Raw genomic sequence first — 223,637 nt, forward strand, 5'->3', positions numbered from 1 at the left:
GGCGCGGATCTGCGGCAGCAGCGGGTCATGGCTGAGCGACAGGGTCACCTTCTCGCCCACCAGGCGGTTCAGCAGATGGGTCAGGTCCGACAGGGTGTCGCGCAGGTCCAACGGTTCCGGGCGCAGGGTCTGCTTGCGCGAAAAGGCCAGCAGCTGGCCGACCAGCGACGCGGCGCGGTTGGCATTCTGGTTGATCTGGATGAGGTCAGCGTAATCGGGATCGCCCGGGTCGTGGCGCAGCAACAGCAGGTCGCAATGGCCAGTGATCGCGGTCAGCAAGTTGTTGAAATCATGGGCCACGCCCCCGGCCAGTTGGCCGATGGCCTGCATCTTCTGGCTTTGCACGAACTGCGCCTCCAGCGTCTTCAGCTCGGTCGCGTCCGACAGCACGGCGATCAGCGCGGTCCGCCCCTCCAGCGGCACCGGTTTCACCGCCACCTGCACGAAGACCTCGATCTCGGAATGGGACAGGCGCAGGAATTCCGAATGGGGTTTCGCCGGCGCCTCGACCGTCTGGGCCGCCGCCTCGGCCAGCCATTCAGGGATCGAGCGGCCCAGCCCCTCCATCAGGTCGCCCAGCACCAGGTCGGGGCGCGGGCCGATCGACAAGAGCTGACAGGCGGCGGCATTGGCCAGCTCGATCTCGCCGCTGACCGAAAGGCGCAGGATAGGCACCGGCAGGCTGTCGACCATCGACCAGATCAGCGCAGCCCCTGCCGCCTCGCCGCGCATCCCCTTGGCCTCCGCCCCCTCGGCCCCCGGGCCCTGCAAGGGCGACAGCACGGCGCGGGCCGCCGCCTCCGGCCCCTCGGCGGCACTGGCGGGCAATAGCAGCACCTCGCGCCGCCCGCCGACCCGGGGGGCCGAACGCAAGAGCCAGCGCTGCGGGCCACCGGCGGTGCGGATGGTCACCGGGCCCTCGCCCTCGGGCAGCCCCTCGGGGCCCGCGATCAGCAGGTCTTCGAGGTGGCGCACCCGCCCCCCCGCCAGGGCCCGGGCCGCGTCGTTCATGTAAAGCACCGCATTGCCGCGCCCCAGCGACAGCATCGGCAGGGCGCGCCCGGCGGCGGCGATGGTCTCGGCCCCGCCAAGGGCCGCCGCGCCCAGATCCTCGATCCGCCAGAGGAAGCGGCGCCCCAGCCCCGGCTTGTCGACTGCCAGGGCCTGCACGCTGAGACGCAGAAGGCCGCCGGGCACTACCAGATCCTCGCAGGCCCCGCCCGACGGGATCAGCCCCGCGCGCAGACGGCGCACCACCGCGGCGGGCTGGTCAAGGCGCAGCGCCAGCGCCGCCTCCAGCGTGGGCAGATCGGCGCCGCCGCGCCAGGCCTGGGCGGCGGCGTTGAGATACAGCACCTCGTTCTCGGCCCCGGCGATCAGCACCGGCGCCGGGTCGCGCGCCAGCACGGGTTCCAGGGGCAGGTTCGACAGAAGGTCAGAGGGCGCAGCCCCCGCCCCTTCGACCCCCGCCCCCTCGGCGCGCAGAAAGGCCTGCATCCCGCGCGCCGCCCCCAGCCCCGCCAAAAGCAGCGCCAGGGTCGCCCCGCTGAGGATCAGCGCCAGGCGCAGCACCGGGTCGGGCACCAGGGCGGCGGCGCAGACAAACAGCGCGCAAAGCCCGACCAGCAGCGGCACCCGTCGCCCCAGGGCGCGCCGTATCAGATCCAGCCGTCCGGTTGCCGCGCCGGTTTCGGTCACAGCCCTCTCCTCGTTCCGCTCGCAAGCCGCGGCAGAGTGGACCGTCGAGGCTTAAACGATGGTTAACGGGAGAAAGGCTAGCCCGGCGCGGCGGCAGAGAATACACGCCAGACGCGAACCATTACAGGACATTAGTCGCGCAATAGTTGCGATACGTAGAACCCGTCGCCGCCGTCCAGGGGCGTCAGGCGGCGCTCGCTGTCCTGCCGCCAGCCCGGGGTGCGATCGAGGAAGGCCGCAACCTGGGCGCCGTTTTCGGCATCGAGCAGCGAACAGGTGGCATAGGCCAGCCGCCCGCCCGGGGCGACCAGCGGGGCGGCCTCGTCCAGGATCTGCGCCTGGATGCCCAGGATCTCGTCCAGCCGCGCGCGGGTCAGGCGCCACTTGCCCTCGGGCGCCCGGCGCCAGGCGCCGCTGCCGGAACAGGGTACATCGCAGAAGACCAGATCATAGGGTGCGTGATCGGCCAGCCGGTCGGTGTCGACCAGCGTCACCCGCAGCCCCGCGCGGCGGGCCCGGGCGGGCAGATCCTTCATCCGTTGCGGCGCGGCGTCATGGGCGTAGAGCTTCAGCTCGGCCCGGGCGCCCAGGGCCAGGGACTTGCCGCCGCCGCCCGCGCAATAGTCCAGCACCCGCATCCCGTCGGCCAGGGGCACCGCCTCGCAGATGGCCTGGCTGCCCGCGTCCTGCATCTCGAACCGGCCGTCCTCGAAGGCCGCGGTGCGTTGCAGCTTGCGCGCGCCTTCCGTCACCTCCAGCGCGGCGGGGGCCAGGTCGACGGGATGGGCCAGGATGCCCTCGTCGGCCAACTCGGCCTGAAGGGCGCCACGGGTGGTGACGGCGCGATTGACCCGGATCTGCACCGGGGCGCGCGATCGCAGCACCTCGGCCACCGCGACCGCCTCCGCGCCCAGCGAAGCGGTGAAGTCGTCCCAGATCCAGCCGGGAATGTCGTGGCGCTGCGCCGGATCCTCGGGAAGCGCGCCCGCGGCCTGCTCCTCTTCCGTCAGCGGCGCGGGCGCGTGGCCCTCGCCGGTGAAGACCTCGGCCGGATCGCGCCCCTCGGCCCGCAGAAGGCCGATCATCACCCCGCGCCCGGTATCCGCACCGCCAAGCGCCGCGAAACTGGTCAGGCAGCGTAGCGCGTCAAAGACATGGTCGCGCACCGCCGCGCGGTCCTTGGACCCGGCGAAACGCGCATTCCGCGCCCAGGTGGTCAGGGCCTTCTCGGCCGCCTCGCCGCGCAGGACCAGGTCCAGGATCTCGGCGGCGGCCGCAATGCGGGCGGCGGGCTGCATCAGGCGGCCCCGCCCATGTCAAAGATCTTGCCGGGGTTCAGGATGCCCTTGGGATCCAACGCCGCCTTGACGGCCCGCATGGCGATCAGCGCCGGGCCCACCTCTTCGGCCAGCGCGCCCATCTTGCCCTGGCCGATGCCATGCTCGCCGGTGCAGGTGCCCCCCGCCGCCTGGGCGCGCAGCGTGATGGCGTGCAGGAAGTCCTCGACCTTGGCGGCCTCTTCGGCATCCTCGGGGTCAGTCATCAACACGACGTGGAAGTTGCCGTCGCCCACATGGCCCAGAATGGTGCCGATCAGGCCCTTCTCGTCCAGATCCGCCCGGGCGGCGGCGATATTGTCGGCCAGGGCCGAGATCGGCACACAGGCGTCACTGACCAGGCCCTTGCAGCCCGGGCGCAGCGCCAGCGCCGCCCAATAGCTGTCGTGCCGCGCCTGCCACAGCTTGTTGCGGGTGTCGGGATCGGTGGACCAGTCAATATGGGTGGCGCCCGCATCGCGGGCCAGCTCGGCAAAGGTCTCGGCGGTGTCCTGGGCCACCACCTCGGAGCCGGTGCATTCGAAGAAGAGCGTCACCGTCTCTTCCAGGTCCAGCTTGCTGTACTGGTTGCAGGCGCGGATCTGCATGGCGTCCAGCAGCTCGACCCGACCGATATCCAGACCCATCTGCACCAGCAGGATCACCGCAGAGACGGCGCTGTCGAGATCGGGGAAGGCGGCGATGCCGCCCAGCACGGTCTCGGGGATACCGCGCAGGCGCAGGGTGACCTCGGTGATCACGCCCAGCGTCGCCTCGGAGCCGATCATCAGCCGGGTCAGGTCATAGCCGGCCGAGGACTTGGCCGCGCGCGAGCCGGTGCGGATGACGGTGCCATCGGCCAGAACCACCTCCAGCGCCAGCACGTTGTCGGCCATGGTGCCATAACGCACCGCATTGGTGCCCGAGGCCCGGGTGGCGCACATGCCCCCGACCGAAGCATCGGCGCCGGGGTCGATGGGGAAGGTCAGGCCGGTGGCCCGCAGCTCCTCGTTCAGGCGCTTGCGGGTGATGCCGGGCTGGACCACGGCCAGCAGATCCTCGGGGTGGGTTTCCAGCACGGCGGCCATGCGGCTCATGTCGATCGAGACACCGCCCAGGGGCGCGTTCAACTGCCCCTCAAGGGAGGAACCCGCGCCGAAGGGGATCACCGGCACGCCATGGGTCCAGCAGGTCTTCAGGATCTGCGACACCTCGGCGGTGCTTTCGGGCCAGACCACCATGTCGGGGGCCTGGGTGCCGCGCCCGGTGGCGGTATTGGCGTGCTGTTCGCGGATCGCCGCGCCCGTTTGCAGCCGCTCGCCGAAATGCGCCGACAGTTCGCTCCGCACGGCCTCGATCGCCGTCGCCTGCGGTTTCACCCTCTGGTTCATCATCGTCTCCTGCGCTGCAACATGCCCCGGCCGGTCCGGGCCCGCAGGCCACCAGCACCCGGCGGACAGAGGCCTTTCCCCTACCGCTCCCGCCCGGGGGAGGCAAGCGCGACCGGCTGTCGCCCGGGGGCGTGGCCCCGGTGCGACGGCGGGGGACCAGGGTTTGGGGGCCGTGGAGGGCGAGCGGGCCGGGAAACGCGCCACACGACGGATCTTTTCCGTTCAAAAACAATGCGTTGAAAAGCATTTCTTAGAAACACTCTGAAGAAATGGGCAAAAGATCCCTCCGACACCCCCCTTTCCACACCCATGACAAGTTGTTGCGCTTGTCCGCCGCAAGTCTTTTCCCAGGACGGAAAAAACATATCCACCTTGTCTCCACATCGCCCCCGCGCGGGGGCCGCGCGCGCGCCGTGGCGCGAGGGGCTGGAACGGGCGCGGTGGCGGCTCTTCATCCGCTGTATAAACTCGGCCGGCCAACCCATTGCAAAAGAGCACTTTCCCGCGCCCCTTCAAACACAGCCTCAGGGCGCGCAAGCTGTCCGTGAGGCGACCTGCCGCTGCCGCGAAGCCCTGGCAGGCGCAGGCTTTTCCCTGGTTTTACCCCCGGCGCCCCCGTCTCATCCCCAGACTTATCCACAGGCTTCTCCCACCCCGGGGAGTTTCCCGCTGATAGCGATAACACTTTCTCTCGCGCCGGGCGCGGGAATGGCGTAATGCTACGGGCCAAAACCCCCAGATCTGCCATCCCGCCCAGATCTGCCATCCCGGAGGAGGAGCGCCGATGATCATCTGTTGTGGCGAAGCCCTGATCGACATGATCCCTGCCCGCAGCGACGCGGGCGAAGAGGCCTATGTGCCCCATGTGGGCGGCGCGGTGTTCAACACCGCCGTGGCCCTGGGACGGCTGGGGGCCGATGTGGGGATGATCTCGGGCATCTCGACCGACCCGTTTGGCGCCCGCCTGGTGGCCGCAATGCAGGCCTCGGGCGTCGACACCACCCGCCTGATCCGCGCCGACCGGCCCAGCACCATGGCCTATGTGACGCTTAAAGAAGGTAGTGCAAGATACTATTTTCACGATGAAAATTCGGCAGGCCGCATGATCGCCCCCGAGGATCTGCCGGCGCTGCCCGACAGCTGCGAGGCGCTCTATTTCGGCGGAATCTCCCTGGCGGTGACGCCCGGCGCCGACACCTATGCGGCGCTTTGCGCGCGCGAGGCGTCAGCACGGGTGGTGATGATCGACCCCAATATCCGCCCCGGCTTCATCCGCGACGAACCTGCCTTCCGCGAACGGCTGGCAAAGATGATGCAACAAGCTGATATCGTTAAGATTTCCGATGAAGACCTGGACTGGCTGCGCCCCGGCCCGGAGGGCGCCAGCGAGAAGGCGGCGGCGCTGCGTGCCGAGACCGGCGCGCTGGTGATCCTGACCCGGGGCGCCGAGGGGGCCGAAGCCCATTCCGCCGCCGGGGTCGTGCTGTCGCCTGCCCGCAAGGTCCAGGTGGTGGACACCGTGGGCGCGGGCGACACCTTCAACGCGGGCCTGCTGGCGGCCCTGGCGCAGGCGGGCTGTCTGACGAAAGAGGGGCTGGCAGGGATCGAGGCGGCAACGCTTGGCGCGGCGCTGGACTTCGGCGCCCAGGTGGCCGCGGTCACCGTCTCGCGGGCCGGGGCCAACCCGCCCTGGCGGGCCGAGCTGGAGGGGTAAGCCGCAGAAATCCCTTGTGGATTTCCGCCAGAGCCGGGATTTCGACAAGCCACAACACTTTCTATACGTGTTGGGCCTTGTCTTTTTCGGACCTTTTGCGCCGACCTTCCAGGGCCTTTGCCGCGCCGTCACCGTGGGCTGTGATCAGTCTTTGAGAAGCGCCGCCGCCGTCTCTTCGTCGGTGATCAGCCCCTGCAACAACCCGCCGCGCAGCGCGGCGCGCAGCGGAGCTACCTTTTCCGGGCCCGCCGCCAGGCCGATGGCCCCGGTCTGGCCAAGGGGCAGACGCATACTCAGCATCCGGTTGTTGATCGGGTGGTCCAGATAGCGTCCCTCGGCGTCGAAGACATGGCCGCATAGCTCGCCCACGCCGCCCGCCGCGCGCAGCCCCTCCAGCTCTTCCGGGCTGAGGCTGCCGATCAGAGGCGGCGGGGTGACCACGACGCCGACCCCTACGATGGCCGCGTTGGCCGCCTTGGCCAGGGTGCGGGCCTGGCGCACATGGGGCATGGCCTGATACTGGGTCACCTCGGCCTCTTCCCGCACCAGCAAGGGCACCGGCAGAAGATGCGGCGCCGCGCCGGTGCGTTCCGAAACCCGCATCAAGGCCTCGTGAAAGCCCGCCGAACCGTCCGGGGCGACATTGCCGATCAGCGACACAAGCCGGTGGCGGGCGCCGTCCATCGACATCACCTCATCCGCCATGGCGCGCATCGACCGGCCGCACCCCAGGCCGATGACCTGGGGCGTCTCTTCGGCCAGCATCCGTTCCAGCAGCTGTGCGGCAATGGGGGCGATGGCGCGGATCGGATCCCCCGCCCCGCCCAGCCCCGGGGCCACGCGCGCGATCCCGATCCCGTAGCGCTCGCAAAGGGCCAGCTGCATTTCCTCACAGGCGGCGATCGGATGCTCGATCCGCACACGGATCAGCCCCTCTTGGACCGCCCGGGCCACAAGCCGCTGAACCCGCTGACGCGAGATCCCCATCTCCTGGGCGATCCGGTCCTGCCGCATTCCCCCCCTGTAATATAGCCAGGCCGCCCGCGCCGCGTCGTCGTCGCGCGCGCGCTCCCCCTCGTCGCCATGTCCCGCCGCCATGCTACCCTTCGGTCAGAAAGAAAACCCGCAGGCAAAATGCTGTAACGCGGACAAAACTGCAAAGACAATGCCAAGGCGTATTGACGCAGCTTCCGTAAGGGCGCCCAAAATTTGATCAGTTGTTCAAAGCTATTCGAGGGAAACCCCGGAAATCGCCGAGCAATAATTCGACCTTCAGGACAATTGCCCGACCAACCGGACGGAACGGCGCCGAGACAGGCCCTGGCGAGGGCGGATCGGCCCCTGTGGACGAATCCCCCCGCCCCTCCGTCCCCCGGCGCCCGGGGACGTAAAAAGGGCCGGAAGCGCGCTGCGCCCCGGCCCTCTTGCGGATCTCTCTGGCCCCGGATCTTGCCGGGGACATGCGGCCTTAGCCGATGCGGTAGTTCGGGCTTTCGCGGGTGATCTGCACGTCGTGCACGTGGCTTTCCGACAGGCCCGCGCCGGTGATCTTCACGAAATTGCAGTTGCTGCGCATCTCGGCCACGGTGGCGCAGCCGGTATAGCCCATGGCGGCACGCAGACCGCCGACCAGCTGGTGGATCACCGCGCCCGCAGGGCCCTTGTAGGGCACCTGCCCCTCGATCCCTTCCGGCACCAGCTTGTCGCTGGCCGCATCCTTCTGGAAGTAGCGGTCGGCCGAACCGCGCGCCATGGCGCCCAGCGAGCCCATGCCGCGGTAGGATTTGAACGAGCGGCCCTGGTACAGGATCACCTCGCCCGGGCTTTCGTCGGTGCCCGCGATCATCGAGCCCACCATGGCGCAGCTGGCGCCCGCCGCAATGGCCTTGGCGAAATCGCCCGAGAACTTGATGCCGCCGTCGGCGATCACCGGCACGTCGCCCGCCGCCCGGGCGCAATCCATGATCGCGGTCAGCTGCGGCACACCCACGCCCGCCACCATGCGGGTGGTGCAGATCGAGCCCGGGCCAATGCCGACCTTGATCGCATCGGCGCCCGCGTCGATCAGCGCGCGGGTCGCCTCGGCGGTGGCCACGTTGCCGGCGATCACCTGCACGTCGTTGGACAGCCGCTTGACCCGTTTCACCGCGTCGATCACCCCGGCGCTGTGGCCATGGGCGGTGTCGACCACAAGGATGTCCACCTGGGCATCCACCAGCGCCTCGGAGCGTTCGTAGCCCGAGTCGCCCACCGAGGTGGCTGCCGCCACCCGCAGCCGCCCCAGGTCATCCTTGCAGGCCGTGGGGTTCAGCACGGCCTTCTCGGTGTCCTTCAGGGTCAGCAGCCCGGTCAGACGACCGCTCTTGTCGGTCACCAGCAGCTTTTCGATGCGCCGTTCGCGCATCATGTCGATCGCCTGCTGGCGGTCGGCGGGTTCGTGCAGGATCGCCAGGTTCTTGTGGGTCATCATGACCTTGACCGGCGTCTCGTCCTTCTGGGCAAAGCGCATGTCGCGGTTGGTGACGATACCGACCACCTTGTGGTTCTCGTCCACCACCGGGAAGCCGGTGAACCCGTAGCGTTCGGTCAGCGCCTTGGCATCGGCCAGGGTCTGATCGGGGCGCAGGGTGACGGGGTTGTAGACGATGCCGCTTTCAAAGCGTTTCACCCGCCGCACTTCCTGGGCCTGCTTTTCCAGGTCCAGGTTCTTGTGGATCACCCCGATCCCTCCGGCCTGGGCCATGGTGATGGCCATGCGGGCCTCGGTCACGGTATCCATGGCCGAGCTGAGCAGGGGGATGTTCATCGAGATCCGCTTGGTCACCCGCGTGCGGGTATCCGCCGTGCTGGGCAGCACCGACGAGGCCGCCGGAACAAGAAGAACATCATCGAAGGTGAGAGCCTCGCGAATCTCCATCGGGTCACTCCATGGACAAGATCACTTGGCGCCCCCCTATTGCATGTCTTCGTACAGGGGGAAAGGCGAAAACGCCCGCCTGCCCCGCCACGCATGGCCGCCATGCGGGTGACTGCCCCCCGGGCCGCGCGCCCAGGTCAGGCCAGCAGGCTGTGCAGGTGGCGGTTGGTCAGCAGCACCCCGATGGCCAGCAGCAGGGCCGCGACGACGAAGCAGAACAACACCAGCTGCCGCTGTCGCCGCGCCAGGGCCACCACGTCCTGCCGCAGCAGCTCGGCCAGGCGGCGCCAGGCGCGGCGGCGCGAGGTCATCTCGTAGAGATGCATCAGCGAATAGGTCACCGCGAAGACCAGCACCACGGCAAAGGCGTCGCCCAGCAGGGTGCCGGGGCGGAACACCAGGGCGATGCAGATCACCGACAGGGCGAGGATCGTCGAGACGATGGTCTCGGAATAGTATGGCGAGGCGGCGCGCAGCAGGATCAGCCGCTCCAGCAGCGGCTCGGCGCGATCGGCGCTCGGCTCGCCCCGCTCCAGCCCTTCGATCAGCCGCAGCCGCGCGGCGGCGTCGCAGCCCTCGCAGGCTTCGGCCAGCAGATGCGCCTCCTGGGCGAAGACCTCTGTCTTGCGCGACACGATGAAGGCGGTGAAGATCGAGAAGAAGGCCACCAGCACGGTGATCACGTCGAAATAGCCCGGCTCGGGCAGCGCGGGCAGATACAGCACCGCGCCTCCCGACAGCAGCAGCGCGCAAAGCGAGATGATGAAGGAGGGGCGGCGCAGCTCGGCGGTGTTGAGAAAGCTGTTGGCCAGGAAGATGATCGCAAAGCCCACCAGGGTGGTTTCCTCGATCCGCCCGCCATAGATCACCGCGACCCAGAACAGCCCCAGGGGCGGCGCCAGGAACCACAGCAGGATCGACGAGGTGCTGCGGGTGAAGTTCACCCCGTAGACCGCCAGCAACGAGGCCAGGCCGAAGCCGGTGACGCCGAAGCCAAGCCCCAGGGCCCAGACCTGCGGATCCGCGAACTCGGGTCCGTTGGCCACGGCCATCAGGCCGCAGATCACCACCCCCGCCACGCGCAGCGCCCCCACCATGGCGGCAGCATCGCCCATGCCGCGCACCGGCGCCACGCGGTTCGCCAGCTCGGCCTGAAGGATCGTCGCGGCCGAGGCCACCGCCGCCAGGATGGCAAAGCCCACGCCCACGGCCCCGGGCAGCGACAGGTCAACCTCCCACTGTCCCCCCTGGGCGCGCCGGGCCTCGACCAGTTCGGGAAAGATCGTCACCAGCAGGCCGAAGACGCTTAGCACCATGACCGCCAGATTGCCGATGCCCGGCCGTTCCCAGTCCTTGCGGATGAAACGCCCGGCAAAGACATAGGCCAGCACCGGCCACAGCTCGAGGATGACGATCGACACGGCCCCCGACACGATCACCGCCGACCGGGCGAAGAAATACTGCAAGAAGACCGAGGCCGCGGCCATCAGGAAGAAAAAGCGCGGCTCCTGGCGCAGGGCGCGGCGGGTCACCGTCCAGATGGCCGAGGCCCCGGCGAAGGGCCAGACCACCAAGAGGCCCACCACCTGCGACAGGAAGGCGACGGTCCAGATGTCCCGGCTGGGGCCGATCAGCATCGTCAGCAGGGGAAACAGGCTCCACAGCAGGACGTTCAGGAAGATCGCATTGTTGGCAGATAGTTTCATGCGGCCCCCGTCGCCCCAGTCCCCGGTGCCTTCCCTCCTAGGCTGCGGCGCCTGACGGGTCAAACATATCAAGGCCTTGCGCCCCGAGCGCCCGGCTCTCTGCCCGCAATGACGGCAGCACCCACCCCCGGCCGAAGGGCCGGCCCGCGCGCCGTCCATGTCGCCACCTGCCGCCGCATGTCGCCCCCGGGCTTTCCCGCCCGGCCCCGGCTGGCCTATCAAGAAGGTCTAGCCAGGGAAGAGGCCCGCCCCCATGTCCGATAAAGACCTGTCCGATGCAGATCTGTCCGCGACCGACCCGCTTGTCATCTTCACCCCCTCCGGGCAGCGGGGGCGGTTCCCGGCGGGCACGCCGGTCCTGACCGCCGCGCGCCAGTTGGGGGTCGATCTCGACTCGGTCTGCGGCGGGCGCGGGATCTGTTCGAAATGCCAGGTCACCCCGGCCTATGGCGACTTTCCCAAGCATGGGGTGCAGGTGACCGACGCCGCCCTGTCGCCCGTCAACAGCGTGGAAGAACACTACGACGCCACCCGGGGCCTGCCGCCCGGCCGCAGGCTCAGCTGTCAGGCCACCATCCAGGGCGACGTGGTGATCGACGTGCCCGCCGAAAGCCAGGTGCACCGCCAGGTGATCCGCAAACGGGCCGAGACCCGGGCGATGCGCATGAACCCCGCCACCCGGCTGCACTATGTCGAGGTGGCCGAGCCCGACATGCACGACCCCTCGGGCGATTTCGAGCGGCTGGCGGCCGCCTTGCAGGCGCAATGGGGCGTCACCGGGCTGACCGCCGACCCCTCGATGCTGGCCGAATTGCAGGCCGTGCTGCGCAAGGGCGGCTGGAAGGTGACGGCGGCGGTCTACCGCGACCATACCGGCGCCGCGCCGCGGCTGCTGCACCTCTGGCCCGGGCTGCACGAAGACGGGCTTTACGGCCTGGCCATCGACCTGGGCTCGACCACCATTGCCGCCCATCTGACCGACCTGGAAACCGGCGAGGTGCGCGCCGCCTCGGGGCTGATGAACCCGCAGATCCGCTTTGGCGAAGACCTGATGAGCCGGGTGTCCTACGCGATGATGAACCCCGGCGGCGCCCAGGAGATGACGGCGGCGGTGCGCGGCGCCCTGGCCGATCTGGCGGCAACCCTGGCCACCGAGACCGCCATTGACCCGGCGCTGATCGTCGAGGCGGTGCTGGTGTGCAATCCGGTGATGCACCACCTGGCCCTGGGCCTCGACCCGGTCGAGCTGGGCCAGGCGCCCTTCGCCCTGACCGTCTCCTCGGCGCTGCCGCTGCCCGCCGCCGATCTGGGGCTGACCTCGATCAACCCCCGCGCCCGCCTTTACATGCTGCCCTGTATCGCGGGCCATGTGGGCGCCGATGCCGCCGCCGTGGCCCTGTCCGAGGCGCCCGAAACCTCGGACGATCTGGCGCTGATCATCGACGTGGGCACCAATGCCGAGATCCTGCTGGGCAACCGTACCCGCGTGCTGGCCTGTTCCTCGCCCACCGGGCCCGCCTTCGAGGGCGCCCAGATCAGCAGCGGCCAGCGCGCCGCCCCCGGCGCCATCGAGGCGGTCGAGATCGACCCGGTGACGAAAGAGCCCCGCTTCCGCGTCATCGGCATGAAGCGCTGGTCCGACGATCCGGGCTTTGCCGCCCGGGTGGCGGCCACCGGCGTCACCGGTATCTGCGGCTCGGGCATCATCGAGGCGCTGGCCGAGATGCGCATGGCCGGCATCCTGGATGCCTCGGGCCTGATCGGCTCGGCCGAACAGACCGGCAGCGCCCGCTGCGTTCCCGACGGGCGCACCCATGCCTATGTCCTCTACGATGGCCGCGCCGAGGGCGGGCCGCTGATCACCGTGACCCAGGGCGACGTGCGCGCCATCCAGCTGGCGAAATCGGCCCTTTACGCAGGCGCACGGCTGTTGATGGACGAGATGGGCGTCGACCGGGTGGACCGGGTGGTGCTGGCCGGGGCCTTCGGGGCCCATATCTCGGCCAAACACGCCATGGTGCTGGGGATGATCCCCGATGTGCCCCTGGCCAAGGTCACCTCGGCGGGCAATGCGGCGGGCACCGGCGCGCGGATCGCGCTCTGCGATCTTCAGGCCCGCGCGGCGGTCGAGGCCAATGTGGCGCGGATCACCAAGATCGAAACCGCGATCGCCCCGGCCTTCCAGGCGCATTTCGTCGCCGCAAACGCCCTGCCCCATGCCAGCGATCCCTTCCCGGAGCTGGCCAAGGTGGTCACCCTGCCCGATGTCAGCTTCAACACCGGCGGCAGCGGCGGAGACTCCGGCGGCCGCCGCAGACGGCGCCGCGGCTAAGCCCGCGCCCTGCCCATCGGATCCACAAGCCGCCCCCCCAGACACAGCTCGCCGGGCACACCCTCTGCCCCCGACGCGCCCCGCCCCCCTCTTCTCATTGCCAAAAATATCCCGGGGGCTGAGCGGCGTCTCGGAAATCGTCCGGGGGACGATTTCAGCCGCGAAGGAGCCCGCCAGAGCTCAAGGGGGGCAGAGCCCCCGCCCCCCTCGCCGCCCCGCGCTGCCGCCAACCGCCTGGCGCGTATCACTTCCCGCTTGACGGCATCGGCGCCTTGAAATACCTCAACCCTCGCGCGGCGGGTATGATGTAATGGTAGCCTGTCAGCTTCCCAAGCTGAACGCGCGGGTTCGATTCCCGCTACCCGCTCCACTTTCCAGCCGCGCATCCCTTTCCCGCGCCCGGTGCCGGGCGGCCCTCTCTTTGGACCGTTCCGAAGCTCTGGCCCGGCGCGTTGCGGCGCCCAGACCACCGGCCCGCTGACCTTGCAAGATCTTCCCAGGACAATCGCCCGCGTCGTCGCGCTCTGCCTCATCGGCCTGACCGGCGGCTACCTGGCCCACCTGGCGCATCTGCCGCTGCCTTACATGCTGGGCTCGCTCTTTCTGGTCGCCATCCTGACCGCCGCCCTGCCCCGCGCCCTGCCCCGCGACTATCGTTTCCCCGAAGGCTTCCGCTCGCTTTTCATCGCCACCATCGGGGCGACCATCGGCGCGCAGATCAGCTGGGACGTGGTGGGCAACGTGCCGCGCCTCTGGGCCTCGATCCTGGCGCTGACCCTTTTCGTGCCACTGACCCAGGCGGTCAACTTCGTGATCTTCCGCCGCCTGGGCGGCTATGACCGCGCTACGGCCTTCTACGCCGGGGCGCCGGGCGGGCTGATCGATTCAATCATCGCAGGCGAACAGGCCGGGGCCGATGTCCGCATCCTGGCGGTGCAGCAGTTCCTGCGCATCATCGTGGTGGTGGCGGGCCTGCCCGTGGCCCTTTCGCTGTGGTACGGCCACCCCGTCGGCTCCTCGGCGGGCATGAGTTTCAACGGCCATTCCGTCGGGCTGGAGCACCTGCCAGAGGTGCTGGGCGCGGCCCTGGTCGGGCTGGTGGTCTTCCGCCGCCTGCACCTGCCCGCCTCGCAGCTGATCGGCCCGATGATCTGCGCCGCCGTGCTGACCCTGTCGGGCCTGGCGGTGATCGAGGCGCCGCAATGGGTGGTCTCGGGCTGCCAGGTGGTGATCGGCACTTCGCTGGGGACCCGTTTCATCGGGGTGGAATGGACGCGCCTGCTGCGCGCAACCTGGCTGTCGGCCCTGTCGGTGACGACCATGCTGGCGATCGGCCTGGCCATGTCCTTTGCCGTGGCACCGCTGACGGGTCTGCACCTGGACGTCCTGTTCATCTCCTTCGCCCCGGGCGGCGTGACGGAAATGGCGCTGGTCGCGCTGTCGCTGAACGCCAGCCCGGCGGTGGTCACCCTGCACCACCTTTACCGCATCATCCTGACCGTGGTGCAGCTAAGCTGGGTGACCAAGCGCGGCTGGTTCACCGCAGCCCGCGATCCAAAGGCATGAATACCGTCCTGCGCCGTGCCACGGCCGCAGATGCCGCCGCGCTGCTGCCGCTCTACCTGGACTTCTTCCACGAAGATGCCATCCCCACGCCCGCAAGGGCCGTCGCCGCGAACCTCGCCGTCATGCTGGATGACCCCCGCGCCGCCCACTGGCTGATCGAGGAAGACGGCCGGGTCATCGCCCTGGCCGCCGGGGCGCTGACATTCGGGGTGGAATACGGGCTGTCGGCGGAACTGGAAGACCTCTACGTCACGCCAGCCGCTCGCGGCCGCGGCCTGGCCCGCCTGCTGGCCCATGCGGTCATCGACTGGGCCAGGGACCAGGGCGCCACCGAAATGGTCCTGGTCATCACGCCGCAGGCGGAGGCCGAACAGGGCCTTACCGCCTTCTACGAAAAGCTGGGCTTTGGCCCCTCGCCGCGGATCACGCTGAGCCGAACGACAGGCTGACGGCACGCCACGGGGGCGATCAGCCCGCCGCCTTTTCCTCCAGCTCCATCCATTCCTCCTCGGCGGCGGCCAGCATCTTCTGCCGTTCGGCCAGCGCCTCGGTGCCCTTCTGGAACTTCACCGGCTCCTTCTGGTACATGTCCGGCTGCGCCAGGAAGGCCTCCAGCTTGGCGATTTCGGCCTCGATCCGCTCGATTACCGACGGCAGCTCCTCCAGCCGGTGCTTTTCGGTGAAGGACAGGCCGGACTTCTTGGCTGCCGGTGCAGGCTTGGCCGCGCCCGGTTTGGCCACCTCGGGCTTGGCGGCCTTCTTCGCCGCCGCGCCGCCCTGCTCGGCCAGCCGCTCGGCCCGCTGCGCCTGATAATCGGACCAGCCGCCGGCATAGACCGTGGCCCGCCCGTTGCCCTCCATGGCAATGGTGGTGCCCGCCACGCGGTCCAGGAAATCCCGGTCGTGGCTGACCAGCAGCACGGTGCCGTCGTAATCGTCCAGCAGTTCCTGCAACAGGTCCAGGGTTTCGACGTCCAGGTCGTTGGTGGGTTCGTCCAACACCAGCAGGTTGCTTTCCCGCGCCATCAGCTTGGCCAGCAGCAGACGCGCCTTTTCGCCCCCCGACAGCGACTTGACCTGCGCCCGCGCCTGGGCGTCGTCGAACAGAAATTCCTTCAGATAGCCCACCACATGCTTGGGCGTGCCGCGCACCATCACCTGGTCGGCGGCCCCCGAGACCCGCATTTCCTTGTCGCCGGTCAGGCTTTCCCAAAGCGTCATCTCGGGGTCCAGCTGGGCGCGGGACTGGTCGAAGATCGCGGGCACCAGGTTGGTGCCCAGCTTCACCGTGCCCTCGTCAGGCGCCACCTCTCCCATCAGCATCTTGATCAGGGTGGTCTTGCCCACCCCGTTGGGGCCGACAAAGGCCACCCGGTCGCCGCGATTGACCAGCAGGTCGAAGCCCCGGACGATTTCCTTGCCGCCAAAGCTTTTGGCCAGCCCCTTGGCCTCGATCACCTTCTTGCCGCTGGCAGGCCCCGCCTCCAGCTCCATCGCTGCGGCGCCCTTGCGGCGGATCTGAGACGAGCGTTCCTCGCGCAGCGCCGCCAGGTTGCGCACCCGGCCCTGGTTGCGCTTGCGCCGCGCGCTGATGCCTTCCACGGCCCAACGGGCCTCGGCCTTGATCTTGCGGTCCAGCTTGTGGCGGGCGATGTCCTCGTCTTCCCAGACCTTGTCGCGCCAGGCTTCGAAATGCTCGAACCCCTTTTCCTGGCGGCGCACCTGGCCGCGATCCACCCACAGCGTCGCCCGGGTCAGGGCACGCAGGAAGGCACGGTCGTGGCTGATCAGCACATAGGCCGCCCGGGTCTGGCTCAGTTCGGCCTCCAGCCAGGCGATGGCCTCGATATCCAGGTGGTTGGTGGGCTCGTCCAGAAGCATCAGCTCGGGCGCCTCTGCCATCAGCTTGGCCAGCGCGGCGCGGCGCCGCTCGCCCCCCGAGGCGGTCTCGACGGGACGCGCGGGGTCGAATTTCAGCCCCTCGCCCGCGATCTCGACCTTGTATTGCTCCGAGACATCCAGCCGCGACATGGCGAAATCGCCCAGGTTGGCGAAGCCCGACATGTCCGGCTCCTGCTCCATGTAGCCGACGGTGGTGCCGGGGCTCAGGACGACCTCGCCCCGGTCCGCCTCGACCAGGCCCGCCATGACCTTCATCAGGGTGGATTTGCCCGAGCCGTTGCGGCCCACCAGGGCCACCCGGTCGCCGGTCTGCAAAGACAGCGAGAGATCGTCGAAAACCGGATCCCCGCCGAAAGTCAGCGAGATCGAGGTGAGTTGGAGAAGGGGTGCCTGTGCCATGGCGCGCAGCTAATCAGGCGGCGGGGCGGCGTCAAGCGGGATGGGGGTGTCCCCCGCCCGCCCGCGCCGGATCACACACCGCCCAGGGCCTCTTTCAGCCAATCGATGAAGGCCCGCGCCTGCGGGCGCAATGGGCCGCCCGGCGTCACCGCGTAGTAGGTCAGCGCGAAGGGCGACGGCAGCGGCGCCCGGCAGAGCGCCCCCGAGGCGAGATCCTCCTGCACCAGGATCTCAGGCGTGAAGGCAAGGCCCAGGCCCTGGCGGGCCAGGGTCAAATGAAGATGCGGCACACCGATATCCACATTCCTCAGCTGGCGATAATCCAGACCAAAGGCAGCGAGGGTCTCTTCCTCGAAGGCAACCCCCGGCGACCAGATCCAGGGCAGCGCGGCCACATCCGGTGCCTCGGGCGCGCCGGGTGCCAGCATCGACGGGGCGCCGACCGCGATCACCGCGCTTTCGATCAGCGGCTCGGCGTCAAGGCCGGGCCAGGTGGCGCTGCCGATCGCCGCGCGGATCCCAAGGTCGAATCCCTGGGCGGCGATGTCCACCGTTTCCTGCGAGGGCAGAACCGAGACCTGGATGTCGGGATGCAGGCGCCAGAAGTCGTGCAGCCTGGGCAGGACGGCGGCCTGGGCGATGAACACCGTCGAGGCGATCTGTACCGGCGCCCGGCTGCGCGCCTCGCGGATCTCCTCGACCCCCTCGGCAATCGCGCCGAAACCTTCGGTCAATCGCTGCGCCAGGCGTCGCCCCGCCTCGGTCAGTTCCACGCTGCGGCCCGCGCGGCGCGCCAGGGCGGTGCCCAGGTCGGCCTCGAGCGCCCGCACCCGGTGCGCAATGGCGGCATGGGTCACGTTCAGTTCGCGCGCGGCGGCGGCGAAACTGCCGCGCCGTGCCGTCAATTCGAAGGCCCGCAGCGAGGCCAGCGAGGGCAAGGTTCTCCAGTCCAGATCCAAATGATACCTCAAGTATGATTCATGAGTTTCTTGTTTCTTAGCAGATTTCTGAAAACATGGATATCTATCTGCTCCAGTAGACGCTGGAGTGTATCGAAATGATGTACAATATATCCCCCGAACTGATGATCGCCTCTGTCGAGTTTGGCCCCGACGGCCGCTCCCTCGACAGGAACCGAGCGGCCCTGAGAGAGCTTCGCCAGCTGCGTCGCGAGGCCCGGCGCCGTGCCCGTGCCGAGGGGACGCGCCGTGACCTGCGCGCCTGGCTGGCCCGCCTGCCCTTCCGCCGCAACCGCCGCCCCGCGAAGGTCTGCTGATCCCGAAAGGCGCCGTCCGAAGCGCCCTCGCGCGGCGCCGGGCGCAGGCCAGGCATCTTGCGAGACGCTTCGCGGGCGTGGCATGTCTGGCACAGAGACCTGCCCTTTCCGCCATTGCGAGCCCCCGATGATCGACCATCCCCTCCTCTTCGCCGCCGATGCGCTGGCCACGCTGGTCTTTGCCACCACCGGGGCGCTGGTGGCCTCGCGCAAGGAGATGGATATCTTCGGCTTCATGTGGCTGGCCGCCGCCACCGGCGTAGGCGGCGGGACTCTGCGGGATCTGCTTCTTGGGGTGCCGGTCTTCTGGGTCGCCAACCCGCTGCCGCTGGCGCTGTGCCTTGGCGTCGCGGTGTTGCTGCATTTCACCGCCAGCCTGGTGCAGTCACGGATGGCGCTGATCCTGTGGATGGACTGTTTCGGCCTGGGCTTTGCGGTGATCGCGGGCACGCTGAAGGCGATGGACCATGGCGTGGCCGGGCTGGTGGCGGTGGTCATGGGGGTCTTTTCGGGCTCGGTCGGCGGCATCATCCGCGACACCCTGGGCCAGGAACCCTCGGTCATCCTGAAGCGCGAGATCTATGTCACCGCCGCCGCCCTGGGCGCCACCGCCACGGTGCTGCTGGTCAGCGGCGGGCAAGAGCGGCTGGTGGCCGCCGTGGCGGGCTTTGCCCTGGTCTGCGCGCTGCGCGGCGCGGCGCTGATGCGCAACCTGACCCTACCGGCCTTCCGCCCCCGCAAGGGGCGCGATTATTCCTAAGCTGCATATGGGCGGACGGGCAGCGGCGGGATGACCCCCGCCCTACGACGGGCGCCCCACCCTTCCCCCTATTTTTGGCCAAAAATATCCTCGCCGAAGGCCTTGCCCGGCACGGGCGAGCGACCACGCCCGCCGACGGCACCGCGACCCGATCAGGCAGACCTTACCCCGCCGTGGCGCGCAGCAGGCGCTTGCGCGCGGGGGGAATGGCCTTGATCTCCAGCCCCGTGAAGACATGCAGCGTGTTCATCTTCGGATCGACCACCGCATGGTCCGACACCCAGCCCCCCATCAGAAGATAGGTCCGCAGCAAGGGCGGCATCCCCAGCATGGCGCGCTTGGCATCGGGTTTGCGCGCCAGCTTCTGGGCAAAGCGGAAGACCTTGGGCGCCTTCACCCGCGGCAAAAAGCGTTTCGGCGCCAGGTGACGTTCCTTCAGCATGGCGAAGGCATCCAGATAGGCCTCGGCATCGGTGCCCTTGAAGGAGGAACAGCCGAACAGCATCTCGACCCCGTTGCGATCGACGTAATCGGTCATGGCGCCCCAGGCGATGCGCAGGATGTCAGGGTCGCGCACCTCGGGGTGGATGCAGAAGCGGCCCATCTCGACCATCGGCCCTTCGAAGCTTTCCAGCCCCGACAGCTCGTAATACTGCGCCGAATAGCTGCGACCGATCTCGCGCCCCGCCGACAGGGGCAGCATACGGAAACAGCAGACCAGGGCGCCGCTGCGCAGGTCCTCGACCAGGATATGGGCGCAGATCGAATCGAAATCGTCGGCATCGGGCAGATCGGCGTCGCCCAAGAAGGTCAGCGCCCGAAGCCGCTGCGCGGCGCGGATGTCTTCGGGGGTTTCGGCCAGGCGGGCGGCATAGCGCCCCTTCTTCAGCGACAGCATGTCAGGCACTCCGGCGGCGGGGCGGATCGGTTTCCGCCCGCCTAGCATGGCAGATGTGACCGCATCGTGACAGGCGCAAGGCTTGGCGACAAAAGGGCCGGTGCGTCTTTCGCGCACCGGCCCCCGGAAAATCCCAAATGTCTGGCTGCCGACCGGCGCGCAGGCCCCGGCGCCCGCCCCTTACTCGCCGCCCAGCACCGAGGCGGCGTTGAACCGGCCCAGGTTGCCCAGAAGCTGGCGGATGAAGGTCTTGTCGGCGGTGGACGAGCTGGTGACGCGGCTTTGCAGGCGCACCACTTCGCCGTCTTCCAGCCCGAAGGTCTCGATATTGCGCACCACGCCGCGCTGGTCAAAGCTGACGGCCATCACCGTGCGCTCGATCACCTCGGGACGCTTCCAGGCGAATTGCTTCACCCGCGAGCGGATGTAGTAGAAATCGCCCTGGTCCAGGACGCCCGAAGTCGTCGGCGCGCCGATCACCTCGAGGACGGTGTCGCGGGTATCGACGCCCACGGTAACCTGCGACAGGATCTCTTCGTCCGGCACATAGCCGTGGTTGCGGTACTGCGCCGTGCAGCCTGCAATCCCCAGCATCGCCACTATCATGACGATTGCGCTCGTTTTCTTGCCGATCCCCGCCATCTTGCCCCTCTTGTTTTCCAGTGCACAGGCTTCTACCTCGCCTACATAACGAGTTACACTGACGCAAGAAAGCACGAAAGGCTCCCATGACCGAAAGCTCTGCCTCCGCCCTGCGCGTCTCCACCCTGCCGAAAACCGCGCCGACCCCCTTTGCGCTGACCCCCGACGCCGCCGAAACCGCCGCCCTGGCCGAGCTGCTGTCGCTGAAGGCGCTGCGCAAGCTGTCCTTCCGCGGCGAGGTCCGCCCGGCGGGCAAGCGCGACTGGCTGCTGACCGGGCATCTGGGCGCCACGGTAGTGCAACCCTGTTCGGTCACCCTTGCCCCGGTGACGACGCGGATCGAAGAGGACGTCACCCGCCGCTTCACCCCGCATCTGCCGGACGAGGCGGTCGAGGCCGAAGAGGTCGAGATGCCCGAGGATGAAAGCCTGGAGAAGCTGGGCAGCCATATCGACCCCGCCGCCGTCATGGCCGAGGCCCTGGCCCTGGCCCTGCCCCTTTATCCGCGTGCCGAAGGGGCCGAACTGGGGCAGCAGGATTTCACCGAACCGGGCAAGGCGGCGATGACCGACGAGGACGCCCGCCCGCTGGCCGGTCTGGCCGATCTGCTGGCCGCGCGGCGCCCCGCCGACGACGAGGACGGCGGCAAGAAGGGCTGAGCCGGGCCGCGCCCTGCCAGGCATCTGGCAGGCACTGGGCAGGCCGCGCCCCGCCCCGACCTGCCGGGGGGCAAAGAATCGCTTGCGAAGAGACTTTTTCGCAGTATTTTCGCGCCTCCATCCGAATTTTGGGTTGAATGCGACGGGCCTGTCCGACTAAGAGCCTCGCATCCACGAGAAACCGGGCCGGGTTTGACGCTTTGGCCCCCGAATACGATAGGTTGTGACATGGCTGTCCAACAGAACAAAGTCTCCAAGTCGCGCCGCAACAATCGTCGTGCGCACGACGCTCTGACGGCTGCGAACCCGAACGAATGTTCGAACTGCGGCGAGCTGAAGCGGCCGCACCACGTGTGCCCGTCCTGCGGTCACTACGCGGATCGCGAAGTGGTTGCACTGGCCGACGAGATCGACCTGGACGAAGACGCGGCATAAGTCCGTGAAGGCCTGGGGGCATCTGTCCTAAATGTCTGCGTCTCATCCGTCAGATCAGGACAGCGGTACGTCCCGCCCCGCGGGTCCGGCCTCGCGCCGCATCGTTCTATCCGTCGACGCCATGGGCGGCGACCGCGGGCCGGCAACTGTTGTTGCCGGCATTTCGCGTTCGGCGCGCAAGAATCCCGACATCGACTTCATCCTGCACGGCCCGAAGGACGAGCTGGACCGGCTGGTGGCGCGCAGGCGCAACCTGGCGGGCCGGGTCGAGGTGCGCGATGCCCAGGATGTCGTGACCATGCACGACAAGCCCAGCCAGGTGGTGCGCCACGGCAAGGCCACCTCGATGTGGTCGGCCCTGGATGCGGTACGGGCAGGCGATGCCGAGGTCTGCGTCTCTTGCGGCAATACCGGCGCGCTGATGGCGCTGTCGATGATGCGGCTGCGCAAGCTGCCGGGGGTGAACCGCCCCGCCATCGCCGTGCTTTGGCCGTCGCGCAACCCCCAGGGGTTCAACGTGATGCTGGACGTGGGCGCGGACATCCGCGCCGACGAGAAAGACCTGCTGCAATACGCCCTCATGGGGGCCTCCTACGCGCGCAACGGGATGAACCTGGCCCGGCCGCGCATCGGCCTGCTGAACGTGGGCACCGAAGAGCACAAGGGCCGCCCCGAGCTGAAGGTCGCGCACGAGCTGATCGGCCAGGCCGCCGAGAACGCCAATTTCGATTTCGTCGGATTCGTCGAGGGCGGGGATATTCCCGGCGATGTCTGCGACGTCATCGTCACCGATGGCTTCACCGGCAACGTGGCGCTGAAGACCGGCGAAGGCACCGCCTCGCTGATCGGCGATTTCCTGAAGGAAGCCTTCAAGTATTCGCCCCTGTCGCGCTTTGCCGCCGTGCTGGCCCTGACCTCGCTGCGGCGCCTGCAAAAACGCATCGACCCGCGCCGGGTCAACGGCGGTGTCTTCCTTGGTCTGAACGGTCCGGTGGTGAAAAGCCACGGTTCTGCCGACGCCATGGGGGTTTCCGCCGCCGTCAAACTGGCCTATCAGCTGGCAGCCAGCGGTTTTCAGGAGAAGATCGCGGCACGGGTTGCATCCGCCGTTTCGCTGGCTCAGGATGCCGCGGAACGAGGGACGGAGACCGAATGACACTTCGCGCAGTAGCAACCGGCGTCGGCCACTATCTTCCCGAACGCATCGTGCAAAACGCCGAGTTCGAAAAGACCCTCGACACCACCGACGAATGGATTCGCACCCGCTCGGGGATCGAGCGGCGCCATTTCGCCGCCGAGGGCGAGACCACCTCGCAGATGGCCGTCAAGGCCGCCGAGCGCGCCTTGCTGGCGGCCGAGCTGAAGCCTGACGACATCGACTGCGTCATCGTCGCCACCTCGACCCCCGACCTGACCTTCCCCTCTGTCGCCACCATGGTGCAGGAAGGCCTGGGGATGACCCGGGGCTTCGGCTATGACGTGCAGGCGGTCTGCGCGGGCTTCATCTTTGCCCTGGCCAATGCCAACGGGATGATCCTGTCGGGCCAGGCCAACCGGGTGCTGGTGATCGGCGCCGAGACCTTCTCGCGCATCATGGACTGGACCGACCGCGCCACCTGCGTGCTGTTCGGCGACGGCGCGGGCGCGCTGGTGCTGGAGGCGCGCACCGGCTCTGGCTCGTCCCAGGATCGCGGCATCCTGTCGGTGGACCTGAATTCCGACGGGCGCTACCGCGACATGCTCTATGTCGATGGCGGCGTCTCGACCTCGGGCGTGGCGGGCAAGCTGCGGATGCAGGGCAACCCGCTGTTCCGCCAGGCCGTGGGCAAGCTGGCCGAGACCGCCGAGACCGCCCTGGAAAAGGCCCAGCTGACCGCAGAGGATGTCGACTGGATCGTGCCGCACCAGGCCAATATCCGCATCATCCAGGGCACCGCCAAGAAGATGGGTGTGCCGATGGAGCAGGTGATCGTCACCGTTCAGGATCACGGCAATACCTCTGCCGCCTCGATCCCGCTGGCCCTCTCGGTCGGCGTGGCCGAGGGCAAGATCACCCCCGGCCAGGTCCTGGTGGCCGAGGCGATCGGCGGCGGTCTGGCCTGGGGCTCTGTCGTGATCCGCTGGTAAGCGACCCGGCTGACCCCGCCCAAAGCCCCGGATTACCTTTTCGTAGCAATGCATTGATATTGACTCGGAAAAAGCGCGGCGCCTATGCTCTCTCCAACCAGAAAGGGACCGGCGATGAGTGAAAAGACCCTGACCAGAATGGACCTGAGCGAAGCCGTCTTCCGTGAGGTCGGCCTGTCGCGCAACGATTCCGCCCAGCTGGTGGAGTCGGTCCTGAACCACATGTCCGACGCGCTGGTGAACGGCGAACAGGTCAAGATCTCGTCCTTCGGCACCTTCTCGGTCCGGGAAAAGGCCGCCCGCGTGGGCCGCAACCCGAAGACCGGCCAGGAAGTGCCGATCAACCCGCGCCGCGTGCTGACCTTCCGCCCCTCGCATCTGATGAAAGATCGCGTCGCCGCCGGCAACAAGGGCAGCTGAAGGCGTCAATCATGCCCAAATCCGCAGACGCGTTTCGCACCATTTCCGAGGTGGCCGACTGGCTTGGCACGCCGGCCCATGTGCTGCGCTTCTGGGAAAGCAAGTTCAGCCAGGTCCGCCCGGTGAAACGCGCCGGGGGCCGCCGCTACTATCGCCCCGCCGACATGGAATTGCTGGGCGGAATCAAGCGCTTGCTTCACGAAGAGGGGATGACGATCAAGGGCGTGCAGAAGCTGCTGCGCGACCGGGGCACGGCCCATGTGGCCGCCATGTCGCCGCCGCTGGATGACCTGGCGGTGCCGCTGGAAGCCGAGATCGTGCAACTGAAACCGCGCGGCAGCGCCCCCGAGGCGCCCCCCGCGCCCGAGGCGGGCCCCGGCCCGATGACGCCGCCCGACGGAACCGAGGCAGGCCCCGCCGCCGCCCCGACCGCTGAGGCCCCCGAGGACAGCGCCGCCCCGGCGCCCGGCCACGCCACGGCCCCCGCCGCCCTGACCGAAGCCCCCGAGACGCCGGAAGAGACCCCGGCGGTGGCGCAGGGCGCCACGGAAGAGGACGACGAGGACGAGACCGGCAACCTCTTCTCGGATCTCGACGACGCCCCCGAAGAAAGCGCCGCAGACCTCGCCCCGGTCCTGCCCGATCTGCCCGAAGATCCGGAAGACGATTCTTTCGCCCCCGCCCCGGGCGTGCTGGCCGCGCTAGCGGCCCGCCGCAGCCCCCTGCCCGCCGCCCAGGCCGCCCGTGCGCTGGATCTGGCCCGGCAGCTGGCCGCGCTCGGCTAAGCCACCCCGAACCCGCGATCCCCCGCAAGTTCGCCCCGGATCCGCCCTGGATCCGGCGCAGATCTGCGCCCCCGAAGGTGACCGGAATTTTTGCGACCAAGGGGGCGAAAAAGCCCTTGCCCTCCCCCGCAGATCGGATAGAAAGCGCGAACCGTCGGGCTATAGCGCAGCCTGGTAGCGCGTCCGTCTGGGGGACGGAAGGTCGCAGGTTCGAGTCCTGCTAGCCCGACCAAATATCCCCGATACCAATCGTCGGTCACCAAAGACCCCGCCGGAGAAAACCCTTTCTCCGGCGGGTCTTGGCGCTTTTCATCGCCGCGCTCTGGGCCTAATCTGCCTCTCCAAGAGGAGACATGGCCCATGACCGGCATCCTGCCCAGCCAGCACCTGAAACGCATGATCGCCTCGGGCGAGATCACGGGCACGCCCGCGATCATTCCCGAACAGATCCAGCCCGCCAGCCTGGACCTGCGCCTGGGCACGGTGGCCTGGCGGGTGCGCGCCTCTTTCCTGGCGGGCCAGGGCCGCAGCGTGGCCGAGCGGCTGGCCGAGTTCGAGATGCACAAGGTCGATCTGACCGAGGGCGCGGTGCTGGAAAAGGGCTGCGTCTACGTTGTGCCGCTGATGGAATCGCTGGCCCTGCCCGCAGGCACGGCGGCGATGGCCAATGCCAAAAGCTCGACCGGGCGGCTGGACCTGCTGACCCGGCTGATCACCGACGAGGGAACTGAGTTCGACCGAATCCCCGCAGGCTATACCGGCCCGCTTTATGCCGAGATCTGCCCGCGCAGTTTCTCGGTTCTGGTGCGGCCCGGAATGCGGCTGAACCAGATCCGCTTCCGCGCCGGTCAGGCGGCCCTGTCGGACGAGGCGCTGCGCGCGCTGCACGCCCGGACGCCGCTGGTCAGCGGGGCGGCGGTGATCGAACAGGGCCTTGGCTTCTCGGTCGATCTGTCCCCCGGGCCGGACCGTCTGGTGGGCTACCGCGCCAAGCCGCACACCGGGGTCATCGACCTGGACCGGATCGGCCAGTACGATCCGCGCGAGTTCTGGGAACAGGTGCGCACCGACGAGCGCCAGATCATCCTCGACCCGGGCGCCTTCTACATCCTGGTCAGCCGCGAGGCGGTGACCATCCCCCCCGATTACGCCGCCGAGATGGCCCCCTATCTGGCCATGGTGGGCGAGTTCCGGGTGCATTACGCGGGCTTCTTCGACCCCGGATTCGGCTATGCCGAGGCGGGCGGCGCGGGCTCTCGCGGGGTGCTGGAGGTGCGCTGTCACGAGGCGCCCTTCGTGCTGGAAGACGGCCAGGTGGTGGGGCGGCTGGTCTTCGAGAAGATGGCCGAGCGCCCGGAGACCCTTTACGGGCAGGAGATCGCCTCGAACTACCAGGGTCAGGGGCTGAAACTGTCCAAACATTTCCGCAGCACCTGAGGCGGCGCCCCTGCCGCCTCGCCCTGCCCTCTCCCAAATTCTCAAGACGACCCCATGGCCTTCATCACCAAACCCCTCGCCCTGATGACCGGCGCCATCGCCGTTGTGGGCGCCAATTCCATGGTGCTGGCCCCGATCAGCGCCGCCGTGGCGCAGGATCTGGGCACGGAACCGGCCGAGGTGCTTCAGGCGGCGGCGGCCTATGGCGGCATGACCGCCCTGTCGGCCCTGCTGCTGGCGCCGCGCGCCGACCGGATCGGGCCGGGGCCCGCGCTGATGCAGGCGCTGGTGCTGCTGCTGATCTCGCTTCTGGTCTCGACCCTGGCGCCGGGCAAATGGCTGCTGATCGCGGCACAGTCCATCGGCGGGCTGGGCGCGGGCATCGCCATTCCGGCGATCTACGGCCTGGCCCCGGAACTGGGCCCCGAGGGCGAGGAGAAACGCTCGATGGGGCTGATGCTGTCGGGCTGGACCCTGGCCCTGGTGGCGGGGGTCGCAGGCGCGGGCTTTGTCGCCGAATGGGTCGGCTGGCGGGCGGTCTACGGGCTGCTGCTGGTCTTCATGACCGCGCTTTACCTGGCCCTGTCGCGGGCCGATCTGCGGGTGCGGCGCCTGGGCAGCGCCAGCTCGCCCCTGACCGCGCTGCGGGTGCCGGGGATCGGGCGCGGGCTGGCCTCGGCGGGTCTGCTGATGCTGGGCTTTTACGGCACCTTCGCCTTTATCGGGGTGCATGTGGCCGATGACCTGGGGCGCGGCACCGATGCGGCGGGCCTGTTGATCCTCAGCTACGGCACGGGTTTCGGTATCTCGACCTTCCTCGACCGCTACCTCGACCGGCTGCCGCAGGTCACGGCGGGGGCGATCAGCTTTGCCGGGCTCCTGCTGGTCTATCTGGGGTTCTCGACGGTGGCGCCGCACTACGGTCTGCTGCTGGCGCTGGCCCTGCTCTGGGGCATCACCCAGCATCTGGGGCTGAACTTCGTCGTCAGCCGCCTGGCCGGGCTGGAGGCCAGCCAGCGCGGCGCGATCCTGGGGCTGAATTCCTCGATCACCTATCTGGCGGTGCTGGGCGGGGCGCTATCCTTCCGCCTGCCCTATGAGGCGGGCGGGATCGCCTGGTGCAACCTGATCTCAGCGGCCTGCCTGACGCTGGCGCTGGTGGAGTGCCTGGCGCCGCGCCGGGTGGCGATCTAGGCCCGCTGCACCGGCCCGGCGAGACCCCGGGTCAGAACCGGCCCAGGCGGCGGATCACCCGCTGCGCCTGACGCGCCTGCCGGGCCATCTTCTTGCTTTGCTTGGCGCGCTGCTTGCCTTCGGGGCTGTCGCCCGCCAGCCGGTCGATCCCGGCATTCATTCCCTTGTTCGCCGCGCGCCGCAGCACCCGGTTGAACAGCATTCGGATCAGTCTGTCTGCGTTCATGTCCTGTCCCTTTCTGGGCTGCCCCTGGGGGCCTCAGGCCTAATCTAACGCCGAAAAGCGGAGATTTCATGGCCCCCTCACGCCGAGGTGAGGGTCCGGCCCCGCGGCCGCGCTGGTGCCGGTCAGTAGGCCTCGGGGTCGTCGGGCTCGATCACAGCGTCCTCGTCGAACATATCGGCCTGATCCTCGTCGGGGGCGCGCTCGTCCTCGTCGCGGCCCGGCGGCGGGCGGCTATCCAGCAGACCTGCGGCGCGCAGATCCTTCAGCCCCGGCAAATCGCGCGGGGTCTCCAGGCCGAAATGGTCCAGGAAATGCGGGGTGACGACGAAGGTGACGGGGCGGCCCGGGGTCATCCGCCTGCGGCCAAAGCGGATCCATTCCAGCTCCAGCAGCAGGTCGATGGTCCCGCGCGAGACGCTGACGCCGCGGATCTCTTCGATCTCGGCGCGGGTGACGGGCTGGTGATAGGCGATGATGGCCAGGGTCTCGATCGCCGCCCGGCTGAGTTTCCGGTTCTCGACGGTTTCCTTTTGCAGCAGAAAGCCCAGATCGGGCGCGGTGCGGATCGCCCAGGCCTCGGCCACGCGGACCACGCGCACGCCGCGCCCCTCATAGCGCTTGCGCAGCTGTTCGACCGCCGCCGCCCCGTCGCAGCCATGGGGCAGGCGGGCGTTCAGATCGGCCACGGTGACCGGCTCGGCCGAGGCAAAGAGGATCGCCTCGACCATGCGTTCCTGCTCGCCCATGGGCGGCGCCTCGAAGAGGCTGTCGCGCGTCGGGCCCGCCTCGGCCCCTTGCGGCGCCTCCTCGGGGGCGCCGGTGTCGGTCGCGTCGTCGCGGATCTCGGGGTCGGGCTCAGCCATCTCTACGGTCCTCCCGGCGGCGCAGTTGAATGGGGGCGAAGGTCTCGGACTGGCGGATCAGCACCTTGCCCTCTTTCGCCAGTTCCAGCGAGGCGGCAAAGGTGGCCGCGGTGACCGAGCGGCGGCGCATCGGGTCGCTGGTCCAGCCGGGGGGCATATAGGCCGACAGCTCGGTCCAGCTGCCCGCGAAGCCCACCATGGCGCGCATGTGTTCCAGCGCCTGTTCCATCGTGAAGACATTGTCGCGGTCCATGACGAAGGGGCGGAACTCGTCCTTGGTGCGGATCCGGGCGTAGGCCTGCATCAGCTCCAGCAGGGTGGCGGAATAGGTCACCTTGCGCACCCGTTCCACGGTCTCGGGCACGCCGCGCACGAAGAAATCGCGCCCCTTCTGGTCGCGCGCCATCAGCCGGGCGGCCACGTCGCGCATGGCCTGCAACCGCTCCAGCTGGAAGGCCAGGTGGGCGGCCAGTTCCTCGCCCGAAGGCCCCTCTTCCGAGGGGTCGGGCGGCAGCAGCAGCCGCGATTTCAGGAAGGCCAGCCAGGCGGCCATGACCAGGTAATCGGCAGCCAGTTCGATCCGCAGGCTCTTGGCCTTCTCGACGAAGGCCAGGTATTGCTCGGCCAGGGTCAGGATCGAGATCTTCATCAGATCGACCTTCTGGGTCCGCCCCAGGGTCAGCAGCAGATCCAGCGGCCCTTCGAAGCCCTCGACATCGACGATCAGCGCCTCGGCGGCCAGCCGTTCGGCCACCGTGATGCGCCCCTGCCCGTCGGGGCCCGAGGCATCCGCCTCCAGCCGCCGCAGCGGGGTGTCGTCTTCGAAATCGTCGGCGGCCATCGCTTACCCGTCTATCAAGGCGGTCAGCTTGGCTTTCAGAGCGTCAATGTCAAGCGCGGGCGCCGGTCCCTGAAGGGCGGTGACCCGGTCGGCCCGGGCCTGCGCCGAAGGGGTCATCAGCCCGGCCGCCTCGGCCACCCGGCGGCGCGTGTCCAGATCGGCATTGCACAAAAGCGCCACGTCGCAGCCTGCCGCCAGCGAGGCCAGGGCCAGATCCGCCGGATCGCCCGCCAGGGCCTTCATGGTCAGGTCGTCGGTCATCAGCAGATTGTCGAAGCCGATACGGTTGCGCACCGCCTGCATCACCACCGGCGACAGGGTCGCGGGGCGGTCGGGATCCAGCGCGTCATAGACCAGATGGGCGGTCATCCCCATGGGCAGGTCGTTCAGCACCTTGAAGGGGGCGAAATCCACCGCGTCCAGCTCCTCCAGAGAGGCGGTCACACGCGGCAGTTCCAGGTGGCTGTCGGCGCGGGCGCGGCCATGGCCGGGGATATGCTTCACCACCGGCAGGACACCGCCCTGCATCAGCCCCTGGGCCACGGCGCGCCCCAGGCGGGCCACCTGCGCGGCATCGGTGCCATAGCAGCGGTTCAGCAGGAAGGGATGGGTGCCCGCGCCCGCCACATCGACCAGCGGCGCGCAGTTGACGTCGATGCCGACTGCGCGCATCTCTGCCGCCGTGATGGCATAGCGCAGGCGCATGGCCTCTTCCGCATGGGTGCCCGCGCGGGCGGCGAAGTCCAGCGGCGGCTCCCACTCGGTCGCCAGCGGCGGGCGCAGGCGCTGCACCCGGCCCCCCTCCTGGTCCAGCAGGATCGGCGCGTTACGGCCCACGGCCGAACGCAGCTCGTCGCACAGGGCGCGGGTCTGATCCGCATCCTCGATATTGCGGGCAAAGAGGATGAAGCCAAAGGGGTTGGCGGCGGCAAAGAAGGTCTTCTCTTCCGCCGACAGTCGCGGACCGGTCGGGTCCAGGATGGTGGCGCCGAAGGTCATGTCACTTGGCCGAAACGGGGATGCAGTCGGCGCCCTCGGCCACCAGCGCGGCGCAGAAACGGCGGCTGTCCGAAAGGTCGTCGAAGCCCAGGACGCGCAGGCGATAGAAGATCCGGCCGCCGCTTTCGGCGCGCTGGATCACCCGTTGCTTGCCGTCCAGGTAGATGCCGAAGCGGGCGACGAACTTGTCCCATTCCTGCTCGGCGATGTCCTGCGAGGCGAAGGCGCCCAGCTGGGCCAGGCGCGCGCCCTCGGGCACGTCGCCCGGGGCCACGTCCAGCACCGTGTTGGGCACGGAAACCGGGCCTGCAACCTGGCGCGCGGCAACGCTGGCCAGCAGCTCGTCGGGCCGGGCCTTGGGGCGCACGGCCACGGCCAGGCCCCCCTCCGGGCGCGGGGTGGCGGCGCGCGGCTCGGGCGCGGCGGCGGCCTCGGCGCTTTCGGGCACGGTGACGGTCTTGGGCTGCATCGCGGTCAGCGGCGCGGCACCGGCAGACAGGCGCGCGGCCAGGTCCTCGACCCGTTGCGGGTCGGACAGATCCAGCGGCGCGGGCGAGGTCACGGGGGCGGCGGCCCGGGCCTGGGCTGCGGCGCGGGCCTCAAGTTCGGATTCGGTGATCGCCTCGTCCCCCAGCCCCATGGGTGCGGGGGCCAGCGTGACGGTGCCTGCGGCGGGCTGGGCGCCCTGGGTGGCGGCGACATGGTTCACCGACAGGCCCTGGAACTCGGCCTCTTGTCCGCCTGCGGCCTCGGGGACGCGGCGGCTTTCGCCGGACATGGCGCGCACCACGGGCACGCCCGAGACATCGCGCATGACCATCTTGTAGCCCCAGATGCCGACCCCGGCGATCAGCGCCAGCGACAGCACCCCGCCGACCCAGGTGACCAGGCCGCCGAACCCCGTCGAGGGCGCGGATGTGTCGGAATAATCGTCATAGGACGCATAGCGCCCGTCTGCCGGAAAGTCTGCCATATGCCTCTGCCCGCCGGGGCTTTGCCGCCCGGTCTCGCGTCTAGATCTGGAACGTGCCTGTCTGGACCCGGCGGGGCTGCGTTAGCGCAGCTCTTTCACCGGTTCCACGCCCAGGATACCAAGACCTGCGGAAATGACAACGGCCACGGCCCGCGCAAGGGCCAGTTTGGACTGCGAAATCGCCGGGGCATCCTCTTGCACGAAACGCAATTGGGTTTCCTCGTTGCCGCGGTTGTAAAGCGCGTGCAGATCCGAGGCCAGTTCGTAGAGGTAGAAGGCGATGCGGTGCGGCTCGTGGGTGCGGGCGGCGATCTCGACCAGGCGCGGCCATTCGGCCAGCTTGCGCGCCACGGCCAGTTCGGCCTCGTGGGTCATGCCCGACAGATCGGCGGCGCCCAGGGTGGCGTCGTCGCAGGCAATCCCCGCCTCTTCCGCGCGGCGCAGGGCCGAGCAGACCCGGGCATGGGCATATTGCACGTAGAAGACCGGGTTGTCCTTCGACTGCTCCAGCACCTTGTCGAAATCGAAATCCAGCGGCGCGTCGTTCTTGCGGGTCAGCATGACGAAGCGGGTCACGTCGGAGCCCACCTGTTCGACCACGTCGCGCAGGGTGATGAAGGTGCCGGCGCGTTTCGACATCTTGAACGGCTCGCCGTTCTTGTAAAGCTTCACCAGCTGGCACAGCTTGATGTCCACCGGCACACGGCCCCCGGACAGGGCCGAGACGGCGGCCTTCATCCGTTTCACATAGCCGCCATGGTCGGCGCCGAAGACGTCGATCAGCGCGTCGAAGCCGCGTTCGACCTTGTCGTAGTGATAGGCGATGTCGGGGGCGAAATAGGTCCAGGCGCCATCGGATTTCATGATCGGCCGATCCACGTCATCGCCATGTTCGGTCGACTTGAACAGGGTCTGCTCACGCGGCTCCCAATCCTCGGGCTGCTTGCCCTTCGGCGGCTCCAGCACGCCGCGATAGATCAGCCCCTGATCCCGCAGCCGGTCGATGGCCTTTTCGATCAGGCCCGTGCCGTAAAGGGATTTTTCCGAGAAGAAGACATCCATCTCGACGTTCAGCAGCTTCAGGTCCTCGCGGATCAGCTCCATCATCGCGTCGGTGGCGAATTCGCGCACCTCGGCCAGCCAGACCTCTTCGGGCTGATCGACATAGGCCTCGCCCACCTTCTCTTTCAGCGCGATCCCGGCGTCGATCAGGTATTCGCCCGGATAGGTGCCATTCTCGAAGGTCACCTCGCGGCCAAACTGTTCCAGGTAACGCAGGTAGACCGAGCGGGCCAGCACGTCGACCTGGGCGCCGCCGTCGTTGATGTAGTATTCGCGGGTCACCTCATGGCCGGAATAATCCAGCAGCGCCGCCAGGGCATCACCGAAGACCGCGCCCCGGGTATGGCCCACATGCAGCGGACCCGTCGGGTTGGCCGAGACGTATTCCACGTTGACCTTCTGCCCCGCCCCCATGGTCGACCGGCCATAGGCCGCGCCCTGGGCCAGCACGCCCGCCACGATCCCGGCCCAGCTGTCGCCCGCCAGACGCAGGTTCAGAAAGCCCGGGCCAGCCACTTCGGCCGAGGTGATGCGCGCATCCGCCGTCAGCTTCGCCGCCAAGGCCTCGGCGATGTCGCGCGGCTTCATCTTCGCGGGCTTGGCCAGCACCATAGCGGCATTGGTGGCCATGTCCCCATGCGCCGGATCGCGCGGCGGCTCGACCGCGACGTTGTCGAAGGACAGGCCCTCCGGCAGTTGCCCTTCCGCCTGAAGGGCGGCGAGGCTGTCGAGAACGAGGGCGCGAATATCGGTAAAGAGGTTCATGGCTATTCCCTGAGGTGTCCCGCCGGGGTTTAGCAGCCCGACGCGCAAGGTCAATGCCGACAGGGTCGAAGAGGCCCCGGGCGGCCCTGTCGTGCCCGGCGCGGGCGCCCCGGCCCGGCGCCCTTGCCCCCGGTCGATGTCGGGTATACGTGCAAGTCGTTCGAAAATTATCCTTAACTTGCCACATTCTTCTCACAAATCGGGCAGAGAACCGATGCGGCCAGAATGGCCCCAGCCTTTGCAGAAAGCAGATAGTCATGTCGGATCTGAATTACGCGTCTGAAAGCGCCACGGGCGTTGCCGAGCTTCTCTTCGGCAGCGACAGCGGGATCACCATCAATTCGGCGCAGCTGATCGGCACCTCGGGGCAAACCCGGACCTATTCCAATGGCGACGACATCGACAATGACGTGACCCCGGGCGATACCGGCGTGATCTTCTCGACCGGGCGGGCCGAGGACTTCAACGAGGGCTACGGCGACTACGACAACGATCACCTCAGCACCGACATGAACACCAGCTATTACGGTGGCCAGGGCGGCGACAGCGACATCGAGGCCACGGTGCCCGGGCACGCGGCCTCCTATGACGCGGCGGGGATCGAGATCAACTTCACCGCCACCGAAAGCGGCACCTATACCGTGCCCCTGACCTTCCTGACCGAGGAATACCCGGTCTACTATGGCTCTGCCTATTCGGATTCCGCCGCCGTCTACCTGGGCGACGAGAACGGCAACGACATGGAACTGCTGCCGATCAGCGGCCAGGACGGGGGCTATTTCAACCTCAACTCGATGGAAAACGGTCCCTGGCTGAACAATGGCGATACCGGCAACTGGCTGCGCTACAACACCGATTTCAACGCGATCAAGACCGGCACCCTGACGCTGGAGGTCGAGGCGGGCAAGACCTACACGCTGAAGATCGTCGTGGCCGATTTCAACGATGCCAAATACGATTCCGCGCTGATGATCGGTGAAGGGGCCTTCACCTCGGTGGCGCCGCCCTGTTTCACCGCCGGAACGCTGATCGCCACGCCCGAGGGGCCCTGCCCGATCGAGGATCTGGTGCCCGGCGATCTGGTGCTGACCCGCGATCACGGGGCGCAACCGCTGCGCTGGCATGCCGCCACCCATGTGGAGGCCGCGCGTCTGGCGCGCCATCCTGCCCTCTGCCCGGTCGCGATCCGCGCCGGCGCCCTGGGCCCCGGGGTGCCCGCCCGCGATCTGGTGGTCAGCCAGCAGCACCGCATCCTGGTCTGCTCGCGTATCGCCCAGCGGATGTTCGGCGCAGACGAGATCCTTGTGGCCGCCAAGCATCTGGTGGGCCTGCCCGGTGTGACACTGGGCACGGCCGATCAGGCGATCAGCTATCACCACCTGGTCTTCGACAGCCACGAGGTGATCGAGGCCGAAGGCGCCGCCTCGGAAAGCCTGTACCTTGGTCGACAGGCCCTGCGTGCCATGACCCCCGAGGCACGGGCCGAACTGGCCGCGCTCTTCCCCGATCTGCTGCAACGTCTGGCGGCGGGCGACGCCCTGCCCGCGGCACGACCCCTGGTGAACGGCAAGCGCGGGCGACGGATGCAGCTGCGCCACCGCAAGAACCACCAGCCCTTGCAGGCCCAGGGCGTCGCCTGACGCCCTGGGCCTGCGGCGGCCCCTGCCTCCCTGCGCCCCCTGTCCCCTGTGGCCCCCGTGCCGCAGCCCGGCACGACCCCTGCCCGTCCGCGGGGCCGGACCTTGAAACGCGGCGCGCCACCGCCTAGGTCAGGCGCAGACCCGTAACGCATACGCCAGGGAATTGTAGATGCTGGAGATTGTCGGAACCCGCTAACGGTCCCCCCGGGACCAGCGGCCGCGTGATCCCGCCGGAGACGATCCGGCAGGGGCAGTCGCGCGCGCCTGACGTGGTTTCACATACGGCATCTTTTCATGAATATCTCGAAAATCGAACAGCGCGTGTTGCACGCGCTGGCACAGGGTGGGCGCATCCTGTACGAACGCGCACCCAATGGCCGGGTCACCGAGGTGACCTGCGTCACCCGCGACGGGCTGATCCTCAGCGATCTGACACTGGAGGTCTTCCGGCGCCTCAGGCAACGGCGGCTGATCGAAAGCCGCGCCTCCAGCCCCTACCGGATCTCGGACAAGGGGCGGCGCAATGTGCGGGCCCAGCCCGACAATCGCTAAGGCAACGGGTGGCGGGCGGGGCGCCTTGCCCCGCCCCCGCCTAGTCCTCGGCCAGCCGGTCGGCGTAGCGGATATGGCCCGGCCCCGAAGCGCGCAGGCCGGGTTCCGGCTCGATCCCGGTGATGCGGGCATGTTCGACGATGGCGAACCGGTCCGTCATGCCCGAGATATAGTCGCAGACGATGCGCGCCAGCTTCATCTCGTCGCCCTCGATCTCTTCGACATCCTTGCGCCACTGCTTGGGCAGATAGTCGGGATGGGCCATGAAGATGGGGAACAGCTCCATGATGATCCGGGTGACCTTCTTGCGCATCTCCACCACCTCGGGGGCGCGATACATGCGGTGGAAGAGGAACTCGCGGATCACCTTCAGGTCGGTCCAGATGGCGGGCGAGAACTGCACCATGGGGCGCCCCGCGGCGCGGATCGCCTCGACGCTGTCGGGGTTCAGGGCCTGAAGATTGGCGCGGCTGACGTCGATCACGTCGCCGACCAGCACCCCGAAGAAGCGGCGCAGGGCCTCGTGGCGGCGACGGTAGTAGTTCAGCCCCGGATAGAGGCGGTCGACCTCGGCAAAGCAGCCCTTCAGGATCGGCAGCTCGGCCAGTTCGTCGGTCGAGAAGAGCTCGGCCCGCAGCCCGTCGTGCAGATCGTGGTTGTTGTAGGCAATGTCGTCGGACAGGGCCGCCACCTGGGCCTCGGCGCTGGCGTGGGTGTGCAGTTCCAGATCATGGCGGGCGTTGTATTCGGCCAGGGCTGCGGGGATCCCCCCCTCGACCGGGCCATTGTGCTTGGCGATGCCTTCCAGGGTTTCCCAGGTCAGGTTCAGCCCGTCCCATTCCGCATAGGTGCGTTCCAGGTTGGTGACGATGCGGATCGCCTGGGCGTTGTGATCGAAGCCGCCATAGGGGGCCATCAGATCATGCATCGCATCTTCGCCGGTGTGGCCGAAGGGGGTATGGCCCAGGTCATGGGCCAGGGCCACGGCCTCGGTCAGTTCCTGGTTCAGGTTCAGGGCACCCGCGATGGTCCGCGCCACCTGCCCCACCTCGATGGAATGGGTCAGCCGGGTGCGGAAGTAGTCGCCCTCATGTTCGATGAAGACCTGAGTCTTGTGCTTCAGCCGCCGGAAGGCCGAGGCATGGATGATCCGGTCGCGGTCGCGTTGGAAGCAGGAGCGGAAGGCGCTTTCCTCTTCCGGGTACAGGCGGCCCCGCGACAGGGCTGGGTCGGAGGCATAAGGCGCGCGCATGATCGTGTCCCTTCGGCTTCTTGTCGCCACTTGCCCCCTTCCTTATATTGGCCTGCGACGACATGCAAAATGTCCCGCCGGGGGGCCGCCCCGGCCGGTGCTGAATTCTGATCCCGTGGAGATGTGTCATGAACCTGCCCCCGAAAGTGACCGAGCGCGCCTTCGACCGACTGGCCGAAATCGGCGCGGACGACCAGGCCCTGCGCGTCGCTGTCGAGGGCGGCGGCTGCTCTGGCTTTCAATACGAGATCAAGCTGGACGCCGTGGCCGAGGACGACCTGGTGCTGGAGGGCAAGGGCCAACGCGTGGTCGTCGACCCGACCTCGCTGCCCTTCCTGGCAGGCGCCGTGATCGACTTTTCCGAAGAGCTGATCGGGGCGCGGTTCACCATCGACAACCCCAATGCCACCGCCAGCTGCGGCTGCGGCACCTCCTTCTCGATCTGACCGGACCGAGGGGGCCCTGCCCCCGCCGCCGGAAGGCGGCAAGTGAAAGGGAAAGGGGGCGCTGCCCCCCGCCGCCCTGCGGGCGACTCCCCCGGGATATTTCTGGCAAACGAGAAGATACAGGCGAAAAGAAACGGGCGGCGCCGCGAGGGCCCGCCCGTTTGTCGTTCCCGCCCGGGGGCGATCTCTTCAGCGCTTATTCGGCGGGGGCGGCGGGCGCCTTGTCGCCCCCATCCACGGCGGCCAGGGTCTTGTAGCCGCCCGCGCGCACGACCTTGCCGCGCGCCAGCTGGTCGTAGATCAGGTAGAGCCCCGAGCCGATGACGATCGCCGAGCCCAGCACGATATTGGCCCCGGTCTTTTCGCCGAAGACAACGCTGCCCAGGATCACCATCCAGACGAATTGCAGGTTCATCAGCGGGGTCACCACATAGGCCGCCAGCTTGCGCAGCGCGACCACCAGCACCCAGCGGGCGAAGAAGAGGAAAGCGGCATAGGCGCCGACCCAGCCCAGATCCGCCGCCGACATGGGCTTGTAGACGAAGGGCAGCGCCAGGGCCATGACCACCGCCAGGGTGGCATTGGGCCAGAAGACCTGCGCCAGGGCGTTGTTCTCGAACTGACCGATGCGCCGCGCCATGACCATCGAGAGCGTCCCCGAGAAGGTGGCCCCGAAGGCGATCACATGGCCGGAGGACATGCCGTGGATCCCGTCGGGGAAGAGGCAGACCACGCCGACGAATCCGGCGGCCAGGGCAAACCAGACCGCGGTCGAGACCTTTTCGCGCAGGATCGGGCCGGACATCAGCCCGGCGAAGATCGGCATCAACCCGATGAAGATGAAGACCTCGGCGAACTCCAGCAGCTTGAAGGCATAGAAATAGCAGACCGAGGCCAGCACCGTGGCGATCGAGCGCACCGCCATCTCGACGGGGCGCGAGGTGCTGGTGGCCAGCACCATACCCTCGCGGCCGCCCTTCAGCCCCTCGGCGCCAAGGCAGAAGGCCGCGACCAGCACGCCCGAGATCACGTAGAGCTGCGGCGCGGCATAGCCGCCCGCCAGGAACTTGGTGATCGCATCGGCCGAAGAGATCAGCGCGGTATAAAGCATGACAAGGGCGACCCCGCCAAGGGTCGCCTTCTTTGCCAAGGTCAGTTTCGGGGTCGTCCGGTCTGTCACGCAAGGGCCCTCTGTGTCGGGGCCAGTTGCTCGGCGCGGGCGAACCCCGCGAAGAACGTCTCGAAATCGGTGCAGGCGCGGGTGGCGCGAGTCAGATGGGCGATGGCCGCGTCATCGGCCAGGGCCTCGCAGATCACCCCTTCCATCCGGGTCCAGTCGGAGGAGCGGGCGCCGTCCATCTCCAGCAGGCATTGCGACATGCGGCGCAGCGGGGCCACGGCGCGGGGGGCGGCATGGAAGGCCACGCGGCCCTCGGGGACGGTCTGGCAGAAGGCCTCTTGGCGGCCCGATGTGGCCAGGGCCCAGTTGCTCACGAGGAACTCGTGATAGCCATCATGCGCCATTGCGCCCTCCCATGGATCGACGGTGAACCCGTTCGTTTCGCGGCTCAGCCAGTCTTCCCAGATGTCCGGGGGCGTCATCCCCGCATAGCGCATGGCCACGCAGATTTCCGCCAGAAGGTCCGCATTAAGGTCAAGGTAGGCGAGCGTTCCGGCAAAGTTAAGGCTTTCTTCTGCTGAACGCGTCAATTGTGTGATTTTTCGTCCATACTCGCTGAGGTAGAAGACGATGTGGGTCAGTTCGTAGGCGGCCTTCTTGTTCGGCACCATGAAGGTGGCCGGACGAGAGATGAAGCGCGTCAGCCGCGCGCTCAGCGCCTGCGACTCGGCGGCGCTGCCCGTGGGGTCGATCCCGCGTCGCAGCATCAGCCGCCGCGCCTCGGCCCGTTGCAGATCCGACAGTTCCGCCTCGGCCAGGCCTTCGGTGGCAGCCCAGTGCACCATGCGTTCGGCCTTGCCCCCGGGCATCCCGAGCGCCTCTAGGTCCAGGGCGATCGACAGGTAGAAACGGTAGTATTGCGGGAAGAACCCCAGACGCTTTTCCAGCGTGGCGTAGATCTCTTCATAGGGTGCCAGGGCGCCTGCGGGCAGATCGCCCGAGGCCAGGGTCTGGCCGGTGCTTTCGAGGATATTGAGAACCTCGGCATTCTCCTTCAGCCAGAAAACGTCGTCCTGGGAACGGCGCTCGCAGGCGAAGCGGTCGAGCAGGGCCGCGCGGCGCGCGGCCCGGCCCTGGCTCCGGGCGGGGAAGGTCAGTTGAACGACATTCGACATGGTCGGGTCCTTTCCGTCTGATCGTCGGCACCTTCAGGCGGCGCCATCTGGTCGGGCGACAATCAGACGGAAGGCGTCCTTTCTGCCGCTCCCCTGCCCGATCCGGGCAAGTTTGCTCGGTCGGAGCGATTAGCTGCCGGAGGTGAAGGCCTGCACCATGTCACCGTCGGTCACGTCCGAGGTCAGCGGAGCGGAACCGGAGGTGAAGGCTTCGACGGCCTCGCCTGCGGTGGCCTTGGGGGCGGAGCCGGAGGTGAACATTTCCACCGCGTCGCCTGCGGCGGCCTCGGAGGTCACGGGGGCGGAACCAGAGGTGAAGGCCTCGACCGCGTCACCGGCGGTGGCGTCGGTGGCAACAGGCGCGGAACCCGAGGTGAACATTTCCACGGCGTCGCCGGTGGTGGCGTCCGAGGTCAGGGGCGCGGAGCCGGAGGTGAAGGCTTCGACCGCGTCGCCTGCGGTGGCGTCGGAGGCCATGGGCGCGGAGCCCGAGGTGAAGGCTTCGACCGCGTCGCCTGCGGTGGCGTCGGAGGCCATGGGCGCGGAGCCCGAGGTGAAGAGCGCAACGGCGTCACCGGCGGCGGCATCCGAGGTCAGGGGCGCGGAACCGGAGGTGAACATTTCCACGGCGTCGCCCGCGGCGGCGTCGGAGGTCAGCGGCGCGGAACCCGAGGTGAAGAGCGCAACCGCGTCACCGGCGGCGGCATCCGAGGCCATCGGCGCAGAGCCCGAGGTGAACATCTCGGTGGCGTCACCGGCCAGGGTGGTGGAGGCCCGCAGCGGGGCGGAACCGGAGGTGAACATCGCGGTCGCGTCGCCGCCCATCATGTCGCCCATCACCGGAGCCGAGCCCGAGGTGAACATCTCGACAGCGTCGCCGTCCAGCAGGGATTCAGTGTCGAAAGAGCGCGGGGCAGCGGCGAGAGCCGATTTACGGATAGCGGACATCTTGGTCTCCAAGTCGTTGAAAAGAAAGGACGTGTAGCCAAACGCTGGCACGCGAAAGGAGACCTGAAAACAGGTTTTTCAATTTTACCGTGTCAAGCGGAAGTTATTCACAATAACTTCTTTCGCCAAGGTATTGTTTCCATGTGAACAACAAACTACTGCCAAAATTTTGACAAGCAAATTCGCTTGCCCGCCAGAATCGGAACATCCGTCGAACACAGAGCAAGGATTCGCGTCCGCCCCCTGACGAAGGGTCGAATCGCGCCGCCCACACCACACACACGAGACCCGTCTGGACAGCCGGGGCGCAAAGACCCAAAAAGCGATCAGACGGGATGCCGGTCCTGCACCGCCAGGGCGAGATCAGACCAATGCACAAAGCTCAGAGTTGCGCTTTCGCGTCAGCAAGGAAAGAGAAAAGGGTTGCCCGACATGAAACTGGCCACATTCAACATCAACGGCATCAAGGCGCGGGCACAGGCGCTGATGGACTGGCTGGACGAGGCGCAGCCCGATGTCGCCGTCCTGCAAGAGATCAAATCGGTCGATGAGGCCTTCCCGCGCGAGCTGTTCGAGGAGCGCGGCTATCAGGTGGAAACCCATGGCCAGAAAAGCTTTAACGGCGTGGCGATCCTGTCGAAACTGCCGCTGGAGGACGTGACGCGCGGCCTGCCGGGCGACGAGGGCGACGAACAGGCGCGCTGGATCGAGGCCACGGTGGTGGGCGAAAAGGACGCGCTGCGGATCTGCGGCCTCTACCTGCCCAATGGCAATCCGGTCGAGCTGACTTCCGCCGGTGAGCCGGTCGAGGGCGGCAAATACGCCTACAAGCTGGCCTGGATGGAGCGGTTGCGCCTGCGGGCCGAGGCGCTGATGGCGGCCGAGGAACCGGCGGTGATGCTGGGCGATTACAACATCATCCCGCAGGAAGAGGATGCGGCCCATCCCGACAAGTGGCGCGAGGATGCCCTGTTCCGTCCCGAAAGCCGCGCCGCCTTCCGCCGGATCCAGAACCTGGGCTTTACCGAGATCTTCCGCACCCGCCATGCGGCGCCGGGGCATTATACCTTCTGGGATTACCAGGCCGGGGCCTGGCAGAAGAACGACGGGATCCGTATCGACCACATGCTGATGACCCCGCAATGCGCGGATCTGGTCACCGATTGCGGCATCGACGCCGGCATTCGCGGGCGGCAGAAACCCTCGGACCACGTGCCCCTATGGGCAGAGATCGCCCTCTGACACCGGGCAGTCCAGATCGGGGGCCAGGCGCTGGCCGCCGGTCACGTCATGGGCGTAAAGCCAGTCGAACTGGTGCAGCATCGCCCCGGGCGCCAGCGCCCCGCTGAGGCGCAGCGCCGTATGGGCCGCCAGGCGCAGCGGCGGAAAGCGCAGGTGGTATTTCCAGGCATTGCGATTGGCCGCGCGGATGGCCCGTTCGGCGCGCGGACGCCGCGCCGCCTGATAGGCCGCAAGCGACGGTTCGATCTGCGCGCGCGCCGCCTCGGGCGTGGCGGCGCCGGACAGCCCCTCGGCCAGCGAAGCCGCCAGCACCCAGGCATCTTCCAGCGCCAGGTTGGCGCCCTGGGCCATGAAGGGCAGCGTGGGATGGGCCGCATCACCCAAAAGCGCGGTCTGGCCCGCGAACCAGCGCGGCGCCACCTCGTGCCGGTGCAGCCCCCAAAGGTTCACCCGGGTCACCCGTGCCAGCAGCGATTGCACCTCGGGGCAGAAGCCCGCGAAGGCGCGGCGCAGGTTTTCGGGGTCGTCCTCGTGGCTCCAGCTGTCGGGGGCCCATTCGGCGCGCTCTTCCACCGCCACGATATTGCGCAGCTGGCCGCCGCGCAGGGGATAGCTGACCAGATGGCGGCCCGGGCCCATGTAGACCCGCGCTTCGGGCCGGGTGGGATCCTCGGGGGTGGCGGGCACCACGGCGCGCCAGCAGACCTGGCCGGTGAAACGCGGGCTGGCCTCGCCCAGGATGGCGGCGCGCAGCCGCGAATGCAGCCCGTCGGCCCCCACCACCAGCGCCGGGCGCACCCGGGCACGGTTGGCGATGTGGATCTCGGGCGCGGCGCCGGTGGTGATCTCGTCCACCCGCTGCAACAGCCGCACCCGGGCGCCCGCTTCGCGCGCCCCATGGGCCAGGGCGGCGATCAGATCGGCGCGGTGACACAGGTAATAGCCGCTGCTCTCGGCCAGGGGGGCCAGGTCCATGCGCAGGGCCGTGCGCCCGCGCAGGTCCAGCAGCCGCACGGCGCTGTTGGCCATGCCGAAGGTCTCGGGACGCAGGCCCAGGGCGCGCAGCACGGCAGCGCCATTGGGGCTGATCTGAAGGCCCGCGCCGACCTCGCGGATGCATTCGGCCTGTTCCAGCACCGTCACCTCGGCGCCGCGCAGCGCCAGGGCGCGCGCCGCGGCCAGCCCGCCGATTCCGGCCCCGATGATGGTGATTTTCTGGCCCGTCAGCGGCAAGGGCGCTCTCCTGCTGGTGCGACCCGGCACGCTCGGCAACGACAGCGTTGCGTTGCCCCCGCCCGGGTAGCGGCGAATGCGCCGCTGTCCCGGCGCGCCCGCGTCAATCCTGTCTCCCGGCCCTGGGGCCTCTGCGCGCGGAATCGCCTCTGCGCCCCTTGCCGGGCGAGGCGATATGGCCCCGTCCCAGAGGGGGATGCAAGCGACAACGCCGGGGAAAATCCCCGGCGTTGTCTGTCATTTCGTGTCAGATGGGGCGTCTGGCGACGCCACCGCGCATCGGGCGCCGCCCCGCGGCATCGCGGGCCAGCCCCCTCTTGCCGCGCGTTTCCCGGGCGCGGCAGGCGCGGCTCAATCGTCGCGGTGCACCTTCTCGCGGCGCTCGTGACGTTCCTGGGCCTCCAGGCTCATCGTGGCGATCGGCCGGGCGTCGAGACGCTTCAGGCTGATCGGCTCACCGGTCACTTCGCAGTAACCGTATTCACCTTCGTCGATCCGGCGCAGGGCACTGTCGATCTTGGCCACCAGCTTGCGCTGGCGATCCCGGGTGCGCAGTTCCAATGCGCGGTCGGTCTCTTCGCTGGCGCGGTCGGCAATATCGGGGATATTGCGCGTGCTGTCTTTCATGCCCTCAATGGTATCACGGCTGTCAGAAAGGATTTCCTCCTTCCAGGCCAGCAACTTGCGACGAAAATACTCTGTCTGCCGGTCGTTCATGAACGGCTCGTCCTCGGCGGGACGATAATCGTCTTCTAGGAAAGTTTCTGCTTTCATCAGCGGCTCCCGAACTCGTCCTTTGCCCGCGATCGAGACAGCCGTCCCGGGCGGCAGGATCCCCTGCGCAGGGCCTTAACGCCTCCGGTCCCCCTTGTCACGACATATTCCCGCCCAACAGACGCCATTCGGCATCGTTCGGACCAGGAAACCAAGGCAGATGCAGGGCCCGGCCCCGGTGCAATCGAAAGGCGAAATAGTCCCGTTTTCAGGGTATTATCCCCAAATAGGGGGGTATTTTCACCCTTGCTGCGCGGCGCGCACCCGGGGGGATGCGGCGAAATCCCCCGCCTGGGCGAAGGGCGACCTTCGCCCAAGGACTGAGAATTTGCTCAAATTCCATGCTTAACGCTGTCTTGCGCGCCTCTGGCCAGCTCTGCCCCCTGCCCGTCATCTGCGCCCCCTGCCCTCCGTCTCCGGCCCAGACGCCCGATATCGCCCCCCGCCCCCGGGGCAGTCTTGCCAAGCGCGCCCGCGCCTTTTACCCCATCAGGGCAGACAGGCAGGAGGAGGGCCGCATGAACGCGCGTTTCGAAGGCACGGCGGATTACGTCGCAACCGAGGATCTGACCGTGGCGGTCAATGCCGCGATCACCTTGCAGCGGCCCCTGCTGGTCAAGGGCGAGCCGGGCACCGGCAAGACCGAACTGGCCCGCCAGGTGGCGCAAAGCCTGGGCGCGCCGATGATTGAATGGAACATCAAATCCACGACCAAGGCGCAGCAGGGTCTTTACGAATACGACGCCGTCAGCCGCCTGCGCGACAGCCAGCTGGGCGAGGAACGCGTCCATGACGTCAAGAACTACATCCGCCAGGGCAAGCTGTGGCAGGCCTTCACCGCGCCCGAACGCGTGGTGCTGCTGATCGACGAGGTCGACAAGGCGGATATCGAGTTCCCCAACGACCTGTTGCAGGAACTCGACAAGATGGAGTTCCACGTCTACGAGACCGGCGAGACGATCCGCGCCGAGAACCGGCCCATCGTCATCATCACCTCGAACAATGAGAAGGAACTGCCCGACGCCTTCCTGCGCCGCTGCTTCTTCCACTACATCCGTTTCCCCGACATGGAGACGATGAAGAAGATCGTCGAGGTGCATCACCCGGGTATCAAGGGCGACCTGTTGACCGCCGCGCTGACCCAGTTCTTTGAGCTGCGCGAGATGCAGGGATTGAAGAAAAAGCCCTCCACCTCCGAGGTGCTGGACTGGCTGAAGCTGCTTCTGGCCGAGGATCTGACCGCCGAGGATCTGAAGCGCGACGGCGCCAATGCCCTGCCCAAGCTGCACGGCGCCCTGTTGAAGAACGAACAGGATGTGCATCTGTTCGAACGTCTGGCCTTCATGGCGCGCGGCCAGCGCCGCTAAGGCCCCGCCTGCCGCAACCCTGACGCGAACCGTGCATCGGCGCACACCTCTCTGGAGTGTGCGGCCGCCCTGTGCATGGGCACGCAGACCGGGGATTTCTCCATATTTTGCGCAAATTTTGGCTCGCCCGGGCTCTGCGCGCTTGGAGAAAAGATGATTCCTGCCCTAGGCTCTCCCTCCGAGCAGCCGAAGGACTACCTACCCATGATCGAGATCCGACCCGTCGTCGCCGCCGACAAGGACAGCTGGGCCGCGCTTTGGCAGGGCTATCTGGCGTTCTACAAGACAGAGCTGCCCGCCGAGATCTACGATCTGACCTTTGCCCGGCTGCTGGATCCGGCGCGCCCGCAATACGGGCTGCTGGCCCTGGTCGACGGCCAGCCCCTGGGCCTGGTCCATTACCTTTTCCATGCGCACAACTGGATGGCTGCCGACATCTGCTATCTGCAAGACCTCTATGCCGCGCCGGAGGCGCGCGGCACCGGCCTGGGCCGGGCGCTGATCGAGGCAGTGCGCGACCGCGCGAACGAGGCCGGGGCCTCGGGGCTTTACTGGATGACGCAAGAGGATAACCTGACCGCGCAACGCCTCTACGACCGGCTGGCCGAGAAGACCGATTTCATCAAGTACCGGATGGAGCTGACATGAAAATTGCCACCCGCCATCTGAGCCTGCGCCTGATCCGGCGCAGCGCCGCTGCCGCCCTGGTTCTGCCGCTGATGGTCGCCACCTCGGGCTGCATGGCGCCGACGCCGCCCTCGACGCCCACCGTGGCCACGCCACAGGCGCCCAAGGGCAGCGCACCCTCGGGCCGCGCTCCGGCCGCGACCCGGGCCGATACCCGCGGCGTCACCGCCCTGCCCCCGATGAAGGTCTTTTACGGCGAAGGCCCCATGGCCCGGCCCCGCATCGCCAATTCCGATCTGGCGCGCGATTTCCTCGACCTCAGCTTCCGCCTGGAATCGGGCCGCGAAATGCCGGTCTTCACCCGCTTTGAGGGGCCCATTCGCGTTGGCCTGACCGGCAATGTGCCCCCCGGCATGGCGCGCGAGCTGGACAACGTGATCGGCCGGTTGCGTCGTGAGGCGGGGATCGACATCGCCCGCCTGCCCGCCGGTCAGACCGGCAATATCACCATCAACGCCGTGCCCGGCGACCGCATCCGCCGCGAACTGCCCGCCGCCGCCTGTTTCGTGGTGCCCGGCATCTCGCGCCTGTCGGAATACCGCAATGCCCGCCGCAGCGACCGCACCGACTGGACCCGCCTGAAAGAGCGCGAGCAGATCGCCATCTTCGTCCCCTCGGACGCGGCGCCGCAGGAAATGCGCGACTGCCTGCACGAAGAGCTGGCGCAATCCTTGGGCCCGCTGAACGACCTTTACCGGCTGGCCGACAGCACCTTCAACGACGACAATATCCAGTCGGTGCTGACCGGCTATGACATGATGATCCTGCGCATCACCTATGCGCCCGAGCTGCATTCGGGGATGACGCGCAAGGCCGTGGCGGCCCGGCTGCCCGGCGTGTTGGCGCGGCTGAACCCCAATGGCGGCTTCGTGCCGCCGCGCGCCATGGCCCAGACGCCCACCGAGTGGATCCGCGCCGTGGCCCAGGCCCTGGGCCCCGAGGGTTCGCCCGCCACGCGGCTGCGCGGCGCCGAACGTGCCGTGGCCATCGCCCAGTCCCAGGGCTGGAACGATCACCGCACCGCCTTTGCCTATTACGTGCTGGGCCGGCTGCTGCAAATCCGCGACCCGGAACGGGCCGAGGCAGCGCTGGCGCGCGCCAATGCGCTGTTTGCCCAGCATCCCGAAACCCGCATCCACGCCGCCCATACCGCCGTGCAGCTGGCCGCCCATGCCATCGCGCGCGGCGACAGCGCCCGCGCCCTCAGCCTGCTGTCAGGCCAGGACGACGTGGCGATCCGCTATCAGAACGCCGTGCTGCTGGCCAATATCAAGATGCTGCGCGCCGAAGCCCAGGACATGGCCGGCCAGCACAGCGCGGCCCGCGCCACCCGGCTGGACTCTCTGGGCTGGGCGCGCTACGGCTTCGGCCCGGATGCGGCGGTCGAGGCCCGGCTGCGCGACGTGGCCGCCCTGGCCCCGCGCGGCGGCTGATCGCCCAGCCGGTCATCCAGGCGGAGGGTCGGATCGTCGGCCAGGAGGGGACAGATGTTCGTCATCGCAGGTATCATCATCGGCGCCATCTTCGGCGCCTTGCGCGCCAAGCGCCGCGGCGGCAACGGCAAGGACATGTTCCAATACGGCGCCACCCATGCCATCCTCTTTGCGCTGATCGGGCTGTTCGTCACGCTTTTCGTGCATCGCGCCATGATCTAGGCGCGCGCGCCCCGGGCCGCGCGGCCCGACCCCTGACGCGGGATTCCATCCGGGAGGAGACCAGATGTTCATTCCCTTCTTCGAGGCCCTGCGAAAGCACGCGGTGCCGGTTTCGCTGCGCGAATACCTGACCTTTCTCGAGGCGCTGAAGGCCGGTCTGGTGACCTATGACCCCGAGGGGTTCTATTACCTGGCCCGCGCCGCCATGGTGAAGGACGAGCGCAATATCGACCGCTTCGACCAGGCCTTCGCCGCCGCCTTCTCGGGGCTGGAAGAGATCAGCTTTGACCAGGTGATGGAGGCGGTCGAGATCCCCGAAGAGTGGCTGCGCTCGATGGCCGAAAAGCACCTGAGCGAGGAAGAGAAGGCGCAGATCGAGGCCCTGGGCGGCTTCGAGAAGCTGATGGAGACGCTGAAGAAGCGGCTTGAGGAGCAAAAAGAGCGCCACCAGGGCGGCAACAAGTGGATCGGCACGGGCGGCACCTCGCCCTTCGGCGCCGATGGCTACAACCCCGAGGGGGTGCGCATCGGCCAGAAGGAAAGCCGCCACCGCCGCGCGGTGAAGGTCTGGGACAAGCGCGAGTTCCGCGATTTCGACGACCAGCAGGAATTGGGCACCCGCAACATCAAGGTCGCCCTGAAACGGCTGCGCAAATGGGCCCGCGACGGCGCGCACGAGGAACTGGACCTCGACGGCACGATCCGCGCCACCGCCGAGCATGGCTATCTCGACGTAAAGACCCGCCCCGAGCGCCGCAATGCCGTCAAGGTGCTGCTGTTCCTCGACGTGGGCGGCTCGATGGACGACCACATCAAGGTGGTGGAAGAGCTGTTTTCGGCCGCCCGCGCCGAGTTCAAGCATCTGGAACACTACTACTTCCACAACTGCCTTTACGAAGGGGTCTGGCGCAACAACGCGCGGCGCTGGACCGAACAGACCCCTACCCAGGAGGTGCTGCGCACCTATGGGTCGGACTACAAATGCATCTTCGTCGGCGACGCCTCGATGTCGCCCTACGAGATCGCCTATCCCGGCGGCGCGAATGAACATTGGAACCCCGAGGCGGGGCAGGTCTGGCTGCAACGCGCCCGCGAGGCCTGGCCGGATCACCTGTGGATCAACCCGGTCCCCGAGGCCTATTGGGGCTATACCCATTCCATCGGCCTGATCCGCGAAATCTTCGAAGACCGCATGGTGCCGATGACCCTGGAAGGGCTGGACCGGGGGATGCGAGAGCTGGTGCGCTGACCCGGAACCCCGGGCGCCGCCGCGACGTTGGGTCCCCAAGACCCAATGCCAAAGGAGGTTCCCATGATCCGCAAGACCGCATCCGCCCGCTGGACCGGCACCATCAAAGAGGGCCAGGGCCATATCTCGACCCAGTCCGGGGCGCTGTCGGATCAGCCCTACGGTTTCAACACCCGCTTCGAGGACGCCCCCGGCACCAACCCCGAGGAACTGATCGGCGCCGCCCATGCGGGCTGTTTCACCATGGCGCTGTCCAAGGTGCTGGAAGAGGCCGGGATGATCGCCGAAGAGCTGTCGACCAAGGCCACCGTGAAGATGGAGAAGGACGAGGCCGGGTTCACCATCACCGCGGTCGACCTGCATCTGACCGCGAAGATCCCCGGCGCCGATGAAGAGGCCTTCTTTGCCGCCGCCAAGACCGCCAAGGAAACCTGCCCCGTGTCGCGCCTGCTGGCGGCGGCCGAGATCACCCTGGATGCCGAGCTGGTCTGACAGGCCCGCCGCGTCCGGCAAAGCACGACCCAGGGGGCGCGGCGCGGGACGCGCCCCTTTTGCCTGCCCCGGTCGGTAGCGCGTTTGCTGCGCCCCGGCGGCGCACACGGCCCCGTGATCGCGCCCCGGGCCGAGGCCCTCTCGACCTTCCGCGCCGGATCGGCTTAGCTGCGGGCGGAGGATCGCCCATGTCTTTACTTGTCCAGCTTTGGCGGCGTCACCCGCTGGCCTGCCTCGGCTTCCTCGCCGGGCTGGTCCTGACCCTTGTCTTCCTGATCCGCCTGGCGCTGTTCACCTTCTACTGGGCCGATCCCGATCACCGCCGCCTGGTGCCGCAGGGCTGGATGACCCCGGGCTATGTCGCCCATTCCTGGCAGCTGCCGGTCGAGGAAGTGGCGGCCCAGCTGGGGCTGACGACCCGCCCGGACGGCAAGCCCCCCACCCTGGCCGAGATCGCCCGCGACCGGGGCGAGGACGAAGCCCTGTTGCTGGCCCGGCTGTCCGCCTGGCTGGACGCACAGGCCCCCGCCCCCTCTCATGATGCCCCCGCCTCCGACGCCCCCGCGCGGGCCGCTGATCCATGACCGACTGGCTGATCGCCGCCCTGGTCGACTGGGGCCTGCCGCTATTGGGGATCGGGACCTTCCTGTCCTGCCTTGCCCTGCCGATCCCCTCGTCGCTGATGATGCTTTCGGCGGGCGGTTTCGCCGCCTCGGGCGATCTGGAACTGACCGGGGTGATCCTGGCCGCCTATCTGGGCGCCGTGGCGGGGGATCAGGCGGGCTATCAACTGGCGCGGGCCGCCTATGGGCGAATCTCGACCCGGCTGACGGGGCGGCGCAAGACCGCGCTGGCCCTGGCCCGGGCGCAGCATTTCTTGGATCAGCGCGGGGTGGTGGCGGTCTTCCTGTCGCGCTGGCTGGTCTCGCCCCTAGGGCCTTACGTGAACTTCGCCGCCGGGGCCGCCCGGATGCGGCGCGGCGCTTTCACCCTGGGCAGCGTCACCGGCGAGGGGGTCTGGGTCGCGGCCTATGTGGGGCTGGGCTACAGTTTCGCGGCGTCCATCGCCACCCTGGCCGAACTGGCCTCGGACCTGACCGGGATCCTGGCAGGGCTGGTACTGATGGGCGCCATGGCGCTCTGGATGCGCCGCAGCCTGCGTCGCGCCCGGGCCCGCGCCGCCGACCCAGAGGGCGCCCCCCATGACGGTGGCGCGCTGCCGCGCAGCGGGCCGGAATGATGCGCGCGCCCAACTCTTGCCCCGACCCTTGCTCCCGGCCCGGCCCGCATCCATATCGGTGACATGCTGAAACTCACCCCGATCCTGTTGGCCCTGCTCTATGGCCTCATCACCTGGCGCTTCTCCGCCTGGCGACTGAAGGCGCAGCTGGATCAGCGCTCGGCCGAACTGGCCGAACCGGGGCTGAAACGGCAGATGGAGGCGCTGGCCCGGGCGCTGGATCTGCCGCGCATCAAGGTGCATCTCTACGACATCCCGGCGATCAACGGGCTGGCGGCGCCCGATGGGCGGATCTTCCTGACCCGCGGCTTCCTTGAGGCCTACCGTGCGGGGCGCGTGACGGCCGAGGAACTGGCCTCGGTCATCGCCCATGAGCTGGGCCATGTGGCCCTGGGCCATTCCCGGCGGCGGATGATCGACTTCTCGGGGCAGAATGCCCTGCGCATCGGCCTGGCCCAGGTGCTGGGGCGCTTCGTCCCGGGCCTGGGGCCGCTGATCGCCAATACCGCCATGTCCCTGCTGGCCGCGCGGCTGTCGCGGCAGGACGAATACGAGGCCGACGCCTATGCGGCGGCCCTGCTGACCAAGGCGGGCATCGGCACCGGCCCCCAGGTGGCCCTGCTGGAAAAGCTGGAACATCTGACCGGCTCGATGGGCGCGGGCCGCCCCGCCTGGCTGATGAGCCACCCCAAGACCCCCGAACGCGTCGCGGCCATCCGGGCCCTCGACGCGCGCTGGACCGGCGCCTGACCCTCCTCCCCGAGGCGCCCAGAAAGGACCCCTGATGAAATACTCCCTCCTCGATCTCGCCCCCATCCCCGAAGGCAGCGATGCCGCCCAGGCGATCGCCAATTCCGTGACGCTTGCCCGGCGCGCCGAAGAGCTGGGCTATCACCGCCACTGGCTGGCCGAGCACCACAACATGCCCGGCATCGCATCCTCGGCAACGGCGGTGATGATCGGCCATATCGCCGGGGCCACGAAACGGATCCGCGTCGGCGCGGGCGGGATCATGCTGCCAAACCATTCGCCCCTGACCGTGGCCGAACAATTCGGCACCCTGGCGACGATCTATCCGAACCGCATCGACCTGGGCCTGGGCCGGGCGCCGGGGACGGATATGGCCACCGCGCGGGCGCTGCGCCGCCATATGTCGGGCGAGGATCACTTCCCCCGCGACGTGGGCGAGCTGCTGGCCTACCTGGGCGATCCGGTCGAGGGCCAGACCCTGCACGCCATCCCCGGCGAAGGCACCCATGTGCCGATCTGGATCCTGGGCTCGTCCCTCTATGGCGCGCAGCTGGCCGCCCAGGCCGGGCTGCCCTATGCCTTCGCCTCGCATTTCGCCCCCGATGCGCTGGACCAGGCGGTCGAGATCTACCGCGCCCATTTCCAGCCGTCGCAATGGCTCGACCGGCCCTATTTCATGCTGGCCATGAACATCTTCGCGGCCGAGACCGAAGCCGAGGCGATCCGGCTGAAAACCTCGATGCAGCAGACCTTCGCCAAGCTGCGCACCGGCAACCCCGGCAAGCTGTCACGCCCGGTAGACCGGATCGAGGATCACATCGCCCCCGCCCTTCTGGCCCAGGTCGAACGGGCCTTCCGCGTCACCGCCCTGGGCACGCCCGAGATGGTGCGCCGCCAGTTGGCCGATTTCATCGAGACCTACCAGCCCGACGAGATCATCGCCGCCGCCCAGATCCACGACCCGGCGGCCCGGATCCGCAGCTATGAGATCGCGGCAGAGCAGCTGAAGGCCCTCGGCGCCGAGCCCAGCTGAGAGGGCGGAGGGGGGCCTTGCCCCCCGCCTTCGGCTCCCCCCAGAGTACTTTCGGCCCAGTGAAAGAGCGAGCCGCGCCCGGCCCCGGGCGGGCGGTCCGCCGCGGCAGCGTCCCGCCTGCTCTTTCACTGGGCCCCAAATACTCCCCGCCGGAGGCATCCTCCGCAGGAGGATACCCCCCTAGAGCAGTCGTTCCAGCGCTTTCCCCGTGCGCGGCAGGCGCGCCTTGCGCATCAGGGCGCGCATCGTCCAGTCCTCGCCCGACAGACGTCGGGCGGTGGCCAGCACCTCGGCGCCGAGGCCGCGCATCGCCTCGGGCGCGCTGTCGCAGAACCCTTGCAGCAGCGCGTCGGGGTCGGCGCGGCTGAGGCCCTCTTCGGCCAGGATGTGGCGGGGGAAATCCTTGGCATTGGCGGTGACAATGGCATCGGCAGAGCTGGAGACCGCCAGGGCCAGCACATGCAGGTCGCCCGGATCTGGCAGCCAGAGCCGATCCTCGATCCCGGGCCGGGTCTTCTGGCAGGCGCCGGGAAAGGCCGCCTGGGCCAGGGCGATCTCGCCGCGCGCCTGGGCCTCGACCTCGGCGCCGAACTTTCGGCCCGTCAGGGCCCATTCCTCCAGCAGCCGGTCGGACCAGATGGGCTGATACAGGCCGGCGCGCGCCGCCCCCAGAAGCATTTCGCGCATCACCGTGGGATACAGCACGCAGGCGTCCAGGACCGCCTTCATAGCCGGAAGAATAGCGCCTTGAGGTAGCCGCTTTCGGCCAGCTGCGGGTGCATCGGGTGGTCCGGCCCGGCATAGCCGGTGTGGATCAGCGCCGCGTCGCGCCCCGCGCGGCCGATGCCGCGAATCGAGGCGGTGCGGAATTTCGACAGATCGGCGGCATGAGAGCAGGAGCAGAGCCCCAGGAAGCCGCCCTCGGCCACCAGCGGCGCGGCCAGGCGGGCGACCCGCTCATAGGCGCGCAGCCCCGCTTCCAGCGCCGGTTTTGACGGTGCGAAGGCCGGCGGGTCGCAGATCACCACGTCGAACTGGGCGCCCTCGGCGGCCAGGGCTTCGAGCTGGGCGAAGGCATCGCCCTTACGGGTGGTGAAACGATCCCCCGCGCCCATGGCGGCGGCGCCCTGGGTGGCCAGCTCCAGCGCCGGGGCCGAGCCATCAACCGCCACGGCGCTGGCAGCGCCCCCTGCCAGGCAGGCCAGGCCAAAGCCGCCCACATGGCTGAAGACATCCAGCACCCGCGCCCCCTGCGACAGCCGCGCCGCAAAGGCGTGGTTCGGGCGCTGGTCGTAGAACAGACCCGTTTTCTGGCCCCCGGTCACATCGGCCATATAGGTGGCGCCGTTCATCTGCACCGGCACCGGGGCCTGCGGCGCCGCGCCCGCCAGAACGGCCGAGACATCGTCCAGCCCTTCCAGCCCGCGCGCGCGGCCAGAGGCGCTTTTCAGCACGTTGGTCACCCCGGTGACCGCCACCAGCGCCTCGGTCAGCGCGTCGAGCCGGGCATCGGCCCAGGCGGCATTGGGCTGCACCACCGCCGTGTCGCCGAAACGGTCAATGATCACGCCGGGCAGCCCGTCGGCCTCGGCATGGATCAGCCGGTAGAAGGGCGCATCGAAAAGCCGTTCGCGCAGCGCCAGGGCCCGGGTCAGACGGGCGGCGAACCAGGGGCGATCGGGGCCGCCCTCGGGCATCTCGGCCTGGGCGCTGTCCAGCACCCGGCCAAAGATCCGGCTCTCGGGGTTCACCGCCACCAGCGCCAGGGGCGCACGCTCGGCATCCTCCAGCAGGGCCACGGCACCGGGCGCCAGGGCCTTGGTGCGCCGGTCGGTGACCAGCTCGTTGGAATAGACCCAGGGAAAGCCGTGCCGGATCTTGCGGGCATCGGTTTTCGGCTTCAGGCGGATCGTCGGAAAAAGAGAGGAGGATGGCTGCATGGCCACCCTCCTATAGTCTTCCCCGTGTCTGGGGAAGTCGGGAACGACAGAATGTCGCCTCGGACACGCGACCCCGGCCTCTGCGGCCTGGTCGCGCGAATTCTGCTGCGGGAAGAGGGGCCAGGTTGCTGGCCGCCAGTCGGGGCGGGGCGCAGGCCCGGGCCCCCTGCCCCGGCCTCGGCCCGATGCCGAAATTTCTCTACCCTGTGGCGGCTTTATGCGCCGGTGCTTTTCGCAATACCGGTTTTGCATGGGAAACAGGGCAGGAATGGGGCAAGCTGGGGGCAGAGAGAGGGAGTTGTGTACAGGCACGTAGCGCCCGGGCCGCCGATGACAGGCGGAATCCCCTTCGCCCCCGGCAAGCGGGCTGGAATTCCCGGATGTTAGCGCTAAACTGCCCGCGACAGAGTTCCTTCCGACTCATGCGCCCCGCCTGTCCTCCGGTGGGGCCCCGGACGACGCCAAAGCGGAGACCCCAGCCATGTCCCTCAACCAGACCATCGCCGATGTGACCGACCGGATCATCGAACGTTCCCGCGACCGGCGCGAGACCTATCTCGACCGGATCGGACGGGCGGCAGAGGCGGGGCCGGTGCGCGCCCACCTGACCTGCGGCAACCAGGCCCACGCCTATGCGGGGGTGCCGCTGGACCAGGCGGCGCTGGCCGGGGGGCGGGCCGCCAATATCGGGATCATCAGCGCCTATAACGACATGCTGTCGGCGCATCAGCCCTTCGAGAAATTCCCCGAACTGATCCGCGCCTCGGCCCGGGCCAAGGGCGCCACGGCCCAGGTGGCGGGCGGCGTGCCCGCCATGTGCGACGGGGTGACCCAGGGCCAGCCGGGGATGGAGCTGTCGCTGTTTTCCCGTGACGTGATCGCCATGGCCGCGGGGATCGGGTTGTCGCACAACTGTTTCGACGCCGCCCTTTACCTCGGCGTCTGCGACAAGATCGTGCCGGGGCTGGTGATGGCCGCGGCCACCTTCGGCCATATCCCGGCGATCTTCCTGCCTGCCGGGCCGATGCCCTCGGGCCTGCCCAATGACGAGAAGGCCAAGGTCCGTCAGCAATTCGCCACCGGCGAAGTGGGCCGGGACAAGCTGATGGAGGCGGAAATGGCCTCTTACCATTCGCCCGGCACCTGCACCTTCTACGGCACCGCGAACTCCAACCAGATGCTGATGGAGTTCATGGGGCTGCACCTGCCCGGCGCCTCCTTCGTGAACCCGAACACGCCGCTGCGCGACGCGCTGACCGTGGCGGGCACCGAACGCGCGCTGGAGATCACGGCCCTTGGCAATGACTATCGCCCCGCCGCCGAGGTGCTGGACGAAAAGGCCTTCGTCAACGGCATCGTCGGGCTGATGGCCACCGGCGGGTCCACCAATCTGGTGCTGCACATGCCCGCCATGGCGCGCGCCGCGGGGATCGAACTGGCGCCCGAGGATTTCGACGCGATCTCGGCGGTCACGCCCCTGCTGGCCAAGGTCTACCCGAACGGGCTGGCGGACGTGAACCACTTCCACGCGGCGGGCGGCCTGGGCTATCTGATCGACCAGTTGCTGACCGAAGGCCTGCTGCATGACGACACCAAGACGGTGGCGGGCGACGGTCTGGCGCTTTACACCCGCGAGCCGCAGATCGGCGCCGATGGCCGCCTGACCTATTCCGAGGGCGCGCGGAAGTCCGAGAACGACAAGATCGTCCGCCCCGCCTCGGACCCTTTCCAGAAATCCGGCGGGCTGAAGTCCCTCTCCGGTCCCCTGGGCACGGCGATCATGAAGGTCTCTGCCGTGGCCCCCGAACGCCATGTGATCACCGCGCCGGTGCGCATCTTCCACGACCAGAACGACGTCAAGGCCGCGTTCAAGCGGGACGAGTTCACCTCTGACACCATCGTGGTGGTCCGCTTCCAGGGGCCGCGCGCCAACGGGATGCCCGAGCTGCATTCCCTGACCCCGACCCTGGCGGTGTTGCAGGACCGGGGCCTGAAGGTGGCGCTCTTGACCGATGGCCGGATGTCGGGCGCGAGCGGCAAGGTGCCCGCCGCCATCCACCTGAGCCCCGAGGCCGCCGACGGTGGCTGGATCGCGCGGCTTCAGGACGGCGACGTGGTGACGCTGGACGCGGTGCAGGGCACCATCACCGTCGAGGCGGATCTGGAAAGCCGCACCCCCGTCACCCCTGATCTGTCGGCCAATAGCTTCGGCATCGGTCGCGAACTGTTCGAAACCTTCCGCCAAAACGCCTCGCCTGCCCGCGACGGCGCCTCCAACGTGGTCTGAGGAGATGCCCATGACCCCCGAAACCGCCTCTGCCGAGGCCCGCAAGATCTGTGAACTGGCCCCCGTGGTCCCGGTGCTGGTGGTCCATGACCTGGCCCATGCCCGCCCCCTGGCCGAGGCCCTGGTGGCCGGGGGCCTGCCCGCGCTGGAGGTGACCCTGCGCACCCCCGTGGCCCTCGACGTGATCGCCGAGATGGCCAAGGTCGAAGGCGGCGTGGTGGGCGCAGGCTCGATCCTGACGCCCGAGCATGTGACCCAGGTGATCGCGGCAGGCGCCAAGTTCGGCGTCTCGCCCGGCTCGACCGCCAAGGTGCTGAGCGCCGCCGAAGAGGCCGACCTGCCGATGCTGCCGGGTGCGGCCACCGCCTCGGAGGTCATGGCGCTTCTGGAACGCGGCTACTCGGTGCAGAAATTCTTCCCGGCCGAGATCGCGGGCGGGGCTGCGGCCATCAAGGCCATCGGCGCACCGATCCCGGGCGTGTCCTTCTGCCCCACGGGCGGCGTCTCGCCCAGCAATGCCCAGGACTACCTGTCGCTGAAGAACATCCTCTGCGTCGGCGGCTCCTGGGTGGCGCCCGCGAAACTGGTCGAGGCGGGCGACTGGAAGGCCATCGAAGAGCTGGCCCGCGAGGCCGCCGCCCTGCCGCGCTAAACGCGCGTCGCTCTGAGCGAAAGACGGGCGCCACGGGGCGCCCGTTTTGCCTTGTCCCCGCCGCCTGTCCCGGTGGCCCGGTCAGGATGCCTCCGGCGGGAGTATTTTGGGCCATCGAATGGAAAGGGCGCGGCGCCTCGGAGCGCCCGTCTTGCGATGCGCCCCCCGCCTGTCCCCGGTCGCCCGGTCAGGAGGCCTCTGGCAGAAGCCTGTTTTGCGAGTCCCTGCAAAGGGCGCGGCGCCCCTGCTTTCTCATTGCCGAAAATATCCCGGGGGTGAAGGACGCCCGGCACGGGCGGCCAAGGGGGGCTGGCCCCCCTGGCCCCGCCGCCCCCGGCGCGCGCCCGGTCAGGGTTTCGCCCGGCGCCCCCGCCAGCCGCCGCGCCGCCCGGTGCTGGCGATCCGTGCCAGCCCCTCTTGCAGCAGGGGCGTCATCGGATGGTCGGGCGCCCCCGCCCCGTGACGCGCCAGAAGGGCGCGCAGCGCCGCCCCCTGGTCCTGGCCCTCGGGCAGGCTCAGCGCCCAGTCCATCAGGATAGACCGGCATTCCGCATCGCCCACATGGGCCATCCGGTAGGCCTCGCGGATCAGGGCCTTGGGGTCGATCTCATCGCCTTTCATCTGCGCCCTCCTCCGGCGGTTCCTCGGGCGCGGCCTCGCGGGCCAGCACTTGGGTGATCACCTCGCCCGCCGCCTGGGTGGCTGCGGTAAAGCGCTCTTCCAGCGCGGCCATGTCGGCGGCGCAGGTATCGCGCAGCAGCAGGGCGCGGCCGCCCTCGCCCAGGGTCTCGGGGTCGATGCGATGGTCACTCAGAAGCTTGCCAACCTGGCCGATGCTCCACAGCAGACGATAGGTCTGGGCCAGTTGCACCCGTTCTTCGGGCCGCATCCAGCCGCTGTCCACCGCCAGGCGCAGCCCGTCGGCGATCCAGCCCTCGGGGTCGCCCGCGATCAGCCCGCCCGCCTGAGCCATCAGTTCGATCTCCTGGTTGCGGCCCCAGCCCACCTTCACCTCCCAGGGGGCACCTGCCCCCTTGGCCGCCAGAATGCGCCGTCGCATCTCGGCCACCTCGCGCAGAACCGTCCCCTTGTCGCGCCCCGGCGACAGGATGCCCGACCGGAAGGCCATGACATCCCCCGCCAGCGCCTCGGGGCCCGCGATCACCCGCGCCCGGGTCAGGGCCAGATGTTCCCAGGTCCAGGCGCTATCGCGCTGATAGCTTTCATAGGCGGCCAGCGAGGTGGCCACCGGCCCCTGGTTGCCCGACGGACGCAGCCGCATGTCGACCTCGTAAAGCCGCCCCTGGGACATCGGCGCCGACAGCGCGGTGACCAGCGCCTGGGTCAGCCGGGCGTAATAGACCCGGGCGGGCAGCGGGCGGCGCCCCTCGGACGTCTCTTGCCCCGCCGCGTCGTAGATCACGATCAGGTCGAGATCCGAGCGCGCGTTGAGCCGCCCCGCCCCGAGCGAGCCCATGCCCATGACCACCGCGCCGCGTCCGGGCGGGGGGCCATGGCGACGGGCGAACTCGGCCTGGACCACCGGCCAGAGGGCGCGCAGCACCGCCTCGGCCAGGCCCGCATATTCCGCCCCCGCCTCTTCCGGCGCGATCAGCCCGCGCAGGTGATGCACCCCGATGCGGAAATGCCATTCCTTGGCCCAGCGACGGGCGCTGTCCAGCCGCGCCTCGTAATCGCTTTCATGCTCCAGCACCTGGGCCAGCTCGGCCGACAGGGCCTCGACCCCGGGCCAGGGGGCGAAGAAACCGCCGCCGATCACCGCATCGAAGACCTGCGCATTGCGGCTGAGGTACAGCGCCAGATCCGGCACCGTGCCCGCGATGTCGCAGATCAGGTCGATCAACTGCGGATTGGCCTCGAAAAGCGAGAACAGCTGCACCCCGGCGGGCAGCCCCTTCAGGAAGCCATCGAAGGCCTGAAGCGCCTCTTCGGGCTTGGCCGCCCGACGCAACCCGGCCAGCAGCTGCGGGCGCAGGCGCGAGAAGATCTCGCGCGCCCGGGTCGAGGCCAGGGCCGGGTAGTGCAGCCAGCGTTCCAGCACCGCCTCGTCGAAGCCGCCCTCGTCGGTCTCGGGCCCGTCCGAAGGCGGCGCCTCGGCGCTGGTCTCGGGGGCAAAGAAGGCCTCGGTGATCGCATGGACCGCCTCCAGCCGCTGGGTCAGATCGGCGCGCAGCTCGGGTTCGTCGCGGTCCATCAGGGCAGCCAACCGCGCCAGCCCCTCGCCATTGCCGGGCAGCTTGTGGGTTTGCGCGTCGTTGATCATCTGCACCCGGTGCTCGACCTCGCGATGCGCCACGTAGTGATCGCCCAGGGCGCTGGCCAGCCCGGTGGGCAGCCAGCCTGTGACCGCCAGCCGGTCCAGCGCGGGCACCGTGGCACGGATCCGCAGCGAGGGGTCGCGCCCGCCCGCGATCAGCTGGTGGAACTGGGCGAAGAACTCGATCTCGCGGATGCCGCCCCGGCCCAGCTTCATGTCGTGCCCCGGCAGCACCAGCGGCCCGTGGTAGCCCTTGCTGTCGCGGATCGCCAGGCGCACCGCATGGGCATCCTGAATGGCCGCGTAATCCAGATGCCGCCGCCAGACGAAGGGGCGCAGGGTGGTGATGAACCGCGCGCCGCGTTCCAGATCCCCGGCGGCGGGGCGGGCCTTGATATAGGCCGCGCGTTCCCAGGTGCGCCCGACGCTTTCGTAATAATGCTCCGCCGCCTCCATGCCGACACAGACCGGGGTCACCGCCGGATCGGGGCGCAGCCGCAGGTCGGTGCGAAAGACATAGCCCTCGCCGGTGATCTCGTTCAGCAGCGACGACATCTTGCGCACCGCCCGGATCAGCGCCGGGCGCGCCTCGCGGTGGTCGTCAAAGCGCGCCTCGTCGTAAAGGGCGATCAGGTCGATGTCGGAGGAATAGTTCAGCTCGCCCGCACCCATCTTGCCCATGGCCAGCAGGCTGAGGCCACAGCCGCTGTCCAGATCCTCGGGCCCCATCCCCGGCAGCTTGCCGCGCTTCAGCTCGGCCGCCAGGCCCGCGCGCAGGGCCACGCCGACGCAAAGATCGGCGAAATCGGTCAGGGCGCCGGTCACCTCCATCAGGCGCCAGGCGCCCGCCAGATCGGCCAGGGCCACGATCAGCGCCATGCGCCGCTTGCCCCGGCGCAGCTCGGACCCCAGGGCCGGATCCAGCGGGTCCAGCCCCTGCAACCGTGCCCCTTCCGCCGACAGGGCGGCGCGCGGCGCGGCCAGGGCGCCGGGGAGCCAGTCGGCCTCTTTCGCCATCAGACCCGCCAGATAGGGCGAGCAACCGGCGGTGCCCGCCAGCAGATCGGCCATCTCGGGCCCCAGGTCGGGGAACAGGGCGCGCGCCTCGGCCCCCTTTTCGGGGTCGAAGGGACGGGGGCAGCGGGTGATCGTCAGTTTGTCTTCCATGGCCGGACCGTGCGGCGGGGCGCGCCTCTGGTCAATCCCCGACAGAGCCGCCATGCTGCGCCGAAAAGGAGACCGCCGATGAGCAAGAGCATGAAACGCGTCGCCCGCGCCCTGGAAGAGGCCGGCATCGAAACCCAGATCCAGGAGCTGGGCGAGACCCGCACCGCCGAACAGGCGGCCCAGGCCGCAGGCTGCGCGCTGGACCAGATCGCGAAGTCGATCATCTTTCGCGGCGAGGACAGCGGCGAGGCGATCCTGTTTCTGACTGCGGGCGGGAACAAGGTGGATGCGGCCAAGGCCAGCGCCGTGGCGGGCGAGGCGCTCGGCAAGGCCGATGCCGCCCTGATCCGCGCCCAGACCGGCTTTGCCATCGGCGGGGTCAGCCCGGTCGGGCATCTGAACCCGATCCGCGCCTTTATCGATCCGCGCCTGCTGGAGTTCGACCAGATCTGGGCCGCCGCGGGCACCCCGCGCCATGTCTTTGCCCTGGACGCGCATATCCTGCCCCAGCTGACCGGCGCACAACCCGCTGATTTCACTGAGTAACTCAAGATAATGTAAAATAGTTTCACATAAACCCTTGCAAGGCCCCTCGCAGATGCCAATCTATGCAATGTGAAAGGCATTCACATCCATCCACGAGGAGACACCAATGACCACCGCCACCTACACGCCCCGTCACGACGCGCCGCAACGGCGCAACTGGCTGGGCCGGACCGAGGATTGGCTCGACAGCAAGGGGAAAGGGGCCTGGATCGCCGCGATGGTCCTGGGGTTCATCTTCTTCTGGCCGGTCGGCCTTGCCATCCTGTTCTACATGATCTGGGGAAAACAGATGTTCGCAAAATCCTGCCGCCACAGCCGCACCCGTGACATCCAGGGCCATATGCAGGCGATGCGCCGCTCTGGCTATGCCGCCATGCGCCCCTCGGGCAACAGCGCCTTCGACGCCTACAAGGAAGAGACGCTGCGCCGCCTGGAAGACGAACAGGAACAGTTCGAAGCCTTCCTGGAGCGCCTGCGCGCCGCCAAGGACAAGGCCGAGTTCGACCAGTTCATGGATGAACGCGCCGACCGCGCCCGCGCCGAGCGTGACACCGCCGTGGCCCGTTCGGGCGACGACGACCAGGCGCCGAAACCCTACGCCGAGGTCTGATCCCCGGCCCCGGTGCGGCCCCCTTGCCGGGGGCCGGCCGCCCTTTTCCCCGGCAGGCCCCGGCCGCGCCGGATCCCCCATTGCCGCTTTTGCCCTTTTCCCCTGGCCCCGCGCCGCCCCGGCGCCAAGGCTGAGCAGGACCCCTTTCTTCCAACGGAGCCCCCGATGACCCCCGCCCATCCCCTGCCCGATCCCGACCATGTTCCGGCCCTTTACCAGGGTGTCGCGGTCAAGCGCGGCCTGGCCTGGCTGGTGGACATGGCGCTGATCCTGTTCCTGTCGGCGCTGACGATCCCCTTCACCGCCTTCCTGTCGCTGTTCTTCTTCCCGGCGATGGTGCTTCTGGTGGGGTTCTTCTACCGGCTGTTCACCGTCGCCTCGGGCTCGGCCACCTGGGGGATGCGGCTGTTCGGCATCTCCCTCCGCACCCTCGACGGCGCGCCGCTGTCGGGTCAGGAGGCGCTGTTGCATGTGCTGGGCTACACGGTGTCGCTGGCGATCTCGCCCTTGCAGCTGGTCTCGGCGATCCTGATGTGCGTCACCCCCTACGGCCAGGGCCTGACCGACATGGTGCTGAACACCACCGCGGTGAACGACCCGCGCCGCTGAAGGCCCCGCCTGCCGCCCCGCGCTGCGCCGATTGGGCGCAAGATCCCGCCGAACGGGGGGCTTGGCGCAGGCAAACTTCGTTGCTATCGTCTCGTCAACTGCGGCGCCCGGGTCCCATGCCCCGCGGCGCCGTCCCTGCCTGACCTGCCCCGTCGCCTGTCCGCGCGCGCCCGCGCCGGACGATCGCCAGGGGCCCCACCACCGAGACCCCGTTCCCCGACCGATCTTGCTACATGCGCCACTCGCTTCCGCTCGCCCCCCAGTTCTACGTGACGGCCCCGCAGCCCTGCCCCTATCTTGAGGGCCGGATGGAGCGGAAGCTGTTCACCTCGCTGCAGGGCGACACGGCAGAGCAGTTGAACAACACCCTGTCGAAACAGGGCTTCCGGCGGTCGCAGAACGTGCTTTACCGGCCCTCTTGCGCCGATTGCGCCGCCTGTCTGTCGGCGCGGATCGACGTCGCGGCCTTCACGCCCTCGAAAAGCCAGCGCCGGGTGATGAAGCGCAACGCCAGCCTCGACCGCCGCGCCACCTCGCCCTGGGCCACGGAAGAGCAATACGCCCTGTTCCGCCAGTACCTGGACAGCCGCCACGCCGATGGCGGCATGGCCGACATGGATGTCTTCGAATTCGCGGCGATGATCGAGGAAACCCCGATCCGCTCGCGCGTGGTGGAATATGTCGACGAGACGGGGCTGCGCGCCGCCGCCCTGACCGATGTCCTCGATGACGGGGTGTCGATGGTCTATTCCTTCTACGACCCGACGCTGGAACGCCGCTCGTTGGGAACCTACCTGATCCTCGATCATATCGAGATCGCCCGCCAGGCGGGGCTGCCTTATGTCTACCTGGGCTACTGGGTGCCCGGCTCGCCCAAGATGGGCTACAAGTGCAAGTTCTCGGGGTTGGAGCTGTACCACGGCGGACAGTGGCAGAAGATGCGCCAGCCGTCGGATTACGACAGCACGACCCATCCGCTGAAATCCGATCCGATTGCCGAGCAGGTGGCCAATATCACCCTGCCCGACACCCGCGGCCCGCTGCGCTGATCCGGGCGGCCGCGCCGCAACGCGACTGGACCGCCCCCACGATCCCCACTTCTCAGCTTCGCAGCGCCCGGTTTTCCCCTCCCGACCCGCGGTTCCTGGTCTGTCGGCCCCTTGGGGCCGATGCCTCCGGCGGGAGTATTTTCGGCTGTCAGGTAGCCAAAGACCGCGCGGCTTCATCCGACAGCCAGAAATACTCCGGGGGAGGCGCGGCCCCGCCGCGACGGGGGCAGCGCCCCCTGCCCGCCGCAGCTACGGACCGCCCCGGACGGCAAACGGGCCGCGAAGGACTCCCCTCGCGGCCCGCTCTAGTGTTTCCGGTCGGGCTTACTTGCCCAGCAGGTCCGGCACCACGGTCACGATCTGCGGCACGAACCACAGCAGGGCCAGCCCCAGCACCTGGATCAGCACGAAGGGCACGATCCCGCGGTAGATATGGCCGGTGGTGACGCTCGCCGGGGCCACGCCGCGCAGGTAGAACAGCGCGAAACCGAAGGGCGGTGTCAGGAAGGAGGTTTGCAGGTTCACCGCGATCATGATCGTCACCCATTTGGGATCGAAGGTGCCGCCGTAGATCACGGGGCCGACGATCGGGATGACGATGTAGATGATCTCGAGGAAGTCCAGCACGAAGCCCAGCACGAAGAGCACCAGCATCACGATCAGGAATACCTGGAACTCGCTGTCAAAGCTCTTCAGGAACTGCTGGATATAGTGCTCGCCCCCGAAGGAGATCACCACCAGGTTCAGCAGCTGCGAGCCCACCAGGATAGTGAAGACCATCGAGGTCACCTTCGCCGTTTCCCGCACGATCTTTACCAGCACCGAAGTGCGCAGCAGGACCCAGCCCGAGTAGATCAGGCCGAAGCAGGCGAACATGAAGCAGACGGCGGCGGCGAGATAGGCCAGGTAGCCCTCGATGGCCACCTCGGCCTGGGTGATCCGCAGGTCGAAGTTGGCCCCCAGCAGGATCAGGGCGATCAGCGCGAAGGTGGACCAGGTGATGATCCAGGGATCGCGCCCCTCTTCCTTCAGCTTGCGGAAGGCGGCCAGCAGGATGGCACCGCCCGCACCAAGTGCGGCGGCGGGCGTCGGGTTGGTGATGCCGCCCAGGATCGAGCCCAGCACCGCGACGATCAGCACCAGCGGCGGGAAGACCACGCGGATCAGCTCGTTGGTGGCCAGGCGCGCGGCGGCGTGTTTGCAGGCCCAAAGCGCGACCACCAGCGGGACCGCGATGATCAGCAGGGTGGCCCCCGCGGACATGGCCGGGTGGATGAAGAGCACATCCAGAGCCGCCACGACCAGCAGCGCCAGGCCACCGATCAGCAGCGGGCGCGCATCGTCAGCGGGACGCACACCGCGCGCGGCGGTCAGCACCAGCCCCAGCAGGACAAGGATCGTCGCAATGCCGGTGCCGATCGGCGCGGCCCCTGCGGCCTTGACCGCGATGGCCGCCTGGATTTCCTCGGCGCTCAGCTCGTGGCCCTCTTCCAGCCCGCCCGCGGCCATGATGGCCTCTTGCTGGCTGATGGCGAGGTCCCACTTGGCCTGGCCGTGCAGCTCGATCATCGCCGCCTGGCAGGTTTCCGAGACATTGGTGCGCAGGATCGCGCCCTCACCACCCTGGGCGAAGTTCGACACGGTCAGGTCCTGGCTGCCGACAACGCCCACCTGGGACAGCACCACGGTGCCGACGATCAGGATCGCCGGAACGACGAAGAACCAGGTCAGCGCCTCTTGCCGGGTGATGATGGCGTGCTGGGTATGCTCGCCCGAATGCACGGCGGGGGCGTGTTGCGGCCGCACCAGCGCGTAAAGGAAGGCATAGCCCGCATAGAGGCCCGCCAGCAGGATCCCCGGCAGCATCGCCGCCTGGAAAAGCGTGCCGACCGACACCACCGCCGGGCGGCCCAGATAGGTCAGCGCATCGGTACAGCCGAAGCTTTGCGCCCGGGCTTCCTGCGCAGCCGAGTAGAGATCGCCCGAGAGCGTGCCCAGAAGGACCAGCACGATGGAGGGCGGGATGATCTGCCCCAGGGTGCCCGAGGCGGCGATGACGCCGGTCGAGAGTTCCGGCGAATAGCCGTTGCGCAGCATGGTGGGCAGCGACAGAAGGCCCATGGTCACCACGGTGGCACCGACGATGCCGGTCGAGGCCGCCAGGAAGGCGCCCACGACCACCACCGACACGGCCAGACCGCCCGGCAGCGGCCCGAAGACGCGCGCCATGGTGGTCAGCAGGTCATTGGCGATCTTCGAGCGTTCCAGGGTGATCCCCATCATCACGAACATCAGCACCGCCAGCAGCGTCTCGATCGACTGGCCCGCGAAGACCCGCTCGTTCATCCGGTTCACGATGAAGCTGATGTTGCGGTCCATGGCGACTTCCCAACCGCGCTCGAACACCGGCACGCCCACGGTCGGCAGTTCCGGGTATCGGAAATGCGAGATCATGTCGGGGTGCACACCCGTGGCCGTCAGCGCCCGGTAGGCATCGCTGCCGGTGTCGATGGCCTGGTGGATCAGGATACCGCTGGCATCCAGATAGGCGATGATGGCGAAGGCGAAAAGGCCCGCACCGGGGATCGCGAAGGCCACCGGGAAGCCCGAGAGGATGCCCGCGAAAAGGCTCAGGAATACGATCAGAAGGCCGATCTCGACCCCATCAAGTCCGAATAGCATTGGTCAGGGCTCCCTCAGTGCGTGCCTTCGTAGGCTTCTTCGCCCGCACCCAGCGTGTCGTGGTCCAGGTATTTGCCCGCGCTCTCCTCGCCTTCGACCAGCTCCAGGTAAGAGCGATAGAAGAAGGCCACCGCCTGGATGAAGACCAGGGCGACGAAGCACAGGATGAGGATCTTGAAGAGGAAGTAGGCGTTGAAGCCGTCGGGGCTGAACCCGATGGTCTCGACGTTCCATTTCACGATCCGGGATTTGCGCAGCATCATGTCCAGCTGGTCACTGGCCGAAACCTTGGGCGTGATCAGATGACGCCACAGGAAGAACCAGGAATACATCCAGGTCAGCACCGCGACGGGGATCATGAAGAACAGCGCGCCGAACATGTCCACGGCCCGCTTGGCCCGGTGGCCGATGGCGGCATAGACCAGGTCGACCCGCACATGGCTGCCCTGCACGAAGGCATAGGCCACGCAAAGCGCGACCACGGCGGCATTCCACAGCTTCAGACCCTCGGCGAACCAGCCCACGGACTGGGTAAAGCCGATGCCCAGGGGCGCGATGGTGATCTCGCCCAGGCGGAAGATGGATTGCAGGAAGACGATCAGGATCTGCTGACCCACCATGATCAGGCCCGCCCAGGCGGCGGTGCGCCCCACGGCATTGGAGAAGGCCTCGAGCACGCGCACGCAGCCCCACATGAAGGGCCGCCAGATCAACCCCGCCAGGGTCACCAGCAGGAAGATGTCGAAGACGGCGAAGAACAGCTCGACCGAGCCGCCGTAATAGATGAAGCGGATCAGCGCTTCCTTGTCAGACCAGTCAAGCCACAGCCCCGGTTGGCTAACCGCAAGGGCAATGTGGTAAAAGCCAAGACCGATCTGCGTCACGAACCAGATGAGCCCGTCGAGCATCCTGTCCCCCACCTCGATATTCTTTGTCAGGAAGGGCTGCGCACCGGCAAGGGTGCGCAGCCCGGATCATGTTGCCAATGGTGCGGATCAGCCGCCCAGGACGCGGTCGCGCTGTGCGGTGTAGGCACCGTCCGAGACGCTCATCCAGCTGGAGGCAGAGGCCATGGAGGCTTCGGCCGAATTGCGGATCTCGGCGAAGATCTCGTCATCCATGAAGCCGTCCAGCACCTCTTTCGAGGCCGAGCCGTAGGCGTCCCAGACGTCGTCGGGGAAGGTCTGAACCTGGATGCCGGTCGAGCGCAGACGGTCCAGCGCCGGGCCGTTGTTGGCGATGAACAGCGCGTAGTTGTGCTGATGCGCCTCGGCGGCGGCCACTTCGATGATCTTCTGCTGTTCCGGGGTCAGGCCGTTGAAGACGTCCAGGTTGGTGGCCACGGAGAGGGCCGCGCCCGGCTCGTGGAAACCGGCGGGGTAGTAGTTCTTGCAAACCTCTTGCAGGCCCAGCTTCTCGTCCGACCAGGGGCCGATCCACTCGGTGCCGTCCAGCGCGCCGGTGGACAGCGCTTGGTAGATCTCGCCGCCCGGCAGAACCTGCACAGAGGCGCCCAGCTTCGACAGGGCCTGACCGCCCAGGCCCGGCATACGGAACTTCAGGCCCTTGAAATCGTCGGCCGAGTTGATCGGGTTACGGAACCAGCCGCCACCCTGGGCCGCGGTCTGACCGGCCAGGAAGGATTTCAGGCCGAAGATCTCGCCCAGCTGGTGGTGCAGTTCCATGCCGCCGTTGGCATAGTACCAGGTCATCATTTCCGGGGCGGTCATGCCGAAGGGCACGGTGGTGAAATAGGCCCAGGCGGGGTGCTGACCGACGAAATAGTAGTCGGCCCCGTGGTACATGTCGGCCTGACCGGCGGTCACGGCGTCGAACACTTCCAGCGCGCCCACCAGTTCGCCGGCTGCCTTGGCTTCCACGACCATGGTGCCGCCGGACATCTCGTTGACGTTGTTGACGAAACGCTCAACCGAGTCCCAGACGCCCGCCAGACCGCGCGGCCAGGTGGTGACCATGGTCAGCTTGACCTGACCCTGGGCCACGGCGGGTGCGGCCAGCGATGCGGCAGCAGCGGCACCGCCACCGATGGCGGAAGTTTTCAGAAAAGAACGACGATCCATTTGGGCTCCTCCCCATGATGTCTTAATGCCCCGTCCCCCGGGGCAAATCATTTGCAGTATCGGCGACCCTAGCCGCAGGGCCTACGACACGAAATACCAAAGATTACGTATATCGCCCGCAATATTGGCGAAAAATGCGCGGCGAACAGGGTTTCCTTGCGGCGCGGCACGGTTTTTCTTGCCGGTCAGAGCGGATATCTGTCCAGTAGACCACCCTATCGTCGGTCCCCCGGGAATCACGCCCCCCATTGGACCGGCCCAACCGGACACGCCCAACTGGACCCCTCATGCCCCGCCCCGCCCCCTGGCCCTTCCGCCGCCTGTCAGAGCGTTTCGCGCCCAGCTACGGCCAGAAGCTGTTCCTGCTGGCGACCCTGCCGCTGATCCTGGCGGTGGCGGCGATCTCGCTTCTGGTGGCCTCGCAGTCGCGCGCCCTGGCGGAACGCGAGATCGCGGCGCTGGAACGGCAGATGATCGAGGCCAAGAAGGCAGAGCTGCGCAATTACGTCACCCAGGCGCGCAACGGGTTCAACCGCATCTACGGCATGGCCGGGCCCGACGACATCGCCGCGCAGCAGGTGGTGAAGGAAATCCTGGCGGCGATGATCTATGGCGACGAGGGCTTCTTCTTCGTCTACGACTACGACGGCACCAACCTGGTTTCCCCGCGCCAGACCGAGATGATCGGCCGCAACTGGTGGGACCTGACCGATGGCAACGGCCAGCAGGTCGTGCGCGACTTCATCGCCACCGCGCGCGAGGGCACCGGCTATGTCACCCATCTGTGGCCCAAGCCCTCGACCGGGGAAGAGGCGCTGATGGTCTCCTACGTCACCGCGCTGCATTCGTGGAAATGGGCCATGGGCACCGGGGTCTTCATCGACGACGTGCTGTCCACCACCGCCGCCGCCCGCGCCGATGTTGAGGACCGGGTGCAACGCACCTTCGTGCAGATCGGCGGCATCACGGCGGCGGCGCTGGTGCTGGTCTTCGCCTCGGGGCTGTTGATCAACATCCGCGAACGGCGCCTGGCCGATGCCAAGTTGGGGGCGCTGACCCAGCGGGTCTTCGACGCCCAGGAAGAGGAACGCGGCCGCGTCGCGCGCGAGCTGCATGACGGCATCTCGCAGCTGCTGGTCGGGGTCCGCTACGCGCTGGACAGCGCGCGACGGCGGCTCGATGCCGGCGACGCGCGCGCCGGCGACACGCTGGACCGCGGCATGGACAGCCTGTCGGAGGCGATCCACGAGGTGCGCCGCATCTCGCGCGACCTGCGCCCCGGGGTGCTGGATGACCTCGGGCTTGGCCCCGCCCTCAAGGCCCTGGTCGAGGATTTCGGCACCCGCACCGGCATCGAGACCGAGTTCACCACCGTGGTCTTCCGCAACCGGCTGCACAATGACGCCAAGATCGCCCTCTACCGCATCGCCCAGGAGGCACTGACCAATGTCGAGCGCCATTCCGGCGCCACCCGGCTGGAAATGGACCTGCGCGGCCACCGCTCGGGCGCCACGCTGAAGATCCGCGACAATGGCTGCGGCCTTCCGCCCCATGCGGACCAGGCGCGCGGCATGGGGCTGCGCAACATGCAGGAACGGGTCGACCAGATGGGCGGCACCCTGCGCCTGATCAGCCACCGCTCGGGGCCCGAGGCCGGAACCCTGATCGAGGTGACCGTGCCGCCCTCGAAGGTCATCGACCCCGCCTCGCCCGATCTCGACGCCCAGGACAAGCAACCGCGCGCCCCGCAGGCGCCGCGCCCCGCAAAGGATATCGCATGACCGACAGGCCCACGCCGCCGCAGATGATCCGTGTCGCCATCGTCGACGACCACCCGATGGTGGCCGAGGGGATCGAGGCCATCCTCGACAGCTTTCCCGACATCGCCGTGGTCGGCACCTACCGCAACGGCCGCCAGATCATCGAGGCGGTGGCCGAGGTGCGCCCCGACGTGATCCTGCTGGATCTCAACATGCCCGAAATGGGCGGGCTGACCGCCTGCGAGATCCTGCTGGAAGAACATCCCCAGCTGAAGATCCTGATCCTGTCGATGCACGACAGCCCCGAATATATCTCGACCGCGCTGGATCACGGGGCGCTTGGCTATATCCTGAAGGACGTGCCCACCGACGAGATCAAGCGCGCCATCGACATGGTCATGCAGGGCGAGCGCTATCTCTGCACCGGCGCCCAGGGCTCGCTCGCCCCGCCGCGCGGCGCGGGCCATCTGACCAACCGCGAACAGACCATCCTGCTGCAACTGGCCCAGGGCAAATCCAACAAGGAAGTGGCCCTGGCCCTGGACATCTCGGTGCGCACGGTCGAGACGCACCGCAAGAACATCAAGAAGAAGCTGGGCATCAGCTCGACCGCCGGGCTGACCCGCTACGCGATGGAACACGGCGTGCTGCACGGCAACGGCCAGACCTTCTGACCCGCCCCCCTCTGCTCCCCCGCGCCTACCGCTGGCCCCCGAGGCGCCCCGCCCCCTCATTCTCATTGCCAAAAATATCCCGGGGGGAGTCGCGGCCCCGCCGCGACGAGGGGCAGCGCCCCCCGCCCCCGTCGCCGAAACCGACCCCCGCAAAGATCCACGCCGATCCGCGCAACTTTCGAAAACAAAACCCGCCCTCCGCGACATTTTTGTCATGGATTAGCCATTGACCTTGCCCCGACGACCTCCTATTCCTCCTTTCAGGATCAAAGGAGCCCTCGGGACATGACCGCACTAGTAATTATTGTAGGAGCTTGGCGCATGGGCCGGTGAGAACCGGAGACCCTATCAGGATCCCATGCGCCCCCGGATTGTCCCCCGGGGGTTTTTTATTGTCCTTTTGTGACCCCGGGCCCGGCCCGTGGAGCGAGGAGAGGCCGCCCAGAGCGGCGACAGACGGAGAGAGCGCAGATGGCACGTCAGATGAGCGGTGCGAAAATGGTTGTCCAGGCCCTGAAGGATCAGGGCGTGGACACGGTGTTCGGCTATCCCGGCGGGGCCGTCCTGCCAATCTATGACGAGATCTTCCAGCAGAACGACATTCGCCATATCCTGGTGCGCCATGAACAGGCCGCGGTCCATGCCGCCGAAGGCTACGCGCGCTCGACCGGCAAGCCGGGCGTGGCGCTGGTAACCTCGGGGCCGGGGGCGACCAATGCGGTCACCGGGCTGACCGATGCGCTGATGGATTCGATCCCGATCATCGTCCTGTCGGGCCAGGTTCCGACCTTCATGATCGGCACCGACGGCTTCCAGGAGGCCGACACCGTTGGCATCACCCGCCCCTGCACCAAGCATAACTGGCTGGTCCAGGACACCGAGGACCTGCCGCGCCTGCTGCACGCCGCCTTCCATGTCGCCACCTCGGGCCGTCCGGGCCCGGTGCTGGTCGACATCCCCAAGGATGTGCAATTCGCCACCGGCACCTATACGCCCAAGCCCAAGACCTCGGAATTCCGCTATCAGCCGACGCTGAAGGGCGACATGGAAGAGATCACCGAGCTGGTCGCCGCCCTGGAAACCGCCAAGAAGCCGGTCTTCTACACCGGCGGCGGCGTCATCAACTCTGGTCCGGCCGCCAGCCAACTGCTGCGCGAACTGGTCGAAGCCACCGGCGCGCCGATCACCTCGACCCTGATGGGCCTCGGCGCCTATCCGGCCTCGGGCGACAAGTGGCTGGGGATGCTGGGGATGCACGGCCTCTACGAGGCCAATATGGCGATGCATGACTGCGACCTGATGATCTGCGTCGGCGCCCGGTTCGACGACCGGATCACCGGCCGCACCGATGCCTTCTCGCCCCATTCCCGCAAGGCCCATATCGACATCGACCCCTCCTCGATCAACAAGATCATCCATGTCGATTTCCCCATCGTCGGCGACGTCGCCCATGTGCTGGAAGACCTGCTGCGCGTCTGGAAGGCCCGGGGCCGCAAGATGGACCGCGAGGCCCTGGCCAAGTGGTGGACCAAGATCGAAGGCTGGAAGACAAAGAACTGCCTTTCCTACAAGGGCTCGGACAGCATCATCAAACCGCAATACGCGCTGGAACGGCTGGAAGCCCTGACCAAGGGGATGGATCGCTACATCACCACCGAGGTGGGCCAGCACCAGATGTGGGCCGCGCAGTTCCTGCATTTCGACGAGCCGCACCGCTGGATGACCTCCGGCGGCCTGGGCACCATGGGCTACGGCTTCCCGGCGTCTGTCGGCGTGCAGCAGGCCCATCCCGAGGCGCTGGTGATCAACGTCGCGGGCGAAGCGTCCTGGCTGATGAACATGCAGGAGATGGGCACCGCGATGCAGTACCGCCTGCCGGTGAAACAGTTCATCCTGAACAACGAACGCCTGGGCATGGTGCGCCAGTGGCAACAGCTGCTGCATGGCGAACGCTATTCCTCCAGCTGGTCCGAGGCCCTGCCCGATTTCGTCAAGCTCGCCGAGGCCTTCGGCGCCAAGGGCATCCAGTGTTCCGACCCGGCGGATCTGGACGATGCGATCATGGAGATGATCCGCTACGACGGCCCGGTGATCTTCGACTGCCTGGTCGAGAAGCACGAGAACTGCTTCCCGATGATCCCCTCGGGCAAGGCGCATAACGAAATGCTGCTTGGCGACGCCTCGACCGAAGGCGCCATCCAGGCCGGCGGCGCCGTGCTGGTGTGATGAACCGAAGGTAAGGCGGGCCCGCCCCGCCCTGCCGTCTCAACGGATCTCCTTCGGAGGAAGAAACATGAACGCTCTGAAACTGAAAAAAGGCTCGACGAGCCATTCGGCCTACAACCTACGTCCCACCTTCTCGGATACGATCGAGCAGCACACGCTGGCGGTGGTCGTCGACAACGAGGCCGGGGTGCTGGCGCGGGTGATCGGCCTGTTCTCGGGTCGCGGCTACAATATCGAAAGCCTGACCGTGGCCGAGGTGGATCACACCGGCAAGCGGTCCCGCATCACCATTGTCACCCGGGGTACGCCGCAGGTGATCGAACAGATCAAGGCCCAGCTGGGGCGCATCGTGCCGGTGCACAAGGTCAACGATCTGACCGTCGAGGGCCCTTCGGTGGAGCGCGAACTGGCGCTCTTCAAGGTCGAGGGCGACGGCGAGAAACGGGTCGAGGCGCTGCGTCTGGCCGACATCTTCCGCGCCAAGGTGGTGGATTCCACCCTGTCGAGCTTTGTCTTCGAACTGACCGGCGCGCCGGAAAAGATCGACGCCTTCGCCGAGTTGATGCGGCCCCTGGGCCTGTCGGACCTGGCGCGCACCGGCGTGGCCGCCCTGTCGCGCGGCGAAAGCTAGGCCGGTCGGGCCCCCGGGCCCGCCTGCCCCTTTGACAAGAGCAGCAGAAACACAAACGCCGCGCCCGAAAGCGCGGCGTTTTCGCATGGCGGCCCCGAGGGCGGACCCGCCGATGGGTCATGTCCTGGCAAAGGGCGCGGCCAGCCCGTCACGGGCGGCCCGCTCAGCCCTGTCGCAGCCGCGATTGCGGCGAAATCCTCTCAGACGATCCGCGAGCCCTGACGCTTTTTCGCGTCACGTTGCGCCTTGCCCGGGAAGGGCACGACGATCGGTCGGCCCCCGTCGCTCGGCGGCGTCGGGTGTGCCTTTCGGGACGCAGTGGGCCGAAAATCGCCCGCCTCCCGCAACCGATAGGCGAGCGTCGGATAATGATCCTCCGCCACCACGCGGGGGTTCTCGACCAGACGCATATCGCCGCATTCATTCAGCTCGAACTGGAGCAGGTCGCCCGCGTCCAGGTTCAGACGTTCACCCGAGCTTCCCTTTGATTCCGAACGAAAAAACGCCAGGTCACCGTGGTCTTCACACCAGATAACCGCCGTGTCGTCGTCGGCTGCGCTCCACAGCACTATCCCAAACATTGGCTTCCCCGTGCATTGCATACGCATTTACCCTTCAGTCAGGATGAGTGAAAACCCGCGCCTTGGACATACGCCTTTCCGTGTCGAGCTGTCTGTTTTTGTGTCGCATCCGCCCGCGAATGACGTTATAGAGAAACAGGCCTGACGTCTCTTGGCGTCAATCCGACAAGAAGAACCAAGAAAAATGGACGAACAATGAGAAGATGCCATCAACGCGCGTCCGGGAAGGTAGAAAGTGGTTAGCACCGGCCTCAAATCTGATCAGACAGACCTGAAACCGGTCGAGATCCGCGGCATCTTCGGCGCGAATCTGCGGCAACTCAGCAGCCAGTACCCGTCTATCGCGGGCCTGTGTCGCGAATTGGGCATCAACCGCACCCAATTTAACCGTTACCTCTCGGGTGAGAGCTTTCCGCGCCCCGACGTGCTGCATCGGATCTGCCAGTTCTTCGGCACCGATGCCCGGATCCTGCTGGAGCCCGTCAACCAGGTGAAGCCGGGCAATCATGACCTGCTGAACCACCCGGTGATCTCTGACTATCTGGGCCGCGGCGCCACCCTGGTGGACGAGCAGATGTTCCCCTCGGGCTTCTACCGCTTCACCCGCGTCAGCTTCATTGACAGCGAAAAGGCGGTCATGGGGCTGGTGCATGTCTCTCGCCAGGACGGGTTCACCTTCCTGCGCGGCTTCGAGGCCCGCGAGGCGATGCGCCAGCAGGGCCTGCCCGACGATCCCGCCAACCGCGAGTTCCGCGGCCTGATCATGGCTCAGGAACAGGGCGTCGCCTCGCTGGTGTCGCGGCGCGGATCCGTGACCTGTTCGTTCAATTTCCTCGCCCGTGTTGCCGCCTTCGATAACAATTTCTGGGAAGGCTACACCACGCGCACCATCCGCGAAGCGGTCTCTGGCCCGCGCGCGGCCCGTGTCGTCTACGAGCATCTGGGGCGCAACACGCCCCAGGTCTTCGCCTGCGCCCGTCAGGCCGGGCTGATCGACGCAGAGGATATCCCGGCTTTTCATCGCCGGCTCCTGCGGCTCAACGAACCTTTCCGCTGAGCCCACCCAAAGACCCTACTCCACTCACGCGACATAGAAAGGGGCGCCTCCCGGGGCGCCCCTTTCCCTTGGCCGATGCCGGGGCCTTGCCCGCTTAGCCCAGCCGTTCGGCCATGAAGCGGGTCAGCCGGTGCAGGCCTTCCTCGATATCCTCGACCGAGCGCGCATAGGAAAAGCGCAGGGTCTGGCCGCCGCGCGCCTTGTCGAAATCCAACCCCGGGGTCACCGCCACGCCCGCCCCTTCCAGGATCTCGCGCGCGAAGCTCAGGCTGTCGTCGGTCAGGGCGCTGACATCGGCATAGATGTAGAAGCCGCCATCGGGCGGCGCGATGCGGTCGAAGCCTGCCTTGGGCAGCCCCTCCAGCAGCAGGGCACGGTTGCGGGCATAGACGGCGCGGTTCGCCTCCAGCTCGTCCACCGCATCCAGGGCGCCCAGGGCCACCACCTGGCTGGCCGTGGGGGCACAGATGAACATATGCTGGGTCAGCCGCTCGACCCGGCGCACGTGATCCTCTGGCACCACCATCCAGCCGACACGCCATCCGGTCATCGAGAAGTATTTCGAGAACGAGTTGATGACATAGGCGTCATCAGTGATTTCCAGCGCACTATGGGCGCGGTCCTCGTAATGCAGCCCGTGATAGATCTCGTCCGAAATCAGGGCGATCCCCTCGTCGCGGGTGGCCGCCACCAGATCGGTCAGGGCCGGCTTCGACAGCATGGTGCCCGAGGGGTTGCCAGGGCTGGCGATCATCAGCCCGTCCAGGCCCAGGCCGCGGATGTCGTCCGGGGCGGGCTGATAGCGATGCTCGGGCGCGGTCTCGATCACCACCGGGTCCAGGTTCATTGCCTTCAGGATCTGCAAGTAGGACGGATAGCCCGGCGCGCCGATCCCCACCTTGTCGCCCGCATCGAACAGCGCGGTAAAGCTCAGCAGGAAGCCCGCCGAAGAGCCCGAGGTGACCACCACCCGGTCGGGGTTCAGATCGACCCCGTACCAGCGCTGGTACAGCGCCGCGATGCCCCGGCGCAGCTCGGGCAGGCCCAGGCTCAGGGAATAGCCCAGGGGCGCCTCTTCCAGCGCCTGCGCCAGTTTTTCGCGCGCGGCCTGGGGGGCGGGTGTGCCCGGCTGGCCCACTTCCATATGGATGATCCGGCGGCCCTCGGCCTCCAGCTCGGCGGCGCGGGACATCACGTCCATCACAATGAAGGGATCGACTTCCCCGCGGGTTGAAACGCGCATGGGCATCTCCGATGGTGGCTTTCGATTGGGGCCGTTTCAACAGGCCACCGGCGGCAGGTCAAGGCGATTGCCCGCCCTGCGGGGATCCCCGCCAAGGGCTTTCTGACGCAGGGGGGCCTGTCTTGGCAAGGCGCCCAGGATATGGTGAATGCCTTCAAGGGGGCGCCTGCGTCCCCACCCCCCGTGCCGCCGCTTGCCGGTGGTCTTCCTTTGGGCCGCGCCGCAGGATCGGCGCAGGTCTTCCGCGTCCCGCCGCCCACGCCTGGGTGGCCCGAACCGGGCGACAGGCCCGAAGAGAGATCTTATGACCAACCGCCTTTCCCTGCGCGCCCTTCTGACCGGCACCGCCACCGCCCTGACCCTGGCCGCCCCCCTGCCCGCCCTGGCGCAGGAAAGCCTGCCCGGCGTCACCCCCCTGACCGACCCCGAGCGCGAGCAGTTCCGCGCCGAGGTCCGCGCCTATCTGATGGAACATCCCGAGGTCCTGCTGGAGGCCATCCAGGTGCTGGAGGACCGCCAGCAGCAACAGGCGGCCATGGCCGAGGTCTCGATGATCCAGCAGAACGCCGCCGAGATCTTCGCCGATGGCCATTCCTGGGTCGGCGGCAACCCCGAGGGCGACATCACCCTGGTCGAGTTCATGGACTACCGCTGCGGCTATTGCCGCAAGGCCTTTGAAGAGGTCGAAGAGCTGGTGGCCACCGATGGCAATATCCGCTTCGTGCTGAAGGAATTCCCGATCCTGGGCGAAGACAGCGTCGCTGCCTCGCGCCTGGCCATCGCCACCCAGATCACCGCCGGTGACGAGGCCTACAAGGCCGTCCATGACGCGCTGATGTCCTATTCCGGCGGCTTCGACGAGGTGTCGATGTCGCGGCTTCTGGGCTCGATGCAGATCGACCCGGCGCCGGTGCTGGCGGCGCTGCAAAGCGCCGAGGTGAACGCGGTGATCAATGCCAACCGCGATCTGGCGCAGACCCTGCAAATCAGCGGCACGCCGACCTTCGTTCTGGGCGACACCATGCTGCGCGGCTATGTGCCCCTGGCCGGGATGCAGTCGATCGTGGCGGAGATGCGCCAGGAATGAGCGCCCTGCGGCGCGGCGCCCGCGCGCTCCTGGCCCTGACCTTGGGCGCTTCGGCGCTTTGGCTCGGCCCGGCATCGCCCGGGCGGGCCGCAGACAGCGCGGGCGGCGGCCTGTGGTCCAAGGTGCAGGGGGATCCCGCCCTTCTGGCCCAGGAGATGCGCGCCCTGCTGCTGGCAGAGCCGGAACTGATCCCGCAGATCCGCGAAGAGGCGCGGCGGCGCATGGCCGCCGATGCCGCCTCGGACCTGGCGGCCGAGATCGCGGGCGACCGCGCCACCATCGCCGATCTGGCCCCCGCCCTGTTCGCCGCCAGCCCGCGCGGCTTTGGCGCCGACCGCGCCATGGCACAGATCACCCTCTTCACCGCCGCCCGCTGCGCCGATTGCGCCCAGGCCGAAGCCGAGCTGCGCGCGCTGGCGGCCGAGATGCCGGGCCTTCGCGTCGAGATCCGCAGCCTGTCGGACAGTGACGCCGATCTGGCCTGGCGCGCGCTGGAAACCGCCCAGGGGCCCCAGGCCGCCGCCGCCTTCCGCGCCGCCCTGCTGGAGCCCCCCCAGGCCGAGCCTGAAGCGCTGCTACGCGCCCAGGGCATCGACCCCGCCACCCTGCCCGTGACGGAGACCCTGCGCGCCGAACTGGCGGCTCAGGCCGCGCTCTTTGCCCGGCTGGACCTGGACACCGCCCCCTCCTACGTCATGGCGGACCGGCTGATCCGGGGCGCCATGCCGGGCGTCGTGCTGCGGCGTTATCTCAGCGAATAAAAGCCGATCACGGCGGCGTGAGCACACCCGGCCACCCGAGTATGGTAGGGTTTGCGCCATGAAGGACGACACCTTTCAACACCGCCCCCGCCGCCTGTCGGACCGGCTGATGGAGGCCCTGGTGATCCTGCCCGTGGTGCTTTGGCACGTTGGGCGGGCGCTGTTCGGCATTGCCATTGGCCTGCTGCTGGTGCTGCTGGCGCTGAAATGGGTCTGACCCGGCACGAGCGCTTGGTCGCGCCCTGCCCGAGACGGCCCGAAGCGGCCCCCGGCCCGGCTTACTCTGCCGCCTGCGCCTCGACCTGACCGTCCTCGATCGCCTGGGCGCGTTTCTCGACCTCTTCGACGATATGGTCGACCATCTGGTCGTTGGACATCTTGTGGCTGGCCTTGCCCGCCAGATAGACCATGCCGCTGCCCGCACCGCCGCCGGTGAAACCGACGTCGGTCATCAGCGCCTCACCCGGGCCGTTCACCACGCAACCGATGATCGACAGCGACATCGGCGTCTTGATATGTTCCAGCCGTTTTTCCAGCGCCTCGACCGTCTTGATCACGTCGAAGCCCTGCCGCGCGCAGGAGGGGCAAGAGATGATGTTGACGCCGCGATGGCGCAGGCCAAGCGACTTCAGGATCTCATAGCCCACCTTCACCTCTTCCACCGGATCGGCCGACAGAGAGACGCGCAGCGTGTCGCCAATGCCCATCCACAGCAGGTTGCCCAGGCCGATGGCGCTTTTGATCGTGCCCGATGTCAGCCCGCCCGCCTCGGTGATGCCCAGGTGAATGGGCGCGTCGGTCTGTTCGGCCAGCATCTGATAGGCCATGGCCGACATGAAGACGTCAGAGGCCTTCACGCTGATCTTGAACTCGTGGAAGTCATGGTCTTGCAGGATCTTGATATGATCCATGCCGCTCTCGACCATCGCATCCGGACAGGGCTCGCCATATTTCTCCAGCAGGTGCTTTTCCAGGCTGCCCGCGTTGACGCCGATACGGATCGAGCAGTTGTGATCGCGCGCCGCGCGGATCACCTCGGCCACGCGCTTTTCGTCGCCGATGTTGCCCGGATTGATGCGCAGGCAGGCGGCGCCCGCCTCGGCGGCCTCGATGCCGCGTTTGTAGTGGAAATGGATGTCCGCGACGATGGGCACCGGGCTTTCACGGCAAATCTCTTTCAGCGCGCGGGCGCTGTCCTGATCGGGCACCGAGACGCGCACGATATCGGCGCCTGCCTCGGCGGCGCGGGTGACCTGGTCAATCGTGCCCTTGATATCGGTGGTGACCGTGTTGGTCATGGTCTGCACGGTGATCGGCGCGCCGCCCCCCACGGGCACGTTGCCCACCATGATCTGGCGGCTTTGGCGCCGGTCGATATTACGCCAGGGACGGATGGGATTATGCGACATGGGACGGGCCCTCTGGTTGCGCTTTGGCGTTGGATACGACAGGCGGCAGGGCGGTGCAATGCGCGCGCGCGGCCCCTGGGTCACAGATAGGCGCGCGGGGCGTGGATCCAACCCTTGTACGCCCCCCCGGGAACGCGAAACGCCCGGGCGGCAGGCCCGGGCGTCGCGAAAATCTACATTGGGGCGGAGATCAGTCCTCGGCCAGCACCTGGCCCAGATCGGCCTCGGCCACGGCGATCATCCGTTCCGCCTCGGGGTCGCGCGACAGGTCGGCCACCGCGTAGCTGGATTTCAGATCGTCAACCGACAGGGCCACGTTGCGGATCGTGCCCGTGCCCTCACCTGCGGGGCCGTAATACTCGCCCTCGACCTGGAAGTAGATCGAGCCCGACATCCCCGCGCGCAGCACCGGCGGCTCTTCGGTATTGGGCAGCTTGTATGTTTCACCCGCATCCAGGATCTTCTCGAACAGGATCGTGCCGTCGCCGCTTTGCACCCGCACCCAGGCCGGACGCACCGCCACCAGGCTGACACCGGCGCGGGCCTTGGCCACCACCTGTGGCGCACCGGGGGCGGCCCCGCCGCCATCCACCACGCCCTCGTCGCTTTCCAGACCCAGGGCCAGCGCCACGGCGCGGTCCTCGTCGCTCATCTGGCTGCCGGGCACGGCCTGGGCCAGCCCGGTCTCGCCCGAGATCAGCGCGCCTGCGCCCGCCTGGGCGAAGGTGCCGATCTGCGAGGGGTTCAGGGTCGAGATGGGCGCATCCCGCGCCACCACCACCGGCACGTCCAACGCCTTGGGCCGATAGAGCCGGTCCATGCCGTCGCGCGGCGGGTTGAACACGCCCGAGGCCTCGGCGGTCTGCACCGGATCCTCGATCTGCCGCGTGGCGCCTGCCAGCGGGTCGATATCGGCCAGCACGTCGGGGGTATTCTCGACCGGGGCGAAGCGCACGCGCTGCACCTCGTTCAGCACCGCATAGCCGCCATAGGCCAGCCCGCCGATCACCGCCAGCAGCACCAGCATCGAGCCGATCGCCGCCGGTTCGATGCGCGACAGGAAGCTTTCGCCCTGGGGCACGAAGGGGGTGTTGGGATCGGTGAACGGATCGCTGCCCGCCGGGCGCTTGGCCTTGCGCGGTTCGAGCCGGGCATCGGGCTTCACCCGCGAGGAGGCATCGGCCGACATGCCATGCGCCGTGGCAAAGCCGCTTTCGGCGCAGAATTTCGCATAGGTCGCATCCGGCTCCATCCCCAGGTAGCGCGCGTAAGAGCGCACGTAGCCGGCGATGAACCCGGGCGTATCAAAGGCGTCGGGGTCGGCATTCTCGATCGCGGCAATGTAATTCGCCTTGATCCGAAGCTCGCGCTGAACGTCCAGAAGGGATTTGCCCATCGTGGCGCGTTCGCCGCGCATGACGTCACCGAGCCGCAGCTCGAAATCGTCGAATCCCTTTGGATTGCTGGGTGCTATTGCCTTGTCAGGCTGCCTGCGCCGTATCATCCCGCTGCCCCGTTTGCCTTGCGACGACCCGTAAATCCCCCGATTCGGATCGCCTTCTTTGTTTAGAAGACGGTAACATGATTCAAGCTATTTGGTGCGCGAATAGAGCAGCACCCGCCAGATTTAGGCGCGCTTCCGCGCAACCTGCGGCGATAATAGGTGCTGGGGCAATTTGGCCTCTGCCCGGCTCTGGCCCCGAGCGGTGCGGGGAAAATCCCCTCGATACGGGACAGGATGGGCTTATCTCTCTGGTAACCATTCGATCAAGAGATCGTAAAACTCTTTCCAAAAGGTGAAGCCCTTTCGCCACGCTTTGTCCGCCGCCCGGCCCGACCCGGCACGATGCGGGGGGCAGAAACACGAAACGCCCGGGCCAGGCCCGGGCGTTTGCAGATCCTTGCGCGGCGGCGGCTGGCCTCAGCCCGCCAGCTCCTGCCGGTTCAGCGCGCAATGGGACCACAGGCTGTCCATGGCGCGGATCAGCTTCTCGGTCTCCAGCGGCCCATGCACCGGGCTGGGGGTGAAGCGCAGCCGCTCGGTCCCGCGCGGCACGGTGGGGAAATTGATCGGCTGCACGTAGATCCCGTGATCCTCCAGCAGCATGTCCGACAGCATCTTGGTATGCACCGGATTGCCGACGATGACCGGCACGATATGGCTGCCATGGTCGATCAGCGGCAGGCCCAGGGCCTTGAACCGGGTCTTCAGGATGGCGGCGCCTTCCTGGTGCTTGTCGCGCAGCGCCTGGTCGCCCTTCAGATGCTTGATCGAGGCGGCACAGCCGGCGGCCACGGCGGGCGGCAGCGAAGAGGAGAAGATGAAGCCCGGCGCATAGCTGCGGATCGCGTCCACCATCTTGGCCGAGGCGGCGATATAGCCGCCCAGCACACCAAAGGCCTTGGCCATGGTGCCGTTGACGATGTCGATGCGGTGCACATTGTTGTCGCGCTCGGTCACGCCGCCGCCGCGCGGGCCGTACATGCCGACCGCGTGGACCTCGTCGATATAGGTCAGGGCGTTGAATTCATCGGCCAGGTCGCAGATCTCGTCGATACGGCCGAAATCGCCGTCCATCGAATAGACCGATTCAAACGCGATCAGCTTCGGCGCCGCCGGATCGTCGGCCTCCAGCAGCTCGCGCAGGTGCTCGACGTCATTGTGGCGGAAGATGCGCTTGGCCCCGCCGTTGCGGCGCACGCCCTCGATCATCGAGGCGTGGTTCAGCGCGTCGGAATAGATGATCAGACCCGGGAACAGCTTCGGCAGGGTCGACAGCGTCGCGTCATTCGCCACATAGGCCGAGGTGAAGACCAGCGCCGCTTCCTTCTGGTGCAGGTCGGCAATCTCTGCCTCCAGCGCCTTGTGATAGAGCGTCGTGCCCGAGATGTTGCGCGTACCGCCCGAGCCCGCGCCCGCCTTGTCCAGCGCGTCGTGCATCGCCTCCAGCACCACCGGGTGCTGGCCCATGCCGAGGTAGTCGTTGCCGCACCACACGGTCACCGGGCGCTCGGTCCCGTCGGGACGGCGCCAGGTCGCATGAGGGAAATGCCCCTTGTGACGGACGATGTCGATGAAGGTACGATACCGGCCTTCATCATGCAGCTTGCCGAGTGCCTGGTCGAGTTGGGCTTCGTAAGTCACGGGCTTGGTCTTTCCTTGCTTCGTCTTCACCTTGGCGGGCCGCAGCCGGTCTGTCACGGGGTTTACGGGGCCCCACGCCGGCGCCTTGATGCTCTCGGTCCGTCTCCTGTCGGGTCCGCGTCGCGGGCCGCCTCGGGTCTGTCTTCGGGGGTGTGCCCCCCTCAGGCCGGTCGGGTGTAACATCCCCGCCCGAATTTTGGAATGAAAATAAGATCATTCCCCCGCGCATGAACCGTTACAAAATGCCGCCCCCCCGAACTTTGACATGGGTCAATCCCGGGGCCCTTTCGCCCGGGCACCCAAGACGGCAGGCGGGCCCCCGGCGCCGCGCGCCGCCCCCCCTGCCCCGGAACCGGGCCGGCTCCGCGAAACAGGGGCCAAAGTCAGGTATCCCATACTTGGCAGCGCCCACCCGGCCCAGCACAATACCTGCACATATTGTGCCAATTCCTTGCGATCCTTTCAGCACCTTTTCCTTTCGCGCCCCGCCTGCCCCCCGGCTGGCGGGGCGTTTTCCCTGCGCCGCTGGACACTGGCCCGCCGGGTGCTACGCTTCGCGCAGCGAATGAAAGGAAGACCCATGTCCGCCACCTCTCCTCTGGATCCCGTGCTTGCCCGTATCGACACCGACCTCGGCGGGGCCGTCGAACGGCTGATGGAACTGCTGCGCATCCCCTCGATCTCGACCGACCCCGCCTACAAGGCCGATTGCGAGACCGCCGCCGACTGGCTGGTGGCCGATCTGACCTCGATCGGCGCCAAGGTGTCGAAGCGCCCCACCCCGGGCCATCCCATGGTCGTGGGCCATGTGGGCCCCGAGGGCGCGGACGTGCCGCACCTGCTGTTCTACGGCCACTACGACGTGCAGCCGGTGGACCCGCTGGACCTGTGGGACAAGCCCCCCTTCGAGCCCGAGGTGCAGGAAACCGCCAAGGGCCGCGTGATCCGTGGCCGGGGGTCGTCGGATGACAAGGGCCAGTTGATGACCTTCGTCGAGGCCTGCCGCGCCTGGACCGCCGAACATGGGGCCCTGCCCTGCCGCATCACCTTCTTCTTCGAGGGCGAAGAGGAAAGCGGCTCGCCCTCGCTGATCCCCTACATGGAAGAGAACGCGGACGAACTGAAGGCGGATGTGGCGCTGATCTGCGACACGGCGATGTTCGACCCCAAGACGCCCGCCATCGTCACCATGCTGCGCGGGATGCTGGGGGAAGAACTGGTGGTGACGGGCCCCGACAAGGATCTGCACTCGGGCTTCTACGGCGGCGCCGCGATGAACCCCATCCGGGCCCTGTCCAAGGTGGTGGCCGCGCTGCATGACGACCAGGGCCGGGTCACCATTCCCGGCTTCTATGACGGCGTGCCCGAGATGCCCGCCGAGCTGCTAGAGCAATGGCAGGGCCTGGGCTTCGACGCCGATCAGTTCCTGGGCGACGTGGGCCTGTCGAAACCCGCCGGCGAGCAGGACCGCACCCCGCTGGAAATGGTCTGGGCGCGCCCGACCTGTGAGGTGAACGGCATCTGGGGCGGCTATACCGCCGAAGGGTTCAAGACCGTGCTGCCGTCCAAGGCGCATATGAAGATCTCCTTCCGCCTGGTCGGCGATCAGGATCCGCTGGCGATCCGCGAAAGCTTCCGCGCCTATGTGCAGGACCTGCTGCCCGAGGATTGCACGGTCGAGTTCAAGGGCCATGGCGCCTCGAAGGCCGGGCAGATGGATATCTCGGACCCGATGTTCGAGAAGGCGCGCCAGGCGCTGACCGACGAATGGCCCAACCCGGCGGCCTATATCGGCTGCGGCGGCTCGATCCCGATCGCCGGGCACTTCGGCCGCCTGCTGGGGATGAACGCCATGCTGATCGGTTTCGGCCTTGAGGATGACGCGCTGCACTCCCCCAATGAGAAATACGATCTTAACTCCTTTCATAAAGGAATCAGAAGCTGGGCCCGGGTGCTGGACGCGCTGAGCCGCTGACCCTTCGCCTGCGCCGCGCGTCTTTCCTCCGGCCCGTTTCCCTGGCCGGAGGAGAGATGCCATGGTCCTGAATATCGAAGAAGAGATCGACGCCCGCCTGCACGCCATCGAGGCGGAACCCTATGCCTCGGCGGCGGTGACCGACATCCGGCGCGAGATCCTGCTGGTGCAGGACATGATCCACACCACCGGCGCCGAGGCCGCGCCCGCGCTGCGCGGCCTCAGCCAGATCGAGGTGACCGGCATCGCCTCGCCCAATTCCAGCGTGATCCGCGGCATCCTGCGCTTTCGCCGCCCGGACGAGCTGAAGCCCCCCTATTACAAGGAAGAGGACCGCACGATCCGCCTCTGGCTCGACCAGGCGCATCTGGATCACGTCCTCTACCAGCTGCAACACCGCAAACGCTGGCTGTGGATCGGCATCTGGCCGGACGGCTTCACCTACGCCGACCTGCACTCGCGACCCTGAGGGGCGCGAGAGTGGCAGGGAAAAGGGGGGCGGGCTCTGCGCCTCTCATCGACCGTTGGCGACAGATGGACTGAAAAGGGGGCTCTGCCCCCCCCTTGAGCCTGCGGCTCAATTCCCCCGGGATATTTCTGGCAAACGAGAAGGTAGAGGGTGGCGCCTGGCCGGGCTGCGGGGTGCTGCTTACGGCCAAAGGAGGACGAGGGAAGAGCAAGGCGAGGTCCCCTGGGGGACGCGCGCGTCGGGGCCACTTTGACCGAAGCATCTGACGATGAAGGGGGAAAGTGGCGCGGTTGACGGGGCTCGAACCCGCGACCCCCGGCGTGACAGGCCGGTACTCTAACCAACTGAGCTACAACCGCGCGTAGGGGCTGGAATAGTGCGGGGGACCGGAGAGGTCAATGGGAAAATGCACCTCGACGACAGGGAAATTTCACCGGGGTAAGCCATTGGCCCGAAACGCAAAAAGCGCCCCCTAGGGGACGCTTTTCTGGACGGTGATGGCGCGGTTGACGGGGCTCGAACCCGCGACCCCCGGCGTGACAGGCCGGTACTCTAACCAACTGAGCTACAACCGCTCTCTCACCGTGGAGGGCGTTCTAAGCGGAGGGGCCGAAACCGTCAAGCGGGAAAAGATGGTTTTTCGGGAAAAAGACGCAAGCCACTGAAATAAAATGAAAACCACAGGGCTTTTCGCACTGGAAGCCCTGCCCGCCCTGCTCCGCCGCCCCGTCGCGCGAGAGGCCTGGCAAAGACAAAAAGGCCGCCCCGGAGGGCGGCCTTTGCATTACTCTGCTGGCGGGGGCGCGATCAGCTGCCCAGGGACCACCAGCCGCGCTTCTTGGGCTTCGCCGGAGCGGCCTCTTCGGCCTCGGCCTCGGAGGCCGTGGTGGCCAGCTCGGGCTCGGGTGCGGGCTCAGCAGCCGGTTCCGGCGTGGTCTCGGTGACCGGCTCGGCCGTTTCCACCTCAGGCTCTGCTGCGGCCACAGGCTCGGCCTCGGGCTCAGCCGCTGCCTCAACCTTTGCCACCGGCTCGGGCGTCGCCTCGGGCTCAACGGCGGCCTCAGGCTCGGCAGGGGCGTCTGCGACGACCCCGGCTTCGGGCTCTGCCTCGGCGACGGGCTCCGGCGTCTCGACGGCGGCCGCCTCGGTCACCGCAGGGGCGGCCTCGGCTTCAACCTGTGCGACGGGCGCAGCCTCTTCCGGCTTGGCCTCTTCGGCGGCGGTCGCCTCGGCGCTGTCGTCCGTGGCGGCCACGTCGTCCTCGCCGCTCATGGAATCATCGCCGGAACCGTTGTCGCCCTTGCTCTTGCGCCGACGACGCCGCCGACGGCGCTTCTTCTTGGGCTGATCGCCATCCTCGCCGGTCTCGGACCCGCTGTCGTCCCGCGACGAGCGCTCCTCGCTCGCGCTCTCTTCGGCGACCTCGGGGGTTTCCTCCTCGATCTCCTCCTCGGCGGCGTCCTCGTCGATGCTTTCCATCAACGAGCTGTTGGCAGAGACCACATGGGCCACTTCGGCCACCTTGCGGGTCGCGGTCTTGAACTTCTCGATCTCGCAATCGGGCGAGACCATCGAGGGCACGCCCTCGATCCGCACGGCCATGCCGTAGCGGGCCTCGATCAGGGCCACATGCTCTCGCTTCTGGTTCATCAGGTAGTTGGCGATGCCCACGGGCACCTTCACCAGAACCTCGCGCGACTTGCGGCGGGTCCCCTCTTCCTCGATCTGACGCAGCACGGACAGGGCCATGCTGTCGTCCGAACGGATCAACCCGGTGCCGTGGCAATGGGAACAGGGCTGCGTGGTGGCCTCGATCATGCCGGGGCGCAGACGCTGGCGCGACATCTCCAGCAGGCCGAAGCCCGAGATGCGGCCGACCTGGATGCGCGCGCGGTCGGTCTTCAGCTTGTCCTTCAGCTTCTTCTCGACGGCGGCGTTGTTCTTGCGCTCGTCCATGTCGATGAAGTCGATGACGATCAGGCCCGCCAGGTCGCGCAGACGCAGCTGGCGCGCCACCTCTTCGGCGGCCTCCAGGTTGGTCTTGGTCGCGGTTTCCTCGATCGAGCCTTCCTTGGTGGCCCGGCCAGAGTTGACGTCGATCGCCACCAGCGCCTCGGTGACGCCGATCACGATGTAGCCACCCGATTTCAGCTGCACCACCGGGTTGAACATGGCGCCGAGATAGCTTTCCACCTGGTAGCGCGCGAAAAGCGGCAGCGGGTCGGTGTAATGCTTCACGTTCTTGGCGTGGGACGGCATGATCATCTTCATGAAGTCCTTGGCGTTGCGGTAGCCGCGTTCGCCTTCCACCAGAACCTCGTCGATCTCGCGCGAATACAGATCGCGGATCGAGCGTTTGATCAGGTCGCCCTCTTCATAGATCTTGGCCGGTGCAATGGATTGCAGCGTCAGCTCGCGGATCTGTTCCCAGAGGCGTTGCAGATATTCGTAGTCGCGCTTGATCTCGGTCTTGGTGCGCTTGGCACCCGCCGTGCGCACGATCAGACCCGCACCCGAGGGCACGTCGATCTCGGCGGCGATTTCCTTCAGCTTCTTGCGGTCGACAGCATTGGTGATCTTGCGCGAGATGCCGCCGCCCCGGGCGGTGTTGGGCATCAGCACGCAGTAGCGACCGGCCAGGGACAGGTAGGTGGTCAGGGCCGCGCCCTTGTTGCCGCGCTCTTCCTTGACGACCTGCACCAGCAGGATCTGGCGGACCTTGATCACTTCCTGGATCTTGTAGCGCTTGGGGCGCGGTTTGCGCGGCGGGCGGATGTCCTCGTGGTCGTCGTCATCGGCGACCGACTCGATCTCGCTGTCCTTCTCGGAAGAGCTGCGCGAGCGCGAGCGGCTACGCGAAGAGCGGCGGCCGCCGGTCTCTTCCCCGTCGCTATCGTCGCTGTCGCTGTCGTCCGCGTCGCTGCTGTCGCTGTCGTCCGAGGCCTCGACCGTGTCGTCGCCCGAGCCGTCCTCGGGCTCTTCCACCGGCGTTTCGCGCACGGTTTCCATCGGCGAGCTGCCCTCTTCGGGCAGGTCGGCGCCGTCGAGGTCGATGGTTTCCATCCCCTCGATCTGGTCGCTGGTCTTGCCTTCGGCGGCCTCGGCCACCTCCTGGGTCACCGTCGCATCGGCACTGTCGGCCTTGGCGGCGCGCGACCGGGTGCGCGAGCGGCTTTTCTTCGGCTTTTCGTCCTCTTCCTCGCGGGCGCGCATCGCCTCGGCATAGGCGCGCTCTTCCTCCATCAGGGCCTCACGGTCCGCGACGGGGATCTGGTAGTAATCCGGATGGATTTCCGAGAAGGCAAGGAAGCCGTGGCGGTTGCCGCCGTAATCGACGAAGGCCGCCTGCAGCGACGGTTCGACCCGGGTTACCTTTGCGAGGTAGATGTTGCCAGCAAGCTGGCGCTTGTTTTCGGATTCGAAGTCGAATTCCTCGACCTTGTTTCCGTCCACCACCACGACGCGGGTTTCCTCCGCGTGGGTGGCGTCGATGAGCATTTTCTTGGCCATGTGTTCCAATTGCACGCCGAAACGCCCCCGACGCCCGGGGGACACCCGGGGGGAGCGAAGGCATTGAGGGCGTGACTGTCAGGGGCGACTTGGGCGCCGGCGTCGACGCGGCAAGGGCCGCCTGCATGGGCGTGCCTCCGGCCTGTCTCGATCCTGTCGCGCGTCATCGCGTTTCTTCTCCGACGGCAGACCGGCCCGGTTAAGCGCCCCCGGCTGCATGAGCCGTCCGAAGCTTCCTGGTGCTGGGCTGCCGCCCATTTCGAACCGACGCGACCCCAGGGGCCTGTCGGCAAGTACGAAACCCCTATGGGGTTCAATCGATCTGGCGTCCGAACGGAGGTTGTTCCCGTCACATCCGGGGCCAGCGAAACTCTGTCAGGCCTCTGCGAAACCTCGGGGGCAACGCATATGGCCGTCTCATGAACATAAGGTGCATCATGGGCTGCTGACAATGCAGAAAATACCACAACCGCAGCGGGAACGGGCAAATGCCCGCGCTCTGACCACTTCGGCGCATCCCTTTGACATGCCGCGGCCGGGGCAGTTGCCTGCCCCGGCCGTGCCGGTTTTCGCGCCCTGCCCCGGGCTCATCGCCCGGGGCGGGTCCCGGCTCAGTTCAGGTAATCGGCCCGTTGCAGGCCATACTTCGCCATCTTCTCGTTCAGGGTCCGGCGCGGCAGGCACAACTCTTCCATCACCGAGGCGATGGACCCCTTGTGGCGGCGCATGGTGTTGTCGATCAGCATCCGCTCGAACGCCTCGACATATTCCTTCAGCGGCTTGCCTTCGGTGGTCATCACCGGCTGCATCTCCTCGTTCTCGCTCATCAGCAGCGAGGCGATGGTGCCCGAGCCCCGGCGCGATTGCAGCACGGCGCGTTCGGCCACGTTGATCAGCTGGCGCACATTGCCCGGCCAGGGAGCCTGCAACAGCTGCGCGGCCTCCTGGGCGGTGACCTGCGGCGCCTCGCAGCCGTATTCATCGGCAAACTGCTCACTGAGGCGGGTAAACAGCGCCAGGATGTCCTCGCCCCGCTGACGCAGCGGCGGCACGGTGATCCGCAGCGCGGCCAGGCGGTAGAAAAGATCGGGGCGCAAGACGTCCTCGCAGGTGCGGTCCTGCTCTTGCAGGTTCGAGATGGCCACGATGCGGGTCTCGGCGGGCGTGCCCTGCTCGTTGATCGCCGACAGCAGCCGCGCCTGAAGGCTTTCCGACAGCGCCTCGATATCCTCCAGCACCAGGGTGCCGCCGCGCGCCTCTTCGATGGCGGGCAGCTGCGTATCCTCGGGCTGCATCGGGCCGAAAAGACGTTTCGACAGCTGCTCTTCCTCCAGCGCGGCACAGCTGAGCAGCACGAATTTCTTCCCTGCCCGGGCGCCCACGGCGTGCAGCGCATGGGCCACCAGGGTCTTGCCGGTGCCGGTCTCGCCGTCGATCAGCACATGGCCGTCCGCCTGACCCAGGTCCAGGATGTCCTCGCGCAGGCGTTCCATCACCGGCGAGGTGCCGATCAGCTTCTTCATGATCTGGCCGCCGTCCGACAGCTCGCGCCGCAGCTGGCGGTTGTCCATGGTCAGGCGGCGCGCATTGGCCGCCTTCTTGGCCAGGGCCGTCATCTTGTCGGGGTTGAAGGGCTTTTCCAGGAAGTCGAAGGCGCCCAGGCGCATCGCCTCGACCGCCATGGGGACGTCGCCATGGCCGGTGATCATGATCACCGGCAACGAACTGTCAGAGCCCATCAGTTTCTTCAGGAAGGTCATCCCGTCCATCCCGGGCATCTTGATGTCCGAGATCACGATACCGGGGTAGTCGGGCCCGAGGGTCTTCAGCGCCTCTTCGGCACTAGGGAAGGTCTCGGTGTCATAGCCCGACAGGGCCAGCCACTGGCTGATCGACTGACGCATGTCCTGCTCGTCGTCAACGATCGCAATCTTCATGGCCTTTTGCATGTCACGTTTCTCCGCTCTTCTCTTTACTCTGCCGCTTCGATCTCATCGGCGAGGATCGGCAATTGCACCTCGAACACCGCGCCTCCGGCTTCGGCGTTACGGGCTGTCAGACGTCCACCTAGGTCAGCAATGATCCCTGACGAGATCGCCAGGCCCAGACCCGTGCCGTCACCGGGCTGCTTGGTGGTGTAGAAAGGTTCGAACAGGGCATCCAGATCCTGGATCCCCTCGCCATTGTCGCGCACCGTCAGGGTGGCGGTCTCGCCCGCCGACAGCAGGATGTCGATGCGCGCATCCTCGCTGTTGGCGGTGGCGTCCAGGGCGTTCTTCAGCAGGTTGATCATCACCTGTTCCAGCCGCACCCGGTCGGCCATGACCATGACCGGGCGTTCCGGCAGGGCGCGGGTGATCCGCACCTTCCGCTGGCGCAGCTGCGGCTCCATCATCGACAGGGACGAGGCCAGCGCATCGCCAACGTTTACAGGGGTAAAGCCGTCTCCGCCGGTGCGGGCATAGCTTTTCAGCTGGCGGGTGATGGCCCCCATGCGGCCGATCAGATCGTCGATCCGGCTGAAGCTGGCCAGGGCCTCGTCGGGGCGGGCCCGTTTCAGCAGCAGCTGCGCGCCCGCCAGATAGGTCTTCATCGCCGCCAGCGGCTGGTTCAGCTCATGGGCCACCGCCGCCGACATCTCGCCCAGGGCGGCCAGTTTCTGGCTTTGCGCGATGGTCTGCTCGGCCACTTCCAGGTTCTTTTCCATCCGCTCGCGTTCAGCGATTTCCCGCTGGAGTCGCTCGTTCAGCGCGCGCAGATCCGCCGACTCGCGCTGGAACAGGGCCAGGCGCAGCATGGTCTTGCGCGACAGGGCGTAGAAGGCCAGGGCCAGCAGGATGGCAAAGCCCATGATCTCCAGCGCCAGCACGCCGTTCACCTGCTCGCGCACCGATTGGTACGAGGTATAGCTGACCACCTGCCAGCCGCGGAACGGAATGCGCGATCCGACACGCATTACCGCCTCACCTTCCAGATAGCCGTCCACATCGGTGGTCCAGTCGGTGGTGGCATAAAGCGCCCGTTCGATGGCCGAAGAGGGCGTCTCGCGCGCCACCGCCTGATCCTCGGTCAACCCCCGCCACAGCGGCTCGGTCGACAGGATGATCCGCCCCTCGCTGTCCTTGACCAGCAGCGCATCCGAGATCCCCGCCCAGGAGCGTTCGAATTTCGCCAGATCCGCCTCGACCATGATCACGCCGATCAGACCGCCCTGAAACTCGATCCGGCGCGAATAGACGAAGCTGAAGCCGCCGGTCTCGCGCGGAATGACACTGAACACCGTCCCGTTCGAGCGCTGCGCCTCGACGAAATAACGGCTCTGGCGGTGGTTCTCGCCCAGCCGGGTGCGGTCGGTGGCGGCCACGATGCGCCCGTCCTCGTCCAGCAGGACCAGGCCCTGGGCGCTGATCTCGTCGAGGAAGGACATCAGGCGCAGGGTCGAGGTGCTGAAATCGTCGCTGTTCAGCGCCCCGATCAGCTCCTGGTCGCGGGCCAGCAGCTGCGGCACGATCGAGTTCAGCTGCAATTCACTGACGATATTGGCCCCGAACAACGCCAGGCGCAGCTCGGCCCGGCTGCGGGTCGGCTCGGTATAGCGCTGCATCAGCATGGCGTTGGTCACGGCCATGATGACGATCACCAAGACCAGGAACAGCGCCAGCGCGATACGCGCCCGCCAGGAAATGGTGCGGCCGGGATGCCCGGCCGGAGGGCTGTCGTTCTCCATTGGGCGAAATTACACCGCTCCGGGCCTTGCGCTCAAGCAGACAAGGGTCGCGCACAGGCGGCAAAGCGCCGATATGCCCCCGGCCGAGGCCGGCCCCGGGCCTCCGGCCGAAGGTGAGGACCGCCCCGGAAAGGCGCCGGTGGCGCGTTTCAGCCCCGAACGGGTGGTGCCCCGCGGCTGTCGGATCGCATGGGCGCCGCGCCCGTTGGCGGACGTTCCCCAAAAGGCCCTCAGGTCGGGGCTTCCATGCGCCCCGCCCTTTACCCATTTCCAGGCGAAAAATGTCCCGGAGGAGTCGCCGTCAGGCGACGGGGGCAGAGCCCCCTGCCCGGCCCCAGATCAGGCCCGACGTCAGGCCTCGACCAGCGCGTCCAGGATCCCCTGGAAGACGCCCGCCCCATCGGTGCCGCCATGGCCCGCATCGGCGGCCCGTTCGGGGTGGGGCATCATGCCCAGCACCCGGCGGTTGGCCGACAGCACACCGGCGATGTCGCCCGCCGAGCCATTGGGGTTATCATCATAGGTGAAGGCCACCCGATCCTCGCCGCGCAACTCGGCCAGCAGCTCTGCATCGGCCTGGTAGTTGCCGTCGTGGTGGGCGATCGGGATCTGCACCGTGGTCCCGGCGTTATAGGCGCGGGTAAAGATGCTGTCCGAGGTCTGCACGGTCAGCGGCACGGTCTTGCAGATGTATTTCAGATTGGCATTGCGCAGCAGGGCGCCGGGCAGGATGCGGGTCTCGGTCAGTACCTGGAAGCCGTTGCAGATGCCGATGGCATAGCCGCCCCGTTCCACATGGGCCTTCAGCGAGGCACAGATGGGCGAGTTGGCGGCGATAGCCCCGCAGCGCAGGTAGTCGCCATAGCTGAAGCCGCCGGGCACACCGACGATATCGACGCCCTCGGGCAGGGCCTGGTCCTTGTGCCAGACCATGGTGACCTCGGCCCCGGCCTTCTCGAAGGCCACTTGCAGGTCACGGTCGCAGTTGGACCCGGGGAAGACGAGGACGGCGGCTTTCATGGCAGGCTCCGTGGCGCGGAAAGGGATATGATCCGGCTCTTACGCGCAAGGGGCAGACGGATCAAGCCTAGGCGCGCCCCGGATCCGGGGGCCTCGCCCCTGCGCCGCCGCCCGTGCTAGGCTCGCAGGCAGCCAAGACGGAGACCCCCGATGCCCCTGCCCACCCCCGAGGCGCCGCTGACCGGCGCCTGCCGCTGCGGCGCCCTGACGATGCAGATCACCGCGCCGCCCTTCATGACCGCCGCCTGCCATTGCCAGGGCTGCCAGCGCATGGCATCCAGCGCCTTTTCCCTGACCATGATGGTCAGCGCAGACACCTTCCGCGTGACCGGGGGCACACCCGTGCCCGCCGGGGCCGGATCGGCCGATCTGACCCACTACGCCTGCCCCGCCTGCCACAGCTGGGTCTATACCCAGGTCACCGGCGTCGATTTCGTCAACCTGCGCTCTGCCCTTTTCGACGATCCCGCCTGGACACAGCCCTTCATCGAGACCCAGCGGGCCGAGGCCCTGCCCTGGGTCCCCAGCCTGGCGCCGCACGGGTTCGAGCGTTTCCCAGAGATGGAACGGTTCCCCGAGCTGATCGCCGCCTTCGCCGCCGAACGCCTCGGGGCGCAGGGCTAGCCCCCGGCGACACAACGAAGAACCCCGCCGCAGTTCCTGCGACGGGGTCTCTCTTCGCGGATGGGTCAGAACGGCGCTTAGGCGCCCATCTCGATCGAGTAGCTTTCGATCACCGTATTGGCGAGCAGCTTTTCGCACATCTCGGTCACGGTCTCTTCGCTGGTGCCATCGGCCAGATCCAGCTCGATCACCTTGCCCTGGCGGACGCCTTCGACGCCCTCGAAGCCCAGACCGCCAAGGGCGTGGCGCACGGCCTCGCCCTGGGGATCCAGAACACCGTTTTTCAGCATGACATGAACGCGGGCTTTCATCTTGGCCGGCTCCTTCAGTTGATCAGCGTGGGCTTGGTCGCCCCGTTCGAACGCGGCATGACGCCCAGGCGCTGCGCCACTTCGGTGTAGGCGTCGGTCAGGCTGCCCAGGTCGCGGCGGAACACGTCCTTGTCCAGGTGCTTGCCGGTCTCGATGTCCCACAGGCGGCAGCTGTCGGGGCTGATCTCGTCGGCCACGATCAGGCGCTGGAAGTCGCCCTCGTAGACGCGGCCGATCTCGATCTTGAAATCGACCAGCTTGATGCCAACGGCCAGCATCACGCCGGACAGGAAATCGTTCACCCGCAGGGCCAGATGCACGATGTCATCCATGTCCTGCTGGCTGGCCCAGCCGAAGGCGGCGATATGCTCTTCGCTGACCAGCGGGTCGCCCAGCTCGTCGTTCTTCAGGCAGTATTCCACGATCGGGCGCGGCAGCTGCGTGCCTTCCTCGATACCAAGGCGCTTCGACATCGACCCGGCGGCGGTGTTGCGCACGATGATCTCCAGCGGGATGATCTCGCAGCTGCGGCACAGCTGTTCGCGCATGTTCAGGCGGCGGATGAAGTGGGTCGGCACGCCGATCTGCGCCAGGCCGGTCATGAAGAACTCGCTCAGGCGGTTGTTCAGCACGCCCTTGCCCTCGATCACGTCCTTTTTCTGGGCGTTGAAGGCGGTCGCATCATCCTTGAAATACTGCACGATGGTGCCGGGTTCCGGGCCTTCATACAGGATCTTGGCCTTGCCTTCGTAGATTTTCTTGCGTCTTGCCATGGGCGTGCGGCCTCTCTCGCGGGCTCTGATCGGGGACGGGACTCGCCCGTATTTGCGCCCTCTTAGTGCAAGCGCGGCATCGGAGCAAGCGCGGCGCCGGGCCGAGCCGGGCCGCGACACCGCCCCGACAGGCCCTTCGCGGCCCAAATTGTCGCGCCTCCCCTCGTTGCGGCTTCCCGCAGGGCGCCCAAGCGACTAACCTGATCCCGGACATCTCAGGCCAAGGGGAGGAGCATCTCATGAGCCACCTGAACGAACGCGAAGCCGCCTTCGAATCGAAATTCGCCCATGACAGCGAAATGCTGTTCCGCGCCGAGGCGCGCTGCAACTGGGCGCTTGGCCATTGGGCCGCGGGCCTGCTGGGCAAAAGCGGCGACGAGGAACAGGCCTATGCCGCCTCGCTGGTGAAGGCCGACCTGACCGAGCCGGGCCATGAAGACGTGATCGCCAAGCTTGTGGCCGATCTGGACGGGCTGGTGGATGAGGCCACGATCCGCGCCAAACACGCCGAGGCCCTGGCCGCCGCCAAGGCCGCCCTGGCCGACGATTGACGCGGGTCAGCGAAGGCAAAACCTGAACTTCAGCCCGCAAAATGTTGATTTTAAATGAAACGCCGCCCCGTTCGGGCGGCGTTTTCGCATGTCTCTCCGCCGCGCCGCGCCAAACCCGCGCAATTGGCGACAGCGGATGGCCTGCCGTTAAGCCGAGCGAAAGGAACCGCGCCTACCTCTGTCTGCGGGTTCGGAAACGGGGACGAGGATGGCCGAGGTGATGCGCGTGGCGCGCAAGCAACAGATGCGATGGCTGCGCTATGTGGCCCCACTGACCGTCGGCGGGGTCTGCCTCTGGCTGCTCTGGGGCCATGTCCAGGCGCTGGACCCCGAGGCGCTGTGGCGCAGCTTTGCCGCCGTGGGTCCCGGGCAATGGGCCCTGGCCCTGACGGCCACCACCCTGTCCTTCTGGTCGCTCGGGCGCTACGACGCGGTGATTCACCGCCACCTGCGCACCGGCGTCACGGCGCGCGAGGCGCAGCTGTCGGGCATGTCCTCCATCGCGCTGGCGCAGTTTCTGGGGTTGGGGGTGGTGACCGGGGCGCTGGCCCGCTGGCGGCTGCTGCCCCGGCTGGGACCGCTGCGGGTGGCACAGGTCACCGCCGCCGTCTCGGCCTCTTTCCTGGTGGCCTGGGCCGTGGTCACCGCCCTGGCCTGCCTGGCTCTGGCGCCGCGCCTTTTGCCGGAATGGCTGGCCCTGCTGGGGCTGGTGATCTTCCTGACCCTGCCCGCCGCCGCCCTCTTCGCGCCCGAACTGCGCTTTGCCCGGCTGCGCCTGCGCCTGCCCTCGCTGACCGCCATCGGGGCGATCACCGTCTTTGCCGCCGTCGATACCTGCGCGGCGGCCCTGGCCCTCTACGTGCTGCTGCCCGACCCGCCGGGCTTTGCCACCTTCCTGCCGGTCTTCCTGCTGGCCCTGGGCGCGGGCCTCTTTGCGGGCACCCCGGGCGGGGTCGGCCCGTTCGAGCTGTCGCTGCTGGCCCTGCTGCCCGCCCTGCCGGAAAGCGACCTTTTCGCCGCCGTGCTGGCCTTCCGCCTGATCTACTATGCGCTGCCCGCCGCGCTGGCGGCAGCCCATGTGTTCCGCCCCCGCGCCGCCCACCCCGAAGCGCCGCGCCCCCGCGTCTCGCGCGCCATCCCCGAGCTGCTGCTAGATCATGCGCCGCGCGCCGAATGCGGCGTGGCACGGCAGAACGGCGCCCGGCTTCTGGGCTGCGCGGCCAGTGGCGCGCTGTGCATCGACACCCCGCAGACCCTGACCCTGCTGTTTGACCCGTTGTCGGGTCGACTGGGCCCGCTTCTGCCCCGGCTCAGCCGCGCCGCCCATGGCGCCAACCGTATCCCCGTGGTCTACAAATGCTCGGCCCGGCAGGCGCTGGAGGCCCGGCGCGCGGGCTGGAAACTGCTGCATGTGGCCGATGACGCGGTGATCGACCCCGGCACGCTAAGCCTCGACGGCGCTCGCTTCCGGCAATTGCGCCGCAAGCTTCGCCATGCGGAAAAGTACGGTGTGACAATTAGTTGCGAGACGAACCTCACCCATCACATGGCCGAGATGGCGCGGCTGGACGCCGAGTGGAAGGCGCTGCACGGGGTGGCGCGGGGCCTGTCGACCGGGCGCTTTGCCCCCTCCTACGTGGCCCGGCAGGCGGTCTTCTGCGCCTGGCGTGACGGGGCGCTGATCGCCTTCATCACCCTGCATCGCAATCACCACCAGCTGTGCCTGGATCTGATGCGCCACGGCGACGACCTGCCCGATGGCACGATGCACGCCCTGGTCACCGCCGCCGCGCAAGAGGCCGCGCGCCTGGGCCTGCCGCTGTCCCTGGCCGCCATGCCTGCCCGTCCCACAGGCGAAGGGCGGCTGATCACCCGAGCGCGCACCCTGGTCGCCGAACGCTCGGGCGGCACGGGCCTCGCCCGCTTCAAGGACAGTTTCGCGCCCCGCCACCAGCGCCTTTACATGGCCGCACCCTCGCGCCTGGCCCTGGCCCTGGCCGCCGCCGATCTGGCCCTGGCCATGCGCCGCCCCGCCCGCACCCGCGCCGCCCCCCTTTCCACAGACCGCGCCCTTGCGTAAAAGGGGCGCAACCCGCGCGGCCCGCCCTGCCGCCCCCGCTCTGACCAGGAGAACCCGATGAGCGCTGCCCCCAAAGCCGACGCCCCGAAAACCGACGCCCTCTCGCGCCTGCTGGAAACCCGCGACTGGCTGATGGCCGATGGCGCCACCGGCACGAACCTGTTCAACATGGGTCTGACCTCGGGCGACGCGCCCGAGATGTGGAACGTCGACCACCCCGACCGCATCCGCACCCTCTACCGCTCTGCGGTCGAGGCCGGGTCGGATCTGTTCCTGACCAATACCTTCGGCGGCAATGCCTCGCGACTGAAGCTGCATGACGCCCAGTCCCGGGTGCGCGAGCTGAACCGCATCGGCGCCGAACTGGGCCGCGAGGTCGCGGATGCGGCGGGCCGGACGGTGATCGTGGCGGGCTCGGTCGGGCCGACGGGCGACATCATGGCCCCCATGGGCCCGCTGACCCATGAACACGCGGTCGAGATGTTCCACGAACAGGCCGAGGGGCTGAAAGAGGGCGGTGTCGACGTCCTCTGGCTGGAAACCATCTCGGCCCCCGAGGAATACCGCGCCGCCGCCGAGGCCTTTGCCCTGGCCGAGATGCCCTGGTGCGGCACCATGAGCTTTGACACCGCCGGGCGCACGATGATGGGCGTCACCTCCGAGGACATGGTCAAGATGGTCGACAAGCTGGCCAATCCGCCGATCGCCTTCGGCGCCAATTGCGGCGTCGGCGCCTCGGACCTGCTGCGCACCGTGCTGGGCTTCTCCGCCATGGGCATCGAGCGGCCGATCATCGCCAAGGGCAATGCGGGGATCCCGAAATACGAAGACGGGCATATCCACTACGACGGCACCCCCGATCTGATGGCCGACTACGCGGTGCTGGCCCGCGATTGCGGCGCCACGATCATTGGCGGCTGCTGCGGCACCATGCCCGAACATCTGGAAAAGATGCACGCGGCGCTCTCGACCCGCCCGCGCGGCCCGCGCCCGACGCTGGACCAGATCGCGGAAAAGCTCGGCGCCTTCTCCTCGGTCTCCGACGGCACCGGCGAGGATGCCGCCCCCGCCCGCCGCCCGCGCCGCCGCCGCGGCTGAGCCCGCGGGCCCGGGATCCAGACCGCCGCCCGCCCCTCCCGCGCTCCATTCGGGGCCGGGGCGCGCGGCCCCTCTCCTTCTGTGCCGAACCTGTCCCGGAGGCCGCGCGGCATCCGGCTCCCGCCCGCAACGGCAAGAGCGGGTAGCGCCCCGCTGCCCTCCGAACTCTCAGCGCGGGTCTGGCGTCCGCCCTTCGGCCCCCGCCCCTCTCTTCTCATTGCCAGAAATATCCCGGGGGGAATTGAGCCCGCCAGGGCTCAAGGGGGGCAGAGCCCCCTCTCCCCTCTACGTGTCGCCCTCCAGCGACGGGGCAAAGCCCCGCTTCTTCCTATCTGTCGTCCTCCGGCGACGGGGCAAAGCCCCGCTTCTTCCTATCTGTCGTCCTCCGGCGACGGGGCAAAGCCACCCGTCCATCTGTCGCCCTCCGGCGACGGCAGAGGCAGCCCCCCCGCCCTCAATCAAACAGCGACAACTGCTCGCCGGGCTTCACCGGCACCCGGAAGAGATCGCAGCGCAGCTCGGGCTGCGGAGCGTCCAGCCGGTAGCGTTTCACCGCCGCGCGGAAGCGTTGCGCGATCATCGCCGCATAGGGTCCCTCGCCGCGCATCCGCTTGTGCCACTGGGCGGAATAATCCGCCCCGCCGTGCATCTCGCGCAGGCGGTTCATCACCCGGGCCGCGCGGTCGGGGTAATGTTCCGCCAGCCAGTCCTGGAACAACGGCGAGACTTCGCGCGGCAGGCGCAGCATGATCCAGCTGGCCGCCGTGGCCCCGGCGCCCGCGCAGGCCTCGAGGATCTTCTCGACCTCGGCATCGGTCAGGGCGGGCACCACCGGTGAGACCATGGCCCGCACCGGCACCCCCGCCCGGGCCAGCGCCCGGATCACCTGCAAGCGTTTCTCGGGCGGCGGCACCCGCGGCTCCATCCGGCGCGACAGCTCGCGGTCCAGGGTGGTGACCGAGATGCCGACCTTCACCAGCCCCAGACGGGCCATCTTCCGCAGGATGTCCAGATCGCGCAGGATACCGGTGCCCTTGGTGACGATGGCCACCGGGTGGCGATGCGCCCAAAGCACCTCGAGGCAGTCACGCATCAGGCGGTGCGTGCGGTCGATCGGCTGATAGGGATCGGTATTGGTGCCGATGGCGATCGGCGCCACCTTGTAGCTGCGCCGCCCCAGCTCGGCCGCCAGCACCTCGGCCGCATTGGGCCGCGCCACCAGCCGGGTTTCGAAATCCAGCCCCGGCGACAGGCCCAGATAGGCATGGCTGGGCCGGGCGAAACAGTAGATGCAGCCGTGCTCGCAGCCCCGGTAGGGGTTGATCGAGCGGTCGAAGGGCAGATCGGGCGAGCGGTTGTAGGTGATCAGGCTGCGGGCGCGCTCCTCGCGCACCTCGGTACGGATCTGCGAAGGCTCTTCGATCACCTCCCAGCCGTCCTCTTCGGGCACCGCCTGAAGCGCCTCGTAGCGGCCCGGCGCATTGCTGCTGGCGCCGCGCCCGCGCCGGGCGCGCGGGGCGATGCCGTGCGGGTCGGGGTTGTGGGTGTCCGGGATGGTGTCGGTGCTTTGGGCCATGGGGGAACTGCGCGCCGCGAAAGATTGGAACATACAGGGAACATATGTCCGACGCCGGCAAAGCTCCATGATTCCTTTCAGGAAATCTTTGCCCTTGCGGGCCATAGGTCGTCGGAACCCTCCGATTTGTCGCATTCCGCGCAGTCAGGGCGTCGCTTTGCGACAAAAATCCGGGGTCAGGGACACACCCGCGCGCAGCAGATCGGAGAACGAGATGGCCGAGGAAGACGAAGAGATCATCCTGTCCGAACTGGACGATGAAGAACTGGTCCAACAGATGATGGACGACCTCTATGACGGTCTCAAGGAAGAGATCGAAGAGGGCGTGAACATCCTGCTGGAACGCGGCTGGACCCCCTATCGCATCCTGACCGAGGCCCTGGTGGGCGGCATGACCATCGTCGGCGCCGACTTCCGTGACGGGATCCTGTTCGTCCCCGAGGTGCTGCTGGCGGCCAATGCGATGAAGGGCGGCATGGCCATCCTGAAGCCGCTTCTGGCCGAGACCGGCGCGCGCACCATCGGCAAGATGGTCATCGGCACGGTGAAGGGGGATATCCACGACATCGGCAAGAACCTGGTCTCCATGATGATGGAAGGCGCAGGGTTCGAGATCGTCGATCTGGGCATCAACAACCCGGTCGAGGACTATATCGAGGCGATCCAGCGCGAAGAGGCCGACATCCTTGGCATGTCCGCTCTGCTGACCACCACCATGCCCTATATGAAGGTCGTCATCGACACGATGAAGGAACAGGGCATCCGCGACGATTACATCGTCCTGGTGGGCGGCGCCCCCCTGAACGAGGAATTCGGCCGCGCCATCGGCGCCGATGCCTATTGCCGTGACGCCGCCGTGGCGGTGGAAACCGCCAAGACCTTCATCGCGCGCAAGCACAACCAGGCCACCGCCTGATCGCATGGGCGGCGCGGGCCCCGGCCTGCGCCCCCTCCACGCGGTGGAGTGCCTCCACCCTACGCGGGGCGGCTGCCCGATGCCCGATCTTCCCGACGACCAGACCCTGACCGAGGACGGTGCCAGCCTGACGGAAACGCGCCTGACCGGGGGCCAGGCCTCGACCCTGCTGATCGCCTGCGGGGCGCTGGCCCATGAGGTGCTGGCGCTGAAACGGCTGAACGGGCTCGATCATCTGGATCTGATCTGCCTGCCCGCCATCCTGCACAATACCCCCGAAAAGATCACCGATGCGGTGCGCGCCGCGGTCGAGCGTCACCGCGCCGCCTATGCCCACATCCATGTCCTTTACGCCGATTGCGGCACCGGGGGTCTGCTGGCTGCCGAATGCGCTCGGCTGGGGGTCGAGATGCTGCCCGGCGCCCATTGCTACGCCTTCTTCGACGGGGTCGAACGCTTCGAGGCGCGGGACGAGCTGACGGCCTTCTACCTGACCGATTTCCTGGCCCGGCAGTTCGATGCCTTCGTCTGGGAACCCCTGGGCCTGGACCGGCACCCGGACCTGCTGCCGATGTACTTCGGCCATTACACGACGCTGGTCTACCTGGCGCAGACCGACGATCCCGCCCTGACCGAGAAGGCGCGCGCCGCCGCCGAAAGGCTGGGCCTTGAATTCACCCGGCGATTCACGGGATATGGCGATCTTGCCACCGCCCTGACCCGGAAGCCCTCGTGACCTCTGACGCCCCCGACCTGCTGAAATCCGATTGTTCCAAATGCGCCGCGCTGTGTTGCCTGGCGCTGGCCTTCGACAAGGGCCGCGACTTCGCCTTCGACAAGAACCCGGGCGAGCCCTGCCGCAATCTGGCGGGCCATCAGTGCGCGATCCACGACAGCCTGACCGAAAAGGGCTTTCCCGGCTGCGTCGCCTATGACTGCCTGGGCGCGGGCAACCGCGTGGTGCAAGAGGTCTTCGCCGGGCAGAGCTGGCAAACAGAGCCGCGCCTGACCCGCCCGATGATGGAGGCCTTCTCGGGGATGCGCGAGGTGCACAAGCGGATCGACCTGTTGCGCGCCGCCGAGGCCCTGCCCCTGGACGGGCGCGACGACCAGACCCGGCGCGACTACCTGGCGCGGCTGGAACAGCACCGCTGGAGCGGGCCCGAGCTGAACGATTTCGAGGTCGGGCTGGCGCTGGAGATCGACCTGTTCTTCCACGGGCTGCGGAAATACATGCCGCCGAGGTAGCGCCTCAGCCGTCGCGGGCCGGATCGGCTGGATTGCTGGAGAAGAGCGCCAGCTTGTTGCCCTGCGGATCGCGCAGATATCCCACGTAGAAGCGCGGCCCATAGGCGGCGCGGAAGCCCGGCGCGCCCTCGTCCTGCCCGCCCGCCGCCAGCCCGGCGGCGTGCAGGCGGCGCACCTGCGCCTGATCGCGGGCCTCGAAGGCCACCATGGCGCCGTTTCCGGCCGAGGCGGGGCACCCGTCGAAGGTTGGTTTGACGTAGAAATCCGGCAGGGCCTGCGGCCCCTCCCCCGGGGGCAACGCAAAGCTCAACCCCTCGGGGCCCTCGCTGAGGCCATAGCCCAGGGCGGGCAGCACCGCGCAATAGAAGGCCCGGGCGGCGTCCAGATCATCGGCCCCGACGGTCACATAGGCAATCATGGCGCGGCTCCTGTGCCGGGGCGCCGGGGCCCCCGGGGCGGTGGCGAGGTCAGGCGGAGGCCTGCTCGCGGATACGTTCGATCATAGCCCGAAGCCCGTTCGAACGCTGCGCCGAGAGGTGATCCTGAAGGCTGAGGCGGCCCAGTTCGCCCATCACGTCCACCCGGGCCAGATCGGCCACCGGCACCCCGTCATAAAGCGCCTTCAGTACCGCGATCAGCCCGCGCACGATCATCGCGTCGCTTTCACCGTCGAAATGAAAGATGCCGCCCTCGGGGCGCATGTGCAGCCAGACCTGGCTAGCGCAGCCCTCCACCTTGGTGGCGGGCACCTTCAGCGCGTCATCCAGCGGCGCCATCGCCTTTCCCAGCTCGATCACATGGCGATAGCGGTCCTCCCAATCCTCGAGAAATTCGAAATCCTCGACGATTTCCTCGAATGCGGCCTGGGCCATCGGGCTCTCCTTATGCGTGATCGTTCCGTTGCCTGCCCCCGGGGTTACGCCGCGGGCAGGCGAAGGTCCAGCCCCGGCATTGGGGGCGCTTCCTTCAGCTACGGCAAAGCCTTGGCTTTTCAAGCCCCCGCCACTGCGCTAGAGGAAAGGGGAGTACAAGGGAAAGCCAGGGGGGCCCCGATCCATGCGCAAGTTTCTTCCCGTCGTCCTGATCGCGGCACTTGGCCTGTCGGGCTGCGGCTATGTGCGCGACAGCCGCCTGAACCCGTTCAACTGGTTCGGTCACAGCAGCTCTCGCGCCGCGACGCAGCAGGAGATCGCGAATACCAACCCGCTGATCCCCAAGCGCAGCGCCTTCGCCAGCCCGAGGGAGCAGGACCTGCGCGAACCCGTCGCCGGTCTGGAAGCGCTGGAGGTCGAGCGGATCCCGGGCGGCGCGATCATCCGCGTCACCGGCGTGACCGCGGCCACCGGCGCCTATGACGTGGAACTGCGCCCCGAGGACGAGCGTGGGCCGATCGACGGCGTGGCGCGCTATGTGATGGTCGCCTACGCCTCGCCTCAGGGCACCGCCGGGCCGATCCAGACCCGCCGCGTCACCGCCGCCGCGCGGCTGACGAATACCGAACTGGCCGATGTGCGCAGCATCGAGATCATCAGCGCCTCGAACGTGCTGACCTCGCGCCGCTGACGGCCCGCCCCCACTGAACGCGAAAGGGCGCGGCCATCCGGCTGCGCCCTTTTCCGTTGGGGTTTGCGGCCCTCGCGCCTGGCGCGCGGGCGGGCCCGGTCAGCCCAGATCGACGGCGACCACCTTCTGGCCCTTTGTGGCCAGACCGATCTTGCCCTCGCACAGCCGCAGCGCATCGGCGCCGAAGACATCGCGGCGCCAGCCATGCAGCGAGGGCACGTCACGCACGCCCGCCGCCAGCTCGTCCAGCTCGGAGGTGGCCGCGATCAGCTTTGGCGCTACGCCGGCCGTGTCCGACTTCGCCTTCAGCAGCACGCGCAGCAGGTCGGCCAGCGCCGGGTTCACCTGCAACTTTTCCTTGCTGTTGTCGGGCTTGGGCAGATCCGCGTCCGGGCATTCCAACCCGATCTTGATCGCCGCCAGGATGCCCTCGGCGATCTCGCCCTTGCGGGCCTCGCGCAGCAGCAGCCGGGCGCGCGACAGATCCTGCGGCGTCTGCGGCTTGGTCGAGGCCAGCTCGACCAGGGCGTCGTCCTTGTAGACCCGGTTGCGCGGGATGTTCCGAGATTGCGCATAACCCTCGCGGAAGCGGGCCAGTTCGCGCAGCACCCCAAGGAAGCGGCTGGAATTGGTGCGGGTCCGCACCCGTTTCCAGGCCTCTTCGGGGCGCACGATATAGGTTTCGGGATTGGTCAGAATGCCCATTTCCTCGGCCACCCAGGCGGCGCGGCCGTCCTTCTCCAGCTGCTTTGCCAGGTATTCGTAGATCACCCGCAGATGGGTCACGTCGGCCACGGCGTATTTCTTCTGCGCCTCGGTCAGCGGGCGGCGCGACCAGTCGGTAAAGCGCGAGGATTTGTCCAGGCTTTCCTTGGCGATCTTGCGCACCAGGGTTTCATAGCTCACCTGTTCGCCAAACCCGCAGACCATGGCCGCGACCTGGGTGTCGAAGAGCGGCTCGGGGATCAGCCCGGCATCGACATAGAAGATCTCCAGATCCTGGCGCGCGGCGTGGAAGACCTTGACCACGCTGGTGTCGCGAAAGAGCTCGTACAGCGGCTCCAGCGACAGGCCTTCGGCCAGGGGATCGACCAGCACGGCATCGACCGCGTCATCCTTGCCGGGCACGGCAAGCTGCACGAGGCAAAGCTGGGAATAATAGGTACGTTCGCGCAGGAACTCGGTATCGACTGTCACATAGGGTTTGGACCGCGCCATGGTGCAATAGGCTGCAAGGTCCTCAGTACGGGTAATCGTCTGCATCGAAAGCTTTCTGTTGATCCGTTCGCGTCCTGCCGTCACCGACCTGTCATAGTGACCTTGGCCTGCGATGGGAAGAGGGCGCGCGGCGGGCGTGACGGCCCCCCAGTGACCGGCCTCGGGCACACACCATCAAAATACGTTACAGTGACCCGATCAATCATTCATTTTCGTTAACTATCGCCCTTCGGTAGAACCAGGGAAAGACCTGATCTCCCTCCTTCCCCCGAAAGGACCAACCATGACCCAAGTGATCCACCTGCCCCGCCCCTACAGCCCCCCGGCGGCCCATGTCTCGCCCGCTCGGCTGCCGCTGAAAGTCGGTGTTGCCATCGCCTTCGTCGCCGTGATCGTCCTTCTGTCGGCCGTGGTGCCGCAGCAAGAGGTCGCGCCCGACATGGCCTGGCGCGGCAACTCGGCATCGCTGGAGATGATCCGCTAAGCGGTTTCGGCGAACTTGCGCAGCATGGCCGGGTAAAGCTGGTGTTCCTGCACCAGCACCCGGGCGGCCAGCGTCTCGGGCGTGTCGTCCGCCTCGATGGCGACCCGCGCCCGGCCCAGGATGGGGCCGTCGTCCAGCTCTGCCGTCACCTCGTGCACGGTGCAGCCGGCCTCGGTCTCACCCGCCTCCAGCGCCCGCGCATGGGTGTGCAGCCCCTTGTATTTGGGCAGAAGCGAGGGGTGGATGTTCAGCATCCGCCCCTCGTAGTGCCGGATGAACCCCGGCGTCAGAATGCGCATGAAACCCGCCAGGCACAGGATGTCCGGCTGGGCGGCGTCCAGGTGGCGGATCAGCTCAGCCTCGAAGGCCTCCCGATCCTTGCCGAAGGGGCGATGATCAACGGCGAAGGTCGGCACGCCCATCTGGGCGGCCTTCCCCAGCCCGCCCGCCTGCGGATCGTTCGAGCCCACCAGGACGGCCCGCGCCGGGTGATCACCGGTCATGCTTTCGACCAGGCGGACCATGTTGGACCCGCCGCCCGAGATCAGGATCGCGACGCGTTTCACCGGCTCAAACCTCCAGCGCCGGATAGCGGATGCCCGCCTCTTCGGTCACCGTGCCGATGCGGCTGACGGTCTCGCCCGCCGCGCTCAGCAGCGCGCTCAGCCCCTCGGCCTGATCGGCGGCGACGACCAGGACCATGCCCAGGCCATAGTTGAAGGTCTTCAGCATCTCCGCCTCGGAGATCCCGCCCTGCTCTTGCAACCATTTGAAGACGCCGGGTTTTTCCCATGCGTTCAGGTCGATCTCGGCGCCCAGCCCTTGCAGCACGCGCGGCAGGTTCTCGGTCAGGCCGCCGCCGGTGATATGGGCCAGGGCATGAACGCCCCCTGCCCGCACCGCCTCAAGGCAGGGTTTCACGTAAAGCCGGGTCGGCGTCAGCAGCTCGGCGCCCAGGCTGCCCTCGGCCCAGGGGCAATCGGCGTCCCAGCCCAGGCCCGACAGCTCGACCAGCTTGCGCACCAGCGAATAGCCGTTGGAATGCACCCCGTCCGAAGCCAGGCCCAGCAGGACATCGCCCGCGCCCACACCCGCAGGCAGGTCCTGGCCGCGTTCCATGGCGCCCACGGCAAAGCCAGCCAGGTCGAAATCGCCCTTGGAGTACATCCCCGGCATCTCGGCGGTCTCGCCACCGATCAGCGCCGCGCCCGAGGCGGCACAGCCCTTGGCAATGCCTTCGATGATCGCGGTCGCCTGATCCAGCTCCAGCTTGCCGGTGGCGAAATAGTCGAGGAAGAACAGCGGCTCGGCGCCCTGGCAGACCAGGTCGTTGACGCACATAGCCACCAGGTCGATGCCGATCGTGTCCACATGGCCGGTGTCGATGGCGATGCGCAGCTTGGTGCCCACCCCGTCGGTGGCCGCAACCAGGATCGGGTCGTCATAGCCCGCCGCCTTCAGGTCGAACAGCGCGCCGAAACCGCCCAGGCCGGACATGGTGCCGGGCCGGTTGGTGGCCTTGGCCGCCGGCTTGATGCGGTCGACCAGGTCGTTCCCGGCCTGAATGTCCACACCCGCATCTGCATAGGTGATACCGTTCTTGCCGTCGCTCATGACCCTGCCCTCGAACCTTGGGAAAATTGCGCCGGTCACTAGCCGATCCCCCCCGTTCACGCAACGACAAAGCGGGCACAGAGGCAGATGCTACGCCCTCGTCGCGGTTGTGGCGCAAAAGACGCATCGGTCGGGTGGTCGTATTTCTACCCCGTTTCGGGGTCGAGCCCTGACGCCGGCCAGCGTAAGATCTCGCGCAATGGGGGGGCATTTTTAGGTTACGGTAAAGCCCCCTCGTAAAAGAGCGAGGTAAATTATGAACAACAAATTTTTGACCGGCGTTTCGGCGATCGCGCTGTCCACCGCCGCCTGGACCGCACCGGCCATGGCCGCCTGTGTCGAAGGTCCGGCCGATACCTTCGAATGCACCAGCGGCACCGGCTTCAACGACGGCGGCCGTGACGATCTGACGATCAACGTCGATTCCGCCGCCGTCATTTCCGACAGCGGTGACACCTTCCGTTTCGGCGACGACAGCACGATCAATGTTGGCGAAAATGGCGAGAACGGCGGCACCGTCAGCTCTACCGGCGCCATGGCCATTCGCGGCAAGGACGGCAACACCGCCAATGTCTACGGCACCGTTGCGGGCGAAGACGAAGGCATCAGCTTTGGCGACGACGCCACCGTCAACGTCTCCGAGACCGGCGAAGTCTTCTCGAATACCAAGGACGCGATCTCGGTCGACGACGATTTCATCATCGTCAACGATGGCACCGTCTCGGGCGACACCGGTATCCTGGGCAAAAGCTCTGACGGCGGCACCGCGAAGATCACCAACAGCGGCCTGATCGAAGGCACCGGCGACCGCGGCATCGACGTCGAAGACGATGTCGAGATCTTCAACACCCTCGGCGCCGAGATCACCGGTGCCGATCGCGGCGTCGATGCCGGTGACGAGCTGTATCTGGAAAACTACGGTTCGGTCTCGGGCGGCGACGGTGTGACCGCCGATGACGACGCCCAGATCACCAACGCCGGCTCGATCGAAGGTCTTTCGGGCGACGGTGTCGTCGTTGAAGACGACTCGCGCATCGACAACGGCCTCTCCACCGGCTCCAACGCCTCGATCACCGGCTCCAATGACGCCGTCGTCGGCGGTGAAGGCCTGATCGTCAGCAACTTCGGCACCATCGACGGCGCCGAGCGCGGCATTCACACGGGCAAGGACGACCTGACCGTCATCAACCGAACCCTGGGAGAGATCAAATCGGGCTCCGCCCAGGCGATCGACGGTCGCGACAACACCATGGTCGAGAACTACGGCTCGATCACCTCGGCCTCGGGTGTGGCCATCGACGTGCGCGATGAGTACGACATCAACAACTACTCCGGCGGCCTGATCGAAGCGGCCGACCTTGCCATCGACGGTGGGGACGGCGACGGTGACAACACCACCATCGAGATCGACAACCAGGCGAACGCCACCATCCGCTCGACCGGCGACACCGCCATCGACGTGGAAGACAACGTCTATATCAGAAATGCCGGCACCATCGACGGTCAGGGCGGCGAGGGTATCTCTGCCGATGCAGGTCTGTACCTGGTGAACAGCGCCGGTGGTCTGATCAAGAGCAACCCCACAACCGGCACCGCCGTCTCGCTGGAAGACGGCCAGGTCTACAACAGCGGCACGATCGTCGGCGGCAGCACCGGCATCGGGATCCATTTCACCGACAATGACGAGACCGATTCGAGCGTCAACAACAACTCGGGCGCCATTATCACCGGCGGCACCGGCATCCAGAATGACGATTCCGACGGCGGCCTGTCGATCTCCAACAGCGGCACCATCAACGGCACCGGCGGCACCGCAATCGCGCTGAACGACGAGGACGACACGGTCACCAATACGGGCGGCACCGTCAACGGCGACATCGTCATGGGCGACGGCACCAACACCCTCACGGCCATCCAAGGCAGCCGGATCACCGGCGACGTTGAGGGCGGCGAGGATGTCGATACCCTCTCGATGAACCAGGCCTCCTGGATCCTCGGCGACGTGAATACCGACGACGACGACGACGAAGTGCTGCTCAACTACGGTTCCTACATCACCGGCGATGTCGACACCGGCGAGGACGACGACCTCGTCTCGCTGCAAAACAGCGCCTACATTACCGGCGATGTGGATATGGCGTCCGGCGACGACATCCTGCGCCTGAGCTACGGCAGCGCCATCACCGGCGACGTCGACATGGGCGCGGGCGAAGGGGAAATCGAGGTGCACCACAATGCCTCGATCACCGGCGACGTGACTTTCGGCGACGATGGCACGGATACCTTCACGGTGCACCACAACGCACGTCTGACCGGCAACCTCGACATGGGCGAGGGTGAAGGCAGTGTCGAAGTCTCCAACGCATCCGCGATCATCGGCAATGTCACCTTTGGCGACGACAGCGATGAACTGGTCGTGCAATCCGGCTCCTGGATCGACGGCGACGTCGACTCGGGCGGCGACGACGACGAGTTTTCCTTCGGCGCCAGAAGCTACATCACCGGCGACATCGACACCGGCTCTGGCGATGACTCGCTGGAGTTCGCGGCAAGCGCCTCCGCAGGTGGCGACATCGACATGGGTCAGGGCAATGACGTACTGGCCCTTAACACCATCGAGATCGACGGCACCGTCGACATGGGCGCAGGCGGCAGCGATACGCTGGTCGTGGGCCCCAGCATCGGCTACGGCGTCATCGCCTTCTCCGACAATGTCGAGAACTACGACGGCTCGGACGCACCGATCACCGCCCTGTTCACCGGCGACTTCCTGATCAACGCCGATCCGCTGGTCTTCGCGGGCTACGACGCCCTGACCACCCGTCAGACCTTCCAGCAGTCGCGCAACATCATGGACGCATCGGCCACCCCCGGCTGGTACGGCATGGCCTCTGGCTTTGGTGGGGAAAGCGACTTCGGCGGGGGCGACCTGCTGGTCGGCTACAACGCCGAGAACTTCGGGGCCTTCCTGTCGTATTCCAAGGCGCACACCGACATGATGGGCGGTCTGCACGACTTCGAGCGCCGCAACTTCGCCGTCGGCGTCAAGGGCTTCGCCCCGGTCGGCGCAGGCATGGTGACCGGCATGGCCTATGTGGGCCGTGGCGACGGCGAGATCGACAGCGACATGGCCGTCACCGGCAAGGGATCCGTCGATGACACCTCCTTCGGCCTGTCCGCCCGTTTCGACCTGCTGCCCGCAGGCGGTGAGGGTCTGGGCTTCTCGGCGGAAGTGGGTGCAAGCCGCATCAAGTACGACAGCTTCGACCCGTCGAACCTGGGCGATGCGATCATCGACGACCGCGACGTGACCGCCTCCTACATCTCGCTGGAGACCGGCTACACCCACGCCCTGTCCGGCGGCATGACCGTTCGCCCCTTCCTGGGCGCCGCAGCCATGTTCTCGGATGCGGACAACGTGACCCTGCTGGCCCCGTCCAACAACTCGAACGCGCCGACCTCGACCACCTTCGCCACCGGCGGGGATGACGACCTGAAGATGCTGCGCCTGGGCGCGGAACTGGGTGGCGCCGGCGGCTGGACCGCCACGCTGGAAGGCCAGTTCGACGACGAAGGTGACACCACCGGCATCGTCAGCTTCGGCATGAACTTCTGATCGGATCTGCCGATCGAGACACCGGAAAGGGCGGTCCCGTGGGGGCCGCCCTTTTCCTTTGGCCACCCGCCGCCCGCGTCGAAGACCTCGGGGGCCGTCCAGGCCCGGCCAAGCGCTTGACCCCCGCCTGCCCGCGCCATATTCCTGAACCCGGTCGGGCCTGTAGCTCAACGGTTAGAGCAGAGCGCTCATAACGCTTTGGTTGCGGGTTCGAATCCTGCCGGGCCTACCAAAACACCGACTTTTCCCAATAAAATCAAAGGCAATGTGGACCACGCTGGCCCACGAACGCCCACCACTTTTCAATGGGTTACAGGGCAAGTGGACCACGATTCCCGGGGGTTCGATGCCGCCGGAGGCCAAGCGGAGAAGATACCAAAGGCGGGCCAACAACGTCCTGGCCCTGAAGGGCCGCGAGGGACTGGCTGCGAGCTGGCGCTTGGCGGGTGATCATTAGCGGCCAGGGGAAGGCGCTGGACGTGCTGGCAATCTGCCCGCGTGGCGGGGTCTACGCTTGCTGGAGGCGATGACCTGCCCCCTGCGGTGTCCGAATCTCGAAGTTAGCCTGTTCCCCAAACGAGCAGACAGATGATGCAGAGCGCGTCAGCCCATCTCCTCCAGGCACGCCCGCGCCCAGGTCGTCGCCTCCGGATCCTGCTCGGCCAGGCCGTTGACCAGGAAGGTCACGCGCTCGGCAATGTATCTTTCCACTTCACGCACCCAATGCGCGGCGTCGGGGTCCATCGCAATGACCTCCCCTACCGCCTGCGGCAAATGCTTCAGGGTCGCCTTGCAAAGGCTCTCGACGCGCCGCAGCGCGGCTGAGGGGCTCAGGCCACAGAGGGCCGCCTCTCGCTGCCAGTGGCGCCCCTTGAAGTAATCGCCGTCCCACTTCGTCGCGAGCGACATCGCCTGCTTGCTGGTGATCTCTGGCCAAAGTTTGCCGCACATCACGTCATAGATCGGCGCCAGGCTGGCCCCGGAGGCCCTGATCATGACCGAATAGTTCTTCGCGTGGGCGTCGGTATTGCAGGCGATGGCGTTGAAGATCACGTAATCGAAGATCGACAACACGCCGCGCAGCGGATCCAGGCTGCGCATGACACGGACCAGATCGCGGACCGTGGGGCCGCGCTGCCCGGTCTCGTTGCGCTCATACTTCGCACTCGGCAGGCGCCCCAGGGCCTGGCACATATCTTCCTGGTGCAGGCGGCGCCAGCTGTCGCCCTGCTGAAGCCGGTCGTAGCGCTGCACCAGAAGATACCGCCGCGCGCCAGCGCGCCCCAGCCGCACCTCGGGGGCGGAAAGCCCCACGAGCTGCGCCAAGCGCAGGCACAGCGCCTCGTTGTAGACCCCGCCCGGCAGGTTCGCGGCATCCGGCTTCAGGATCCAGGTCGACGGCGCCCCGTCGATGGGGATCGCGATCATGCCCTCCTCGCCGACATGCACACCGATCTTGGACTGGACCCCGGCCAGGGACATAGAGACACCATCCTCCCCGACCAGGAATGGCTTCTTCGGCAGTTCCTCGATGATCCGCTCCAGCGCCGCCTCGTCGGGCACCTCCCGAACAGTCATTCGCGCGAAGCCGCGCTCGGCAAAGGAGATTGCCCCAGAGGTATCCCGCCCGATGCTGGCCAGCAGCGCCAGGGGGTCAGCCTGCGAGGCGCCGGTGGCGCGGGCCACCATTTCAAGCTGTTGGCTTTCCGGCAGAAGGTTCGCCACCCAGGGCAGCACCTCGCCTGCGCCATGGTTGGCAACGGCCAGAGGCATCCTTGTAGAGACAGGAAAGGCCCCCTGGAGCCGCTGCCAGTCAGGGGTGTAGGTCAGCGTCGCCGCCCCGTCCCTGCCCGGCGCGATTTCGGCCACGTCCCGGCCTTCGTAGAAGATCTGCATCTCAGTCCTCCAACGGCGGCAAATCGTCGGACGGGTCTGCCAAGGGCGCGTCGGGAAGATCGCTACTGGGGCGCGCGCTCGGCGCGGGCTCGACCATCGGCACGATGCCGAGGAAGCGCGCGATCATCAGGGCCGGGCCGATCCTCAGAGTCGGCTTCCCGTTTTCCATGTCCACGATATAGCGCCGTCCGACGCCGGTCGCGCTGGCCACATCCTCTTGGCGCAGCCCCTGGGCCTTGCGCCTGGCACGGACCATCAGACCGAAACGGCGCGCGTCTTCGACACCGGACTGATCCGGTTGCGCTCTGGCGGACGACTGATCTTCGTTGCGCATCGCAGCACCTCGACGGATTGGCCAGGGAGCGTAACGTTCCCGCTCGGGAACATATGATGCTTTCGGAGCGGCACAAGGCGGAATGTTCCCGCTCGGGAACATCTAAGCGGTCAGTGCGGTATTTTGGCCATATGTTCCCGCTCGGGAACATCGCATAACGTGTGGCTGACGGGAAACGACCACGCGCGCCCCGGCCCGGGCCTCGTTCCACATCAGGCCACGCGACCAAAGACGGCCGCAGGGGCGCTACACACTATAGTACACAAAGCCACTTGCGCGACCTCCAATTTTGTGTATTTATATACACAAAAAGGAGAGGCGATGGAGCTTGAAACAAACTCAAATAAGCTCCTCAAAGTTCTGAAGAAGGAAGGTTTCGAGGTGGTCTCGATAAGAGGTTCCCACCACAAACTACGGAAAGGGGACAAGATCTTGATCCTCCCCCACCCGAAGAAAGACCTGCCACTCGGAACGGTAAGGAGCATCTACAGACAGGCCGGGCTATTGTAGCCCGGTCTTCCCCGCCGCCTCTCTACCCTTGTTTGAATTGAGTTGGAGAAACCCCATGCGATACTACATCGCGCTTGTGCATCACGACGAAGGCAGCGCCTACGGCCTGTCCTTCCCCGACCTTCCAGGCGCCTTTGCCGCCGCTGATAGCTGGGACGAAATCCCCGCTGCGGCGACCCAGGCACTCGATCTTTGGTTCGAAGACCAGCCCGATGTGGAGGGTGCCTCTCTTGACGAGATCCGGCAGCGGCCCGAGGTCGCCGAAGAGCTCGCAGCAGGTGCGTCCCTGATGCCGGTGCCCTACATCCCCGCCGACACCGCGACGGAGCGGGTCAACATCACCCTCGATCGCGGCCTGCTGCGCGCGATCGACGAATTGGCGAAAGCGCGGAAGATGACCCGGTCTTCCTTCCTGGCCTCCGCGGCGCGGCGTGAGCTGGTCGGGGCATAGGCGTTTCGTATGGCTCGTTGCTCTCAGCAACGAGCCATACCGCACGTCATTTTCGCACGATTAAATCTCGCCCCTCACCATCAAGCCGCCACGGACTTTTTCGACCTCACGCCGCGACGTTACCCACATAGGACTTACTATGCATGATCAAAGATTTTCTAGGCGACGTGGCTATTGAAAGAAGAGTGAGAAAAGAGACAACGGAGATTCCCGGCAGCTTCCGACTGCATGTGGAAGCTGACGCGCAAGGCTCACCGATCGGCACCATTTTCTTCTCAGCAGAATTCGGCCAAGCACTACGCATTCATTCCGAACTAGCGGGACCAGGGAAACTACTTCTAAGCGCCAAAATGAGCACCCGCAGTTTCAGATGCGAAGTGCTTGGTGACTCCGATCAGCTTATAGATTTGGGCAGCAATCTCTGGGAGGTTGGGTGCCTGAACATCGAAGAGACAGCCCCCTGACTCTTAGCCGGGGCATTCGGCCTCCCAGGTCGCATTGGTTTTCAGATCCCGCCGCAGGTTCCAGGGCGCATGGGCCGCCCGCCAGTCGATCTCGGCCTGGCTGAAGATCCGCATTTCCTCGACATCGCAGAAGGCCGGGCCGGGGGGGCGGCGGCAGCGGGGCGGGGTCACTCCGCAGGCAGGCGCCAGCGGTCAGGCACAGAACGGCCGAGATCGGAATCGGGAATGCTGTCCAGCGCATGGTCGCGCTCCTTGTCCTGGTGAAGGTCCGCCACCCGGCCGTTGCAGCCGGTCAGCATTGTGTCGAGGGTCTGCGCCCGGGCCTGAAGGCGGGCCACCTCGCCCGCCAGGTGCCAGGCGAGCCCGGCCGCGCCGAGGCAGGCCACCAGGGCGCCCCCGGCCGCATAGGGCAGAAGAAAGCGGATCATGCGCCCAGCCCTTCGCGGCAGAGCGCCCGTTCTGCCTGGCGGCGACGGGTCAGGCCGGTCACCGGACGTAGCACCCCCTGCACCCGGGCCTTGTTCCACATCAGCAGCGCGTCGCAGGCCCCGGCCAGGTCGCCCGCCAGGGCGCGCCGGGACATGGAAGAGCCGCAGAAGGCCCCTGCCCCGATGTTGTAGGCCGCCGAGACGAAGGCGGCGCGGCTCTGGTCCGGCAGCACCTCGGGCAGGCAGGGGCGGATCCGGGTCTCGAAGGCCATCACCTCGGCCAGGAACATCTCGCGGCAGTCCTCGGCCGTGGCCGTGTCGCCCAGGGCCACCCCCTCCGTATGGCCGGTGCAGATGGTCGCGATTCCGACATTGCCCCCGGCCTGCTCCGCGCCGAAAAGCGGCCAGGCCCGCGCCCTGGCCCGAGCCCGCCGCACCGAGGCCGCAGGACCGAAATCCATACGCAGGCGCACTTAAGGCACTTTCAAGACTTATCTTTTTTCGCCCAAATTGCCCTCGAATGGGCCGATTTCCACGGCGCGCGGGTCCAAAAATCGCCATCTTCTGACGGGATAGTGACCCGGAGTTTAGTGCGCCCCCTTGCGGCCCCCCGTGCCGCCAGATCCGCCCGAGAGTGAGGCCAGTGAGCAGAATGCCATTGACCATGACCGATACGATCCTCGTTCCGCCGCTGAAAGTGGTCGTGGCCGATGATGATGCGCTGCAACGCGCCCATGCCTCCGCGCTGCTGCGTTCGCTGGGTTATGACCCCTATGAGGCCGACGACGGGGCCCGCGCGCTGGAACTGGTGCGCGAGCTGGGGGCGCGAATCCTGCTGTGCGACCTCGACATGCCGGCCCTGGACGGCCACGAGCTGGCCCGTCACGTGCGCGCCGACAAGACCGAGCATTACGTGCACATCATCATGGTCACCAGCCAGAGCCAGACCAGCGAGCGCCTGCGCGCCCTGGAGGCCGGGGTGGACGACTTCATGGCCAAGCCGCTGGACCGCGCCAGCCTGACCGCGCGCATCCGCTCGGCCGACCGACTGCTGCGCCACGAGATGCTGCTGGCGGAACGCAACCGCGTGCTGGCCGAGGCCAAGGAACAGATCGAGGCCGATCTACGCGCCGCCGCCTCGGCACAGCGCCGGATGCTGCCCGCGCCCCGGGCGCAGTTGGCCGATTGCACCTTCCATTCCGCCTTCCGCCCCTCGAACATCCTGTCGGGCGACATGTTCGCCTATTACCAGGTGGCGCCGGGCTATACCGGGTTCTATTCCATCGACGTGGCGGGCCACGGCGTCCATGCCTCATTGCTGTCGGTGGCCCTGGGCCATCTGCTGACGGCGGAATATTTCCGCCGCCGCGCCTTCGACGAGGCGGGCAAGCCCGATCCCGCCGCCCTGGTGACGGCCCTGAACGAACGCTTCTTCCGCCAGGACAGCACCGAATATTTCACCATGTTCTGCGGCATCCTGGACCAGACCAGCGGCAGCCTGCACTACTGTCAGGCCGGCGCCCCCTCGCCCATGGCGGTGACCCGCGACGGTGCCACCCGGATGATCGGCGACGGCGGCTTTCCCGTCGCCCTGCTCGACCAGGCCAGCTTCGAGAACCGCTGCGACTGCCTGATGGCGGGCGAATCCCTTGTCGTCTTCTCGGACGGCGCCACCGAGGCCGAAAGCCTGACCGGCGAGCCCTTCGGCGAAGAGCGTTTCCGCGATGTGCTGGTCGCAGCCGCCGCCACCCCCGGTGACATTCCCGGTCACATGGTCGAGGCCCTGACCCGCTGGCGCAGCGGGCGCGCCCTGGAAGACGACCTGACCATTCTCGTTTGCGAAAGGACCCGATAACATGATCAAGTTTCATGCCGACGCCGTCGACGGCCTGGGGGTCGTCGATCCCGGCACCGACCGGCTGACCGCCGCCAATGCCACCACCTTCAAGGATGAGGTGCTGGCCCTGATCGAGGGCGGCGCCAGCCGGCTGGTGATCGACCTGGGCAAGGTCGACTTCATCGATTCCTCGGGCATCGGTGCCCTGGTCGGCCTGCTGAAGCGGATCGGCCACCGGGGTGAGATCGTCGTGTCGGGCCTGACCGACAACGTCCGCCAGATGTTCCGCATCACCCGCATGGACCGCGTCTTTACAAGCCATGACAGCGCCGAGGCGGCGCTGCGGGCACTGAAGGAAAACGCCTAGTGTCGCAGATGTCGCGTCAGATGCGCCCGGAGCTGTCCGAGGTCGATGCGATGGTCGCCGCCCTGATCGACGCGGCGCGCCCCGCCCTGTCCGAGGTCAAGCTGGCGGCCTTCGAGATCGCCATGGCCGAGGCGCTGACCAATGCGGTGCGCTATGGCGTGGCCGCCGGGGCGGAGGCCACCGACCTGGCCGCCCTGCCGCCGATCGAAGTGACCCTGTCGCATCAGCCGCGCGGCGTCGTGGTCGAGATCATTGACGCGGGCGATCAGGGGCCCGACGATCTTTATGCGGACGTGGTGGCCCCCGAAGCGATCGACCTGATGGCCGAAAGCGGCCGGGGCCTGTCGCTGATCCGCCATTGCACTGATGACCTGTCCTTCGAACCCGCCGCCGGGCACAACCGCCTGGTCCTGATCTTCACCCCGGATGTCTCTGCATGATAAGCCTGATGATCGAACCCGGATATCCGATCGCCGCTCTGTCGGTGCTGCTGGCGATCCTGGCGCTGGTCCTTCAGGGCTACGCCTACCGGGCGCGCGGTCGGCGGGTCGAACAGCTGGCCCATGACCTGCAAGAGGCACAGCGCATCGCCCATATCGGCACCGTCCGCTGGGACTTCGTCCGCGACGAGGTGGAATGGAGCGATGAATACGCCCGCCTCATGGGGCTGGAGCCCGGCGGCCGCATGAGCGGTTCGCAGTTCACCGGAATGCTGCTGCCGGAATATGTCGACCGGGTGGTGGCCAGCGAGGAACGCGCGCTGAAGATCTCGGCCAAGACCGGCAAACCGGCGCGGCGCGAGATCGTCTACCGGGTGCGCAGCCGCGACGGGCGCGTCATGGATGTCTCGGCCCTGTCCGAGCTGAAGGCCGACCGCGAGGGCCGCCCCCTCTACATGATCTCGACCATCCGCGACGTCACCGAAGAGCTGGGCCGTCAGTCCGACCTGCGCAAGAGCGAGAACAACCTGGCCGCCGCCCTGCGCGTCGCCGACCTGAGCTGGATGCGCAAGACGCTGAAGGACGGCAAGATCACCTGGTCCGACAGTTTCTACACCCTGACCGGCCGCGCCCCCGAAGAGGGGCCGGTGTCGCTGTCGACCCTGGTCCTGCCCGAAGACCTGCCCATCTACCGCGATGCGCTGGCCCGGATGCGGGCCGCGGGCACGGCGGATGATCCCAATCACACCCGCCTGTCCCTGCGCCTGATCCGCGCCAATGGCGACCAGATCCACGCCCAGGTGGAACTGGAAATCGCCCATGATTCCGATGGCGAACCCGAGACCCTGTCGGCGGTGATCCGCGACGTGACCGAGGATGTGAAACGCGAAGAGGCCCTGCATGATGCGGTGGCCGCCGCCGAACACGCCAATGCCTCGAAATCCGAATTCCTGGCGGTGATCAGCCACGAGCTGCGCACCCCGATGAATGGTGTGCTGGGGATGCTGGGCGCGCTGAACGAAACCCAGCTGGACGCCGCGCAGCGCGAACAGGTGCAGATCGCGCGCAACTCGGCCAACTCGCTTCTGGTGATCCTGAACGACATCCTGGATGCCTCGAAGATCGAGGCGGGCCGGATGCAGATCGAAGAGGAATCCTTCGAGCTGAACGGCATGGTGCGGTCGGTGATCCACCTTTACGCGCAACGCGCCCTGGAAAAGCGCATCACCCTGGACAGCCGCATCGACGCGGGCATTCCGCCCTGGATCCGCGCCGACAGCGGGCGCATCCGGCAGATCCTGGCGAACCTGGTCAGCAATGCGATCAAGTTCACCGAGACCGGCCATGTCATGCTTTATATCAGCGCCCTGCCCGGCGCCCCGGGCGCGCCGCTGCGCCTGCGCTTCCGGGTCGAGGACACCGGCGCGGGCATCCCCGAGGAATACCATTCCCGCGTCTTCGGACGCTTCGAACAGCTGGGCGCCTCGGGCAACAACCGCCGCATGGGCACCGGGCTGGGCCTGTCGATCAGCCAAAGCCTGGCGGAACTGATGGGCGGCGACATGGGCTTTGACAGCACCGAGGGTCAGGGCTCGACCTTCTGGCTGGACCTGCCGGTGAAACCGGCCGAGAACGCCCTGGAACGCGGCAGCGACGGGGCCGACGAGGATGTCTGCGACCTGCCGCACTTGCGGATCCTGGTGGCCGAGGACAACAGCACCAATCAGCTGGTCGCCCGTTCGATGCTGGAACGGCTGGGGCAGAACGTGGACCTTGTGGTCAACGGCGCCGAGGCCGTCGAGGCGGTGCAGAAGTTCGACTATGACCTGGTGCTGATGGATGTCTCGATGCCGGTCATGGACGGGCCGACCGCGATGCAGCAGATCCGCGCATTGGGCACCGACACCAGCCGTATTCCGATCCTGGCGCTGACTGCGCACGCAGGGGACGACCAGGTCGCCTTTTACCTGAAGGCCGGGTTCAACGAAGTCTTGACCAAGCCGATCCTGAAACCCGAACTGGAACGGGCGCTGGATCGCTGGAAGCTGTTCGCGCAGCAGAAGAACGGCGCAGAGCCCGCAGTCGAGGTAGAGGTCGAGATGAGCGAAGACGGCAAGGAAGAGGTGACCACCGCGGCGCTGAGCCTGATGCGCCCAACCGCCGCCTCGGAGTTCTGCGATGCCGAGGCGCTGACCGAAAAGCTGGTCGAGATGCGCCGCGATTTCGGCGCCGACACCACCAAGGGGATCCTGAAGGCCACGGTGTCCGACCTGTCGCGCCACATCACCGCCCTGGAAGAGCAGATCGCCGCCCCCGTCGAAGAGGCGGACCGTACCGTGCTCTACCGCAGCTTTCATTCCCTGGTCGGCATCGCGGCGACCCTGGGCTGTGGCAAGATGACCAACCATTGCCGGTTGCTGGAATCCCTGCCCGACGCGCGCAACGATGCGCCGGAACTGGTGCAGAACCTGTTGGATCAGGTGCGCTTCATGCGCGACGACGTGGCCGATCTGGCCGAAGAGAAAAGGAACCCGAAATGCGCCTGACGCGTCTCCCCGCGCGCCCGACCCTGCGGTCCTTCTCTGCCCTGGCCCCGGCCCTGACCGTGGCCACCCTGGCCCTGTCGGCCCTGGCGCCCCAGGCCCGCGCCCAGGAGGGCAGCGCCGCCACCACCGGCCCGCTGCCGCAAAGCCTGGCGCCGCTGATCGCTCCGCCCCCCGCAGACACCGCCGCCCCGGCCCCGGTCGAGACGCACCCGCGCCCCTTTGGCCGCCACGGCCCGCTGACGGATCGCGAGATGGAGATGGCGCGCACCGCCTGGTCCTATTTCGTCGAACGCTATCAGCCCGACACCGGGCTGGTGAATGCCGTCGGCTCTTACCCGTCGACCACGCTGTGGGACACCGCGTCCTATATCTCGGGGCTGGTCTCGGCCTATGAGCTCGGCATCATCGACAAGCGCACCTTCGACACCCGCGCGACCAAGCTGATCCGCACCCTGCGCAACCTCGACCTGTTCCGGGGCGAGGCGCCCAACAAGGTCTACAACACCCAGACCGGCGAGAAGGTGAACTATGCCAACCAGCCGGGCGAAGTGGGCTATTCGGTGCTGGACATGGGCCGGATGCTGGTGTGGCTGCGCATCCTGAAGGAACGCTATCCCTACCTGGCCAATGGCGTGGACAACGTGCCGATGCGCTGGAACTTCTGCAATATCGTCAATGACGACGGCCGCCTCTTCGGCTCGCTGGTGCGGGGCGACGGCGAAACCCGCTATGTGCAAGAGGGGCGCCTTGGCTACGAGGAATACGCCGCCAAGGGCTTTGCCCTGTGGGGGTTCGACGTGACCGCCGCGCTGGATCCGCAGCCGATGGCCTACACCCGCATCTACGACATCGACATTCCCTATGACGGCCGCGATCCGCGGGTCTTCCACAACCAGAACTACGTGCTGACCGAAAGCTATCTGCTGGACGGCATCGAGCTGGGCTGGGACCTGCCGGTGGCCGATCCCGCCGGGCCGGGCAATGCCAGCCACGGCTGGCGCGCCGAGTTCGCCCATCGCATCTTCGAGGTGCAAAAGCGCCGCTTCGAGGCCACCGGCGTGATCACCGCGCGGTCCGAGCACCAGGTGGATGGCAAGCCCTACTTCGTCTACGACAGCATCTTTGCCGACGGCTACGCCTGGAACACCCTGGATCCATCCGACACCTATCAGCCCGACCGCGCCGCCGTCGCCGCCAAGGCCGCCATCGGCATGTGGGCCCTGTGGGAAGACGACTATACCGACCTTCTGTTCGAAACCGTGGCCGATCTGTCCGAGGCCGAGGGCGGCTTCTACGAAGGGCTCTACGAGAACGGCAACGGCTTCATCCCGCTGCAAACCGCCAACAACAACGGCATCATCCTGGCGGCGCTGCTCTACAAGGCGCAGGGGCCGGTGCTGCAATATGCCAATGACAACACCAGCTACTGGGATACCGCCTGGGCCGGGACCGACATCCGCGCCAACAAGTGCCTGCCCGAGAAGATGGTGCAAGAGATCGAGTGCTGCACCTGCGCCGACCTGCCCCGGCCCCGCCCGGCGGTTGCCGCCACCGACTTCCTGTTCTGCCGCCCCGTGGATGGCCCCTACGGGCTGGGCGCGACGGAATGTTCGACCACCGAACAGACCTTCGCCAAGCCCGAGCCGCGCCAGATCCTGCCGCAGGCCTGCCGCGTGCCCTGGGGCCAGTGATGAGCGCTGCCGGTAAACCCAGACTTGTCTGGTTCGACGCCAACCGCGTCTGCGCCGCCATGGGCGTGGTGCTGATCCATTCCACCACCGACTTTTCCGGCCAGCCCTTCCCCGATGCCACCGTCGCCGAACGCACCGTGCCGGTTCTGCTGCGTTCGCTGGGCGAGTTCTCGGGCTCGGAGATGTTCTTCTTCTTCTCGCTCTTCCTGATGGCCATGCGGGTGGACCGGAACCGCCCGCCCTACCGTCAGGCCATCGCCACCCAGGCGGAACGGCTGCTGGTGCCCTTCGTCTTCTGGACGATCTTCTATGCCCTCTTCCGCCTCGTGAAGGCCTATGCCTTTCACTACGAGGACTGGTATCTGGGCCAGCTGAGCCAGACCAGCGTCTGGGTCTCTTACTTCCTGCTGGGCAAGTCGCAGTATCACATGCACTTTCTGCCCACGCTTTTTGCCATCTTCCTGTTCTTCCCGGTAATGCGCCTGGCCTGGCGCTATCCGCTGATGGGTCTGCTGCTGTTTGCCACCCTGGGCGCGATGGACCATGTGCAGGGCTGGCTGTGGTCGCTGGATATCTCGCCGCTCGCCCGCGACTACCTGGTGCGCATCACCAAGGTCTGGGGCTATGTGGGCTATGGCTTCGCCGCCTTCGCCCTCTACTCGCTGTGGAGCGACGGCATCCCCCGCGGCGAGTCCAAGCTGATCCGGCGCGGCGCGCTTTACTTCGCCTCGATGGCCTATCTGGCCACTCTGCCCTTCTTCGGCACCGCGCTGTTCGAGGGCCATTGGGGGGTCCGCAGCGGCTGGGACTACTACGGCCATTTCCTGATGCCGATCTTCATGTTCGCCCTCTTCATGGGCGGGCAATTCGCCGACTGGTCGCCGCGCTGGTCGCAGCTGGCGAAATACACCTTCGGGGTCTACCTGGTGCACCCGGCGGTGATCGACCTGTTCGACATCGCCGTGGCCAAGACAGGCCTGGCCGATCTGCTGACGCCCGCGCTGCTGGTGCTGCTGCGCTATGCGGTGGCCCTGCCCTGCGCCTTCGCCCTGGCCATGGGGTTTGAAAAGCTGCGCGTCCTGGCCTGGACCATCGGCCTGGGTCCCGCCCCCTGGAAATGGGCCCGCAAGGGCGCTGCCGCGCAGACGAAGGGCTGAGCCATGGATGACTATTTCCGCGCCTTCGAAGACCGGCGCCCGCCCGAGCCGCTGCCCTATTCGCCCGCCCGCGAAATGCTGTGGCAGTTCCTGGCCACCCTCGCGCTGGTGGTGGGCGCCTGGTACATCTGGTGGCGCTGGACGGCCTCGCTGAACCCCGATGCGATGTGGTTCGCCCTGCCGCTGGTGCTGGCCGAAACCTTCGCCTACCTGGGGCTGATCCTCTTCGTCTACAACCTGTGGCAGGACCAGCCGATCAAGATCGCAGAGCCGCCCGCGCGGGTCTCGGACATCGACCCGACCTCGCCCGAAGGCGACCGGCCCCTGGCCATCGACATCCTCTTCGCCACCTACAACGAGGAACCCGAGCTGGTGCGCCTGGGCATCCATGACGCCAAGGCGATGGACTATCCCCACCCGATCACCGTCAAGATCCACGTGCTGGACGACGGCAAACGCCCGGCGATGCGCGCCGTGGCCGAGGACGAGGGGGTGGGCTATATCACCCGCGAGACCAACGAGGGTTTCAAGGCCGGCAACCTGCGCAACGCGATGGAGCAGACGAGCGGAGACCTGATCGTCATCTGCGACGCCGACACCCGCCCCTTCCCCACGCTGCTGGCCCGCACCCTGGGCTATTTCCGCGACCCCAAGATGGCCTGGGTGCAGACCCCGCAATGGTTCTACGACCTGCCCGAGGGTGAGAGGCTGCACGCCGCGCTTGGCCGCCGCCTGGGTCTTCTGGGCCGCCTGACGGGACGCGCCGTCGAAGGGGTTCTGGGCGAGATCCGCCTGGGCGAGGATCCCTTCGTCAACGATCCCAAGATGTTCTACGACATCATCCAGCGGCGCCGGAACCCGGCCAATGCCTCCTTCTGCTGCGGCGCGGGCTCGATCCACCGGCGCGAGGCGGTGATGGAAGCGGCGCTGCGCAAGTTCGGCGAAAGCGTCGAACGCCGGGTCATCGCCGCCGAGGAAGAGATCACCCTGGAAAGCCGCGAAAACCGCGTCTCGCCCGAGCTGATGGAGGCGCTGCGCACCGCCGCCGTCACCGAAGAGGTGCTGACCCCCTACAAGTTCCACGTCTCGGAAGACATCTATACCTCGATCGTGCTTCATTCCGACCGCGAGCGCGGCTGGAAGTCCTTTCAGCACCCCTATGTCGAAAGCAAGATGCTGTCGCCGCAGGACCTGCTGACCTGGACCATCCAGCGCTACAAATACGCCGGCGGCAGCCTGGACATCCTGATCCACGACAACCCGCTGTTCCGAAAGGGCCTGACCTTCGCCCAGCGGATGATGTACGGGGCCACCTTCTACAGCTACCTCGGCTCGATCTGGAACGTGGTCTTCCTCTTTGCGCCCATCGTCTACCTCTTCACCGGCATCGCCCCCGTCTCGGCCTATTCCAACGACTTCTTCGCCCATGTGATCCCCTTCCTGGTGTCGCTGGAACTGGCCATGATGGTGGGCACCTGGGGCATCGCGGGCTATGCGGCCAAGGCCAGTTACCTGTCCTTCTTCCCCCTGGGGCTGAAGGCGATCTGGACAGTGCTGCGGGGCGAGAAGATTTCCTTCACCGTGACGCCGAAGGACCGCAACGCCGATACCTTCCTGCGGCTGGTAAAACCGCAGATGGCGGTGCTGATCCTGACCGCCCTGGGCGGGCTTTGGGGCGCCGGTGCCCTGTGGCTGGGCAGCACCCCGCACAGCCTGACCGGGGTCGTCACCAACTGCCTGTGGGGGCTGAACAACTGCGTCGCCATGTGGGGCATGATCGCCGCCGCCCTGTGGCAGCCGCCCGAAACCGCCGCCGACACCGACCAGCCCCCCCTGATGACCGCCGAGGAGACCCCGACGTGAGCTTCCGCCAGAACCTGACCCGCGCGCGCGGTCACATCGTCTTTCTCGTGGCCCTGGTCTGCGGCCTGCTGCTGGTGCTGAAGCTGGAGAAGATCGGCGAGCCACCCGCCGCCGTCGCCGCTGCCACCCCCGCCGCGTCCCAGGCCGCCCTGGCCCCTGCGCCCGAGGATCCGATGTTGCCCTTCGAAACCCTTGATCCGCTGCCCCTGCGCCAGCCCGCGCCCCTGTCCGACACCGATCTGGGCTATGCCCGCATCGCCTGGACCTATTTCCAGAACAACACCAACGAGGCCACGGGCCTGGTCAACTCGGTCGACAACTACCCCTCGACCACCATGTGGGAGACCGGTTCCTACCTGGTGGCAATCCTGTCGGCCGAACGGCTGGCGCTGATCACCCCGGAAGAGGCGCGCGGTCGCATCACCCGCGTCCTCGACAGCCTGGCCGCGCTGCGGCTCTTTGACGACACCCTGCCCAACAAGGCCTATCACGCCCGCTCGCTGGAGCTGGTGAACTATGCCAACGAGCCGGTCGAGCTGGGCCTGGGCTGGTCGGCGCTGGACATCGCGCGGGTGGTGGCCACCCTGGGGCTGGTGGAACGCAACCACCCCGAACTGGCCCCCCGGGTCGAGGCCCTGGTGGACAGCTGGGCCCTGGACCAGATGGTCGCGGACGGCGAATTGATGGGGATGAACGTGGTCGAGGGCGCGCCGCGCCCCAACCAGGAAGGCCGCGTCGGCTATGAACAATATGCCGCCAAGGGGATGATGCTCTTCGGCTTCGACACCTACCGCGCCTATGACGTGCGCCCCAACCTGATGGTGCAAGAGGTCAACGGCCAGCCCATCCCGGTGGACACGCGGATGCACCGCAATGTCACCCCGGCCTTCGTGGTCAGCGAACCCTATCTTTTCGACGGGCTGGAATTCGGCTTTGATGCCCGCTCGCACCGTTTCGCCACGGCCATCTACCTGGCCCAGGAGGCGCGCCATGCCGAGACCGGCCAGTTCACCGCCGTCACCGAAAGCCACCTGAACGCGCCCCCCTATTTCGCCTATTCCACCGTCTGGGGCGGGGGCGCGCCCTGGGCCGTGCTGACCTTTCAGGGCGAGCGGATCGACAGCAAACGCACCGTAGCGACCAAGGCCGCCTTCGGCTGGGACGCCCTTTTCGGCACCGACTATACCGCGGCGCTGGTGGCCGAGCTGGCCGCGACGGCGGATCCGGCCAAGGGCTGGCCCGAAGGGATCTATGAACAGACCGGCGCGGTGAACACCTCGACCACCACCAACACCAATGCGGTGGTGCTGGCAGCGCTGTCGTTCAAGGCCACCGGCCCCCTGATGCGGGACCCTGAATGAGCGCCTCTGGTCTGTCCCCCCGCCCCCGTTCCCGCGCAGGCGCGATCCTCTTTGCCGCTCTGACCCTGCTGCCCGCCCCGCTGCTGGCCCAGCCCTGCGTCGGCCCGGCCTTCGACCGCCCCCTGCCCGGCGCCGAGGATGTGGAACGGCGCTTTGCCGATGTGCCCTCGGCTCGCTATCCCGGCCTCTGGCAAGAGGGGCGCGTCGCGGGGTTCACCTACCGGCTTTTCATGGATCTGACCGCCGAGCTGAGCGACGGCAGCGCCCGGCCCGACTGGCAGGTCTTCCTGACCTGCGACGCCGCGGCGGGCACCTGCGCCGAAAGCTTTGACGGGCTGGCGCCGGTCGCGGCCTCGCGCACGGCCCAGGTGCTGGGCCGCTGCCTTCTGGGCGAGGCGATCACGGCGGCGGACTTCGCCGCGCCGGAAAGCCTGCGCCCGGCGACCGGCCTGCCGCCCGGCACCGGCCTTTATCGCGACAACGACCGCGCCGAGAACCCCGCCGCGGGCCTGGCCGCCGCCGCCGCACTGGGGGCACAGCGCAATCCCGACGCCGGAACCGCCTCGGCGATCATCCCCGCCGCGCCCGAGGACGACCGCCCCCTGGCGTTCGGCGCCGCCGATCCGGTGGCCCCGCCGCCGCAGGACACCGGCCGCCTGGGGCCCAACCTGCTGCCCTCGGGCCAATGCGGACTGTCGGCGGTGGATGGCGGCAGCTCTCCGGTGATGACGCTGCAACGGCTGTTGCAAGAGGGCGATTTCGGCCCAGGCCCGGCGGATGGGATGATGGGGCCGATGACCCGCCAGGCGCTGGTCCGCGCCCTGGGCGCCGAGGCCGCCGGGCTAGACGTGGCCCAGGCCATCGCCGCCCTTGACCGGCTGCTGTGCGAAGCCCCGGCAGAGGATGCAGCGGAGTAGGTCCACCCCTGCCCCGCAGGGGCAAAGGCCCCGAGGGTGCGGCCTGCCCCCTCAGCCCTCGGCCAACAGCGTCTCCATCAGCTGCCATCCCGGCCCGGGGCGCCTGTCATCCAGGTCGAAGCCGAACCAGCGGCCGCCCCCGCCGGGGCCCTGGTCATGGCGGCGGTCGATCCCCAGACCTGCCAGCGCGCAGTAAAGAAGCGTGCCAACCGCCCCATGCCCGACCAGCAGGACGTCGCCCGGCTGCGGACCCTCCAGACAGGCCGTGATGGCGGCCAGGATACGGGCCTGCGCCGCCTCTGCGGTTTCCCAGCCGCGCACGCTGATCCCCGGCTCGGCAAAGAACTGATCGGCCACGGCCTCGAACTCCGCTGGCGGCAGAAAGCCCGTGGCGCTGCGGTCGTTCTCGTGCATGTCGGGCAGGATTTCCAGCGGCACGCCCAGCTCCAGCGCCAGGGGCGAGGCGGTCTCGATCGCCTTCGTCTCATAGCTGCTGATCACCCGGGCGGTGCGCGACAGCGCGCCCAACCCTGCGGCCACCCCCTCGGCCAGCGCCCGCACCCGCGCCCGCCCGGTGGGGTTCAGCGACCAGCGGCCGACCTCTTGCTGCGGATCGACCAGAACCTGCGGGTGGGTCAGATAGCGAACGGTGACAGGCATCCGGGATCCATCGGTGAGCGTGGCGTGTTTTGCCGCCACCCTCGCCCCAGGGCCGCCGATGGTCAACGGCCCTTCGCCGCCTTTGCCCCCCGCCAAAGCAAACAGCCCCCGAACCGGCGTTCGGGGGCTGCTGTTTGTCGTGGATGGGGCGCGGGCCTCAGCGCCCGGCCACCCCCGGCAGCCACAGCGCCAGCTGCGGGAAGATCCCCACGGCCAGCAGCGCCGCCACCTGCATCAGCACGAAGGGCACGGCGCCCTTGTAGACCTCGGTGATCGAGGCCCCGGGCACCGAAGAGCGCAGGTAGAACAGCGCCATGCCCACGGGGGGTGTCAGGAAGGAGGTTTGCAGGCAGATCGCCAGCAGGATCGCCACCCAGACCGGATCAAAGCCGAAGCTGGTCAGGATCGGCATCACCAGCGGCGCCACGATCAGCACGATCTCCATCCAGTCCAGGAAGAAGCCCAGCAGGAAGACGATGAAGATCACGAAGGCCAGCACCCCATGGGGGCCAAGCGGCAGGGCGTGCAGCGCCGCCTCGATCGTTTCGTCGCCGCCATAGCCGCGCAGCACCACCGAGAAGCAGGAAGCGCCGAAGATCAGCATGTAGAGGAAGGCACTGGTGCGCCCCGTATCATAGCAGACCTCGCGGAAGGACTCGCGGTTCAGCTTGCCGTTCAGCGCTGCCAGCAGGGTGGCGCCTGCCGCGCCGATACCCGCCGCTTCGGTCGGCGAGGCGATGCCCGCGACGATCGAGCCCAGCACCGCCAGCACCAGGGCCAGCGGCGCGAAAAGGGCGCCGGTGAACTCGGCCAGGGCCTTCATCGGCGGCAGTTTCGCCCCCTCGCGCTGATAGCGCGGCATGGCGCGCGGCGCGACGATGGCGGTGACCACGATGAACAGGATGAACAGCAGCGCCAGCCCCGCCCCCGGCACGATGGCCCCCATGAAGAGGTCCCCCACCGGAATGCGCAGCTGATCGCCCATGACAACCAGCATGATCGACGGCGGGATCAGGATCCCCAGACAGCCGGTGGCGCCGACGATGCCAAGGCTGATCGAGCGGTTGTACCCGGCCTGGAACATGGTTGGCACGGCGATGGTGGCCAGCAGCACCACCGAGGCGCCGATGATGCCGGTCGAGGCCGCCAGGACCACGCCGATGGCCACCACGGAAATGGCCAGGCCCCCGGGCGCCGGGCCCAGCAGGCCGCGCATCGCCTTCAGCAGCCGTTCGGCCACGCCCGAGCGGTCCAGCATGAAGCCCATGAAGATGAACATCGACATGGGGATCAGCGAATAGCTTGAGATCGTGTCGAAGACGCGGTTGGCGACAAAGCCCACCATGCGCAGCTCGGCCACATCGGCGATGTTCAGCGGCTCGATCAGCGTGCCGAGGGCGGCGAAAAGAACCCCCACGCCGCCCAGCACGAAGGCCACCGGGTAGCCCGAGAACAAGATCGCCATGAAGGTGGAGAAGAACAGGAAGATAAAGAGCGCATCCATGTCAGCGGGCCTCCGACCAGGCGGTGCCGAGGCGTTGCAGGCTGCGGATCAGGATCGACACGCCCTGAAGGGCCAGCAGGGTCATGCCTGCGGCCATGACGCCCTTGATGATATAGCGCGCGGGCAGCCCCGAGGGCATGGGCGAACCTTCCTTCAGCGCCCAGGAGAAAGAGAAGATCTTCCAGGCGTGCCAGGACACGAGGCCCGCGAAGGGCAGCAGCAGGAAGATCACCCCCAGCACCTCGACCAGGGCCTGGGTGCGCGGGCGCATCCGCGCGTGCAGCACGTCGACGCGCACATGGGTGTCGGTCTGATAGGCCCAGGCCAGGCAGGACATGACGACCAGGGCGTTGAGGTGCCATTGCAGCTCTTCCAGCTCGATCATGCCGATGTTGAAGACGTAGCGCAGGATGACGTTCAGAAGGATGGTGGCGACCAGCAGCGGCAGAACGAAAGAACCGGCCTTGCCGGTCAGTTCCGCCACCCGGTCGATGAAGCGGGTCAGCGAGGAAAACATTGGGGAGGGTCCCGGAAAGTCAGTGGGCGGGCCCGAAGGCCCGCCCGTCGTGAGTGGCGCGAAGGATTATTCCTTGTGCTCGGACCAGGTCTCGACCGAGGCGCGGAAGTCGTTCAGCGAGGTCAGGACGCGGGCGAAGGTCTCGTCCGCCTCGGCCTGCTCGGCCATCACTTCGTTGGTGGCTTCCTCGAAGGCGGCCAGAACTTCCGGCGGGAAGGTCTTGATCTGGGTGCCGGCCTCTTCGAACTGCTGGATCGCGGCGGCGTTGCCCGGCGCGGTCGAAGTCAGCGACCAGATGTTGGTTTCCTTGCAGACCTCTTCGATCTGACCCTGCTGGGCCGGGGTCATGCTGTCCCACTTGGCCTTGTTGATGATCAGTTCATTGAAGGCGGCGGGCTGGTGCCAGCCGGGCAGGTAGTAGTAGTCGGCGACCTTTTCAAAGCCCATGGCCACGTCGATGGCGGGCATCGAGAATTCGGTGCCGTCGATCACGCCGCGTTCCAGGTTCGGGTAGATGTCGCCACCGGCCAGCAGCACGATGGAGGCGCCCATCTTCTTCATCACTTCGCCTGCCAGACCGGCAAAGCGGATCTTCTTGCCTTGCAGGGCGTCGGTGCTGTCGATCTCGAAGGTGTACCAACCGCCGGCCTCGGCATCCATCACGCCGCAGGGCACGGTGACAACGCCCTGGGCCTCATAGATCTCGCGCCAGATCTCCAGGCCGCCGCCGTTGTAGATCCAGCCGATGTAGTCGATGGCATTGGGGCCGAAGGGCACGCCACCGAACAGTTGCACGGCGGGGAAGCGACCGGCGACGTAAAGGGGCGAGGTATAGCCCGCGTCCAGGGTGCCCTGCTGCACGGCGTCGAAGATTTGCAGCGACGGCACCAGCTTGCCCGCGCCGTAGAGGTCAACTTCCAGCGCGCCGCCGGAGATCTCGTTGATCGTGTCGGCGAAGTGCTGGGCGTTCTGGCCGGAGGCCGGCAGGGTCAGCGGCCAGGCCGATTGCACGTCGATCGACATGTCGGCAGCGGCGGCGGCGGAAGACAGCAGCGCGGCGCCCGCCAGGGCCCCTGCAACGCTGCGGGCGGTACGGGAAAGGAAGTTGGATTTGGTCATGGGTCCTTCGTCTCTGGCTGTGTGCGGGGAAGACCGCCCGGAAGCGGTTGGGGTAAATGAGTCCGAGGGCGCACTCCGGGCAAATAGAGGGCAAGGCTGTTTCCGGGGGAAACCGATCTTGCCCAATTAGATTGCGTGAATTTTCATGGTTTGCCTAAGATTGTGGCGAAATTGTGATAATTTTCACGCTTTTGATCACGCTTCGTGAGCAACTCCGCGAATCAAAAATCCGATGACTTCTCTAAGGAATTTGCCGCTGCAATGCAGCGTGCCCGAGGGGCCAGATTTCGAGGGCACGGGCGAATCGCATCGCAGGGGTGCGCGCCGTGAGAACCCATATTTAACACTCAATTTCAAAGCCTTAACGCGGTTGCGCCCAATTACGCGCGCCGCGGATATATCTCTAACTTGAGGTATTTCCGGCCCTCCAGAGGGCCATTTCGCCCCCCTGCACCCGGCGCCGGACCGCGATGTTAGCGCCCCAAATCGCCCCAATCCGCAGTCGCATGTTTTTTGTGCAAATTGATCTAAATCATTGTTTCTCAGGGTTCATATGCGCGTCACACAGCCCTTCAAACCCTGTCCCAGAGGCCCCCTGCAAAGGAAGTGGGTTCCGTCATCGGAAATTTACGGTAATTTTCACTTAACTTCCCTGAGTGAGCGATGATGACCGACACAGCCAACTCTATCGTGACCCGTCCCCTGGACCTCGGCCCCGAAAGCGGCCCGCGTGTCCTGGTGAAGGAATGCCTCGGGATCGAGGGGCTGACCACGCGCTGTGGCTCTGCTGCCTTCGCCGAGGCCCCCGCCGAGACCGCGCATTCCAACGTGGTGGACATCCTGCTGAAGGCGGGCGCCCATATCACCGGCACCGTCACCATGCACGAACTGGCCTTCGGGGTCACCGGGGTCAACGCCTTCGCGGGCACCGCCGTCAATCCCGGCTGGCCCGACCGGATCCCCGGCGGCTCCTCCTCCGGGTCCGCTGCCGCCGTGGCTGCGGGGCTGTGCGATTTCGCCGTGGGCACCGATACCGGCGGCTCGATCCGTCAGCCCGCCTGCTGCTGCGGCGTCTTCGGGTTGAAACCCACCTTCGGCGCCATCGACCGGCGCGGGGCGATCCCGCGCGGTTCCTCGCTGGACGTGATCGGGCCCTTCGCGGCCACCGCACCGATGCTGACCAAGGCGGCGTCGATGATGCTGGCGGGCTTTGCGCCCGAGACCATCGAGACCCCGCGCCTGGGCCGCGTCGCCCTGCCCGCCGAGGTCGAGGTGGCCCCCGAGATCACCGCCGCCACCGATGCGGCACTGGCGGGCCTCGATCTGGCGACCTCGGCCCTGCCCTCTTTCGCCGACGCCTACCGCGCCGGTCTGACCGTGATCAACTACGAGCTGGCGGGCGAGTTCGGCCAGCTGGCCCGTTCGAACGCCACCCTGGGTGCCGACATCCAGGGCCGCGTGCGCGCCGCCCTGGCGGTGACCCCCGAGGACATGGCCGAGGCCGAAGAGATCCGCGCCCGTTTCACCGCCGAGGTGGACGCCGCGCTGGAGGGGCTGGACGCGCTGGTGCTGCCCACCATGCCGACCGTGCCCCCCACCCTGGACCGCGCCACCGATCCCCGCGCGCTGATCCCGCTCACGCTTCTGGTGCGCCCGTTCAACCTGTCGGGCCACCCCGCCATCACCCTGCCGATCCGCACCGCGGACGGGCTTCCCGCCGGTCTGCAACTGGTCGCCCGCAAGGGCGCCGAGGCGCGCCTGTGCGCGCTGGCCGAATGCCTTGCCGATCGCTGCACCCCCGCCGACACCTCGAAGGAAACGCCATGAACAAACCCGACCCCACCCTGGGCAAGGCCGCCGAGCTGGCCGCGCTCTGCGAGGAGATCCGCGGCCGCCGGGCCGAGTTCGACACGCTGCGTCACATCCCCGACGACATCGTCGCGGGCTTCAAGAAGATCGGTGTCTACCGCGCCTTCGTCCCCACCCGTCTGGGCGGTGACAACATCGACCCGATGGCCTTCCTCGACCTGATCGAGACCCTGTCTGCCGCCGATCCGTCCGCCGGTTGGGTCGCCTCCTTCGGCGTGTCGTCGACCTATCTCGCGGCCCTGCCGCCCGAGACCTTCGACAATATCTATGGCGAGAACCCCGACACGGTCTTCGCAGGGGGCCTGTTCCCGCCGCAGCCCGCCTACCGCGTCGACGGTGGCCTTGAGGTCTCGGGGCGCTGGTCCTGGTGCTCTGGCTCGATGGGCGCCGACCTGCTGGGCGGCGGCATCAAGATCGAAGGCGACGAGACGCCCCTGCCCCGCACCGCCGTCATGCCCAAGGCCAAGGTCACCATCGACGAGACCTGGCACACCATCGGCCTGAAGGGCACCGGCAGCCACGATCTGGTGGCCGACAAGGTGATCGTCCCCGAAGAGTGGACCTTTATCCGCGGCTCGAAGTCGCAGATGGACGATGCGATCTTCCGCTACCCCGCCATGGCGCTGGCCGCCCAGGTGCTGGCCGTGGTGGCCCTGGGCGCCGCCCGCGAGGCGCTGGACTTCATCAAGTCCGACGCCGCGCAGCGCGCCTCGATCACCGGCGCCCCGAACCCCGGCGCCCGTCCCTATGTGCAGGCCCACCTGGCCCGCGCCGAGGGCACGCTCGCTGGCGCCCGCGCCCAGTTCTACGACGCCACCGCCAAGGCCTGGGAAGAGCTGCAACACAACGACGAGGTCTCGCCCGAGACAAAGGTGCAGCTGCGCCTGGCCTCGACCGTGGCCGCCCATGACGGCGCCGAAGTGGCGCGCGAAGCCTTCCTGATGGGCGGCGCGGGCACCATGATGCAGGGCCACCCCCTGGGCCGGATGATGATCGACGCGGCCTGCGTCGCCCAGCACGCCTTCATGGGTGAAGGCACCTGGACCGCCGCGGGCGCCGCCATGTTCGGCGAGAAGACCCCCCCGGGCTTTCCCTGATCCCAAGACACCGCCGGGCCCGCGTGGCCCGGCCCCCGAAAGACCAAGAAACCCACCGACAGGAGCCACCCCATGAGCGACGCCAAACTGCGCACTCTTCTTTGCTTCAACAACCACGGCACCTTCTTCTCGCTGCCCTTCGACCAGATCGGCCCGGTCTGGAAAGCCACGCAGGAACTGATGTCCGGCATCGCCAAGCTGGACGGCGTGGAAATCGTCGGCACCTTCGACGATGACCAGACCCTGGTCGGCGCCACCCAAGGCTTCCCCTACACCTGGTACATCATGGCCGACTTCCCGAACCGCGACAGCGTTCAGGCCGCCTGCAACCTGCTGCGCACCATCGTGGTGGGCGAAGGCAACGACCGGCTGTGGAAGTACATGACCGTCGAGGCCCGCATGGGCCGCGCCCTGGAGATCCCCGACCTGTGAGCGATCTGACCGAAATCCAAGGCGAGATCCTGGCCCGGCTCGACCGGCTGGAGGCCGAAAGCGCCTGCCGCCGCTGCCTGTCCGACTACATGGACATCTGCGACCGGCTGGACGGCGACACCGACCTCGACGCCCTGGGCGCCCTCTTCACCGAAGGGGCGATCTGGGGCGGCGCGGGCGACCGCTATGCCAAGGATTTCGGCGCCCACCACGGACGGGCGGCGATCATCGCCTGGCTGGGGCAGTTCTGTACCACGCCGCCGCATTTCGCGATGAACGCGCATTTCCTCTCGTCCGAGGCGATCACCCACAACGGTGACGGCACCGTCACCGGCCGCTGGCTGATGCTGCAAACGCCGACCTTCCACGACGGGCAAAGCTTCCTGATGGCTGCCCGGCTGGAGATCGACTTTGCCCAAGAGGCCGGCGCCTGGCGGATGCACCGCTTCTCCACCCGCAATCTTTACGCGCGTCCGGTCGGTGACTGGAACGCGCCCGCCCAGATCCCGGCCCCCGCGGCCGCCAAGCAATAAGGAAATCGAGATGTCTCTGGATGAATTTCCCAGCGGTCCCAAGACCGACGACCTGATGAAAGGCGACCGCGTCGCCACCCCGATGTACGAAGATCCCGCCCTGTTCGATGTCGAGATGGAAAAGATCTTCGGCAAGTGCTGGGTCTGGGTGGCCCATGAATCCGAAGTGCCCGGCAAGGGCAACTTCGTGCTCAGCTGGGTCGGCACCCAGCCGGTGATCGTCTCGCGCGATCGCAAGGGCGAAATCCACGTCCTGGTCAACCGCTGCCGCCACCGCGCCGCCACGGTCTGCGAGATCAAGAAGGGCAAGACCTCGTCCTTCCAGTGCCCCTACCACGGCTGGGGTTACGCGCTGAACGGCGACCTGCGCGCCATTCCCTACTCCGAGGGCTACAGCGACGACTTCAAGAAGGAGAACTTCGGCCTGAAGAAACTGCGGGTCGAGACCTTCGAAGGCATGGTCTTTGCCACCTTCAACCACGACGCCGAACCGCTGGAAGATTTCCTGGGCAATGCCAAGCCCTGGATCAAACTGTTCATGAAGCAGGGCGGCGGTTTCCCCGTCAAAACCCTGGGCGAGCATCAGTTCAAGGTGCCGATGAACTGGAAGGTGCAGCTGGAAAACACCACCGACGCCTACCACTTCCCCATCGTGCACAAGTCCTTCCTGCAATCGCTGGACGGCGAGGCCACCGAGACCTTCTCCTTCATGGATGACGACGACGGCTACGTCGAAGACCTGGGCAACGGCCACTCGGTCATGGTGATGATGCCCGAGCTGATCGACCTGGACGAGAACCTGGACGCGCCGATCCCCGAGCGGTTCAAGGAACTGGCGGCCGAGCTGGCCGAACAGGGCTATGAAGACGAGAAGGTGCGCCGCATCGTCCGTGCCGTGGGCGGCTGCGGGTTCAACCTGAACCTCTTCCCGAACGCCGGCTGCTCGCTGTCCTTCTTCCGCATCCTGCGCCCTGTCTCGGTGAACGAGACCGAGATCCGCCACATCGCCCTGGGCATGGAGGGTGGCCCCGAGGCCGCCAACCAGATGCGGATGCGCCTGCACGAGCACTTCCAGGGCCCGATGGGCTTTGGCTCGCCCGATGACGCCGAGGTCTGGGAACGCGTGCAGCGCGGGTCTGCCGGGGCGGGCGACGTGGACGTGATGGTCAACCGTGGCCTGGGTCTGGAAAAGGAAGGCGCGAACGGCCTGCCGATCGGTGACATCTCGGCCGAGACCGGGATGCGCTCTGCCTACAAACAGTGGAAGAAGGTGATGGACCAATGAAAGACATGGCCGCAACCGACGTGAAACTTCAGGACATCGCCGAATTCCTGTGGATGGAAGCCGACCTGCTGGACCGGCGCGATTACGACACCTGGCTGAACCTGTGGACCGAGGAAGGCTTCTACGTCATCCCCGTCGACAAGGAAGGCGACGATTTCGCCAACCGCCTGAACATCGCCTATGACGACGCGAAGATGCGCAAGATGCGCGTCGAGCGCTTCCAGGCGGGCTTCTCGATCTCCTCGGCCCCGCCCGCCGACAGCGTGCGCACCCTGTCGCGCTTCGTCATCGAGGGCGCCGAGGGAGACACCGTCACCGTGCGGGCCGCCCAGCACGTGATCGAGGACAAGTTCGGCCGCCAGCGCATGTTCGCCGCCAATGTCACCTGGAAACTGAAGGTGACCGAGGACGGCTTCATGATCCGCGACAAGGTCATCCGCCTGCTGAACTCTGATGGGGTGCTGACGTCGATCAGCTATCTGTTCTGATGTCGAAACCGCTTCCCCTCGACACTCAGACTGCCGTCATCACCGGCGCCGGAAACGGCGTCGGAGCGGCCATCACCCGTGCCCTCCACGCCGCAGGCTACCGGGTCATCATCACAGATGTGGATGCTGACGCGACCTACAAGCTGGCCGAAGAACTGGACCTTGCTTCCGAGATGGCCCTGACCGCCACCCTGGACGTGTCCAAGCCCGAAGACTTCCAGACCGTCCTCGACAAGGTCGTGGATCGCTGGGGGTCGGTCGAGGTGCTGGTGAACAACGCCGCCGTGACCCGCGCGCAACCGCTGATGGAGATCGACCCCGCCGCCTTCAACGAGGTGATGGCGATCAACGCGGGCGGCGTCTTTGCCGGTTCGCAGATTTTCGGACGGCATTTCATCCAGCGCGGCTATGGCCGGATCATCAACATGGCCTCGCTTGCGGGCCAGAACGGTGGCACCACCACGGGGGCGCATTACGCCGCCTCCAAGGGCGCGATCATGACCCTGACCAAGGTCTTCGCCCGTGACCTGGCCCAGTACGGCATCACCTGCAACTGCATCTCGCCCGGTCCCATGGACAGCCCGATGGTGCACGAACTGGTGGGCGAGAACATGCCCCAGATGCTGAAGAACATCCCCGTCGGCCAGCTGGGCGATCCCGCCTTCGTTGGTCAGCTTGTCACCATGCTTGCCGGTCCCGAGGCTGCCTTCGTCAATGGCGCCTGCTGGGATTACAACGGCGGCCTTTACATGCGCTGAGGGAGACATGAAGGACATGAGCGATACCAACACCATGATCCTGACGGTCGCCGAGCGTTTCGACGACCGCGGCGACATCATGCAACTGACCCTGAAGGGCGACGGTCCGCTGCCGCCCTTCACCGCGGGCGCCCATATCGACCTGCTGGTCGAGACCCCCGAGGGCCCGCTGTGGCGCCAGTATTCGCTGGCCGGCAACCCCGCCGACCGCGACTGCTACAAGCTGGGCATCCTGAAGGATCCCGAAAGCCGCGGCGGCTCGGTCGCGTTGCACCAGCTGGTGAAGACCGGCGAAAAGCTGCATGTGGAAGGCCCGCGCAACCACTTCCCCCTGGCCGCGGATGCCACCAACACCGTGCTTTTCGGCGGCGGGATCGGCGTGACGCCGATGCTGGCCATGGCCTGGGAGCTGCACGACCGCGACGCGCCCTTCACCCTGCATTACGCCACCCGCTCGGCCGAGCGGACGGCCTTCCTCGAACAGATCGAAAGCCTGCCCTTCCGCGCCAATATCGTGCTGCATCACGATGACGCAAAAGGCGCCGAACCGCTGGATCTGGCCCGCGATCTGCCCAAGGCAGAGGCAGGCACACACATCTATGTCTGCGGCCCCCAGGGCTTCATGGACTGGGTGATTGGAGAGGCCGAAAAGGCAGGCTATCCCGGAAAGCAGATCCACCGCGAATATTTCTCGGCGGATGTCGATTCCAGCGGAGAAAGCTTCGAGGTGTACTGCGAGCAGTCGGATCTGACGGTCACCGTGGGCCCCGACGAAACCATCGCCAAGGTCCTGGCCCGCGAGGGTCTGAAGATCGAGGTGAAATGCGAGGAAGGCATCTGCGGCACCTGTCTGACCGACGTGCTGGAGGGCGAGATCGACCACCGCGACCAGTTCCTGACCGAAGAGGAACGCGAAGACGGCGACCAGATCTGCTGCTGCTGCTCGCGCGCCAAGGGCCGCCTGGTCCTGGACATCTGACAGAGGACGCGCCCATGGAAATCAAGGACCTCTTTCGCGAAGGCATGAGCCGCCTCGGCGCCGCCGTCACGGTTCTGACCACCGATGGCCCCGCAGGCCGTCACGGCATGACCGCCTCGGCGGTCTGCTCTGTCACCGACACGCCGCCCACCCTCCTGGTCTGCGTGAACCGGAACAACCGCAGCCACGACATGTTCGCCGAGAACGGCACGCTCTGCGTCAATGTGCTGGGTCCCCAGCACCAGGACCTGTCGGGCATCTTTGCCCGGGCCGGCACCGACGAACGTTTCGCCGACAGCGGCTGGACCACACATGCCACCGGCGCGCCCGTCCTCACCGACGCGCTGGCGGCCTTCGACTGCCGGATCACCGGCCGGTCCGAGGTCGGCACCCATTCGGTCTTCTTCTGTGAAGTCGAAGAGATCGCGCTGAACGAGGGGGACCGGTCCGGCCTCATCTGGTTCGGTCGCGATTTTCACCACCTGCGCGCGGCGAGCTGATCGCCGCGGGCCACTACCATCCGGGCCAACCCGGGACCATGACCCGTAAAACCAACAGGGAAACGCCAACAATGAAACATTTTCTTGCCGCTACCGCCCTCGGCCTGTCGATGGCCGGTGCCGCCGCTGCCGACACCGTCCTGACCGTCGCCAACTGGCTGCCGCCCTCGCACCCGCTGGTCTCTGAAGTCGTCGTGCCGATGACCGAGCAGATCGCAGAAGCCACCGGCGGCTCGGTTACCGCCAACATCCTGCCCGCCCCCCTGGGCCCGCCGCCCGCCCACTTCGACTTTGCCGTCAACGGCGTGGCCGACATCACCTTCGGCGTGCAGGGCTACAGCGCCGGTCGCTTCAAGACCACCAACCTGGGCGAGCTGCCCTTCCTGGGCGACAGCTCGGAAGCGACCTCGGTCGCCTACTGGCGCACCTGGGAACAGTACCTGAAGCCCGCCGGTGAATATGACGGCGTCAAGGTCCTGGCCGTCTTCACCCACGGCCCCGGCGAGATCTTCGTCAAAGAGGGCGACGCCACCGACCCGGCCTTCCTGGAAGGCAAGAAGCTGCGCGTCGGCGGCGGCTTCGTGCATGAGATCGCCACCGGCCTGGGCGCCGTGCCGGTCGAGGGCCCCTCGTCCAAGGCCTATGAGCTGCTGTCCCAGGGCGTGGCCGACGGCATCCTCTTCCCCTACGAGTCGGTCGACTTCTTCGGCCTGATCCCGCAGCTGTCGGTGGGTGTTTCCGTGCCCGGCGGTCTGTATAACACCTCGTTCTTCATCGTGATGAACCAGGCCAAGTGGGACAGCCTGACGCCCGAGCAGCAGGAACAGATCGACAGCGTCACCGGCGAGGCCCTGGCCCGCATGGCCGGTCAGATGTGGGATCGCGTCGACGCCAAGGGTCTGGCCAACATGGAAGGCAAGATCGAGGTGACGCCCGCCACCGAAGAGCAGATGACCGCCTGGACCGCCATGCTGGAGCCGCTGGTGGCCGAGAAGATGGAAGAAGTGGCCTCGACCGGCGTCGATGCCGAAGCGGCCTACGACTTCTTCAAGGCTGAAATCGCCAAGGAAATGGCGGCGGAATGAGGCCCACCACCTCGATCCACGCCTCCGAGGAGCCGGCAGCAGACATGCTGCCGGTTTCCCGGAACCCCTTCGATCTGCGCATGATCCTGGCCGTGCTGGGCGGGATCCTTCTGATGGTGTTGATGGGGATGACGGTGGTCGACGTGATCGGCCGCTACCTGTTCAACGCTCCCTTGCAGGGCGCGACCGAACTGACCGAACTGCTGCTGGCCGCCACGATCTTTCTTGGCCTGCCCGCAGTGTCGCTGGCCAATGAGCATGTGACCGTCGATCTGCTGACCGATCGTCTGCCCTTCCGCCTTCAGCCCTGGCGCCTGGCCGCCACCGGCCTGTTCTCGGCCGTGATCCTGGCCGTCGTCGCCTGGCGGATCTGGATCTATGCCGGACAGATCGGCGGCTATGGCGGCGTCACCACCTCTTTGCGCATCCCCATTGCCCCGCTGGGGTATTTCTGCGCCGTCTGCGCGGCCGCAGGCGCCCTCCTCTCTGTCGCGGTGCCGCTGGTTGACCTGGCGCGGCGGCTCAAGAACAGGACCTGACCCATGGAATACTGGCCCGTCGGCATGGCCGTCGTCAGCCTTTTGCTGCTGATCGGCGTGCCTATCTCCTTCGCCCTGGCGGGCGTTGGCCTGGTGGGGGTCGCCTCGATCATCGGCTGGACCCCCGCCTTCTCTCTGCTCGGCTCGACCTTCTTCGACAACGGGCGCGACTATTCGCTGTCCGTGCTGCCCCTCTTCCTGATGATGGGCAACTTCGTGGTGCAATCGGGCATCGCGGATGAGCTGTATAAATCCGCCTATGCCTGGCTGCGCCACCGCAAGGGCGGACTTGCCACCGCCACCGTGGTGGCCTGTGGCGCCTTCTCCTCGGTCTGTGGCTCGTCAATGGCCACGGCGGCCACCATGACCCGGATCGCCCTGCCCTCGATGCGCCGCTACGGCTATCCCGACCAGCTGTCCACCGCCTCGATCGCGGCGGGTGGCACCCTGGGCATCCTGATCCCGCCCTCGGTCATCCTGGTCTTCTACGGTATCATGACCCAGCAGGACATCGGCAAGCTGTTCATGGCCGGGCTGATCCCGGGCGTGATCGGCGTCATCGGCTATGCCATCGCCGTGCGGATCTCGATGAAGGTGCAGGGCCTGGATCTGCCCACCGAGGAAAAGCTGCCCCTGATCGACCGCATCAAGGCGCTGAAGGGCACCGCGGGCGCGCTGGTCCTCTTCGTCTTCGTGATGGGCGGGATCTATCTGGGCGTCTTCACCCCCACCGAAAGTGCGGGCATGGGCGCCGGGGGCGCGCTGCTGCTGGTGATCCTGTCGGGCAAGTTCAGCATCGACCGGATGATCTCGGTCCTCTTCGACACGATGAAGACCACCGCCATGATGTTCTTCATCCTCTTCGGGGCGCTGACCTTCACCAACTACGTGAACATGTCGGGCATGACCCGCGACATCCAGGACTTCCTGGGCCTGTTCGGCGGCACGCCGATGGTCACCATCCTGGTCATCCTGTGCATCTACCTGGTGCTGGGCTGCGTGCTGGAAAGCCTGTCGATGATCATGCTGACCGTGCCGGTCTTCTATCCCATTGCCGCCGCGCAGGGGATCGACCTGATCTGGTTCGGCATCTTCGTCGTGATGGTCACCGAGATCTCCTACATCACCCCGCCCATGGGCATGAACGCCTTCGTTCTGCGCTCGGTGGTGCCGGATGTGAAGCTGGGCACGATCTTCCGTGGCCTCTTCCCCTTCGTCGCCATGGACGTGGTCCGTGTGGCGCTGCTGACGGCGGTGCCGGGCCTGGTCCTGCTGCTGACCTGACGGAGACGAGATGATGAAGATTGCCATTATCGGCGCGGGCAATATCGGCACCGCCATGGCCGCGCTTATCTGCGGCTCGGACGCCCAGGTCACCGTGGTGGCCCGGGGTGCCCGGTTGCAGGCCATTGCCGACGACGGGCTGGCCCTGAACGACCGGGGCACGCGGCATGACGCGCGCCCCAAGGCCACCGAAGCCCTGAGCGAAGTGCAGGACGCGGTGTTCCTTTGCGTGAAATCCCAGCAGTTGGGCGCCGCGCTGGACACCAACCGCGCGGGCATCGGTCCCGAGACCCTGGTCATTCCCATGGTCAACGGGTTGCCCTTCTGGTTCTTCCTGCCGGACGCGCGGCCCGTGCCCCATACTGACCCCCAGGGCATCCTGGCCCGCCTGCTGCGCCCCGAACAGGTGCTGGGCGCGGTGCTCTTGATGACCGTCTCGATGGACGCGGCCGGCGTGGCGCAGTCGACCAACACCCCCACCCTGTCGCTGGCCCCCGTGGCCCCCGGCGCCGACGGGGCGAAGGTCGACGCGCTGATCCAGACGCTGAACGCGGGCGGCGTGGTCACCGATCTGTCCGAGGACATCCGCGCCAAGGTGCTGGTCAAGCTGATGGCCAATGTCACCACCAACCCGCTGTCGGCGCTGGTGGATTGCACCCTGGAAGAGATCGGCCAGCGCGACGATCTATGCGCCCTGGCCTTTGCGGTGGCGGACGAGTTCCGCGCCTGGGCCAAGGCCGACCTGGGCCGCGACCTGCCGCCCAACCCCTGGCTGCGCGACCTGCTGCTGGATGCGGGGCCCTTCGCCACCTCGATGCTGCAAGATGCCCGCGCGGGCCGCACCCTGGAGCTGGATGCGATCGCCCGTGCCGCCATGACCCTGGCCGAGGACCAAGGGCAGCCGATGCGCTGCCTCGCGGCCATCGTCCACGCCCTGGACACCGCCCCCTCGCTGCCGCTTTCGGGCGATGCGGCCGAGGCCGCCCTGTCCGACCTCACTCCCCTCACCTCCCTGGAAAGGACCCCGTGATGAACGACATGACGACTCCGAAGGACGGCCCGATGGACAAGATGACCGAGGCAGAGCTGCGCGTGCAGCTGGCCGATTTCTATCACCTGGTCAGCTACCTTGGCTGGACCGAACTGATCTTCAACCACATCTCGGTGCGCCTGCCCGGCGCCGAGCACGCCTATCTGGTCAACCCGATGGGCCTGCACTACGATGAGGTGACGCCCGAGAACCTGCTGGTGGTCGGCGTCGACGGCAAGCTGAAGCGCGACAGCGAGTACAAGCCCAACCCCGCCGGTTTCGCCTTGCACGGCGTGATCCACGAACACCGCCCCGACGTGGGCTGCGTGGTGCATACCCACACCACCCCGGTCTCCGCGATCACCATGAAGGGCTATGGCATCGACCATAACTCGTTCTACGGTGCGCAGCTTTACGGTCGGGTCGCCTATCACGCCTTCGAAGGGATCACGATCTACGACGAAGAGCGCGAGCGGATGCTGAACTCGCTGGGCGACAAGCATGTGCTGGTGCTGAAGAACCACGGTGTGGCCTGCATGGAGGCGGATATCCCGCTGACCTTCTTCCTGCTCTGGACCTTCCAGCGCGCCGCGGAAATTCAGTGCGCCGCCGCGGCCATCCCCGGCCCCGACAGCCAACTGCCGGAAGAGATCAAGCAGAAATGCGCAGCCGATGCGCAGCGCCTGAAGGACAGCGCCAGCTTCGCGACGCTGCTGTTTGACGCCATGGTCCGCAAGATGAAGCGCGAGCGCCCCGAGTTCGCCTGACCCGGCGTCCAAGGCCTGAAACAGAAACGCCCGGAGCTTCACGCTCCGGGCGTTTTGCCGTTCTGGCCCGCCGTCCGCCCCCACCTGTGGGCCCTGCCGCAGGAGGCGACGTTGCGTGATCGGCAAGTGGCCGCCGAAAACATCGCCACAACCGGCGGCCAAACGGCGGCGCTGTGTCGCATCAGCGCCTGTTCGGTTTCCGCTCTCGACTCTGCCGCGCGCCCTGTGCTTACCACAGAGAAAGGACCGCGACAGAAAGCCCTCTGCCATGGATACGACCCTGCTGACCCTGACCCTGAACGGGGCGCTTCTGGCGCTGGCTGCGCCGGTCATGCTGTCCGGTCTGACCAGTTCGGGCAGCGCGGGCACGGCGCGTCAACCTGCGGAAGACGCCAGGGCGCCGGTGGTCCATCACAACCGTGGCGAGGGGGATCTGCGCGCCTCGGACGGCGCGGACCCCGCCGACTGGCTGGGGGCGGCGGTGCTGTCGCTGCGCCGGTTGAAGCAAAGCCCGCCCGCCGATGGCGCCCCCGACCTGGCCCCGGCCCTGGCCTATCTCTCGGCGGCCCAGAGCCTGGGGCCGATGCGCGCCGAGCTGGCCCAGGCCCGCGAGCTTCATGCCACGTGCCAGGACGCGCTGGCCCAGGCCGCCGACTTGCTGGGGCTGGAAGGCGATATCGACCACTGGCCCGCCGAGCTGGCCGAGCTGCGCGCCGAGCTGGCCCGGGCAGAGGTGCAGCGGGGCACGCCCGATCATGCGGATTACCTTGAGACGCTGATTGATCTGGGCGCCGCCGAAACCGCCCTTCGGCGGTATCGCGACAGCCAGGCCCGCCTGGCCGAGGCCGAGCGGCAGGCCCGCGAGCTGACCCAGGCCTCGGGCGACGACGCGCTGCGCGTGGCCCTGGTCACCGCCGCCTCGGTCGCCGGATCCTGCGCCGCGTCCGCGCCGATCACGCCGGACCATCTGACCGGCGCCCATCTGGCCGACGCCCGCGCCCTGCTGCACGGCTGACAGCTGCCCGGCGCCCTGCCGAGACGTGGCTCAGCCCTCCGGGCGCGCTCAGTCCAGCTTGCGGTAGACCTTTTCCAGCAGCAGGTTCAGCACCATCTGCTCTTCCCGCGACAGATCCTCGAAGGCGGTGACGAAGACCTCGTCGGCGATGGCGCGCGCATTGCGGCGCATCTCGTGGCCCGCCGGCGTCAGCCGCACCTCGGTCACCCGGCCGTCACTGGGGCGCGGCCCGGTGGTGACCAGCCCCTGCAAGGTCATCCGCTGAATGATCTTGGTCGCCGTGTTGGGCTTGATGATGCAATAGCTCGAGATCTCGGAGATCGACAGCGCCTGATCCTCGTAAAGCGACATCAGCACCCGCCAATAGGCCACGTCCATGCCGATGGTCTTCAGCCGTCGTTCCATAACCTGCATGTAGCGGTTGGAGGTCTGGGTGATCCAGTAGAAGGGCCAATTGGCCTTGTTGAAGCCTGCCTCCTGCGGCGGGGGCACGGAACGGCTGTCGTCTGTCATTCGGTGTCTCTGTCTGGCCCGGGATCGGGGCGGTGTCCCAATGTCTAGCCTGCGTATGCCGCGACAGAAAGCCGCTTCTGGACCTGCCGCGCCGGCAAGGCGGCCAGAGCGGCGCAAGTGCCTAAGCGGTCAGCGCCCCCCGGGCGCGGCACGGGCGCCTTCCGCCGCATCGGCGGCCCGCAAGGCCCGGGGCCTAGCGCGCGATGACGATATCGGCCTGGAGCCCGCCCAGCCGGTCGCTTTCGCCCAGGCGCAGGACCCCGCCGTGGGCGCGCGCCGTGTCGACGGCGATCGACAGGCCCAGACCCACGCCCGGCCCCCGGTTCTGGTTGCGCGCGGTGTCCAGGCGGGTGAAAGGTTTCATCGCCTCTTCGCGCCGGTCGGCGGGAATGCCCGGCCCGTCATCTTCGACCCGGATGCGCAGGGCCTTGGGCGTCAGATCGACGCTGACCTCGGCGCGGGTGCCATAGCGCACGGCATTGCCGATCAGGTTCTCGACCGCGCGGCGGATGGCCAGGGGGCGCAGGGGCATCTCGCCCGCGCCCAGGGCCTCGACCAGGGTCACGTCCTGCCCGGCGCGGCCCGCGTCATGGACGATCTCGCGCAGCAGCTGGATCGGATCGACCCGGGTCTCGACCTCTTCGGCCGTGCCGCGGGCGAAGGACAGGAATTCGTCCAGCATCCGCTGCATGTCGTCGATGTCGCGCTCCAGCTCCTTGCGGTCGGCCTCGTCCAGCATCGACACCGCCAGACGCATCCGCGTCAGCGGCGTGCGCAGGTCGTGGCTGACCCCCGACAACAGCAGGGTGCGCTGTTCGATCTGCCGCTCGATCCGGGCGCGCATGTCGAGGAAGGCATGGCCCGCCGCACGCACCTCGACCGCGCCCGCAGGCCGGTAGGGCACATGGCGCCCGCGCCCGAAGGCCTCGGCCGCCTTGGCCATGCGGGTGATCGGGCGCAGCTGATTGCGCAGGTAGATGAAGGAAATCACCGTCATCAGAACCCCGAAGAACAGCATGTTCACAAGCAGTTGGTGCGGATTCGAGGCCGACAGCCGGGTGCGGTCGAAATCCAGCCGCAACAGCTCGTCCGCCGCGCCGGGCTGGGCCAGATAGACGCTGACGTCATGGTCATTGGGCAGATCCAGCAGGCGCAGCTGCGGCACCTCCTCGCGCAGGACCCGGCCGATCACCCGCCCCGACAGATCGAACCAGCGCAGCCGCCCGGCCTGAGGCACCTCGGAGACGGGCACCTGGGCCACCTGCATCTCCAGCACGGCGGCGGCGGCGCGCCCCTGGCCCTGGGCCGCCTCTTGCAGCACCAGGTTCACGTCGCGCCCGGCGCTGCGCGACATCTGCACGGTCACCCCTTCGAAATGGCGCTGGATGAAGACCACCGAGACCACCAGTTGCAGCGTGACCACCGGCAGCACCAGGATCAGCGCCGCGCGTCCATAAAGCCCCCGGGGCACATATCGTTTGAGCCAGTCGAAAAACATGCGCTACCCTAGCCCCCGCAAGACGAGAGGAAAAGCGACATGCAGGCAGCGGACACCTTTGCAGACGACGGGCTGGTGCCCGGCCAGGTGGTGACCCTGGCGCCCGGCATCCGCCGCCTTCTGGCGCCCAATCCCGGGCCCTTCACCGGGCCGGGCACCAACACCTACCTGCTGGGTCAGGGCGCCGAGATCGCCGTGATCGACCCCGGCCCCGAGGATCCCGCGCATCTACGCGCCATCCTGGCCGCCCTGGCGCCGGGGCAGCGGGTGTCGCATATCCTGGTCACCCATGCCCATCTGGATCATTCGCCGCTGTCCCGCGCCCTGGCGGCAGAGACCGGCGCGCCGGTGCTGGCCTATGGCCCCGCCCTCGCCGGACGCTCGGACGTCATGACCCGCCTGGCCCGCGCCGGAGAGCTGGGCGGTGGCGAGGGCACCGACCACGCCTTTGCCCCCGACCAGAGCCTGGCGGACGAGGCCTGGATCCAGGGCCCCGACTGGGCGCTTCAGGCGCTGTGGACGCCGGGGCATTTCGGCAATCACCTGTGTTTCGCCCTGGGCGACGTGATCTTTACCGGCGATCTGGTGATGGGCTGGTCCTCGTCGCTGGTCTCGCCCCCCGATGGCGACCTGACCGATTTCATGGCCTCTTGCCGGCGGCTGCGCGCCCGGCCCGCGCGGCTGTTCCTGCCGGGCCACGGCGCCCCGGTCGAGACGCCCGCCGCGCGGCTGGACTGGCTGATCGGGCACCGCGAGATGCGCGAGGCGCAGCTGATACAGGCCCTGGCCGCGGGCCCCGCCTCGGCACCCGCCCTGGCGGCGCGGGTCTATACCGATATCGCCCCTGCCCTGCTGCCCGCCGCCGCCCGCAACGTCCTGGCACATCTCATTGATCTGATGGGGAAATCCCAGGTCGCGCCCGAGGGAGATCTGCACGCCGAGACGGTTTTCCGGCGGCTTTGAGGCCAGCATTTCCCGGCTCTGGCAGGCCTCTGCGACGGGTCGGAAAAAAATCGCAAATTTCTGCCCGAATGCCTCTTGCCGACCCCAAATCGCATTGCTATACCCCGCCCACACCGCAGGGACGGCAGCGCAACGCGCCCCGCCCCGACGCCAAATGCTCCGGCGTAGCTCAGCGGTAGAGCAGTTGACTGTTAATCAATTGGTCGTAGGTTCGATCCCTACCGCCGGAGCCATTTCTCACTTGAATGTGACGAAATATCAATGATTTAAGCTACATGATTCTCCCCCCGGCACACATTCGGGTACACAGGGAGTACACATGGGGCTGGTCTTGAGGCACGTTTCAAAGACAAAATCTGGTCGCTGGCAGTACAGGCGGCGCGTTCCCAAAGAAGTCTCTCAGAGCTTCGACTTCCGGGAGTTCAAGCGCGTCCTCGGGGATACCGAGCGGGAGGCGTTGAAGGTCTACCCTCAGTTCCACGCAGAGGTTGAGCGGGCGATTGAGAGGGCCAAGTGTCAGGCTGGCCAGGAAGCCGCCGCTGACAGAGGCGACCTGACTGAACGACAAGCTTTTACCCTGGCCCGCGCCCGCGCAGCGATGCTCAGCCAAGATGCCATCGGCGCCACTGACGAAGAAACCGCTGAAAAGCGGGAAGCAATCATTGAGGCGCTGTCAGCCCGCTACACCTTGGACGATGAAACGCTTGACCCGACCAACGCAACTGACGTTGACCGCCTGACCATCAACATTCTGCGGAACGGTGCAGAGGCGACGAAGCGCCCGGAACCCACGCTCGAAGACGCCATGAAACTCTACCTCGCAGAGAAGCGGGGGACGGAACCTCCAGCTAGCTACCGACGCGCCGAGGGACAGGTAAAGCGGTCTGTCGCACTTACTCAAGAGGCGCTGGGGCGTGATCCTATCCTGACAGAGTTGACGCGCGAGGAAGCACGTGCGGTGCGCGATCATATGCTGGACCAGGTGAAATCCGACGGACAGCGGATCAGCCCAGAGTCGGTGCAGAAGTACCTGAACCTGCTGCGGGCGGTCATCAACTTCGCGGCGACCGAGATGGACATTTCAGCCACCTTCAACAGCCCATTCAACAAGCTCCCCGTGCCACAGAGAAAAGCCGCTGGCAGGACTGGCGAAGGCGAGAAGCGGTTGCCCCTGCCCCCGCAAGTTCTTCAAGACGCTCACAGGCGGATCACGGGCAACGCCCGGAGCGACCTCGCGCTGATCTGGCGACTGTTGGTTGGGACCGGTTGTCGCCTGTCCGAAGTCGTCGGGCTTCGCGTTGAAGATGTCGACACCAACAGCGACCTACCCCACATCAAGATTGCTTGGCATGAAAGACGGCGGGTGAAAACACAATCCTCGATCCGCCAAGTGCCCCTTGTCGGGGACGCTCTGGTAGCCGCGAAGGAGGCCCGAGAGGCTGCTGGCAGCGACGACATGCTGTTTCCCCGCTATGGCCGCGCGCGCAGCTCTGAGGCTGTCTCAGCATCGCTCATGAAGCACTTGCGGACGATCACCTCGGACAAACGGCATAGCCTTCACTCACTGCGTCACAACATGAAGGACTGGCTGCGGGAGGCGGAGGTCTCAAAACAGGATCAAGACCTTATCCTAGGCCACGCTCAGGAAGATGTGGGCGACCGGGTGTACGGAGGGAACGTAGCGCGTTTGAGAGCCGCCACGCGGGCGATGAACAAGGCATTGGGTAGAGACCAATGAGCGACACGAAAGGCCGCCGGAAGGCCGCGAAGAAGGACAGGGGCGCGGGCTGGCGCGAATACCTCGGCTTTGCCATTGTCATGGGCATCCCCGCAGCGATCTACCTCTTGACCGGCGGCGGGGCCGAGAGCTTTTTCAGAGGCCCCTAAGCAGCCTCAGAGGGCTGCACCAGCGGATGCGTCGCCACCAGCCGCGCATCGGCGGGATCGAAATAGAGGCGGATCTCGCCGGAGCGAACCGCGCTCTCCGCGATCTCATACTCATTCAGGACACCGCCAGCGTTTTGCATAGCCCTGCGTCCTGCTTCCGAGGGAAGCCAGATTAACAGGTGCTCCCTCTTCGCGAACCCGAAGCTGTGGCGCGGGGCAATCACGAGGTGAAGGCCATCCAGCGAGGCCATCGCCCCCGGCGGAATGTAACCGGGCGGTGCTCCTTCCTCCTCGCCACGATACATCGCCGTGTACGCTACGAAGAAATAGAGCCGGTCAAGACCGCTCTCGCCAAGGCCCGCGCCGCTCGGGGTCTCCACCCGGAAGATGCGGACCAACGCGTCCCCCGTCTTGGTCGCGACCGCCATCAACCGGCAACTCCAACTAGACGCCCCTCGGCAGCGATCTTATCCCGCAGTCTCGCGCCGATCCGCAACATGCCTCCCGCTGGCAAGCGCGCTGCCCCTGCCTGACCGATCAGGTTCTTGCGCCTCAAGTCGAGGGTGTCGCCGTTGAGGTAGCGCACACGCTGCCCCCTGGACAGCCTCAGGATAATCCTCGCGGGGTAGACCGCATAGCCGGGCTTGCTATCCCCCAGCGGGGCATAGGTCGCGACATAGCGATGCCCCTGCGAACGACCAACGATGCACCAGAGGCCATCGCCGCCAGCATCCCGCACTAGCCAGTAGTCGTCAGCCTCGATGATTGCGTACTCGGTGCCAGCATCGCTCAGGGGGACAAGGAAGCAATCTGTGCCATCATTGTCCTGGCACGGGATCGGCCAGCGCCTTTTGCGCTTTTCTTGCAGGTGGGCCGCGTGGTTCTCGTGGAGATGCGCCGTCGCCCGAGTTTCAGCCGCATCCAGACGCTTCGCTTCCGCTCGGGTTAGCTGCCGGAAGCCGCTTATATCTTCCGCCGTGAGACCGTCGAGGACAGCGGGAACGAAGTCAGGGGTGTGTTTCATGAAGTAGCTCTTTCTCTTTTAAGGGGGGTGTTCGAGACCGCGCCGTTTGTGAGGGGACAGCTTGCAGCTCGGGAGGAGTGCCGAGGGCCACCCGGCGCAACACGCGGGAGAAACGCCAAAACGACCACGCGAAGCGCAGCCTTCGACACCCCACCAGAACCGGCCCTGAGGGCTTCTCTGAGGAGGGATAGGTAAGGAGGTTGATGGGGAGGGACGTGGCGGAGGAGGCACCGGGTCATCAGCAGGTAGACCACCTGCCTGAGCACTCGGATCAGCCCTGTGTAAACCTAAGGGGCCACCCTCCGAAGGGACGTAGTAATCCCTCCAGTGGGTATGCAGGACCACCGCGCGCTGGGCGTCAGCGGCTCCGCATCATTCAGCTTCTCGGGGGGGCGCGGGTCGATCCGCCCCGAAGGTAAGTCCGGCGCAGTTATGCCGCAGCCAGCACTCGCTGTGCCTCGGCCAGCTTGCCCTCGCCATTCGCAAGGCCCACGGCAACATCAAGAGTGCCCTCCGCCTCGCCACGGCTCAGGGCCTCGGCAGCCATGAAAAGCTGTTCTGCGGCATCCTTAATCGTAGATAGCGCGTCCCTCGCATCGTCACCGAGACAGTTCGCGTCAGCGTTCGCAAAGAGGTGGTCAGTGAAGGCGACAAGGTGGTCTAGAGGGTGAGGCATGGGGATCTCCGGGTGTAAGGAAGCGTGTACAGCAAGATCATCAACGGGCTTCAAGCTACTGTCAATAAACAATAAACCCCCCACACAGGAACCATTCCCTACCGCCACCGCGCTCTGCCCTTCAAAACAGATAGCCCCATGTCGACACCGCAAGCCCCCTGTCGCGACCACAGGATCGGACGGTAGAAAGCAGCTTAGCCGCTGGCGCTCAGTATCCGGTAGACGCTGGCCCTGCCAATCTCCAACCGCTTGGCAATCTCGGTCGCGCCGACGCCCCCACGGTGCAGCTTCAAGACCTCCTCAGTCTTGGCTCTAGCTGTCGCTTTCCGGCCCTTGTACTTGCCCGCCGCCTTGGCCTTGGCGATCCCCTCGCGCTGCCGCTCAAGCATGATCTCGCGCTCGAACTCTGCGACACCGCCCAGCACCGTCAGCATGAGCTTCCCGGTCGGGGTGCTGGTGTCGATCCCCATGTTGAGGATACGGAGCGCCGCTCCCCGGTCGGTCAGGGTGTCGAGGACTTCCAGCAGGTGGGCCACAGAGCGGGCCAGACGGTCCAGCTTGGTCACGACTAGGGTGTCACCCTCCCGGACGAAAGACAGGGCCTCAGCGAGCTTCTCACGGGCTGTCACGTCCACCGATGACACCTGCTCTATGAACAGCCGGTCACACCCTGCCGCCTTCAACTCCCGCTCCTGCCCCTCAAGGCCAGCCTTCTGGTCCAGTGTCGAGGTCCGCGCATATCCTACCAGCATGTCTCATGTCTCCTGAATATGTCTCGCAATGTCTTAGACATGATAAGGCGAATTGTCTCAAATGGTCAAGGAAATTCTTTTGGGACACCCTGCGGGGCAACGTGAGACGTCTCGCTAGAGCTTGCCCTGTGGGACAATTAGGGGCAATTGAACGCTGGTGGCCGAGGTGGTCGCGCGGGGAATTTCGTAAGGCGGCTTTGGGGTGCACTGAGGCGCGCTCAGGTCACCGGGGCACCAACGGCACCGGCCCACACACAAAGCGCCGCCCCCACCGGGGGGACGCGCGGTTCATCAACTATTGAGTTCGGGTGCTCAGATTTTTGAGCCGAAAAGTGGACACGCTAGCCACCGCTCTTTGCTATCTTCACCGAACCGTGAACACCGCCACGGATAACGTCGAAAATCAAGGTGTCTCGCCAAACGATCCCAACCTGTGCACCGAAGTCATCTTGAGCATTCAGCCGCCCGGAGTAGATGCCGAGCAAGCGCCAAGACATCGGGCTACGGATCACTGATACTTTGAGCGTATCACGGTCCATGCGATAATGCTGCCAATTGGAAATAGCCAAGCAAGGTGATCCAGACATTCCTTCTCTCGAGGCGGTATCGACAAAGAACCGATCTTCAATACCCACACCCCACTCCAGAGAAGTCGCAAGGCTGGCACGCTTCCACAGTGGAAATCTACCGCCACCGGTTAGACCTTGCGGATACCCGGGCAAGAAGACTTCTCCCCCGACATCAACAAACATGTCGGGATCATGGGCGTCAGCCTCAAGTAAATCTTTGCTCTTTCCCACTTGCTCGCCACTAATGGGGAATGACGCTACATCTACAGACTGACCCCGCGCAGGATGCTGAAACCAATTTGCAGTATCAGTCAGGGCATCTCCTAAATCTAGGGTCTCTGGTGCCCACGTGATCTTCTCATCCGAAAGGCCAGAGCGAAAGAAGATGCATTTATTAGGCACCGCACCATTGCTGTGCCTTGGTTGCCCCGTATCTGGCCGACAGCCGCTAAACACGTGCCAGTTCGTTACCAAATTCCAAGCCCCATCAACCTTCAAAAAAAATCCAGTTGCAACGCCAAGCCGGATTTGATCCCGAAAGAGAACCAAGGGGGTAATGCAGGGTGTCAAGAAAGATGCTGTTGCGGCCATGCTAAGGCGATACCATGGCTGTAGCAGCAGTCAACATTAACGAGCTTGTATCACATTGACACCTCAACGAAGCTGCAACAAACTAAGCACACAAATCCACCACCCTCGGCACACACGCCGGGAAATCGGGTTGGGGCGTATGTCGCGCAAAGCATTGATATAAAGGCGTTTGAGGCCAATCAGACTTAGTTGGGTTTGACCCCGCCTCGCCTACCGCCGGAGCCATTCTTCCCGACCTCGAAATCCCCAAGACGTCACGCAGACGCCGTACGCCCTGCCCCTTTTCGCAGGCCCTGTTCAGCGCAGCAGGCGGTCGGTCAGCAGCAGGGACAGCGCTTCCGCCTCGGCGCCCAGGCGGTCGGTGCGGCCGTCGACGATGGCCTGAATCGACATGCCTCCGATGGTGCCCGACAGGATCCGGGCCGCGGCGTCGATGTCGAGGTCGGCACGCAGCTCTCCAAACTCTCTCGCCTCTTGCAGATAGACCCGCAGGTTGTCGTGATAGGCCGCTTGCAGCTGCGCCACGCGCGGAGCGAGGTCGGGCATGGCGCCGGTGGATTCGATGATCAGATGGTACAGCGCGATGGCGCTTTCGGGCATGTCGCGCACCGCCTCCAGTTGCAGGCGTATGCGTTCGACGATGGCTGCGCGGCCCTGCCTGTCGCCGACGCGGCGGGCCACATGGCGCAGGAACCGCGCCTCGATCGCATCCAGCACCGCCAACAGCAGCGCCAGTTTCGAGCCGAAGCGCTGCACCGGCAGGCCCCGGCTATAGCCCGCGTCGAGACCGATCTGCGCCAGGTTGGCCCCGGCCACGCCCCGCGCCGCGATCAGCGCCGTGGCGGCGCGCAACATGCGCCGATCCGAGGCGGCCCGGCGCTCTTTCTTCGGGCCCAGTTCGACCGGACCCGAAGCGGGGGCCTCGGGCGGACGCGGGGGCTGGGATCGGGCGTCGGGCATGGGTCCTCTCCGGGCTCGGTGCCCGCTTCTGCCAGCCCCGGCGCCTGCGGGCAAGGGCGCGAGCCTAGCCCGAGACGCTGGCCTGGGGCAGCCAGGTGACGATGCCGGGCACGAAGATCAGCAACAGCACCACCGCGATGGCGGTCAGGGCGAAGGGCAGCACGCCCAGGAAGACCGTGCCCAGCGAGATCGGCGTGCCCAGGTTGGCCTCTGGGTCCGAGGCGATGCGGTGGACGATGAAGGTCAGGATGCCCAGGGGGGGCGTCAGCAGGCCGACCTCGGCCATGACCACCAGGAAGACCCCGAACCACAGCGGATCCACCCCCACCGATTGCAAGGGGCCCAAGAGGACCGGGATGGTCAGCAACATCATCGCCAGCGTGTCCATGAACATGCCCAGGATCAGATAGGCCAGGATCAGCATCAGCAGGATCTCAACCCGACCCAGCCCCAGCTCGGCCACCTCGGTGGCAATGAAGTTGGGCACCTGGCTCAGGGCCATGGTGCGGGTCAGCACGGCCACGCCGACGATGAGCAGAAAGACCGAGGCGGTGCCGGTCAGCGTGCCCACCATCGCCTCGCGCAGCATCCGGGCGATGTCGCGCGCCCGGGTCCCCAGGCGCAGCTGATGCAGCAGGCCCAGGATCAGCGCGGCGATCATGCCGCAGACCCCCGCCTCGGTGGCGGTGAAGATGCCGGAAAACAGCCCGCCGATGACGATCAGCACCACGATGGCGATCGGGATCACGTCGACCAGCGCCCGCATACGGCTGGCCCAGGTCACCCCGGTCATGTCGATGCGCGGCGCCAGGCCGGGCCGCAGCAGCGACTGGCCGATGATCATCGCGGCAAAGGCCAGGGCCAGCAGCACGCCGGGCACCACGCCGGCCAGCAGTTGCTGGCCCACGGGCAGAGAGGCCGCGCCCGCATAGACCACCAGCAGCAGGCTGGGCGGGATGATCTGCCCCAGGGTGCCCGCCGCCGCGACGCTGCCCACGGCCAGTTGCGGGCTATAGCCCGAGCGGATCATCTCGGGGATCGACACCCGGCCCAGGGCATAGGTGATGCCAATGGTGCTGCCTGAAGAGGCCGCCAGGGCCGCCCCGGCGAAATTCGTCGCCACGGCCAGGCCGCCCGGCATCCAGCCCAGCCATTGCCGTGCCGCATTGAAGGCCGAGCCGGTCAGGCCGGATTTCCACAACAACATGCCCATCAGGATGAACATCGGAATGACGCTGAGCGACCAGGAGGCGGTGGCGTCATAGGCCACGCTTTCCAGGGTCGAGCGCACGACCCGCGCCCCCGACAGGCTGTAAAGCCCCAGGATCGCGGCGCCCAGCATGGCCACCCCCACCGGGATTCCCATCAGCAGCAGCACGATGGACAGCACGACGACCAGCAGGCCGATGATCTGCTTGGGCACATCGCCGATCAGCATGGTGACGATGGCCCCAAGCGCCACCGCCAGGCCCAGAACGAAGATGCCGATGCCAAGGCGGGTCAGCGCGCGGGGGATCCCCGGCGCGGTGTCGGAAGAAAGGGTCATACGGTGTCGCTGTCCGAGTCATAGGTTTCGGTCACGGGCAGATGCCCGGCGAAATAGCGATAGCTGGTGGCCGCGCTTTGCAGCGCCAGGGCCAGAACCCCCAGGGGGGCCAGGAACTTGAAGGGCCAGACGGCGACCGGCGGGCTGGACGAGGTGGTCTGGCCGTACTCTGCCGCCTCCAGCGCCTCGGACAACCCATGCCAGGCCAGCAACAGCAGCAGTCCGGTGGCGATCAGCCCGAACACCCCCTCGACCATACGCCGCATCAGGGGCGGCAGGATGTCCAGCAGGATGGTCACCTTGATGTGCTCTTGCCGCATCTCGGTATAGGCGAAGGCGGCCAGGGTCAGGGTGGGCATCCACCAATAGGCCGTCATCTCCAACGTGCCGGGATAGGGCGCGTTGAACCCGGCCCGCCCGGTCACATCCACCAGCACGTTGACCGCCAGCAGGACCAGGGCCAGGGCGGCCAGGATCGCCAGCCCGCGCGCCAGGGCATCGACGCCGCGCAGCAGAAGCGGATCAGGGGCCCGCGACGGGGGCGCGACGGCGGTGTCGGACATGGGCTGAGCCTTTCACGGACAGGCGGGGAGAATGCGGACAGACCCGCCCCCTTCGCTGTGTCAAAGGGGACGGGTCGCGGTCAGGACCGGCCTTAGTTCTTCAGGGCCGGGGTCACTTCGGCGTTGAACTTCTCGTAGAAGCCCGACAGGTCGACCTCGGACAGACCCGCGAAGGCATCCAGGATCGCCTCGGGGGTGCGCTCGGACACGGCATAGCCCTCGGCCTCCAGCGCCTGGTTCCAGTAGTCGATCCGCGCCAGGTAGCCATCGACGAAGGCCTGGGGGTCATCGACCGTGCCCGGGGCAGCGGCGGCCAGGCCTGCGACATAGTCGGCACGTTGCGCAGCCGCCACCGGCTCCAGCGTCGAGATGTCGTTGGTGTGGATCTCTTCGCCCGCGGCGATCAGCTCGCCCGCCTTGGCCTCGATCTGAAGGTAACCCTTCCAGATGTCATAGGCGGCCTTCACGTTGGCCTCGGTGATGAAGTCCTGCAATTCGGCCGGGAAGTCGTTCCAGACGTCCAGGTTGATCACCCAGGTCGAGGCCTGAAGCTGTGCCAGGGTGACCGGCACATATTCCGGCGCCACATCCTTCAGCACCAGACCGTCCACATATTGGTTCGGGTTGATCACCATGCAGTCGAAGACGCCGCGTTGCAGCCCCTCGTAGGCCTCGCCCCAGGCGATGGAGACCGGCGTCATGCCCAGGGCCTCGACCGTCTGCGACCAGACCGCGCCGATGGCCCGCGCGCGCTTGCCCTTGGCCTCTTCCGGCGAGGTGATCGGCGTGTTGCACAGCATGTTGTAGGCGGGCGTCGCGGTGGCCTGAAGGACGCGCACGTTGTGGCGGGCGTATTCTTCGGTCAGCGGCTCGAAGGTCAGCACGGTTTCCAGCGCGGCGGCACCGCCGCCGGCCACGTCATGCACGGTCGAGCCGGTCAGCGCGGCCCCCATGCCGAACAGCCACGACCCCACGGGCAGTTCCTGCGGCATGTAAGAGGGGATGATCAGGCCGATATCGGCGACGCCATCACCCACCCCCGACAGGGTGTCCAGCGCGCCCAGCAGGGACGAGGACCAGTAGTTCTCGAAGGTGATCTTGCCTTGGGTGAACTCGGTGATCGCCTCTTCCCAGGCGACCATGGCCTTGCCGAAGTTGGCGTTCTGATCGCCCGAGAAATCGGCCAGGCGCAGGGTCATCGGCTCCAGCTCTTCCAGCCACTCTTGCGCGGTGGCGGGGGCGGCAAAGCCGGTTGCCAATGCCGCCACGGCGGCGGCCATGGGCCAGGCGGCCCATTTGTCGATAGGTTTCATATTTCCTCCCTCTGCCCTTCGGCAGTCCCGTCCGGGGCACGGCTGTGCCCCCGGATCATAAAGCACGAACTTCTACTTTATGGAACTTTTCTAGCAAACACGGGGACGCGACGGAAGGCATATTTGCAGCAATACCCCATGAATATTAGCCATAGATCGCATTCACCGCCCCCAAGCCTGGTCGAGCGCCCGTCACCAGGCGCGCATCTCATTCCAATATATGGAATATCACCACATGGTCATGCGATCCGGGTCCAGGCGCACGTCGATCAGGCTGGGGCGGCTGCGGTCGCGCGCCTCCAGCCAGGCGGGCAAGGCCTCCAGATCGTCGGGCGCGGCAATGCGCATCCCCTGCCCGCCCAGTGCCTCGGCCACATGGGTGAAATCGGGCCAGTCGAACAGGGTGATCGCCGGATCCAGCTGCTTGTCGCGGAACTGGATATGTTCGGCGCCATAGCTGCCGTCGTTGAAGATCACCACGATCAGATCCAACCCCGCGCGCCGGGCCGAATGGAACTCGGTCAGATTGCCCAGCATGAAGCCGCCGTCACCGCAGAACAGAACCACCGGACGGTCGGGCCGCATCACCCCGGCGCCCACGGCCGCCGCCAGCCCAAGGCCGATCGACCCGAAACTGGCGGTGGTCACATGGTCACGCGGCCCCGGCGCGGTCAGCAGGCCATAGCTGCGCACCATCCAGCGCCCGGCATCGGTGACCAGGGTGCGGTCCTGCGGAAGGATCTCGTTCAGCCGCGCCAGGGTCGGCAGAAAGTCGACCCGGCCCGGGCCGATCTCGACCGCCGCGGGCACCGGCGGGATGTCCAGCCCCCGGGGCGGCAGGTCGGCGGTATGGGCCGAGCCCGGGATCTCGGCCTCGTCCAGCCAGTGCACCAGCGTGTCGGCCACGCTGTCGGGCCGCCCCGCGATGGCCAGGTCAGGCACATGGGCCACCGCCAGATCCTCGGCCCGTTCGGCGATCTGGATGACCCGCTTGCCCTCGACAAAGGCGCCCTGGGCGGTGGTGTGGAAATTCAGCGAGGCGCCGAAGGTGATCAGGCAATCGGCCTTCATCAGCACCTCGGCGGCGGCGGGGGTGCTGACCGTGCCGCAGACGCCCAGCACGTGATCCTCGCCGTTGAACAGGTTCTTGGCCCGCATCGTGGTGGCCAGCGGCGCCTCCAGCCGACGCGCCAGGCGCAGCAGCGCGGCGCGGCTGGCCGGGTCGATAGCACCGCGCCCGGCCAGCACGACGGGGCGGCGCGCGGCAGCGATCATGCCCACGGCATGATCCAGCGCCTCGCCCTCCAGCTCTGTCGGGGGCGCCGGGGGCAGCGCGGCGGAGATGCGGCGCGGCTCGACCTCCTGCCATTGCAGCTCGGCCGGCATGTTGAAGGCCACGGGGCGCCGTTCGGCCCGGGCCCGGCGCAGGGCGCGGGCCAGGTCGTCCAGCGCGGTTTCGGCGCTGCGCATCTGTTCGAACCCGGCGCCCGAGGCCAGGATCACCGCCTTCTGGTCGATGTTTTGCAGGTTCTCGCGATCCGCGCCCGGGGTGTCGCCGCACAGCAGCACCATGGGCGTATGCGATTTCACCCCCTCGGCCAGGGCGGTGACGCAATTGGTCAGGGCCGGACCATGGGTCACCGTGGCCAGCCCCACCTCGCCCGACAGCATCGCGGCCCCAAGCGCCATCAGCACCGCGCCGTTCTCGTTCGCCGCATCGACATAGCGGGCGCCCTCCAGCCGGGCGAAGGCGTCGACCATATAGGCGTTGGCATCCCCCACCACCCCGAACAGGGTTCCCTGCCCGGCCTCGACCAGGGCCTGCGCCAGCGCGGCGTGCAATTTCACCATGATAGTCCTCCCTGCGCCGCCCCTCTCCCCGAGTCGGTCGCTTATCCGATGGTTAGCCAAATTCGCCCCTCACGCAATGGCTGCGACCCGGCGCGGCGCGGATTTCGGCGGGATCAGGCGGGCGAACAGACGCAGGATCCGACCCAAGGACGGCAGCGGGACCCGGCGGGACGGACAGAGACCAAGGCCGGAAAGGCCCACAAACAAAGGGGTCATGGTGGAGGCGCGTCCCTGCATCCCCACCCAGAAAGGCGCAAACCCTCGACACGGGGCGCATCTCTCTATTCAGGGTAATTCTTCTACTCTAAGGTATAGAAAGCTGAGAGAGAGGAGATTGCATCATGGGTCACATCTACCTGTTGGGACCGAGCCGGACCGCCATGGGCGGCTTTCAGGGGGCCCTGTCGGGCCAGACCGCGCCCGCCCTGGGCACCGCCGCCATCACCGCCGCCCTGACGCGCAGCGGCCTGACGCCCGAGGCCGTGGACGAGGTTCTGATGGGCAATGTCCTGCCCGCCGGGCTGGGCCAGGCGCCCGCGCGCCAGGCCTCGGTCGGCGCAGGCCTGCCCCTGGCCACCCCCTGCACCACCATTTCCAAGGTCTGCGGATCGGGGATGAAGGCGGTGATGCTGGCGCGCGACCTGATCGCCGCCGACAGCGCGGGGATCGTCGTGGCGGGCGGCATGGAAAGCATGACCAACGCCCCCTACCTGCTGGACAAAGCCCGGCGCGGCTATCGCGCGGGCCATGGCCGGGTGCTGGATCATATGTTCCTCGACGGGCTGGAAGACGCCTATGACAAGGGCCGCTCGATGGGCACCTTCGCCGAGGACTGCGCCGAGGCCTACGGCTTTAGCCGCGAGGCGCAGGATGCCTTCGCCATCGAAAGCCTGGCCCGCGCCAACCGCGCCATCGCCGAGGGCGCCTTCGCCGCCGAGATCACCGCCCTGGACGGGGTCGAGACCGACGAACAGCCCGGCCGCGCCCGCCCCGAGAAGATCCCCACCCTGCGCCCCGCCTTCCGCGAGGGCGGCACGGTGACCGCCGCCACCTCCTCGTCGATCTCGGACGGGGCGGCGGCCATGGTGCTGGCCTCCGAGGCCGCCGTGGCGCAGCACGGGCTGGCGCCCATGGCGCGCATCGTGGCCCAGGCGGGTCATGCGCAGGAACCGGGCCTCTTCACCACCGCGCCCATCCCCGCCCTGCGCAAGGTGCTCGAGAAGGCCGGCTGGTCGGTGGCCGACGTGGACCTGTGGGAGGTGAACGAGGCCTTCGCCGTGGTCACCATGGCCGCCATGCAGGATCTGGCGATCCCGCACGAGCAGATGAACGTCAACGGCGGCGCCTGCGCCCTGGGCCATCCCATCGGCTGTTCCGGCGCCCGTATCCTGGTCACCCTGGCCCATGCCCTGCGCGCCCGCGGCCTGCGCCGGGGCGTGGCCGCCCTGTGCATCGGTGGCGGTGAGGCCACCGCCGTGGCCATCGAACTGGTCTGAGGGGGGACGCACCATGTTGCTGAACGACGATCAGAAGATGGTCGAGGAGATGGCCCGCCGCTTTGCCCGCGAGCGGCTGCTGCCCAATACCAACAGCTGGGACCGCACCGCCCATTTCCCCCGCGAGGTGATCCGCGAGATGGGCGAGCTGGGCCTGATGGGCATGACCGTTCCCGAGGCCTACGGCGGCGCCATGCTGGACGCGGTCAGCTATGCCGTGGCCCTGGAAGAGATCGCGGCGGGCGACGGCGCGCTGTCGACCATCATGTCGGTGCACAACTCGGTCGGCTGCACCCCGATCCTGGCCTTCGGCAGCGAAGAGCAGAAGCGCCGCTTTCTGCCCGACATGGCCGCAGGCGCGAAACTGGGCGCCTTCTGCCTGACCGAACCGCAGGCCGGGTCCGACGCCTCGGCCCTGCGCACCCGCGCCCGGCGCAGCGACGCGGGCTATGTGCTGAACGGGACGAAGCAGTTCATCACCTCGGGCGTCAATGCCGATGTGGCCATCGTCTTTGCGGTGACGGATCCAGAGGCGGGCAAGCGCGGCATCACCGCCTTCATCGTGCCCACCGACACCCCCGGCTACCGGGTCGCCTCGACCGAGAAGAAGCTGGGCCAGCGCCTGTCGGACACCTGTCAGATCGCCTTTGACGACATGGTGGTGCCCGCTGAGAACCGGCTGGGGGACGAGGGTCAGGGCTACCGCATCGCCCTGTCGAATCTCGAAGGCGGGCGCATCGGCATTGCCTCGCAATCGGTGGGCATGGCGCGCGCCGCGCTGGATCACGCCGTGGCCTATGCGCAAGAGCGCCACAGCATGGGCAAGCCGCTGTGCCAGCATCAGGCGGTGTCCTTCCGCCTGGCCGACATGGCGACCCGGATCGAGGCCGCGCGCCACCTGGCGCGCCATGCCGCCGCCCTGCGCCAGTCCGGGACGCCCGCGCTGAAAGAGGCCTCGATGGCCAAGCTGTTTGCGTCCGAAATGGCCGAGCGGGTGGTGTCGGAGGCGCTGCAAATCTTCGGCGGCTATGGCTATGTCGAGGATTACCCGGTGGAACAGATCTACCGCGACGTGCGGGTCTGCCAGATCTACGAGGGCACCAGCGACATCCAGAAACTGGTGATCGGCCGCGCCCTGACCGCCTGAGCGGGGGGCGCGCAGCAAAAGGGGCGCCCGGGGGATCCCCCGGGCGCCCGTTTCATGTCTCGTGCGGGCTCACTGGCCCCGGATCACTGGCCCCGGATCAAAGCGCCTCGACGATGGTGACATTGGCGATGCCGCCGCCCTCGCACATGGTCTGCAAGCCATAGCGCCCGCCGCGCGCGCGCAGCCCGTGCACCAGCGTCGCCATCAGCTTGGCCCCGGTGCCGCCCAGCGGATGCCCCAGGGCGATGGCGCCGCCACTGACGTTCAGCCGCTCGGGATCCGCGCCGGTGTGTTTCAGCCAGGCCATGGGGACCGAGGCGAAGGCCTCGTTCACCTCGAAAAGGTCGATGTCGCCGATCGACAACCCGGCCTTTTTCAGCGCCACATCGGTGGCGCGCAGCGGCTCTTCCAGCATGATGATCGGATCGCCCGCGGTCACGCAAAGGCTGTGAATCCGCGCCAGGGGCGTCAGCCCGTGCTGTTTCAGCGCCCGCTCTGAGACCACCATCAGCCCCGCCGCGCCGTCGCACATCTGGCTGGCGGTGGCGGCGGTCAGCAGGGCCTTTTCGGTCAGCGGCTTCACCCCCGCGATCCCCTCCAGCGTGGCCTCGGCGCGGATCCCCTCGTCGGCCTCGTGGGGCACGGGGTTGCCGTCGCGGTCCAGCCCCTCCAGCACCAGGATCTCGTCCCGGAAGGCCCCCGCCGCACTGGCCGCCGCCGCCTTGCGATGGCTCTCCAGGGCGAAGGCGTCCATCTCGTCCTTCGAAAACCCGTGTTTCTCGGCGATCATCTCGGCCCCGGTGAACTGCGAGATATCGCGGGTGCCATAGCGCGCCACCACCTCGTCCGGGTAGGGGCCGATGCCCAGGCCCGCGTCGTCGTACAGGGCCACGGGCGAGCCCATGGGCACGCGCGTCATGCTTTCGGCGCCCGCCGCGATGACAATATCCTGGGTGCCCGACATGACCGCCTGGGCGGCGAAATGCAGCGCCTGCTGCGACGAGCCGCATTGCCGGTCGATGGTCACCGCCGGGATGCTGTCGGGCAGGCTGGACGCCAGGATGGCGTTGCGCCCCATCTGGGTGGATTGCTCGCCCCCCTGGCTGACGCAACCCATGATCATATCCTCGATCAACACCGGGTCGATGCCGGTCTGGGCCACCAGATCCTCCAGCACGACGGCGGCTAGGCGCGCCGGATGCCAGCCGCGCAGGCGCCCCTTGCGGCGCCCCCCGGCGGTGCGGCGGGCGGCAACGATATAGGCCTCGGCCATTCTCTCTCTCCTCCTCAGGTCGGTGGCGGCCGGGATCAGCCGCCGCCCTTAGTTCTTTAACGGCTTGCCGGTTTTCAGCATGTGTTCCATCCGCGCCGCCGTGGTCTCGGTGCCGCCCAGATCCAGCAGGGCGGCGCGTTCCTCGGCCATCATCTCGGCCTCGCTGACCGGGCCTGCGGCGGGGCCACAAAGGACGCCCGCCAGCACGCGGGCCAGGGCGATGTCGGTTTCACTGACGCCGGGCTGGCCCGCGACCTGGGCCACCAGTTCCTTCGCCAGGGCGGGCCCGGGGCGCTGGAGGACGGCGCGGCCCGGCGCGGCATAGGCCGCCTGGGCCAGCGCCTGGGCCTGGGCCTTGGCGGCGGGCAACAGCAGGCTGCGCGCCATGACGTGGGCGTCGGCGGGGCGCAGCAGACCCAGGGCCCGCGCCTCCTCGGCCGAGCCCGTGGGCCCGCCCGCCAGGATGGTGGCAAAGCTGGCGCGCGCCGCCGCCTCGGGCGTCTGGCCCGCGTCCTGGGCGCGCAGCATCAGCTGGGTACAGCCGCCCCAGGCGGGGATCAGCCCCACCTTCACCTCGGGCAACCCGGCCTTCAGCTCGGCATGGGCGACGATCGCGTCGGCATGGAGCCCCAGTTCGCAGCCGCCCCCCAGGGCGAAGCCATGCATCGCCGCGACCACCGGCAGGGGGGCGTATTTCAGCCCCAGATACATCTCCTGGCCGCGCGCGATATAGCGCTCCAGCGCGGCGAAATCCCCCGCCCGGGTCATGCCCAGGATAAAGCTGAGGTCGGCGCCCACCGAAAACGCCCGGGCGTCGTTGTTGCCAAGGACCAGCGCGGCGAAGTCCTGCGGCGCACGCGCCAGCGCCTGTTCCAGCGCGTCAAAGACCGTGGGGTGCATGGCGTTCATCTTGGTGTGCACCTCGAAACAGGCGACGCCCTCGCCCATGTCCCAAAGGCTGGCGCCCTCGGTGGCCAGCACCGGTGCCGCGGCGTTGGACAGGGCCGGCATGGCCTGGGCCGCAGCCCGGGTGCCGCCCGCCACCGCCAGGGGCTGGCCGTCGCGGTAAAAGCCCCCCGCCCCGGCGCCCACGTCCAGCAGCGCGGGGGCCGCGCCCAGTTCGGCGGCCACCAGGTCGGCGGCCTGACCCGCGCCCAGCCGGTCGGCCAGGGCGAAGGGCCCGGCGCGCCAGGCGTAGCCCAGCCCCATGGCGGTATCCACGGCGCCCACATCGGCGGCGATCTCGGGGGCGTTTTCGGCCGCATAGGCCAGCACATTGGCAAAGACGGCGCGGGCATAGGCGCCAAGCTTGCTGTCCTCCGCCAGCATCGCCGCCAGATCGCGCCCGCCGCCGGGCAGCGTGGCGGGATCGACCGGGGCCAGGGGGCGATAGTCCAGCGTCGCCAGGTCCAGCGCCTCGCGCCCGGCCTCGCCCTTGCGGTAGAAGCCCGCGCCCGCCTTGCGGCCCAGGCGCCCGGCGGCGATCATCGCCTGCATCAGCGGATGCCCCGGCAGATCGAAGCGCTGGATCCGATCCGAGGCGGGCAGCGCCCCCATCAGGCTGAACCAGACCTCGGGCACAAGGTCGATGCCCACCAGATCGAAGAGGCCAAAGATGCCGGTGCGCGGCACCCCAAGGGCGCCATGGACCGCGTCGGCCTCTTCCACCGTCAGCCCCAGGCGCACCGCCTCGACCACCGCCGCCGCCATCCAGAAGCAGCCCACCCGGTTGGCGATGAAACCCGGCGTGTCGCGGCAGGCGATGACGGTCTTGCCCAGCACCGCCTCGCCCGCGCTGGTGACGCGTTCGGCCAGGGCCGGATCGGTGGCCGGGGTCGTCACCACCTCCAGCAGCTGCATGACCCGGGGCGGGTTGAAGAAATGGGTGATGACGAAATCCCGCGCGAAGCTGTCGGGCAGCCCCGCCACCAGATCCCCATGCGGAATGGTCGAAGTGTTGGACGAGACGATGCTGCCCGGCTTCCGCACCGCCTCGATCCGGCGGTAGAGATCCTGTTTCAGGTCGCGCCGCTCGATGATCGCCTCGACGATCCAGTCGCAATCGGCCAGGCGGCCCAGGTCATCCTCGATATTGCCGGGGCGCACCAGGCCGGGGCCGGTGGCCCCCATAAAGCCCTGGGCCTTCACCTGCCGGGCGATGCCAGCGCGCGCCGGGGCATCGCGCCCCTCGGCGCTGGCGATGTCCAGCAGCTCGACCGGCAGGCCGGCATTGGCGAACTGTGCCGCGATGCCCGCGCCCATGACGCCCGCGCCGATCACCCCCACCCGGGCGATCCCGGTCTCGGCCACGAAATGCGCCAGCGGCGCCCCTGTTTCCTGTGCCATCCTCAGCTCTCCTTGCCCTTGTCGAAGAACGCCGCCAGCGCGCGGTCGAACTCCTGCTGCCCCGCGCAGTCGGCGAAGGCCGCCTGTTCCGCGTCCAGCTGCGCGGCGTAGTCGGCGCGCGGGCGGCGGATCAGATCCTTGATATGCGCCTGGGCCCTGGCCGGGCCGCGCGCCAGGCGGGCGATCAGCCGCTCGGCCTCTTCCGCCAGCGCCTCGGCGGGCACCACCCGGTTCACCAGCCCCAGGGCGGCGGCCTCTGCGGCGCTCAGCCGGGGGGACAGCAGCATCAGCTCCAGCGCCTTGCGCGGGCCCACCATGCGCGGCAGCTCCCAGCTCATGCCGCAATCGCCCGGCGCGGCGACCTGGGCATAGGCGGTCGAAAAGCTGGCCCCCTCGCCCGCCAGGCACAGATCGGCGGCCAGGGCGACGCTCATCCCGCCGCCCGCCGCCGCGCCCTGCACCACCGAGACCGAGATCGCCGGATGGGCAGCCAGCAGCGCCAGCCCCTCGTGCATCGGCCCGATCACCGCGCGGGCAAAGCCCGGGCGGTCGTCACTGGCCCAGAAGCCCGCCAGGTCGCCCCCGGCGATGAAGGCGCGCCCGGCCCCCGCCAGCACGATGACCCGCAAGTCGTCGCGGGCCGAAAAGGCGCGCATGGCATCGCGAAAGCCCTCGGCGCTGGCCACGTCGATGGCGTTCATCACCCCCGGCCGGTTGAAGGTGATGCGGCCGATCCCGGCCTCGACCGAAACCTCGATCACGTCGTCCTGCATGGGTTTTCCTCCTCCCCCTTGGCGGGGCCGCGCGTTCCTCTGCGCGCCGCCCTGCCCAATCGTTTCCCCGCCCCGGCCTCAGGCCTCCAGCCCGGCCAGCAGCGTGGCAATCACGCTTTCCACAACGTCCCGTGCGCTGTCGGCCCCCTCGGGGTCGTACCAGCGGCCGATCCAGTTCAGCGACCCGGTGATAGTGAAGGTGATCATCCGCGCATCGCTGCCCCGGATCGAGCCGTCGTCCAGCCCCTCTTGCACCAGGGCGCGCATACTCAGGTCGATCTCGCGCTTCAGGGCGCGGAACTTGGCGCGGCTTTCCTCGGACAGTTCAAAATCACCGGTGCGGGTGACGATGCGGCCGAAATCCTGGGTCATGATCAGACCGTAGCGGCGCATCACCTGCACCAGCCGCCACAGGGCCGGGCCCTGGGCGCCGACCGCCTCGACCGCCGCCTCGCGCAGCCCGTCCAGGCCGCGACGCACGCAGGCGAACAGGATCTCGTCCTTGCTCTTGAAATAGTGGTAGATCGTGGGCTTGGTCACGTTCAGCTCTGCCGCGACATCGTCCATCGAGGTGGCGCCGAAGCCGCGCGCGTTGAAATGGCGCACCGCCGTTTCCAGCACCGCCTCGCGCTTGCGGCGCTGAATGCTCGCCCGATCCTCGCGGCTCGCCCATGGCGACGCGCTCTTGCGGTCCTGTGCGCTCATCCCGGCCTCTCTTTCCCGATCCTGCGGAGAAAGGCTACTCACGAGTATAGTCACTGTCAATCAATGCTCCGTTGCCGCCCCAGGGACCCTGCGTCACGGCCCGCGCAGGCGCGGCTGCCGCGGGGCTACCCGAAGGTAGCCCGCTTCAGTCCGCCGCGCGGGGCTTGCCGGAATGGGTCCAGCCGGGCTCTTGCAGGTCGCGCTCCGAGGTCAGCGCGGCCTCGGACAGGTACTTGGTCGTGGTCCAGCCGCCATCGACGGCCAGCACCTGGCCGTTGATCCATCCCGCCGCCGGAGAGGCCAGGAAATAGACCGCCTCGGCCACATCCTCGGGGCGACCCATGCGCACATGGGGGGTCATCTCGGGGTTCATGCGGCGAAAGCCCTCATCCTCCAGCCGGTGAAAGGTCATGGGCGTGGGGATCACCCCCGGGGCCACGGAATTGCTGCGCACGCCCGCGGCGCCATATTGCGCGGCCATATGCCGGGTCAGCCCGTCCAGCCCGGCCTTGGCCGCCGAATAGGCGCCGCCGCGCAGCCCGCCCAGAATGGCATAGGTGGAGGAGATATTGACGATGCTGGCCTCGGGCCCGAAGGCCGCCAGGGCGGCGCGGCAGAACCGGAAGGGCGCACGCAGCATCAGGCCCAGGAACTGGTCCAGCGTTTCGTCATCGGTTTCATGGACCGGCTTCGGGCTGCCGACGCCGGCGTTGTTGACCAGGTGATCCAGCCGCCCGAAACGCTCGACCGCCAGGCCCACGGCCAGCTCGGGGGCGTCATCGGCCATCACGTCCACCGCCAAGGTGACCAGCCGCTCGGCGTGATCGACGCAGGCGGCCTCCAGCGCGGCCAGGTTGTCGGGGTTGCGGCCCACCCCCACCACGGCGCAGCCCGCCTCGAGAAAGCGGCGGGTGGTGGCCTGGCCGATGCCGCCCGCGGCCCCGGTGATCAATGCGACGCGCATTCTGCGTCCTCCTGCGTTGCGGTTGTATGGGGGGCCAGGGGCGCGGCCAGATCCAGCAGCGGGGCGCCCTGCCCCAGACAGCCCAGCAGATGCGCCTGTTTGACGAAACGATGCGCGTCCGCCTCTTCCGAGAAGCCAATGCCGCCGTGGATCTGCACGCAGAGCGCGGCGTTGCGGCGCGCGATGCCCGGCGCCAGGCGGCGCAGGGCGGCGATCTGAAAGGCCGCGTCCTCGACCCCGCCCGCCAGGGACAGGGCGGCGAAATCCAGCAGCGCCGACAGCCGCTCGGTGCCCAGGGCCATGTTGGCGCAGTGATGCTTGATCGCCTGGAAGCCGCCGATCAGCTGGCCAAACTGCTTGCGCACCCCGGCATAATCCACCGCCAGATCCCGCGCCGCTTCGGCCACGCCCAGGCATTGCGCCGAGACCAGCAGATCGGTCAGGGCCAGATCGCCCGGGGCGGTGCTGGTGAAAAGGGCACCCTCCGGCGCATCCTCCATCCGCGCCACCCGCAGGTCATGGCCCAGCCCGGTCTCGGGGCGCGCCCCGGCGATCGGGCGCAGATCCAGACGGCGCGGCCCGAAGACCAGCGCCAGATCCGCCGCCCCGGGATCCAGCAGCAGCAGCCCCCCGGCGCTCGGCACCGCGGCGGCCACGTCCCGGCCCCCGCCCGCGATCTCTTCGGCCAGACCCGCATCGCCCCCCTGCCCGGCCAGCCGCACCGCAAGGGCCGCGGCCAGGCTGCGCGGGCTCAGCAGGTGACGGCCCAGGGCCACATGCACCAGCGCCTCTTCCACCAGCGAAAAGCCCGCGCCGCCCGCCTCTTCCGGCAGGGCCAGAAGGAAGGTGCCGAACTCGGCCAGGGCGCCCAGATCGTCGGCCACGCCGCCGCGCAGCCGCGCGAGCGGATAGGCCTGGCCCAGCATGGCCTCTGCCGCATCCAGGATCTGGCGCTGGTCCGCGCTTCGGTTCAGGTCACAGCTCATGCCCGGGCCTCCCTCGGCAGGCCAAGCAACCGCTCGGCAATGATGTTGCGCTGAATCTCGGCGGTGCCGCCCGCGATGGTCTCGCTGAAGGCCTCCAGGTACAGATGGCTCCAGCCGGTGTCGGTCAGCGCCTCGGGGCCCAGACAGTCCATCGCGCAGGCGTAGACCTCTTGCGCCAGTTCGGCAAAGCGCAGCCGCATCAACGACCCTTCCGAGGGGTTGGCCTGGTCGCGGAAGAGCGTGCGATAGGTCATCGCCCGCAGCGCCGCCGCCTCGGCGCGCAGATCCGCCAGCCGGTCGGCCAGGGCGCTGCCCGGACGCGGAGCGGCCTGGGCGATCAGGTCTTCGACCTTCACCGACAGGTCCAGCTGGATCCCCATGGCGGCGGTCTTGCGCTCGAACCCAAGGGTGGTCATGGCGGTGGCCCAGCCGTTGTGCAGCCCGCCCACCACGTTGCTGAGGGGAATGCGCACGTTGTCATAGAAGACTTCGGCGAAATGCACGCTGCCCGCCATGTTGCGGATCGGGCGCACGGTGATCCCCGGGGCGGTCATGTCGCAGATCACCCAGCTGAGGCCCTTGTGGCGCTTCGACCCCGGCTCGGTGCGGATCAGCAGCTCCTGATAGTCGGCGATATCGGCAAAGCTGGTCCAGATCTTCTGGCCGTTGACCACCAGATCGTCGCCATCGACCACGCCGGAGGTGGTCAGCGAGGCCAGGTCAGAGCCCGAGTTCGGCTCGGAGAACCCCTGACACCATAGCGCGCGCCCCTCCAGGATGCGCGGCAGGTGGAAGGCCTTCTGCTCTTCGCTGCCGCAGGCAATCAGGGTGGGGCCCGCGTGGTTCAGCGCCACGAAGGTGCAGTCGTGGACGCTGGGCGCGCGGGCGCGGACGTATTCCTCGTACCAGATAACCAGCTTTTCGGGGCCCAGGCCGCGCCCGCCGTGGGCCTCGGGCCAGCCGATGCCGGACCAGCCGCCCCCGTGGCAGGTCGCCACCCAGTCCAGGGCATAGCGCCGCCAATGCGCGCCATCGCGCGGCGCGGTGCCTGTCGGCACATTCGCGGCCAGCCAGGCCCGCGCCTCGGCGCGAAAGCGGGCGTCCTCGCTCGTCTCGCTCAGATACATTGGATCCTCATGCGCTCTCCTCCCCTGACGCCGAACCAGCCTAGCACGGCGGCCCTTTGGGGGTATATTGTTCCATTATGTGAAACGAAAAACCAAACCCCCGGCTCCTCGCCCACAGGGATACAGGCAACAAAACCGGCAAACAATCCCTCAATTCACTTGACATCACCCAAAGCCGCCGCCACCCTTTCCCGCAATACGGGACGCCCTGGCGTTCCACGACGTGGGAGGACACCTTGGATTTTGATTGGAGTGGCGCGCATCGCCGCTACCGGGAACGCGTCCGCGATTTCCTGGCGCGCGAGCTGCCCGCCGACTGGCCCGAGATCGCGCGCCACGGGCCGGGATCGCATGAACAGACCCATTTCAGCCTGGAATTCTGCCCCAAGCTGGCCGAGGCCGGCCTGCTGGTGCCCCATTGGCCCGAAGCGCTGGGTGGCTCCGGCGCCTCGCCCTGGGATCTGCTGATCCTGGCGGAAGAGATGTGGGCGGCGGGCGAGCCGCGCGGCGGGCAGTACATGAACGTCAACTGGATCGGGCCCACCCTGATGCGCTATGGCAGCGCCGAACAGAAGGCGCGCTATCTGCCCCCCATGGCGGCGGGCAAGGCGGTCTGGTGCCAGGGTTTCTCCGAACCCAACGCGGGCTCTGACCTGGCCTCGCTACGCAGCCGCGCGGTGCGCGACGGCGACGACTACGTGATCAACGGCACCAAGATCTGGACCTCTTACGCCAGCCTGGCCGAGACCTGTTTCCTGCTGGTGCGCACCGGCCCGCTGTCGGCGGGCAAATCGGCCATCGCCATCCTGCTGGTGCCCATGGACACGCCGGGCATCGAGGTGCGCGCCATCCCCAGCCTGGTGGGCCATGGCGACATCCACGAGGTCTTCTTTACCGACGTGCGCGTCCCCGTCACCACCCGCCTGGGCGAGGAAGGCCAGGCCTGGGAAATCATCAGCTATTCTCTGGCCAATGAACGGGTGGGCATTCCGCGCTACGCCATGTCGTCGCGGGTGCTGGGCCATATGGTGGCCGACCTGAAACGCCAGGACCGGTTCGGCAACGACGCGGTGCGCCTGCGCGCCGGCGAGGCGGCGGCGGCCTGCGAGGCGGCGCGGATGCTGGTCTACAAGCTGGTGGACATGCGCGCCCGCGGCCAGGATGCGGGCACCGAGGCCAGCCTGGCGCGCGTGGCCACCGTGGCCGCCGACAATGCGGTGCTGGATTTCGCCCTGGATTTCCTGCCCGAATTCATGAGCGGCACCGACCACCCCGAATACCTGGCTCATCACGAACGGGCCATCGTCGCGGGCGTCGCCTCTGGCGCGGCGGAGATCCAGCTGAACCTGATCGCCCAAAGATACCTGAACCTGCCGAGGGGGCCGCGCTGATGCGTTTCGATGCGAATGAGGACATGGCCGCCCTGATGTCGGGGCTGGAACAGATCGCCCTGGGCGAAGGCACCGAATGGGAGCCCTCGGGCGACTGGTCGCGGCAGGTCTGGTCCCAGACCCTGGACAGCGCGCTGGACGAGAACGGCTATTACGACGCCGCCGAGGTCGAGACCCTGGGTCCCGTCGCCGCCGCCGCCCTGGTCTGCCGCCTGTCGCGCCTGGCGGTGAATGTCGAGGCCGCCGCCTCGGCCCTGCTGCGCCCGGTGCTGGGGGTGGACCTGCCGCGCCCGCTGGCCGTGGACGCCGGGCGCCAGGGCGGCGCCATCCGCTTTCTGCCCCAGGCCCGCGCCCTGCTGCGCTTGACAGACACGGGCGCCACCTATGCCCTGCTGGCCGAGGGCGACGTGACCGAACTGCCGACCCTGGCCGCCTATCCCATGGGGGCGCTGACCGGCACCCCCGATTGGCAGAGGCTGGAAGCCGACCCCGAACAGCTGCGCGACCTCTGGCGCGTGGCGGTGGCCGCCGAACTGACGGGCGCCATGCGCGGCGGGCTGGACGCCGTGGTGGCCCATGTCACCGACCGCGAACAGTTCGGCCGTCCCCTGGGCACCTTCCAGGGCATCCAGCACCGCCTGGCCACCGCCGCCTCGCGGATCGAGGCCGCCCAGTGGCTGACCCTGCGCGCCGCGCAGCAGATCGACCCGGCGGATGCCACCATCGCCCTGGGATATACCGCAAGCATTTCGACCCAGGTCGTCTATGATCTGCACCAGTTCATGGGCGCCATGGGGCTGACCCTGGAACATCCGCTGCACCGCTGGAGCTATCGGCTGCGCTTCCTGCGCTCCGAGCTGGGCGGGGCGACCGAAAACCTGCAACTGGCCGCCGACCGGCTGTGGAGGGATGCATGACCGACCTGCCCGATTTCCAGGCCCTGGCCCTGTCGCGGCGCGGGCGCTGCCTGACCGTGGCCTTCAACCGCCCCGAGGTGCTGAACGCCTTCGGCCCGGTGATGCACCACGAGTTCGTCGCCGCGTTGGAGTTCGCCGCGCGCGACCCCGGCTCGGACGTGATCGTGTTGACCGGGGAGGGCAAGGCCTTTTCCGCCGGGGGCGATCTGGACCGGATGGAAGAAATTATCGCCGACCCCGATCAGTTCGACGCCGAGGCGGCGGATGCCAAGCGCATCATCTTCACCCTGCTGGACATCGAAAAGCCGGTGATCGCCCGGGTGAACGGCGCCGCCGTAGGCCTGGGGGCCACCATCGCGCTGTTCTGCGACATGATCCTGGCCGATGAGACCGCCAAGATCGGCGATCCCCACGTCAAGGTGGGTCTGGTGGCGGGCGACGGCGGGGCGATCATCTGGCCGCAGCTGGCGGGCTTTCCCCGCGCCAAGGAATTCCTGCTGACCGGGCGCCTGCTGACCGGCGCCGAGGCGGCCCAGTTTGGCCTGGTGAACCACGCCCTGCCCGCCGATCAGCTGGACGCGCGCGTCGATGCGCTGGTGGATGAGCTGATCGCGGGCAACACCCAGGCGATCCGCTGGACCAAGGTCACCATGAACCTGGAGCTGAAACGCATCGCCCATGCGCTGATGGATCCCGGCATCGCCTATGAGGCCCTGTCGGTGCGCACCGCGGCGCATCGCGACGCGGTGGCCGCGCTGAAGGCGCAGATCGGCGCCAAGAAGACCAGGAACTAGGGGCGCGCGCCGGGGGGCCGCCCAGGCCCGCCGCGACCGCCGGGAGGAGACAGGATGAACCGTTTAGACGCGCGCCGCGCCGAGCTTCTGGCCGCCGGGCGCCTGACGCCGATGCCGGGCGAGGGCCTGGGCCAGATCGCGATCCGCCGCACCGCCGAGGATCCCGACCGGGTGGTGGTGATCGACGGCGCCGTGCGGCTGAGCCGCGCCCAGATGCTGGAACAGGCCAACCGGCTGGGCGCCGGGCTGCTGGCGCGCGGGCTGGTGCCGGGCGATGCCATCGGTTTCCAGCTGCCCAACTGGTGGGAGGCCTGCGTGATCAACCTGGCCGCCGCCCTCTACGGCTTTCGCATCGCGCCGCTCTTGACCATCTACCGCACCGCAGAGCTGGGGCATATGATCCCCACCTGTGATCTGCGCGCCGTCTTCGTGCCCGAAACCCTGGGCCGGACCGAGTTTCCGGCGCTGCACGCGGGCCTGGACGGGCTGGACCATCTGGTGCTGACCGTGCGCGCCGAAACCCCCAACCCCGACAGTTTCGAGGCGCTGCTTGGCCATGCGCCCGGCACCCCCACCCTGCCCGATTTCGACGACCTGAAGGCGATCTATTTCACCTCCGGCAGCACCGGGGTGCCCAAGGCGGTTCTGCACACCCACGCCTCGCTGGATGCCTTCGTGCGCATGGCGATGGAATTCTGGCAGATCACGCCTGAGGATCGTTTCTACATCCCCTCGCCCGTGGGCCATATCGGCGGGTCGATCTATGCCTTCGAATTTCCCTGGATCGCCGAGGTAACCGCCATCCTGACCACCCGCTGGGATCCCGATCTGGCGGTGCAAGAGATGACCGCCGAACGGGCCAGCTTCATGGCCGGGGCCACCCCCTTCCTCGAAGGGCTGATCGCCGCCTCGGAACGCGCAGAAACCCGCCTGCCCGACCTGCGCCGCTTCATCTGCGGCGGGGCCAGCGTGCCGCCCGAACTGATCCGGCGCGGGCTGGCGCGCTTTCCCTCCGCCGTGGTCTCGCGCGCCTATGGGTCGTCGGAACTGCCCGTGGTCTGCCCCGGCATCCGCACCCGCGAGGCCGCCCTGGCCTATGCGGAAACCGATGGCGAGATCGAGGCCGAGGTGCAGATCCTGGGCCCCGACGGCGCCCCCGTCCCCGAGGGCACCCCGGGCGAGATCGCCGCGCGCAGCCCGCGCCTGATGGCGGGCTATCTGGACCCGGCCCATGAAGAGGGCACGATGACCCCCGATGGGTTCTTCCTGATGGGCGATCTGGGCCGCCGCGTCGACGGCCGTTTCATCGAGATCACCGGGCGCAGCAAGGACATCATCATTCGCAAGGGCGAGAACCTCAGCCCGCTGGAAATCGAGAATGCGCTCAGCCGCCATCCGGCGGTACGCATCTGCGCCGTGGTGGGCATCCCCGATGCGGAACGGGGCGAGATGGTGGTGGCCTTCGTGCAGCCGGAAGAGGGCCAGGACTTTCCCTTTGCCGAGATGGGTGCGCATCTGGACCGGATGGGCCTGGCCCGTCAGAAATTTCCGGAAGCCCTGCATATCGTCGACGCCCTGCCGATGAACGCGGTCGGCAAGATCGTCAAACCCGAGCTGCGGCGCCAGGCCACTGCCTTGCGCGGCGCGCCCCAGGGCTAGGGCGCCGAGGGCAGCCCCGGCCCGGGCGCTGAAGGCCCGCGCCGGATTGCCGCCGCGCCCCGGGATGCGTAGAACGGACAGACGGCGCAGCAAGACGAAAGGCACAGCGTGGCACAGGAGGGAACCCAGGCGATCCGGCGCGCCGTCGCCATTCTGACGCGCATCGCGCGGGCCACCGACGAGGCCCCCGCGACGCTCAGCGCCATCGCGACCAGTTTCGACCTGCCCAAATCGACCGTGCACCGGATCCTGAAGTCGCTGACCGACACCGGCCTGGCCACCTATGACCCCAAGGCCCGGCGCTATGGCGTGGGCCTCTTGTGCTATGAGCTGGGCCTGGCGGTCACCGACGAGGCCTTCGACATCTCGCGCCTGCGGGTGCTGCCCGAACGGCTGGCCCGACGCACCGGGCTGACCGCCTATCTGATGCGCCGCTCGGGGCTGGAGGCGGTCTGCCTGGCCAAGGCCGAGGGCAGCGCGGTCATTCGCGTCATGCCCGTCGATGTGGGCCAGCGCCGCCTGCTGGGCGCGGGCGCGGGCGCCACCGCCCTGCTGGCCGAACTGCCCGACGAAACCGTCGAGCGGGTGCTGGCCTCGATCGACAGCGAGCTGGGCCAATATGCCAACCTCTCGGCCGAGGGGATCCGCCAGAACGTGGCGCGCGCCCGCGCGGCGGGCTATGCGGTCAGCGCCCACCAGGTCTATGCCTCGACCTTCGGCCTGGGGATGTGCCTGCCCGTGGCCCAGGGCCTGCCCGATTTCGCCGTCTCCCTGGCCGCCTACGGCCCCGACGCCACGCCAGACCGGATCGAGGGCTGGATCGCCGCCCTGCGCGAGGAAGTGGCGCGCTTCGGCAGCGAAAGCGCCTGAACCGCCCGCGCCGCAGGCGACCACACCGCCCAAAAATTGGGCAGTCTGGAAAGGCGCGACAGCCAGCAGGATAACGCCCCGCCGCCCTGGCGCGGGACACCCGGCAGGGAAAAGCACCCCTGACGCCTTGAACGCCCCCACCGAACACGCTCATAGTTGGGACAACGGCAGGCGCCCCGGTTGACGCCCCGCCCGCAACCCGTCCCGGCGCGCCATGGCGCAGGCCCGGACCGGACCCCGACGAAACCCACCTTCGCCGCCGGGCGAGGCAGGCAAAGAAAGACAGTATTGTGCAGGTAAACGGTTGGATTGGTGGGTGATGAGAGACTCGAACTCCCGACATCTTCGGTGTAAACGAAGCGCTCTACCAACTGAGCTAATCACCCAACGGACGCCCGATTACCCCAAAGCGGCAGAGGGGCGCAAGTGGTGACATGACGAAACCCCAATTCATGGTCTTCACCGATCTGGACGGCACCCTGCTGGACCACGAAAGCTATTCCTACGCCCCGGCCCTGCCCGCCCTGGCGCAGCTGCGCGCCCGCAACGTGCCGGTGGTGCTGGCCTCCTCCAAGACCGGGCCGGAAATCCACGCCCTGCGCGAGGAACTGCGCCTCTCCGCCTCGCCCGCCATCGTCGAGAACGGCGCGGGTCTGCTGGCCCCGCATGAGGCGCCCCCCGCCGCGCCCGAGACCTATCAGCGGCTGCGCGCCGCCCTGGAGGGGATCAACCCGGCTCTACGCCGCCTCTTCCGCGGCTTCGGCGATCTGGGCCCCGAGGGGGTCATGGCCGATGCGGGCCTGCCGGTCGAGAAGGCCCGCCTGGCATGCCAGCGCGCCTATTCGGAACCGGGCCTCTGGGACGGCAGCGCCGAAGAACGCCGCGCCTTCCTCGAAGCCCTGGCCGAAGTGGGCCTGCACGCCCGGCGCGGCGGCCGCTACCTGACCCTGTCCTTCGGCGGCACCAAGGCCGATCGGATGGACGAGGCGGCGGCGCTTTTCGATCATCCCCATACCATCGCCCTGGGCGACGCCCCCAACGACCGCGAAATGCTGGACCATGCCGATATCGGCGTGATCATCGCCAATCCCCATGGCGCGCCGATGCCGGAACTGTGCGGCGAACGCAACGGCACCATCCTGCGCAGCACCAAGGCCGGCCCGGCGGGCTGGAACGAAATGATGCTGAAGTTAATCTCCAGACTGACCTGAACGACGAGGGGGCCTCCGGTGGCTGATTTTCACCAGAACGGCAACATTGCCACCATCCACAACCTGCGCACGCGCTCGTCCGAGGATATCACACGCGAACTGACCAGCTTCGGCGCCAGCCGCAAGATCTCGCTGGTGCTGCCCTCGCTTTATTCCGAACTGGAAGGCGACGCCCTGCCCAATATCCTGACCGAACTGGCGCAGGTGCCCTATCTGCACCGGATCGTCATCGGCCTGGACCAGGCGACCGAGGAACAATATCGCCACGCGCGCGAATTCTTCTCGGTGCTGCCGCAGAACCATGTGGTGATCTGGAACTCCAGCCCGCGGATGCAGGCGATCCAGGACCGTCTGGCGGGGCTGGGCCTGGGGCCGATCGAGAACGGCAAGGGCAAGAACGTCTGGTCCTGCCTGGGCTTCCTGATCGCCTGCGCCGACAGTTCGGTGGTGGCAATCCACGATTGCGACATCGTCACCTACGAGAAGGACCTGCTCAACCGGCTGGTCTACCCGGTGGCCAACCCGTCCTTCCCCTACCAGATCTCCAAGGGGTTCTATTCGCGGGTCGGCAACAACAAGATGAACGGGCGCGTCAGCCGCACCCTGGTCTCGCCGATCCTGATCGCGCTGAAACGCACCATCGGGGATCGCGACTACCTCGATTACCTGCGCGCCTTCCGCTATCCGCTGTCGGGCGAGATGGCGATGCGCACCGGCATCCTGCCCGACCTGCGCATCCCCTCGGACTGGGGGCTGGAAATCGGCGTTCTGTCCGAGGCCTGGCGCAACCTGGCGCCGAAATCGGTCTGCCAGGTCGAGATCGCGGACAACTACGACCACAAGCACCAGGATCTGAGCCAGGAAGACAAGACCAAGGGCCTGTCGCGCATGTCCATCGACATCTGCAAGGCGATGTTCCGCAAGCTGGCCGCCGATGGCACGGTCTTCAACGAAGAGGTGTTCCGCACCCTGAAGGCCACCTATTACCGCTCGGCCCTGGACCTGCTGGATTGCTACTACAACGACGCCAAGGCCAACGGCCTCTACGTCGACCGCCACGCCGAGGAAACGGCGGTCGAGCTTTTCGCCGACAATATCATCGCGGCGGGGCACATGTTCCTCGACAACCCCTCGGAAACCCCCTTCATCCCCACCTGGAACCGCGTCCATGCCGCCGATCCGGACCTGATGTCGGACATGCTGAAGGGCGTCGCGGCGGACCTCGAAGAGTTCAAGTAGGGCCAAAGGCGGGAGGGGGGCTCTGCCCCCCGTCTCCGTCCCGGAGCCTCCCCCCGGAGTATTTTTGGCCCAGTGAAAGAGCAGGACGGCGCCAGGTCAGGCGGCCCACTTTCGCGCCTCGCGCGTGCCACGCTCCGGTTGCGAAAGTCCGGCACGAAACAGGGCCCTGTCCAAGCTCTTTCACAGGGCCAAAAATACTCTCGCCGAAGGCCGCCCGGGCGACGGGGCCGCGCGGAAGCGGGGTCGCGGCGCCCGGGCGCGCGGCCCTCAGCCGCGGTTGGTGATCCAGCGGCACTGATACGGGGCAAAGGGGATCGGCCCGCCATCGGGGCGGATCGCCTCGCCCGACAGAAGATCCACCCAATCCTCGCCGTCGATCAGGTTGATCGACATCGGCTCGATCTCCAGCGCGTCGGCCGAGACGTTGTGCAGGGCAAAGATCGACTGGTCGCGGTCCAGGCTTTGCCGCCAGAGGCCGAAGATGCGGTGATCCAGTTGCAGGGTAAATTGCGTCGCATTGGGGTGGAAGGCGCGCTGACGGCGGCGGATGCCGATCCGGCGGCGCATCTCTTCCAGCACCTGGTGCTGGGTTGTGTCCGGGTCTTCCAGCCGCCCGCGCAGCTCTTCGTAGTCCCAGCGGTGGCGGTTGATGGCGCGGTTGTGGCCCGACTTCTCGACCCCTTCCTGATCGTTGGGGGTGGCCAGCAGCGAATGGATGTAGAAGGCCGGGATCCCCTCCAGCGCCATGACCAGCGACTGCGAGGCCAGGAAGCGCTGCACCTGGTGGCCGTCTTCCCCGGCGAAGGTGCCCTTCATCGCCTCGAACCAGGTGATGTTCAGCTCATAGGGCGCCTCGCCGCCGCCCGGCAGGGCGCGCATCGACACCCGGCCGCCGAAATCGCGCATGGTCTGCACCACCTGGTCGGTGTCGTCCGGCGTCAGGATCCCCTCGGCCGGGCGCATCCCGATCCCATCGTGCGAGGCGGTGAAGTTCAGATAGGCGCAGCCCAGTTGCGCCGGCGGCATCGAGCCCTGCCAGCGGATCAGATTCTTCGCCGTCCCTGCCAGCATCGCGTGCAGCACCAGCGGCGGCAGCGAGAAGTTGTAGACGGCATGGGCCTCGTTGCGGTTGCCGAAATAGCTGAGGTTTTCCGCATTGGGCACATTGGTTTCGGTCAGCAAGATAATGGATTCGCTGGCGAAATCGGCAAACAGCCGCATCAGGCGGACGATGGCGTGGGTCTGCGGCATGTGGATCGACTTGGTGCCGATCTCTTTCCAGATGAAGGCCACCGCATCCAGGCGGATGATCCGCACGCCGTTGTCCACATGCAGGCGCATCACCCGTAGGAATTCCTTCAGCACCTCGGGATTGCGGAAATCCAGGTCGACCTGGTCATGGCTGAAGGTGCACCAGACATGGCGCGGCCCGCGCGAGGTGTTCACCTCGCGCAGCAGGGGATGGGTACGCGGGCGGACCACGTCGCTGAGGTCGTCGTCGGGCGAGGCCTCGAAGAAGAACTTGTCATAGGGTTCATGCCCCTGGCGGTAGGCGTTGAACCAGGCGGAACTGCTGGAGACATGGTTCAGCACCAGATCCGACATCAGCAGGAATTCGGATCCGATGCGCTGGATGTCCGACCAGTCGCCCAAGACCGGGTTCACCGCGCGGTAATCCGTCACCGCGAAACCGTCATCCGAAGTCCAGGGGAAGAAGGGCAGGATATGCACCCCGTTGACCACCCCCGACAGATGGGTGTGCAGGAAGTGGCGCAGCAGATCCAGCGGCTTGTGCTGGCCGTCAACGATCGAGTTGCCATAGGTGATGACCAGCGCGTCGCGTTCCGACCATTGCCGGTTGCCCGGCACCCGGCCCCGGCGGCGGCGGGTCGCGCCCTCGGGCCAGAACGCCTCGGCCAGTTCGTCGGCCAGGGTCTCGACCGGATGGTCGGGATAGATCTGGCGCACCAGCGTCTCCAGCTTGTGGCGGAAGGTGGTGGAGGATTCTGCGGTCATGTGGGCCCGGCTCCCTTGTGACATCCCTGAGATGTTCCAGATCGGCGCGGGGGTTTCAAGCGCGCAGCGCCGCCCGGGCCCCGGATGCGGCGGGCCAGACCCCGCCGCCGGGGGAAATGGGCGCAACCTGTGCACAGGACAGGCGCCGCCCGGCGCCGCGCAGGCGATTCCCGTTGCCCCTCTGCCCGGCCCGGCCGAGAGCCCCTAAGCCCCCGGATCCGCCCGACGCGCACGTCAGAGTTGCGGGCCGCAAGGAAAGCATATCCGCTTTTCACCTCCGAAGACCCCATTCCCGTGTCTGCCGGGCGACGTTTCGCCCCTCAGAGCCGCCCGAAGGGGCCAAACAGGGTTGACAGCCGCCGCCCCCCTTCGCCCAATACCGGAAAATAACGGTTCTTTATCCGACATTTGGCCGCCCCCGGGGGGACAAAGCCGGGGCGAGGGCCACAAGGGATCCGCCACCCGCAGGCGGCCCGGGGCGAGAGGTGATCGCCACGGGCAGAGGGCGGCCAGGCGGCTTGGGAAGGAAAACGGGGGTCTTCATGCGGTCTTGTCCTGGCGTGCTGTCGGTCAAACCTGGTCTGGCGCGGCTGCGCGCTCCGCTGCGGGCGCTTTCGCGCGGGCTTGCTCTGGGCCTGTCGCTGGCGCTGACAGCCGCCGCGCTGTCCCCGGCCCCGGCCCGGGCCGAAACCGCCGCCGGCACCGCACCGGGCGCCGAACTGGCCCTGCTGAGCCTTGCCACCGGCGCCAGTGCCCCCGCCGCCGACGGCATCGGGTTTTACCCGCTGGCCGGCCTGCCCGCCCCGGCAGAGGTCGACACGCTGATCACCGCCACCCTGCTGCAAAGCCGCGCGGTCTCGACCATCGGCGCGGGCCAGGACGAGGGCGCGGCCCCGGTCGGCAGCCGCCAGCTGGTGCTGGAAACCGCCTTTGCCCTGACCGGCGGCGCGGGCCAGCCCCTGGGCATCGCCCAGGGCGGGGCCGAGCTGGACGCCGAGGATTTCGGCGCCCGCCTGTCGGCGCTGGCGCGAGGCTTCGGCCCGGGGCGGCAAAGTGCCGCCCTGGCCGTGGTCTCGGACCCGCTGGACCTCTTTCCCGGCCAGATCGGCGCCCTGCGCCAGATGCTGGGGGCCAGCGACTTTGGCCTTTGGGTGCTGCTGATCGCGCCGGGTGCCGAGGCCGAGGCCCGCGCCGCCTGTGCCGCCCCCCTGGGCCGCGAGGTTGCCCTGTCGCTGATCGGCGGCGTGGCCGACCGCCCGGTCTTCGGCGATGGCGACGGCATCACCACCTTCGCCGAGGCACAAAGCTTCGTCACCGGCACCCTGACCCGCGCCCTGGCGCGCGAAAGCGGCTGCCCCGGCGCCTATGCGGTGGTCTTCGACCATGGCGGTGACGGCACGGTCGAGGTGCTGCGCCATGACAGCCCGGTCTATATCCCTGCCCTGCAATCCAGCCTGACGCTGGAGGAATTCGAGGCCGAGTTCCTGGCCAGCAGCGCCGACCCCGCCCCGATCCGTGCCTATCTGGACGCCTGCCGCTTCTGCCCCGCAGCGCCCGCGCTGGAGGCCCGGCTGACAGAGATCGACCGCCGCACCGCCCAGGCCGGGATCGAAGAGCAGATCTGGGCCCGGATCACCGCCGCGGGCGAGAATGCCGCCCGCGTCCAGGTCTATCTGGATCGCTGCGAGCTTTGCGCGCATCGCGCCGAGGCCGAAGAGATCCTGACCCGGCTGGCCGCCAAGGCCGAGGCCGCCGAGGCCGAGAGCCGCCTTTACGCCAAGCTGGCCGCCTCCTGGGATCTGGAAGGGCTGCGCGCCTATGTCGAGACCTGCGTGACCTGTGCCCATGTGCCCGCCGCCCAGGCCCGCATCGCCGAGATCGAGGCCGACGCCGCCTATGACGCCGAATCCGAGGCCCTGGCCCGGGCGGTGGCGGCGCGCGATGCGGACGCGATCCAGAACTGGATCTCCGACTGCACCTATTGCGACAAACGCCCCGAGGCCGAGGCCGCGCTGACCGATCTGGCCCGCCGGATCGAGCTTGCCGCCCCCTGCCTGCGCCAGGCCGCCGTGCCGCAACTGGGGGGCCCGCGCCTCTTGGGCGACATCGATCAGGCCGCCGCCACCGCCGCCTGTGCCGCAGCCCTGGACGCCTTCCCCGAGGATCCCGAGCTGATCACCCTGGCCGGGCGCATCGCCCAGGCCCAGGGCAATACCGCCGAAGCGCGCGACGCCTATGCCACCGGCATCGAGGCCGCCGTGCCCATGGCCCACGGGCTGGCGGGCTACATGGCCTTCGACCCGGTGGCGGGCGACGGCGCCCCCGACTACCCCCGCGCCGAAGAACTGGGCCTGATGGGTGCCGAGCTGGGCGACTGGCTGTCGCAACAGCTGCTGGTGCTGCTCTATTCTCAGAACTTCATCGACGGCAAAGGCGCCGATGATGCCTTCGCCATTGCCGAGGGCGTGGCCGCCGAGGGCGACCCGGTGTCGCAATATTTCCTGGGCTTCTTCTATCTGCGCGGCGATGGCCCCACGGGCCGCCCCGACCCCGAGGCCGCCCGCGACTGGCTGCAACAGGCGGTAGATGCGGGCTATGTCCCCGCCATGACCCTGCTGGCCGAGACCCTGGAAACCGCCGTGGCACAAGAGCCCGAGGCGGCGGACGAGGCGGCGGGGCTTTACCTCGACGCGCTGTACGAAAACGACCGGCTGGCGCTGGACAAGCTGACCAGCCAGCTGCGCGAGCGCAACCGCGCCGTGGTGCGCGCGGTGCAGCGCCGCCTGCAAGCGGCGGGCGTCTATCGCGGCGCGCTGGACGGGCTGCCGGGGCCGGGCACCATCAACGCGGTGCAGGCCTACGCGGCCCAGGGCCAGAGCTAGGCCCAGGCCTAGGTCGGGTCGGGCACTGAACCCAACCGGCCCCTCGGCGGGCCGGTGCCAAGACCGGGGCCAAGGCGCCCCCGAGACAACGACACGTCCCGGCCCAAGCCGGGGCAGAAGAGGACAGATGATGCTGCCGAACCGATCCGCCCTGCCCCGACGCCGCCCGCGCCGCAGCGCCTTGGGCGCCCTTGCTGCCGCCGCGCTGCTGGCCCTGCCTCTGGGGCTGGGCACCAGCTCTGCCGCCCGCGCCCAGGGCGTGGTGCCCATCGTCACCACCATGGGGCTGGACAGCCTGTCCTGCCCGCGCTCGACCGTGCGTCTGGGCGTGCTGGGCGACAGCCTGGCCGATGGCCTGTGGGGCGCCGTGCAACGCGCCCTTGGCCAATGCGGCAGCGTCGAGGTGCTGCGCCTCACGCAGGTCAGCGACGGGCTGACCCATACGCCGCCCGAGGAATGGATCGAACGCTTTAACGCCGCCACGCAAAGCACGGATGCGCAAGACGTTTTCATCGTCCAGATCGGTGCCAACGACCTGCGCCCGCTGCGCGACGACCGAAGCCGCGTGCCCTATGGCACCCCGGAGTGGGACGCGCTTTATGCCAAACGCGTGGGCGAACTGGCAGGCGAGCTGGCGGCGCGCGCCGACCGCATCCTTTGGGTCGGGCTGCCGGTGGTGGGTGAAGGCAAGTTCGAGCCCGAGTATCAGCACGTCAACGCCCTGATCTCGCAAACTCTGACCGCGCTGAACCTGCCCTTCCACGACATCCGCGAGCTGTCGCGCTTTGGCGCCGAGGATTTCGCCATGAACGCCGTGGTCAACGGCAACACCCGCCAGCTGCGCGCCCCCGACAAGATCCACTTCACCCCGCTGGGCTACGAGCTGATCGCCGCCGCCCTGGCCCCAGAGATCAAGGACGCCATGGCCACCCGTGAACGCAAGGCGATTTTCGGCAATGCTGCGCTTCAGTAAACTGCGCCGCACCCTCGGCCTGCTGAGCCTGGCCGCCCTGCCGGTGGCGGGCTGCACCTCGGCCCAGGATCTGGGTCAGATGCTGACCGCCCGGCCCGGCGGCGAGGCCCCGGCCCGCGTCACACCGGTGGCCCAGACCAGCCGCCGGTTCTCGGCCGAGGATCCCGCCACGCTGCTGGTCATCGGCGACAGCCTGGCAGACGGCTTTGGGATGCTTCTGATCCAGCGCGCCCAGGCGCGCGGGCTGCACCTGCGGGTGATCAACCGGGGCCGCGTGTCCACCGGCCTCAGCCGGGGCGATTTCTACGACTGGCCCGGCAACTTTACCCAGATGCTGGGCGCCACCCAGCCCGATTTCACCGTGGCGCATTTCGGCTCGAACGACATGCAGTCGATCCGCAGCGCAGCAGGCACCGTGCCCTTCCAGACCGAGGCCTGGGATGCCGCCTACAAGGCGCGGGCGGGCGGTATCGTCGCCGCCGCGACCGAGGCGGGATCGCTGTTTTACATGATCGGCCCGGCGCCCGACCGCAACACCAAGCTCAACGCCCATCTGGACCATATCAACCCGCTGCTGGCCGCCGCCGCACAGGAAAACGGCGGGATCTACTTCCCCCTGGCCCCCTATGCCTCGGGCGAGGGGTTCAGCTGGGTCGCCACCAGCCAGGTGGGGGATCAGACGCTGACCATCCGCTCGGGCGACGGGTCGCATTTCACCATGCGGGGCTATCAGCTGGTGGCGGATCTGGTGCTGGACGATCTGGTGCGCCGCATCCCCTCTCTGGTGCCCGCGCCCGCGCAGCTGGCCTTCATGCAGTTGCAGTAAGCGGCGCCCCCCGATGGTCTTTCCGACGCTCGACTTCGTACTGTTCTTCGTGGTGGTACTGGGGCTGAACCTGGCGCTGTTCGCCTGGAACGGCTGGCGCAAGGGGATGTTGCTGGCGGCCTCTTACTGGTTCTACGCCGCCTGGGATCTGCGCTTTCTGGCGCTGATGACGGGGGTGATCCTGCTGGCCTGGCTGGGCGGGCTGCCGGGGCGCAGGAAGGCCACGGCGCTGCGGGCGCTTTGCATCGCGGGGCTGCTTGGGTGCCTGGCCTTCTTCAAGTATTTCAACTTCTTCCTGCTGTCCTTTGCCAACCTTCTGGGCGAGGCGGGCCTCGCGCGGGATTTCAGTTGGGCGCAGGTGGTGCTACCCGTGGGGATCTCTTTCTACGTCTTCCAGGGGATCAGCTATATCGTCGACTGCGCGCGCGGCGATTGCGATCAGCGCCGCAACCCCTTTGACGTGGCCCTGTATGTCAGCTTCTTTCCCCAGCTGGTCGCGGGCCCCATCGTGCGCGCCGCCGATTTCCTGCCGCAGCTTGACCGGCTCGAACGGCCCGATGCCGCCATGCGCGGGATGGCCGTGGCGCTGATCCTGGCGGGGATGGTGAAGAAACTGATCATCGCGAATTACATCGCCGTGCTGCTGGTCGATCCGGTCTATACCGACCCCGCGTCCCAGGCCGCGCCCCAGGCCCTGGCGGCCATGCTGGGCTATGCGGTGCAGATCTATTGCGACTTTTCGGGCTATTCCGATATTGCCATCGGCGTGGCCCTTCTGCTGGGCTATCGCTTTACCGCCAACTTCAACCAGCCCTACCGCGCGGCGTCCTTGCGCGAGTTCTGGCAGCGCTGGCATATCTCGCTGTCGACCTGGATCCGCGACTATCTTTACATCCCCCTGGGCGGCAACCGGGGGGGCAAGGGGCGGCAGGCGGTGACGCTGCTGGTGGTCATGGGGCTGGCGGGCCTCTGGCACGGGGCCGCCTGGACCTTTGTCATCTGGGGGCTGGCGCATGGGGCGCTGGTCGCGGTCGAGCGGCTGACCGGGCAGCACCGCGCCAGCGGCGCGCGGGCGCTGCGGATCGGGGTGGTCTTTGCGCTGGTGACGCTGCTGTGGCTGCCCTTCCGCGCCCATGACATGGGCCAAGTGGGCCAGATGCTGGCGGCGCTGACCCGCCCGGCCAGCGACTATGCGGTGCCGCTGCATGGCTTCGCCCTGATGCTGATTGCCGCCGGGCTGGCGCTGAACGCCCTGCCGCTTGGCTGGTTCACCCGGTCTGGCCAGGCCCTGGCCCGCGTCGCGCCCGAGGTGCAGGCCCTGGCGCTGGCCGCCGGGCTGATCCTGTGCTTCGCCATGGCGCAAGAGGGCGTGGCGCCCTTCATCTACTTCCAGTTCTAGGGAATGACGATGGCCCGCAACCTGCGTTTCTTCCTGACCCTCTGTGCCGCGCTGATCCTGCTTTGGGCCTTCTCGGGCGAGCGGATCGTCGACTGGGCGTTCGAGCTGCCCCTGCCCGATGCGCTGATGGATCCGCTGTTGAACGCGGTCTTCTGGGGCGAGGATCTGAAGGCCGCCCTGGGCCTGCCCGATCTTTTCGGCGCGCTGCGCGGGATGCTGCACCGGCTGGCGGGGCTCTAGGGTCTGGGCTCTGGGGTCTGTCGCTCAGGCCGTGGCCAGGGCCAGCCCGTCCACAACGGCGGTGAAGGCCTCGGAGCGGCGCAGCTTGGCCCCCGGGCAGATGCCCTGCGCCTCTTCCTGCACCAGCCCCATGAGGGACGACCCGCCCACCAGGATCACCGAGCTGACCTGCCCCGGCGCCACGGCCCCCGCCACCAGCGTGTCGTAGATCGCGCCGCGCAGGGCCTCGCGCGCCTCGGCCAGGGCCGCGTTGACCGAGCCTGCGGTGGTGCGCACCCTGAGGCCCCGCTCCACCATCCCCATGTCGATCTGCCCGGCCCCCTCGGGGCCATTGGCGCCGATCTTGCCCCGTTCCACCGCAAAGGCCAGCTCATGGCCCAACTGGTCCTCGATCACCACCGCCAGCCGCTCCATCCGCTTGGGATCCACCGCGTGGGCCTGCATGTCGGCCACGGCGCGGGCGGTTTCGGCGGTGTAAAGGAAGGGGATCTTGGCCCAGGTCGCCAGGTCCACATAGATGGGTTTCGGCACCGGCAGCAGGCCCTCGCCGAAGGTCCGGCGCAGCTCGCCGCCCAGGCCCAGTTCGGGCATGGCATGGGTCATCGAGACCGCATGGTCAAAATCCGTGCCGCCCAGGCGGATCCCGTGGCTGGCGATGATGCCGATGCCGTTGCCTTCGGCCCGGAACAGGGTGAAATCCGAGGTGCCGCCGCCGATGTCGACGATCAGCCCCACCTCGCCCGGGTGGCCGTCGCCCAGGCTGGCCAGGGCCGCGGCCTCGGGTTCGAACATGAAGCGGACCTCGGCAAACCCGGCCTCGGCATAGCAGCCGCGCAGGTCGGCCTCGGCGCGGGCGTCGCGTTCGGGGTCATTGCTGTGGAAATGCACCGGGCGGCCCGACAGGGCGCGGGTGAAGGTCTGGCCGGTCTCGGCCTCGGCGCGGGTCTTCACCGCCACCAGGAAGGCCGTGACGATCTCGGCCAGGGTCCGCCGCTTGCCGCCGATCAGGCGCTTTTCGTGGAACAGCCCGGTGCCCAGCACCGATTTCAGCGCCCGCATATAGCGCCCCTCGTCGCCCGCGATCAGCGCCTCGGCGGCGGCAGAGCCGATGCGCATCCGCCCGGTGTCGGTTTCGAAGAAGACCGCCGTGGGCAGGGTTTCCTCGCCCGCCTCGATGGGGATACGGCGCAGCTGGCCGCCCTGCATCACCGCCGCGGCAGAATTGGAGGTGCCAAAGTCGATGGCGAGAACGGGATCGGGGGCGGACATGAGGGGCGGCTCCTGCGTCGGAAGAGCTTGCCGGGCTATCCGATCGGGCCGGGCCGGGCAAGGCGCAAAGCGCCCTAGCCCATGTCCATCAGCGCGCCCAGCACATCCGAGCGGCGCAGCATCCCCACCACGCGCCCTTCCTCGACCACCGGAAAGACCCGGTGCGGCGAATTGGAAAAGGCCTCGGCGGCGGTGATCAGGTCATCCTCGGCGTTGCAGGTCATGGGGGCACGGCTCATGCTGTCCTCGACCCGGCCCTTCCACTCTTGGTAATAAGAGGCGTAGAGCGCGGGTTTGAAGCAATCCTTCTGGCTGAGGATGCCGGTCAACAGCCCGTCCTGATCCACCACCACGGCGGCGGCGGCGCGGCCCTCGACCAGCAGGGCGGCGGCGCGGCGAATGGGCATGTCGGGTGTCACCTCGACCCAGTCGGTCTGCATCAGGATGGACACGCGGGCCTCGGTGCTCATGCCTCGCCCCTCTCGGCAGCGGCCCGGTTGGGGCAGATCTCGCAGGCCTTACCGCATTTCGCAGCGCCGCCGCAGGAGGTCTGGACGGGATCGCGCCCGAAGACCAGGCCCAGGGCCAGGCCGCCAGCGGCCAGTAGGAAGATGGCGAGGACGAGGAACAGCTCCATCTCAGACCCCTTTCAGATGCTGCGCAAAGGCGCCGGTGGTCTGGCGGTGCAGCCCCCCGGCCCCGGCGCTGAGGAACAGCGCGTCAAGGCCCGCGCAGCGGGCCAGGGCGGGCCCTTCGGCCGCTGCGGCAAAAAGGGCCGTGGCCCAGCCATCGGCCTGCATGGCCGAGGCGCCCAGCACCGAAACCGACAGCAGCCCCGTGGCCACCGGCGCCCCGGTGGCGGGGTCGATGATATGGCCATAGCGCGCCCCGCCCAGCGTATAGCTTTGCGCCTTCAGCCCCGAGGTGGCCACGGCGCCGGTCAGCGCCAGCACACCGGCCAGACCGGCGGCCTCGGGGCGCGGATCCTCGACCGCCACCTGCCAGGCGCGGCCCTCGGGGTGCTGGCCCCGGGCCAGCAGTTCGCCGCCCAGGTCGATCAGGAAATCGCGATGCCCTGCCGCCCGCAGCAGCGCCCCCATGCGGTCCAGAGCGTGGCCCTTGGCGATGCCACACAGATCCAGCGTCAGCCCGGCGCGGGCCTTGATCACCGCGCCCTCGTCCAGCGTCAGCCCCTGCCAGTCGGGCGCGCCCGCGCCCGCAATGGGGCCAAAGCCCCAGCGGGCCACCTGCGGGCCGACCGTGGGGTCGAAATGCCCGCCGCTTTGCCTGGCCAGGGCCAGCGCCGCGCCGGTCACCGCCAGCGTCTCGGCAGGCAGCGCGCAGGCGCCGGGACCGGCGGCGTTGAAGCGGCTGATATCACTGTCGGCGCGCCAGGGCGACATCTGCGCGTCCACATCGGCCAGCAGGGCCAGGATCGGGGCGCGCAGGGCGTCGATCCCCTGGCCTGCGGGCAGGGTCACCTGCCAGGCGGTGCCGAAGGCCGGGCCGGTCAGGGTCTCGACCGCCCGGGGGCCTGCCCGCAACAGCCCCGGCAGGGCCAGCGTGGCGGTGGCGGCGCCCAGAAGGGCACGGCGGGTCGGTCGTTTCGAGAAGTCGCTTTGCATGGCTCAGGCTCCGAAATCGTCCTTGTAGATATTGCTCGGCTCGACCCCGAGCCGTTCCAGCGTGGCCAGCACGGCCGAGATCATCACCGGCGGGCCGCAGAGGTAGTATTCGCAATCCTCGGGCGCGGGATGGCCCTGCATGGCGCGCATCACCGTTTCGTGGATGAACCCCGTCGCGCCGGTCCAGCGGTCGCCCGGGGCCGGATCCGACAGGGCGGGGGTCCAGGCGAAATTCGGGTGCGCGGCCGCGATGTCGTTGAACTCGTCGACATAGAAGAGATCCGCGACCGAGCGCGCGCCGTAGAAATAGCGCATCTTGCGGGCGGTGCCCGCCCCGATCTGTTCGTGGATCATGGCGCGCAGCGGTGCCATGCCGACGCCGCCGCCGATGAACACCATGTCCGAGGTCGTGTCCTGCACATGGATCTCGCCGAAGGGCCCCGAGACCTCGACCACATCCCCCGGCTGGCGGGCAAACAGCCAGGACGAGACCTGGCCCGGCGGGATCTCTTCCTCGCGGCCCGCAGGCGGCACGGCCAGGCGAATGTTGAAGACCACGCGGCCTGCGGCGGTATCTTCGGGACGCGAGGCGATGGAATAGGCGCGGGTCACCTGACCGGTGGTCTCGGACGTCAGACTGTCCCAGCGGGCCTGATGCCAGGCGGCGCGGAAGGTCTCATCCACCGGCATATCGGCGAAGTTCAGGCTGTAGGCCGGGGCGTTTAGCTGCATGAAGCCCCCGGCGCGGAAGTTGAAATCGTGGCCCTTGGGCAGTTCCAGCACCAGTTCGCGGATCAGCGGCGCCATCATTCGGTTCGACACGACGGTGCAGTCGAAGCCACCGCCGCCCGACAGGAACTCGTCGGGGATCGTCACCTCGCAAGACCCGCGCAGCTGCGTCTGGCAGGCCAGCCGCTTGCCCGCCTTGCGTTCCGCCGCCGACAGGATGCCGCGTTCGGTGGCGCCCGCCTCGCCCGCGCCCTCGCCCGTGACCACCACGCGGCAAAGGCCACAGGTGCCCGAGCCGCCACAGCCCGCCGGAATGCCGATGCCCGCCCCGTGCAACACCCCCAGCAGGCGGTCGCTGCGCTGCGCCTCGATCTCCTTGATGCCGTTGACGGTGACGGTCAGCCCGCCCTGCGGCACCAGCTTGCGCCGCGCCAGCAGCAGGCCCAGGGTCAGCCCCACCACCAGCAGGACAACGATCAGAGAGGCAAGCAGGATCTCGTCGGTCATTGCGCGGCCATCTGTGCGAAAGAGGAAAAGCCGAGCGACATCAGCCCTGCCAGGATGAAGGTGATGCCCAGGCCCCGCAGCCCTGCGGGCAGGTCGGCATAGGCCAGCCGGGCGCGGATCGCCGACAGGGTGATCACCGAGACGGCAAAGCCCGTGCCGCCGCCGATCCCGAAGACGAAGCTTTCGGCCAGGTCATAGTTGCGTTCCACCATGAAAAGGCTGCCCGCCAGGATGGCGCATTGCACCGTCAGCAGCGGCAGGAACACCCCGAAGGCCGCGTGGACCTTGGGCAGGAAGCGGTCCAGCAGCATTTCCAGCAGCTGCACGATGGCGGCGATGACCCCGATGAAGGCCACCAGGCTGAGGTAGGAGAGGTCGATCTCGGGGTAGCCCGCCCAGGCCCAGGCGCCGGGCGCCAGCAGCGCGTGATAGATCACCTGGTTCAGCGGCGTGGTGACGCCCATGACCGCGATCATGGCGATCCCCAGCCCCACGGCGGTTTCGGGCCGTTTCGACAGGGCCAGAAAGGTGCAAAGCCCCAGGAAGAGGGTCAGCGGCAGGTTCTCGACAAAGGCCGCCGACAGGAAGAGGGACCAGAGGTCTGCCATCATGCGCCCTCCTCGACCTCTGGCGGCACCGTGTCGGGCGCCTCGGCCTGATCGGGCCAGATCGAGCGGATGGCCCAGACCAGCCCGCCCAGCAGGAAGAAGGCCGAGGGCGCCAGCAGCATCAGCGCCAGCGGCGTGAACCAGCCGCCCTGCTCTGCCAGGGGCAGCACCTGCACGCCCATCAGGCTGCCCGCGCCGAAGAGCTCACGCAGGGCGCCCACCAGGCACAGGACCAGCGAATAGCCCAGCCCGTTGCCAAGGGCGTCCACCATCGCGCGCCCCGGCGGGTTCAGCCGGGCGAAGCTTTCGGTGCGACCCAGCACCAGGCAGTTGGTGGTGATCAGGCTGACGAAGACCGACAGGCTCTGGCTGATTTCAAACAGGTAGGCCTGGAGCAGCTGGTCGATGACGATCACCAGCGAGGCGACGATGACGATCTGCACGATCAGCCGGATGGTGTCGGGGATATGCCGCCGGATCAGGCTGATGACGCCTGCCGACAGCACCAGCACCGTGGTCAGCGAGGCCGCCATGGTCAGCGCCGTCGGCAGCGAGGTTGTCACCGCCAGGGCCGAGCAGATACCGAGGATCTGCAAGGTCACCGGGTTCTGCCGCACCAGCGGATCGGTGAAGGTGGACCAGAGGGGGGACGGCGCGGTCATGGCTCAGAACTCCCCGCGCCGCACGGCCTCGATCAGCGGGCCATAGCCCTCTTCGCCCAGCCAGAAGCGGATGATGCGCGTCATGGCCGAGGAGGTACGGGTGGCGCCGGTGATGCCGTCGACCTCATACTCGGTCGAGGCTGGCCCCTTGGCCACGGCAAAGCGGACCTCGCCCGTGGCATCCATGGTCTGCACCCCGTTGAAGGAGGCCTGCCAGGCCGGTTCCTCGATCCGGGCGCCGAGGCCAGGGGTTTCCGACTGGCCGGTGATGGTCAGCCCGGCGATGGTGTGCATGTCGCCCTTCAAGGCCAGGATGCCGTCGATGCGCCCGTTATAGCCCTGCCCGCTGAAGGGCAGCAGCAGCAGGGAAACCTCGCCGTCGCTGCGCAGCAGGTAGATCTGCGCGTAATCGGGGCGCTGTACCAGGCCCGCGATGTCGGCGCCCGGGTCCAGCACCGTCCAGTTGGCGGTATCGGCCAGGGCGGTGTCCAGCGTCGCCGGGGTGATCTGGGTGGCGGCGCGGCCCGCGTCGAGGTCGATGACCACCGTCGACAGCGCTCCGCCCGACTGCTCCAGCAGGGCCGACATGCCCGGAATGCCCGCCACCAGCGCCGACAACCGCGCCTGTTCCTCGGCGGCGCGGTTGGCAGCCTGGATCGGGCGCAGGATGACGGTGGCGCCGCTGACCATGACGGCACAGCAGGCCGAGACCAGGAAGGCCACCAGCAGGGTCTTGGTCCGGCTCTCGTTCGGCAGGGCCAGCAGGCGGCGCCAGGCGGAGAAGGGATTGAGATCAGCCAAGGTGTGTCTCCGTCTTGGGCGCCAGGGCGCGTTGGCGTCTTGCGCGCCAGATCGCGATGGCGGCTTCGTCCAGGATGGGGGCGGCCAGGGCGGCCAGAAGGGCGGCGGAAACGGTGATCTGCACCGGCGCCCCGCCCTCCCAGCCGGTGGCGAACAGAAGGATCAGCGCGGCGTAAAGGGCCCCGCCCAGCCAGCGCGCCGGGCGCGTGGCGGGGCTGGCCACCGGATCGCAGACCAGCAGGACCAGGCCGATCCAGGCCACGGGCAGCACCTCGGGCAGACCGGCGGGCCAGGTGCCCCCGGCCAGTGCCCAGCTCAGGCCCGCGACCAGCGCCGCGCCCGCGATCACCCGCCCGGGCATGACGCCCAGGGCCACGCCCAGCCCCGCCGCCGGGATCGCCGCCCAGGCGACCGGCAGCACGAACTCGGGCCAGGGTGCTGCGGGAAAGCCGAAGCCCAGGAAGGCCAGGGTCACCGTGGCCGGGTTCACCACGTTGCGACCCCAGCCCCCGAAGACCAGCTCGCCCATGACCATGCCAAAGCTGATGCCCAGCACCAGCCGCAGCAGCCCCAGATCCTCGGGCGCCAGCATGGCCACGGCCAGGGCGCTGAGGGCGCCGGCGAAACTGGGGGGCTGGGCGCGGGCGATCATGAAGATCAGATGCCACAGCCCCGAGACCAGCAGGGTCAGCGCCAGCCGTCCCGCCGCCGCGATGCCGCCGTACCACAGCCAGGCCAGGGCCAGCGGCATCAGCGCCACCAGCAACAGCAGGGCCACGGTTTCCCGATCCCACAGGCCGCGCATCCTCATGTCCCCTCCCCTTCCTCGGCCGCGATCCGGTCCAGCGCGCCGCGCAACAGCGCCGCCAGGCGCGGCTCGGCGCCGGTGACGTAATCGGCCAGGGCCAGATCCTCTTCCAGCAGGGTCAGCCCGCCCAGCTTGTCCAATGTCTCATCATCGCCCGCCGACAGGGCCCGCAGCAGGGCCATCCCCGGCAGGGCGCCGCCCAGGGCCTGATCCAGCGCCGCCGTGGGGATCAGCGGCAGGGGCCGCGCGGCGCGGCTGAGGGCGGCGCGGAACCAGTGGCCCCGGGGCGCCCCGTGGTGATGGGGCAGCACCGACAGCTGCCGGTCGCGTGGCGCCAGCCAGACCGCCCGCCGCCCATCCAGGGCCGAGCCCGACAGCAGGTCGTGAGGCCCCGGCAGGGTCAGCCCGTGGCACAGGCCCGCCAGATGCGCCCCCTCCTGGCAGCGCAGCAGCCGCGCCTCGCTCAACGCCGGACCGGTGACCGCAACGGTGCGCAGCGCGGGCCGCAGGCCGGTGGCCAGCAGCGCGCCCAGATCGGCGACGTCCTCGGCATGGATGTCCCACACCGGGGCCGCGACCGAGGCCGGGTGATGATGGTGCAGCACATGACCCGCCAGCCCCTGGGGATGGCGCGGCCCGCTGTGCAGGATCCGCAGGCGCCCCTCGACCGCGCCGGGCCCGGCCAGGGCGGCGCCGCGCGGTTGGCACAGATAGATCGGCCCCTCGGTCAGATGGCCGAGCGCCGCCAGCCCGCGCATCAGATCTTCGCCCCGCCCCTCAAGCATGGCGAGGGGATCGGGGGCCAGGGGGCGGCTGTCGGCGGCCATGACCAGGATCGCGGCGGGCACCGCCGCGGGCCCGGGCATATGGCCGAAGGGCCGCGCCCGCAGCTGGCGCCACAACCCGCTGTCCTGCATCAGGCGGCGCAGCGCGGCGGCATCGCCCGCGGTGGCGGCGGCGGTGTCATGGGTCTGCACCTCGCCGCCCGCATCGCGGAACAGCACGATCTCGTGCAGCTGTCGGCCCGGGCCCAGATGCACCTTGGCCACCCGGCCCGGCATCGGCGCCACCAGGGCGATCTCGGGATGGTCGCGCAACCGCGCCACCGGGGCGCCCCCGGCCACCGCCTCGCCCTCGCGCACCAACAGGTCCAGGCGCAGCGCCTCGCCATGCCCGGGCACGATCGCGGCCTCTTCGGTCCAATGCTCGCGCACCGCAACAGAGCCCAGTGGCGCCGAAGGCACCGCCAGGTTCAATCCCGATTGTAGCAGCTGCGACAGCATTCTCCCTCCACAGTCAATTCACCCTCGGAAGGGGCCTATGCCGACTAAAGCACAACTTTGCAAAAACACTGCCGATTCCGCCCGAAAATTAAAAAGGGCTTTTGTGACATAGGTTTGTTTGAGTGTTTTTTCGCCACATTCACATTCCCGTCATTGCCCGGAGGCTATCCCACGGTATCATTCAGGCCATAGCCGAATTCACAGCCATAAGCCGGGATAAGCCAATGCGTGGGAAAATCATCGCCGTTTCACCGGTCCTCGCCCTGCTGGCCGCCTGTTTCCTGACGGGGACATCGGCGGCCCAGGCCCAGGATGCAACCGCCACCGACAGCGACGGCGCGATCACGCCCTTCGTGCTGCCCGACGCAGGCCCCTTCGAGCCGAAATCCCTGGGCGAGCAGAACACCGCGGCGATCACCGCCTGGCTGAAGGGCGGCCATGCCGATGCCACCGCCGAGGCCTTCACCCATTGGAACGAAGAGGGCGAAGTGCCGCCCAACTGCTCGGTCTGTCACGCGGGCGCGGGCTTCCGCAGCTTCCACGGGCTGGACGGCAGCGCGCCGGGCCTGCCCGAGTCGCCGCTGCCCACCGGCGGCGTGGTGGATTGCGAGACCTGCCACAATGACGGGCTGGCCTCGATCGCCGAGATCACCCTGCCCTCGGGCGTGGTGCACCCGGTGGTCGGCGTCGAAGCGGCCTGCATGACCTGTCACCAGGGCCGCGCGGCGGGCGCCACGGTCGAGGCCGCCACCGCCTCGAAACCCGACGACACCCCCGATGCCGAGCTGCGCTTCGTCAACCCGCACTATGCCACCGCCGCCGCCAGCTGGCTGGGCGGCTATGGCGGCGCCGGGGTGCATTACCCGGGCAAGACCTATTCGGGCCGCTTCTTCCATGCCCGCCCGGTGGCCTCTTGCGTCTCGTGCCACAACCCGCACAGCCTGGAGGTGAAGGTCGAGACCTGCACCACCTGCCACGACGCCGACAGCCCGCGCGCGATCCGCATCCGCAAGCAAAGCTATGACGGCTCGGGCAATCTGGCCGTCGGCATCCGCTCGGACATCGAGGCCAACGCCCGCCTGCTGATGGAGACGCTGGTGGCCTATACCTCCGAGGTGGCCGGGACGGCCCTCGTCTTCGAGGCGCATTACCCCTACTTCTTCGCCGATACCAACGGCGACGGGGTGGCCGATCAGGCCGAGGGCCGCGCCGTCACCTATGCGGCCTGGACGCCCCGGTCGCTGCGCGCCGCCTACAACTGGAAACTGGTCACCGCCGATCCGGGCATCTATGCGCATAACCCGCATTACGCGCTGGAGCTGCTTTACGACTCGATCGAGGATCTGGCCGGGGCCACCGACAGTGTCGATTTCGACACCCTGAACATCCTGCGCTGAGGGGCGCGCGGCCCCGCCGGGCCGCCCCCCTTCTGACGGAACCAGATCAGGCGCCGCCCCCGGGGTGGCGCCTTTTTTCGGGCCCGTCCCTTTTGCGCCCCCCGCCCCCGGCCCGCGACAGCCCCCTTTACCTGTCTCAAACTGACGTCTTGCGTCCGCCCGGGGGGCTTTGCGATAGTTACCCTTGGGTCACCCATTCCGCTGGCGGGGACCCACGCCAAGGGAGGAGCCAGCATGACAGCCAATGACCACGCGCATGTCTCTCGCGTGATGCAGACCGTCACCTGTGACGCCGCCGCCGCGCGCTCGCGCCTGGCGGCCTCGTGGCAGCGCTCTTTCGCGCGCCACAGGCTGGACCCGGCGGCGCCCGCGCCCACGGAACGGCACACCGCGCGGCTGGCGCTTCAGGAAGAAATGCTGGGCCGACTGCTGCATGTGGCCAGCCCGCGCCTGGACGAGCTGTTTCAGGCCATCGGCCAAAGCGGCCACGGGGTGTTCCTGACCGACGCGCGCGGGCTGATCCTGCGCGCCCGGCAACGCGACGGCGACGCCGAGGGATTCAGCCAGGCGGGCCTGGTGGCAGGCGGCGACTGGAGCGAAGAGGCCCAGGGCACCAATGGCATCGGCACCTGCCTGACCGAGAAACGCCCGCTGATCATCCACCGCGACCAGCATTACCTGGCGCGCAATACCGCCATGAGCTGTATCGACGCGCCGGTCTTTGACCATCAGGGCGCGCTGATCGCGGCGCTGGACGTCTCCTCGGCCCGTGCCGAAAGCGACGGGTTCAACCAGCTGATTGGCGCCGTGGTGGGCACCATCGCGACCAAGATAGAAACCGATCTGTTCCGCGACATCTACGCCGACCGTCAGGTGGTCCTGGTGGGCGACGACCGCTCGGGCGCCTCGCTGCTGGCGGTGGATGGGGACGGCCTGGTGGTCGGCGCCACGCGCAGCGCGCGGATCCATTGCGGGCTGGCGCGCGAAGGGGCCCTGCGCCCGGTGCCGCTGCGCGACGTGCTGGGCGAGACCGCCGAAGGCCTGTCGGGGGCGGAAAAGGCGGCGTTGAAACGGGCGCTGGCGCGCTCGGGCGGCAATGTCTCGGCCGCCGCCCGCGCCCTGGGCATCGGCCGCGCCACCCTCTATCGCCGGATGAAACGTCTGGGGCTGTCGGGCGGCGACTGACTCCGCCCGCCCCCTGCCCCCCTCCTCGGGCGAGGCGGATCGGCGCCGTGCAGGCGCGACCCGGGCCAAGGTGTCTCAGCGCTGAGACACAATTGCCCCGTCGCCGCCTTGCCCCCCGCTGACAGGCCCCGCCCGAAGGTGCCAGATCTCTGTCATCGGCGCCCCCTCCGGGGCCCGCCGGTCCGATTTCGACAGATGGAGGAGACCTGTCATGAACGAGATGAGCCAACCCGACCTGAGCCGCACTTCGCCGTTCCAGACCCGCTATGACAACTTCATCGGCGGCCGCTTCGTGGCCCCCGTGGGCGGCGCCTATTTCGACAACATCACGCCGATCACCGGCGAGGTGGTCTGCGAGGTGGCCCGCTCCGCCGCGGCGGATGTCGAGCTGGCGCTGGATGCCGCCCATATGGCCAAGGACGCCTGGGGCCGCACCTCGGCCACCGAACGCGCCAACACGCTGCTGAAGATCGCCGACCGCCTGGAAGAGAACCTGGACCTGCTGGCCCGGGCCGAGACCTGGGACAACGGCAAGCCGATCCGCGAGACGACCCTGGCCGACATCCCGCTGGCGGTGGACCACTTCCGCTATTTCGCCGGGGTGCTGCGCGCCCAGGAAGGCAATATGTCGGAGATCGACGCCGACACCGTCGCCTACCACTATCACGAGCCCCTGGGCGTCGTGGGCCAGATCATCCCCTGGAACTTCTCGATCCTGATGGCGGCCTGGAAACTGGCCCCCGCCCTGGCGGCCGGCAACTGCATCGTGCTGAAACCCGCCGAACAGACCCCCGCCGCGATCATGGTGCTGATGGACCTGATCGCCGACCTGCTGCCCGCGGGCGTTCTGAACATCGTCAACGGCTTTGGCGGCGAGGTGGGCGCGGCCCTGGCCAGCTCTTCGCGCATCGCCAAGATCGCCTTCACCGGCTCGACCGAGACGGGGCGGAAGATCATGCAGGCGGCGACCGAGAACCTGATCCCGGTCACGCTGGAACTGGGCGGCAAGTCCCCCAACATCTTCTTCAGCGATGTCATGGCCGAGGATGACGCCTTCCTCGACAAGGCGGTCGAGGGCTTTGTCCTCTTTGCCTTCAACCAGGGCGAGGTCTGCACCTGCCCGTCGCGCGCCCTGATCCAGGAAGACATCTACGAAGAGTTCATCAAGCGCGCCATCGCCCGGGTCGAGGCCATCCAGCGCGGCGACCCGCGCGACATGGAAACCATGGTGGGTGCCCAGGCGTCGCGCGAGCAGCAGGAAAAGATCCTGTCCTACCTGACCATCGGGGTCGAGGAAGGCGCCGAGGTGCTGACCGGCGGCAAGGCCGCGCAGGTCGAAGGACTGGATGGCGGCTACTACATCGAACCGACGATCCTGAAGGGCCACAACAAGATGCGCGTCTTCCAGGAAGAGATCTTCGGCCCGGTCGTTTCGGTCTGTACCTTCAAGACCGAGGAAGAGGCGCTGGAGATCGCCAATGACACGATGTACGGCCTGGGCGCCGGTGTCTGGACCCGCGATGCCAACCGTTGCTACCGGGTGGGCCGCGCCATCCAGGCGGGGCGTGTCTGGGTGAACAACTATCACGCCTACCCCGCCCACGCGGCCTTTGGCGGCTACAAGCAATCGGGCATCGGGCGCGAGAACCACAAGATGATGCTGGACCACTACCAGCAGACCAAGAACATCCTGATGTCCTACAACCCCAACAAGCTGGGCTTCTTCTGAGGCCCGCCTGACAAGACGCGGCCCCGTCGGGCGCGGTTGGTTCCCGGGTGGCGCCCCCTGAGCACCGCCACCCGGGCCACCGGCCCGGTCCATTCCCGGCGGGACGCAACGGCCGGGCTGCCTCCACGTCCCAAGAGAGGCGGCCCGGCCACCCCGTTTGAGATCGCATCGCCGTCCTCCCTGCGATGCGTCGCATGTCCCCGGCCCGGACGCGCAGGCCCCGGACATGCCCGGCCAGGCCCGCCCCGCCCCCCCTCGGCGACCCGTGGGCGGGCCTGCCGGAGCAAAGGCAAAGACCGGCGCAGCCCGCGCCGGTCTTTTGCCTTCCCCTCCCCTCGGGGCCAGGCCCCTGCCTCCCGTGATTGACGGCCCCCGCCCCCCTAGGGGAGCAGGGACCCGGACCGCCGGTCGGACGGTGAGAGAGAGAAGACCGGCGCCCCTTCGCTATGCCCGCGCCGCGCCCTCTCGGGCCGGCCCGGCGCGGGTCACTCTGCCCGTTCGAACCGGGCGGTCACCGGGCCGTCTTGCAGCAGCGCGTCCAGCGCGCCGTCAAAGGCCCCCAGCCGGACCAGCCCCCGCGAGGAGGAGAAGGGCTTGTAGAAGATCGCCAGGTTGCCCCAGGGCGCGTAAAGGGTGATGTCGCCGGTCTCTGGCTTGTAGGCGGCAGGCGCCCCGGTGGTGTCCAGCTTGCGCGGCAGATCCGCCACCTTCTCGATCCCGTGGTAATCGCTCAGCTCCAGCTCGAGCGGCAGCAGGGCAGCGAAGTCGCGCCCCGCCGGGCTGTCGTCCAGCGTGGCGGAAAGCACCGTCGCGCCGACGGTCACTGTGATCTTGGTCATGTCAGCCTCTTTCGTAGCTTGGGCCGTGGCAGGGGCCACCGAAGACAGGCTCAGCAGGCCGATCAGGGCCAGCCCGGCGGTCAGGGCGCGTCGTCTCATCCCGGCAATCTCCTTCAGGGTCAGTCTAGCATGTAGCCGCCTTTCCGCACGGGGGAAGAGCCCGCAGGAAACTGCCACTCATGAGGGGGCCTCATCAATCGCCGCAGCGCCCCTGCGGGGCCCTCCGCCCGATGCCTCGGGCGGCGGTCATGTCGGGACCCTGCCGGGCGCGCCCTTCCGCGTTCCGCGCCGCGACCGGCGGCATACGCACGCGCATTGATGAGGCGCGCTCATGGACGTCTCCGGCGCCCCGGTCATTAACCCCGCCGCCGCAGGCCCCATCTTGTCTCGCACAGGCCCGCATCCCCCGGGTCGGGACCTCGGGTCCCCGACATGAAGGAGACGACAATGAAACTCGCCCCCCTCGCCCTTGCCGCTACCATCGCCCTGCCGGGCCTGGCTTCGGCGCAATCGTTGCAGATCACCCGCGCCGAGGATCGCCCCGGCATGATCGGCAGCGCCGAGACCTTCGCGGGCACCGCCTATGTGGCCCCGGTGGTCCCGCCCGAGATCGCCGGCGTCAGCATCGGCGAAGTGACCTTCCTGCCCGGCGCCCGGTCCGCCTGGCACACCCATGACGAAGGCCAGATGCTGATCGTCACCAAGGGCACAGGCTGGGTGCAGGAACGGGGCCAGCCGAAGCAGATCATGCGCGCCGGGGATGTGGTCTGGGCGCCGCCGGGGGTCGATCACTGGCACGGCGCCACCGACGCCACCTCGGTGACCCATTACGCCGTGCAAAAGGGCGTGACCTGGGGCGAGCTGGTCACGGACGAAGACTATGCGGCCGACTAAGCCCCTGTGGCGCACGGCGCTGGCGGCGGCCTTGCTGCTGCCAGCCTCCGCACAGGCCGACGAGCCCCTGCTGGACGGCCTGGATTACCCCTGGTCGATCGCCGCAGAGGGAGGCGACCTCTACATCACCGAGAAGGCCGGCACCCTGGGCCTTTTCGACGGCCAGACCTTCACCCGGATGACGGTAGAGACCTCGGCGCCCACCCTGGACGACCGGGGCGGCGGCCTGCTGGGCCTGGCCCTGCGGCCCGATTTCGCCCAGACCCGCCGCGCCGTGGTCTATCAGCATGTCGGCACCCCGCAGGCACGCCAGAACCGGGTGATCGAGATCGTGCTGGAGGGTGCGCGCTGGCGCGAGACGCGGGTACTGCTGGACGCCATTCCAGGCCATCCGCTCTATAACGGCGGGCGCGTCGCCTTCGGCCCTGACGGGATGCTGTACATCACCACCGGCTGGACCGAGAACCGCGCCCTGCCGCAGGACCCCGACAGCCTGGCGGGCAAGATCCTGCGCCTGACGCCCGAGGGCACGGTGCCCGCCGACAACCCCTTCCCCGGCTCACCCGTCTACTCGCTGGGCCATCGCAACCCGCAGGGCCTGGCCTGGGATGACGCAGGCCAGCTTTACGCCGCCGAACACGGGCAGTCGGGCCATGACGAGGTGAACCGGATCGTGGCGGGCGGCAACTACGGCTGGCCCCTGGTGCAGGGCGACGAGACGGCCCCCGGCATGATCCCGCCCCTGGCCCAGTCCGGGCGCAGCACCTGGGCGCCCTCGGGGCTGGCCTGGGCGGGTGATCACCTGTGGCTGGCCAGCCTGCGGCAAGAGGGTATCCTGCGGATCAGCCCCGACGGGCAGGTCCGCCTGGCCCACCCCCTGGATCAGCGCATCCGCGACCTGCTGGTGCGGAACGGGCAGATACTGGCCCTGACCACCAACCGTTCGCCACGCCGTGACGGCGCCTCGGATGACGCGCTGCTGCGCATTGACCCAAGGTCACAATAGCGTTGGACCTTCCCCCTTCGGCACAGCTACACTGAGAGGCCCCTGATGATCATCGGTTCCCAGATCAAGGCCTCTCTGATGCTTCGCGAAAACATTAACGATCTCATCGCGCTGGCCGCCGTGGCCGAAGAGCGCAGCTTCACCCGTGCCGCCGCGCGGCTGAACGTCTCGCAATCCGCCCTCAGCCACACGATCAAGGGTCTGGAGGAACGCCTTGGCCTGCGCCTGCTGACCCGCACCACCCGTTCAGTGGCCCCGACACTGGAGGGCGAGGATCTGCTGGCCACCCTCAATCCCTGCCTGGAAAAGATCGAGGCCCGGCTTCAGGCGCTGAACGATGCCCGGGACGAACCCACGGGCACGGTGCGGATCGTCGCCACCGACTATGCCATCGACCATATCCTGTGGCCCAAGCTGTCGCCGGTGCTGAAAGACTACCCGGCGGTGAACATCGAACTGGTCAGCGACTATGGGTTCACCGACCTGGCCAGTTCGCAATGCGACGCGGGCGTGCGCTATGGCGATCAGGTCAGCGACGGGATGATCTCGATGCGGATCGGCCCGGACGAGCGCATGGTCTGTGTCGGCACGCCCGAATATTTCGCCCGCGCAGGCGTACCGCAGACGCCGCAGCAGCTGACCGACCACCAGTGCATCAACCTGCGCCTGACCACCCATGGCGCCCTCTACGCCTGGGAGTTCGAAGAGAAGGACGGCACCGAGATCCGGGTGAAGGTGCAGGGGCAGGCCTGTTTCAACACCATCGGCCCGGTGCTGCGCGCTGCGCTGGACGGCCACGGCCTGGCCCTGGTGCCCGACAAGATGGTCGAGGCCGAACTGGCCGATGGCCGGTTGCAGATGTGCCTGGGCGACTATTCGCCCTCTTTCCCCGGGTTCCACCTGTACTACCCCTCGCGGCAGCGCCCCTCTTCGGCCTTCGAAGTGGTGCTGGAGGCCTTGCGCCAAAGGCGGCGCGGGGCCGAGCGGCAGGATTGATGAAATCCCCTCATGAGTGGGCTGCGGCGGCGCGGCATTGAGGGGCGCCGGGACCACCCCAGATCCTAGGGTAGATCACCGCAACCCAAGGAGATTCCCATGAAGACCCGTCTTGCCGCTTCGGCCTTCGCCCTGCTCGCCTCCGGCGCCTCTGCGCAAGAGCTGGACCGCACCCTGCCCGAGGCCGTGGGCCAGGTCGCCCCCGCCCTTCAGGCCTATTCCACCGAGGATCTCTTCGGCACGGTCTGGGCGGGCGAAGAGCTGTCGGTGCGCGACCGCGCCCTGGTGACCTTTGCCGCGCTGATGACCCGCCATGAGACCGGCAACCTGGGTGCCATCACCGAGGTGGCCCTGGACGCGGGCGTGACCCCGGCGGAACTGTCGGAAACCATCACCCACCTGGCCTTCTACACCGGCTGGGGCAATGCCACCGCCGCCGCCGAAGCCATGGCGCCGGTCTACGCGGCGCGCGGCGTCACCGCCGAGGATCTGCCCGCCGTGGATCCCGCCGAACTGCTGCCGCTGGACGAAGAGGCCGAGGCCGGGCGCCAGGCCATGGTGCAGGGCAATTACGGCGAGGTCAGCCAGGGCGTGGTCGACACCACCGAAGAGCTACTGTTCCGCGACATGTGGCTGCGCCCGGCCCTGGCGCCGCGTGACCGCTCGATGGTGACCGTGGCCGCGCTGATCGCCGCCGGTCAGCCGGAACAGATGACCTTCCACCTGAACCGCGCCATGGACAACGGCCTGACCCAGGCCGAGGCGGGCGCGATGCTGTCGCACCTGGCCTTCTACGCCGGCTGGCCGCGGGTCTTCTCGGCCCTGCCGGTGGCGAAAGAGGTCTTCGCCAACCGCCCGGAATGACCCGGGCGGCGCGCCCCTGACATCCACGGGAAGGCCGGGCTCCGGCCTGGCCTTCCCCCTTTGAAGGACCACGACATGAAGATCGGCATTCTGGGATCCGGCCTGATGGGGGCCAAGCTGGGCAGCCTCTGGGCCGCCTGCGGCCACGAGGTGACCTTCGCCTATTCCCGCAGCGCGTCCAAGCTGGCGCGGCTGGCGCGCGAGGCGGGCGGCAGCCATGGATCCGTGGCCGAAACCGTCGCCCGATCCGAGGCCCTGCTGCTGGCGGTGCATTGGTCGCGGGTCGAGGATGTGCTGGAACAGGCGGGCGATCTGGCCGAGAAGCTGGTGCTGAACTGCTGCGTGCCGCTGGATGCCGCCGACCGCGACCTGGTGGTGGGCCGCACCTCTTCGGCGGCCGAAGAGCTGGCGCGTCTGCGCCCCCTCGCCCGCTGGGTGTCCTGCTTCAACACCACGCCGTCCGAAAGCTTTTATCCGGTCTTCGCCCGCAAGGGGCAGACCGATCGCCCGGCGCCGCAGGTCCTGACCTATGGCGATGACGCCGAGGCGAAACGCCAGGCGGGCGCCCTGATCCGCGACATCGGCTTTCAGCCGCTGGAGGCGGGCGGGCTGCGCAATGGCCGCTACATCGAACCCTTCGCCATGGCGACCGTGGAACTGGCCTATGTCCAGCCCGGCGGCCCGGCCCTGATTTACCATTTCGACAAGCTGTCCTGAGAGCCTAGCGTCGACGGACAGCAACAGACCAAGGAGTAAGACCCATGAAAATCATCCGTTGCGGCAGCAATCCCTCGATGCCCGGCCCCGAGGAGACCTTCTCGGGCACCGTGCGCCTGGAGATGATGTTCCAGGCCGATGAGCCGGGCCGCACCTCGGGGGCCCATGTCACCTTCGAACCCGGCGCGCGCACCGCCTGGCACACCCATCCCGCCGGGCAGACCATCATCATCACCTATGGCCGCGGCCGGGTGCAGCGCGAGGGCGGCCCGATCGAAGAGGTGCGCCAGGGCGACGTGGTCTTCTTCCCGGCGGGCGAGAAACACTGGCACGGCGCCGCGCCCGAGAACGCCATGAGCCATATCGCCATTCAGGAAAGCATCGACGGCTCGCCCGTCACCTGGATGGAAAAGGTCACCGACGCGCAATACGAGGGCTGAGCCTCTCGCAGCCGGGCCCTTTGGCCCGGCTTTTTCGGCCTGCCGGGCCCCGATCAACGGGGCCCCTGCGGAGAGGGCCGGACGTCTGCCGGAAGGCGGAAGATGGGAAGCCGCGGGATCAACCGAGGCTTCTCGACAAGTTAGATGGTGGGTGACAAGGGGTTTGCCCCCTGGCTTTGAAAAGTAACGAGTCCGAAGCCTGGGGAATGGGATATCTGAGCGCTTGCTCGATCGCCTTTAAAGCTGGGCAGCTCTGGTGACGGTTCGGGCAATAGATCTGATCGCCCGCGAAACACAGGGGGCATGTCTCCGGTAAGCGCCCATGGGACAACTGGATTGACTTCGCAACGGAGGGTTTCTGGCGCATCGTTTCCGCTAAGGAGTGGAGATGAGACAGAAACCCGGAACGCAGAAAGCGCCCACCCCGCTACGCGCGATGAGAACGCCGCGCGTCTGGCGATTGCTTGACCAGCGCCGATCGGCGTAAACGCCCACCGGGCTCCGGTCGCGGCAGGATGACAGCCCCGTGGCGGGGCACCCCTAACGGGAAACCCAACTGACGAGCGCCTCGCTCAACCGGTCCGGGGCGTCTTGCTGGACAAAGTGCCCGACCTCAGGCCAAGCCCTGATCGTCAGCTCGGCTGCGACCCAATCCCACAGGTCGTTCATCCCGGCGGGCAGCGCATAGGGATCGTCCAGCCCGTGGATCACCAGTGTCGGCGCCGTAACCCTTCGTGGTGCCTCCTGACGCAGTGCATAGGGTGGTGCGGGAAAGCAGGCGCGGTAATAGTTCAGCATCGCCGCAGGGCTCGATGCGGCCATCGCCAGGTCATGGCGCGCCCGGAAGGCCTTGTCGCGGATCCATTGCGAGAGATGCCCAAAGTCGAGCGCCGTCTCGGCGCCGGGCGTCTGGAACATGCGCACGTAAGCGCTGGCGGCCTGCTGCGCCGGGTTCTGAGCCAGTTCGCGCGCAATCGCCCAGGGATGCGGCATGTTCACGATCCCGAGCCGCGACACCGCGTCCGGGGCCTGCATCGCCACCTGCCAGGCGATGAACCCGCCCCAATCGTGGCCGATCACGATGGCGCTGTCAGCCTTGCAATCGGCAATGACCGCCAGAACGTCGGACACCAGCTCTTCGGGCCGGTAAGCATCAATGTCGAGTGGCTGATCGCTCAGATTATAGCCCCGCAAATCCATCGCGACACAGCGATGGGTCGAAGACAGTGCCTCCATCTGCCGCCACCATGTCAGCCAATGGTCCGGAAACCCGTGCAGGAAAAGCACAAGCGGACCGGACCCGATGCTGGCGTAGTGCAGGCGCACGGCACCGTTCCTCACCTGGTGATGGGTCACCGCGGCCTCGAAGCGTTCAAGGTCTTGCGTCATGTCTAAGGGCATCAATCTGCCTCCTTCTTGGATCGTGTATTGGTAAGGGATCGGGGGATAAGCAGAGCCAGAGCGATGCCGGGCAGCGCCGCAGCGAGGCCCGCAAGCGGGGCCGCCTGAAGGCCGGCGCGGGTCATTGCGGCAGCGCCGATTACGATACCAAGCCCCTGGCCGAGATAGATCATCGACCCGTTCAGAGCGAAGACCAGCGTCGCATTCGGACCAGCCAGCCCGGCAAGTCGCGACTGTACGAGCACCCCGGTCGCCGATTGAGCGGAGGGGCCGAAGCAAACGCTGGCCACCATGCCCGCAACGCCAATGAGACCGGCCAGCTCCTGCGAAAGCGGCCACCACACCAGAACCAGCGACAAGCAGAGGAACAGGAACGGGACCAATAGCGCCTGGCGCACGCCGTGCTGCAAAAGCCAAGCGCCGACACGCACGCCAGCGAGGCTGCTGACCCCTGCAAGAAATTGTATCGTTGCGATCCCCGCCCCATCGAAGCCGGTGGTCGCACGGATGATCGGTCCGATCAGCCCAACCATTGCGAACAACCCACAAGCGGCAAAGAACGTCACACCAAGATGTGCCACGATGCCCGCATTGATTGCAGTGCCGCCCGTCGCTGGCGCCTGCGCCGCGACGGGCGGCACGAACCGCCAGACCAGCACCAGTGCAGAGGCGCAGATGCCGGTGGCGACAAGAAAGCTCGCAGGCCAACCCGCGGCGTTACCGGCAACGGCCCCAAGCGGGATGCCAAGGATCAAGGCCATCGGGATACCGGCATAGATGATCGAGACGGCCTTCCCCCGGGCCTCGGGGTCGCTGCTTGAGACCGCAAGCACGGTTGCCAGCGGAAACGCCAAGGCACCGATCCCGCCGACCAGCACACGCAAAGCGAACAGCAGCCTGAACTCGCTCACAGCCGCCGAGGCCCCATTGAGCAGCACCAGAAGCGCAAGCACGGAAAGAAGCAGCGGTCGGGGCGGCAGACGCCGGGTCAGCTGCGCCAACACCGGCCCGCAAAGCGCACAGGCGATTGCAAAGGCCGATTGCAGCGTCGCGACCGAGGCGACCGAGACATCGAGCTCTGCCGCCATTGGCTCCAGCACGCCCGAGAAGACAAAGGCACCGGTCGTGAAAGCAAAGGGCGCGAACATCAAGGCAATGAGTTTCATGTCCCTATCCCTTCGACAGAAAACATGTCGTGGTGCCGGTCGCAAAAAGCCGTCCGTCGCGATCGGTGACCCGGCCCGAGGCGGTTGCCGTCCGACCGCCCCGGCTTTCGACCTGCGCCTCGCATCGCAACTGTCCCGTGTCGGCGTGGATGGGCCGGATGAACTTCACCTCGGTCCCGAGCGAGACATAGCTTTCACCGACGGTCAGAAGGCTTTGCACCGCGCAGCCAAGTGCCGAGTCGAGAAGCGCCATCGTCCAGCCACCGTGGATCAGCCCCATCGGGTTCAGGTATCGCGGATGCGGATCGGCCAGAAAGACGATGCGTCCCTCGCCGATCTCGCCGATCCATTGCTGCATCGTGGCGACGATGGGCGGCGCGGGAAGGCGTCCGGCGACAATCGCCTCAAGCTGCTCGCGCCCGCTCATCGTCATCGCCTTGGCCGGATCTGCAAGACCGAAACTCAGCTCGGGCATCGGGACTGCGCCGTTCATGACGCCAACTCCACGGCGATAGCGGTCGCCTCGCCGCCACCGATGCACAGGCAGGCGATCCCGCGCCGCAGGCCACGCGCCTTCAGCGCGTGCAGCAGCGTCACGATGATACGCGCCCCCGTTGCCCCGATCGGATGGCCAAGCGCACAGGCGCCGCCGTTCACGTTGAGCCGGGCGCGCGCGATGCCGATCTCTTCGGCTGCCGCCATTGCCACCACGGCGAAGGCTTCGTTGATCTCCCACAGATCAACGTCTTCAGCGGTCCAGCCCACCTGCGCCAGCAGCTTGCGGATCGCAGGGATCGGCGCGGTGGTGAACCAGGCCGGGTCCTGCGAATGGGTGGCATGTCCGAGGATGCGCGCCATCACCGGCATACCCTCTGCCTGCGCCACGCTTTCGCGCGTCAGCACCAGCGCCGCCGCCCCGTCGGCATTGGCCGAGGAACTTGCCGCCGTGATGGTACCGCCGTCGCCAAAGGCGCTGCGCAGCGATGGGATCTTCTCGGGATCGACCTGCGCCGGTCGCTCGTCCCGGCTGACCACCAGATCACCGCGCCGCCCCGGCACCGTGACCGGCACATATTCCGCGTCGAAAGCGCCGGTCTCGACCGCCGTCTGCGCGCGCTGGAGCGTCTCCATCGCATAGATGTCCTGCGCCGGGCGGCCGAAGCCGAACTGCTGCGCCGCCGCCTCGCCAAACTGGCCCATCGGGCGGCCCTTGTCATAGGCATCTTCCAGCCCGTCGAGCATCATGTGATCGAGCACCTCAGCGCTGCCCGCCTTGTGTCCGCCACGCATGTCCCGCAGCAGGAAGGGCGCGCGCGACATCGCCTCCATGCCGCCAGCGACGACGATGCGCGCCGTGCCCGCGCGCAAGAGGTCATGCCCCAGCATCACCGCCTTCATCCCCGATCCGCAAACCTTGTTCACCGTGCTGGCCCCGGCCGCGTCCGGCAGCCCGGCCCCGCGGGCTGCCTGCCGTGCCGGCGCCTGACCAAGACCCGCTGGCAGCACGCAACCCATCAGCACCTCCGACACCGCTTCGACCGGCATCCCCGCGTCATTAACCGCAGCACGGATGGCAGCAGCGCCAAGGCCCGGCGCGCTTACCCCCGACAGGGCCCCCATGAAGGCGCCAAGCGGTGTGCGCCTTGCCGCGGAAATGACAATCGGATCGTTCTTATTGGCGCGCATAGCGTCCTCCTTGTGATCGCGCCATTAGGATTATGATCGTAATCCTGGTTGTCAATATTAAGATTATGACTATAATTTAAAGGGACTGGAGGATCGCCCATGCGACTGAACCGCGAAGACGCAGCGAAGAATCGGGACCGGGTGGTGCGCACCGCCAGCGAGATGTTTCGCGAAAACGGCTATGACGGCACGGGGATCGCCGCGCTGATGAAGGCCGCCGGGCTGACGAACGGCGCCTTCTACAAGCAGTTCGACGACAAGGAGGCGCTGATCGCCGAGGCCACCGCCGCCGGGCTGGCACAGAACGCCGCTGCCTGGGACCGGGCGATGGACGGGACGCAAGACCCGCTCGCGGCACTGGCCGACTGGTATCTGTCCGAGGCCCATCTGACCCAACGTGACAAGGGCTGCACCTATGCGGCGCTTGCCGCCGAGGCGCCACGTCATCAGGACGGTCTGCGAAAGGTGTTTGACGAGGGGCTCAGGGCCCATCTCGCACTGCTCGCAGACCGTGCCGATATCGATCAGGGTGAGGCGATCCGGCAAGTCTCCCGCCTGATCGGCGCGCTCATGCTGGCGCGCGCCGTGTCGAACCCAGAACTGGCGCAGGAGATTCTGGCGGCGAACACATAGGAGATCTAGCCGTGCGACGAGAGCGATGGCAGAACAGGACGGGCGATCAGGGATCTTGCCCCGTTTCGCGTTGCAGCTCGATCAGCGCCTCGGCATTCGCGCCCACCCGCCCCAGAAGGTCGAAAAGCTGCGCCAGTTCCTCGGGGCTGAAGCCCGCCCGGATATGCTCTGCACGGCGGTCGCCGGCCTCGAGCATGCGGTCGTGAAAGACCCGCCCCGCTTCGGTCAGGCGCACGATGGTCGCGCGCCCCCGGCTGGCGGTCATCTCCATCGTCACCAGATCCCGCGCCTTCAGCAGCTTCAGCGCCCGGCTCGCCTGGGCCGCGTCCAGATCCGCAGAGCGCGCCGCATCCCCCACCTTCAGTTCCGGGGTCTTGCCCAGCGCCAGAATCATCCGCCATTCCGGCAGGCCAATGCCGAAGGCCTCGCGGTAGAAGACGGCGGCAGAGCGGTTCAGCCTGTTGGCGACCCCGGTGATGCGGAAGGTCACCCCATGATCGAACAACAGCGGGATCTGATCCGTCTCTTCGGTGTCTTCCATCGTTCTGCCCTATCGTGCTTCTGACCGGCCACAGCCTACCCAGACCCGCGCCCCAATGCGATCCGCATCCGCTCTGGGACCGGACATTTTGGTACGTATCTTTATGTTGACACGTCATTAAAGGATACGTCAACTAAAAGAGCATCGGAGGAGATGCGACAATCACAGGCTTCAGAGGAGGACAGGCATGGCCACGAAGGACGGGCGCAACACGCGCCCCTTGCGCAGCAATTATGAGATCGGAAGCTCGTTCTGGGCGGTCCGTCGGGCGCAATGGCGCGCCATGGGACTGACCGACGAGGACATGGAGAAACCCAAGATCGCCGTCATCAACACCTCGTCGGAACTGGCGATCTGCTTCAACCACCTGGACCATGTGGCAGCGGTGGTGAAACAGGCGATCCGCGACGCTGGCGGCCTGCCCTTCGAGGTGCGCACCGCCGCGCCTTCGGACTTCATCCATTCGGCGGGCAACGCGGGCAAGTACATCCTGCCCTCGCGCGATCTGATTACCAACGACATCGAGGTCCAGGTCGAGGGCGCACAGCTTGACGGCATGGTCTGCCTGGCCTCCTGCGACAAGACCGCGCCGGGGCAGCTGATGGCCGCTGCGCGGCTGGACATCCCCACCATCGTCGCCATCTGCGGCTATCAGGGCTCGGGCCATATCGGCCAGGAACACGTCGACATTGAAGAGGTCTTCCTGGGCGCCGGTCACCATGCCATGGGCGCCATCACGCTGGAGCGGCTGAAGGAGATGAGCGAGAAGGCCATCACCTCGTCCGGGGTCTGTTCCGGCATGGGCACGGCCAACTCGATGCACACCGTCTGCGAGGCCCTGGGCATGACCCTGCCCGGCCATGCCCCGGTGCGCGCCTCGGGGGGCGGGATGCTCGACAATGCCGCAGAGGCCGGAAAGCGCATCGTCGACATGGTCTGGGAAGACCTGCGCCCGCGCCAGATCCTGACCGAGGCGGCTTTCGAGAACGCCGTGCGCTCGGTCTTCGCGGTCAGCGGCTCGATCAACACGATCAAGCACCTTCAGGCCGTGGCCACCGAGGCCGACACCGATATCGACGTCTACGGCATGTATGAACGGCTGATGGACAGCTCTCCGGTCCTGGTGGCGGTGCGCCCGAACGGTGACAGCTCGATCGAAGAGTTCGACGACGGCGGCGGCGCGCGGGCGATCCTGAAGAACCTCGGGGCGCTGACCCGGACAGAGGCGATGACCGTCGCAGGCAAGACCCTGGGCGAAACGCTGGAGGGATGGCAGCCACCCACCGACACCGTGAAGACTGCCGAGGCGCCGCTATCGGACAAGCCGGCCATCGTGCTGGTCCGGGGCAACCTGGCCCCCGATACGGGCATCATCAAGCTGGGCCTGCGCTATGACCGCAAGCTGAAGGTCACCGGCCCGGCTGTCTGCTTCGACAACCCCATCGACGCCATCGAGGGGCTGAAGGCGGGCAAGGTCACGGCGGGCGACGTTCTGGTGCTGCGCGGGCTGGGTGTGCGCGGCGGGCCCGGCATGGGCATGGCCTCGCGCGTGGTCTTCGCCATCGAGGGCGCGGGCCTGGGCGAGGACGTGGCGGTGGTCACCGACGGCCAGCTGTCGGGGCTGGTCAACAAGGGCCTTGTGGTGGGCGAAGTGACGCCCGAGGCCCACGGCGGCGGTCCGCTGGGCCTGCTGCGCGACGGCGACCTGATCACCATCGACGTGCTGGCCCGGCGGGTCGATGTCGATATGGACGACGCCGAGATGGAGGCCCGCCGCGCCGCCCTGCCCCCGGTGGGCCACTCGGGTCAGCGCGGCTGGCTGTCGATCTACGAAGGCGAGGTCGAGCCGCTGTCGCGCGGGGCGGTGCTGATCCCGCCGCGCGGCTGATCCGCTGTCGCGCGGCGGTCTGATCCGTCGCGCGACAGTCCAAGACCGCCACCTTTTCCAAATCGCGAATGCATCTGTGCATCAATTACTGTGGTTTCGCGTGGAATGGCGCTTCTAGACTATGACTTGTCAGGGGTCTGCGGACCCTCTGCACCTAGGGAGGAATTCATGAAACAGACCATCATCGGGGCTGCCATCGCCGCAGCCCTGGCCTTGGGGGCCGTGCCGTCCCAGGCCAAGGAACTGATCTATGGCAGCTGGATGGGGGCCAATGCCTCGACCAATGCGATCTCGCTGCCCCACTACTTCGAGAAGGTGAAGGAGGCCACCGGAGGGGAGATCGAGTGGACCCTCGTGCCCGGCGGCCAACTGGCCACCGGCGCCGGGACCGTGGATGCCGTGGCGGGCAACCTGATCGACGCCGGCACCACCATGGCGCCCTACACGCCGCGTGAACTGCCGGCGACCAACGCCATCTTCACCCGCACCGTGGCGGGCAACGACGTGGTCGGCACGGCAGGCGCCATGAACGAGCTGATCCTGCTCAACTGCCCCGAGTGCAAGGCGGAGTACGAGCGCAACGACGCCGTGGCCTTTGGCGCCTACAACACCACCCCCTACCTGCTGATGTGCAAGCCCGAGGTCGCGACCGTTGCCGACCTGAGCGGCACCAAGGTGCGCGCCTCCGGCGGCGGCGTCGAGATCATGAAGATGGCCGGCGCCACGCCCGTGGCCATGAGCCCGGCCGAGGCCACCTCGGCCCTGGAACGCGGCGTGGTGGACTGCGTCATGGGCTCACTCGCCTGGCTGCGCAACTACGGCTACATGGACATCACCGAACACGTGATGGAATACCCCCTCGGCATGGCCGGTCCGCCGCTGCTGATGTACATGAACCGCGATGTCTGGAACGATCTGACCCCCGAACAGCGCAAGGCCCATATCGACAATGCGGCCGAGCTGGTCGCCGTGGGCACCATCACCGCCCAGATGGACATCGACGCCGAGGTCAAGGCCCTGGCGCTGGACGAAGGGATCACCTTCCACGAGGGCGGCGCCGACTTCGCCGACATCATGCAGCGCCGGGTGGACGAGCAGGAAGCCGCGATCATCGAGATGGCCACCTCGGTGGGCGTTGACAATGCCGAGGCCCTGCTGGCCAAATACTCAGAACTGCTGGAGAAATGGGCCGCCATCTCCGAAGAGGTCGGGACCGACGTGGAGAAATTCACCGAGGCCCTGAACCGCGAGGTCTATTCTAAACTGGACCCCGAGGACCTCTGAACATCCCCGGCCCATCCGTCACCGGGGGCCCGCGCGGCCTCCGGTGACCCTTATCAGCTCTCTGCCCGAAAGCGCATCCCCATGAAACAGCTCGACCGGGTTGCGAAAGCGACGACCGCCGTGGCCTGCATCTTCGTGATCATCATGATGCTGCATGTCAGTGCCGATGTCGTCGCGCGCACCTTCTTTCACTCTCCCCTCATCGGTACGACCGAGATCGTGGCGGCCTACTACATGGTGGCCCTCGCCTTCCTGCCGATTGCCTGGATCTCGCGCCAGCGCGGCCACATCATCGTGGAACTGTTCACCTCGCATCTGCCCAAGCGCAAGCTGAAGGCGCTGGACGCCTTCGCCGGGGTGGTGACCCTGGCCTATGTCTGCCTCTTCGTCTGGAAGCTTTTCGAGATCGCCATCGAGAAGACGCATATCCGTGAGGCCTGGGAATCCGCCACCGGCTTCATCGAGATCTGGCCGTCGCGCTGGATCGTGCCCGCGGGCTTTCTCTTCATGGCCATCTACGTGCTGATCCAGACCTTCCGCGATGCCCGCGCCGCGATCACCGGCGAGATCCCCGAGGAAGACGAACGCCTGGAGGTGATGGAATGAGCGCCCCCCTGATCGGTGCCCTGGGCCTTCTGGGCGTTCTCGTCCTGATCGCCATCCGCATCCCCATCGGCGTCTCGCTCGGCGTGGCCGCCGTGGTCGGCCTGACCGTGCTGCGCAACGAACGCGTGGCCATGAACGTGATGGAACAGACCCCCTTCGAGGTCGCCGCCAGCTGGAGCCTGTCGGCCATCCCGATGTTCATCCTGATGGGCGCCATCGCCCACAACTCCGGCATATCCGTGGCCCTGTTCCGGGCCGCGCGCCTCTGGGCCTCGCGGCTGCCGGGCGGGCTGGCTGTGGCCACCAACCTGGCTTCGGCGGGCTTTGCCGCCGCGTCGGGCTCTTCCGTGGCCACGGCGGCCACCATGGGCCGGCTGGGCATTCCCGAGATGTTGCGCGCAGGCTACGACAAGGGGCTGGCGGCGGGCGTCGTCGCCTCGGCGGGCACCCTGGGCGCGCTGATCCCGCCCTCGATCATGTTCGTTATCTACGGCGTCTTCGCCGAGGTCTCGATCACCAAGCTGCTGGTCGCCGGGGTGCTGCCCGGGATCCTGACGGCAGCGGTCTACACGGCGATGATCATCATCCGCGCCAAGCTGGACCCCAAGATCGCGCCGCCGGTCACCGTCGATCCCGAAGAGGGCACCCTGTGGCAGGCCCGCTGGAAATCCCTGCTGCCGGTCTGGCCGGTGCTGGTGCTGATCTTCGGCATCATCGGCGGGCTTTATGGCGGCATCTTCACCCCCACAGAGGCCGGGGCGGGCGGCGCCCTGTTGGCCTGCGCCATCGCGCTTTTCCAGCGCCGCCTGACGGGCCGGGTCCTGTGGACCTCGGTGATGGAGGCCGTAACCACCACCGCCTCGCTGCTGTTCGTGGCCTATGGGGCGGTGATGTTCACCAAGTTCCTGGCGCTGTCGGGCCTGCCGGTCTTCCTCGGCAACACGATCGAAAGCTGGCAGCTGTCGCCCTACATGCTGATCCTGGCGGCCTCGGTGATCTACCTGATCCTGGGCATGTTCCTGGATCCGATGGGCGTTCTGCTGCTGTCGCTGCCGGTGATGCAGCCGATGTTCGACGCCGTCGGCGCGGATCCGATCTGGGTCGGCGTGATCGTGGTGAAGTTCATCGAGATCGGCCTTCTGACCCCGCCTGTGGGCTTCAACGTCTACGTGGTGAAATCCGTGGTCGGCGACGAGATCCCGCTGGGCCGGATCTTCCGCGGCGTGGGCTGGTTCCTGCTTTGCGAGGCGATCATCATGTTCCTTCTGGTGGTCTTCCCGCAGATCTCGCTGGTCCTGCCGAACGGGATGTAAGAAGCGGGGCGGCCGCATCCCCGGCCGCCCCACCCTCTGCCGCGGCGCGATCCCAGGGCGCCACGGGTTGCACGGCATTGCGCAGCCAGTCGCACATGGCCACCACCAGCCGGTCCTGCGCCCGCGACACCGGCACCCAGGCCGACACCCAGAGATCCGGAATGGTGTAGTCCTCCAGCACGCGGTGCAGCGCGCCACGCGCCACGTAGGGCCGCGCCAGATAGTCGGCAACCACCGCCACGCCGAGGTCGGCCAGGGCCGCCTCGACCAGGACCTGGCTGTCGTTGACCGAGAAGTGAGAGTTGATCTCGACGCTGACCGGCCCCTGCTTGCCCTCGAAGACCCAGTTCGACCCGATGGGGTGGAAGGTCAGGCAATCGTGGTTCAGCAGGTGGCGCGGATGGCTCAGCTCTCCTGCCCTGGCAAGATAGCCCGGCGAGGCCACGGTCGACCGCGGATAGGGGCAAAGCGGCGTCGCCTCGACATTGGGATAGGAGGTCGGGATCGCGCCGATGGCAATGTCGAACCCCTCTTCCAGCGGATTGACCGAACGATCCATCAGCACGAGGTCGATACGGGCCTCTGGGTGGGCGGCCTGGAACTCGGTGATGATGCGCCCGAAATGCAGCACGCAAAGCGTTGTCGGGCACTTGATCCGCAGCGTGCCGGCCATGGGCGAGCCATGGGCACGCAGGTCGGCGAAGGCGTCGGTCACATCCGCCACGATCGCCATGAAACGCGGATGCACCTGTGTCCCGGTCTCGGTCAGCTCCAGCTTGCGGGTCGAGCGGATGAACAGCGGCGCGCCGATCTGGTCCTCCAGCCGGTTGATCTTCTTCGAGATCACCGAGGGCACGGTATCCAGGTTGCGGGCCGCAGCCGAGAAACTGCCCGCGCGCACCACCGCCAGGAAGGTGCGCATGTTGTCGATGGTATCCATGGGGTCTCCTCTCCCGCCTCCAATGTCTTTCGCAATCCGCAAAAGGTAAAGACGTGAATCTGTTCTGTTTCCGAGGGTAACAGGGTGCAACCCTCACCCCGACTACTGAGGGAGGAGCAACCGCCATGAGCGATCAATTCAACACGGGCACCCGGATCGTCCGCCGCGATGCGGGCCGTCCCGTCGACCGGCTGACCACGGATATCTGCGTCGTCGGCGCCGGAATTTCGGGCGTCACCGCCGCGCTGGAGGCGGCCAAGCTGGGCCGCAAGGTGGTGCTGGTCGACAGCCAGCCCGCGCTTGGCGGCCAGGCCGTGAACTCGATCATCGCCACCTTCTGCGGGCTCTTTTCCAACGGCACCCATGGCTATCAGTTCACCCATGGCATCGCCGACGATCTGCTGGCCTACCTGGAACGTCAGGACAAGGGCATCTTCTACCGCCACGGGCCGAACACCACCGTGGTCTATTACGACGAGGTGGCCCTTGGTCGCTGGGTCGAGGAAAGCATCCTGGCGGCGGGCATTACCGTCGTGCTGGGCGCCATGCTGAACGGCACCGAGGTCGAGGGCGGGCGGGTGACGCGCGGCCATTTCCTGACCCGCTACGGCGCGCTGGACGTGGATGCCACCGGCTGGGTCGATGCCTCGGGCGACGCGGCGCTGGTCTGGCAATCGGGCTTCGACTGTCGCGAGCCGGACAAGAATGGCGTCTTCGGCACCCAGATGGTGGTGATGGAAAACATCAACGAGGCCGCCCAGCCGACCCGCGACCTGATCGGCGCGCGGATGAAAGAGGTGGGCGACCGCTACGGGTTGCGCCGCCGCGAGGGGCTGGGCTTCACCATCCCCGGGCGCGGCATCGCCGCGATGAACATGACCCATGTGGAAACCCCGCTGGAACCCGTCGCCGCCTCTGCCGCCGCGTTGGACGGCAAGGACCAGGCGATGCGCGCCGTGGATTTCCTGCGGGCCGAGTTCCCCGACTGCTTCGGCGAGGCGCGCATCCGCTCTTTCGGGCTGCCGGGCATCCGCCAGACCCGCTGGATCAAGGGCCGTCATCACCTGACGGTGGAAGAGATCCGCGAAAGCCGGAAGTTCGAGGATGCCATCGGCCGCACCGCCTGGCCGATCGAGTTGCACGACCACGACGACGGGCATCACTGGATCGTCTTCGACAAGGACCACGTGCACTACGTGCCGCTTGGCAGCCTGGTGCCCGAGGCCTGCCACAACGTCGTCGCCGCCGGGCGCTGTATCGACGCCGACAGCGCCGCGCTGTCCTCGGTGCGCGTCATGGGCCCCTGCATCGCCATGGGCATGGCTGCGGCCCATGCGCTGGACCTTGCCGGCACCGGCAGCACCCATCAGATTGACATGGACGCCATGCGCGCGCGGGTCTCCGACAACGTCGAGCGCCAGCACTACCGCTGGGACGAGAAGGAGCTTGCCTCCGTCGCGACCAATTCCTGAGGCAGGAGGAGAGGCAGGATGCATCTCACCGATACCGAAAAGGCCATGGCCGACGGCAGCCAGGGCGAAGCCGTCGCCGCCGCCATGGATCTGCTGGTCCGCTACGGCAATGCCCTTGGCGCCGAACGGCTGGTGGAAACCGACAACGTGGCAGGCGCCTTCAACGCCTCCACCCCCTCGGTGCGCAAGATCGCCGAGAACGGCATGGCCGAGGTCTTCTCGCGCCTGAACCTCGACAGCGACAAGACGGTCGAGATCCCGCAGATGCGGGCACGCACCTGTCAGCTGATCACCGGGATCGACGACCAGAACTGGGCCCTTCAGGGGGCCGACCCGCAGATGATCGAGATGCAGCGCAAAAGCGAGGCCTTCGTCGGCCAGCGCGGCGTCAACCTGATGGCCACCTGCACCCCCTACCAGGTCGGCAACGTGCCCACCTTCGGCGAGCACTGCGCCTGGATGGAAAGCTCTGCCGTGATCTACTGCAACGGCGCGCTTGGCGGGCGCACCAATGTCGAGGGCAAGGAAAGCACAGGCGCCGCCGCGCTGACCGGGCGCATCCCCTACTGGGGCTATCACCTGACCGAAAACCGCTATGGCAACCGGCACATCCGCGTCGACGTGCCGGTGCGCTCGATGCTGGACTGGGGCCTGCTGGGCTATTTCACCGGCGAGATGGTCGAGGAGAACATCCCCGTGCTGGAGGGTGACCTTTCGGGTGTCGATCTGGTGAAGCTGAAGCATTTCGGCGCCGCTGCCGCCTCGTCCGGCGGGGTCGAGATGTACCATATCCCCGGCCACACCCCCGAGGCCCGCATCGTGGACGAGGCCTTCGGCCCCAACCGGGCCGAAGACTTCCACGTCTATGACGCCGCCGCGCGCAAGAAAATGTACGACACCCTGCAAAGCGCCGAGGACCGCAAGGTCGACTTCATCATGCTGGGCTGTCCGCACAACTCGATCGAGCAGGTCGGGCGCATCGCCCATCTGCTGGACGGCAAGCGGCTGCATCCGGATGTCGCGCTCTGGGTCCATACCCCGCGCGCCATCCGCACCGTGGCAGAACGCTCGGGCTATGTGGCGCGGATCGAGGCGGCGGGCGGCAAGGTCATGTCCGACACCTGCCCCGCCATCTCGCGCCGCCTGCCGCCGGGCGTGCGCGTGATCGCAACCGACAGCGCCAAGCAGGCCCACTACCTGCCCGCCATCGCCAAGGTGCAGGGCTGGTTCGGCAGCCTGGAAGCCTGCATCGAGGCCGGTCTGACCGGCACCTGGACCGGAGATTTCTGATGGAAACGCTGACAACACCCCTGCTGATCCGTGGCCGATGTGTCGTGGCAGGCCGCGCCGAGGGCGAGGCCCTGGTCACCACCCAGACCATCTCGGGCTGGGGCGGGATCAACGAACGCGACGGCTCGATCATCGAGCGCCGGCACGAGCTGGTTGGCCAGAGCTTCGCCGGCAAGATCCTTGTCTTCCCCGGCGCCAAGGGATCCTCCGGCTGGTCCGCCTTCTTCCACATGACCCGGATCAACGGCGTCGCCCCGGCAGCCATGCTGTTCACCCGGATGACGACGAAGATGGCCCTCGGGGCGGTGGTGACGCGCGTTCCCTCGATGACGGATTTCGACCATAACGTCTTCGACAGCATCCGCACCGGGGACTGGGTATCGGTCGACGCCGAGGCCGGCGAGATCCGCGTCACGCGGCAAGGTGGCACCCCGTCGTGACCCGGCGGCGCCCGCGCCGAAATCCAGGCATGGCCCGGCTCGCGATCAGATCGAGATAAGACCTGTGCACCGCTCGTTTTAGAACGGTGAAACACGGTCGGCCATCTCAAGTCGGCGCGTCTCTTTGCCGGGAACACCAGGAGGATTGATCGCGCGCATGGATCGAGGCAGCCATCGAGCCGCACATCCAGCTGGCGCTGATCCTGCGACCAGGCCCTGGCGCGCGGGGTGGCGCGGCCCTGGATCTGACCCGGGGCCGCGTGGACGTCGAACGCGGCCCAAATCAACTTGCGGCCAAACGACTGGGCAACCCGCAAGGGGCGGGCCATCGTGCCGATGAACGGCAGCGCGGCATTGACCGTTGCCCACGACGCGGCCCTGACGACGTGATCGCGCGGGCGGGCGGGCCTGTCGGCTTGATCCGCAAAGGCATCGGGCGCCGTGAAGAGGGCGAAGATCGGGCCCGTTCGACTTCATGACCTGCGCCACACCGCGGCGGGCACGATGCTTCCCTCCGGTGAAAGTCTCGCAGGTCCTGGGCCACTCGAATGCATCGGTGACCTGCCCGGCCTATGGACGCCATCTGCCCGAACACATGCAGGATGCCACCAACGTCCTGAACGTGATGTCCCTGAAAACCGGACGCCGGTTCAGCGAACCGAGGACCACCTCGCAAAAACCAAAAGCCCCGGCGTTAACCGGGGCTTTTCAGTAAGTGAGATGGTGGGTGATAAGGGATTTGAACCCCTGACATCTTCGATGTGAACGAAGCGCTCTACCACTGAGCTAATCACCCGCCGTGGCGCGGTGTCTAACCTTCCTCGCCATCCTCTGCAAGAGGCGAATTTGACAAAATTTCCTCCTCGGTGCCGGCGGCCTCTTGCAGCTCTTCCAGGGCCGCGCCGCTTTGCCGGATGCGGGTCATCAGCACCTTGCCATTGGCCGTTTCCTTGACCTTGTTGACCTTGATCCGACCCAGCGGTTGCAGGTTCAGATCACGCCCTTCGGTCAGGGCCTCGCCCAGCACCTGCATCATCGCCTCGATGACCGGCTTGGCATCCTTTTTCTTCACGCCCGAGCGCATCACCACCCGGTCGATCAGCTCTTTCTTCTTCAGCACCAGGGTGTCCTCGGCCCCGGGGGCCGTGGTCTCGGGCCCGGCGTCGAGCCCGGCGTCGGGCGTCGGGCGGGCCTTCTGGGCGGCGCGGGCGCTGGCGCTGGCGGCGCGGCTGGCGGCGCGCTGGCCGCTGGTGGCGGCCTTGGCGCGACCGGTGGTCTTCGAACTGGTTCTGCTGGCCATGATCGGCTCCGTGTTACGAAACGGGGGTTGGGGGCCAGACTAGCCCGTCCGGCGAGGTCAGACCATACGGCAGGGCCCTAGACACGGCCCACGGCCCCCGCGACGCGGCGCACAGGCGGAGGACTGCACAGAAGAAAGGCCGCGCGGCCCGGCGGGGCAACGCGGCCTGACAGGTTTTGACGCTCGCCCCCGCCGGGGGCGAGCGGTGGATCAGTGGGCGACCGCCTGCCGCGCGGCCTCTTCGGCCGCCTTGGCGCGGGCCACGGCTGCGGCCTCCTCGGCTTCCTCGTCCCATTCGATGGCTTCCGGCTGACGCACCAGCGCCTGTTCCAGAACCTCACGCACATGGGTCACGGGAATGATCTTCAGCCCTTCCTTCACGTTGTCGGGAATATCGGCCAGATCCTTCTCGTTCTCCTCGGGGATGAAGACGGTCTTGATGCCGCCGCGCAGCGCGGCCAGCAGCTTCTCCTTCAGCCCCCCGATGGGCATGGCATTGCCGCGCAGGCTGACCTCGCCGGTCATGGCGATGTCCTTGCGCACCGGGATCTGGGTCAGCACCGACACGATCGAGGTCACCATGGCCAGACCGGCCGAGGGGCCGTCCTTGGGCGTGGCGCCATCGGGCACGTGCACGTGGATGTCCCAATGGTCGAAGCGCGGCGGCTTGATGCCGATCTCGGGCGCGATCGAGCGGACGTAGGACGATGCGGCGTCGATCGACTCCTTCATCACGTCGCCCAGCTTGCCGGTGGTCTTCATCCGGCCCTTGCCCGGCAGGCGCAGCGCCTCGATGGACAGCAGGTCACCGCCCACAGAGGTCCAGGCCAGCCCGGTGACGACACCGATCTGATCTTCCTTCTCGGCCAGGCCGTAGCGGAATTTCTTCACGCCCAGGAAATCGTCCAGGTTGTCCTCGGTCACCACGACCTTGTCGGTCTCGCCCTTGACGATCATCGTTACGGCCTTGCGCGCCAGCTTGGCGATCTCGCGCTTCAGGTTCCGCACCCCCGCCTCGCGGGTGTAGCGCTGGATCATCTCGGTCAGGGCGCCGTCGGTCACCTCGAACTCGGCGGGTTTCAGGCCGTGGTTCTTGACCTCCTGGTCGACCAGGTGCTGCCGCGCGATCTCGCGCTTCTCGTCCTCGGTGTAACCGGCCAGGCTGATGATCTCCATCCGGTCCAGAAGCGGGCCCGGCATGTTGTAGCTGTTGGCCGTGGTCAGGAACATGACGTTCGACAGGTCGTATTCCACCTCAAGATAGTGGTCCACGAAGGTGCCGTTCTGTTCCGGATCCAGCACCTCCAGCATGGCCGAGGCCGGGTCGCCCCGGAAGTCCTGGCCCATCTTGTCGATCTCGTCGAGCAGGATCAGCGGGTTCGTGGTCTTGGCCTTTTTCAGCGCCTGGATGATCTTGCCGGGCATCGAGCCGATATAGGTCCGGCGGTGACCGCGGATCTCGGACTCGTCACGCACGCCGCCCAGCGAGATGCGAATGAATTCGCGCCCCGTGGCCTTGGCGACCGATTTGCCCAAAGAGGTCTTGCCGACGCCCGGAGGGCCGACGAGGCACAGGATCGGCCCCTTCAGCTTTTTCGAGCGCTGCTGCACGGCGAGATACTCGACGATGCGTTCCTTCACCTTCTCAAGGCCATAGTGATCCTTGTCGAGCACCCGCTCGGCCAGGCCCAGGTCCTTCTTGACACGCGACTTCACCCCCCAGGGGATGGACAGCATCCAGTCGAGGTAGTTGCGCACCACCGTGGCCTCGGCCGACATCGGCGACATCGACTTCAGCTTCTTGATCTCGGCCTCGGCCTTTTCCTTGGCCTCTTTCGACAGCTTGGTCTCGGCAATGCGCGCTTCCAGCTCGGCAATCTCGCCCTCGCCGTCCTCGCCGTCGCCCAGCTCCTTCTGAATGGCCTTCATCTGCTCATTCAGATAGTACTCGCGCTGCGTCCGCTCCATCTGCGATTTCACGCGGGTCTTGATCTTCTTCTCGACTTGCAGGACGGACATTTCCCCCTGCATCAGCCCATAGACCTTCTCCAGCCGCTCGCTGACCGAGAGGGTCTCAAGCAGTTCCTGCTTCTGGTCCACCTCGATGCCCAGATGGCCCGCGACCAGGTCGGCCAGGCGCGAGGGTTCGTGGCTTTCGGCCACCGCCGACAGCGCCTCTTCGGGGATGTTCTTCTTGACCTTGGCGTAGCGTTCGAATTCCTCGGCCACGGTGCGCAGCAGGGCTTCGGTGGTCGCCTCGTCACCGGGCTCCTCTTCCAGCAGCTCGGCGCGGGCCTCGAAGAAATCGTCGTTTTCCAGGTATTCGGCGATGCGCACGCGCACCGAGCCTTCGACCAGCACCTTGACGGTGCCGTCGGGCAGTTTCAGCAGTTGCAGCACATTGGCCAGCACGCCGGTGCGGTGGATGCCCTCATCGGTGGGGTCGTCCTCGGCCGGATCCTTCTGGCTGGCCAGCAGGATCTGCTTGTTCTCCGTCATCACCTCTTCCAGCGCCCGCACGGATTTGTCGCGACCCACGAAGAGGGGCACGATCATATGCGGGAAGACCGCAATGTCACGCAGCGGCAGGACGGCGTAGGACGGGTTAAGAGGCTCTTTCATGCTCTATCCTTGATCTTGGGCCGAAGG

The 223,637-nt window shown here is 67.6% G+C and carries 207 protein-coding genes, 8 tRNA genes and 1 pseudogene (1 of these 216 running past the window's edge); 119 read left to right on the plus strand and 97 right to left on the minus strand.

Annotated elements, in window-relative coordinates:
- The 3 genes from ACRARE_RS12750 to ACRARE_RS12760 form a co-directional block, all read right to left on the minus strand.
- Positions 1-1,698: the 5' portion of an ATP-binding response regulator gene (locus tag ACRARE_RS12750; RefSeq protein ID WP_432656829.1), read on the minus strand. The gene continues 873 nt to the left of window position 1, outside the view; only the first 1,698 of its 2,571 coding nucleotides appear in the window; its start codon is at positions 1,696-1,698; the stop codon falls past the left edge of the window.
- Positions 1,699-1,829: 131 nt separating this feature from the next.
- A complete protein-coding gene (locus ACRARE_RS12755) occupies positions 1,830-2,996 on the minus strand; it encodes an RsmB/NOP family class I SAM-dependent RNA methyltransferase (protein WP_432656830.1) in 1,167 nt (388 codons plus the stop codon).
- Positions 2,996-4,405 carry an FAD-binding oxidoreductase gene (locus ACRARE_RS12760; RefSeq protein ID WP_432656831.1) on the minus strand — a complete coding sequence of 470 codons (1,410 nt, stop codon included), beginning with the start codon at positions 4,403-4,405 and terminating at the stop codon, positions 2,996-2,998. The genes ACRARE_RS12755 and ACRARE_RS12760 overlap by 1 nt, the downstream gene beginning before the upstream one ends.
- Before the next feature lie 784 nt (positions 4,406-5,189).
- Here ACRARE_RS12760 and ACRARE_RS12765 point away from each other — a divergent pair.
- On the plus strand, positions 5,190-6,119 hold the full coding sequence (locus ACRARE_RS12765) for a carbohydrate kinase family protein (protein WP_432656832.1): 930 nt from the start codon (positions 5,190-5,192) through the stop codon (positions 6,117-6,119).
- Positions 6,120-6,263: 144 nt separating this feature from the next.
- On the opposite strand, the gene ACRARE_RS12770 is transcribed toward ACRARE_RS12765, so the two are convergent.
- From ACRARE_RS12770 to ACRARE_RS12780, 3 genes are all read right to left on the minus strand, one after another.
- Complete coding sequence (locus tag ACRARE_RS12770; protein WP_432656833.1) at positions 6,264-7,217, minus strand: sugar-binding transcriptional regulator; 954 nt, start codon at positions 7,215-7,217, stop codon at positions 6,264-6,266.
- A gap of 370 nt (positions 7,218-7,587) precedes the next feature.
- On the minus strand, positions 7,588-9,036 hold the full coding sequence (guaB, locus tag ACRARE_RS12775; RefSeq protein ID WP_432656834.1) for an IMP dehydrogenase: 1,449 nt from the start codon (positions 9,034-9,036) through the stop codon (positions 7,588-7,590).
- A gap of 137 nt (positions 9,037-9,173) precedes the next feature.
- Positions 9,174-10,742: a DMT family transporter gene (locus tag ACRARE_RS12780; protein ID WP_432656835.1), complete on the minus strand. Its 1,569-nt coding sequence runs from the start codon at positions 10,740-10,742 to the stop codon at positions 9,174-9,176.
- A 253-nt stretch (positions 10,743-10,995) separates the two neighbouring features.
- On the opposite strand from ACRARE_RS12780, the gene ACRARE_RS12785 reads away from it, so the two are divergent.
- The 4 genes from ACRARE_RS12785 to ACRARE_RS12800 all read left to right on the plus strand — a co-directional run bounded on the left by ACRARE_RS12785 (position 10,996) and on the right by ACRARE_RS12800 (position 15,089).
- Positions 10,996-13,074, plus strand: coding sequence for an ASKHA domain-containing protein (locus tag ACRARE_RS12785; protein WP_432656836.1), 2,079 nt, complete (start codon positions 10,996-10,998; stop codon positions 13,072-13,074).
- Between the two features lie 296 nt (positions 13,075-13,370).
- A tRNA-Gly gene (locus ACRARE_RS12790) sits at positions 13,371-13,444 on the plus strand.
- 113 nt (positions 13,445-13,557) lie between these two features.
- Positions 13,558-14,640, plus strand: coding sequence for an AbrB family protein (locus ACRARE_RS12795; RefSeq protein WP_432656837.1), 1,083 nt, complete (start codon positions 13,558-13,560; stop codon positions 14,638-14,640).
- Positions 14,637-15,089 (plus strand): GNAT family N-acetyltransferase, encoded by a 453-nt coding sequence (locus tag ACRARE_RS12800; RefSeq protein ID WP_432656838.1) that lies wholly within the window; start codon positions 14,637-14,639, stop codon positions 15,087-15,089. The genes ACRARE_RS12795 and ACRARE_RS12800 overlap by 4 nt, the downstream gene beginning before the upstream one ends.
- A 19-nt stretch (positions 15,090-15,108) precedes the next feature.
- Here ACRARE_RS12800 and ACRARE_RS12805 read toward each other — a convergent pair whose 3' ends face one another.
- Together ACRARE_RS12805 and ACRARE_RS12810 are read right to left on the minus strand one after the other, a co-directional pair.
- Positions 15,109-16,941 carry an ABC-F family ATP-binding cassette domain-containing protein gene (locus ACRARE_RS12805; protein ID WP_432656839.1) on the minus strand — a complete coding sequence of 611 codons (1,833 nt, stop codon included), beginning with the start codon at positions 16,939-16,941 and terminating at the stop codon, positions 15,109-15,111.
- A 71-nt stretch (positions 16,942-17,012) separates the two neighbouring features.
- Positions 17,013-17,912, minus strand: a complete 900-nt coding sequence (locus ACRARE_RS12810; RefSeq protein ID WP_432656840.1) for a LysR substrate-binding domain-containing protein — start codon at positions 17,910-17,912, stop codon at positions 17,013-17,015.
- Between the two features lie 89 nt (positions 17,913-18,001).
- Between ACRARE_RS12810 and ACRARE_RS12815 the strand changes: the two genes are divergently transcribed.
- Together ACRARE_RS12815 and ACRARE_RS12820 are read left to right on the plus strand one after the other, a co-directional pair.
- The gene (locus ACRARE_RS12815) at positions 18,002-18,217 is read left to right on the plus strand and encodes a hypothetical protein (RefSeq protein WP_432656841.1); all 216 of its coding nucleotides are present in this window, start codon (positions 18,002-18,004) and stop codon (positions 18,215-18,217) included.
- 127 nt (positions 18,218-18,344) lie between these two features.
- Positions 18,345-18,977, plus strand: a complete 633-nt coding sequence (locus ACRARE_RS12820) for a trimeric intracellular cation channel family protein (protein WP_432656842.1) — start codon at positions 18,345-18,347, stop codon at positions 18,975-18,977.
- A gap of 163 nt (positions 18,978-19,140) precedes the next feature.
- Here ACRARE_RS12820 and ACRARE_RS12825 read toward each other — a convergent pair whose 3' ends face one another.
- Complete coding sequence (locus tag ACRARE_RS12825; RefSeq protein ID WP_432656843.1) at positions 19,141-19,875, minus strand: GNAT family N-acetyltransferase; 735 nt, start codon at positions 19,873-19,875, stop codon at positions 19,141-19,143.
- 180 nt (positions 19,876-20,055) lie between these two features.
- Positions 20,056-20,469: an outer membrane protein assembly factor BamE gene (locus tag ACRARE_RS12830; protein WP_432656844.1), complete on the minus strand. Its 414-nt coding sequence runs from the start codon at positions 20,467-20,469 to the stop codon at positions 20,056-20,058.
- A gap of 134 nt (positions 20,470-20,603) precedes the next feature.
- On the opposite strand from ACRARE_RS12830, the gene ACRARE_RS12835 reads away from it, so the two are divergent.
- From ACRARE_RS12835 to ACRARE_RS12875, 9 genes are all read left to right on the plus strand, one after another.
- Positions 20,604-21,176 (plus strand): YceD family protein, encoded by a 573-nt coding sequence (locus ACRARE_RS12835; protein ID WP_432656845.1) that lies wholly within the window; start codon positions 20,604-20,606, stop codon positions 21,174-21,176.
- 228 nt (positions 21,177-21,404) lie between these two features.
- Positions 21,405-21,611: a 50S ribosomal protein L32 gene (gene rpmF, locus ACRARE_RS12840; RefSeq protein ID WP_432656846.1), complete on the plus strand. Its 207-nt coding sequence runs from the start codon at positions 21,405-21,407 to the stop codon at positions 21,609-21,611.
- Positions 21,612-21,642: 31 nt separating this feature from the next.
- Positions 21,643-22,767, plus strand: coding sequence for a phosphate acyltransferase PlsX (gene plsX, locus ACRARE_RS12845; protein ID WP_432656847.1), 1,125 nt, complete (start codon positions 21,643-21,645; stop codon positions 22,765-22,767).
- Entirely contained in the window at positions 22,764-23,738 is a 975-nt protein-coding gene (locus ACRARE_RS12850) for a beta-ketoacyl-ACP synthase III (RefSeq protein ID WP_432656848.1), read from the plus strand. Before plsX ends, ACRARE_RS12850 begins: the two co-directional genes overlap by 4 nt.
- A 114-nt stretch (positions 23,739-23,852) precedes the next feature.
- The gene (gene ihfA, locus ACRARE_RS12855) at positions 23,853-24,158 is read left to right on the plus strand and encodes an integration host factor subunit alpha (protein ID WP_432656849.1); all 306 of its coding nucleotides are present in this window, start codon (positions 23,853-23,855) and stop codon (positions 24,156-24,158) included.
- 11 nt (positions 24,159-24,169) lie between these two features.
- The gene (locus ACRARE_RS12860) at positions 24,170-24,943 is read left to right on the plus strand and encodes a MerR family transcriptional regulator (protein WP_432656850.1); all 774 of its coding nucleotides are present in this window, start codon (positions 24,170-24,172) and stop codon (positions 24,941-24,943) included.
- A gap of 155 nt (positions 24,944-25,098) precedes the next feature.
- Positions 25,099-25,175, plus strand: a tRNA-Pro gene (locus ACRARE_RS12865).
- Positions 25,176-25,303: 128 nt separating this feature from the next.
- Positions 25,304-26,380 carry a 2'-deoxycytidine 5'-triphosphate deaminase gene (locus ACRARE_RS12870; protein WP_432656851.1) on the plus strand — a complete coding sequence of 359 codons (1,077 nt, stop codon included), beginning with the start codon at positions 25,304-25,306 and terminating at the stop codon, positions 26,378-26,380.
- Between the two features lie 54 nt (positions 26,381-26,434).
- The gene (locus ACRARE_RS12875) at positions 26,435-27,574 is read left to right on the plus strand and encodes an MFS transporter (RefSeq protein WP_432656852.1); all 1,140 of its coding nucleotides are present in this window, start codon (positions 26,435-26,437) and stop codon (positions 27,572-27,574) included.
- Positions 27,575-27,605: 31 nt separating this feature from the next.
- On the opposite strand, the gene ACRARE_RS12880 is transcribed toward ACRARE_RS12875, so the two are convergent.
- From ACRARE_RS12880 to argS, 6 genes are all read right to left on the minus strand, one after another.
- A complete protein-coding gene (locus tag ACRARE_RS12880) occupies positions 27,606-27,800 on the minus strand; it encodes a hypothetical protein (RefSeq protein WP_432656853.1) in 195 nt (64 codons plus the stop codon).
- 122 nt (positions 27,801-27,922) lie between these two features.
- Complete coding sequence (gene scpB / locus ACRARE_RS12885; RefSeq protein WP_432656854.1) at positions 27,923-28,663, minus strand: SMC-Scp complex subunit ScpB; 741 nt, start codon at positions 28,661-28,663, stop codon at positions 27,923-27,925.
- The gene (locus tag ACRARE_RS12890; RefSeq protein WP_432656855.1) at positions 28,656-29,504 is read right to left on the minus strand and encodes a segregation and condensation protein A; all 849 of its coding nucleotides are present in this window, start codon (positions 29,502-29,504) and stop codon (positions 28,656-28,658) included. The genes scpB and ACRARE_RS12890 overlap by 8 nt, the downstream gene beginning before the upstream one ends.
- Before the next feature lie 3 nt (positions 29,505-29,507).
- Positions 29,508-30,503 carry a beta-N-acetylhexosaminidase gene (gene nagZ, locus ACRARE_RS12895; RefSeq protein ID WP_432656856.1) on the minus strand — a complete coding sequence of 332 codons (996 nt, stop codon included), beginning with the start codon at positions 30,501-30,503 and terminating at the stop codon, positions 29,508-29,510.
- Position 30,504: 1 nt separating this feature from the next.
- Positions 30,505-31,476 (minus strand): SPOR domain-containing protein, encoded by a 972-nt coding sequence (locus ACRARE_RS12900; RefSeq protein WP_432656857.1) that lies wholly within the window; start codon positions 31,474-31,476, stop codon positions 30,505-30,507.
- Between the two features lie 81 nt (positions 31,477-31,557).
- Complete coding sequence (gene argS, locus ACRARE_RS12905) at positions 31,558-33,303, minus strand: arginine--tRNA ligase (RefSeq protein WP_432656858.1); 1,746 nt, start codon at positions 33,301-33,303, stop codon at positions 31,558-31,560.
- A gap of 257 nt (positions 33,304-33,560) precedes the next feature.
- Between argS and ACRARE_RS12910 the strand changes: the two genes are divergently transcribed.
- Both ACRARE_RS12910 and ACRARE_RS12915 read left to right on the plus strand, forming a co-directional pair.
- Entirely contained in the window at positions 33,561-34,943 is a 1,383-nt protein-coding gene (locus tag ACRARE_RS12910; RefSeq protein WP_432656859.1) for a Hint domain-containing protein, read from the plus strand.
- A gap of 294 nt (positions 34,944-35,237) precedes the next feature.
- Positions 35,238-35,495, plus strand: a complete 258-nt coding sequence (locus ACRARE_RS12915) for a YjhX family toxin (protein WP_432656860.1) — start codon at positions 35,238-35,240, stop codon at positions 35,493-35,495.
- A 40-nt stretch (positions 35,496-35,535) separates the two neighbouring features.
- Here ACRARE_RS12915 and ACRARE_RS12920 read toward each other — a convergent pair whose 3' ends face one another.
- Positions 35,536-36,747, minus strand: coding sequence for a deoxyguanosinetriphosphate triphosphohydrolase (locus tag ACRARE_RS12920; protein ID WP_432656861.1), 1,212 nt, complete (start codon positions 36,745-36,747; stop codon positions 35,536-35,538).
- Positions 36,748-36,875: 128 nt separating this feature from the next.
- Here ACRARE_RS12920 and ACRARE_RS12925 point away from each other — a divergent pair, with 128 nt between their 5' ends.
- Positions 36,876-37,193 (plus strand): HesB/IscA family protein, encoded by a 318-nt coding sequence (locus ACRARE_RS12925; RefSeq protein ID WP_432656862.1) that lies wholly within the window; start codon positions 36,876-36,878, stop codon positions 37,191-37,193.
- Positions 37,194-37,389: 196 nt separating this feature from the next.
- Here ACRARE_RS12925 and ACRARE_RS12930 read toward each other — a convergent pair whose 3' ends face one another.
- The 3 genes from ACRARE_RS12930 to ACRARE_RS12940 all read right to left on the minus strand — a co-directional run bounded on the left by ACRARE_RS12930 (position 37,390) and on the right by ACRARE_RS12940 (position 40,436).
- Positions 37,390-38,373: a DMT family transporter gene (locus ACRARE_RS12930; protein ID WP_432656863.1), complete on the minus strand. Its 984-nt coding sequence runs from the start codon at positions 38,371-38,373 to the stop codon at positions 37,390-37,392.
- Positions 38,370-39,488, minus strand: coding sequence for a DUF6902 family protein (locus ACRARE_RS12935; RefSeq protein WP_432656864.1), 1,119 nt, complete (start codon positions 39,486-39,488; stop codon positions 38,370-38,372). Before ACRARE_RS12935 ends, ACRARE_RS12930 begins: the two co-directional genes overlap by 4 nt.
- 129 nt (positions 39,489-39,617) lie before the next feature.
- Entirely contained in the window at positions 39,618-40,436 is an 819-nt protein-coding gene (locus ACRARE_RS12940) for a hypothetical protein (RefSeq protein ID WP_432656865.1), read from the minus strand.
- 432 nt (positions 40,437-40,868) lie between these two features.
- Between ACRARE_RS12940 and xth the strand changes: the two genes are divergently transcribed.
- Positions 40,869-41,678 (plus strand): exodeoxyribonuclease III, encoded by an 810-nt coding sequence (xth, locus tag ACRARE_RS12945; protein WP_432656866.1) that lies wholly within the window; start codon positions 40,869-40,871, stop codon positions 41,676-41,678.
- Here the strand turns inward: xth and ACRARE_RS12950 are convergent.
- Positions 41,655-42,911: an FAD-dependent monooxygenase gene (locus ACRARE_RS12950; protein ID WP_432656867.1), complete on the minus strand. Its 1,257-nt coding sequence runs from the start codon at positions 42,909-42,911 to the stop codon at positions 41,655-41,657. The genes xth and ACRARE_RS12950 overlap by 24 nt on opposite strands.
- Before the next feature lie 351 nt (positions 42,912-43,262).
- Entirely contained in the window at positions 43,263-43,685 is a 423-nt protein-coding gene (gene dksA, locus ACRARE_RS12955) for an RNA polymerase-binding protein DksA (protein WP_010141240.1), read from the minus strand.
- 518 nt (positions 43,686-44,203) lie between these two features.
- Here dksA and ACRARE_RS12960 point away from each other — a divergent pair.
- From ACRARE_RS12960 to ACRARE_RS13005, 10 genes are all read left to right on the plus strand, one after another.
- Positions 44,204-45,052, plus strand: coding sequence for an AAA family ATPase (locus ACRARE_RS12960; protein WP_222479243.1), 849 nt, complete (start codon positions 44,204-44,206; stop codon positions 45,050-45,052).
- Between the two features lie 204 nt (positions 45,053-45,256).
- Complete coding sequence (locus ACRARE_RS12965) at positions 45,257-45,700, plus strand: GNAT family N-acetyltransferase (RefSeq protein WP_432656868.1); 444 nt, start codon at positions 45,257-45,259, stop codon at positions 45,698-45,700.
- Positions 45,697-47,172 (plus strand): DUF2927 domain-containing protein, encoded by a 1,476-nt coding sequence (locus tag ACRARE_RS12970; protein WP_432656869.1) that lies wholly within the window; start codon positions 45,697-45,699, stop codon positions 47,170-47,172. The genes ACRARE_RS12965 and ACRARE_RS12970 overlap by 4 nt, the downstream gene beginning before the upstream one ends.
- Before the next feature lie 54 nt (positions 47,173-47,226).
- On the plus strand, positions 47,227-47,394 hold the full coding sequence (locus ACRARE_RS12975) for a hypothetical protein (RefSeq protein WP_432656870.1): 168 nt from the start codon (positions 47,227-47,229) through the stop codon (positions 47,392-47,394).
- A gap of 64 nt (positions 47,395-47,458) precedes the next feature.
- The gene (locus ACRARE_RS12980) at positions 47,459-48,643 is read left to right on the plus strand and encodes a vWA domain-containing protein (RefSeq protein WP_432656871.1); all 1,185 of its coding nucleotides are present in this window, start codon (positions 47,459-47,461) and stop codon (positions 48,641-48,643) included.
- A 63-nt stretch (positions 48,644-48,706) separates the two neighbouring features.
- Complete coding sequence (locus ACRARE_RS12985; RefSeq protein WP_432656872.1) at positions 48,707-49,135, plus strand: OsmC family protein; 429 nt, start codon at positions 48,707-48,709, stop codon at positions 49,133-49,135.
- A gap of 188 nt (positions 49,136-49,323) precedes the next feature.
- Entirely contained in the window at positions 49,324-49,719 is a 396-nt protein-coding gene (locus tag ACRARE_RS12990) for a hypothetical protein (protein ID WP_432656873.1), read from the plus strand.
- Positions 49,716-50,375, plus strand: a complete 660-nt coding sequence (locus ACRARE_RS12995; RefSeq protein WP_432656874.1) for a DedA family protein — start codon at positions 49,716-49,718, stop codon at positions 50,373-50,375. The genes ACRARE_RS12990 and ACRARE_RS12995 overlap by 4 nt, the downstream gene beginning before the upstream one ends.
- A gap of 63 nt (positions 50,376-50,438) precedes the next feature.
- The gene (locus tag ACRARE_RS13000) at positions 50,439-51,125 is read left to right on the plus strand and encodes a M48 family metalloprotease (protein ID WP_432656875.1); all 687 of its coding nucleotides are present in this window, start codon (positions 50,439-50,441) and stop codon (positions 51,123-51,125) included.
- Between the two features lie 34 nt (positions 51,126-51,159).
- On the plus strand, positions 51,160-52,158 hold the full coding sequence (locus tag ACRARE_RS13005; protein WP_432656876.1) for an LLM class flavin-dependent oxidoreductase: 999 nt from the start codon (positions 51,160-51,162) through the stop codon (positions 52,156-52,158).
- A gap of 180 nt (positions 52,159-52,338) precedes the next feature.
- Here ACRARE_RS13005 and ACRARE_RS13010 read toward each other — a convergent pair whose 3' ends face one another.
- Both ACRARE_RS13010 and ACRARE_RS13015 read right to left on the minus strand, forming a co-directional pair.
- Positions 52,339-52,887: an RSP_2648 family PIN domain-containing protein gene (locus tag ACRARE_RS13010; RefSeq protein WP_432656877.1), complete on the minus strand. Its 549-nt coding sequence runs from the start codon at positions 52,885-52,887 to the stop codon at positions 52,339-52,341.
- Positions 52,884-54,098 carry an RSP_2647 family RNA methyltransferase gene (locus tag ACRARE_RS13015; RefSeq protein WP_432656878.1) on the minus strand — a complete coding sequence of 405 codons (1,215 nt, stop codon included), beginning with the start codon at positions 54,096-54,098 and terminating at the stop codon, positions 52,884-52,886. The genes ACRARE_RS13010 and ACRARE_RS13015 overlap by 4 nt, the downstream gene beginning before the upstream one ends.
- 481 nt (positions 54,099-54,579) lie before the next feature.
- Here ACRARE_RS13015 and edd point away from each other — a divergent pair, with 481 nt between their 5' ends.
- Both edd and eda read left to right on the plus strand, forming a co-directional pair.
- The gene (gene edd, locus ACRARE_RS13020; protein WP_432656879.1) at positions 54,580-56,385 is read left to right on the plus strand and encodes a phosphogluconate dehydratase; all 1,806 of its coding nucleotides are present in this window, start codon (positions 54,580-54,582) and stop codon (positions 56,383-56,385) included.
- Positions 56,386-56,389: 4 nt separating this feature from the next.
- Complete coding sequence (eda, locus tag ACRARE_RS13025; protein ID WP_432656880.1) at positions 56,390-57,037, plus strand: bifunctional 4-hydroxy-2-oxoglutarate aldolase/2-dehydro-3-deoxy-phosphogluconate aldolase; 648 nt, start codon at positions 56,390-56,392, stop codon at positions 57,035-57,037.
- Between the two features lie 348 nt (positions 57,038-57,385).
- Here the strand turns inward: eda and ACRARE_RS13030 are convergent, their stop codons facing one another.
- A complete protein-coding gene (locus tag ACRARE_RS13030) occupies positions 57,386-57,658 on the minus strand; it encodes a hypothetical protein (protein ID WP_432656881.1) in 273 nt (90 codons plus the stop codon).
- Positions 57,645-60,482, minus strand: coding sequence for a bifunctional [glutamine synthetase] adenylyltransferase/[glutamine synthetase]-adenylyl-L-tyrosine phosphorylase (locus ACRARE_RS13035; protein ID WP_432656882.1), 2,838 nt, complete (start codon positions 60,480-60,482; stop codon positions 57,645-57,647). Before ACRARE_RS13035 ends, ACRARE_RS13030 begins: the two co-directional genes overlap by 14 nt.
- 78 nt (positions 60,483-60,560) lie before the next feature.
- Between ACRARE_RS13035 and ACRARE_RS13040 the strand changes: the two genes are divergently transcribed.
- The 4 genes from ACRARE_RS13040 to ACRARE_RS13055 all read left to right on the plus strand — a co-directional run bounded on the left by ACRARE_RS13040 (position 60,561) and on the right by ACRARE_RS13055 (position 63,296).
- Positions 60,561-61,028, plus strand: a complete 468-nt coding sequence (locus ACRARE_RS13040; RefSeq protein WP_432656883.1) for a YbaK/EbsC family protein — start codon at positions 60,561-60,563, stop codon at positions 61,026-61,028.
- A 106-nt stretch (positions 61,029-61,134) separates the two neighbouring features.
- Entirely contained in the window at positions 61,135-61,638 is a 504-nt protein-coding gene (locus ACRARE_RS13045; protein ID WP_432656884.1) for a DUF2852 domain-containing protein, read from the plus strand.
- Between the two features lie 165 nt (positions 61,639-61,803).
- On the plus strand, positions 61,804-62,247 hold the full coding sequence (locus ACRARE_RS13050) for an RDD family protein (protein WP_432656885.1): 444 nt from the start codon (positions 61,804-61,806) through the stop codon (positions 62,245-62,247).
- Positions 62,248-62,480: 233 nt separating this feature from the next.
- The gene (locus ACRARE_RS13055; RefSeq protein WP_432656886.1) at positions 62,481-63,296 is read left to right on the plus strand and encodes an arginyltransferase; all 816 of its coding nucleotides are present in this window, start codon (positions 62,481-62,483) and stop codon (positions 63,294-63,296) included.
- 324 nt (positions 63,297-63,620) lie between these two features.
- Here ACRARE_RS13055 and ACRARE_RS13060 read toward each other — a convergent pair whose 3' ends face one another.
- The 3 genes from ACRARE_RS13060 to ACRARE_RS13070 form a co-directional block, all read right to left on the minus strand.
- Complete coding sequence (locus tag ACRARE_RS13060; RefSeq protein ID WP_432656887.1) at positions 63,621-65,978, minus strand: TRAP transporter large permease; 2,358 nt, start codon at positions 65,976-65,978, stop codon at positions 63,621-63,623.
- A 14-nt stretch (positions 65,979-65,992) separates the two neighbouring features.
- Positions 65,993-66,886, minus strand: a complete 894-nt coding sequence (locus ACRARE_RS13065; protein WP_432656888.1) for a TRAP transporter small permease subunit — start codon at positions 66,884-66,886, stop codon at positions 65,993-65,995.
- A gap of 87 nt (positions 66,887-66,973) precedes the next feature.
- Positions 66,974-68,059, minus strand: a complete 1,086-nt coding sequence (locus tag ACRARE_RS13070) for a TRAP transporter substrate-binding protein (protein ID WP_432656889.1) — start codon at positions 68,057-68,059, stop codon at positions 66,974-66,976.
- Positions 68,060-68,346: 287 nt separating this feature from the next.
- Here ACRARE_RS13070 and ACRARE_RS13075 point away from each other — a divergent pair, with 287 nt between their 5' ends.
- The 4 genes from ACRARE_RS13075 (at position 68,347) to ilvN (ending at position 73,350) form a co-directional block, all read left to right on the plus strand.
- Entirely contained in the window at positions 68,347-69,840 is a 1,494-nt protein-coding gene (locus ACRARE_RS13075; protein ID WP_432656890.1) for a cache domain-containing protein, read from the plus strand.
- Positions 69,837-70,493, plus strand: a complete 657-nt coding sequence (locus ACRARE_RS13080) for a response regulator transcription factor (RefSeq protein WP_432656891.1) — start codon at positions 69,837-69,839, stop codon at positions 70,491-70,493. The genes ACRARE_RS13075 and ACRARE_RS13080 overlap by 4 nt, the downstream gene beginning before the upstream one ends.
- A gap of 471 nt (positions 70,494-70,964) precedes the next feature.
- Complete coding sequence (locus tag ACRARE_RS13085; RefSeq protein WP_432656892.1) at positions 70,965-72,719, plus strand: acetolactate synthase 3 large subunit; 1,755 nt, start codon at positions 70,965-70,967, stop codon at positions 72,717-72,719.
- Between the two features lie 67 nt (positions 72,720-72,786).
- Positions 72,787-73,350 carry an acetolactate synthase small subunit gene (ilvN, locus tag ACRARE_RS13090; RefSeq protein WP_432656893.1) on the plus strand — a complete coding sequence of 188 codons (564 nt, stop codon included), beginning with the start codon at positions 72,787-72,789 and terminating at the stop codon, positions 73,348-73,350.
- Between the two features lie 200 nt (positions 73,351-73,550).
- On the opposite strand, the gene ACRARE_RS13095 is transcribed toward ilvN, so the two are convergent.
- The gene (locus tag ACRARE_RS13095) at positions 73,551-73,931 is read right to left on the minus strand and encodes a hypothetical protein (RefSeq protein WP_432656894.1); all 381 of its coding nucleotides are present in this window, start codon (positions 73,929-73,931) and stop codon (positions 73,551-73,553) included.
- Between the two features lie 235 nt (positions 73,932-74,166).
- On the opposite strand from ACRARE_RS13095, the gene ACRARE_RS13100 reads away from it, so the two are divergent.
- Entirely contained in the window at positions 74,167-74,988 is an 822-nt protein-coding gene (locus ACRARE_RS13100) for a helix-turn-helix domain-containing protein (protein WP_432656895.1), read from the plus strand.
- A 94-nt stretch (positions 74,989-75,082) separates the two neighbouring features.
- Here the strand turns inward: ACRARE_RS13100 and ACRARE_RS13105 are convergent, their stop codons facing one another.
- Positions 75,083-76,231, minus strand: coding sequence for a pyridoxal phosphate-dependent aminotransferase (locus ACRARE_RS13105; protein ID WP_432656896.1), 1,149 nt, complete (start codon positions 76,229-76,231; stop codon positions 75,083-75,085).
- A gap of 304 nt (positions 76,232-76,535) precedes the next feature.
- Here ACRARE_RS13105 and ACRARE_RS13110 point away from each other — a divergent pair, with 304 nt between their 5' ends.
- From ACRARE_RS13110 to ACRARE_RS13120, 3 genes are read left to right on the plus strand one after another with little or no spacing between them, the layout of a single operon-like run.
- Positions 76,536-77,318 carry a DsbA family protein gene (locus ACRARE_RS13110; protein WP_432656897.1) on the plus strand — a complete coding sequence of 261 codons (783 nt, stop codon included), beginning with the start codon at positions 76,536-76,538 and terminating at the stop codon, positions 77,316-77,318.
- Positions 77,315-78,079, plus strand: a complete 765-nt coding sequence (locus tag ACRARE_RS13115; RefSeq protein WP_432656898.1) for a thioredoxin domain-containing protein — start codon at positions 77,315-77,317, stop codon at positions 78,077-78,079. Before ACRARE_RS13110 ends, ACRARE_RS13115 begins: the two co-directional genes overlap by 4 nt.
- A 58-nt stretch (positions 78,080-78,137) precedes the next feature.
- Complete coding sequence (locus ACRARE_RS13120; protein WP_432656899.1) at positions 78,138-78,296, plus strand: hypothetical protein; 159 nt, start codon at positions 78,138-78,140, stop codon at positions 78,294-78,296.
- Between the two features lie 61 nt (positions 78,297-78,357).
- Here ACRARE_RS13120 and ispG read toward each other — a convergent pair whose 3' ends face one another.
- From ispG to hemA, 3 genes are all read right to left on the minus strand, one after another.
- The gene (gene ispG / locus ACRARE_RS13125; protein WP_432656900.1) at positions 78,358-79,488 is read right to left on the minus strand and encodes a flavodoxin-dependent (E)-4-hydroxy-3-methylbut-2-enyl-diphosphate synthase; all 1,131 of its coding nucleotides are present in this window, start codon (positions 79,486-79,488) and stop codon (positions 78,358-78,360) included.
- A 190-nt stretch (positions 79,489-79,678) separates the two neighbouring features.
- Positions 79,679-80,905: a helix-turn-helix domain-containing protein gene (locus ACRARE_RS13130; protein WP_432656901.1), complete on the minus strand. Its 1,227-nt coding sequence runs from the start codon at positions 80,903-80,905 to the stop codon at positions 79,679-79,681.
- Positions 80,906-81,409: 504 nt separating this feature from the next.
- Complete coding sequence (hemA, locus tag ACRARE_RS13135) at positions 81,410-82,633, minus strand: 5-aminolevulinate synthase (RefSeq protein ID WP_432656902.1); 1,224 nt, start codon at positions 82,631-82,633, stop codon at positions 81,410-81,412.
- Between the two features lie 580 nt (positions 82,634-83,213).
- Here hemA and ACRARE_RS13140 point away from each other — a divergent pair.
- A complete protein-coding gene (locus ACRARE_RS13140; RefSeq protein ID WP_432656903.1) occupies positions 83,214-84,608 on the plus strand; it encodes a M20/M25/M40 family metallo-hydrolase in 1,395 nt (464 codons plus the stop codon).
- Positions 84,609-84,669: 61 nt separating this feature from the next.
- Positions 84,670-85,077 (plus strand): hypothetical protein, encoded by a 408-nt coding sequence (locus tag ACRARE_RS13145; RefSeq protein WP_432656904.1) that lies wholly within the window; start codon positions 84,670-84,672, stop codon positions 85,075-85,077.
- Between the two features lie 282 nt (positions 85,078-85,359).
- On the opposite strand, the gene ACRARE_RS13150 is transcribed toward ACRARE_RS13145, so the two are convergent.
- The 6 genes from ACRARE_RS13150 to purQ all read right to left on the minus strand — a co-directional run bounded on the left by ACRARE_RS13150 (position 85,360) and on the right by purQ (position 93,334).
- Positions 85,360-85,436: transfer RNA gene (locus ACRARE_RS13150), tRNA-Asp, on the minus strand.
- 139 nt (positions 85,437-85,575) lie between these two features.
- Positions 85,576-85,652 (minus strand) — tRNA-Asp (locus ACRARE_RS13155).
- A 232-nt stretch (positions 85,653-85,884) separates the two neighbouring features.
- On the minus strand, positions 85,885-88,587 hold the full coding sequence (locus ACRARE_RS13160; RefSeq protein WP_432656905.1) for an Rne/Rng family ribonuclease: 2,703 nt from the start codon (positions 88,585-88,587) through the stop codon (positions 85,885-85,887).
- A gap of 611 nt (positions 88,588-89,198) precedes the next feature.
- Positions 89,199-90,536: a sigma-54-dependent transcriptional regulator gene (locus tag ACRARE_RS13165; protein WP_432656906.1), complete on the minus strand. Its 1,338-nt coding sequence runs from the start codon at positions 90,534-90,536 to the stop codon at positions 89,199-89,201.
- 23 nt (positions 90,537-90,559) lie between these two features.
- Positions 90,560-92,314 carry a sensor histidine kinase gene (locus ACRARE_RS13170; protein WP_432656907.1) on the minus strand — a complete coding sequence of 585 codons (1,755 nt, stop codon included), beginning with the start codon at positions 92,312-92,314 and terminating at the stop codon, positions 90,560-90,562.
- A 351-nt stretch (positions 92,315-92,665) separates the two neighbouring features.
- Complete coding sequence (gene purQ / locus ACRARE_RS13175) at positions 92,666-93,334, minus strand: phosphoribosylformylglycinamidine synthase subunit PurQ (RefSeq protein ID WP_432656908.1); 669 nt, start codon at positions 93,332-93,334, stop codon at positions 92,666-92,668.
- A 150-nt stretch (positions 93,335-93,484) separates the two neighbouring features.
- On the opposite strand from purQ, the gene ACRARE_RS13180 reads away from it, so the two are divergent.
- Entirely contained in the window at positions 93,485-93,958 is a 474-nt protein-coding gene (locus ACRARE_RS13180; RefSeq protein ID WP_432656909.1) for a GFA family protein, read from the plus strand.
- Positions 93,959-94,035: 77 nt separating this feature from the next.
- On the opposite strand, the gene purS is transcribed toward ACRARE_RS13180, so the two are convergent.
- Positions 94,036-94,269: a phosphoribosylformylglycinamidine synthase subunit PurS gene (purS, locus tag ACRARE_RS13185; RefSeq protein WP_432656910.1), complete on the minus strand. Its 234-nt coding sequence runs from the start codon at positions 94,267-94,269 to the stop codon at positions 94,036-94,038.
- A 14-nt stretch (positions 94,270-94,283) separates the two neighbouring features.
- Positions 94,284-95,042, minus strand: coding sequence for a phosphoribosylaminoimidazolesuccinocarboxamide synthase (purC, locus tag ACRARE_RS13190; protein ID WP_432656911.1), 759 nt, complete (start codon positions 95,040-95,042; stop codon positions 94,284-94,286).
- A 239-nt stretch (positions 95,043-95,281) separates the two neighbouring features.
- Here purC and ACRARE_RS13195 point away from each other — a divergent pair, with 239 nt between their 5' ends.
- The 3 genes from ACRARE_RS13195 (at position 95,282) to bmt (ending at position 98,771) form a co-directional block, all read left to right on the plus strand.
- Positions 95,282-95,593 carry a DUF1476 domain-containing protein gene (locus tag ACRARE_RS13195; RefSeq protein WP_432656912.1) on the plus strand — a complete coding sequence of 104 codons (312 nt, stop codon included), beginning with the start codon at positions 95,282-95,284 and terminating at the stop codon, positions 95,591-95,593.
- Positions 95,594-95,801: 208 nt separating this feature from the next.
- Entirely contained in the window at positions 95,802-97,673 is a 1,872-nt protein-coding gene (locus tag ACRARE_RS13200; protein WP_432656913.1) for a phosphatidylglycerol lysyltransferase domain-containing protein, read from the plus strand.
- Positions 97,674-97,730: 57 nt separating this feature from the next.
- A complete protein-coding gene (gene bmt, locus ACRARE_RS13205) occupies positions 97,731-98,771 on the plus strand; it encodes a betaine--homocysteine S-methyltransferase (RefSeq protein ID WP_432656914.1) in 1,041 nt (346 codons plus the stop codon).
- 454 nt (positions 98,772-99,225) lie between these two features.
- Here the strand turns inward: bmt and ACRARE_RS13210 are convergent, their stop codons facing one another.
- Positions 99,226-100,347, minus strand: coding sequence for a PA0069 family radical SAM protein (locus ACRARE_RS13210; protein ID WP_432656915.1), 1,122 nt, complete (start codon positions 100,345-100,347; stop codon positions 99,226-99,228).
- A 214-nt stretch (positions 100,348-100,561) separates the two neighbouring features.
- Between ACRARE_RS13210 and ACRARE_RS13215 the strand changes: the two genes are divergently transcribed.
- From ACRARE_RS13215 to ACRARE_RS13225, 3 genes are all read left to right on the plus strand, one after another.
- Complete coding sequence (locus tag ACRARE_RS13215; protein ID WP_432656916.1) at positions 100,562-101,263, plus strand: cobalamin B12-binding domain-containing protein; 702 nt, start codon at positions 100,562-100,564, stop codon at positions 101,261-101,263.
- A gap of 79 nt (positions 101,264-101,342) precedes the next feature.
- On the plus strand, positions 101,343-101,999 hold the full coding sequence (locus tag ACRARE_RS13220) for a DUF1638 domain-containing protein (protein WP_432656917.1): 657 nt from the start codon (positions 101,343-101,345) through the stop codon (positions 101,997-101,999).
- Positions 101,996-102,511, plus strand: a complete 516-nt coding sequence (locus tag ACRARE_RS13225) for a hypothetical protein (RefSeq protein WP_432656918.1) — start codon at positions 101,996-101,998, stop codon at positions 102,509-102,511. The genes ACRARE_RS13220 and ACRARE_RS13225 overlap by 4 nt, the downstream gene beginning before the upstream one ends.
- Before the next feature lie 4 nt (positions 102,512-102,515).
- Here ACRARE_RS13225 and ACRARE_RS13230 read toward each other — a convergent pair whose 3' ends face one another.
- Positions 102,516-102,929: a VOC family protein gene (locus ACRARE_RS13230; RefSeq protein WP_432656919.1), complete on the minus strand. Its 414-nt coding sequence runs from the start codon at positions 102,927-102,929 to the stop codon at positions 102,516-102,518.
- Positions 102,930-102,978: 49 nt separating this feature from the next.
- On the minus strand, positions 102,979-103,383 hold the full coding sequence (locus ACRARE_RS13235) for a SufE family protein (RefSeq protein WP_432656920.1): 405 nt from the start codon (positions 103,381-103,383) through the stop codon (positions 102,979-102,981).
- A gap of 184 nt (positions 103,384-103,567) precedes the next feature.
- Between ACRARE_RS13235 and ACRARE_RS13240 the strand changes: the two genes are divergently transcribed.
- Positions 103,568-104,074, plus strand: a complete 507-nt coding sequence (locus ACRARE_RS13240; protein ID WP_432656921.1) for a hypothetical protein — start codon at positions 103,568-103,570, stop codon at positions 104,072-104,074.
- Positions 104,075-104,173: 99 nt separating this feature from the next.
- Here ACRARE_RS13240 and rnd read toward each other — a convergent pair whose 3' ends face one another.
- The gene (gene rnd, locus ACRARE_RS13245; RefSeq protein ID WP_432656922.1) at positions 104,174-105,337 is read right to left on the minus strand and encodes a ribonuclease D; all 1,164 of its coding nucleotides are present in this window, start codon (positions 105,335-105,337) and stop codon (positions 104,174-104,176) included.
- Positions 105,338-105,575: 238 nt separating this feature from the next.
- Here rnd and ACRARE_RS13250 point away from each other — a divergent pair, with 238 nt between their 5' ends.
- Positions 105,576-105,776, plus strand: coding sequence for a hypothetical protein (locus tag ACRARE_RS13250; RefSeq protein ID WP_432656923.1), 201 nt, complete (start codon positions 105,576-105,578; stop codon positions 105,774-105,776).
- On the opposite strand, the gene purN is transcribed toward ACRARE_RS13250, so the two are convergent.
- Together purN and purM are read right to left on the minus strand one after the other, a co-directional pair.
- Positions 105,773-106,342, minus strand: a complete 570-nt coding sequence (gene purN, locus ACRARE_RS13255) for a phosphoribosylglycinamide formyltransferase (RefSeq protein ID WP_432656924.1) — start codon at positions 106,340-106,342, stop codon at positions 105,773-105,775. The two genes, ACRARE_RS13250 and purN, sit on opposite strands and share 4 nt — an antisense overlap.
- A gap of 4 nt (positions 106,343-106,346) precedes the next feature.
- Positions 106,347-107,390: a phosphoribosylformylglycinamidine cyclo-ligase gene (gene purM / locus ACRARE_RS13260; protein ID WP_432656925.1), complete on the minus strand. Its 1,044-nt coding sequence runs from the start codon at positions 107,388-107,390 to the stop codon at positions 106,347-106,349.
- A gap of 256 nt (positions 107,391-107,646) precedes the next feature.
- On the opposite strand from purM, the gene ACRARE_RS13265 reads away from it, so the two are divergent.
- Together ACRARE_RS13265 and ACRARE_RS13270 are read left to right on the plus strand one after the other, a co-directional pair.
- Complete coding sequence (locus ACRARE_RS13265; RefSeq protein ID WP_432656926.1) at positions 107,647-111,006, plus strand: hypothetical protein; 3,360 nt, start codon at positions 107,647-107,649, stop codon at positions 111,004-111,006.
- A gap of 156 nt (positions 111,007-111,162) precedes the next feature.
- Positions 111,163-111,238, plus strand: a tRNA-Ile gene (locus ACRARE_RS13270).
- Positions 111,239-111,609: 371 nt separating this feature from the next.
- Here the strand turns inward: ACRARE_RS13270 and ACRARE_RS13275 are convergent.
- Positions 111,610-112,902 (minus strand): HipA domain-containing protein, encoded by a 1,293-nt coding sequence (locus ACRARE_RS13275; protein WP_432656927.1) that lies wholly within the window; start codon positions 112,900-112,902, stop codon positions 111,610-111,612.
- 1 nt (position 112,903) lies between these two features.
- Positions 112,904-113,236, minus strand: a complete 333-nt coding sequence (locus ACRARE_RS13280) for a helix-turn-helix domain-containing protein (RefSeq protein ID WP_432656928.1) — start codon at positions 113,234-113,236, stop codon at positions 112,904-112,906.
- 321 nt (positions 113,237-113,557) lie between these two features.
- On the opposite strand from ACRARE_RS13280, the gene ACRARE_RS13285 reads away from it, so the two are divergent.
- From ACRARE_RS13285 to ACRARE_RS13295, 3 genes are all read left to right on the plus strand, one after another.
- On the plus strand, positions 113,558-113,746 hold the full coding sequence (locus ACRARE_RS13285; RefSeq protein WP_432656929.1) for a type II toxin-antitoxin system HicA family toxin: 189 nt from the start codon (positions 113,558-113,560) through the stop codon (positions 113,744-113,746).
- Positions 113,747-113,801: 55 nt separating this feature from the next.
- Positions 113,802-114,197 (plus strand): type II toxin-antitoxin system HicB family antitoxin, encoded by a 396-nt coding sequence (locus ACRARE_RS13290; RefSeq protein ID WP_432656930.1) that lies wholly within the window; start codon positions 113,802-113,804, stop codon positions 114,195-114,197.
- Between the two features lie 143 nt (positions 114,198-114,340).
- Positions 114,341-114,661, plus strand: a complete 321-nt coding sequence (locus ACRARE_RS13295) for a hypothetical protein (RefSeq protein WP_432656931.1) — start codon at positions 114,341-114,343, stop codon at positions 114,659-114,661.
- Between the two features lie 3 nt (positions 114,662-114,664).
- Here the strand turns inward: ACRARE_RS13295 and ACRARE_RS13300 are convergent, their stop codons facing one another.
- Genes ACRARE_RS13300 through ACRARE_RS13310 form a run of 3 tightly spaced genes read right to left on the minus strand, consistent with a single transcriptional unit; the run spans position 114,665 to position 115,562 of the window.
- On the minus strand, positions 114,665-114,832 hold the full coding sequence (locus ACRARE_RS13300) for a hypothetical protein (protein ID WP_432656932.1): 168 nt from the start codon (positions 114,830-114,832) through the stop codon (positions 114,665-114,667).
- Positions 114,829-115,089, minus strand: coding sequence for a hypothetical protein (locus ACRARE_RS13305; protein ID WP_432656933.1), 261 nt, complete (start codon positions 115,087-115,089; stop codon positions 114,829-114,831). Before ACRARE_RS13305 ends, ACRARE_RS13300 begins: the two co-directional genes overlap by 4 nt.
- Positions 115,086-115,562, minus strand: coding sequence for a lysozyme (locus ACRARE_RS13310; RefSeq protein ID WP_432656934.1), 477 nt, complete (start codon positions 115,560-115,562; stop codon positions 115,086-115,088). The genes ACRARE_RS13305 and ACRARE_RS13310 overlap by 4 nt, the downstream gene beginning before the upstream one ends.
- Positions 115,563-115,753: 191 nt before the next feature.
- Between ACRARE_RS13310 and ACRARE_RS13315 the strand changes: the two genes are divergently transcribed.
- From ACRARE_RS13315 to ACRARE_RS13355, 9 genes are read left to right on the plus strand one after another with little or no spacing between them, the layout of a single operon-like run.
- Positions 115,754-116,944 carry a PP2C family protein-serine/threonine phosphatase gene (locus tag ACRARE_RS13315; RefSeq protein WP_432656935.1) on the plus strand — a complete coding sequence of 397 codons (1,191 nt, stop codon included), beginning with the start codon at positions 115,754-115,756 and terminating at the stop codon, positions 116,942-116,944.
- A 1-nt stretch (position 116,945) separates the two neighbouring features.
- A complete protein-coding gene (locus tag ACRARE_RS13320) occupies positions 116,946-117,293 on the plus strand; it encodes an STAS domain-containing protein (RefSeq protein ID WP_432656936.1) in 348 nt (115 codons plus the stop codon).
- An 8-nt stretch (positions 117,294-117,301) separates the two neighbouring features.
- Positions 117,302-117,733: an ATP-binding protein gene (locus ACRARE_RS13325; RefSeq protein ID WP_432657244.1), complete on the plus strand. Its 432-nt coding sequence runs from the start codon at positions 117,302-117,304 to the stop codon at positions 117,731-117,733.
- A gap of 8 nt (positions 117,734-117,741) precedes the next feature.
- A complete protein-coding gene (locus ACRARE_RS13330) occupies positions 117,742-120,279 on the plus strand; it encodes a hybrid sensor histidine kinase/response regulator (protein WP_432656937.1) in 2,538 nt (845 codons plus the stop codon).
- On the plus strand, positions 120,270-121,970 hold the full coding sequence (locus ACRARE_RS13335) for a DUF3131 domain-containing protein (protein ID WP_432656938.1): 1,701 nt from the start codon (positions 120,270-120,272) through the stop codon (positions 121,968-121,970). Before ACRARE_RS13330 ends, ACRARE_RS13335 begins: the two co-directional genes overlap by 10 nt.
- A complete protein-coding gene (locus tag ACRARE_RS13340; RefSeq protein ID WP_432656939.1) occupies positions 121,970-123,127 on the plus strand; it encodes an acyltransferase in 1,158 nt (385 codons plus the stop codon). The genes ACRARE_RS13335 and ACRARE_RS13340 overlap by 1 nt, the downstream gene beginning before the upstream one ends.
- Before the next feature lie 3 nt (positions 123,128-123,130).
- Positions 123,131-124,990 carry a glycosyltransferase family 2 protein gene (locus tag ACRARE_RS13345; protein WP_432656940.1) on the plus strand — a complete coding sequence of 620 codons (1,860 nt, stop codon included), beginning with the start codon at positions 123,131-123,133 and terminating at the stop codon, positions 124,988-124,990.
- Positions 124,987-126,351: a DUF3131 domain-containing protein gene (locus tag ACRARE_RS13350; protein WP_432656941.1), complete on the plus strand. Its 1,365-nt coding sequence runs from the start codon at positions 124,987-124,989 to the stop codon at positions 126,349-126,351. The genes ACRARE_RS13345 and ACRARE_RS13350 overlap by 4 nt, the downstream gene beginning before the upstream one ends.
- Positions 126,348-127,268: a peptidoglycan-binding domain-containing protein gene (locus tag ACRARE_RS13355; RefSeq protein ID WP_432656942.1), complete on the plus strand. Its 921-nt coding sequence runs from the start codon at positions 126,348-126,350 to the stop codon at positions 127,266-127,268. Before ACRARE_RS13350 ends, ACRARE_RS13355 begins: the two co-directional genes overlap by 4 nt.
- A 51-nt stretch (positions 127,269-127,319) precedes the next feature.
- Here the strand turns inward: ACRARE_RS13355 and ACRARE_RS13360 are convergent, their stop codons facing one another.
- The 4 genes from ACRARE_RS13360 to ACRARE_RS13375 form a co-directional block, all read right to left on the minus strand.
- Entirely contained in the window at positions 127,320-127,928 is a 609-nt protein-coding gene (locus ACRARE_RS13360) for a histidine phosphatase family protein (protein ID WP_432656943.1), read from the minus strand.
- Between the two features lie 157 nt (positions 127,929-128,085).
- Entirely contained in the window at positions 128,086-129,432 is a 1,347-nt protein-coding gene (locus tag ACRARE_RS13365) for a TRAP transporter large permease (RefSeq protein WP_432656944.1), read from the minus strand.
- Between the two features lies 1 nt (position 129,433).
- Positions 129,434-129,949 carry a TRAP transporter small permease subunit gene (locus tag ACRARE_RS13370; RefSeq protein WP_432656945.1) on the minus strand — a complete coding sequence of 172 codons (516 nt, stop codon included), beginning with the start codon at positions 129,947-129,949 and terminating at the stop codon, positions 129,434-129,436.
- Between the two features lie 66 nt (positions 129,950-130,015).
- Positions 130,016-131,068 carry a TRAP transporter substrate-binding protein gene (locus tag ACRARE_RS13375; RefSeq protein ID WP_432656946.1) on the minus strand — a complete coding sequence of 351 codons (1,053 nt, stop codon included), beginning with the start codon at positions 131,066-131,068 and terminating at the stop codon, positions 130,016-130,018.
- A 666-nt stretch (positions 131,069-131,734) separates the two neighbouring features.
- Here ACRARE_RS13375 and ACRARE_RS13380 point away from each other — a divergent pair.
- From ACRARE_RS13380 to ACRARE_RS13450, 15 genes are all read left to right on the plus strand, one after another.
- Positions 131,735-132,895 carry an amidase gene (locus ACRARE_RS13380; protein ID WP_432656947.1) on the plus strand — a complete coding sequence of 387 codons (1,161 nt, stop codon included), beginning with the start codon at positions 131,735-131,737 and terminating at the stop codon, positions 132,893-132,895.
- Positions 132,892-134,034 carry an acyl-CoA dehydrogenase family protein gene (locus tag ACRARE_RS13385; protein WP_432656948.1) on the plus strand — a complete coding sequence of 381 codons (1,143 nt, stop codon included), beginning with the start codon at positions 132,892-132,894 and terminating at the stop codon, positions 134,032-134,034. Before ACRARE_RS13380 ends, ACRARE_RS13385 begins: the two co-directional genes overlap by 4 nt.
- Positions 134,035-134,106: 72 nt before the next feature.
- Positions 134,107-134,466, plus strand: a complete 360-nt coding sequence (locus tag ACRARE_RS13390; RefSeq protein WP_432656949.1) for a hypothetical protein — start codon at positions 134,107-134,109, stop codon at positions 134,464-134,466.
- Positions 134,463-134,999, plus strand: a complete 537-nt coding sequence (locus tag ACRARE_RS13395; RefSeq protein ID WP_432656950.1) for a nuclear transport factor 2 family protein — start codon at positions 134,463-134,465, stop codon at positions 134,997-134,999. The genes ACRARE_RS13390 and ACRARE_RS13395 overlap by 4 nt, the downstream gene beginning before the upstream one ends.
- A 10-nt stretch (positions 135,000-135,009) precedes the next feature.
- The gene (locus ACRARE_RS13400; RefSeq protein WP_432656951.1) at positions 135,010-136,284 is read left to right on the plus strand and encodes an aromatic ring-hydroxylating oxygenase subunit alpha; all 1,275 of its coding nucleotides are present in this window, start codon (positions 135,010-135,012) and stop codon (positions 136,282-136,284) included.
- The gene (locus tag ACRARE_RS13405) at positions 136,281-136,772 is read left to right on the plus strand and encodes an aromatic-ring-hydroxylating dioxygenase subunit beta (protein WP_432656952.1); all 492 of its coding nucleotides are present in this window, start codon (positions 136,281-136,283) and stop codon (positions 136,770-136,772) included. The genes ACRARE_RS13400 and ACRARE_RS13405 overlap by 4 nt, the downstream gene beginning before the upstream one ends.
- Positions 136,772-137,530: an SDR family NAD(P)-dependent oxidoreductase gene (locus ACRARE_RS13410; protein ID WP_432656953.1), complete on the plus strand. Its 759-nt coding sequence runs from the start codon at positions 136,772-136,774 to the stop codon at positions 137,528-137,530. Before ACRARE_RS13405 ends, ACRARE_RS13410 begins: the two co-directional genes overlap by 1 nt.
- A gap of 16 nt (positions 137,531-137,546) precedes the next feature.
- Positions 137,547-138,509: a PDR/VanB family oxidoreductase gene (locus tag ACRARE_RS13415; protein ID WP_432656954.1), complete on the plus strand. Its 963-nt coding sequence runs from the start codon at positions 137,547-137,549 to the stop codon at positions 138,507-138,509.
- A 14-nt stretch (positions 138,510-138,523) separates the two neighbouring features.
- On the plus strand, positions 138,524-139,009 hold the full coding sequence (locus ACRARE_RS13420) for a flavin reductase (RefSeq protein ID WP_432656955.1): 486 nt from the start codon (positions 138,524-138,526) through the stop codon (positions 139,007-139,009).
- A gap of 71 nt (positions 139,010-139,080) precedes the next feature.
- Positions 139,081-140,094: a TRAP transporter substrate-binding protein gene (locus tag ACRARE_RS13425; protein ID WP_432656956.1), complete on the plus strand. Its 1,014-nt coding sequence runs from the start codon at positions 139,081-139,083 to the stop codon at positions 140,092-140,094.
- The gene (locus tag ACRARE_RS13430) at positions 140,091-140,633 is read left to right on the plus strand and encodes a TRAP transporter small permease (RefSeq protein WP_432656957.1); all 543 of its coding nucleotides are present in this window, start codon (positions 140,091-140,093) and stop codon (positions 140,631-140,633) included. The genes ACRARE_RS13425 and ACRARE_RS13430 overlap by 4 nt, the downstream gene beginning before the upstream one ends.
- Positions 140,634-140,636: 3 nt before the next feature.
- Entirely contained in the window at positions 140,637-141,917 is a 1,281-nt protein-coding gene (locus tag ACRARE_RS13435; RefSeq protein WP_432656958.1) for a TRAP transporter large permease, read from the plus strand.
- A 13-nt stretch (positions 141,918-141,930) separates the two neighbouring features.
- A complete protein-coding gene (locus ACRARE_RS13440; RefSeq protein ID WP_432656959.1) occupies positions 141,931-142,947 on the plus strand; it encodes a ketopantoate reductase family protein in 1,017 nt (338 codons plus the stop codon).
- Positions 142,947-143,714 (plus strand): class II aldolase/adducin family protein, encoded by a 768-nt coding sequence (locus tag ACRARE_RS13445; protein WP_432656960.1) that lies wholly within the window; start codon positions 142,947-142,949, stop codon positions 143,712-143,714. The genes ACRARE_RS13440 and ACRARE_RS13445 overlap by 1 nt, the downstream gene beginning before the upstream one ends.
- 268 nt (positions 143,715-143,982) lie before the next feature.
- The gene (locus ACRARE_RS13450; RefSeq protein ID WP_432656961.1) at positions 143,983-144,729 is read left to right on the plus strand and encodes a hypothetical protein; all 747 of its coding nucleotides are present in this window, start codon (positions 143,983-143,985) and stop codon (positions 144,727-144,729) included.
- A gap of 48 nt (positions 144,730-144,777) precedes the next feature.
- On the opposite strand, the gene ACRARE_RS13455 is transcribed toward ACRARE_RS13450, so the two are convergent.
- Entirely contained in the window at positions 144,778-145,242 is a 465-nt protein-coding gene (locus ACRARE_RS13455; RefSeq protein WP_432656962.1) for a MarR family winged helix-turn-helix transcriptional regulator, read from the minus strand.
- Between the two features lie 193 nt (positions 145,243-145,435).
- Positions 145,436-146,740, minus strand: a complete 1,305-nt coding sequence (locus ACRARE_RS13460) for an ATP-binding protein (RefSeq protein ID WP_432656963.1) — start codon at positions 146,738-146,740, stop codon at positions 145,436-145,438.
- Positions 146,741-146,779: 39 nt separating this feature from the next.
- On the opposite strand from ACRARE_RS13460, the gene ACRARE_RS13465 reads away from it, so the two are divergent.
- The 4 genes from ACRARE_RS13465 (at position 146,780) to ACRARE_RS13480 (ending at position 149,590) form a co-directional block, all read left to right on the plus strand.
- On the plus strand, positions 146,780-147,703 hold the full coding sequence (locus ACRARE_RS13465) for an MBL fold metallo-hydrolase (RefSeq protein ID WP_432656964.1): 924 nt from the start codon (positions 146,780-146,782) through the stop codon (positions 147,701-147,703).
- Positions 147,704-147,861: 158 nt separating this feature from the next.
- Positions 147,862-147,936 (plus strand) — tRNA-Asn (locus ACRARE_RS13470).
- A gap of 86 nt (positions 147,937-148,022) precedes the next feature.
- Entirely contained in the window at positions 148,023-149,441 is a 1,419-nt protein-coding gene (locus tag ACRARE_RS13475; RefSeq protein ID WP_432656965.1) for a tyrosine-type recombinase/integrase, read from the plus strand.
- Entirely contained in the window at positions 149,438-149,590 is a 153-nt protein-coding gene (locus ACRARE_RS13480; RefSeq protein WP_432656966.1) for a hypothetical protein, read from the plus strand. Before ACRARE_RS13475 ends, ACRARE_RS13480 begins: the two co-directional genes overlap by 4 nt.
- Here the strand turns inward: ACRARE_RS13480 and ACRARE_RS13485 are convergent.
- The 9 genes from ACRARE_RS13485 to ACRARE_RS13525 form a co-directional block, all read right to left on the minus strand.
- Positions 149,587-150,018 (minus strand): hypothetical protein, encoded by a 432-nt coding sequence (locus ACRARE_RS13485; RefSeq protein ID WP_432656967.1) that lies wholly within the window; start codon positions 150,016-150,018, stop codon positions 149,587-149,589. The genes ACRARE_RS13480 and ACRARE_RS13485 overlap by 4 nt on opposite strands.
- The gene (locus tag ACRARE_RS13490) at positions 150,018-150,614 is read right to left on the minus strand and encodes a hypothetical protein (RefSeq protein WP_432656968.1); all 597 of its coding nucleotides are present in this window, start codon (positions 150,612-150,614) and stop codon (positions 150,018-150,020) included. The genes ACRARE_RS13485 and ACRARE_RS13490 overlap by 1 nt, the downstream gene beginning before the upstream one ends.
- 870 nt (positions 150,615-151,484) lie before the next feature.
- Complete coding sequence (locus tag ACRARE_RS13495) at positions 151,485-152,042, minus strand: recombinase family protein (RefSeq protein WP_432656969.1); 558 nt, start codon at positions 152,040-152,042, stop codon at positions 151,485-151,487.
- Between the two features lie 341 nt (positions 152,043-152,383).
- Positions 152,384-153,202: a trypsin-like peptidase domain-containing protein gene (locus tag ACRARE_RS13500; protein ID WP_432656970.1), complete on the minus strand. Its 819-nt coding sequence runs from the start codon at positions 153,200-153,202 to the stop codon at positions 152,384-152,386.
- Positions 153,203-153,499: 297 nt separating this feature from the next.
- Entirely contained in the window at positions 153,500-154,162 is a 663-nt protein-coding gene (locus ACRARE_RS13505; RefSeq protein WP_432656971.1) for a TetR/AcrR family transcriptional regulator, read from the minus strand.
- A 64-nt stretch (positions 154,163-154,226) separates the two neighbouring features.
- Positions 154,227-155,708 carry a TRAP transporter large permease gene (locus ACRARE_RS13510; RefSeq protein WP_432656972.1) on the minus strand — a complete coding sequence of 494 codons (1,482 nt, stop codon included), beginning with the start codon at positions 155,706-155,708 and terminating at the stop codon, positions 154,227-154,229.
- Complete coding sequence (locus tag ACRARE_RS13515) at positions 155,705-156,271, minus strand: TRAP transporter small permease subunit (protein ID WP_432656973.1); 567 nt, start codon at positions 156,269-156,271, stop codon at positions 155,705-155,707. Before ACRARE_RS13515 ends, ACRARE_RS13510 begins: the two co-directional genes overlap by 4 nt.
- A gap of 92 nt (positions 156,272-156,363) precedes the next feature.
- Positions 156,364-157,584 carry a C4-dicarboxylate TRAP transporter substrate-binding protein gene (locus ACRARE_RS13520; protein ID WP_432656974.1) on the minus strand — a complete coding sequence of 407 codons (1,221 nt, stop codon included), beginning with the start codon at positions 157,582-157,584 and terminating at the stop codon, positions 156,364-156,366.
- Positions 157,585-157,812: 228 nt separating this feature from the next.
- Positions 157,813-159,435, minus strand: coding sequence for a thiamine pyrophosphate-binding protein (locus tag ACRARE_RS13525; protein WP_432656975.1), 1,623 nt, complete (start codon positions 159,433-159,435; stop codon positions 157,813-157,815).
- Between the two features lie 341 nt (positions 159,436-159,776).
- On the opposite strand from ACRARE_RS13525, the gene ACRARE_RS13530 reads away from it, so the two are divergent.
- Positions 159,777-160,931: an acetyl-CoA C-acyltransferase gene (locus ACRARE_RS13530; RefSeq protein ID WP_432656976.1), complete on the plus strand. Its 1,155-nt coding sequence runs from the start codon at positions 159,777-159,779 to the stop codon at positions 160,929-160,931.
- A gap of 13 nt (positions 160,932-160,944) precedes the next feature.
- The gene (locus ACRARE_RS13535) at positions 160,945-162,078 is read left to right on the plus strand and encodes an acyl-CoA dehydrogenase family protein (protein ID WP_432656977.1); all 1,134 of its coding nucleotides are present in this window, start codon (positions 160,945-160,947) and stop codon (positions 162,076-162,078) included.
- A gap of 97 nt (positions 162,079-162,175) precedes the next feature.
- Here the strand turns inward: ACRARE_RS13535 and ACRARE_RS13540 are convergent, their stop codons facing one another.
- From ACRARE_RS13540 to ACRARE_RS13570, 7 genes are all read right to left on the minus strand, one after another.
- Positions 162,176-163,351 carry an acetyl-CoA C-acetyltransferase gene (locus ACRARE_RS13540; protein ID WP_432656978.1) on the minus strand — a complete coding sequence of 392 codons (1,176 nt, stop codon included), beginning with the start codon at positions 163,349-163,351 and terminating at the stop codon, positions 162,176-162,178.
- 48 nt (positions 163,352-163,399) lie between these two features.
- Positions 163,400-165,697 carry a 3-hydroxyacyl-CoA dehydrogenase/enoyl-CoA hydratase family protein gene (locus ACRARE_RS13545; protein WP_432656979.1) on the minus strand — a complete coding sequence of 766 codons (2,298 nt, stop codon included), beginning with the start codon at positions 165,695-165,697 and terminating at the stop codon, positions 163,400-163,402.
- 2 nt (positions 165,698-165,699) lie between these two features.
- Positions 165,700-166,470, minus strand: a complete 771-nt coding sequence (locus ACRARE_RS13550) for an enoyl-CoA hydratase/isomerase family protein (protein WP_432656980.1) — start codon at positions 166,468-166,470, stop codon at positions 165,700-165,702.
- Between the two features lie 78 nt (positions 166,471-166,548).
- Entirely contained in the window at positions 166,549-167,175 is a 627-nt protein-coding gene (locus ACRARE_RS13555; protein ID WP_432656981.1) for a TetR/AcrR family transcriptional regulator, read from the minus strand.
- Positions 167,176-167,320: 145 nt separating this feature from the next.
- The gene (locus ACRARE_RS13560; RefSeq protein WP_432656982.1) at positions 167,321-168,139 is read right to left on the minus strand and encodes an SDR family NAD(P)-dependent oxidoreductase; all 819 of its coding nucleotides are present in this window, start codon (positions 168,137-168,139) and stop codon (positions 167,321-167,323) included.
- Positions 168,124-169,125, minus strand: a complete 1,002-nt coding sequence (locus ACRARE_RS13565; RefSeq protein ID WP_432656983.1) for an acyl-CoA dehydrogenase family protein — start codon at positions 169,123-169,125, stop codon at positions 168,124-168,126. The genes ACRARE_RS13560 and ACRARE_RS13565 overlap by 16 nt, the downstream gene beginning before the upstream one ends.
- Complete coding sequence (locus ACRARE_RS13570; RefSeq protein WP_432656984.1) at positions 169,122-170,252, minus strand: acyl-CoA dehydrogenase family protein; 1,131 nt, start codon at positions 170,250-170,252, stop codon at positions 169,122-169,124. The genes ACRARE_RS13565 and ACRARE_RS13570 overlap by 4 nt, the downstream gene beginning before the upstream one ends.
- Before the next feature lie 236 nt (positions 170,253-170,488).
- Here ACRARE_RS13570 and ACRARE_RS13575 point away from each other — a divergent pair, with 236 nt between their 5' ends.
- The 5 genes from ACRARE_RS13575 to ACRARE_RS13595 all read left to right on the plus strand — a co-directional run bounded on the left by ACRARE_RS13575 (position 170,489) and on the right by ACRARE_RS13595 (position 175,883).
- Positions 170,489-171,643, plus strand: a complete 1,155-nt coding sequence (locus ACRARE_RS13575; protein WP_432656985.1) for an acyl-CoA dehydrogenase family protein — start codon at positions 170,489-170,491, stop codon at positions 171,641-171,643.
- Positions 171,643-172,560 (plus strand): acyl-CoA dehydrogenase family protein, encoded by a 918-nt coding sequence (locus ACRARE_RS13580; protein ID WP_432656986.1) that lies wholly within the window; start codon positions 171,643-171,645, stop codon positions 172,558-172,560. The genes ACRARE_RS13575 and ACRARE_RS13580 overlap by 1 nt, the downstream gene beginning before the upstream one ends.
- Positions 172,557-173,354: an enoyl-CoA hydratase/isomerase family protein gene (locus ACRARE_RS13585; RefSeq protein ID WP_432656987.1), complete on the plus strand. Its 798-nt coding sequence runs from the start codon at positions 172,557-172,559 to the stop codon at positions 173,352-173,354. Before ACRARE_RS13580 ends, ACRARE_RS13585 begins: the two co-directional genes overlap by 4 nt.
- A 54-nt stretch (positions 173,355-173,408) precedes the next feature.
- Positions 173,409-175,013: an AMP-binding protein gene (locus ACRARE_RS13590; RefSeq protein WP_432656988.1), complete on the plus strand. Its 1,605-nt coding sequence runs from the start codon at positions 173,409-173,411 to the stop codon at positions 175,011-175,013.
- Between the two features lie 108 nt (positions 175,014-175,121).
- Positions 175,122-175,883, plus strand: a complete 762-nt coding sequence (locus ACRARE_RS13595) for an IclR family transcriptional regulator (RefSeq protein ID WP_432656989.1) — start codon at positions 175,122-175,124, stop codon at positions 175,881-175,883.
- Positions 175,884-176,193: 310 nt separating this feature from the next.
- On the opposite strand, the gene ACRARE_RS13600 is transcribed toward ACRARE_RS13595, so the two are convergent.
- Positions 176,194-176,269, minus strand: a tRNA-Val gene (locus ACRARE_RS13600).
- Between the two features lie 48 nt (positions 176,270-176,317).
- Between ACRARE_RS13600 and ACRARE_RS13605 the strand changes: the two genes are divergently transcribed.
- Both ACRARE_RS13605 and ACRARE_RS13610 read left to right on the plus strand, forming a co-directional pair.
- Positions 176,318-177,094: an HAD-IIB family hydrolase gene (locus ACRARE_RS13605; RefSeq protein ID WP_432656990.1), complete on the plus strand. Its 777-nt coding sequence runs from the start codon at positions 176,318-176,320 to the stop codon at positions 177,092-177,094.
- A gap of 18 nt (positions 177,095-177,112) precedes the next feature.
- On the plus strand, positions 177,113-178,333 hold the full coding sequence (locus tag ACRARE_RS13610; RefSeq protein WP_432656991.1) for a glycosyltransferase family protein: 1,221 nt from the start codon (positions 177,113-177,115) through the stop codon (positions 178,331-178,333).
- A 267-nt stretch (positions 178,334-178,600) separates the two neighbouring features.
- Here ACRARE_RS13610 and ACRARE_RS13615 read toward each other — a convergent pair whose 3' ends face one another.
- The gene (locus tag ACRARE_RS13615) at positions 178,601-180,349 is read right to left on the minus strand and encodes a sugar phosphorylase (RefSeq protein WP_432656992.1); all 1,749 of its coding nucleotides are present in this window, start codon (positions 180,347-180,349) and stop codon (positions 178,601-178,603) included.
- Between the two features lie 542 nt (positions 180,350-180,891).
- On the opposite strand from ACRARE_RS13615, the gene ACRARE_RS13620 reads away from it, so the two are divergent.
- The 5 genes from ACRARE_RS13620 to ACRARE_RS13640 all read left to right on the plus strand — a co-directional run bounded on the left by ACRARE_RS13620 (position 180,892) and on the right by ACRARE_RS13640 (position 186,669).
- Positions 180,892-183,231: a hypothetical protein gene (locus ACRARE_RS13620; RefSeq protein WP_432656993.1), complete on the plus strand. Its 2,340-nt coding sequence runs from the start codon at positions 180,892-180,894 to the stop codon at positions 183,229-183,231.
- Between the two features lie 127 nt (positions 183,232-183,358).
- Positions 183,359-184,204 carry a DUF459 domain-containing protein gene (locus ACRARE_RS13625; RefSeq protein ID WP_432656994.1) on the plus strand — a complete coding sequence of 282 codons (846 nt, stop codon included), beginning with the start codon at positions 183,359-183,361 and terminating at the stop codon, positions 184,202-184,204.
- Complete coding sequence (locus tag ACRARE_RS13630) at positions 184,188-185,030, plus strand: DUF459 domain-containing protein (protein WP_432656995.1); 843 nt, start codon at positions 184,188-184,190, stop codon at positions 185,028-185,030. The genes ACRARE_RS13625 and ACRARE_RS13630 overlap by 17 nt, the downstream gene beginning before the upstream one ends.
- Before the next feature lie 13 nt (positions 185,031-185,043).
- Positions 185,044-186,429, plus strand: a complete 1,386-nt coding sequence (locus ACRARE_RS13635; RefSeq protein ID WP_432656996.1) for an MBOAT family O-acyltransferase — start codon at positions 185,044-185,046, stop codon at positions 186,427-186,429.
- 9 nt (positions 186,430-186,438) lie between these two features.
- Positions 186,439-186,669, plus strand: a complete 231-nt coding sequence (locus tag ACRARE_RS13640) for a hypothetical protein (protein ID WP_432656997.1) — start codon at positions 186,439-186,441, stop codon at positions 186,667-186,669.
- A gap of 24 nt (positions 186,670-186,693) precedes the next feature.
- On the opposite strand, the gene ACRARE_RS13645 is transcribed toward ACRARE_RS13640, so the two are convergent.
- The 10 genes from ACRARE_RS13645 to ACRARE_RS13690 all read right to left on the minus strand — a co-directional run bounded on the left by ACRARE_RS13645 (position 186,694) and on the right by ACRARE_RS13690 (position 194,961).
- A complete protein-coding gene (locus tag ACRARE_RS13645) occupies positions 186,694-187,938 on the minus strand; it encodes an Hsp70 family protein (protein ID WP_432656998.1) in 1,245 nt (414 codons plus the stop codon).
- 74 nt (positions 187,939-188,012) lie between these two features.
- Complete coding sequence (locus ACRARE_RS13650; protein WP_432656999.1) at positions 188,013-188,408, minus strand: CBS domain-containing protein; 396 nt, start codon at positions 188,406-188,408, stop codon at positions 188,013-188,015.
- Positions 188,405-188,575: a hypothetical protein gene (locus ACRARE_RS13655; protein WP_432657000.1), complete on the minus strand. Its 171-nt coding sequence runs from the start codon at positions 188,573-188,575 to the stop codon at positions 188,405-188,407. Before ACRARE_RS13655 ends, ACRARE_RS13650 begins: the two co-directional genes overlap by 4 nt.
- Position 188,576: 1 nt before the next feature.
- Positions 188,577-189,563 (minus strand): FAD:protein FMN transferase, encoded by a 987-nt coding sequence (locus ACRARE_RS13660; RefSeq protein WP_432657001.1) that lies wholly within the window; start codon positions 189,561-189,563, stop codon positions 188,577-188,579.
- A 3-nt stretch (positions 189,564-189,566) separates the two neighbouring features.
- Complete coding sequence (gene nqrF, locus ACRARE_RS13665) at positions 189,567-190,799, minus strand: NADH:ubiquinone reductase (Na(+)-transporting) subunit F (protein WP_432657002.1); 1,233 nt, start codon at positions 190,797-190,799, stop codon at positions 189,567-189,569.
- Entirely contained in the window at positions 190,796-191,407 is a 612-nt protein-coding gene (gene nqrE / locus ACRARE_RS13670; protein ID WP_432657245.1) for an NADH:ubiquinone reductase (Na(+)-transporting) subunit E, read from the minus strand. The genes nqrF and nqrE overlap by 4 nt, the downstream gene beginning before the upstream one ends.
- A complete protein-coding gene (locus tag ACRARE_RS13675) occupies positions 191,407-192,069 on the minus strand; it encodes an NADH:ubiquinone reductase (Na(+)-transporting) subunit D (protein ID WP_432657003.1) in 663 nt (220 codons plus the stop codon). The genes nqrE and ACRARE_RS13675 overlap by 1 nt, the downstream gene beginning before the upstream one ends.
- Positions 192,070-192,072: 3 nt before the next feature.
- Positions 192,073-192,870 (minus strand): FMN-binding protein, encoded by a 798-nt coding sequence (locus tag ACRARE_RS13680; protein ID WP_432657004.1) that lies wholly within the window; start codon positions 192,868-192,870, stop codon positions 192,073-192,075.
- A complete protein-coding gene (locus ACRARE_RS13685) occupies positions 192,863-193,681 on the minus strand; it encodes an RnfABCDGE type electron transport complex subunit D (protein WP_432657005.1) in 819 nt (272 codons plus the stop codon). Before ACRARE_RS13685 ends, ACRARE_RS13680 begins: the two co-directional genes overlap by 8 nt.
- Positions 193,678-194,961 (minus strand): Na(+)-translocating NADH-quinone reductase subunit A, encoded by a 1,284-nt coding sequence (locus tag ACRARE_RS13690; protein WP_432657006.1) that lies wholly within the window; start codon positions 194,959-194,961, stop codon positions 193,678-193,680. Before ACRARE_RS13690 ends, ACRARE_RS13685 begins: the two co-directional genes overlap by 4 nt.
- A gap of 224 nt (positions 194,962-195,185) precedes the next feature.
- Between ACRARE_RS13690 and ACRARE_RS13695 the strand changes: the two genes are divergently transcribed.
- The 3 genes from ACRARE_RS13695 (at position 195,186) to adh (ending at position 199,272) form a co-directional block, all read left to right on the plus strand.
- On the plus strand, positions 195,186-196,358 hold the full coding sequence (locus ACRARE_RS13695; RefSeq protein WP_432657007.1) for a cytochrome c3 family protein: 1,173 nt from the start codon (positions 195,186-195,188) through the stop codon (positions 196,356-196,358).
- Positions 196,359-196,592: 234 nt separating this feature from the next.
- On the plus strand, positions 196,593-197,543 hold the full coding sequence (locus ACRARE_RS13700; protein ID WP_432657008.1) for a helix-turn-helix domain-containing protein: 951 nt from the start codon (positions 196,593-196,595) through the stop codon (positions 197,541-197,543).
- Between the two features lie 211 nt (positions 197,544-197,754).
- Positions 197,755-199,272 carry an aldehyde dehydrogenase gene (gene adh / locus ACRARE_RS13705; protein WP_432657009.1) on the plus strand — a complete coding sequence of 506 codons (1,518 nt, stop codon included), beginning with the start codon at positions 197,755-197,757 and terminating at the stop codon, positions 199,270-199,272.
- 485 nt (positions 199,273-199,757) lie between these two features.
- Here adh and ACRARE_RS13710 read toward each other — a convergent pair whose 3' ends face one another.
- Complete coding sequence (locus tag ACRARE_RS13710) at positions 199,758-200,210, minus strand: cyclophilin-like fold protein (RefSeq protein ID WP_432657010.1); 453 nt, start codon at positions 200,208-200,210, stop codon at positions 199,758-199,760.
- Between the two features lie 348 nt (positions 200,211-200,558).
- Here ACRARE_RS13710 and ACRARE_RS13715 point away from each other — a divergent pair, with 348 nt between their 5' ends.
- From ACRARE_RS13715 to ACRARE_RS13740, 6 genes and pseudogenes are all read left to right on the plus strand, one after another.
- The gene (locus tag ACRARE_RS13715) at positions 200,559-201,005 is read left to right on the plus strand and encodes a (R)-mandelonitrile lyase (protein WP_432657011.1); all 447 of its coding nucleotides are present in this window, start codon (positions 200,559-200,561) and stop codon (positions 201,003-201,005) included.
- A pseudogene (locus ACRARE_RS13720) lies at positions 200,992-201,909 on the plus strand (PQQ-dependent sugar dehydrogenase); the annotation flags it as partial. The gene ACRARE_RS13715 and the pseudogene ACRARE_RS13720, both read left to right, overlap by 14 nt.
- A gap of 147 nt (positions 201,910-202,056) precedes the next feature.
- A complete protein-coding gene (locus tag ACRARE_RS13725; RefSeq protein WP_432657012.1) occupies positions 202,057-203,007 on the plus strand; it encodes a LysR family transcriptional regulator in 951 nt (316 codons plus the stop codon).
- Positions 203,008-203,106: 99 nt separating this feature from the next.
- Positions 203,107-203,871, plus strand: a complete 765-nt coding sequence (locus ACRARE_RS13730; protein ID WP_432657013.1) for a carboxymuconolactone decarboxylase family protein — start codon at positions 203,107-203,109, stop codon at positions 203,869-203,871.
- 75 nt (positions 203,872-203,946) lie between these two features.
- A complete protein-coding gene (locus ACRARE_RS13735) occupies positions 203,947-204,588 on the plus strand; it encodes an NADPH-dependent F420 reductase (RefSeq protein ID WP_432657014.1) in 642 nt (213 codons plus the stop codon).
- A 44-nt stretch (positions 204,589-204,632) separates the two neighbouring features.
- Positions 204,633-205,028 (plus strand): (R)-mandelonitrile lyase, encoded by a 396-nt coding sequence (locus tag ACRARE_RS13740; RefSeq protein WP_432657015.1) that lies wholly within the window; start codon positions 204,633-204,635, stop codon positions 205,026-205,028.
- Positions 205,029-205,568: 540 nt separating this feature from the next.
- On the opposite strand, the gene ACRARE_RS13745 is transcribed toward ACRARE_RS13740, so the two are convergent.
- From ACRARE_RS13745 to ACRARE_RS13760, 4 genes are read right to left on the minus strand one after another with little or no spacing between them, the layout of a single operon-like run.
- Positions 205,569-206,429 carry an alpha/beta fold hydrolase gene (locus tag ACRARE_RS13745; protein ID WP_432657016.1) on the minus strand — a complete coding sequence of 287 codons (861 nt, stop codon included), beginning with the start codon at positions 206,427-206,429 and terminating at the stop codon, positions 205,569-205,571.
- A complete protein-coding gene (locus tag ACRARE_RS13750; protein ID WP_432657017.1) occupies positions 206,429-207,595 on the minus strand; it encodes an MFS transporter in 1,167 nt (388 codons plus the stop codon). Before ACRARE_RS13750 ends, ACRARE_RS13745 begins: the two co-directional genes overlap by 1 nt.
- Positions 207,596-207,599: 4 nt before the next feature.
- A complete protein-coding gene (locus ACRARE_RS13755; protein ID WP_432657018.1) occupies positions 207,600-208,088 on the minus strand; it encodes a PaaI family thioesterase in 489 nt (162 codons plus the stop codon).
- The gene (locus ACRARE_RS13760; RefSeq protein WP_432657019.1) at positions 208,085-209,281 is read right to left on the minus strand and encodes an acetyl-CoA C-acyltransferase; all 1,197 of its coding nucleotides are present in this window, start codon (positions 209,279-209,281) and stop codon (positions 208,085-208,087) included. The genes ACRARE_RS13755 and ACRARE_RS13760 overlap by 4 nt, the downstream gene beginning before the upstream one ends.
- Positions 209,282-209,380: 99 nt before the next feature.
- Between ACRARE_RS13760 and ACRARE_RS13765 the strand changes: the two genes are divergently transcribed.
- On the plus strand, positions 209,381-209,914 hold the full coding sequence (locus tag ACRARE_RS13765) for a TetR/AcrR family transcriptional regulator (RefSeq protein WP_432657020.1): 534 nt from the start codon (positions 209,381-209,383) through the stop codon (positions 209,912-209,914).
- A gap of 46 nt (positions 209,915-209,960) precedes the next feature.
- Here the strand turns inward: ACRARE_RS13765 and ACRARE_RS13770 are convergent, their stop codons facing one another.
- Positions 209,961-210,455 carry a MarR family winged helix-turn-helix transcriptional regulator gene (locus tag ACRARE_RS13770; RefSeq protein ID WP_432657021.1) on the minus strand — a complete coding sequence of 165 codons (495 nt, stop codon included), beginning with the start codon at positions 210,453-210,455 and terminating at the stop codon, positions 209,961-209,963.
- A gap of 187 nt (positions 210,456-210,642) precedes the next feature.
- Between ACRARE_RS13770 and ilvD the strand changes: the two genes are divergently transcribed.
- The 4 genes from ilvD to ACRARE_RS13790 all read left to right on the plus strand — a co-directional run bounded on the left by ilvD (position 210,643) and on the right by ACRARE_RS13790 (position 215,546).
- A complete protein-coding gene (gene ilvD, locus ACRARE_RS13775; RefSeq protein WP_432657022.1) occupies positions 210,643-212,343 on the plus strand; it encodes a dihydroxy-acid dehydratase in 1,701 nt (566 codons plus the stop codon).
- Between the two features lie 168 nt (positions 212,344-212,511).
- Positions 212,512-213,627: a TRAP transporter substrate-binding protein DctP gene (gene dctP, locus ACRARE_RS13780; protein WP_432657023.1), complete on the plus strand. Its 1,116-nt coding sequence runs from the start codon at positions 212,512-212,514 to the stop codon at positions 213,625-213,627.
- Positions 213,628-213,708: 81 nt separating this feature from the next.
- Complete coding sequence (locus ACRARE_RS13785) at positions 213,709-214,233, plus strand: TRAP transporter small permease (protein ID WP_432657024.1); 525 nt, start codon at positions 213,709-213,711, stop codon at positions 214,231-214,233.
- Positions 214,230-215,546 carry a TRAP transporter large permease gene (locus ACRARE_RS13790; RefSeq protein ID WP_432657025.1) on the plus strand — a complete coding sequence of 439 codons (1,317 nt, stop codon included), beginning with the start codon at positions 214,230-214,232 and terminating at the stop codon, positions 215,544-215,546. Before ACRARE_RS13785 ends, ACRARE_RS13790 begins: the two co-directional genes overlap by 4 nt.
- Here the strand turns inward: ACRARE_RS13790 and ACRARE_RS13795 are convergent.
- Entirely contained in the window at positions 215,488-216,486 is a 999-nt protein-coding gene (locus tag ACRARE_RS13795; protein ID WP_432657026.1) for a LysR family transcriptional regulator, read from the minus strand. The genes ACRARE_RS13790 and ACRARE_RS13795 overlap by 59 nt on opposite strands.
- Before the next feature lie 125 nt (positions 216,487-216,611).
- Here ACRARE_RS13795 and ACRARE_RS13800 point away from each other — a divergent pair, with 125 nt between their 5' ends.
- Genes ACRARE_RS13800 through ACRARE_RS13810 form a run of 3 tightly spaced genes read left to right on the plus strand, consistent with a single transcriptional unit; the run spans position 216,612 to position 219,688 of the window.
- Positions 216,612-217,958: an FAD-dependent oxidoreductase gene (locus ACRARE_RS13800; RefSeq protein WP_432657027.1), complete on the plus strand. Its 1,347-nt coding sequence runs from the start codon at positions 216,612-216,614 to the stop codon at positions 217,956-217,958.
- Positions 217,959-217,976: 18 nt separating this feature from the next.
- Positions 217,977-219,248: an aconitase X gene (locus ACRARE_RS13805; protein ID WP_432657028.1), complete on the plus strand. Its 1,272-nt coding sequence runs from the start codon at positions 217,977-217,979 to the stop codon at positions 219,246-219,248.
- Positions 219,248-219,688, plus strand: a complete 441-nt coding sequence (locus ACRARE_RS13810; protein ID WP_432657029.1) for an aconitase X swivel domain-containing protein — start codon at positions 219,248-219,250, stop codon at positions 219,686-219,688. The genes ACRARE_RS13805 and ACRARE_RS13810 overlap by 1 nt, the downstream gene beginning before the upstream one ends.
- Before the next feature lie 721 nt (positions 219,689-220,409).
- Here ACRARE_RS13810 and ACRARE_RS13815 read toward each other — a convergent pair.
- The 3 genes from ACRARE_RS13815 to lon form a co-directional block, all read right to left on the minus strand.
- Positions 220,410-220,484 (minus strand) — tRNA-Val (locus tag ACRARE_RS13815).
- Between the two features lie 15 nt (positions 220,485-220,499).
- Positions 220,500-220,988 carry an HU family DNA-binding protein gene (locus ACRARE_RS13820; protein WP_432657030.1) on the minus strand — a complete coding sequence of 163 codons (489 nt, stop codon included), beginning with the start codon at positions 220,986-220,988 and terminating at the stop codon, positions 220,500-220,502.
- Between the two features lie 210 nt (positions 220,989-221,198).
- The gene (gene lon / locus ACRARE_RS13825) at positions 221,199-223,610 is read right to left on the minus strand and encodes an endopeptidase La (protein ID WP_432657031.1); all 2,412 of its coding nucleotides are present in this window, start codon (positions 223,608-223,610) and stop codon (positions 221,199-221,201) included.
- Between the last annotated feature and the right edge of the window lie 27 nt (positions 223,611-223,637).

It is taken from the genome of Pseudooceanicola aquaeponti, from assembly GCF_050897975.1.
Taxonomy (GTDB): domain Bacteria; phylum Pseudomonadota; class Alphaproteobacteria; order Rhodobacterales; family Rhodobacteraceae; genus Pseudooceanicola.

Excerpts from the sequence above, each read along its gene's own strand:
- ACRARE_RS12755 (WP_432656830.1), bottom strand. The coding sequence starts at position 2,996 with ATGCAGCCCGCCGCCCGCATTGCGGCCGCCGCCGAGATCCTGGACCTG.
- ACRARE_RS12760 (WP_432656831.1), bottom strand. The coding sequence starts at position 4,405 with ATGAACCAGAGGGTGAAACCGCAGGCGACGGCGATCGAGGCCGTGCGG.
- ACRARE_RS12765 (WP_432656832.1), top strand. The coding sequence starts at position 5,190 with ATGATCATCTGTTGTGGCGAAGCCCTGATCGACATGATCCCTGCCCGC.
- ACRARE_RS12770 (WP_432656833.1), bottom strand. The coding sequence starts at position 7,217 with ATGGCGGCGGGACATGGCGACGAGGGGGAGCGCGCGCGCGACGACGAC.
- guaB (WP_432656834.1), bottom strand. The coding sequence starts at position 9,036 with ATGGAGATTCGCGAGGCTCTCACCTTCGATGATGTTCTTCTTGTTCCG.
- ACRARE_RS12780 (WP_432656835.1), bottom strand. The coding sequence starts at position 10,742 with ATGAAACTATCTGCCAACAATGCGATCTTCCTGAACGTCCTGCTGTGG.
- ACRARE_RS12785 (WP_432656836.1), top strand. The coding sequence starts at position 10,996 with ATGTCCGATAAAGACCTGTCCGATGCAGATCTGTCCGCGACCGACCCG.
- ACRARE_RS12800 (WP_432656838.1), top strand. The coding sequence starts at position 14,637 with ATGAATACCGTCCTGCGCCGTGCCACGGCCGCAGATGCCGCCGCGCTG.
- ACRARE_RS12805 (WP_432656839.1), bottom strand. The coding sequence starts at position 16,941 with ATGGCACAGGCACCCCTTCTCCAACTCACCTCGATCTCGCTGACTTTC.
- ACRARE_RS12815 (WP_432656841.1), top strand. The coding sequence starts at position 18,002 with ATGTACAATATATCCCCCGAACTGATGATCGCCTCTGTCGAGTTTGGC.
- ACRARE_RS12820 (WP_432656842.1), top strand. The coding sequence starts at position 18,345 with ATGATCGACCATCCCCTCCTCTTCGCCGCCGATGCGCTGGCCACGCTG.
- ACRARE_RS12825 (WP_432656843.1), bottom strand. The coding sequence starts at position 19,875 with ATGCTGTCGCTGAAGAAGGGGCGCTATGCCGCCCGCCTGGCCGAAACC.
- ACRARE_RS12830 (WP_432656844.1), bottom strand. The coding sequence starts at position 20,469 with ATGCTGGGGATTGCAGGCTGCACGGCGCAGTACCGCAACCACGGCTAT.
- ACRARE_RS12835 (WP_432656845.1), top strand. The coding sequence starts at position 20,604 with ATGACCGAAAGCTCTGCCTCCGCCCTGCGCGTCTCCACCCTGCCGAAA.
- rpmF (WP_432656846.1), top strand. The coding sequence starts at position 21,405 with ATGGCTGTCCAACAGAACAAAGTCTCCAAGTCGCGCCGCAACAATCGT.
- plsX (WP_432656847.1), top strand. The coding sequence starts at position 21,643 with ATGTCTGCGTCTCATCCGTCAGATCAGGACAGCGGTACGTCCCGCCCC.
- ACRARE_RS12850 (WP_432656848.1), top strand. The coding sequence starts at position 22,764 with ATGACACTTCGCGCAGTAGCAACCGGCGTCGGCCACTATCTTCCCGAA.
- ihfA (WP_432656849.1), top strand. The coding sequence starts at position 23,853 with ATGAGTGAAAAGACCCTGACCAGAATGGACCTGAGCGAAGCCGTCTTC.
- ACRARE_RS12860 (WP_432656850.1), top strand. The coding sequence starts at position 24,170 with ATGCCCAAATCCGCAGACGCGTTTCGCACCATTTCCGAGGTGGCCGAC.
- ACRARE_RS12870 (WP_432656851.1), top strand. The coding sequence starts at position 25,304 with ATGACCGGCATCCTGCCCAGCCAGCACCTGAAACGCATGATCGCCTCG.
- ACRARE_RS12875 (WP_432656852.1), top strand. The coding sequence starts at position 26,435 with ATGGCCTTCATCACCAAACCCCTCGCCCTGATGACCGGCGCCATCGCC.
- ACRARE_RS12880 (WP_432656853.1), bottom strand. The coding sequence starts at position 27,800 with ATGAACGCAGACAGACTGATCCGAATGCTGTTCAACCGGGTGCTGCGG.
- scpB (WP_432656854.1), bottom strand. The coding sequence starts at position 28,663 with ATGGCTGAGCCCGACCCCGAGATCCGCGACGACGCGACCGACACCGGC.
- ACRARE_RS12890 (WP_432656855.1), bottom strand. The coding sequence starts at position 29,504 with ATGGCCGCCGACGATTTCGAAGACGACACCCCGCTGCGGCGGCTGGAG.
- nagZ (WP_432656856.1), bottom strand. The coding sequence starts at position 30,503 with ATGACCTTCGGCGCCACCATCCTGGACCCGACCGGTCCGCGACTGTCG.
- ACRARE_RS12900 (WP_432656857.1), bottom strand. The coding sequence starts at position 31,476 with ATGGCAGACTTTCCGGCAGACGGGCGCTATGCGTCCTATGACGATTAT.
- argS (WP_432656858.1), bottom strand. The coding sequence starts at position 33,303 with ATGAACCTCTTTACCGATATTCGCGCCCTCGTTCTCGACAGCCTCGCC.
- ACRARE_RS12910 (WP_432656859.1), top strand. The coding sequence starts at position 33,561 with ATGTCGGATCTGAATTACGCGTCTGAAAGCGCCACGGGCGTTGCCGAG.
- ACRARE_RS12915 (WP_432656860.1), top strand. The coding sequence starts at position 35,238 with ATGAATATCTCGAAAATCGAACAGCGCGTGTTGCACGCGCTGGCACAG.
- ACRARE_RS12920 (WP_432656861.1), bottom strand. The coding sequence starts at position 36,747 with ATGCGCGCGCCTTATGCCTCCGACCCAGCCCTGTCGCGGGGCCGCCTG.
- ACRARE_RS12925 (WP_432656862.1), top strand. The coding sequence starts at position 36,876 with ATGAACCTGCCCCCGAAAGTGACCGAGCGCGCCTTCGACCGACTGGCC.
- ACRARE_RS12935 (WP_432656864.1), bottom strand. The coding sequence starts at position 39,488 with ATGTCGAATGTCGTTCAACTGACCTTCCCCGCCCGGAGCCAGGGCCGG.
- ACRARE_RS12940 (WP_432656865.1), bottom strand. The coding sequence starts at position 40,436 with ATGTCCGCTATCCGTAAATCGGCTCTCGCCGCTGCCCCGCGCTCTTTC.
- xth (WP_432656866.1), top strand. The coding sequence starts at position 40,869 with ATGAAACTGGCCACATTCAACATCAACGGCATCAAGGCGCGGGCACAG.
- dksA (WP_010141240.1), bottom strand. The coding sequence starts at position 43,685 with ATGAAAGCAGAAACTTTCCTAGAAGACGATTATCGTCCCGCCGAGGAC.
- ACRARE_RS12960 (WP_222479243.1), top strand. The coding sequence starts at position 44,204 with ATGAACGCGCGTTTCGAAGGCACGGCGGATTACGTCGCAACCGAGGAT.
- ACRARE_RS12965 (WP_432656868.1), top strand. The coding sequence starts at position 45,257 with ATGATCGAGATCCGACCCGTCGTCGCCGCCGACAAGGACAGCTGGGCC.
- ACRARE_RS12970 (WP_432656869.1), top strand. The coding sequence starts at position 45,697 with ATGAAAATTGCCACCCGCCATCTGAGCCTGCGCCTGATCCGGCGCAGC.
- ACRARE_RS12975 (WP_432656870.1), top strand. The coding sequence starts at position 47,227 with ATGTTCGTCATCGCAGGTATCATCATCGGCGCCATCTTCGGCGCCTTG.
- ACRARE_RS12980 (WP_432656871.1), top strand. The coding sequence starts at position 47,459 with ATGTTCATTCCCTTCTTCGAGGCCCTGCGAAAGCACGCGGTGCCGGTT.
- ACRARE_RS12985 (WP_432656872.1), top strand. The coding sequence starts at position 48,707 with ATGATCCGCAAGACCGCATCCGCCCGCTGGACCGGCACCATCAAAGAG.
- ACRARE_RS12990 (WP_432656873.1), top strand. The coding sequence starts at position 49,324 with ATGTCTTTACTTGTCCAGCTTTGGCGGCGTCACCCGCTGGCCTGCCTC.
- ACRARE_RS12995 (WP_432656874.1), top strand. The coding sequence starts at position 49,716 with ATGACCGACTGGCTGATCGCCGCCCTGGTCGACTGGGGCCTGCCGCTA.
- ACRARE_RS13000 (WP_432656875.1), top strand. The coding sequence starts at position 50,439 with ATGCTGAAACTCACCCCGATCCTGTTGGCCCTGCTCTATGGCCTCATC.
- ACRARE_RS13005 (WP_432656876.1), top strand. The coding sequence starts at position 51,160 with ATGAAATACTCCCTCCTCGATCTCGCCCCCATCCCCGAAGGCAGCGAT.
- ACRARE_RS13010 (WP_432656877.1), bottom strand. The coding sequence starts at position 52,887 with ATGAAGGCGGTCCTGGACGCCTGCGTGCTGTATCCCACGGTGATGCGC.
- ACRARE_RS13015 (WP_432656878.1), bottom strand. The coding sequence starts at position 54,098 with ATGCAGCCATCCTCCTCTCTTTTTCCGACGATCCGCCTGAAGCCGAAA.
- edd (WP_432656879.1), top strand. The coding sequence starts at position 54,580 with ATGTCCCTCAACCAGACCATCGCCGATGTGACCGACCGGATCATCGAA.
- eda (WP_432656880.1), top strand. The coding sequence starts at position 56,390 with ATGCCCATGACCCCCGAAACCGCCTCTGCCGAGGCCCGCAAGATCTGT.
- ACRARE_RS13030 (WP_432656881.1), bottom strand. The coding sequence starts at position 57,658 with ATGAAAGGCGATGAGATCGACCCCAAGGCCCTGATCCGCGAGGCCTAC.
- ACRARE_RS13035 (WP_432656882.1), bottom strand. The coding sequence starts at position 60,482 with ATGGAAGACAAACTGACGATCACCCGCTGCCCCCGTCCCTTCGACCCC.
- ACRARE_RS13040 (WP_432656883.1), top strand. The coding sequence starts at position 60,561 with ATGAGCAAGAGCATGAAACGCGTCGCCCGCGCCCTGGAAGAGGCCGGC.
- ACRARE_RS13045 (WP_432656884.1), top strand. The coding sequence starts at position 61,135 with ATGACCACCGCCACCTACACGCCCCGTCACGACGCGCCGCAACGGCGC.
- ACRARE_RS13050 (WP_432656885.1), top strand. The coding sequence starts at position 61,804 with ATGACCCCCGCCCATCCCCTGCCCGATCCCGACCATGTTCCGGCCCTT.
- ACRARE_RS13055 (WP_432656886.1), top strand. The coding sequence starts at position 62,481 with ATGCGCCACTCGCTTCCGCTCGCCCCCCAGTTCTACGTGACGGCCCCG.
- ACRARE_RS13060 (WP_432656887.1), bottom strand. The coding sequence starts at position 65,978 with ATGCTATTCGGACTTGATGGGGTCGAGATCGGCCTTCTGATCGTATTC.
- ACRARE_RS13065 (WP_432656888.1), bottom strand. The coding sequence starts at position 66,886 with ATGCTCGACGGGCTCATCTGGTTCGTGACGCAGATCGGTCTTGGCTTT.
- ACRARE_RS13070 (WP_432656889.1), bottom strand. The coding sequence starts at position 68,059 with ATGGATCGTCGTTCTTTTCTGAAAACTTCCGCCATCGGTGGCGGTGCC.
- ACRARE_RS13075 (WP_432656890.1), top strand. The coding sequence starts at position 68,347 with ATGCCCCGCCCCGCCCCCTGGCCCTTCCGCCGCCTGTCAGAGCGTTTC.
- ACRARE_RS13080 (WP_432656891.1), top strand. The coding sequence starts at position 69,837 with ATGACCGACAGGCCCACGCCGCCGCAGATGATCCGTGTCGCCATCGTC.
- ACRARE_RS13085 (WP_432656892.1), top strand. The coding sequence starts at position 70,965 with ATGGCACGTCAGATGAGCGGTGCGAAAATGGTTGTCCAGGCCCTGAAG.
- ilvN (WP_432656893.1), top strand. The coding sequence starts at position 72,787 with ATGAACGCTCTGAAACTGAAAAAAGGCTCGACGAGCCATTCGGCCTAC.
- ACRARE_RS13095 (WP_432656894.1), bottom strand. The coding sequence starts at position 73,931 with ATGTTTGGGATAGTGCTGTGGAGCGCAGCCGACGACGACACGGCGGTT.
- ACRARE_RS13105 (WP_432656896.1), bottom strand. The coding sequence starts at position 76,231 with ATGCGCGTTTCAACCCGCGGGGAAGTCGATCCCTTCATTGTGATGGAC.
- ACRARE_RS13110 (WP_432656897.1), top strand. The coding sequence starts at position 76,536 with ATGACCAACCGCCTTTCCCTGCGCGCCCTTCTGACCGGCACCGCCACC.
- ACRARE_RS13115 (WP_432656898.1), top strand. The coding sequence starts at position 77,315 with ATGAGCGCCCTGCGGCGCGGCGCCCGCGCGCTCCTGGCCCTGACCTTG.
- ACRARE_RS13120 (WP_432656899.1), top strand. The coding sequence starts at position 78,138 with ATGAAGGACGACACCTTTCAACACCGCCCCCGCCGCCTGTCGGACCGG.
- ispG (WP_432656900.1), bottom strand. The coding sequence starts at position 79,488 with ATGTCGCATAATCCCATCCGTCCCTGGCGTAATATCGACCGGCGCCAA.
- ACRARE_RS13130 (WP_432656901.1), bottom strand. The coding sequence starts at position 80,905 with ATGCGCGGCGAACGCGCCACGATGGGCAAATCCCTTCTGGACGTTCAG.
- ACRARE_RS13140 (WP_432656903.1), top strand. The coding sequence starts at position 83,214 with ATGTCCGCCACCTCTCCTCTGGATCCCGTGCTTGCCCGTATCGACACC.
- ACRARE_RS13145 (WP_432656904.1), top strand. The coding sequence starts at position 84,670 with ATGGTCCTGAATATCGAAGAAGAGATCGACGCCCGCCTGCACGCCATC.
- ACRARE_RS13160 (WP_432656905.1), bottom strand. The coding sequence starts at position 88,587 with ATGGCCAAGAAAATGCTCATCGACGCCACCCACGCGGAGGAAACCCGC.
- ACRARE_RS13165 (WP_432656906.1), bottom strand. The coding sequence starts at position 90,536 with ATGCAAAAGGCCATGAAGATTGCGATCGTTGACGACGAGCAGGACATG.
- ACRARE_RS13170 (WP_432656907.1), bottom strand. The coding sequence starts at position 92,314 with ATGGAGAACGACAGCCCTCCGGCCGGGCATCCCGGCCGCACCATTTCC.
- purQ (WP_432656908.1), bottom strand. The coding sequence starts at position 93,334 with ATGAAAGCCGCCGTCCTCGTCTTCCCCGGGTCCAACTGCGACCGTGAC.
- ACRARE_RS13180 (WP_432656909.1), top strand. The coding sequence starts at position 93,485 with ATGCCCCTGCCCACCCCCGAGGCGCCGCTGACCGGCGCCTGCCGCTGC.
- purS (WP_432656910.1), bottom strand. The coding sequence starts at position 94,269 with ATGAAAGCCCGCGTTCATGTCATGCTGAAAAACGGTGTTCTGGATCCC.
- purC (WP_432656911.1), bottom strand. The coding sequence starts at position 95,042 with ATGGCAAGACGCAAGAAAATCTACGAAGGCAAGGCCAAGATCCTGTAT.
- ACRARE_RS13195 (WP_432656912.1), top strand. The coding sequence starts at position 95,282 with ATGAGCCACCTGAACGAACGCGAAGCCGCCTTCGAATCGAAATTCGCC.
- ACRARE_RS13200 (WP_432656913.1), top strand. The coding sequence starts at position 95,802 with ATGGCCGAGGTGATGCGCGTGGCGCGCAAGCAACAGATGCGATGGCTG.
- bmt (WP_432656914.1), top strand. The coding sequence starts at position 97,731 with ATGAGCGCTGCCCCCAAAGCCGACGCCCCGAAAACCGACGCCCTCTCG.
- ACRARE_RS13210 (WP_432656915.1), bottom strand. The coding sequence starts at position 100,347 with ATGGCCCAAAGCACCGACACCATCCCGGACACCCACAACCCCGACCCG.
- ACRARE_RS13215 (WP_432656916.1), top strand. The coding sequence starts at position 100,562 with ATGGCCGAGGAAGACGAAGAGATCATCCTGTCCGAACTGGACGATGAA.
- ACRARE_RS13220 (WP_432656917.1), top strand. The coding sequence starts at position 101,343 with ATGCCCGATCTTCCCGACGACCAGACCCTGACCGAGGACGGTGCCAGC.
- ACRARE_RS13230 (WP_432656919.1), bottom strand. The coding sequence starts at position 102,929 with ATGATTGCCTATGTGACCGTCGGGGCCGATGATCTGGACGCCGCCCGG.
- ACRARE_RS13235 (WP_432656920.1), bottom strand. The coding sequence starts at position 103,383 with ATGGCCCAGGCCGCATTCGAGGAAATCGTCGAGGATTTCGAATTTCTC.
- ACRARE_RS13240 (WP_432656921.1), top strand. The coding sequence starts at position 103,568 with ATGCGCAAGTTTCTTCCCGTCGTCCTGATCGCGGCACTTGGCCTGTCG.
- rnd (WP_432656922.1), bottom strand. The coding sequence starts at position 105,337 with ATGCAGACGATTACCCGTACTGAGGACCTTGCAGCCTATTGCACCATG.
- ACRARE_RS13250 (WP_432656923.1), top strand. The coding sequence starts at position 105,576 with ATGACCCAAGTGATCCACCTGCCCCGCCCCTACAGCCCCCCGGCGGCC.
- purM (WP_432656925.1), bottom strand. The coding sequence starts at position 107,390 with ATGAGCGACGGCAAGAACGGTATCACCTATGCAGATGCGGGTGTGGAC.
- ACRARE_RS13265 (WP_432656926.1), top strand. The coding sequence starts at position 107,647 with ATGAACAACAAATTTTTGACCGGCGTTTCGGCGATCGCGCTGTCCACC.
- ACRARE_RS13275 (WP_432656927.1), bottom strand. The coding sequence starts at position 112,902 with ATGCAGATCTTCTACGAAGGCCGGGACGTGGCCGAAATCGCGCCGGGC.
- ACRARE_RS13280 (WP_432656928.1), bottom strand. The coding sequence starts at position 113,236 with ATGCGCAACGAAGATCAGTCGTCCGCCAGAGCGCAACCGGATCAGTCC.
- ACRARE_RS13285 (WP_432656929.1), top strand. The coding sequence starts at position 113,558 with ATGGAGCTTGAAACAAACTCAAATAAGCTCCTCAAAGTTCTGAAGAAG.
- ACRARE_RS13290 (WP_432656930.1), top strand. The coding sequence starts at position 113,802 with ATGCGATACTACATCGCGCTTGTGCATCACGACGAAGGCAGCGCCTAC.
- ACRARE_RS13295 (WP_432656931.1), top strand. The coding sequence starts at position 114,341 with ATGATCAAAGATTTTCTAGGCGACGTGGCTATTGAAAGAAGAGTGAGA.
- ACRARE_RS13305 (WP_432656933.1), bottom strand. The coding sequence starts at position 115,089 with ATGATCCGCTTTCTTCTGCCCTATGCGGCCGGGGGCGCCCTGGTGGCC.
- ACRARE_RS13315 (WP_432656935.1), top strand. The coding sequence starts at position 115,754 with ATGACCGATACGATCCTCGTTCCGCCGCTGAAAGTGGTCGTGGCCGAT.
- ACRARE_RS13320 (WP_432656936.1), top strand. The coding sequence starts at position 116,946 with ATGATCAAGTTTCATGCCGACGCCGTCGACGGCCTGGGGGTCGTCGAT.
- ACRARE_RS13325 (WP_432657244.1), top strand. The coding sequence starts at position 117,302 with ATGTCGCGTCAGATGCGCCCGGAGCTGTCCGAGGTCGATGCGATGGTC.
- ACRARE_RS13330 (WP_432656937.1), top strand. The coding sequence starts at position 117,742 with ATGATCGAACCCGGATATCCGATCGCCGCTCTGTCGGTGCTGCTGGCG.
- ACRARE_RS13335 (WP_432656938.1), top strand. The coding sequence starts at position 120,270 with ATGCGCCTGACGCGTCTCCCCGCGCGCCCGACCCTGCGGTCCTTCTCT.
- ACRARE_RS13340 (WP_432656939.1), top strand. The coding sequence starts at position 121,970 with ATGAGCGCTGCCGGTAAACCCAGACTTGTCTGGTTCGACGCCAACCGC.
- ACRARE_RS13345 (WP_432656940.1), top strand. The coding sequence starts at position 123,131 with ATGGATGACTATTTCCGCGCCTTCGAAGACCGGCGCCCGCCCGAGCCG.
- ACRARE_RS13355 (WP_432656942.1), top strand. The coding sequence starts at position 126,348 with ATGAGCGCCTCTGGTCTGTCCCCCCGCCCCCGTTCCCGCGCAGGCGCG.
- ACRARE_RS13360 (WP_432656943.1), bottom strand. The coding sequence starts at position 127,928 with ATGCCTGTCACCGTTCGCTATCTGACCCACCCGCAGGTTCTGGTCGAT.
- ACRARE_RS13365 (WP_432656944.1), bottom strand. The coding sequence starts at position 129,432 with ATGGATGCGCTCTTTATCTTCCTGTTCTTCTCCACCTTCATGGCGATC.
- ACRARE_RS13370 (WP_432656945.1), bottom strand. The coding sequence starts at position 129,949 with ATGTTTTCCTCGCTGACCCGCTTCATCGACCGGGTGGCGGAACTGACC.
- ACRARE_RS13375 (WP_432656946.1), bottom strand. The coding sequence starts at position 131,068 with ATGACCAAATCCAACTTCCTTTCCCGTACCGCCCGCAGCGTTGCAGGG.
- ACRARE_RS13380 (WP_432656947.1), top strand. The coding sequence starts at position 131,735 with ATGACCGACACAGCCAACTCTATCGTGACCCGTCCCCTGGACCTCGGC.
- ACRARE_RS13385 (WP_432656948.1), top strand. The coding sequence starts at position 132,892 with ATGAACAAACCCGACCCCACCCTGGGCAAGGCCGCCGAGCTGGCCGCG.
- ACRARE_RS13390 (WP_432656949.1), top strand. The coding sequence starts at position 134,107 with ATGAGCGACGCCAAACTGCGCACTCTTCTTTGCTTCAACAACCACGGC.
- ACRARE_RS13400 (WP_432656951.1), top strand. The coding sequence starts at position 135,010 with ATGTCTCTGGATGAATTTCCCAGCGGTCCCAAGACCGACGACCTGATG.
- ACRARE_RS13405 (WP_432656952.1), top strand. The coding sequence starts at position 136,281 with ATGAAAGACATGGCCGCAACCGACGTGAAACTTCAGGACATCGCCGAA.
- ACRARE_RS13410 (WP_432656953.1), top strand. The coding sequence starts at position 136,772 with ATGTCGAAACCGCTTCCCCTCGACACTCAGACTGCCGTCATCACCGGC.
- ACRARE_RS13415 (WP_432656954.1), top strand. The coding sequence starts at position 137,547 with ATGAGCGATACCAACACCATGATCCTGACGGTCGCCGAGCGTTTCGAC.
- ACRARE_RS13420 (WP_432656955.1), top strand. The coding sequence starts at position 138,524 with ATGGAAATCAAGGACCTCTTTCGCGAAGGCATGAGCCGCCTCGGCGCC.
- ACRARE_RS13425 (WP_432656956.1), top strand. The coding sequence starts at position 139,081 with ATGAAACATTTTCTTGCCGCTACCGCCCTCGGCCTGTCGATGGCCGGT.
- ACRARE_RS13430 (WP_432656957.1), top strand. The coding sequence starts at position 140,091 with ATGAGGCCCACCACCTCGATCCACGCCTCCGAGGAGCCGGCAGCAGAC.
- ACRARE_RS13435 (WP_432656958.1), top strand. The coding sequence starts at position 140,637 with ATGGAATACTGGCCCGTCGGCATGGCCGTCGTCAGCCTTTTGCTGCTG.
- ACRARE_RS13440 (WP_432656959.1), top strand. The coding sequence starts at position 141,931 with ATGAAGATTGCCATTATCGGCGCGGGCAATATCGGCACCGCCATGGCC.
- ACRARE_RS13445 (WP_432656960.1), top strand. The coding sequence starts at position 142,947 with ATGAACGACATGACGACTCCGAAGGACGGCCCGATGGACAAGATGACC.
- ACRARE_RS13450 (WP_432656961.1), top strand. The coding sequence starts at position 143,983 with ATGGATACGACCCTGCTGACCCTGACCCTGAACGGGGCGCTTCTGGCG.
- ACRARE_RS13455 (WP_432656962.1), bottom strand. The coding sequence starts at position 145,242 with ATGACAGACGACAGCCGTTCCGTGCCCCCGCCGCAGGAGGCAGGCTTC.
- ACRARE_RS13460 (WP_432656963.1), bottom strand. The coding sequence starts at position 146,740 with ATGTTTTTCGACTGGCTCAAACGATATGTGCCCCGGGGGCTTTATGGA.
- ACRARE_RS13465 (WP_432656964.1), top strand. The coding sequence starts at position 146,780 with ATGCAGGCAGCGGACACCTTTGCAGACGACGGGCTGGTGCCCGGCCAG.
- ACRARE_RS13475 (WP_432656965.1), top strand. The coding sequence starts at position 148,023 with ATGGGGCTGGTCTTGAGGCACGTTTCAAAGACAAAATCTGGTCGCTGG.
- ACRARE_RS13480 (WP_432656966.1), top strand. The coding sequence starts at position 149,438 with ATGAGCGACACGAAAGGCCGCCGGAAGGCCGCGAAGAAGGACAGGGGC.
- ACRARE_RS13485 (WP_432656967.1), bottom strand. The coding sequence starts at position 150,018 with ATGGCGGTCGCGACCAAGACGGGGGACGCGTTGGTCCGCATCTTCCGG.
- ACRARE_RS13490 (WP_432656968.1), bottom strand. The coding sequence starts at position 150,614 with ATGAAACACACCCCTGACTTCGTTCCCGCTGTCCTCGACGGTCTCACG.
- ACRARE_RS13495 (WP_432656969.1), bottom strand. The coding sequence starts at position 152,042 with ATGCTGGTAGGATATGCGCGGACCTCGACACTGGACCAGAAGGCTGGC.
- ACRARE_RS13500 (WP_432656970.1), bottom strand. The coding sequence starts at position 153,202 with ATGGCCGCAACAGCATCTTTCTTGACACCCTGCATTACCCCCTTGGTT.
- ACRARE_RS13505 (WP_432656971.1), bottom strand. The coding sequence starts at position 154,162 with ATGCCCGACGCCCGATCCCAGCCCCCGCGTCCGCCCGAGGCCCCCGCT.
- ACRARE_RS13510 (WP_432656972.1), bottom strand. The coding sequence starts at position 155,708 with ATGACCCTTTCTTCCGACACCGCGCCGGGGATCCCCCGCGCGCTGACC.
- ACRARE_RS13515 (WP_432656973.1), bottom strand. The coding sequence starts at position 156,271 with ATGTCCGACACCGCCGTCGCGCCCCCGTCGCGGGCCCCTGATCCGCTT.
- ACRARE_RS13520 (WP_432656974.1), bottom strand. The coding sequence starts at position 157,584 with ATGAAACCTATCGACAAATGGGCCGCCTGGCCCATGGCCGCCGCCGTG.
- ACRARE_RS13525 (WP_432656975.1), bottom strand. The coding sequence starts at position 159,435 with ATGGTGAAATTGCACGCCGCGCTGGCGCAGGCCCTGGTCGAGGCCGGG.
- ACRARE_RS13530 (WP_432656976.1), top strand. The coding sequence starts at position 159,777 with ATGGGTCACATCTACCTGTTGGGACCGAGCCGGACCGCCATGGGCGGC.
- ACRARE_RS13535 (WP_432656977.1), top strand. The coding sequence starts at position 160,945 with ATGTTGCTGAACGACGATCAGAAGATGGTCGAGGAGATGGCCCGCCGC.
- ACRARE_RS13540 (WP_432656978.1), bottom strand. The coding sequence starts at position 163,351 with ATGGCCGAGGCCTATATCGTTGCCGCCCGCCGCACCGCCGGGGGGCGC.
- ACRARE_RS13545 (WP_432656979.1), bottom strand. The coding sequence starts at position 165,697 with ATGGCACAGGAAACAGGGGCGCCGCTGGCGCATTTCGTGGCCGAGACC.
- ACRARE_RS13550 (WP_432656980.1), bottom strand. The coding sequence starts at position 166,470 with ATGCAGGACGACGTGATCGAGGTTTCGGTCGAGGCCGGGATCGGCCGC.
- ACRARE_RS13555 (WP_432656981.1), bottom strand. The coding sequence starts at position 167,175 with ATGAGCGCACAGGACCGCAAGAGCGCGTCGCCATGGGCGAGCCGCGAG.
- ACRARE_RS13560 (WP_432656982.1), bottom strand. The coding sequence starts at position 168,139 with ATGCGCGTCGCATTGATCACCGGGGCCGCGGGCGGCATCGGCCAGGCC.
- ACRARE_RS13565 (WP_432656983.1), bottom strand. The coding sequence starts at position 169,125 with ATGAGCTGTGACCTGAACCGAAGCGCGGACCAGCGCCAGATCCTGGAT.
- ACRARE_RS13570 (WP_432656984.1), bottom strand. The coding sequence starts at position 170,252 with ATGTATCTGAGCGAGACGAGCGAGGACGCCCGCTTTCGCGCCGAGGCG.
- ACRARE_RS13580 (WP_432656986.1), top strand. The coding sequence starts at position 171,643 with ATGCGTTTCGATGCGAATGAGGACATGGCCGCCCTGATGTCGGGGCTG.
- ACRARE_RS13585 (WP_432656987.1), top strand. The coding sequence starts at position 172,557 with ATGACCGACCTGCCCGATTTCCAGGCCCTGGCCCTGTCGCGGCGCGGG.
- ACRARE_RS13590 (WP_432656988.1), top strand. The coding sequence starts at position 173,409 with ATGAACCGTTTAGACGCGCGCCGCGCCGAGCTTCTGGCCGCCGGGCGC.
- ACRARE_RS13605 (WP_432656990.1), top strand. The coding sequence starts at position 176,318 with ATGACGAAACCCCAATTCATGGTCTTCACCGATCTGGACGGCACCCTG.
- ACRARE_RS13615 (WP_432656992.1), bottom strand. The coding sequence starts at position 180,349 with ATGACCGCAGAATCCTCCACCACCTTCCGCCACAAGCTGGAGACGCTG.
- ACRARE_RS13620 (WP_432656993.1), top strand. The coding sequence starts at position 180,892 with ATGCGGTCTTGTCCTGGCGTGCTGTCGGTCAAACCTGGTCTGGCGCGG.
- ACRARE_RS13625 (WP_432656994.1), top strand. The coding sequence starts at position 183,359 with ATGATGCTGCCGAACCGATCCGCCCTGCCCCGACGCCGCCCGCGCCGC.
- ACRARE_RS13630 (WP_432656995.1), top strand. The coding sequence starts at position 184,188 with ATGCTGCGCTTCAGTAAACTGCGCCGCACCCTCGGCCTGCTGAGCCTG.
- ACRARE_RS13635 (WP_432656996.1), top strand. The coding sequence starts at position 185,044 with ATGGTCTTTCCGACGCTCGACTTCGTACTGTTCTTCGTGGTGGTACTG.
- ACRARE_RS13640 (WP_432656997.1), top strand. The coding sequence starts at position 186,439 with ATGGCCCGCAACCTGCGTTTCTTCCTGACCCTCTGTGCCGCGCTGATC.
- ACRARE_RS13645 (WP_432656998.1), bottom strand. The coding sequence starts at position 187,938 with ATGTCCGCCCCCGATCCCGTTCTCGCCATCGACTTTGGCACCTCCAAT.
- ACRARE_RS13650 (WP_432656999.1), bottom strand. The coding sequence starts at position 188,408 with ATGAGCACCGAGGCCCGCGTGTCCATCCTGATGCAGACCGACTGGGTC.
- ACRARE_RS13655 (WP_432657000.1), bottom strand. The coding sequence starts at position 188,575 with ATGGAGCTGTTCCTCGTCCTCGCCATCTTCCTACTGGCCGCTGGCGGC.
- ACRARE_RS13660 (WP_432657001.1), bottom strand. The coding sequence starts at position 189,563 with ATGCAAAGCGACTTCTCGAAACGACCGACCCGCCGTGCCCTTCTGGGC.
- nqrF (WP_432657002.1), bottom strand. The coding sequence starts at position 190,799 with ATGACCGACGAGATCCTGCTTGCCTCTCTGATCGTTGTCCTGCTGGTG.
- nqrE (WP_432657245.1), bottom strand. The coding sequence starts at position 191,407 with ATGGCAGACCTCTGGTCCCTCTTCCTGTCGGCGGCCTTTGTCGAGAAC.
- ACRARE_RS13675 (WP_432657003.1), bottom strand. The coding sequence starts at position 192,069 with ATGACCGCGCCGTCCCCCCTCTGGTCCACCTTCACCGATCCGCTGGTG.
- ACRARE_RS13685 (WP_432657005.1), bottom strand. The coding sequence starts at position 193,681 with ATGAGGATGCGCGGCCTGTGGGATCGGGAAACCGTGGCCCTGCTGTTG.
- ACRARE_RS13690 (WP_432657006.1), bottom strand. The coding sequence starts at position 194,961 with ATGCTGTCGCAGCTGCTACAATCGGGATTGAACCTGGCGGTGCCTTCG.
- ACRARE_RS13695 (WP_432657007.1), top strand. The coding sequence starts at position 195,186 with ATGCGTGGGAAAATCATCGCCGTTTCACCGGTCCTCGCCCTGCTGGCC.
- ACRARE_RS13700 (WP_432657008.1), top strand. The coding sequence starts at position 196,593 with ATGACAGCCAATGACCACGCGCATGTCTCTCGCGTGATGCAGACCGTC.
- adh (WP_432657009.1), top strand. The coding sequence starts at position 197,755 with ATGAACGAGATGAGCCAACCCGACCTGAGCCGCACTTCGCCGTTCCAG.
- ACRARE_RS13710 (WP_432657010.1), bottom strand. The coding sequence starts at position 200,210 with ATGAGACGACGCGCCCTGACCGCCGGGCTGGCCCTGATCGGCCTGCTG.
- ACRARE_RS13715 (WP_432657011.1), top strand. The coding sequence starts at position 200,559 with ATGAAACTCGCCCCCCTCGCCCTTGCCGCTACCATCGCCCTGCCGGGC.
- ACRARE_RS13725 (WP_432657012.1), top strand. The coding sequence starts at position 202,057 with ATGATCATCGGTTCCCAGATCAAGGCCTCTCTGATGCTTCGCGAAAAC.
- ACRARE_RS13730 (WP_432657013.1), top strand. The coding sequence starts at position 203,107 with ATGAAGACCCGTCTTGCCGCTTCGGCCTTCGCCCTGCTCGCCTCCGGC.
- ACRARE_RS13735 (WP_432657014.1), top strand. The coding sequence starts at position 203,947 with ATGAAGATCGGCATTCTGGGATCCGGCCTGATGGGGGCCAAGCTGGGC.
- ACRARE_RS13740 (WP_432657015.1), top strand. The coding sequence starts at position 204,633 with ATGAAAATCATCCGTTGCGGCAGCAATCCCTCGATGCCCGGCCCCGAG.
- ACRARE_RS13745 (WP_432657016.1), bottom strand. The coding sequence starts at position 206,429 with ATGCCCTTAGACATGACGCAAGACCTTGAACGCTTCGAGGCCGCGGTG.
- ACRARE_RS13750 (WP_432657017.1), bottom strand. The coding sequence starts at position 207,595 with ATGAAACTCATTGCCTTGATGTTCGCGCCCTTTGCTTTCACGACCGGT.
- ACRARE_RS13755 (WP_432657018.1), bottom strand. The coding sequence starts at position 208,088 with ATGAACGGCGCAGTCCCGATGCCCGAGCTGAGTTTCGGTCTTGCAGAT.
- ACRARE_RS13760 (WP_432657019.1), bottom strand. The coding sequence starts at position 209,281 with ATGCGCGCCAATAAGAACGATCCGATTGTCATTTCCGCGGCAAGGCGC.
- ACRARE_RS13765 (WP_432657020.1), top strand. The coding sequence starts at position 209,381 with ATGCGACTGAACCGCGAAGACGCAGCGAAGAATCGGGACCGGGTGGTG.
- ACRARE_RS13770 (WP_432657021.1), bottom strand. The coding sequence starts at position 210,455 with ATGGAAGACACCGAAGAGACGGATCAGATCCCGCTGTTGTTCGATCAT.
- ilvD (WP_432657022.1), top strand. The coding sequence starts at position 210,643 with ATGGCCACGAAGGACGGGCGCAACACGCGCCCCTTGCGCAGCAATTAT.
- dctP (WP_432657023.1), top strand. The coding sequence starts at position 212,512 with ATGAAACAGACCATCATCGGGGCTGCCATCGCCGCAGCCCTGGCCTTG.
- ACRARE_RS13785 (WP_432657024.1), top strand. The coding sequence starts at position 213,709 with ATGAAACAGCTCGACCGGGTTGCGAAAGCGACGACCGCCGTGGCCTGC.
- ACRARE_RS13790 (WP_432657025.1), top strand. The coding sequence starts at position 214,230 with ATGAGCGCCCCCCTGATCGGTGCCCTGGGCCTTCTGGGCGTTCTCGTC.
- ACRARE_RS13795 (WP_432657026.1), bottom strand. The coding sequence starts at position 216,486 with ATGGATACCATCGACAACATGCGCACCTTCCTGGCGGTGGTGCGCGCG.
- ACRARE_RS13800 (WP_432657027.1), top strand. The coding sequence starts at position 216,612 with ATGAGCGATCAATTCAACACGGGCACCCGGATCGTCCGCCGCGATGCG.
- ACRARE_RS13805 (WP_432657028.1), top strand. The coding sequence starts at position 217,977 with ATGCATCTCACCGATACCGAAAAGGCCATGGCCGACGGCAGCCAGGGC.
- ACRARE_RS13810 (WP_432657029.1), top strand. The coding sequence starts at position 219,248 with ATGGAAACGCTGACAACACCCCTGCTGATCCGTGGCCGATGTGTCGTG.
- ACRARE_RS13820 (WP_432657030.1), bottom strand. The coding sequence starts at position 220,988 with ATGGCCAGCAGAACCAGTTCGAAGACCACCGGTCGCGCCAAGGCCGCC.
- lon (WP_432657031.1), bottom strand. The coding sequence starts at position 223,610 with ATGAAAGAGCCTCTTAACCCGTCCTACGCCGTCCTGCCGCTGCGTGAC.